The sequence below is a fragment of the Vibrio sp. LB10LO1 genome (assembly GCF_010092875.1).
In the GTDB taxonomy this organism is placed as follows: domain Bacteria; phylum Pseudomonadota; class Gammaproteobacteria; order Enterobacterales; family Vibrionaceae; genus Vibrio; species Vibrio campbellii.
Map to the genome: position 1 here is coordinate 1 of NZ_JAADJW010000003.1, position 230,686 is coordinate 230,686.

At 44.9% G+C, this 230,686-nt stretch carries 195 protein-coding genes, 1 pseudogene and 1 riboswitch (1 of these 197 cut by a window edge); of the genes and pseudogenes, 119 read left to right on the forward strand and 77 right to left on the reverse strand.

The features are described from left to right. From GXP65_RS25110 to GXP65_RS02920, 12 genes are all read left to right on the forward strand, one after another. Window positions 1-417, forward strand: a 417-nt coding sequence (locus tag GXP65_RS25110) for a DUF5675 family protein (RefSeq protein ID WP_205455431.1), incomplete at its 5' end; no start/stop codon positions are given. Then, the gene (locus GXP65_RS02845) at window positions 414-911 is read left to right on the forward strand and encodes a hypothetical protein (RefSeq protein WP_162091940.1); all 498 of its coding nucleotides are present in this window, start codon (window positions 414-416) and stop codon (window positions 909-911) included. The genes GXP65_RS25110 and GXP65_RS02845, both read left to right, overlap by 4 nt. A gap of 285 nt (window positions 912-1,196) precedes the next feature. After that, window positions 1,197-1,634 carry a DUF5675 family protein gene (locus tag GXP65_RS02855; RefSeq protein WP_162091941.1) on the forward strand — a complete coding sequence of 146 codons (438 nt, stop codon included), beginning with the start codon at window positions 1,197-1,199 and terminating at the stop codon, window positions 1,632-1,634. Window positions 1,635-1,637: 3 nt separating this feature from the next. After that, window positions 1,638-2,132: a hypothetical protein gene (locus GXP65_RS02860; RefSeq protein WP_052437393.1), complete on the forward strand. Its 495-nt coding sequence runs from the start codon at window positions 1,638-1,640 to the stop codon at window positions 2,130-2,132. Window positions 2,133-2,322: 190 nt separating this feature from the next. Continuing rightward, window positions 2,323-3,696: a hypothetical protein gene (locus tag GXP65_RS25180; RefSeq protein WP_162091942.1), complete on the forward strand. Its 1,374-nt coding sequence runs from the start codon at window positions 2,323-2,325 to the stop codon at window positions 3,694-3,696. Window positions 3,697-3,930: 234 nt separating this feature from the next. Then, complete coding sequence (locus GXP65_RS02875; protein WP_162091943.1) at window positions 3,931-4,383, forward strand: hypothetical protein; 453 nt, start codon at window positions 3,931-3,933, stop codon at window positions 4,381-4,383. After that, complete coding sequence (locus tag GXP65_RS02880; RefSeq protein WP_162091944.1) at window positions 4,380-4,868, forward strand: hypothetical protein; 489 nt, start codon at window positions 4,380-4,382, stop codon at window positions 4,866-4,868. The genes GXP65_RS02875 and GXP65_RS02880 overlap by 4 nt, the downstream gene beginning before the upstream one ends. Window positions 4,869-5,014: 146 nt before the next feature. Beyond that, window positions 5,015-5,425, forward strand: coding sequence for a hypothetical protein (locus tag GXP65_RS02890; RefSeq protein ID WP_043883645.1), 411 nt, complete (start codon window positions 5,015-5,017; stop codon window positions 5,423-5,425). A gap of 520 nt (window positions 5,426-5,945) precedes the next feature. Continuing rightward, window positions 5,946-6,365 carry a hypothetical protein gene (locus GXP65_RS02900; protein ID WP_240334945.1) on the forward strand — a complete coding sequence of 140 codons (420 nt, stop codon included), beginning with the start codon at window positions 5,946-5,948 and terminating at the stop codon, window positions 6,363-6,365. Between the two features lie 5 nt (window positions 6,366-6,370). After that, window positions 6,371-6,838, forward strand: a complete 468-nt coding sequence (locus tag GXP65_RS02905; RefSeq protein WP_162091946.1) for a hypothetical protein — start codon at window positions 6,371-6,373, stop codon at window positions 6,836-6,838. Window positions 6,839-7,431: 593 nt separating this feature from the next. After that, window positions 7,432-7,890 carry a hypothetical protein gene (locus GXP65_RS02915; protein ID WP_240334947.1) on the forward strand — a complete coding sequence of 153 codons (459 nt, stop codon included), beginning with the start codon at window positions 7,432-7,434 and terminating at the stop codon, window positions 7,888-7,890. A gap of 244 nt (window positions 7,891-8,134) precedes the next feature. Beyond that, entirely contained in the window at window positions 8,135-8,545 is a 411-nt protein-coding gene (locus GXP65_RS02920) for a hypothetical protein (RefSeq protein WP_162091947.1), read from the forward strand. Window positions 8,546-8,758: 213 nt separating this feature from the next. Here GXP65_RS02920 and GXP65_RS02925 read toward each other — a convergent pair whose 3' ends face one another. Together GXP65_RS02925 and GXP65_RS02930 are read right to left on the reverse strand one after the other, a co-directional pair. After that, entirely contained in the window at window positions 8,759-9,466 is a 708-nt protein-coding gene (locus tag GXP65_RS02925; protein ID WP_162091948.1) for an SDR family NAD(P)-dependent oxidoreductase, read from the reverse strand. Window positions 9,467-9,551: 85 nt separating this feature from the next. Continuing rightward, on the reverse strand, window positions 9,552-9,782 hold the full coding sequence (locus tag GXP65_RS02930; RefSeq protein ID WP_005433781.1) for a PAS factor family protein: 231 nt from the start codon (window positions 9,780-9,782) through the stop codon (window positions 9,552-9,554). Between the two features lie 550 nt (window positions 9,783-10,332). On the opposite strand from GXP65_RS02930, the gene GXP65_RS02935 reads away from it, so the two are divergent. The 4 genes from GXP65_RS02935 to GXP65_RS02950 all read left to right on the forward strand — a co-directional run bounded on the left by GXP65_RS02935 (window position 10,333) and on the right by GXP65_RS02950 (window position 12,944). Continuing rightward, a complete protein-coding gene (locus tag GXP65_RS02935; RefSeq protein WP_045384062.1) occupies window positions 10,333-10,914 on the forward strand; it encodes a DUF1287 domain-containing protein in 582 nt (193 codons plus the stop codon). 14 nt (window positions 10,915-10,928) lie between these two features. Further along, on the forward strand, window positions 10,929-11,591 hold the full coding sequence (locus tag GXP65_RS02940) for a peptidase E (protein ID WP_162091949.1): 663 nt from the start codon (window positions 10,929-10,931) through the stop codon (window positions 11,589-11,591). Window positions 11,592-11,757: 166 nt separating this feature from the next. After that, window positions 11,758-12,090 carry a tetratricopeptide repeat protein gene (locus GXP65_RS25195; protein WP_228286563.1) on the forward strand — a complete coding sequence of 111 codons (333 nt, stop codon included), beginning with the start codon at window positions 11,758-11,760 and terminating at the stop codon, window positions 12,088-12,090. A gap of 485 nt (window positions 12,091-12,575) precedes the next feature. Beyond that, window positions 12,576-12,944 (forward strand): hypothetical protein, encoded by a 369-nt coding sequence (locus tag GXP65_RS02950; protein WP_162091950.1) that lies wholly within the window; start codon window positions 12,576-12,578, stop codon window positions 12,942-12,944. 149 nt (window positions 12,945-13,093) lie between these two features. Here GXP65_RS02950 and GXP65_RS02955 read toward each other — a convergent pair whose 3' ends face one another. Beyond that, window positions 13,094-13,555, reverse strand: a complete 462-nt coding sequence (locus GXP65_RS02955; protein ID WP_162091951.1) for a DUF417 family protein — start codon at window positions 13,553-13,555, stop codon at window positions 13,094-13,096. A 130-nt stretch (window positions 13,556-13,685) separates the two neighbouring features. Between GXP65_RS02955 and GXP65_RS02960 the strand changes: the two genes are divergently transcribed. From GXP65_RS02960 to GXP65_RS02980, 5 genes are all read left to right on the forward strand, one after another. After that, the gene (locus GXP65_RS02960; RefSeq protein WP_077200641.1) at window positions 13,686-14,162 is read left to right on the forward strand and encodes a GNAT family N-acetyltransferase; all 477 of its coding nucleotides are present in this window, start codon (window positions 13,686-13,688) and stop codon (window positions 14,160-14,162) included. After that, window positions 14,159-14,638, forward strand: a complete 480-nt coding sequence (locus tag GXP65_RS02965; RefSeq protein ID WP_162091952.1) for a GNAT family N-acetyltransferase — start codon at window positions 14,159-14,161, stop codon at window positions 14,636-14,638. Before GXP65_RS02960 ends, GXP65_RS02965 begins: the two co-directional genes overlap by 4 nt. A gap of 209 nt (window positions 14,639-14,847) precedes the next feature. After that, a complete protein-coding gene (locus GXP65_RS02970; protein WP_005433728.1) occupies window positions 14,848-16,266 on the forward strand; it encodes an SLC13 family permease in 1,419 nt (472 codons plus the stop codon). Window positions 16,267-16,269: 3 nt separating this feature from the next. After that, window positions 16,270-17,607, forward strand: coding sequence for an ATP-binding protein (locus GXP65_RS02975; RefSeq protein WP_162091953.1), 1,338 nt, complete (start codon window positions 16,270-16,272; stop codon window positions 17,605-17,607). Beyond that, window positions 17,594-18,067 (forward strand): response regulator, encoded by a 474-nt coding sequence (locus GXP65_RS02980; RefSeq protein WP_038889456.1) that lies wholly within the window; start codon window positions 17,594-17,596, stop codon window positions 18,065-18,067. Before GXP65_RS02975 ends, GXP65_RS02980 begins: the two co-directional genes overlap by 14 nt. Window positions 18,068-18,156: 89 nt before the next feature. Here GXP65_RS02980 and GXP65_RS02985 read toward each other — a convergent pair whose 3' ends face one another. Beyond that, window positions 18,157-19,863, reverse strand: coding sequence for an EAL domain-containing protein (locus GXP65_RS02985; protein ID WP_162091954.1), 1,707 nt, complete (start codon window positions 19,861-19,863; stop codon window positions 18,157-18,159). Window positions 19,864-20,323: 460 nt separating this feature from the next. Here GXP65_RS02985 and GXP65_RS02990 point away from each other — a divergent pair, with 460 nt between their 5' ends. From GXP65_RS02990 to GXP65_RS03005, 4 genes are all read left to right on the forward strand, one after another. After that, entirely contained in the window at window positions 20,324-21,535 is a 1,212-nt protein-coding gene (locus GXP65_RS02990; protein ID WP_162091955.1) for an HD-GYP domain-containing protein, read from the forward strand. A gap of 339 nt (window positions 21,536-21,874) precedes the next feature. Next, on the forward strand, window positions 21,875-22,501 hold the full coding sequence (locus tag GXP65_RS02995; protein WP_162091956.1) for a LysE family translocator: 627 nt from the start codon (window positions 21,875-21,877) through the stop codon (window positions 22,499-22,501). A gap of 188 nt (window positions 22,502-22,689) precedes the next feature. Next, window positions 22,690-24,234 (forward strand): YjjI family glycine radical enzyme, encoded by a 1,545-nt coding sequence (locus GXP65_RS03000; protein ID WP_162091957.1) that lies wholly within the window; start codon window positions 22,690-22,692, stop codon window positions 24,232-24,234. Between the two features lie 21 nt (window positions 24,235-24,255). After that, on the forward strand, window positions 24,256-25,137 hold the full coding sequence (locus GXP65_RS03005; RefSeq protein WP_162091958.1) for a YjjW family glycine radical enzyme activase: 882 nt from the start codon (window positions 24,256-24,258) through the stop codon (window positions 25,135-25,137). A 16-nt stretch (window positions 25,138-25,153) separates the two neighbouring features. On the opposite strand, the gene GXP65_RS03010 is transcribed toward GXP65_RS03005, so the two are convergent. Continuing rightward, window positions 25,154-26,110 carry a LysR family transcriptional regulator gene (locus GXP65_RS03010; protein ID WP_005434030.1) on the reverse strand — a complete coding sequence of 319 codons (957 nt, stop codon included), beginning with the start codon at window positions 26,108-26,110 and terminating at the stop codon, window positions 25,154-25,156. A 330-nt stretch (window positions 26,111-26,440) separates the two neighbouring features. Between GXP65_RS03010 and GXP65_RS03015 the strand changes: the two genes are divergently transcribed. Together GXP65_RS03015 and GXP65_RS03020 are read left to right on the forward strand one after the other, a co-directional pair. Next, complete coding sequence (locus GXP65_RS03015; RefSeq protein ID WP_162091959.1) at window positions 26,441-27,208, forward strand: TerC family protein; 768 nt, start codon at window positions 26,441-26,443, stop codon at window positions 27,206-27,208. A 168-nt stretch (window positions 27,209-27,376) separates the two neighbouring features. Beyond that, window positions 27,377-27,979 carry a 2OG-Fe(II) oxygenase gene (locus tag GXP65_RS03020; RefSeq protein ID WP_005433965.1) on the forward strand — a complete coding sequence of 201 codons (603 nt, stop codon included), beginning with the start codon at window positions 27,377-27,379 and terminating at the stop codon, window positions 27,977-27,979. A gap of 80 nt (window positions 27,980-28,059) precedes the next feature. On the opposite strand, the gene GXP65_RS03025 is transcribed toward GXP65_RS03020, so the two are convergent. Continuing rightward, entirely contained in the window at window positions 28,060-29,331 is a 1,272-nt protein-coding gene (locus GXP65_RS03025) for an HD domain-containing phosphohydrolase (RefSeq protein WP_162091960.1), read from the reverse strand. 293 nt (window positions 29,332-29,624) lie between these two features. Here GXP65_RS03025 and GXP65_RS03030 point away from each other — a divergent pair, with 293 nt between their 5' ends. From GXP65_RS03030 to GXP65_RS03050, 5 genes are all read left to right on the forward strand, one after another. After that, window positions 29,625-30,257 (forward strand): SDR family NAD(P)-dependent oxidoreductase, encoded by a 633-nt coding sequence (locus GXP65_RS03030; protein WP_105065382.1) that lies wholly within the window; start codon window positions 29,625-29,627, stop codon window positions 30,255-30,257. A gap of 180 nt (window positions 30,258-30,437) precedes the next feature. Continuing rightward, the gene (locus GXP65_RS03035) at window positions 30,438-31,631 is read left to right on the forward strand and encodes an iron-containing alcohol dehydrogenase (protein ID WP_105065381.1); all 1,194 of its coding nucleotides are present in this window, start codon (window positions 30,438-30,440) and stop codon (window positions 31,629-31,631) included. Between the two features lie 173 nt (window positions 31,632-31,804). Next, window positions 31,805-33,010: an aromatic amino acid transport family protein gene (locus tag GXP65_RS03040; protein ID WP_162091961.1), complete on the forward strand. Its 1,206-nt coding sequence runs from the start codon at window positions 31,805-31,807 to the stop codon at window positions 33,008-33,010. Window positions 33,011-33,270: 260 nt separating this feature from the next. Next, window positions 33,271-34,395, forward strand: coding sequence for an HD domain-containing phosphohydrolase (locus GXP65_RS03045; RefSeq protein ID WP_162091962.1), 1,125 nt, complete (start codon window positions 33,271-33,273; stop codon window positions 34,393-34,395). 99 nt (window positions 34,396-34,494) lie between these two features. Continuing rightward, window positions 34,495-34,710, forward strand: a complete 216-nt coding sequence (locus GXP65_RS03050; RefSeq protein WP_005442113.1) for a hypothetical protein — start codon at window positions 34,495-34,497, stop codon at window positions 34,708-34,710. A gap of 183 nt (window positions 34,711-34,893) precedes the next feature. Here GXP65_RS03050 and GXP65_RS03055 read toward each other — a convergent pair whose 3' ends face one another. From GXP65_RS03055 to GXP65_RS03075, 5 genes are all read right to left on the reverse strand, one after another. Beyond that, on the reverse strand, window positions 34,894-35,442 hold the full coding sequence (locus tag GXP65_RS03055) for a hypothetical protein (RefSeq protein ID WP_005433911.1): 549 nt from the start codon (window positions 35,440-35,442) through the stop codon (window positions 34,894-34,896). 265 nt (window positions 35,443-35,707) lie between these two features. Then, on the reverse strand, window positions 35,708-37,486 hold the full coding sequence (locus tag GXP65_RS03060; RefSeq protein WP_134977630.1) for an ABC transporter transmembrane domain-containing protein: 1,779 nt from the start codon (window positions 37,484-37,486) through the stop codon (window positions 35,708-35,710). A 2-nt stretch (window positions 37,487-37,488) separates the two neighbouring features. Continuing rightward, window positions 37,489-39,228, reverse strand: coding sequence for an ABC transporter transmembrane domain-containing protein (locus GXP65_RS03065; RefSeq protein ID WP_162091963.1), 1,740 nt, complete (start codon window positions 39,226-39,228; stop codon window positions 37,489-37,491). A gap of 271 nt (window positions 39,229-39,499) precedes the next feature. Then, window positions 39,500-39,991 (reverse strand): type II secretion system protein, encoded by a 492-nt coding sequence (locus GXP65_RS03070; RefSeq protein ID WP_005433764.1) that lies wholly within the window; start codon window positions 39,989-39,991, stop codon window positions 39,500-39,502. 332 nt (window positions 39,992-40,323) lie between these two features. After that, on the reverse strand, window positions 40,324-41,199 hold the full coding sequence (locus GXP65_RS03075) for a LysR family transcriptional regulator (RefSeq protein WP_162091964.1): 876 nt from the start codon (window positions 41,197-41,199) through the stop codon (window positions 40,324-40,326). Window positions 41,200-41,302: 103 nt separating this feature from the next. On the opposite strand from GXP65_RS03075, the gene GXP65_RS03080 reads away from it, so the two are divergent. Together GXP65_RS03080 and GXP65_RS03085 are read left to right on the forward strand one after the other, a co-directional pair. Further along, on the forward strand, window positions 41,303-41,590 hold the full coding sequence (locus GXP65_RS03080; RefSeq protein WP_162091965.1) for an antibiotic biosynthesis monooxygenase: 288 nt from the start codon (window positions 41,303-41,305) through the stop codon (window positions 41,588-41,590). Window positions 41,591-41,601: 11 nt separating this feature from the next. Beyond that, window positions 41,602-42,579: a Gfo/Idh/MocA family oxidoreductase gene (locus tag GXP65_RS03085; protein WP_162091966.1), complete on the forward strand. Its 978-nt coding sequence runs from the start codon at window positions 41,602-41,604 to the stop codon at window positions 42,577-42,579. Between the two features lie 91 nt (window positions 42,580-42,670). Here the strand turns inward: GXP65_RS03085 and GXP65_RS03090 are convergent, their stop codons facing one another. Continuing rightward, window positions 42,671-43,357: a DNA-3-methyladenine glycosylase I gene (locus tag GXP65_RS03090; RefSeq protein ID WP_038889440.1), complete on the reverse strand. Its 687-nt coding sequence runs from the start codon at window positions 43,355-43,357 to the stop codon at window positions 42,671-42,673. A gap of 86 nt (window positions 43,358-43,443) precedes the next feature. Between GXP65_RS03090 and GXP65_RS03095 the strand changes: the two genes are divergently transcribed. Further along, on the forward strand, window positions 43,444-43,638 hold the full coding sequence (locus GXP65_RS03095) for a hypothetical protein (protein ID WP_005377692.1): 195 nt from the start codon (window positions 43,444-43,446) through the stop codon (window positions 43,636-43,638). Between the two features lie 85 nt (window positions 43,639-43,723). Here GXP65_RS03095 and GXP65_RS03100 read toward each other — a convergent pair whose 3' ends face one another. Genes GXP65_RS03100 through GXP65_RS03110 form a run of 3 tightly spaced genes read right to left on the reverse strand, consistent with a single transcriptional unit; the run spans window position 43,724 to window position 49,201 of the window. Then, window positions 43,724-46,549 (reverse strand): Hsp70 family protein, encoded by a 2,826-nt coding sequence (locus GXP65_RS03100; protein ID WP_162091967.1) that lies wholly within the window; start codon window positions 46,547-46,549, stop codon window positions 43,724-43,726. A gap of 55 nt (window positions 46,550-46,604) precedes the next feature. Then, the gene (locus tag GXP65_RS03105) at window positions 46,605-48,569 is read right to left on the reverse strand and encodes an Hsp70 family protein (protein ID WP_162091968.1); all 1,965 of its coding nucleotides are present in this window, start codon (window positions 48,567-48,569) and stop codon (window positions 46,605-46,607) included. Further along, window positions 48,569-49,201 carry a DUF2760 domain-containing protein gene (locus GXP65_RS03110; protein WP_005434042.1) on the reverse strand — a complete coding sequence of 211 codons (633 nt, stop codon included), beginning with the start codon at window positions 49,199-49,201 and terminating at the stop codon, window positions 48,569-48,571. Before GXP65_RS03110 ends, GXP65_RS03105 begins: the two co-directional genes overlap by 1 nt. A gap of 285 nt (window positions 49,202-49,486) precedes the next feature. Here GXP65_RS03110 and GXP65_RS03115 point away from each other — a divergent pair, with 285 nt between their 5' ends. Both GXP65_RS03115 and GXP65_RS03120 read left to right on the forward strand, forming a co-directional pair. Next, entirely contained in the window at window positions 49,487-51,028 is a 1,542-nt protein-coding gene (locus tag GXP65_RS03115; protein WP_162091969.1) for a sensor domain-containing diguanylate cyclase, read from the forward strand. 82 nt (window positions 51,029-51,110) lie between these two features. Then, complete coding sequence (locus GXP65_RS03120; protein ID WP_162091970.1) at window positions 51,111-51,641, forward strand: 3'-5' exonuclease; 531 nt, start codon at window positions 51,111-51,113, stop codon at window positions 51,639-51,641. Between the two features lie 202 nt (window positions 51,642-51,843). Here GXP65_RS03120 and GXP65_RS03125 read toward each other — a convergent pair whose 3' ends face one another. From GXP65_RS03125 to GXP65_RS03135, 3 genes are all read right to left on the reverse strand, one after another. Next, a complete protein-coding gene (locus GXP65_RS03125; protein ID WP_005433825.1) occupies window positions 51,844-52,284 on the reverse strand; it encodes a TerB family tellurite resistance protein in 441 nt (146 codons plus the stop codon). A gap of 143 nt (window positions 52,285-52,427) precedes the next feature. Beyond that, window positions 52,428-54,368 carry an alkaline phosphatase D family protein gene (locus GXP65_RS03130; RefSeq protein ID WP_162091971.1) on the reverse strand — a complete coding sequence of 647 codons (1,941 nt, stop codon included), beginning with the start codon at window positions 54,366-54,368 and terminating at the stop codon, window positions 52,428-52,430. A gap of 22 nt (window positions 54,369-54,390) precedes the next feature. Next, window positions 54,391-54,741, reverse strand: a complete 351-nt coding sequence (locus GXP65_RS03135) for a hypothetical protein (protein ID WP_162091972.1) — start codon at window positions 54,739-54,741, stop codon at window positions 54,391-54,393. A 334-nt stretch (window positions 54,742-55,075) separates the two neighbouring features. Here GXP65_RS03135 and GXP65_RS03140 point away from each other — a divergent pair, with 334 nt between their 5' ends. Then, window positions 55,076-56,887 carry a ricin-type beta-trefoil lectin domain protein gene (locus GXP65_RS03140; RefSeq protein WP_162092055.1) on the forward strand — a complete coding sequence of 604 codons (1,812 nt, stop codon included), beginning with the start codon at window positions 55,076-55,078 and terminating at the stop codon, window positions 56,885-56,887. Window positions 56,888-56,937: 50 nt separating this feature from the next. On the opposite strand, the gene GXP65_RS03145 is transcribed toward GXP65_RS03140, so the two are convergent. Next, window positions 56,938-58,980: a M4 family metallopeptidase gene (locus tag GXP65_RS03145; protein WP_162091973.1), complete on the reverse strand. Its 2,043-nt coding sequence runs from the start codon at window positions 58,978-58,980 to the stop codon at window positions 56,938-56,940. Between the two features lie 273 nt (window positions 58,981-59,253). On the opposite strand from GXP65_RS03145, the gene GXP65_RS03150 reads away from it, so the two are divergent. The 16 genes from GXP65_RS03150 to GXP65_RS03225 all read left to right on the forward strand — a co-directional run bounded on the left by GXP65_RS03150 (window position 59,254) and on the right by GXP65_RS03225 (window position 80,298). Continuing rightward, complete coding sequence (locus GXP65_RS03150) at window positions 59,254-60,567, forward strand: MipA/OmpV family protein (protein ID WP_038889430.1); 1,314 nt, start codon at window positions 59,254-59,256, stop codon at window positions 60,565-60,567. A gap of 355 nt (window positions 60,568-60,922) precedes the next feature. Further along, on the forward strand, window positions 60,923-62,257 hold the full coding sequence (locus tag GXP65_RS03155) for a membrane protein (protein WP_038889429.1): 1,335 nt from the start codon (window positions 60,923-60,925) through the stop codon (window positions 62,255-62,257). 14 nt (window positions 62,258-62,271) lie between these two features. Beyond that, window positions 62,272-63,225, forward strand: coding sequence for a hypothetical protein (locus tag GXP65_RS03160; RefSeq protein ID WP_079402488.1), 954 nt, complete (start codon window positions 62,272-62,274; stop codon window positions 63,223-63,225). 141 nt (window positions 63,226-63,366) lie between these two features. Beyond that, window positions 63,367-64,491 carry a sn-glycerol-3-phosphate ABC transporter ATP-binding protein UgpC gene (ugpC, locus tag GXP65_RS03165; protein ID WP_005433806.1) on the forward strand — a complete coding sequence of 375 codons (1,125 nt, stop codon included), beginning with the start codon at window positions 63,367-63,369 and terminating at the stop codon, window positions 64,489-64,491. Window positions 64,492-64,508: 17 nt separating this feature from the next. After that, a complete protein-coding gene (locus GXP65_RS03170) occupies window positions 64,509-67,880 on the forward strand; it encodes a cellobiose phosphorylase (RefSeq protein WP_162091974.1) in 3,372 nt (1,123 codons plus the stop codon). A gap of 97 nt (window positions 67,881-67,977) precedes the next feature. Next, a complete protein-coding gene (locus GXP65_RS03175) occupies window positions 67,978-68,967 on the forward strand; it encodes a LacI family DNA-binding transcriptional regulator (protein ID WP_005433808.1) in 990 nt (329 codons plus the stop codon). Window positions 68,968-68,974: 7 nt separating this feature from the next. Beyond that, window positions 68,975-70,222: an extracellular solute-binding protein gene (locus tag GXP65_RS03180; RefSeq protein ID WP_162091975.1), complete on the forward strand. Its 1,248-nt coding sequence runs from the start codon at window positions 68,975-68,977 to the stop codon at window positions 70,220-70,222. 22 nt (window positions 70,223-70,244) lie between these two features. Then, on the forward strand, window positions 70,245-71,120 hold the full coding sequence (locus GXP65_RS03185; RefSeq protein WP_050918119.1) for a sugar ABC transporter permease: 876 nt from the start codon (window positions 70,245-70,247) through the stop codon (window positions 71,118-71,120). Between the two features lie 2 nt (window positions 71,121-71,122). Further along, window positions 71,123-71,944, forward strand: coding sequence for a carbohydrate ABC transporter permease (locus GXP65_RS03190; RefSeq protein WP_162091976.1), 822 nt, complete (start codon window positions 71,123-71,125; stop codon window positions 71,942-71,944). Further along, on the forward strand, window positions 71,944-72,429 hold the full coding sequence (locus tag GXP65_RS03195; RefSeq protein ID WP_162091977.1) for a hypothetical protein: 486 nt from the start codon (window positions 71,944-71,946) through the stop codon (window positions 72,427-72,429). Before GXP65_RS03190 ends, GXP65_RS03195 begins: the two co-directional genes overlap by 1 nt. A 10-nt stretch (window positions 72,430-72,439) precedes the next feature. Further along, the gene (locus GXP65_RS03200) at window positions 72,440-74,596 is read left to right on the forward strand and encodes a glycoside hydrolase family 3 N-terminal domain-containing protein (protein WP_162091978.1); all 2,157 of its coding nucleotides are present in this window, start codon (window positions 72,440-72,442) and stop codon (window positions 74,594-74,596) included. A 548-nt stretch (window positions 74,597-75,144) separates the two neighbouring features. Beyond that, window positions 75,145-77,592 (forward strand): DmsA/YnfE/YnfF family dimethyl sulfoxide reductase, encoded by a 2,448-nt coding sequence (locus GXP65_RS03205; RefSeq protein ID WP_162091979.1) that lies wholly within the window; start codon window positions 75,145-75,147, stop codon window positions 77,590-77,592. Then, complete coding sequence (locus tag GXP65_RS03210) at window positions 77,592-78,221, forward strand: DMSO/selenate family reductase complex B subunit (protein ID WP_005433785.1); 630 nt, start codon at window positions 77,592-77,594, stop codon at window positions 78,219-78,221. Before GXP65_RS03205 ends, GXP65_RS03210 begins: the two co-directional genes overlap by 1 nt. Further along, window positions 78,221-79,072, forward strand: coding sequence for a DmsC/YnfH family molybdoenzyme membrane anchor subunit (locus tag GXP65_RS03215; protein WP_162091980.1), 852 nt, complete (start codon window positions 78,221-78,223; stop codon window positions 79,070-79,072). The genes GXP65_RS03210 and GXP65_RS03215 overlap by 1 nt, the downstream gene beginning before the upstream one ends. 130 nt (window positions 79,073-79,202) lie before the next feature. Further along, complete coding sequence (locus GXP65_RS03220; protein WP_162091981.1) at window positions 79,203-79,814, forward strand: molecular chaperone TorD family protein; 612 nt, start codon at window positions 79,203-79,205, stop codon at window positions 79,812-79,814. Then, window positions 79,801-80,298: a 4Fe-4S binding protein gene (locus GXP65_RS03225; protein WP_162091982.1), complete on the forward strand. Its 498-nt coding sequence runs from the start codon at window positions 79,801-79,803 to the stop codon at window positions 80,296-80,298. Before GXP65_RS03220 ends, GXP65_RS03225 begins: the two co-directional genes overlap by 14 nt. Before the next feature lie 55 nt (window positions 80,299-80,353). On the opposite strand, the gene GXP65_RS03230 is transcribed toward GXP65_RS03225, so the two are convergent. Continuing rightward, window positions 80,354-80,938: an FMN-dependent NADH-azoreductase gene (locus tag GXP65_RS03230; protein WP_005433839.1), complete on the reverse strand. Its 585-nt coding sequence runs from the start codon at window positions 80,936-80,938 to the stop codon at window positions 80,354-80,356. 196 nt (window positions 80,939-81,134) lie between these two features. On the opposite strand from GXP65_RS03230, the gene hrpA reads away from it, so the two are divergent. The 3 genes from hrpA to GXP65_RS03245 all read left to right on the forward strand — a co-directional run bounded on the left by hrpA (window position 81,135) and on the right by GXP65_RS03245 (window position 86,577). After that, the gene (gene hrpA / locus GXP65_RS03235) at window positions 81,135-85,151 is read left to right on the forward strand and encodes an ATP-dependent RNA helicase HrpA (RefSeq protein ID WP_205455434.1); all 4,017 of its coding nucleotides are present in this window, start codon (window positions 81,135-81,137) and stop codon (window positions 85,149-85,151) included. Between the two features lie 215 nt (window positions 85,152-85,366). Beyond that, window positions 85,367-85,846 (forward strand): outer membrane beta-barrel protein, encoded by a 480-nt coding sequence (locus tag GXP65_RS03240; RefSeq protein WP_010648533.1) that lies wholly within the window; start codon window positions 85,367-85,369, stop codon window positions 85,844-85,846. Window positions 85,847-86,061: 215 nt separating this feature from the next. Further along, entirely contained in the window at window positions 86,062-86,577 is a 516-nt protein-coding gene (locus GXP65_RS03245) for an outer membrane beta-barrel protein (RefSeq protein WP_079402479.1), read from the forward strand. Between the two features lie 75 nt (window positions 86,578-86,652). Here GXP65_RS03245 and GXP65_RS03250 read toward each other — a convergent pair whose 3' ends face one another. The 4 genes from GXP65_RS03250 to metA form a co-directional block, all read right to left on the reverse strand. Then, window positions 86,653-87,057, reverse strand: coding sequence for a hypothetical protein (locus GXP65_RS03250; RefSeq protein ID WP_050914697.1), 405 nt, complete (start codon window positions 87,055-87,057; stop codon window positions 86,653-86,655). Continuing rightward, entirely contained in the window at window positions 87,041-88,639 is a 1,599-nt protein-coding gene (locus GXP65_RS03255; protein ID WP_162091984.1) for a S41 family peptidase, read from the reverse strand. The genes GXP65_RS03250 and GXP65_RS03255 overlap by 17 nt, the downstream gene beginning before the upstream one ends. Window positions 88,640-88,977: 338 nt before the next feature. Then, complete coding sequence (gene pilW / locus GXP65_RS03260) at window positions 88,978-89,706, reverse strand: type IV pilus biogenesis/stability protein PilW (protein WP_205455437.1); 729 nt, start codon at window positions 89,704-89,706, stop codon at window positions 88,978-88,980. Between the two features lie 148 nt (window positions 89,707-89,854). Beyond that, on the reverse strand, window positions 89,855-90,796 hold the full coding sequence (gene metA, locus GXP65_RS03265) for a homoserine O-succinyltransferase (protein ID WP_005433939.1): 942 nt from the start codon (window positions 90,794-90,796) through the stop codon (window positions 89,855-89,857). Window positions 90,797-91,961: 1,165 nt separating this feature from the next. Between metA and GXP65_RS03270 the strand changes: the two genes are divergently transcribed. From GXP65_RS03270 to GXP65_RS03285, 4 genes are all read left to right on the forward strand, one after another. Next, window positions 91,962-92,363, forward strand: a complete 402-nt coding sequence (locus tag GXP65_RS03270; protein ID WP_162091986.1) for a hypothetical protein — start codon at window positions 91,962-91,964, stop codon at window positions 92,361-92,363. Beyond that, window positions 92,363-92,860: a GNAT family N-acetyltransferase gene (locus tag GXP65_RS03275; RefSeq protein WP_162091987.1), complete on the forward strand. Its 498-nt coding sequence runs from the start codon at window positions 92,363-92,365 to the stop codon at window positions 92,858-92,860. The genes GXP65_RS03270 and GXP65_RS03275 overlap by 1 nt, the downstream gene beginning before the upstream one ends. Before the next feature lie 168 nt (window positions 92,861-93,028). Next, on the forward strand, window positions 93,029-93,709 hold the full coding sequence (locus tag GXP65_RS03280; protein ID WP_228173888.1) for a hypothetical protein: 681 nt from the start codon (window positions 93,029-93,031) through the stop codon (window positions 93,707-93,709). Window positions 93,710-93,841: 132 nt separating this feature from the next. After that, window positions 93,842-94,195 carry a multidrug efflux SMR transporter gene (locus tag GXP65_RS03285; protein ID WP_005433741.1) on the forward strand — a complete coding sequence of 118 codons (354 nt, stop codon included), beginning with the start codon at window positions 93,842-93,844 and terminating at the stop codon, window positions 94,193-94,195. 70 nt (window positions 94,196-94,265) lie between these two features. Here GXP65_RS03285 and GXP65_RS03290 read toward each other — a convergent pair whose 3' ends face one another. Continuing rightward, complete coding sequence (locus GXP65_RS03290) at window positions 94,266-95,693, reverse strand: APC family permease (protein WP_162091988.1); 1,428 nt, start codon at window positions 95,691-95,693, stop codon at window positions 94,266-94,268. Window positions 95,694-96,022: 329 nt separating this feature from the next. Between GXP65_RS03290 and GXP65_RS03295 the strand changes: the two genes are divergently transcribed. Further along, complete coding sequence (locus GXP65_RS03295) at window positions 96,023-96,160, forward strand: hypothetical protein (protein WP_162091939.1); 138 nt, start codon at window positions 96,023-96,025, stop codon at window positions 96,158-96,160. 57 nt (window positions 96,161-96,217) lie between these two features. Here the strand turns inward: GXP65_RS03295 and GXP65_RS03300 are convergent, their stop codons facing one another. Continuing rightward, window positions 96,218-96,847, reverse strand: a complete 630-nt coding sequence (locus GXP65_RS03300) for a LysE family translocator (RefSeq protein ID WP_045401778.1) — start codon at window positions 96,845-96,847, stop codon at window positions 96,218-96,220. 430 nt (window positions 96,848-97,277) lie between these two features. Between GXP65_RS03300 and GXP65_RS03305 the strand changes: the two genes are divergently transcribed. From GXP65_RS03305 to GXP65_RS03320, 4 genes are all read left to right on the forward strand, one after another. Next, the gene (locus GXP65_RS03305) at window positions 97,278-98,225 is read left to right on the forward strand and encodes an LpxL/LpxP family Kdo(2)-lipid IV(A) lauroyl/palmitoleoyl acyltransferase (RefSeq protein WP_162091989.1); all 948 of its coding nucleotides are present in this window, start codon (window positions 97,278-97,280) and stop codon (window positions 98,223-98,225) included. Window positions 98,226-98,326: 101 nt separating this feature from the next. Next, window positions 98,327-98,725 (forward strand): fosfomycin resistance glutathione transferase, encoded by a 399-nt coding sequence (gene fos / locus GXP65_RS03310; RefSeq protein ID WP_162091990.1) that lies wholly within the window; start codon window positions 98,327-98,329, stop codon window positions 98,723-98,725. Between the two features lie 10 nt (window positions 98,726-98,735). Further along, entirely contained in the window at window positions 98,736-99,257 is a 522-nt protein-coding gene (gene thpR, locus GXP65_RS03315; RefSeq protein WP_162091991.1) for an RNA 2',3'-cyclic phosphodiesterase, read from the forward strand. A 57-nt stretch (window positions 99,258-99,314) separates the two neighbouring features. Next, window positions 99,315-99,887 carry a hypothetical protein gene (locus GXP65_RS03320; RefSeq protein ID WP_162091992.1) on the forward strand — a complete coding sequence of 191 codons (573 nt, stop codon included), beginning with the start codon at window positions 99,315-99,317 and terminating at the stop codon, window positions 99,885-99,887. A gap of 49 nt (window positions 99,888-99,936) precedes the next feature. On the opposite strand, the gene GXP65_RS03325 is transcribed toward GXP65_RS03320, so the two are convergent. Continuing rightward, a complete protein-coding gene (locus GXP65_RS03325; RefSeq protein ID WP_077200672.1) occupies window positions 99,937-101,409 on the reverse strand; it encodes a carboxypeptidase M32 in 1,473 nt (490 codons plus the stop codon). A 415-nt stretch (window positions 101,410-101,824) separates the two neighbouring features. Here GXP65_RS03325 and GXP65_RS03330 point away from each other — a divergent pair, with 415 nt between their 5' ends. Together GXP65_RS03330 and GXP65_RS03335 are read left to right on the forward strand one after the other, a co-directional pair. Next, complete coding sequence (locus tag GXP65_RS03330) at window positions 101,825-102,460, forward strand: LysE family translocator (RefSeq protein ID WP_162092056.1); 636 nt, start codon at window positions 101,825-101,827, stop codon at window positions 102,458-102,460. Then, window positions 102,460-103,026, forward strand: a complete 567-nt coding sequence (locus tag GXP65_RS03335; RefSeq protein ID WP_162091993.1) for a threonine transporter RhtB — start codon at window positions 102,460-102,462, stop codon at window positions 103,024-103,026. Before GXP65_RS03330 ends, GXP65_RS03335 begins: the two co-directional genes overlap by 1 nt. A gap of 82 nt (window positions 103,027-103,108) precedes the next feature. Here the strand turns inward: GXP65_RS03335 and GXP65_RS03340 are convergent, their stop codons facing one another. From GXP65_RS03340 to GXP65_RS03365, 6 genes are all read right to left on the reverse strand, one after another. After that, window positions 103,109-104,578: an aerolysin family beta-barrel pore-forming toxin gene (locus GXP65_RS03340; protein ID WP_162091994.1), complete on the reverse strand. Its 1,470-nt coding sequence runs from the start codon at window positions 104,576-104,578 to the stop codon at window positions 103,109-103,111. A 284-nt stretch (window positions 104,579-104,862) separates the two neighbouring features. Continuing rightward, entirely contained in the window at window positions 104,863-105,531 is a 669-nt protein-coding gene (locus GXP65_RS03345) for a ParA family protein (protein ID WP_162091995.1), read from the reverse strand. A gap of 182 nt (window positions 105,532-105,713) precedes the next feature. Beyond that, window positions 105,714-107,186, reverse strand: a complete 1,473-nt coding sequence (locus GXP65_RS03350) for an aerolysin family beta-barrel pore-forming toxin (RefSeq protein ID WP_162091996.1) — start codon at window positions 107,184-107,186, stop codon at window positions 105,714-105,716. A 503-nt stretch (window positions 107,187-107,689) separates the two neighbouring features. Continuing rightward, complete coding sequence (locus GXP65_RS03355) at window positions 107,690-108,151, reverse strand: hypothetical protein (RefSeq protein WP_005433926.1); 462 nt, start codon at window positions 108,149-108,151, stop codon at window positions 107,690-107,692. Then, on the reverse strand, window positions 108,148-108,900 hold the full coding sequence (locus tag GXP65_RS03360) for a winged helix-turn-helix domain-containing protein (RefSeq protein ID WP_162091997.1): 753 nt from the start codon (window positions 108,898-108,900) through the stop codon (window positions 108,148-108,150). Before GXP65_RS03360 ends, GXP65_RS03355 begins: the two co-directional genes overlap by 4 nt. A gap of 442 nt (window positions 108,901-109,342) precedes the next feature. Then, window positions 109,343-110,719: a sodium:alanine symporter family protein gene (locus GXP65_RS03365; RefSeq protein WP_005433933.1), complete on the reverse strand. Its 1,377-nt coding sequence runs from the start codon at window positions 110,717-110,719 to the stop codon at window positions 109,343-109,345. Window positions 110,720-110,835: 116 nt separating this feature from the next. After that, window positions 110,836-110,937, reverse strand: a riboswitch (glycine riboswitch). Window positions 110,938-111,466: 529 nt separating this feature from the next. Here GXP65_RS03365 and GXP65_RS24970 point away from each other — a divergent pair. Together GXP65_RS24970 and GXP65_RS03370 are read left to right on the forward strand one after the other, a co-directional pair. After that, window positions 111,467-111,625 (forward strand): hypothetical protein, encoded by a 159-nt coding sequence (locus tag GXP65_RS24970; protein ID WP_005434065.1) that lies wholly within the window; start codon window positions 111,467-111,469, stop codon window positions 111,623-111,625. Window positions 111,626-111,656: 31 nt separating this feature from the next. Further along, window positions 111,657-112,391 carry a chromosome partitioning protein ParA gene (locus tag GXP65_RS03370; protein ID WP_045381158.1) on the forward strand — a complete coding sequence of 245 codons (735 nt, stop codon included), beginning with the start codon at window positions 111,657-111,659 and terminating at the stop codon, window positions 112,389-112,391. Window positions 112,392-112,502: 111 nt separating this feature from the next. Here the strand turns inward: GXP65_RS03370 and GXP65_RS03375 are convergent, their stop codons facing one another. The 3 genes and pseudogenes from GXP65_RS03375 to GXP65_RS03385 all read right to left on the reverse strand — a co-directional run bounded on the left by GXP65_RS03375 (window position 112,503) and on the right by GXP65_RS03385 (window position 115,426). Continuing rightward, the gene (locus GXP65_RS03375) at window positions 112,503-112,886 is read right to left on the reverse strand and encodes a hypothetical protein (RefSeq protein ID WP_005433654.1); all 384 of its coding nucleotides are present in this window, start codon (window positions 112,884-112,886) and stop codon (window positions 112,503-112,505) included. Window positions 112,887-113,012: 126 nt separating this feature from the next. Then, window positions 113,013-113,376, reverse strand: a pseudogene (locus tag GXP65_RS03380) (VOC family protein). 112 nt (window positions 113,377-113,488) lie between these two features. After that, entirely contained in the window at window positions 113,489-115,426 is a 1,938-nt protein-coding gene (locus GXP65_RS03385) for an LTA synthase family protein (protein WP_162091998.1), read from the reverse strand. Window positions 115,427-116,265: 839 nt separating this feature from the next. Between GXP65_RS03385 and GXP65_RS25200 the strand changes: the two genes are divergently transcribed. The 3 genes from GXP65_RS25200 (at window position 116,266) to cysS (ending at window position 120,537) form a co-directional block, all read left to right on the forward strand. Next, the gene (locus GXP65_RS25200; protein WP_240334950.1) at window positions 116,266-116,931 is read left to right on the forward strand and encodes a hypothetical protein; all 666 of its coding nucleotides are present in this window, start codon (window positions 116,266-116,268) and stop codon (window positions 116,929-116,931) included. Beyond that, window positions 116,928-118,829: a DUF3857 domain-containing protein gene (locus GXP65_RS03395; protein WP_162092000.1), complete on the forward strand. Its 1,902-nt coding sequence runs from the start codon at window positions 116,928-116,930 to the stop codon at window positions 118,827-118,829. Before GXP65_RS25200 ends, GXP65_RS03395 begins: the two co-directional genes overlap by 4 nt. A 334-nt stretch (window positions 118,830-119,163) precedes the next feature. Then, window positions 119,164-120,537 (forward strand): cysteine--tRNA ligase, encoded by a 1,374-nt coding sequence (gene cysS / locus GXP65_RS03400; RefSeq protein WP_162092001.1) that lies wholly within the window; start codon window positions 119,164-119,166, stop codon window positions 120,535-120,537. Between the two features lie 70 nt (window positions 120,538-120,607). On the opposite strand, the gene GXP65_RS03405 is transcribed toward cysS, so the two are convergent. Then, window positions 120,608-122,017: an MATE family efflux transporter gene (locus GXP65_RS03405; RefSeq protein WP_162092002.1), complete on the reverse strand. Its 1,410-nt coding sequence runs from the start codon at window positions 122,015-122,017 to the stop codon at window positions 120,608-120,610. 372 nt (window positions 122,018-122,389) lie between these two features. Here GXP65_RS03405 and GXP65_RS03410 point away from each other — a divergent pair, with 372 nt between their 5' ends. The 7 genes from GXP65_RS03410 (at window position 122,390) to GXP65_RS03440 (ending at window position 130,999) form a co-directional block, all read left to right on the forward strand. Then, on the forward strand, window positions 122,390-124,270 hold the full coding sequence (locus GXP65_RS03410) for a DUF294 nucleotidyltransferase-like domain-containing protein (protein ID WP_162092003.1): 1,881 nt from the start codon (window positions 122,390-122,392) through the stop codon (window positions 124,268-124,270). After that, window positions 124,267-125,016, forward strand: a complete 750-nt coding sequence (locus tag GXP65_RS03415) for a 3'-5' exonuclease (RefSeq protein WP_162092004.1) — start codon at window positions 124,267-124,269, stop codon at window positions 125,014-125,016. The genes GXP65_RS03410 and GXP65_RS03415 overlap by 4 nt, the downstream gene beginning before the upstream one ends. Window positions 125,017-125,252: 236 nt before the next feature. Beyond that, entirely contained in the window at window positions 125,253-126,917 is a 1,665-nt protein-coding gene (locus tag GXP65_RS03420) for a BCCT family transporter (RefSeq protein ID WP_005433884.1), read from the forward strand. Window positions 126,918-127,260: 343 nt separating this feature from the next. Beyond that, entirely contained in the window at window positions 127,261-127,794 is a 534-nt protein-coding gene (gene ectA / locus GXP65_RS03425) for a diaminobutyrate acetyltransferase (RefSeq protein WP_050918198.1), read from the forward strand. Between the two features lie 33 nt (window positions 127,795-127,827). Beyond that, entirely contained in the window at window positions 127,828-129,093 is a 1,266-nt protein-coding gene (gene ectB, locus GXP65_RS03430) for a diaminobutyrate--2-oxoglutarate transaminase (protein WP_162092005.1), read from the forward strand. Between the two features lie 13 nt (window positions 129,094-129,106). Beyond that, window positions 129,107-129,493, forward strand: a complete 387-nt coding sequence (locus GXP65_RS03435) for an ectoine synthase (RefSeq protein ID WP_005393369.1) — start codon at window positions 129,107-129,109, stop codon at window positions 129,491-129,493. 81 nt (window positions 129,494-129,574) lie between these two features. Further along, window positions 129,575-130,999, forward strand: coding sequence for an aspartate kinase (locus GXP65_RS03440; protein ID WP_162092006.1), 1,425 nt, complete (start codon window positions 129,575-129,577; stop codon window positions 130,997-130,999). Between the two features lie 655 nt (window positions 131,000-131,654). Here the strand turns inward: GXP65_RS03440 and GXP65_RS03445 are convergent. Further along, a complete protein-coding gene (locus GXP65_RS03445) occupies window positions 131,655-132,641 on the reverse strand; it encodes a cytochrome-c peroxidase (protein WP_162092007.1) in 987 nt (328 codons plus the stop codon). A 633-nt stretch (window positions 132,642-133,274) separates the two neighbouring features. On the opposite strand from GXP65_RS03445, the gene GXP65_RS03450 reads away from it, so the two are divergent. From GXP65_RS03450 to GXP65_RS03460, 3 genes are all read left to right on the forward strand, one after another. Continuing rightward, on the forward strand, window positions 133,275-134,867 hold the full coding sequence (locus tag GXP65_RS03450) for a S8 family peptidase (protein ID WP_162092008.1): 1,593 nt from the start codon (window positions 133,275-133,277) through the stop codon (window positions 134,865-134,867). 180 nt (window positions 134,868-135,047) lie between these two features. Beyond that, a complete protein-coding gene (locus GXP65_RS03455; RefSeq protein ID WP_162092009.1) occupies window positions 135,048-136,496 on the forward strand; it encodes a serine protease in 1,449 nt (482 codons plus the stop codon). Between the two features lie 507 nt (window positions 136,497-137,003). Next, on the forward strand, window positions 137,004-137,393 hold the full coding sequence (locus GXP65_RS03460) for a hypothetical protein (RefSeq protein ID WP_086369307.1): 390 nt from the start codon (window positions 137,004-137,006) through the stop codon (window positions 137,391-137,393). Window positions 137,394-137,664: 271 nt separating this feature from the next. On the opposite strand, the gene GXP65_RS03465 is transcribed toward GXP65_RS03460, so the two are convergent. Beyond that, the gene (locus GXP65_RS03465; protein ID WP_162092010.1) at window positions 137,665-139,200 is read right to left on the reverse strand and encodes a hypothetical protein; all 1,536 of its coding nucleotides are present in this window, start codon (window positions 139,198-139,200) and stop codon (window positions 137,665-137,667) included. 500 nt (window positions 139,201-139,700) lie between these two features. On the opposite strand from GXP65_RS03465, the gene GXP65_RS03470 reads away from it, so the two are divergent. Continuing rightward, the gene (locus GXP65_RS03470; RefSeq protein ID WP_162092011.1) at window positions 139,701-140,039 is read left to right on the forward strand and encodes a hypothetical protein; all 339 of its coding nucleotides are present in this window, start codon (window positions 139,701-139,703) and stop codon (window positions 140,037-140,039) included. Between the two features lie 551 nt (window positions 140,040-140,590). Continuing rightward, complete coding sequence (locus GXP65_RS03475; RefSeq protein WP_162092012.1) at window positions 140,591-140,902, forward strand: Fis family transcriptional regulator; 312 nt, start codon at window positions 140,591-140,593, stop codon at window positions 140,900-140,902. Window positions 140,903-141,027: 125 nt separating this feature from the next. Here GXP65_RS03475 and GXP65_RS03480 read toward each other — a convergent pair whose 3' ends face one another. Beyond that, window positions 141,028-141,366 carry a hypothetical protein gene (locus GXP65_RS03480; RefSeq protein ID WP_005433823.1) on the reverse strand — a complete coding sequence of 113 codons (339 nt, stop codon included), beginning with the start codon at window positions 141,364-141,366 and terminating at the stop codon, window positions 141,028-141,030. Window positions 141,367-141,833: 467 nt separating this feature from the next. Between GXP65_RS03480 and msrP the strand changes: the two genes are divergently transcribed. The 5 genes from msrP to GXP65_RS03505 all read left to right on the forward strand — a co-directional run bounded on the left by msrP (window position 141,834) and on the right by GXP65_RS03505 (window position 148,794). After that, complete coding sequence (gene msrP / locus GXP65_RS03485) at window positions 141,834-142,838, forward strand: protein-methionine-sulfoxide reductase catalytic subunit MsrP (RefSeq protein ID WP_162092013.1); 1,005 nt, start codon at window positions 141,834-141,836, stop codon at window positions 142,836-142,838. Then, window positions 142,835-143,452, forward strand: a complete 618-nt coding sequence (gene msrQ, locus GXP65_RS03490) for a protein-methionine-sulfoxide reductase heme-binding subunit MsrQ (RefSeq protein ID WP_162092014.1) — start codon at window positions 142,835-142,837, stop codon at window positions 143,450-143,452. The genes msrP and msrQ overlap by 4 nt, the downstream gene beginning before the upstream one ends. A gap of 414 nt (window positions 143,453-143,866) precedes the next feature. Then, window positions 143,867-145,375 carry a DUF3360 domain-containing protein gene (locus tag GXP65_RS03495; RefSeq protein WP_050905909.1) on the forward strand — a complete coding sequence of 503 codons (1,509 nt, stop codon included), beginning with the start codon at window positions 143,867-143,869 and terminating at the stop codon, window positions 145,373-145,375. A 410-nt stretch (window positions 145,376-145,785) separates the two neighbouring features. Then, on the forward strand, window positions 145,786-146,802 hold the full coding sequence (locus GXP65_RS03500; RefSeq protein WP_162092015.1) for an Mbeg1-like protein: 1,017 nt from the start codon (window positions 145,786-145,788) through the stop codon (window positions 146,800-146,802). Between the two features lie 279 nt (window positions 146,803-147,081). Beyond that, a complete protein-coding gene (locus tag GXP65_RS03505) occupies window positions 147,082-148,794 on the forward strand; it encodes a hypothetical protein (RefSeq protein ID WP_162092016.1) in 1,713 nt (570 codons plus the stop codon). 207 nt (window positions 148,795-149,001) lie between these two features. Here the strand turns inward: GXP65_RS03505 and GXP65_RS03510 are convergent, their stop codons facing one another. From GXP65_RS03510 to GXP65_RS24975, 6 genes are all read right to left on the reverse strand, one after another. Next, window positions 149,002-150,153 carry an ABC transporter permease gene (locus GXP65_RS03510; protein WP_045452172.1) on the reverse strand — a complete coding sequence of 384 codons (1,152 nt, stop codon included), beginning with the start codon at window positions 150,151-150,153 and terminating at the stop codon, window positions 149,002-149,004. Next, on the reverse strand, window positions 150,150-151,337 hold the full coding sequence (locus tag GXP65_RS03515) for an ABC transporter permease (protein ID WP_162092017.1): 1,188 nt from the start codon (window positions 151,335-151,337) through the stop codon (window positions 150,150-150,152). The genes GXP65_RS03510 and GXP65_RS03515 overlap by 4 nt, the downstream gene beginning before the upstream one ends. A gap of 18 nt (window positions 151,338-151,355) precedes the next feature. Further along, complete coding sequence (locus GXP65_RS03520) at window positions 151,356-152,336, reverse strand: biotin/lipoyl-binding protein (RefSeq protein WP_005433845.1); 981 nt, start codon at window positions 152,334-152,336, stop codon at window positions 151,356-151,358. 3 nt (window positions 152,337-152,339) lie between these two features. Further along, window positions 152,340-153,731 carry a TolC family protein gene (locus tag GXP65_RS03525; RefSeq protein WP_162092018.1) on the reverse strand — a complete coding sequence of 464 codons (1,392 nt, stop codon included), beginning with the start codon at window positions 153,729-153,731 and terminating at the stop codon, window positions 152,340-152,342. Window positions 153,732-153,884: 153 nt separating this feature from the next. Continuing rightward, entirely contained in the window at window positions 153,885-154,112 is a 228-nt protein-coding gene (locus GXP65_RS03530) for a hypothetical protein (protein WP_012128083.1), read from the reverse strand. 466 nt (window positions 154,113-154,578) lie between these two features. After that, window positions 154,579-154,740, reverse strand: a complete 162-nt coding sequence (locus tag GXP65_RS24975; RefSeq protein WP_162860248.1) for a hypothetical protein — start codon at window positions 154,738-154,740, stop codon at window positions 154,579-154,581. A 229-nt stretch (window positions 154,741-154,969) separates the two neighbouring features. Between GXP65_RS24975 and GXP65_RS03535 the strand changes: the two genes are divergently transcribed. The 7 genes from GXP65_RS03535 (at window position 154,970) to GXP65_RS25120 (ending at window position 162,590) form a co-directional block, all read left to right on the forward strand. Then, window positions 154,970-156,589, forward strand: coding sequence for a sensor histidine kinase (locus tag GXP65_RS03535; protein ID WP_162092019.1), 1,620 nt, complete (start codon window positions 154,970-154,972; stop codon window positions 156,587-156,589). Then, window positions 156,586-157,272, forward strand: a complete 687-nt coding sequence (locus GXP65_RS03540) for a response regulator (protein ID WP_162092020.1) — start codon at window positions 156,586-156,588, stop codon at window positions 157,270-157,272. The genes GXP65_RS03535 and GXP65_RS03540 overlap by 4 nt, the downstream gene beginning before the upstream one ends. Before the next feature lie 644 nt (window positions 157,273-157,916). Continuing rightward, on the forward strand, window positions 157,917-159,419 hold the full coding sequence (zwf, locus tag GXP65_RS03545; RefSeq protein WP_162092057.1) for a glucose-6-phosphate dehydrogenase: 1,503 nt from the start codon (window positions 157,917-157,919) through the stop codon (window positions 159,417-159,419). Further along, the gene (gene pgl / locus GXP65_RS03550; protein WP_162092021.1) at window positions 159,416-160,132 is read left to right on the forward strand and encodes a 6-phosphogluconolactonase; all 717 of its coding nucleotides are present in this window, start codon (window positions 159,416-159,418) and stop codon (window positions 160,130-160,132) included. Before zwf ends, pgl begins: the two co-directional genes overlap by 4 nt. Window positions 160,133-160,172: 40 nt before the next feature. Then, on the forward strand, window positions 160,173-161,621 hold the full coding sequence (gene gnd / locus GXP65_RS03555; RefSeq protein WP_005531010.1) for a decarboxylating NADP(+)-dependent phosphogluconate dehydrogenase: 1,449 nt from the start codon (window positions 160,173-160,175) through the stop codon (window positions 161,619-161,621). 199 nt (window positions 161,622-161,820) lie between these two features. Then, entirely contained in the window at window positions 161,821-162,060 is a 240-nt protein-coding gene (locus tag GXP65_RS03560; RefSeq protein WP_162092022.1) for a hypothetical protein, read from the forward strand. Continuing rightward, window positions 162,057-162,590 carry a hypothetical protein gene (locus GXP65_RS25120; RefSeq protein WP_122019680.1) on the forward strand — a complete coding sequence of 178 codons (534 nt, stop codon included), beginning with the start codon at window positions 162,057-162,059 and terminating at the stop codon, window positions 162,588-162,590. Before GXP65_RS03560 ends, GXP65_RS25120 begins: the two co-directional genes overlap by 4 nt. A 22-nt stretch (window positions 162,591-162,612) precedes the next feature. Here the strand turns inward: GXP65_RS25120 and GXP65_RS03570 are convergent, their stop codons facing one another. Further along, window positions 162,613-162,819: a hypothetical protein gene (locus tag GXP65_RS03570; protein WP_010448329.1), complete on the reverse strand. Its 207-nt coding sequence runs from the start codon at window positions 162,817-162,819 to the stop codon at window positions 162,613-162,615. Between the two features lie 272 nt (window positions 162,820-163,091). Between GXP65_RS03570 and GXP65_RS03575 the strand changes: the two genes are divergently transcribed. Next, complete coding sequence (locus GXP65_RS03575) at window positions 163,092-164,612, forward strand: DUF1254 domain-containing protein (RefSeq protein WP_162092023.1); 1,521 nt, start codon at window positions 163,092-163,094, stop codon at window positions 164,610-164,612. A gap of 407 nt (window positions 164,613-165,019) precedes the next feature. Further along, window positions 165,020-165,157: a hypothetical protein gene (locus GXP65_RS24985; protein WP_005426540.1), complete on the forward strand. Its 138-nt coding sequence runs from the start codon at window positions 165,020-165,022 to the stop codon at window positions 165,155-165,157. 79 nt (window positions 165,158-165,236) lie between these two features. On the opposite strand, the gene GXP65_RS03580 is transcribed toward GXP65_RS24985, so the two are convergent. After that, complete coding sequence (locus GXP65_RS03580; RefSeq protein WP_162092024.1) at window positions 165,237-167,000, reverse strand: sigma-54-dependent Fis family transcriptional regulator; 1,764 nt, start codon at window positions 166,998-167,000, stop codon at window positions 165,237-165,239. A 248-nt stretch (window positions 167,001-167,248) separates the two neighbouring features. Between GXP65_RS03580 and GXP65_RS03585 the strand changes: the two genes are divergently transcribed. Then, a complete protein-coding gene (locus GXP65_RS03585) occupies window positions 167,249-168,769 on the forward strand; it encodes an aldehyde dehydrogenase family protein (protein WP_038881709.1) in 1,521 nt (506 codons plus the stop codon). 225 nt (window positions 168,770-168,994) lie between these two features. Beyond that, window positions 168,995-169,966 (forward strand): TAXI family TRAP transporter solute-binding subunit, encoded by a 972-nt coding sequence (locus GXP65_RS03590; RefSeq protein WP_005426532.1) that lies wholly within the window; start codon window positions 168,995-168,997, stop codon window positions 169,964-169,966. A gap of 92 nt (window positions 169,967-170,058) precedes the next feature. Here the strand turns inward: GXP65_RS03590 and GXP65_RS03595 are convergent, their stop codons facing one another. From GXP65_RS03595 to GXP65_RS03610, 4 genes are all read right to left on the reverse strand, one after another. After that, the gene (locus GXP65_RS03595) at window positions 170,059-170,829 is read right to left on the reverse strand and encodes a sulfite exporter TauE/SafE family protein (protein ID WP_162092025.1); all 771 of its coding nucleotides are present in this window, start codon (window positions 170,827-170,829) and stop codon (window positions 170,059-170,061) included. Window positions 170,830-170,983: 154 nt separating this feature from the next. Beyond that, entirely contained in the window at window positions 170,984-172,510 is a 1,527-nt protein-coding gene (locus GXP65_RS03600) for a tripartite tricarboxylate transporter permease (protein ID WP_045367453.1), read from the reverse strand. 20 nt (window positions 172,511-172,530) lie between these two features. After that, window positions 172,531-173,025, reverse strand: coding sequence for a tripartite tricarboxylate transporter TctB family protein (locus GXP65_RS03605; protein WP_005451900.1), 495 nt, complete (start codon window positions 173,023-173,025; stop codon window positions 172,531-172,533). Window positions 173,026-173,255: 230 nt separating this feature from the next. Further along, window positions 173,256-174,230, reverse strand: a complete 975-nt coding sequence (locus tag GXP65_RS03610) for a tripartite tricarboxylate transporter substrate binding protein (protein ID WP_009696966.1) — start codon at window positions 174,228-174,230, stop codon at window positions 173,256-173,258. 284 nt (window positions 174,231-174,514) lie between these two features. Here GXP65_RS03610 and GXP65_RS03615 point away from each other — a divergent pair, with 284 nt between their 5' ends. Beyond that, window positions 174,515-174,913, forward strand: coding sequence for a GFA family protein (locus GXP65_RS03615; protein ID WP_005451902.1), 399 nt, complete (start codon window positions 174,515-174,517; stop codon window positions 174,911-174,913). Window positions 174,914-175,093: 180 nt separating this feature from the next. On the opposite strand, the gene GXP65_RS03620 is transcribed toward GXP65_RS03615, so the two are convergent. Next, window positions 175,094-175,582, reverse strand: a complete 489-nt coding sequence (locus tag GXP65_RS03620; RefSeq protein ID WP_162092026.1) for a type II secretion system protein — start codon at window positions 175,580-175,582, stop codon at window positions 175,094-175,096. A gap of 517 nt (window positions 175,583-176,099) precedes the next feature. Here GXP65_RS03620 and GXP65_RS03625 point away from each other — a divergent pair. Together GXP65_RS03625 and GXP65_RS03630 are read left to right on the forward strand one after the other, a co-directional pair. After that, window positions 176,100-179,225, forward strand: a complete 3,126-nt coding sequence (locus GXP65_RS03625; protein WP_162092027.1) for an HD domain-containing phosphohydrolase — start codon at window positions 176,100-176,102, stop codon at window positions 179,223-179,225. Between the two features lie 199 nt (window positions 179,226-179,424). Beyond that, window positions 179,425-182,568: an HD domain-containing phosphohydrolase gene (locus tag GXP65_RS03630; RefSeq protein WP_162092028.1), complete on the forward strand. Its 3,144-nt coding sequence runs from the start codon at window positions 179,425-179,427 to the stop codon at window positions 182,566-182,568. 26 nt (window positions 182,569-182,594) lie between these two features. Here the strand turns inward: GXP65_RS03630 and GXP65_RS03635 are convergent, their stop codons facing one another. From GXP65_RS03635 to tssI, 19 genes are all read right to left on the reverse strand, one after another. Further along, window positions 182,595-183,311, reverse strand: a complete 717-nt coding sequence (locus GXP65_RS03635) for a protein kinase (protein ID WP_162092058.1) — start codon at window positions 183,309-183,311, stop codon at window positions 182,595-182,597. Between the two features lie 2 nt (window positions 183,312-183,313). After that, window positions 183,314-186,703: a type VI secretion system membrane subunit TssM gene (tssM, locus tag GXP65_RS03640; protein WP_162092029.1), complete on the reverse strand. Its 3,390-nt coding sequence runs from the start codon at window positions 186,701-186,703 to the stop codon at window positions 183,314-183,316. After that, window positions 186,700-187,953: a type IVB secretion system protein IcmH/DotU gene (icmH, locus tag GXP65_RS03645; protein WP_162092030.1), complete on the reverse strand. Its 1,254-nt coding sequence runs from the start codon at window positions 187,951-187,953 to the stop codon at window positions 186,700-186,702. The genes tssM and icmH overlap by 4 nt, the downstream gene beginning before the upstream one ends. A 6-nt stretch (window positions 187,954-187,959) precedes the next feature. Continuing rightward, the gene (gene tssK, locus GXP65_RS03650; protein ID WP_162092031.1) at window positions 187,960-189,291 is read right to left on the reverse strand and encodes a type VI secretion system baseplate subunit TssK; all 1,332 of its coding nucleotides are present in this window, start codon (window positions 189,289-189,291) and stop codon (window positions 187,960-187,962) included. A gap of 26 nt (window positions 189,292-189,317) precedes the next feature. Next, window positions 189,318-189,800 carry a type VI secretion system lipoprotein TssJ gene (gene tssJ, locus GXP65_RS03655; RefSeq protein WP_162092032.1) on the reverse strand — a complete coding sequence of 161 codons (483 nt, stop codon included), beginning with the start codon at window positions 189,798-189,800 and terminating at the stop codon, window positions 189,318-189,320. Further along, a complete protein-coding gene (locus tag GXP65_RS03660; RefSeq protein WP_162092033.1) occupies window positions 189,800-190,738 on the reverse strand; it encodes a type VI secretion system-associated FHA domain protein in 939 nt (312 codons plus the stop codon). The genes tssJ and GXP65_RS03660 overlap by 1 nt, the downstream gene beginning before the upstream one ends. 3 nt (window positions 190,739-190,741) lie before the next feature. Further along, window positions 190,742-191,545 carry an ABC transporter substrate-binding protein gene (locus tag GXP65_RS03665; RefSeq protein ID WP_041060152.1) on the reverse strand — a complete coding sequence of 268 codons (804 nt, stop codon included), beginning with the start codon at window positions 191,543-191,545 and terminating at the stop codon, window positions 190,742-190,744. 12 nt (window positions 191,546-191,557) lie between these two features. Next, window positions 191,558-194,164, reverse strand: coding sequence for a type VI secretion system ATPase TssH (gene tssH / locus GXP65_RS03670; protein WP_162092034.1), 2,607 nt, complete (start codon window positions 194,162-194,164; stop codon window positions 191,558-191,560). Window positions 194,165-194,221: 57 nt separating this feature from the next. Further along, complete coding sequence (locus GXP65_RS03675; RefSeq protein WP_181146151.1) at window positions 194,222-195,160, reverse strand: type VI secretion system baseplate subunit TssG; 939 nt, start codon at window positions 195,158-195,160, stop codon at window positions 194,222-194,224. Between the two features lie 12 nt (window positions 195,161-195,172). Beyond that, window positions 195,173-196,924: a type VI secretion system baseplate subunit TssF gene (gene tssF, locus GXP65_RS03680; RefSeq protein ID WP_162092035.1), complete on the reverse strand. Its 1,752-nt coding sequence runs from the start codon at window positions 196,922-196,924 to the stop codon at window positions 195,173-195,175. Next, a complete protein-coding gene (gene tssE / locus GXP65_RS03685) occupies window positions 196,917-197,339 on the reverse strand; it encodes a type VI secretion system baseplate subunit TssE (RefSeq protein WP_005451929.1) in 423 nt (140 codons plus the stop codon). Before tssE ends, tssF begins: the two co-directional genes overlap by 8 nt. After that, the gene (locus GXP65_RS03690) at window positions 197,339-198,733 is read right to left on the reverse strand and encodes a type VI secretion system contractile sheath large subunit (RefSeq protein ID WP_162092036.1); all 1,395 of its coding nucleotides are present in this window, start codon (window positions 198,731-198,733) and stop codon (window positions 197,339-197,341) included. The genes tssE and GXP65_RS03690 overlap by 1 nt, the downstream gene beginning before the upstream one ends. A 68-nt stretch (window positions 198,734-198,801) precedes the next feature. Beyond that, window positions 198,802-200,280, reverse strand: a complete 1,479-nt coding sequence (gene tssC, locus GXP65_RS03695) for a type VI secretion system contractile sheath large subunit (RefSeq protein WP_005426542.1) — start codon at window positions 200,278-200,280, stop codon at window positions 198,802-198,804. Further along, on the reverse strand, window positions 200,280-200,783 hold the full coding sequence (gene tssB, locus GXP65_RS03700) for a type VI secretion system contractile sheath small subunit (protein ID WP_162092037.1): 504 nt from the start codon (window positions 200,781-200,783) through the stop codon (window positions 200,280-200,282). Before tssB ends, tssC begins: the two co-directional genes overlap by 1 nt. 20 nt (window positions 200,784-200,803) lie before the next feature. Continuing rightward, window positions 200,804-201,325 (reverse strand): type VI secretion system tube protein Hcp, encoded by a 522-nt coding sequence (locus tag GXP65_RS03705; protein WP_005443647.1) that lies wholly within the window; start codon window positions 201,323-201,325, stop codon window positions 200,804-200,806. A 33-nt stretch (window positions 201,326-201,358) separates the two neighbouring features. Beyond that, window positions 201,359-202,828, reverse strand: coding sequence for a type VI secretion system ImpA family N-terminal domain-containing protein (locus GXP65_RS03710; RefSeq protein ID WP_162092038.1), 1,470 nt, complete (start codon window positions 202,826-202,828; stop codon window positions 201,359-201,361). Window positions 202,829-203,028: 200 nt separating this feature from the next. Continuing rightward, window positions 203,029-203,331 carry a PAAR domain-containing protein gene (locus GXP65_RS03715; protein ID WP_162092059.1) on the reverse strand — a complete coding sequence of 101 codons (303 nt, stop codon included), beginning with the start codon at window positions 203,329-203,331 and terminating at the stop codon, window positions 203,029-203,031. Then, on the reverse strand, window positions 203,331-203,936 hold the full coding sequence (locus tag GXP65_RS03720; protein WP_162092039.1) for a hypothetical protein: 606 nt from the start codon (window positions 203,934-203,936) through the stop codon (window positions 203,331-203,333). Before GXP65_RS03720 ends, GXP65_RS03715 begins: the two co-directional genes overlap by 1 nt. Then, the gene (tssI, locus tag GXP65_RS03725) at window positions 203,936-205,918 is read right to left on the reverse strand and encodes a type VI secretion system tip protein TssI/VgrG (protein WP_162092040.1); all 1,983 of its coding nucleotides are present in this window, start codon (window positions 205,916-205,918) and stop codon (window positions 203,936-203,938) included. Before tssI ends, GXP65_RS03720 begins: the two co-directional genes overlap by 1 nt. Window positions 205,919-206,052: 134 nt before the next feature. Between tssI and GXP65_RS03730 the strand changes: the two genes are divergently transcribed. The 12 genes from GXP65_RS03730 to GXP65_RS03785 all read left to right on the forward strand — a co-directional run bounded on the left by GXP65_RS03730 (window position 206,053) and on the right by GXP65_RS03785 (window position 223,135). Continuing rightward, the gene (locus GXP65_RS03730) at window positions 206,053-206,943 is read left to right on the forward strand and encodes a hypothetical protein (protein WP_162092041.1); all 891 of its coding nucleotides are present in this window, start codon (window positions 206,053-206,055) and stop codon (window positions 206,941-206,943) included. Window positions 206,944-207,220: 277 nt separating this feature from the next. After that, entirely contained in the window at window positions 207,221-207,940 is a 720-nt protein-coding gene (locus GXP65_RS03735) for a GntR family transcriptional regulator (protein WP_038884161.1), read from the forward strand. A gap of 12 nt (window positions 207,941-207,952) precedes the next feature. Next, complete coding sequence (gene prpB / locus GXP65_RS03740; RefSeq protein WP_038884159.1) at window positions 207,953-208,849, forward strand: methylisocitrate lyase; 897 nt, start codon at window positions 207,953-207,955, stop codon at window positions 208,847-208,849. Between the two features lie 130 nt (window positions 208,850-208,979). Continuing rightward, window positions 208,980-210,122 carry a 2-methylcitrate synthase gene (gene prpC / locus GXP65_RS03745; protein WP_162092042.1) on the forward strand — a complete coding sequence of 381 codons (1,143 nt, stop codon included), beginning with the start codon at window positions 208,980-208,982 and terminating at the stop codon, window positions 210,120-210,122. A gap of 133 nt (window positions 210,123-210,255) precedes the next feature. After that, window positions 210,256-212,865, forward strand: coding sequence for a Fe/S-dependent 2-methylisocitrate dehydratase AcnD (gene acnD / locus GXP65_RS03750; protein ID WP_162092043.1), 2,610 nt, complete (start codon window positions 210,256-210,258; stop codon window positions 212,863-212,865). 23 nt (window positions 212,866-212,888) lie between these two features. Beyond that, window positions 212,889-214,076: a 2-methylaconitate cis-trans isomerase PrpF gene (gene prpF / locus GXP65_RS03755; protein ID WP_162092044.1), complete on the forward strand. Its 1,188-nt coding sequence runs from the start codon at window positions 212,889-212,891 to the stop codon at window positions 214,074-214,076. Window positions 214,077-214,137: 61 nt separating this feature from the next. Then, a complete protein-coding gene (locus GXP65_RS03760; protein ID WP_162092045.1) occupies window positions 214,138-216,018 on the forward strand; it encodes a propionyl-CoA synthetase in 1,881 nt (626 codons plus the stop codon). Between the two features lie 159 nt (window positions 216,019-216,177). Continuing rightward, window positions 216,178-216,660, forward strand: a complete 483-nt coding sequence (locus GXP65_RS03765) for a GNAT family N-acetyltransferase (protein WP_162092046.1) — start codon at window positions 216,178-216,180, stop codon at window positions 216,658-216,660. 200 nt (window positions 216,661-216,860) lie between these two features. Further along, entirely contained in the window at window positions 216,861-218,414 is a 1,554-nt protein-coding gene (locus tag GXP65_RS03770) for a trypsin-like serine protease (protein WP_162092047.1), read from the forward strand. A 307-nt stretch (window positions 218,415-218,721) separates the two neighbouring features. After that, entirely contained in the window at window positions 218,722-220,164 is a 1,443-nt protein-coding gene (locus GXP65_RS03775; RefSeq protein WP_162092048.1) for a bifunctional NUDIX hydrolase/phosphatase PAP2 family protein, read from the forward strand. 336 nt (window positions 220,165-220,500) lie between these two features. Next, window positions 220,501-222,612 carry an LruC domain-containing protein gene (locus GXP65_RS03780; RefSeq protein ID WP_162092049.1) on the forward strand — a complete coding sequence of 704 codons (2,112 nt, stop codon included), beginning with the start codon at window positions 220,501-220,503 and terminating at the stop codon, window positions 222,610-222,612. Window positions 222,613-222,625: 13 nt separating this feature from the next. Then, on the forward strand, window positions 222,626-223,135 hold the full coding sequence (locus GXP65_RS03785; RefSeq protein WP_162092050.1) for a hypothetical protein: 510 nt from the start codon (window positions 222,626-222,628) through the stop codon (window positions 223,133-223,135). A 48-nt stretch (window positions 223,136-223,183) separates the two neighbouring features. Here GXP65_RS03785 and GXP65_RS03790 read toward each other — a convergent pair whose 3' ends face one another. Further along, entirely contained in the window at window positions 223,184-223,990 is an 807-nt protein-coding gene (locus GXP65_RS03790; protein ID WP_162092051.1) for a Cof-type HAD-IIB family hydrolase, read from the reverse strand. 164 nt (window positions 223,991-224,154) lie between these two features. Here GXP65_RS03790 and queE point away from each other — a divergent pair, with 164 nt between their 5' ends. Next, window positions 224,155-224,805 carry a 7-carboxy-7-deazaguanine synthase QueE gene (gene queE, locus GXP65_RS03795; protein ID WP_038892964.1) on the forward strand — a complete coding sequence of 217 codons (651 nt, stop codon included), beginning with the start codon at window positions 224,155-224,157 and terminating at the stop codon, window positions 224,803-224,805. Between the two features lie 14 nt (window positions 224,806-224,819). Then, entirely contained in the window at window positions 224,820-225,518 is a 699-nt protein-coding gene (gene queC / locus GXP65_RS03800) for a 7-cyano-7-deazaguanine synthase QueC (protein ID WP_005426624.1), read from the forward strand. Here queC and GXP65_RS03805 read toward each other — a convergent pair. The 4 genes from GXP65_RS03805 to GXP65_RS03820 form a co-directional block, all read right to left on the reverse strand. Next, window positions 225,475-227,442: a diguanylate cyclase gene (locus tag GXP65_RS03805; protein ID WP_162092052.1), complete on the reverse strand. Its 1,968-nt coding sequence runs from the start codon at window positions 227,440-227,442 to the stop codon at window positions 225,475-225,477. The genes queC and GXP65_RS03805 overlap by 44 nt on opposite strands. A 189-nt stretch (window positions 227,443-227,631) precedes the next feature. Continuing rightward, window positions 227,632-227,985, reverse strand: a complete 354-nt coding sequence (locus GXP65_RS03810; RefSeq protein WP_005426565.1) for a DUF2750 domain-containing protein — start codon at window positions 227,983-227,985, stop codon at window positions 227,632-227,634. 112 nt (window positions 227,986-228,097) lie between these two features. Further along, complete coding sequence (locus tag GXP65_RS03815; RefSeq protein WP_045401571.1) at window positions 228,098-228,712, reverse strand: OmpA family protein; 615 nt, start codon at window positions 228,710-228,712, stop codon at window positions 228,098-228,100. A gap of 3 nt (window positions 228,713-228,715) precedes the next feature. Then, window positions 228,716-230,026 (reverse strand): TolC family outer membrane protein, encoded by a 1,311-nt coding sequence (locus GXP65_RS03820; protein WP_005530954.1) that lies wholly within the window; start codon window positions 230,024-230,026, stop codon window positions 228,716-228,718. A 401-nt stretch (window positions 230,027-230,427) separates the two neighbouring features. Between GXP65_RS03820 and GXP65_RS03825 the strand changes: the two genes are divergently transcribed. After that, on the forward strand, window positions 230,428-230,686 hold part of the coding region annotated (locus GXP65_RS03825; protein ID WP_162092053.1) for a tandem-95 repeat protein (this coding region is incomplete at its 3' end). The annotated region continues 3,914 nt past the right edge of the window; 259 of 4,173 annotated nt are visible.

Genomic DNA, 230,686 nt, shown 5'->3' on the forward strand with positions numbered 1-230,686 from the left:
TTATGGTGGAGACTTTACCACCTAACTTGGTGTCCGGGATCATTAAACCACTACACTATTGAGGGAGTAAGTAAAAGTTGGTTTGTATTGGAGCCCGCAGGACCAGACTCAATAACTGAGGGATCCGATAAAAGGATCAAAGCAGGGACTTACAAATTATGGCCCTATAGCTCACCGAAGTATCCTAATGTATATGAATTACAAAATGTTCCGGGGAGAACGTTTATTCTAATCCATGCTGGAAATTATCACAAAGACACTCTTGGGTGTTTGATGCCTGGTAAAACATGGGGGAGTGTGGCTAAATCTCATTACTATGTGGGTAATAGCAAATCGGCTCTGAAAGAAATTTTTGCTGAAATCGCGAGCTACAAAAAAATTACCATAAATATATCTAATCAGTTGGAGCAGCAATGATGATAAGGAATATGGCAATTTTGATTGTGTCTGTTTTTTGCTCAGGGCTACTGTATGCTAAAACGCCAGAAGTAAGCCTCTTACATAACTGGATGATAGAAAACTACAAATCTATTGAATTAAATCTTGAAAAAAAAGAAGGTTCGAAAATAGTTCCTACGCTTTTTTCTTTGGTAGAAATTTGGAAACGTAGAGACGGAGCTATTTCCGGAGAAGTTTCTCCCTTATTGTTGATTGCGCTAAAAGTCGAGCCTCAGAATACTCTACTTTTACTATCTGAAAGCCCAGAGTCTTTTGACAAATGGTTAAATGAGCTAGAAGGGATGGTGTTCACAGACCATACAGGCAATGAGGCGAATCGGTTAGAAAAGTTAAGAATTGATGTATTAGCAACAATGAAATCTTACTCTAGAAAACAGCCGGATAAGTTAAAATCAATGGCTGACGCACTTATTGAAAGGTTGGAGGTTATAAACGTGAGCGTGATAGATTAAGCCAGTACTAGCAGCCAGCTAACAAAGCATTTAAGAGTGATTCGCAACGCGTGGCATTTTTACTATGCGTTGCGTTTAGTGTTTAAGGTGGTGTGCGGTGGTTTCGGTATTGCGTTGCTCACACCTTAATGCGGCGTTAGCTTTATCAATCCAATCGTTAAATGTAAGAGTTAGAATTGTCAAGTACAATGTTGCTTTGATACTTGCCGAAAAAGGGACTCTTGGAGGCATGTAATTGAGTTATTTCAGCTAGTATTTCCTCAATTTAATGTGAGGATAGAATAAATGACTGGCAAAAAAATCAAAGCAATATTAAATCTCAGACGCATAAAACAGTATGGAGAGACAACGTTAGGAAAACTAACTATTGAAGGTATCGACAAGAGTTGGTTTGTTCTCGAACCAGGAGGTCCTGACTCTATAGTTGAGGGTTCGGACAAAAGAATTTCGGCTGGTACATACAAAGTGGAACCATTTAGTGGTACCAAATATAAAAATGTGTACGAATTAAAAAATGTTCCAGGACGGACTTATGTTTTGATTCACGCAGGCAATTATCACAAAAATACGGAAGGCTGTCTAATGCCTGGTAAAAGTTGGGGAGTGTTAAAAGATTCTCATTATTATGTAAGCAATAGTAAATTGGCGTTAAAAGAAATTTTTTTAGAGATTGGTAAGTATAAAGAAATTGAGATTAGAGTAACAAATCAACTGGAGAAATGATTCATGTTAAAAAATATTGTGATTTTAATTTTTCTAATGTTTTCAAGTTCTGTTATCGCATCTACCCCACGTACAGAGCTCAACCTTCTCTGGATGAAAAATAATTATTTTGTAATTCAAGAACACTTGGAAAGTGATGAATCGAAAATAGTTGTCCCTACAATAAATACTCTGGGTGAAATATGGGTTCACAGGGATGGTGCTGTTTCTGGAGAGGTGTCCCTTTTGTTGTTAGTTGCCTTGACTCATCATACCTATATTACGCTAGCAGTGCTTTCATCAGAGCCCGATTCGTTTTCAAAATGGTTAAATGAATTACAAGGAATAGTTTTTACGGATTTCAATGGAGGAGAAGTTGAACAATTATCTCATGCTAAAGAAGATCTTGTTCGTGCTTTGAGTTTATATATGAACTCAAATCCGCAAGTAGCGCTAGCTCCTTATGGCGAGAGCTTACTTGAACGACTTGAGGGAATTTCAATCCGAAGCGTAGATTAATATGTCTGCTAAAAATTGAGTTGTAGTGTTTCGAACAGAAAGCTAACAAAGCATTTAAGAGTGATTCCCAACGCTTGGCATTTTTGGCACCATCGTTGGGGCATGTCAGCCCAGCTGAGTACGAAAGTATGTAGTTATGTACTGTCTACTTTTTGTGGGGTACACCAGTGTAATTGATTTGGTAGTAATAATGGCTAGATGTATATCTCGGTACTTTATTGAGTTAGAGCAAGAAATAAATCTTTCGTTTTCATTAGACAACTGTATTGTTGAAACTGTCCAATCGATCGATGAAGAGGAAACCAATGAATTTGGTTACTTGATGATAACGATCGAATTTGAGTGTGAAGACTATGAATCACTGTCTGATGCTCCTATTTTTGTGAGGGCAAAGTATCTAAGTATATTAGGGGTTGTTTCCTATTTGATAGATGAGCCTTTCGATGTTTTTGGATCTTCGTCAGAGTGTAAGCGTATCGAGGGTAATTGGGATTTATCAGTAAGCAATATGTTCATTCTTGATAATGTTGATAAAACCGACAAACTGGAAGAAGTATTAGGGTGGATTCAACATGCAAGACCACATGAGAAAGCGCTAATATTTTCTTTACTAGACCGTTGGCGTAAAGCTAGGTATATGGAAAAAGATACGGAAGTAAGCTTCTTGTACAATTATGAAGCGACATTATCATATTTTCATGTTTTAGAACTCTTGGGTGATTTATGTGCTAAAGAGTTGGCTAAAAAGTCTAAAGTTATGTTGGAACAATTCTGCTTACATTATAATCAAGATATATTGTCTCTTTCGCAAGTTGCATCAGAAAGTGAAGCTGTTGCAAAAGCCAAATTACTGTCCAGCGTATTGGAAAAAGATATATCAGCATATGCAAAGATCTGCTTTTACTTGAAAAAATATGAATTATATGAGGAGCGTACCGCATACTGGATAAAAAACTTAATTGAGGCTAGAAATAGTGTGGCTCACGGTAGAAAAGTTTTTTATGAAAAAGCAATATTTCCAGTTGAGCCTTTTTTCCCGCTATCAACTACAGAATTGTATCCTTTAGTTTTTCTAAGAATACTTACAGCAAAAGTTATCGCTGCATATATTGGAGTTTCTTGCTACGCGGAGGAGTGGGAAGATGTCTTACAACATCTTAATCGTGGCGATCAAGCAACGAAAGCCTATTTGAACGAAGCAAATTTTCAACCACCTGCATCGCTATTGCAAGAATATCGCTCGATTGTTCTTGGTGGCATTAACGACCTTATTCTATCAAAAAGAATAAAATCAACTACATGTGTAGACTTCTATCGGTATTATCTTCAATTAAGTGATGGGCGTGAAGAATTTTTGCAGGAGAATACCCATGGGCTGATAATTATGCTTGAAGAGACAAATGATGCTGTATTTTCAGAATTGCTAGTAGAGGCAATCATTGAACTCAATTCTACTGAGAGCATATCTTCAATTAAATTTAGAGACTTGATTTATTATTTGGACTTTCATGGGTTTAAAACAGAGAAATTAAAAAACCTAATCGCTTCAGGGCGTGTGAGATAATTACACATAACAATCTGTTCAAGAGTGATTCGGCACGCGTGGCATTTTTACTATGCGTTGGTTTTAGTGGTTAAGGTGTTATGCGGGAGCTTCGGTATTGCGTTGCTCACCCCTTAGCAGGGCGTTATGCAACACGAACATTTCGAACTTCGTCCCTATTCACACATATGCTACAAGTTTTCACTTTCTACTGCTGTAAGATGTGCTTCATTATTCATATGGAGGAAGTTAAACATGGAAAAGTGTCCAGCAATTGTCGGCGTTGTTTTCGATGATAAAAGCTTAGCCGCGATAGACAGAATAAATGAGCTACATGAATTGGAGAAAAGTGCGCAATTCTTTATCTCACTTGGAAACTTAATTAATATCTTTGGTGGAAATGTAGTCAAAGGAGCAGGGAGTAGTGGTGTAACCAAAGCTATCTCTGCAATTCCAGCAAGCGATACTATGCATAAAGCACGAGATGTTAGTATTGCAGTCGGTAGAGGTGTTTCTTCTGATGCAGGACAAACTGCGTGGAATATAACCCAAGCAAACTGGGAGTATTACTTCAAATCCTACAGCTCTCTTACCGTTATTAAGCTTAGACAAATTGAAAACATTGCTACGGAACAAGCCTTAGAGCATGTAACAGACAGAAAGCAGTACAGGTTTTGGAAAGCTATATCTGATGGGTGTAAATTATGAGAATAGCTCTTACATTTTTTTTGATGGTATTTTCAATTATTTCCAATGCAGATCAAAGTGTTGAAGATAAGCTATTCACTGACTTAAATAATTCAATAGATGCTTTGGGTTCTCGGATAGCCGTTTGTAGTAAGATCTCAACGAAAAATAAACCCGATGAAGAGACCTTAAAATTTGCAAAGCAAAGACTTAAGGAACTTACTCCGGTATTAGCTCATATTAATTATTTAGCGATTGAACGCTGTAGTTTTAGCGAGAAAAAAGAACTGGCGTACAGTATGCTTATTGCAAAAAACAATGCTAAGCGTCAGAGTACTTTGGAATTAGTTAAAGCGACGGAGAAGATGACATTTCCGTTTAATACAGAGTCCCAAGCTAAATTTGATGCTTTAAGTGGGGAAATCAAAACGTTTTTAACAAACAGCAGTTTTTTCAGTAAGCCATTTGACGTATTAGCATTCTACGAATCGGTTGCTGACATGTAAGTGTTGCATAACAAAGCATTTAAGAGTGATTCAGCACGCGTGGCATTTTTGGTATGCGTTGGTTTTTGGTGTAGAAGTGCTATGCAGCGGCTTTCGCATTGCGTTGCTTCAACCCTTAGCAGGGCGTTAGGCATCAAAGGTTACAAATGTACAGCTCGATATTGATACTATTGTATGGCCTTTTGGTTTCGCTTGGTGCAGTTTCTGGTACGTGCACACAGGGAGATGATGGGCGTTTTTATGCTTCGATAATGTCTGGCTCAGTGCTGTTCATTGTCATTATGCTCAGGCTTCTTCGTGAAAATAGAGGTTCAAAATTTATATGGATTACGCCTTTAACTGCTTTGCTAGTTGCTATGTCAGTAACTTATTTCTGGGCTCCTTTTGTAATTGAAACAACCTTTGAAGGTCATCATTTGTGTGGCAAAGAATTTGATTCTCATTTAGTAGAGTCTGATGTCTGGTCTAGAAGCATACCAACGCTTCATATTGTTTTCTCGTTGGCTATTTTCATGCTTTCATTTTGGAAGTTAATTAGGAGCAAAACGGGTAAGTAGTTTGTGGTGACAAGATGCCTAACAAACTGCTCAAGAGTGATTCGCAACGCGTGGCATTTTTACTATGCGTTGCTTTTGGTGATTAAGGTGGTATGCGGCGGCTTTGGTATTGCGCGCCTCACACCTTAATTGGGCGTTAGGTTTTCTGCTAATATCTAGAGCACGTAAGAAGTCTCATATTTGTTTCTTTACAGTGAGCGTGTGGGGTGCATATTGTTGGGGTTGCTATGACAGGGACTTCAATATGCAAAATATTCAGGACAAAAGAGAGTTTGAGGCTGCGATTCAAGCTTTAGAAGCACAAGCAGTGAATGTTGGCCTCCATATGGCGGTAGATGCGGAAGCTAGGTAGCTTTACTCGGGACAAATAAAGCGTTTTTCTGAATAGTTAAAGTTAGAAGTAAAACAAGGAAAAATTAGTTGGAAGGAAGCTGCAAAAAAGGCGAATGAAACTCGAAACGTAATTATGGAGATTATAAGGGGGAAGAGTACCCCTGTCGGAAACGCATATGCTCAGCAGTTGAAAAGTAAAGGTAGAAAGCTAAATGAACTGGTCGCGAAGAAAACAAACGAGATTTATCTTACCAAGCACTTCAACGATCTTTCTGTCGAACAAAATAACAGAGTGTATTCGGAAATCGTAAAGTCATCTGGCAAGTCTAATCCAGATGTTAATAGGCTAATGAAAAATATTTCAAGTGCAGGACGCGGTTTGATTGTTTTATCTATCGGTCTTTCTGTGTACACCATTGCCACTTCTGAAAACAAACTTGAGACAGCTGGCCGCGAGGCTTTAGCTGCAGGTGCTGGAATTGGCGGCGGTATTGCAGGAGGGGCAATAGCAGGTTTAGCTTGTGGTCCGGGAGCTCCAGTATGTGTAAGTGTGGGGGCTTTTATAGGTGGAACATTAACTGCATTTGGAGTGAGTATTGCGTGGTAGTTGATATGGAACTGTTATCAAAAGATAAATTGGAAATACGTGACGTTGAGAAAGGCAGTGAGTACATATCTAACAAGATCTTACTGGCTATTGAAGGCAGGCCCGCAAATTCTTTTGTCAAAGGTGCACAAGTAGAATATGGCGTAAAGTATGATAACTGTTACGTTATCTTTGTCACTGATGACATCCTTAATGAAGAAACGCTGAGAGTATATTTGTTTGATCTTAATGCAAAGCTGATCGATTACTTGTATATAGGTAGTGCTTATTCAACAGGGTGTTTACAAGAACTGACCCTTCAGAAAGACGGCTCAATATCATTTTCGTTTATAGGGGATACACTCTGGAATATAAAAGTATTATCCAAGGCAGAAATGATCATTCCTTTCGTATCTAAACCAAAGGGGGTCACCCGAAAAAACGTGTTTAGTAGCTTTTTACATGTTCAAGGCTCGCCAAAAGCAGAAACCTGACAAAGTATTTAAGAGTGATTCTCAACGCTTGGCATTGTCACTATGTGTTGGTTTATGTGATTAAGGGGCTTACAGGGAGATCGGTATAGCGTTGCTCACACCTTAATTTGGAGTTATGCGAACAAAACTGAGATTGACGTCGAGTTTATAAAGATTTGATGCTCGACAGTCCCTTATATGGACTAAATACTTTTTCAAACCAAAAGTTTGGAGCGTGATCATTGTGAGGTTTGTTTTAGTTGCACTAACACTGAACCATTTCATTTACTTATATTTTGAGTATTTTATCGACGGTGTAATGAGTAATCCTAGCGAAGTAGGTCAAGCTTCTGGGTATGGGATGGTTTTCTCATTGTTAATCTTTCCTTTCCAGCTTTTTCTAGAGCTAGTATTTATTGTCGCTTTGCTTTACCAAACTTTGATAGTTCGTCAATGGAACGCGAGCATATGGTACTGGTCTACTTTTTCATTAACGTTGCTTCTGATTCTAGATATTGGGTACTGACTTTGCATTTTCACATAACAAATTGCTCAAGAGGGATTCACCACGCGTGGCATTTTTACTATGCGTTGGTTTTAGTGAGTGAGGTGGTATGCGTAAGCATGGAGGTGTAACGAGCATGAGTCGACAGGGCAACTGTTGGGATATGTCAACTAAAGACTATTCTGTTATCTATAAATCATCACTCCCTAGCGATAAAAGATTAGTAAGTAGTTATTCTATTAATGTTATTAGGTTGGCGTTAGCACAAGCTGGAATAAAGTGTGCGATAATAACTAGTACATTAAGATTTCCTGAAGAGCAAGCGTCAATAATGTATAGAAACGCTAGAATTTATTTGAAAAAACAAAAACAGCTGTATGGTAAAAATGGCGACGCTGTTCTTGATGTGTATAATAGTGATTCAAAAAAAGACAAACATGAAGTTATAAGATTAATGAAAGAAAAAATAGAACTATTAGCTAGAGATGGTAAAAGGTTTCAAAGCATTGTACAACTGTTGAAGGCTATAAGAAATACAATGTTATTGATATCGGTGTTAATTCTATAAGAGCTTCTAATAGAGAGTTTTTTCTGTGCAAAAGTTTACGGCTGTTTTGAAAGCATTAACAGAAGACGGATATATCAATAATTTCATTGATGAAACAGGGAAGTCAAATAAATGTTGGCATATAGAAGTTGTCCTAATGCAAAAAAATCACGAGGTTTGATTGATGAGAATATCCAGCTTCATATTGATCTTTTGCTTGGCTTTAAGTCCATTTTATTCATGTGCTTGTGATGAAATCTCTTTCATGCCATTGATCAAAGGCTCTTCTGCATTTTATGTCTATGAGGGGATTGATACAGATAGTGATGAGAAAGTAATAAGGCACTATTACACTTTTAGTGATGGAGACCAGTTAATATTTGAAAATAAATACTGTCTAATGAATAACAATGTGGTCAATTATCAATCAGGAAAATTAAATTTAGATAAGCTAAAATCACGAGTTGGTCTAATACTAGATGGTGTTAAAGATAAACATCAATTAACAGTTAGCCCAGACTTTTTTTCAATATGGTTCTATGATAGTGAAAAACTTGAACTTGTGGTTGATTCAAAATTCTCAACTATAGAGGTATCTGGAACACGGGAATATAGTAAAAATTCGGTGTTACATGAAATGATTAGTCTATATATTGGTGTTGGAGGTGAGCACTAGGGGCATCGTCGGTGCACACTTAGTATCAAGTTTGAAGATGCGATATTTTCTACCGATGCGCATGAATATACTCTGTTGGTGTCTTGTGTGAACACATGGAGATAACTAAACCCCAGAGTAGGTACTCAGCATGTATTTACGTAAGCCTTGCTGAGTACAAAAGAATGCGGTTGGTTTTCGTTAGTAGTTCTTACCTTCTTTGTCAGCAACCAATTACTCTAAGTCAATCACACTGCAGCGGATGGAGAGCGTGTTTACTGCAGCGCCTGGAGATAGGCTTCTAACAAAACCGAGTGCTTTCGCAAGATCTTGGGTTTCAATTTTCAACTTATTATCAATACGTCCATCGTTGGTCATATCGGTATCTACGACACTAGGGCATAAGCAGCATACCTTAACTCCAAAAGGAAGCAGCTCCTGATAAAGTGATTGGCTGTAACTTACCATCGCAGCTTTTGTCGCAGAATATGCAGCAATCTTAGGGACTGGAACTAAACCAGCCGTAGAGCCAAGGTTATATATTTCTCCATACCCTTGCTGTTTCATCTTTTCAGCAATTAAATTGCAAGCCGTGATTGTCGACAGCAGGTTGACGTTTACTAACTCAGAGAGCGTAGCTAGCGAGAGGTCCGTATTGCCGGCGGCCAAGACACCTGCGCTGTTCACCAAAACGTCGATGTTTTCATGCATTTCGATAATGGACTTGATAGCTGATTCAACATCAGAAGGGTTATTGAAGTCGACAGACACTGTCTCAACTAGACACGAGGGATACTTTGCCTTCAGCTCAGTGTGAGCCTGTTCAAGATTTTTTGTATTTAAGGCAAGTAACACCAAAGTGTATCCTTCCTTGGCGAAGTAATGAGAAATGGTTTTTCCAATCCCGCGGCTAGCGCCGGTGATGATGGCAACTTTAGACATAGTGTGTCCCTAAGTGATGTGATTAGAGGATGTAAAAATTAAAACGGCTCATAGGGGAGTTGAGCCGTTGGTAGTGCGAAACTAATTAACGTTCAGGCGTCGTCAATAATCTAATCGCACTGTCTACCGCATTGTCGATACCTTGACGGCTTTCTAATTTACCAGAGCTGGCTGGGCCAAGTGCGCATGCGTAGAGAGCAAGCTGCTTATCAAATGGTAAATCCAACTGTTCATAAAGGTTTTGGCGGATTTTTGCGTGGTGTTCAGGTTCTTGGTTAGCAAGGTTGACAAGCGTGTCATAAATAAGCGTTTTCATATAATTCCTTTTTTATTGCACGGGGTGCATATGTATTTTATTCGATTGCAGTTAGAAGTTAACAAGCACCAATCACAGAAAAACGGTCTGATATAAATTCGCAATGCGAAGTAACTCAATTCGAGATAAACATAAAATACCATTAGAATCATTAAGATAGAAGGTGTTGATATTTTCAGTTTGCTATCTGGTAGGAATGTCGAACTGTCCGTTTATCCGTTGTCTACGTATTTCGGGTAACCATATTTTGTGGCCTTAAGTGATGCTATTTTAGAGCAGAGTATGGTGCCGCAAGTGTTGCATCCATTCATGGTTATTTCAGGCTTTGCCACTTCATCACATGCATTCAGTTTGAGGCGTGTCTGAAATTAGACAAAAAGAGATTTGGCGCATTTGACTCTGAAGGTGAGTTTACACAGTTTAAAAAGCAATGGTTTTTGACCTTGTATGGTGACGTCCAATACATCATTCAGCAATACAGCCTCTGAGGGTTGAAGAATGGTACGTCAACGTACTTAAGTTGACTTTGATTAAACGGATTTAATTTGTTATGAAAAAACTCAGTCTTGTGTGGAGCATGTTTGTGTCCTTGCCAGCTATTGCGGAGCCGACGTTATCATTGGTTGATGCAGCGAAGCAACGGACTCAGTACGACATTCGTTATGATGGAAGCTACTACCAAATTAGCTATCCCAATGGCGATGTCGCTGCTGATATCGGAGTCTGTACTGATGTGGTTATACGCAGTTACAGGAAATTAGGCGTCGATCTGCAAGTTCTTGTTCATGAAGATATGAGAGACAACTTCTCTGCATATCCATCCAAACGAATTTGGGGCTTGGTCCGTACCGATAGAAACATTGATCATCGCAGAGTCCCCAATTTACAGGTCTTCTTTCAACGTCATGGAACCGAAATACCCATCTCAAGTGAAGTTCATAATTTCAAGCCTGGTGACATTGTCACGTGGATGCTACCCGGGAACCTCCCTCATATTGGTATCGTTACCGATGATTTATCGACAGACAAACGACGACCTTTGATTGTTCACAACATAGGAGGAGGTGTCGTATTGGAGGATATGTTGTTTGATTACCCTATAACCGGTCATTATCGGTTTGAGCCAAAATAGAAGGAACTCATCTTTTGCAAAAACATTGCGTCGTTCTTGGCGGAGGTGGTTGGATGATGGGAGAGATCCCAAGCCAACTCGACCAATACATCTTGTCTTTAATGGGCAAGAAGAACCCCAAAATCTGTTATCTCTCAACTGCTACTGGGGATGCGGAAGATGTCATCACCCGTTTCCACAGTGCTAAGTTGAGTGAACACCTCACACACTTTCCTCTGTTCAAGTTAGAGAAAGGCTGGCGAACCAAGTTGTTCGAGCAAGATGTGATTTACGTTGGCGGTGGCAATACCCGTTCTATGTTGGCTCTATGGAGAGAATGGGGCATCGATGAGATTCTCAAAGAGTGTTACAACCGCGGCATCATACTTTGCGGGATGAGTGCAGGTGCTATTTGTTGGTTCGATTATGGGATTACCGACAGCGATCCTGAGGCTTACTCCATCATCAAAGGGCTCGGTCTTTTGAAAGGTTTAGCATCTGCTCATTTTGTAGAGAACGACGAGAAGCACGACCTGTTTGAGCGTTTTGCCCATAGTCAGCTTGATGTGACCTGCTACGGTCTCAGTGATTATGCCGCACTGCATTTTGTCGATGGTAATCCAAGCAAAGCCATATATAGCGATGAGAATGCTCAAGTCACAATCCGAAATGGCAAAGATGAGATTTCAAAGAGATAAACCCAACTTAGATGCGCTCACTCGACTGTTCAGAAGCGGGAGCAGATGTCTTCTCTTTTGGCTTCGAAGGCAGCCAAAGGCATTACAATGGCAACAGATTTTGTTATCTGACAGCTTAAGAGTGCTAGGCAGCTACCAAACTTCAATAAACATCGGAGAGCGTGTCGTGAAACGCGCTTTGAGTAACAAGCATCAGTTTTGGGCTTTGCACGTTGTGGCGACATCAAAACAGTACATGGGCGACTATGATGAAGCGATAAGCTTGTTCATACAAAGTCAGGCGTCTGCTACTGAGCTGTATTTGAGCTTTAGTTATCAGCATTTGGGCAAGTTGTATGTAGAGCAGGGGCGATTGAAAGAGGCAGAAGCGCTGTTTAATGAAGCACTTAACATCAGACGAAAATACGATAAGCCGCTTCTGGAGTCATCGACGTTAAAAGCGCTTCAAGGATTGGAAGAGTTAAGGAAGAACAGTACAAGGAACGTATATGAACCATAAGATTTGGCTTTTCATTGCCATTGTATTGCTAAGTGGACCTTCCATGTTACCTATTAGCCTAGAAGCATTCTTCCTCGTTGAGCTCGTTGGCTTTCTAGGAATATGGTCAATCTGTTCCCGCTACGTGTATGCTATCTGTGCTCATCCTTATACACGACGCTTTTGGGCATGTTTTACAAGCCCGGAGCAGCATTGGCTTACTCATTTTCCAATGATGGAACTGAAACGTCATCCGTCTCTCCTCATTCATATGTTGCCATATCGAAGCGTTGTAGCGTGGTCCATTCCTATACTGGTTAGTGTTCAGCTTATGGCAGGTTTTCGCTTTTAGTTCTGATTTGCGACCAGTTAGAAAGAGGTGATGTAATTGAACTAAATATCAGTCTGTTTCTAATTGCTAGTCTCTCCAAACTCTTTATATGTCCTTTTGACTAACTTATCGCTAGTGGTTTGATGAGGGCATAGGTGACTCAAGGAGGAGAGTAATGGAAGCACATTGGAAAGTAATAGAAGCCTTAGCGAATGGCACGAATCCGATAACAGGAGAGGAGCTGCCAAGTGAATCTCTCTACAATGAGCCTATTGTTATTCGAGCAATGTTTGCTGTTTTGCAAGATTTGAAGAAATCATCAAAAGTGAACAAAACCAAAAGAACCATTGAGCAAAGACAGCGAGAAAATGAATCGAATGGTTTACCAACGAACGCAGGATTGCCTTGGACACCTGAGCAACGCGAGCATTTATCTGAGCAGTTTTCCTCTGGTACAACAATAGCATCGCTCGCAGAAGAGCATGGTAGAACCCGTAATGCCATAACCGCGGAGCTAAAAAAGCAAGGGCTGATAGAAGCTTAACGTTTCAATAAACAGTTTCGCAAATAAAGAAAGCCCCGCAAATAGTGCGGGGCTTTGCAGTGAAAACCATGCGTTAAGAAGGGTCTTCACTTTTGACGTTTTCGAGTTTCTCTTTTCTATCTATGTCTCTCTCGATACTTTTCTTAAAACTACGCAATCGCCGGCGTCAAACTTGGTTTGTTTCGCTCAACCACGCTGATTGAAATCGCTAAAAACAGAATATCTTTCACAAGGAAAAAGTTCGCAATCAAAACTCCATCGGAAACTTTCCATGTATTTGGTGTCGTAACTAGGAAGCTCAATGTCGCAAGGAAGATAACACTTGCAGCGATACCAGAGTAGTAGGCAACCGTTGGTTTTTTCAATCCAACTAATAGGCCAATTGCGACGATGATTTCTGTCAGGCCAATGATATTAGACACGGCTTGAACTGAAATAACGTTATAGAGCCAAGACATAGCAGGGTGATTTACCACCAAAGGTTCAATGAGTTTGGCTTCGGTTGGTGTGAATTTATAAGTACCCAGCCAGATAAGAACAAGGGCAACGCCAAATACGCCAAGGTAGTAACCAAATTGTGTCGGTTTTTGGGAAACAGATGATGTATGCATAATAACTTCTCCTATAAAAGCATGTTTTTAAATGACCGACGGTTGAATAATAAAATTCTTATATTTATGGTTATATAAAATAACGAATGCCTATATAGCAAAAAGGCAAATAACAAATAGGTTGGCTCAAATGGAATTTGTTCCTGTAGATTTATCTCGTCATTTGGATTTATGCATCGCGTTTCGAAAAGATGCGTACCAAGTCAGTTTTGGTCATCAAAATGGGTTTGATACCCAAGAAATCACCTCTTGGTTTACGTCGATTGCGGAAGATCCCCAAGCAGGGTTCTTTCATGTCATCAAAGACAATCAAATCGTTGGGCAGTTGGAGTGTCGATATCCAGTTTTAGACGAGGAAGGACGTAAATTCGGTTACATCAATTTGTTCTATTTATTGCCCGAATTCCGTAATCAAGGGCTCGGTAGGCAACTGCAAGATTTTCTACTTAAACTTTTTGTCAATCACGGCTGCGGGTATGCGAGACTGAGGTATATTCCCGGAAATGACGCAGGTGAACGTTTCTATTACAAAAATGGTTGGCGTCCGGTGGGAGCTCCTGGTGACCGTGGGCAATTAATGCAGATCGATTTATTGGAGTACATATGATCACAATTCGTGACTTTCAAGAAGAAGATGCCCAGACACTCTGGGCTCTTTTCTTTAACACAGTGCGAAACGTTAATCGCAGAGATTACACCGAGCAACAAGTGAAGGCTTGGGCGCAGGAGGGGTTTGACTCTCAGCTTTGGTTAAAGAAGATGATATCTATCCAGCCGTTTGTCGCTGAGCTAGATGGTGTCATCGTTGGCTACAGTGATGTGCAGCCAAGCGGGTTAGTCGACCACTTTTTCTGCCATCATGAATACCAAGGCCAAGGTGTAGGGCGTGCATTGATGACTCATGTACTCAAACAAGCAGCAGCAAAAGGGCTGGATAGGATCTATTCAGAAGTGAGTATTACCGCTCGTCCTTTTTATGAGCACATGGGTTTTACTGTGGTGAATGAGCAGCAAATAGAAGTCCGTGGTGCTACGTTAACCAACTATGTAATGGAGAGGCACTTAGACAAAAAGGATGTGTGATCAATAAATAATCCTCGCTCAATTAGTGAGCTTGAACACAGATACCGCATGTTTTCTGCGGTGAATAAGAGTTCATTGATCTAACACCAGAATTCCTCCTCAAAAGCGCGCGCATAATTTCTCTTCGGAGTGGCGAAAGGAAGCCAGTTAAAACAGCTCCTTACGTCAGTCATCTCACGGCAAACCATCTCAGGAAGAGAAGTAGTACTATGCGCCCTTATCTCAAATACATCATCCCAACGGTGATCCCTTTGCTCATTCTGCTGATGCCACTATCAGCGTTTCCATTCGAAGGCATGACCATCATTCAGCAGCGCGTTATCGCGATATTTTTGCTCGCTGCACTTTGTTGGGTATTTGAACCGATCCCAATTTACGCCACCTCTGTGGTGATCATCGTGCTTGAGCTGTTGCTCGTTTCCAACAAGGGCATCATTTTCTTTCGGCTTGATGAGGGAGAGCCTCATTTTGGTGAGTTGCTGCAATACAGTGACATCATGGCGACGTTCGCCAGCCCAATCATCATGCTGTTCTTAGGTGGATTTTTCCTCGCGATGGCGGCAACCAAGTATCGATTGGACGTCAACTTAGCGCGCGTACTGCTTAAGCCGTTCGGACAAAACCCGAAATACGTCATGCTGGGTTTAATGCTGATTACAGCAATCTTCTCTATGTTCATGTCGAACACAGCAACGACGGCGATGATGTTGTCCATCTTGACGCCAGTTATCGCGGTGTTTGGCCCGAAAGATCCTGGACGCATTGCGTTTGCGTTGTGTATCCCTGTCGCGGCAAACATCGGCGGTATTGGTACTCCAATTGGTACGCCACCGAACGCGATTGCGCTTAAATACCTAGTGGGCGACAACCTCATTACCTTCGGTGAATGGATGGTATTTGGCGTGCCGTTTGTCATTGTGATGATGGCGCTAGCGTGGTTCCTGATCGATTTTCTCTACAAAGCTGAGACGACCAAAATTGACCTCAACATTAAGAGTAAATTCTTGAAAACACCGAAAGCCATCATTGTGTACATCACGTTCGCGGGCACGATTCTGCTTTGGTTGATGGGCTCAGCGCACGGCATGAACTCTTACACAGTAGCGTTGATTCCGGTCGCGGTATTTTCACTGACGGGCATCATCAACAAAGAAGACCTGAAGAAGATCTCTTGGGATGTGCTTTGGTTAGTATCGGGCGGTATCGCGCTAGGTCTAGCACTTGATAAAACAGGTTTGGCAAGGCTGGTGGTTCACAGCATTCCATTCGATGAATTCTCGCCTTATGTGGTGCTGTTCGGTGCGGCATTCTTATGTTTGCTGATGGCGAACTTTATGTCTCATACCGCGACAGCAAACTTGCTGATGCCAATTATGGCGGCGCTCGGCACTTCAATGGCATCGTTAACACCGCTCGGTGGTGAAGTGACGTTGATTCTAGTGGTGACCTTTGCGGCATCGCTTGGTATGTCTCTGCCAATCAGTACACCACCAAACGCGTTGGCTCACGCTACTGGCCATGTGCAAAGCAATCAAATGGCGCGCGTCGGTGTCGTGTTAGGTGTGGTGGGTGTGTTGCTGAGTTTCTTGATGGTGTGGATCCTTCACACCGTAGGGCACATTGGTTAAGCCATGTACGAGAGCAAATTGGATACGCTGGTAGAGCGTTACTTCAATCATATCGAGCGTCGCATCACGGTGTCGGTAGGCTCGGTATTGATTGAGCAAGACGGCTACAACGAGCGGCTCTATTACGTATTGTCTGGCGAGCTTGCTGGTTACTTCTCGGAGGATGGCAAAAAGCAGACTCAAGTGTTTGCGGCATCTAAGGGGGCGTTTATTGGCGTGCACAGTTTCTTCTCTGGAACGTGGACCGCTTCTTCAACGGTGATTGCACAAACAGACGTTGAGCTAGCGTGGATTGAGCGCAATACGCCAGCGGTAGAAGCAGGTAAGTACGGGCCTTTAACCGCGCAGTTTATGCCCGTAATGGTTAACGAGCTTTCTCGTCGCCAGCGCCGAGCGATGCAAGAAGCGTTGGGCAAAGAGAAGGCATTGCAAAAACTGCACACCGCAGAGCAAATGACGACACTTGGCCAACTTGCTGCAGGTATTGCGCATGAGCTCAACAATGCCATTGGTGTGGTAAGCAGTAAGTCAGAGCGCTTGGAATCGGTGATCATGGGATTGCTTGAAGAGGTCCATCCTGAAGCGAGCCAGTTTTTTGATTTTGGATTGATGCAAGGGCAAAAAATCTCTTCAAGTGAAGCAAGAACACGAGGGCGACACTTCGAGAAATATTACGGTTTGCCTAAAGATTTAGCCCGTGAGTTAGCCCGCGCTGTCCCGACCGATTACCTTAATGAGCACTGGTTAAAGCGGCCAGAAGAAGCGATTCGTTACTGGCAGATGGGGAGGGATTTGCACGATTTGCGCATTGCCTCACAACACACCGTTGGCATCGTGAAATCAGTGAAACAGCTAGGTCGTACAGACATCGACAAAGAAGAAGGGCTCAGAGTCAACGATTCGATAAACCAAGCACTTGCATTACTACAAAGCGATTTAAGACGTGTCAGTGTGCGCTTTAGTCCGGCTGATTTACCTTTGTTTGTTGGTTCGCAAACCGAGCTGGTGCAGATTTGGGCCAATATTTTAAAGAACGCTTGCGATGCGATGAGAGAAACGGATTCGCCAGCGATAGAGATACAAACGCGCGTGAGCAAGAATAAGATCTTGGTAACCATTGCGAACAACGGTCCCGAGATTGATGAAGCCACACGCAGAAAGATTTTCCGACCAAACTTCACTACCAAGAAAGGTGGGTTGTCGTTTGGCTTAGGGCTAGGGCTGTCGATCGTGAAGCGCATTGTGGCGGGCTATAACGGTTCGATTGCAGTGAAAAGCGACAGCGAAAAAACCATATTTAGAATTAAACTACCGGTAGAGGACGAACATGGACAAGCTTAATTTAATTTGCGTTGATGACCAGCGAGAGGTGTTAAGCGCGGTTCTGCAAGACTTACAGTCGTTAAGCCAGTGGCTCAACATTGAAGATTGCGAGTCTGCCGATGAAGTACTTGAATTAATGGATGAGTTAGACGCAGAAGGCGAGATGATTGCGTTGATCATTTCGGACCACGTGATGCCGGGTAAAACTGGTGTTGAGCTACTAACGGAGATTTCCAAAGACAGTCGATTTATTCGTACGCGCAAAGTCCTGCTTACTGGGCAGGCGACGCATACGGACACCATCAATGCGATCAACTCTGCGGGTATCGACCGTTATTTCGAGAAGCCTTGGCAGGCAGAGCAGTTGGTAGAGTGTGTGAGAAATTTAGTCACCAAGTACATCTTCGATATGGGTTTAGACTACACCCAGTACCACGAGCACTTAGATCAGAATGTTGTGTTTGACCGCCTGAGATAACCGCTGAAAACGATAAAAACTGAGCTAGAACACTCGCTAGCTCAGTTAGATTTTGTCGTAGTTTACGAAGCTATTGGCTTAAAAAGAAATTATTGGCTTAGCGTGTATCGGCTTGCGCTTGCCACTGACAGGGGCTTTGAGAACCAATAACCTTGCAGATAATCCACGCCCATTTCAGCAAAGAAATCACACATCTTCGCGTCTTCAATACCTTCAATCACCACTTCGATATTTTGTTCACGACACATGGTGATCAAGAACTTCAAATACTCACGAGAAGAACGGTTGGTCAGGGTTTTCCACGCCATCGATTTATCGATCTTAATTTGTGTCATCGGCAAATCGAAGAAGCAGTTTAATGAGCTGTAGCCTGCACCAAAATCATCCATAGACAGTGAAAAACCAAGTTCTCTTAGTGTGTTCAAAGGTGCAATGGCAGCTTGGTTGTTATCCAGAATAAAGGTCTCGGTAAGCTCAAGTACAATGGCTTGAGGCTCGATGCCTACTTGGTCCGCCATTGCTTTTATTTTGCTTGGGAACTCACTGTTTAACAGCTGCAATACAGACACGTTCACATTCACGCGAACTTGATTTTGATAGCGTTCTCGATAGCTCTTAATGAACTGACATGCCTTCTCAAACACTTGGTAGCCAAGCTCGACAATCAAGCCTTTGTTTTCTGCTACAGGGATAAACTCATCCGGGTAGATTTCGCCAAACTCTTTGTTGCGCCAGCGTACTAAAGACTCGAAACTCACGACTTGCAGATCGGATGCACTGACGATTGGCTGGAACTTGACACTTAGTGTTCTCTCTTCGAGCGCGTTTTTCAAACCTTGCTCGATAAAGAAATAACGATCCACAGCATACTGGGTTTTCTGACTGTACACCGCAATGCGGTCTTTATTTTTCTCGTTCGCGTATTGGCAAGTGCGCGCGGCTTTACGAACGATTTCTTCGGCGGAATGCTCAGGGTCAACACAAGGGTATAGGCCAATGCTGATATTGCTCCCTAAGTATTGACCTTTTTCAACCACCGCATCGTGATAATTCCGCTTGATGGTTTTTGCGTAAACTTGCAGATCTTCAAGCGGCACTTCATCAAGCACTAAAATCGCAAAGTCATCGTCGTGGACTCGATAGACGGTACAGTTTGGAGAAGGTAGGTGGCTTAAGGTTTGAAGCAGCTTCTCGACCAAGCCGTCGACAAGCTCACTGCCGTATTGGTTAAGGTAAGATTTGATTTCTTCAATCTGAATATAAAAAATCGACGCATGCGTGCTCTTGGATTCGATTAATTCATTAATATTCAAAAGCAAGTGCGCACGGTTTGCCATGCCAGATGCATTATCATGAAATGCCACTTGGTGAATATAGCTTTCCATTAACTTTCGTTCAGAAATATCTCGATGGCTGCCGACCATGTAGTGACCGTGCTCGGTTTCTTTGGTCATTGCCACACCTTCAATCCAAACATATTGACCGTTTGGTTTGCGAAGACGATAGGTGGTTGTCACACGTTCGTTGTTGGTATTGATGTGGGCATCAACACGTTTCGATAAGCGCTCTCTGTCTAACGGATGCACCAACTCTAGCCATTGGTCGAGGTTGACGCGTCCTGCGTTGATGCCGAACTGCTCATAAAAGCATTGGTTGTAAAAAACCATACTACCGAACTCGTTCATGTAGAAGAGCCCTTCATTAAACACATCGAAGATATGAATGAAGCGTTGTTCAACGATCTGCAGAAACTCACGATCGTGCTCTGAAATGATTTGATCAACCTTGTTGGTCAAGATACTGCCTCCGCAATCCTATTTGCTGTGGAGATGAGTAAATAAATCGGGCTACACGCAAATGACATATTTTTGAAGTTTGTCCTTCTACACTGCAAATGAAACAAGTTGAACCAGATGGAAAGTCTGTTTTGTTAACGAGCCTAAAAGTTTCTGTGCAAGAGAATAATTATTAGAGTATTGCGACTAATAATCGGCATTTATAAAACTTAGTCAACAGTAAATACTATTTGTATTAAGAAGTTATTGATTCATCACCCAAAATGCCTAAATAGTCTTCATCTGTGTTGATTGTTTGAACTATCTCCATAAATTAAATATGGTCTATTGCACTTTTGATGTCTCTTTTATTGACCTAAGACTCATTAATTTTAAATGATAGTGAATTCTTATAACAGTGAATGGTCAGATCTCTTATAATGCGTTTGCTAAATAATAAATGTTAACAAAGTTTCATGATATGCAGTACAAACCAGAAGACTCAATTAAGATAGCAATCGCGGATGTCGGTGTCGGAATGTTCGTCACTGCCATTGAGCAGAACAAACGCGTCAATCTTGCGAATGCTGGCCGGGTTTCAAGCGAGCAGGGCATCAAAAAGTTACATGCGAGCGGTGTGAAGTACGTTTGGGTCGATCAGAAACTTTCAGCACAACAGTGCGTCTTCAAGCCAGTCGAAGAAGAACACGATGTTACCTTGTCTGCCTCAGAAATCACGACGTCACCCAAAATCCAACGCGCTTTTCGTTCTCGTGAAGCACAGCATAAGCGTGCGAAAAAGTTGATCGCAGAAGCAAAAGGGTTAGCTCAGAAGCTCCTGAACCAAACGTTTGAAGGTAAACTCATCGAGGTCAACGAGATTGAATCATGGGCCGATGACATGATCGAGAGCGTTTTCATCGACTCTGATGCGCTTCAATGTGTCTCTGCATTACGCCAAAAAGATAGCTACTTGCTTGAGCATTCTGTAAACGTGGCATGCTTGTTGGTTTCTTTCGGTAAGCATTTAGGCTTAGATAAAGACACGCTCAAGCAGTTGGCGATCGGCGGCATCATTCATGATGTAGGTAAAATCAAAGTCGATGACGAGATCTTACATAAGCCTGCGCGTTTAACGCCTGAAGAGTTTGAACACATGAAACTTCACCAAGTATTTGCTGGTGAAATCATCTTGGGTGTAAAGGGCTTAAGTGATGTCAGTCGAGACGTATGTTTGATGCATCACGAAAAACTGGATGGTACGGGTTATCCACGTGGCTTATCTGGTGAACAAATCCCCATGCACGGTCGCATGAGTTGTATTGTCGATATTTACGATGCATTGACCGCAGATCGTGTTTATAAAAAGGGTATGAGTTCAGCAGAAGCGTTTAAAATCCTATTGAGTTTGACCCCGTTCCACCTTGATCCTGATTTGGTGTACAAGTTCATCAACTGCATCGGTGTTTACCCTGTTGGCTCGATTGTCCAATTGAGCGATGGACGAATCGGCATTGTGTGGACATCCAACGATTCTCAGCCGCTGAAGCCAATCGTAAAGTGTTTCTACTCACGTAAATACAAGCGTTACATCGATGTCGCGATGGTGGATTTAAAAAGCAGTTCGTATTCGGTTGAGAAGGCGATAGCGCCGTCATCGTTAGAAGTGGATCCAAAACCTTTCTACGACTAACACAGGATAACCTCACACTTAGTCGTGTTTGTGAGCAACTTTGTCGAATAAGTAATCACTTTACACGATTGCATATTCCCAGTATGTTGATTGCATAAATAGACAGTTCAAAGTGACCTAGTTGAGAGATAAACGAAGGCGTGTTTTCTACTTTGGCTTTTTGCCGAGACTCTTTACTCTGATCGCTTTGTTGAAGGGCTTGTTTGGCTGTTAATCTGTTCAGTTATGAACCGAATGATGTGGTACTTTTCTATAAAACGTTTCATGGATTGAAACGCAGATTGAAGTCGTTATTCCACGTAATTCACCCATTCATCCGTACATTGGAAAGGAGCGCCAATGCAACTCGATACTTGGATCTACTATACCCTCGCGATACTTGTTCTGACCGCCTCTCCGGGCCCTAGCTCGTTACTTTGCTTGAGCAAAGGCGTCAGCAGCGGCTTTCGCCAAGCGTTTGTGACTGCGCTTGGCAGTTTAACCGCGATTACCATCATTCTTACTCTGTCTTTCACCGGCCTTGGTGTTGTGATTGCTTCTTCAGAGTTCGTATTTAACATCATCAAATGGTGTGGTGCGGCGTACCTTATTTGGCTTGGCATCCAGGCGTTACGCTCAAAACAAACCGACTTTTCGCAAGCTAAACCGGAACAAGCGTCTTCTGATTATTTTAGTGCGTTTAGCAGTGGGTTTATAGTTGGAGCAAGTAACCCTAAAGCGATTGTTTTCTTCACCGCGCTGTTTCCCCAGTTTATTGACCCTTCTGCATCGCTATTCACTCAATACATGATTTTTGCTAGCACCTTTGTTATGTTTGAACTGAGTTGGTTAACTTTTTACGGCTTACTGGGAGTGAAGACATCGAATTGGCTATTTGCCAAGGGAAGAGCTAAGTTGTTTAACCGTCTGACTGGCGGCGTATTCATCAGTGCGGGTTTAGCTTTATCGACCGCGCACAGAAGTTAAAAACGTGGATCGACCTAAACTATTAAATAGTAAGCTAAATTAGAAAAATCTTATTTCCAAAGTGGAAATTGACGTTTTTGTTTTTTTCATTAGTGGCAAAGAGTCCTGAGGCGTAGAATTCAACCTACCCTTTAGAGGTATAAGCTCGAAAGGGTGTATCCGTTGTATTTTCTTCAGGAACATCTTAGATGACTCAAAGCCTTTCTGATCTTCAGCAGCGCTTCCTTGCTATCGCGACAGATAGCAATTTGTCACCAAAGCAGAAATCGAACTTTCTTGCTTTGGAAGCGGAAGCCACTATTCCATATATGACTATCTCTGATGAGGTAAGCCAAGCAATGCAGCAAGGCGTCATATGTGACATGTTTGAAGGTCACGCGCCGTTTAAGCCGCGCTATGTTTTGCCAGATTACGCAAAATTTCTTTCTCAAGGTTCTGAATACTTGGAGTTAGAACCAGCAGAAGATTTTGATGATGCGATCAACATGTTGACCATCATTTACCATCATGTGCCTTCGGTAACCAACATTCCGGTTTACCTTGGTCAGTTGGATGATGTGCTCATGCCTTATGTCGGTGATCTTACTGACGAGCAGATTTACAAAAAACTGAAACACTTCTGGATTATGCTGGATCGCACATTACCAGACGCGTTCATGCACGTGAACATTGGTCCGACGGACAACATTATTTGTCGTACGATTTTGAAAGTAGACGCTGAGCTAAAACAGATCGCGCCAAACCTAACGTTCATGTACGACGAAGCCGTCACACCAGACGATCTGTTAAAACAAGCAACGCAAAACATTTGTGAGTGCAGCAAGCCACACATTGCGAATTACCCAATGCACGCGAACGCGTACGAAGGTGCTCGCTTTGGTATCGTGAGTTGCTACAACTCTCTGCCGTTGGCTGGTGGTTCAAACACACTTGTGCGTATGAATCTTAAAGAAGCGGCGAATCGTGCAGACAACTGTGATGACTTCTTCATCAACGTGCTGCCGGAATACCACGGTTTGATGGTTGAGCTGATGGATGCCCGAGCTTCACACTTGCATGAGAAATCTGAGTTCTTTAAAGGCTTCCTGACTCAAGAAGGTTTGATTGAAGAATCTCGTTTTGCGCCAATGTATGGCATCTACGGTATGGCAGAAGCGGTAAACGTGTTGCTAGAAAAAGAGGGCAATGCGAGCCGTTACGGCCAAGATGCTGTTGCAAACGAGTTAGGTCATAACATCTCCGCTAAATTGGCTGAATTGGTAGAAAACACGCCAGTGAAGTTTGGCCTAGAAGGCAAAGCATTACTGCATGCCCAAGGTGGAATTAGCCTTGACTTGGATGTGACACCAGGCGTTCGAATTCCTTATGGCAACGAACCTGATCCTGTGTCTTATGTACAGGCAACGGCAGGGCATCACCAGTACTATCGTTCTGGCATCAGCGACATTCTGACCATCGACGAAACGGTGAAATCAAACCCTGAAGCGATGTTCAACCTTTGTAAAGGTGCGCTAAACGCAGGCTACCGTGAGTTCACGGCAAACGTTGCTTCAAATGACTTGGTTCGCGTAACAGGTTATATGGTGAAGCTGTCTGATATCGCTAAATACGATGCGGAAGGCTCACGTACCAATACCACATTCCTAGGCGCAGAAGCGGCGAAGAACACCGGTATTTTAGGGCGTTCACCACGCGTGGTGAGCCACGAAATGTCACCAACTTACGTTAAGTAACGAGTGACAAACAAGAATAAGATGACTAGACGATCGGTAAACCTCTTGGCTAAGGTCACTCGAATCCTTCCGTTCTCTTGTGTTGATGGACCGGGAAGCCGTCTAGTCATCTTTCTACAGGGTTGTAACTATCAGTGCATCAACTGTCACAATCCGCACACCATCAATCACTGTAATCATTGTGGTGATTGTGTGAGCGAGTGTCCGGTTGGCGCGCTGAAGTTCGACGAAAGCAACAACGTTGTTTGGCTTAAAGAGGAGTGCACCCACTGCGATCGTTGTACAGAGATATGTCAGCACCAATCTAATCCAAAAATTACTGACTACTCTGTGGAGGCAATGCTCGATTTGATACGCAAACAGCGCTTTTTTATTAGCGGTGTTACTGTATCCGGTGGGGAATCTACCTTACAGCTTCCTTTCATTACTGCGCTATTTAAAGGGATCAAACACGATCCTGAATTGCAGCATCTCACTTGTTTCATCGATAGCAATGGGTCTTTATCAACCTCGGGTTGGGAAAGAGTGTTGCCGTATATGGATGGGGCGATGATCGACCTAAAATCTTGGCAAACTGATACGCACCATTGGTTAGTCGGACGTGACAATCATCGTGTGTTTCAAACCATTCAATACCTAGCGCAAGTAGACAAGCTTTATGAAGTACGATTACTGCATATTCCCGGAAAAAGTGATTTAGATACTGAGGTCATGATGCTGGGGCATTATCTGCAAGCGCTGCCAGAATCAGTCAACATTCGCCTGAACGCGTTTCAACATCACGGCGCGGTTGGTGAGGCGCAAGAATGGGAGAAATGCTCTAAGGATGAAATGGAACGCTTTCACGCTCGATTAAGTCAGTTTGTCAGCAGACCAATGACCATGCCATCGGTCTACGTGTAGCGCCGCAGAGATAACTTTAGAGTTTGTTTACTCTTGGTTTGCTGCATCCTCCCAAGGTTTCACACGCCTTAAGCACTTGCTGTTGTAGCCATCTTAAAGCGGGATCGTTAAGACTCGCTTTATTCCACACCAAACTGTACGCCACTTGCCCGTACTCGAATGGCAAAGGTCTTTCTACCAAGCCATTCGCCTGCAGTGCCATTTGCGCCCAAAGTTTTGAACAAGTGAACAGATAATCGGAGTGATGACACATTACTGCGGCTGAACCAAAGTCCGCCACATGCATCGCGACACTGCGCTTGGCGTAGCGCTGAGTTAAGTTCTGTTCAAAGTAGGGTTGAGATAAGTCTTTATCGTGAATGCCGATGTGTCTTGCGCACAAATAGTTTTCTACCGAGAGTTCTTCTTTTGCCAATGGGTTGTTACCGCCCATCAGGCAGATCATTTCATCCTCTAGAATCGTCTGCCATACCAAGTCTTTGTTGTGGGTTGGTGGCTGGCTGATGTCGTGCGGCAGAATCAAAAAGTCGACTTGCCCGCGGATCAGAGAATCGAAGCTCATTTGTTCTTTCGCATAGACGTTCAATTGCGCTCTACTGCCCATCTGTTGAGACAGGTTTTGCAGCATAGGGGCGAAGATCTCAAAGGTGCTTTCACGCATTGCTAATGAGAACCGGCCTTCGTAATACGCGGGATTAAATGAGCCTTGGTAAAGCAAACCATTCATGCTGGAAAGAATGCCGTGCACTGAAGGACCGATGTTCAATGCAAACGGAGTTGGGACTAAACGAGTGCCATCGCGGTAAAAAAGGTCATCTTTTAGAATGTCACGCAATTGGCTGAGCGTTTTACTCACGCTGGAAGGGGTCACGCAAAGTTGTTCCGCTGCCTGAGTAACGCTGTGTGTCGTGAGCAGCATGTGCAATACAGTAAGGTGTTTAAGGCTAATGCGTGAGAGTGTTATGTAATCCATTCGCAAGACTAATTCGTGTGATTTTGTCCAGTATATCAGTATGAAACAATTTTTTACTATTGTAGAAACACGGAAAATCAGGCGTTTCTTTTCGTGTTCTATATAAACATTTGGCTCAACTCGGCACCTGATGGGGTGAACGAAGGCAATAACCTTTAGAGTACGAAAGGTGGCTGACATAAGCCTGACAAAATAAGGGATTGCGAAGGAATAGGAGAGGTGATTTACTCAGCTTTCCTAAGTAACAGAGGTTTAAATAAACTTAATGGACGACCCCTTTAGTCGACTGAACAATTCATCGTATGGCTTCCAATCACCGGAGGCGTACTCATGTTAGAACTTTTCATGCAACCAGAAGCGTGGGCTATCTTCGCTACCTTGTTTGCTCTTGAAGTTGTCTTAGGCGTTGATAACGTCGTATTCATCTCCGTTCTGTGTGAACGATTACCGCAACACAAGCGTAAACTTGCCCGAAATCTAGGTATTGGCCTAGCGGTGATGGCGCGTATTGTTTTGGTGTTCTCGATCTCTTGGATCATGCAGCTTACCCAGCCATTAATCAGCTTTAGCGACTACGCGTTTACTGGTCGTGATTTGATTATGATTACGGGTGGTGCATTCCTACTAGCTAAAAGCTTGAAAGAGTTGTGGAGTTGGTTAACGCACACTGAACACGGTCACTCGACTCATGTTCGTACTGGTTTGGCTGTGGTTCTGCTTCAGATCGTTGCGGTTGATGCTGTGTTCTCGATGGACTCGGTGATTACTGCGGTTGGTCTAACGAGCGAAGTGCCAATCATGGTAGCGGCGATCATTTCGTCAGCGATTGTGATGGTGTTGACGGCGGAGAAAATCAACAACCTAGTGACGCGTTACCCGGGCTTTAAGACACTTGCACTGCTGTTCCTTGTATTGCTAGGTGGTCTGTTGATGGCAGAAGGTTTTGCAATTCACATCAACAAAGGTTACGTGTACTTCGCGATGGCGTTTGGTCTAGTGTTGGAAATGTGTCATATCCAGCTTAAGAAAAAACAACGCCCAGTGATTCAACGAATTCGTCCTATTCGACCTCGTTCTATTGCGCTTCAAACTCGATAATTGAAACGCAGCAATTGAACCTATTAGAGCCGCTCACGAGAGCGGCTTTTTTACGCCTGCATTCCGCGATTTATGTGGATTTGTCGTGTCGATAGAAAATGGAATTTGTTGTTGTAGCACGAATTTCTTATATAGACCGCCCAAACTTATTCGAGTGAACAAAATAGAATGAACAAACTGATCGACGCGTTATCGACGCACGGATACTACATCTGGGATGATTTTATTTCTCAAGAGGAAGTGGCTGAGCTGCGTGACTGTATTCCTGATGATTGGAAGAAAGCACGTATTGGTCGTAACGACGACGTGACTCGTATTGAAACCATTCGTAGTGACAAGATCCAATGGTTGAAGCGCGACATGGGCGCGCCAGTGGCGTCTTTCTTAGACAAGATGGAAGAGATCCGTTTAGAAGCAAACCGCCACTTTTTCCTTGGTTTGTTTGAGTACGAAGCGCACTTCGCGAAATACGAGAAAGGTGATTTCTACCAAAAACACCTCGATTGCTTCAAAGGCAATGAAAACCGCCGTCTAACAACGGTGTTTTACATGAACGAATCGTGGAGCGAAGAGGACGCTGGTGAGTTGGTGGTATACGACTTGAATGACAATGAGATCGCGAAGATTCCACCGCGTTCAGGTCGTCTATTCGTGTTCTTGTCTGAGCAATTCCCACACGAAGTATTGCCGACAAACGCGGAGCGATTCAGTATCGCAGGTTGGTTCCGTATTAACGGAGTAAAAGACAACCAACTTGATATTGCACACTAACCCACGCGTTTATCAGGACTGTTTTAATAACAAGGGGACACCAATGCGGTGTCTCTTCGTTTATCTTCTGACTCGCAATCTTAGCCGTAAAGTCCAGTCGAAAGCTCATAGCACGCTTGCATGTCTGAACATAACACTTGATAGACAGCTGAGCACAGCTTTCCTGATTCGACTTGTTCATCCATGATGATGGCAATTTCTTGTTGCGTCATGCGTCCACGGTAGGGGCGGTCTTGAGAAAGCGCTTGAAAGACATCGGCAACGGCAATGATACGTGAAGGGACGTCCAAGTCTTCTCCGGTTTTATGATAAGGGTAACCTGTACCGTCTAAGCGCTCATGATGATTGGAAGCCCACTCGGCAATTTTGGCGTTAGGAAAGACTTTGTGTAGGGCGAGTTCAGTATCAATCGTATGACGTTTGATGCGTGTGTACTCTCGCTCGTTTAATGGACCTTCTTTGTGAAGGATCTCATCAGGCGTTTTGAGTTTGCCAATATCGTGAACGAGCCCTGCAATAAAGATCATCTCCTGTTCGTGCTCATTCAGTCCCACTTTCTTTGCTAAGTAGCGTGATAGCTCCGCCACTTTCTGTGAGTGTTGGTAAGTGAATGGGCTTTTGGCATCCACAATGCGTGCTAAGAACAAGCCCAAGCTGTTCATGTCCTCAATGGTTAACTGTTTCTGTAACCAGTCGATGTTCTCAAATTGAAGCCCTATCGTTTCGATGTGCTCAGATTCCATTGCAAACCAAAATGCATCCGTCATGACCAGCTTAACCATGGCGTCACACATATGCGGGTTAAACAACGTGTCTGCGTTAGCTATGACGCACTCGGCAATCAATTCTTCATGCAAAGTGACAAGATCACTGTGGCAGTTGGAAACGTAGCGAGCGCGCATAAAATCGAGACGATCAGAGAGATAAAGCAGAGCCGCGACGTCTTTTTCAAATGCCGGAAGATCGATGTGTTCGAGCTCTTTCCAGTGAGTATGATGATAAAGAATTGGGGTGGCGAATTGAGAGAGTAGTCGACATTGCTTGAGGGTATGGTAGCCGCGAATGCAGTGGGCTTTTGCATCTTGGGGGACGAGCTGTTCAAGTAGCATGGTATGTTCACGTGTTTCGGAAACTCCGCAGTCGTGAACCATACCGGCAAAGTAACAGAACTCTGCTTTATTCTCGGCCCAACCCAGTTCCAGCGCGCATTGGTAGGCAATATAAGCGACGCGATGGCTATGATGTGTATCGTCAACGCCTACGTAATCTAACGCACGCGCCACCCAGATAAGGGCTTGTTTTAGGTCGACTTCAAATCCCGAAGAAGAATCGGAGTAGGAAGGTTGCTTCATTGTAATTACCGACGTTTTTACTCGCCTGTGCTGATTTTATTTTGATGTTTTTAGGGGAATGCGACAGCGAATTAATACCTAAAAAGGGTGCACATGGCTTCGTTGTAGTTATGTTGGGAATCATACCGCTTGTCGCACGTAAAATTCATCTCAAGCTCGCCACTCTTAGTCATTTCTTTGAACTACTTATTGATTTCGAAAGATTTCTTTTGGTTTGATTGACTTCCTTTGAAAACCACATAAATAGTGATGTAAAGTATTCTCATTATCATGTTGTGTCGTAAAGGTAAGTTATGAAAAGAGTCGTAGTGTGGGGTGCAAGTAGCGGCCTTGGTTTGGCAGTTGCTAAGTATTTTGCAGAAAAAGGTGCAGAAGTTGTCGGTGTCGCGAGAAATCCAGACAAAAGCCCAGAACTGAAGGTGATTTGTCAGTCAACGTTTGCATGTGATGCCACGGTTTCTGAAGAGGTTGACCGCGTCGTTGAGCAGCTCGATCAAGAAGATATCATCATCAGCACGATGGGCAGCTACCGTGCAGACATTCCGGTAGATTACCTTGGCCATCGTCACCTTATTGATGCTGCCTGTAAAGCATCGCTCAAGCGTTTTGTACTAGTGACGTCACTTGGTTGCGGTGATAGCTGGAAATACCTTTCTGACCGTTCTAAAGCGGGGTTTGGCGGTGTAGTGCGGGAGAAATCCTTGGCGGAAGCATGGCTACAAACCAGCGACTTGAATTACACCATCATTCGTCCCGGTGGCTTGAAAGATGGCGAAGTAACAGGCAATGGTGTGTTGGTTGAACCTAAAGAAGTGCATGGTTTGGTATACCGTCAAGAAGTGGCTCGGTTGATTTTTGAGATGCTTGAAAAAGGCGAGGGAAGTGGGGAGATCTTCCATTGTGTCGACCCTGAATTGACGTACTAAGTCCGTAATTGAATCATTCCTAAAACAGGGACAGTGTTTCGGCATTGTCCCTGTTTGTGTTTAGGTTTTTCGTGTTTCTACGATCAAGTACTTTGATTGAAAGGTGATTCTGTGACCTTACCAGTTCGAGTTGGTTAAAAAAGCATCTAGAATGAATGCTCAAAAACAAAAGGACTGTGTATGTTGAAACATCTGCTTTATCGCGGTTACACCAATGGATTGAAGGTAGCCGCCTACGTTCTCCCTTTTCCTAAACCGACCTTGTTCTCGGGTCCTGATTGCCTTCATGAATTGACAGAAGCGATTGCTGATCTTGGATTCAAAAAGCTACTCCTCGTCACCGATGAAGGGTTAGTAAAAATAGGAATAGCAGGACAAGTTATTGAAAGCGCAAAAGCCAGAGGTTTAGACGTTGCATTGTTTTCTGAGGTAAAACCAGACCCCACATACGATCAAGTTGAGAATGGTTTAGCGATGTATCTCGATTCGGGGTGTGACGCCATTTTAGCGCTTGGCGGAGGATCGGCCATGGATTGTGCCAAAGTCATTGCAGCCAGAGTCACCAACAAGAAATCCATTAAGAAACTCGCTGGTCTCTTTCGAGTGTGGAGAACGCCTGCTCCTTTATTCGTGATTCCGACGACATCGGGTACTGGGTCGGAAGTGACGATTGCTGCGGTGGTCTCTGAACCAGATACCCACCACAAAACGCCATTAATGGATCCGAAGTTAGTGCCTTTGATGGCGGCATTGGATTCGAATTTGCTGGTTGGTTTGCCTGCGAAGATAACGGCTGATACAGGTATTGATGCGTTAACACATGCGGTAGAAGCTTACATTTCTCGCAACGCGACGATGGAAACCAAAGCGTATTCTGTTGCTGCTATCAAACTGATATTCAAATTCTTACCTCGTGCTGTCGAACAGGGCAGTGACACTCAAGCTCGACACAAAATGGCAATGGCGTCTTACTATGCGGGTTTAGCCTTTACCAAAGCGAGTCTTGGTTACGTACACGCATTCGCGCACAACTTGGGGGCTAAGTATGGCTTGCCTCATGGCATGGCAAATGGTCTTGCTTTATTGCCTGTCCTTCGATTTTCTTTCTCTGAGATTGAGTCACAACTGACCGAGCTAAGCGAAGCCCTGATAGGAACGCAAAGTGGGTATGTGCCTAACGCCCAAGACTTCTTAGATAGACTGGAGGGGTTGTATACCGAGATTGGCATCGAGCAAACTTCGTCACTGTTGCAAGCGTCTGACACCAACGAATTAGTGACTTTGATTCTCAAAGAAGCGCATTGGAGCTACCCAGTGCCTAAGTTTATGAATGAAGAAGAGTGCGCCCAATTACTAGCGGAAATCAGAGCTTAGATATGGCTGTATAAAATAATTTACACCTGTGGGTTTTTATCCTTACACTTTGCTTGATCTTATTAGAAAGATCCTACAGAATCGTCATCATTCCAAATATGGTGTTAGGTTTGGTGTGCCGTTGCCCGATCTGATGCTGATAAATCTTATTAAGCTGTAAAGATAAATATACAATGAGTCGATCTAAAGTGTTTGGTAGCACCCTGATTATCGCAGGGACTACAATAGGTGCTGGTATGCTGGCACTTCCTCTTGCCTCTGCTGGCATTGGCTTCTCAACGTCTCTGATCATTATGTTAGGGCTGTGGGCATTAATGGCGTTTACGGCGCTATTGATGCTTGAGCTCCACCAATATGCGGACAGCAGCGCAACCCTTCATACTCTGGCGAAGCAAATTCTTGGTCAGAAGGGCAAGTGGGTTGCGAGCTTTGCGATGCTGTTCTTGTTCTACTCATTGTGTGCTGCTTACATCGCTGGTGGCGGCGCTCAGTTCGGTGACCGTCTAATAGAATGGTTTGGTCTGGATATTTCAGGCTCCACTTCTACCATCATATTCACGCTTATCGTAACAATGGTTGTGACGGTTGGCACCGGAACGGTAGACAAGGTTAACCGCGTGCTGTTTGGCCTTAAGATGGTGACAATGATCGCTGTGTTGTCTTTCCTTGCGCCAAACGTGACGGAATCTTACTTACTGAGCATGCCAATTGAACAAGGTCTTATCGTTGCCGCGATTCCGGTCATCTTTACCTCTTTTGGTTTCCACGGCAGCATCCCTGCGATTGTTAACTACCTAGATGGTGACACTTCGTCTCTACGTAAAGCGATTATCGTTGGTTCGACGATTCCACTCGTGATCTACATTTTCTGGCAAATCGTAACTCTAGGTGTTGTAAGCCAAGATACCTTGATTGAAAAAGGTGGTTTGAGCGCGCTGATTGGTCAATTGTCTCAAACTGTTCACCAGTCAAATCTTGGTAGTGTGGTAGGCGTATTTGCTGACCTTGCGCTTCTGACGTCTTTCCTAGGTGTGAGTTTGGGTCTGTTTGAGTTCTTGGGTGACACAATCAAAGGTGACAGTGAAAAGCCAAATCGTCTAATCGCTGCAGTGGTGACTTTTACACCGCCACTAGGTTTTGCATTGTTCTACCCACAAGGATTCATCATGGCACTAGGTTACGCAGCGATTGCGTTGGCTATTCTTGCAATCTTCCTACCGCTAGTGATGGTCGTGAAGGTGCGTCGCTCTGATGAGTTTACTGGCGAATACCGCGTGGCGGGTGGACAGGGAGCTCTATTAGTAACGGGCATTGCCGGCACGGGCATCGTGATGGCGCAGCTACTTATTACTTTGGGTGTACTTCCTGCGTTGGGTTAATCACCAAGCGAATTGATATTGAAAAACTTATCTTGTATTAAAAAGCCAGTGTACGAAAGTGCGCTGGTTTTTTTTGATCTGGGTTAAATTACCGTAGAATATTCGGTGAAAAGATTGGCGAAAAACTGTTTTTATTTCGTACACTTAAGTTGTGGTATGTCGATAATTTAGGTGGAGAAAAGCCGCTCTAATCACATCAAATACGCTGACTTTAATGAGCCTTTTCTTCTGATTTCTCTACATTGGTGTGGAGGTGAAGTATGGCGCACCGAAGTTTTTACCCGTTTGCAAAACCGCTCAATGAGCAAATGCAGACTTTAAAGAACAGGATGCAGGCACATTTACCGTGTGTTGATAGGGTGTCTTTTGCGAAGTATCACCCTAAACAAGGCATGCTTAAATCTTTTGCCGAAAGTGAATTCGACACTTGGTGTTTGGCTCATCACGAAGCGCCACTTCGTAAACTTCATAACTTGAGCATTGCTGCTGACAATGCCATTCCTCGTCTTGTTAACGATCTCTACGACATCAAACACTGTTCGCGCATTCAAACCTTATTGAAAGAGGGGTATCACTCGTCTGTTGCGATCCCTTGTTACGACCGTCAAAGCTTCATTGGCCTCGTCTTTCTCAATTCTATTCAGCCTAATGCGTTCAGTGTAGAAGCGTTGAATGGGTTAAAGCCTTACTTTGAAATGGTGCAATTCGCAGTGGAGTCTGAAGACAATGTCGTTAACGCTATCGAGCTGTTAGCGGAAAGAATGCAGTGCTTGATGCCAGGTTATTCACCAGAGGTTTACTCGCACAGCAAACGAATGGGCATGTACGCTCAATTGATTGCCACCCAACTTGCTGATACATACCAATTCAGTGATGAGGTTGTGGAGCAAATTGGCATGTTCACTCGTTATCATGCTCTAAGCGACATTGAGCTTCCGGCATATATCGTGTGCAATCGTCGTTGTGTGAATGCAGAACAAGAAGCGTTGTTAACGGAGCACATTGAGCAATGTGTGGAATCAGCAGATAACATTGTGGCAAGAATCGGCAATCCGGTTCATCCGAGTGTCACTTTGTTCCAGCAAATTACGTCTTATCAATATGAAAACCTTGATGGGTCCGGCCATCCGTATGGGCTGGATCGTTCAGGTATTCCAATCGCCGCTCAAATCGCGGCCGTCGCTAATGTGTTTGATGTCATGACCACCCATCATCCATATCGTCAAGCGTGGTCAATTCCGTATGCCTTGTTAGAACTAGAGAAACGTGTTTATCAAGGCTTGTTATCCCGGGAGTGCGTGAATGCCTTGCGTGATCATCAAGGCTATCTAAAACAGATCATTCACAAGTACCCAGAGCACTATGCTGGTATGGGCTTAATGTGAGAGTAGAGGAGCAAGCCGTGAAGGGACTCAAAAGATTGACTAGGAGGTCAGAATAAATAATACTGTATATGTATACAGCAAATCGTTTGGAGGTGAAGTATGTTGTGGGAAACCCTAGAAAGAGTAAACCGCTTACGCCAACAAGCACTTGCGAATGCTGAATTCGTAGAGTCTGCAAAGGAACATGAAGAAGCTTTGCAAGACCAAGAGTATCATTACCAACCAAGAAAGCGTTCAGCCAAGGACAAACAAGGTAAGAAGTCACTGGCCGATATCTATAAAGAAGTAGAGTTTGGCGCTGACGCACGTCATTAACTGGTTCAACAACGCTGCGGCTCTCATCTTACTTTTCTCACCGCCGCAGCTTTATTACCAGCGGGTGCTGTGCAATTGCCACACTCGCTCCGCTAATAACAATCATGATTCACCCTTTAGTGACAATGTCACTATTAATATGTCGAAAGCATAAAAAAATCCCCCGAACAGTCGGGGGATTTTTTAGAAATCTGCTTTACGTACAAAATGGGGGTTCTTGTACTTTTTCTCGGGGCCAAAAGTCGAAACCACCAATTTATTCCACAGTGTTTTGTCAAACTCGCCTTTAGGGATAGAAGGGTAAAGTGTCTCTTCCTCTTCTCTCGCAAAGTTCATGTACTGCTTTTTCTTGATTTGGTTGTACTTTTTAGCGACCTGATTGTGCTTTCTCACCCATTCAAGCTTGTAATCATGCAGGACTTTTTCACCTTTCTCTGCCTCCATTCGCGACAAGAAAAGGCGTTTATATGAGACCTTTCTGTCTATCATGGTGCGCATGACGGTTTGAATGTATTTACCGTGATGAGTAATGGTGATGTCATTCTCATCGATAGGAGAAATACACCAGCTCTTGGGTAAAAAGCTTGGCTTCTTGAATTGCTTATTACGTTCCATTAGCACCTGATGAAGAACTAAATCAGATGTGCCGCGGAAAGTTTTTTGCCATTTAGCGATTCGTATTTGTAGCGAACCTGGCAAGCGATAGATGTTAGTAAACTTATCTTGGTCCATGGACTTCCGTCATGAAATTAATATGCAATATGGAAATAGGCAGACGCGAGCAACCAAGCTAAGCGCAGAACGCTTTACTTGAGGTTAGTCGAGTCGGTTAATAATGCGATTTTACAACGACCTCACAGGTAATAGCGAGTGGTTATGTCAATAATAGGTAAGAAATAAAGAAATTGTTTAGATTATTAACGGAACTTTAGCATAAAGAAAGCCCGCAGCATGGCTAACGGGCTTAAAGTCAGTGTTGGCTTGTCGTGTAGGCTGTTTAAACAGCTTCCTCGAATTGCTTGTCGTCTTCCTCTTCGATTTGCTGAATATGACGATTCGCTTGTTGAAGTTGGTACATTTGCGCGTAACGACCATTTTGTTTTAACAGCGCTCTGTGCGTGCCGCTCTCTACTAAATCTCCATGGTGAAGAACGATGATTTGGTCGGCATCTAAAATCGTCGATAGGCGGTGAGCGATTACTACAAGCGTCATATCTTGACGAAGCACTTCAAGGCTTTTTTGAATTAACGCTTCTGTACCTGAGTCAATGTTTGCCGTCGCCTCATCCAAAATCAGAATCTTAGGCTTAGCGACAAGTACACGAGCGAGTGCAAGCAATTGTTTTTGACCTGCCGATAGGTTTGTTTCACCTTGGCCAAGCTGAGTATCCAATCCATTCGGATAACGACGAATCTGTTCAGCTAATCCCACTTTTTCAAGTGCATCCCAAATCTGCACATCTTCTATCGTTCTTCCCAAAGAGACGTTTTCACGCACACTGGCAGGGAGAATATGTGGGTCTTGCTGCACCATGGCAACGTCTTTGCGCAGTACGTCTTTGCCTAAAGACTTCAACGGACGCCCATCAATCAGCAGTTCACGGATTTCGGTTGGGTAGAACCCCATGAGCAAAGAAGCGAGAGTGCTCTTACCGCTACCGGTGTGGCCAACAAGCGCAATAAAGTCTTGATGCGATGCTTTCAGCGAAATGTCTTTCAAGACGTCTTGTTTGCCATCGTAGCTGAAAGTTAGGTTGTTAAGCTCAATCGCGCCAGTTTGCAGTGGCTTATGGTCATCGCCGTAAGTTTGCTCTTTCGCATCGATCAACTCGAATACACGCTCACTCGATACCAATGCTTGCTGAAGCAATGCCAACTGCTGTGTCATCTCGATCAAAGGCTCGGTTACGCGCGCTAGGTAACTGATGAAAGCGTACAGGACACCCACACCAATCAGTTCGACACCATTAAAGCCAAAAATAGCCACAAGAGAGAGTAGGGCAAGGCCTGCAAGTAAATCCATCAGGGGGCGTAAGAGGTAGCCATTCAAGCGAATCACTTTTTTAGAGGCAACCAGATGGTCGTCGGTTAGGCCGTTAAACTGTTTGTTGAAACGTTCTTCTTGCAGCATTAACTGCACCACACTCATTCCTTGAATGGATTCACTCAAATTGGCGTTAATGTCGGTCAGCAGATCACGCATGTTTCGATAGCTTTCTGTGCTGAGCTTTTTGAACAAGTACATAAAGCCGATCACGATTGGTAGCAGTACCAACACGACGATGGTCAACTTCCAACTCATGTAAAACATCACGCCCAACATCACCAAGATCATCACTGCGTTTTTCACCACGGTGGCGATAAGTAACTCATAAAACTGTTGCAGCGATTCTGTATCGTTGGTGATTCGAGACACCAACTTACCCGCAGGAGTGTAGTCAAATGCCGATAAAGGCTGCTTTATCACACCAGAGAAAACCTGCTTGCGAATCGTTTTGATCGTGTTAGTTGCCACAATACTGAATTGCAATGATTGGAAGTATTGAAACACCGCCGAGATAAGTTGTAAGGCAATGTAGCCTGCTGCGAGTGATATTAAAATGTCGCGCGAGTAATCCCCTTTAGCGATGTGTTCATCAATAAAGTATTGAACAAGCCATGGCCCACCAGCGCTGGCTAACGCCGCGATAAACAGTAGTGCCAAGCCTTTTAGCATGGGTTTTGGCTGCGATAATGGGTAAGACATTAACCGTTTAAACGTTGTCGATTGCTTCATGATTAGTCCTCCATTGCCTGTTCTAGTTTTTGGTACTGGTACATTTCCGCATACCACCCCTGACGTTCAAGAAGTGTCCCATGCTGGCCGCGCTCGGCAATGTGTCCGTGATTGAGTACTACAATCTCTTCTGCTGCTTCCAGAGCAGTGAGGCGGTGGGCGATAACAATCAATGACTGCTCACGATAGTAAGTTTCTAAGTTCTTTAGAATCCGGTGCTCTGTACGACCATCCACAGCAGACAGGGCATCATCCAATACCAATACTTGGGCATTGAGCAGCATGGCGCGTGCAATAGCGATACGTTGTTTCTGACCACCAGAGAGGGTGATGCCTTTTTCACCCACTTCTGTTTGATAGCCTTCAGGAAACTTCTCAATATCGTCGTGAATACAAGCCAGTTTGGCTGCTCGATAAACGTCTTCTTTTGATGCGCTAGGGTTGCCCAGAGCAATGTTTTCAAAGATAGATTTAGAGAACAAGAACGGGCTTTGGTTAACGACAGCGAAACGGTCTCGCCACTCTGGCAAAACTGCGTCCTTAATTTTGACATCACCAAATTGAATCGTACCGTTATCCATATCGTGTTGGCGAAGCAGTAAGGTTAGTAACGTGGATTTACCACTACCGACAGGTCCCGCAATGCCGAGCATTTTTCCTGGCTCAAGGGTGATGTGAAGATCAGTTAGTGCTGGTGGCAGCTCTTTAGACCAGTGGAATTCGTCAATCTTGATCTGCAAAGGTAAAGGTTGAGTGCCTAATGGCGTTTCACCACTGACGATCTCTGGCTTCTCGTCGAAGATTTCTTGCAGACGGTTCCACGCAGCAGAGCCTCTTTCCAAGATATTAAATAGGAATGCGAATGCCAGCATCGGCCAGATCATAAGGCCCAAATACATAGTAAAGGCGGTCAAATCCCCGAGTGTGATATCACCTTGGTCAACTAAGTAGGCACCAGAAGCAACACTCAAAAAGAAAGACATGCCGATGGTCAGCTGAATCGCTGGGTCGAAGCGTGCATCGACACGAGCAACGGCGATGTTCTTCTCGCCCGTATCATCGACAACCTCTTCAAAACGTTGTTGCTCTTGGTTTTCTAACCCGAAAGCACGCAACATACGCACGCCATTTAGTGACTCTTGAGTCATGTCTGACATCGTAGAGAAGGCTTCTTGTGCGATTTTGAATCGTTTATGCAGAATACGTACGATGAAGAAGATAATGATGGCAAGAAACGGCATCGGCAATAGTGCCATTGCGGTTAGCTTCCAACTGATTTGCGTCACCATGATGATCAGTACTGCGATACCAGTGATCAGAGAGTCGGCTGCGGTCAAAACGCCTTCACCAGCAGTCATGACAATGTTGCGCACATCGTTCGTACCACGAGCCATTAGGTCGCCGGTTTTGTATCGTTCAAAGAATCGAGGAGGCTGAGTAGAGACATGACGATAGAGGCGATTACGCAAAATAGTGCCTAATTCCCAACTCGCGCCAAATAACCATATACGCCATAGAATTCGACAGCCATATATCGCAAAAAATAGCACGATAAGGCCTAATAACCACATCACTAAGGTACTGGTTTCGAGGGTATTATCGACCACGCCATCAACAATAATGCCGACCGCTTTGGGAGGGACAAGCTGAAGGGCGGAAATGACGGCAAATAGTAGGATTGACCCCACATACTGCTTCCACTTTAGTTGGAAATACCAACGTAGCTGCCAGAATATTCTCATTTCGCCTCCTGCTTAAATTATTGAATTTATTATGGAACCATTATTGAGCGAATGGATGAGTTTACAAGCATAATTTTTGAGCGAAATGAAAAACAACACAATGTATCGATTTTATAGAGGCTCTATGAATCGCAACCTTATGTATTGCTGAAAGGCGAGGATGTAACAAGATATTGTGAAATTATTGTTAAATGCCATTTTTACGGAGTTCTGTCTCTAAGGCAGGTAAAAGCTCCAAAAGTATCACTCTTGAAGCTGGTTTTTATCGGTTTTAGCAGTCTCTGGTTTGAATTCCGTATTTTATTTGACCACCTGCGGTTTTCGGATAATACACCTCTACGTAGCAAAGATGAAAAATGTCGACAGGCTTATTTGCGAAGCCGATAAGAAAGTAGGGTTCTTCTTCGTCTTCGACGCCATACCAGCGATTGATGGTTAACTGAGGATCAAATCCCGCCAAATCGTGAGCCGGAATCACATTCTTAATATAGCCGTAATAGCCAATCAAATCGTTAACGCCGTCGTTGTCCAAGTCAATGTTCATCAGCTCTCCAGAATCGACGTTTTCTTGCGACTGGATCACGGCTTTTGCGTAGACCTGATTGTTGGCGGTCATCAGCGCCTCACGGGCACCATACAAGACAGCGATGCGAGCATCCTTCTGGATACCAAGAAATTTTGGGAGCGCAACGACACTTACCACGCCAAGAATGACGATACAAACCACCAATTCTATCAGTGTAAAACCTTTGGTATTACGCACAACCAACCTCCGAATATGTGTTTTTATAGTCTGCTATTCTGGAACAAAATTATGGTTGTAAAGGTATTGAAAAAGAATGAAGTTATGCGATGAATGGTTCGGTTTTAATATATAAAACAAGTTGCTTAAAATTGCAGGGGAAACTCATTCATTCTCACACAAAAAGTAAGTCTTCTCTCAATAAGAAGAGATGAAATACGTGTTGGAATAAGGCGTGGAACATGATGCCCTCAATCATGAATTCCCTCTGGTGAGTGTGGCATTTGTATCACTAACGCACCGGAGAAGTTTATCAGGGTAAATAAAATCGGCTTTTGGCGACGAGAGGTGGGTTAGTTCATCTCAGAAAGAACAAATTCGACAAAAGTACGATTTTTAAGGGAAAGCTGTTTTGAACGGTAAAGCAGGTGGATCGGTTTTGGCTTGGGAGCATGTTGCTGGAGAATTTCCACCAATGCGCCAGATTGGATTTCCTGCTCAACTAAGATCTTTGGTTGCAGAAGAATACCTGAGCCTTTTAAAGCGGCAAACTTAAGTACATCGCCATTATTAGACGTTAATCGGGTGTTGCTGTTTCCAAAGGTATTAGATGGCATGTTCACCACTTGTTGGCTTTCTCCTTGGTGATACTGAAATCCCAAACAATGATGATGCTCCAGATCTTCAAGTGATTGGATAGGCTCATGCTGCTCAAGATAATAGGGGGAAGCGCAGTAAGTCATGTGGTATTCACCCAGTTTTCTCGCGACTAACGACGAATCGACTAACTCTCCGATTCGAATAATCACGTCTGCTTCGCTTCGATATGGGTCAATCAAATTGTTATCCAATATAAGCTCTACATTCAAATCGGGAAATTCTGCTAAGAAGTCAGCCACGATGGGTGCAATGACCTTTTTGCCATAAGTGACAGGGCAGTTAACTTTCACCGTTCCGGTTGGACGGTTGATCAGTGTCTGGATTAGGTTCTCTGCGTTGGTGATGTCTTCAATAATGCGGTGGCACTCTTGATAGTAGAGCCTGCCAGCTTCGGTCAGGGACTGTTTGCGCGTGGTGCGATGAATTAGCTGTGTACCTAAGCTTTGCTCAAGAAAGCTCACGTGCTTGCCAACCATGGTTGGTGAAATATCAAAGTGGTGTGCGGCGTTACGAAAGCTGCCATGTTCGACCACGTAAGCAAAAACTTTCATGCTTGTTAATTTGTCCATTGCACACCCAGAGTTGATAAAGAAATAACTCAAGCAGAGTTTATCAATCATATGAGGTTAATTACAGTGGCGGAATGATTAAGAATGGAGAAAGAGAGCCATCATGAGCGAGACGATTTTTGTTACCGCCGAACTGAAAATGAATGCTGATAAACCAAGACAACAAGTGATTGAAGCCATTGAACAATTTTGCCTTGATATGCAGAGCGAAGCGGGATGTTTGCAAGCGAATGCGACCTACGATTCGAAAGACCCACTGCGTGTGATTCTTTGGGAGCGATATGAAAACCGAGCTGCGATTGAAGCGCATTTTGCTATGCCGCATACACAAGCGTTTATTGCGGCTGAAATGGCAGAGTTAGTTCAGGCATTCGAAACCCAAGCTCAATAGGAGACGTGAACATGAAATGGGGCATTTTAGGCACAAGCTTTATCTCAGGTGTCATGGCTGAGGCAATCCAAGGCGATGACAAGAGTGAGTTGTACGCGGTGGCTGGGCGTTCGGAGCAGAATTTAAAGACATTCGCTGAGCAATATGGCATCGAAAACACGTTTAACGATTACGATGCGTTGATTGCCGATGAGCAAGTCGACATTATTTATATCGCATTGCCAAATCACCTTCATCATGACTTTATTGTCAAAGCGGCGGAGCAGGGCAAAGCGATCCTGTGTGAAAAGTCACTTTCGGTAGATATGGAAAAAACCGAGCTGGCACTTCAAGCAGTAGAAGCGCACAAGGTGTTCTTTGCTGAAGGCTTAATGTATTTACATCACCCGTTGATCAGCGAGTTGGTTTCGGTGCTTAAATCGGGAGAGATTGGTGAACTTCGCTCGATTCATACTTCTTACATTGCATCGATTGCGCAGTTTGTGAATCCAGACAGTAAAGGTGCTTTGTATAACTTAGGCTGTTACCCAATGTCATTGGTGCACTTGGTGGTGAAAACCATGTTGGGTGAACAAGCCTTTGGAAACCGCTCTATGACGGCGATTGGCCGAAGAGGCCATGACGGTAATATCTGTGAATCGAGCTTGATGATGCAATTTGGTGAGCAACAAACGGTGAGCGTACACACTGCCGAAGATCATGGATTGAAACACCAGTTCACCATCCTGGGTAGCAAAGGTTGTATTACGCTAGATTCAAACCCATGGCTACCAACGCAAGATAACCAGTTTAGTGTGGAAATTTACGAGACGTCGAAGCGTGAAGTGTCTGTTTCGGCAGCAGGGGACGCTTTTTACTATCAAGTGCGCAATATCCGCCAGGCGGTTGAAGCGGGGCGTACATCGTTAGAGAACCCTTGTGCAACATGGGAAGACTCTCACCGTATCATGCAGCTACTGACGGAGTGGGAATCACTGGCTTCAAAGTAAGCTTGTGTTTAGGTGAAATAGACCAATGAAAATAAAAACGGCGCACTAAATACAATATTTAGTGCGCCGTTTCTATTTATGTTCAGCTGGCTTAAATGCGGTTATCGCCAGTGCTGAATGCAATGACTTGACTGATTTCAGTCAGACTTCTTCCGCTTTCTTGCTGCCATTGAACAAAGGCTTTGTTGGTTGCGTCGAGCGATTTTTTAGTATCTTTGCCACCTTCAATGATCTTGCAATTACGCAGATAAGCTTCAACGTCGCTAGATAGGATAAAAGTGTCGACGCCCATTTGACGAAGTGTGTAAGGTCCAGTATTTCCGCCTAAGCGATTACCGCGTTTCTTCAAATACGCCCATAGGTCGGTAATTTTCTCTTGCGGCCAATCGGCAACCATTTTGCCAAACGAGCCGTATTCTATTTTTGCTTCGTGGATCATACGAGCATTGGCAGGGATCGACATGACTTTAGTGAGGTGGCGAATAATGCGTTTGTCGGTTGCTTTGGTTTCCCATTGCTCGTCTGACAGCATCAACAGCGGTTCAATCTTAAATCCGAAGAACACTTCTTCGAAGTTCGGCCACTTGTTGCGAACCACGCTCCACGAAATCCCACTTTGGAATACCTTCATCGAAAAAGCGGCCAGCCAACGGTCGTCGGGAATCGCTGCCAATTCTTCTCTGCTTAGTGGATGAGACAAAAGCGCTTCAAGTTGATCTTCACCACCTTTACGCTCAGCAGCGCGCTGATAAATCGCGTCAAATTTTTCGATACTCATAAAAGAAGTTAGTCCTAGTTTATGTCGATATTTGCGAAACATACTACGCTTAAGTGGCTGAATCGTAAATTGATGGAGTGTCACAAATGAAGAAGGTCACATTAACGTTTGTCGGGGAAGGTTCGGATCGTATTGCAGAAAAATTCTATGCGTGGATGACGGACGGTGGGTTAGAAGACAGCATGATTGAGAATTTATCTGACCGTGAAATCTCAGTTGTCGGCATCAGTGATATGGATAATGAAACGCGTGATGTGGTGATCAATACGGAAATGAACTAACGAGTCGTCTTTCGTCAGCTTTTAGAATCAGATAAAACAAAGCCCCTCACGAGAAGGGCTTTGTTGCGTTTATAAGCATGGAAGCTTAGTTATTTACCAGCGTCAGACCGCTTGGTAGTGCATCACCAAAGATACGCTTCGATTCGCTCTCAGAAAGCTCTTTGACTTCTTCAACCAGTGAAACCCAAGATTCAGGCACCTTGCTTTGCTTCAGCTTGGTGAGAACTTGTTCACGGTAGTCGTCTGAGATATCAAATAGGCGGTCGCCCGTCTTACGACAAATCATTACGGCTGCGAAAGCGATCATTGGCTCTTTCTGCCAGTTCTGTTCCAACAGCTTAGGTAACCATTGTTCCGCTTGTTCACGAGGAATGACGTTATGCTGGCTGCCATACAAAGGCGTACGCGATGCCAAGCGACCCATAGCCCACCAGTGCGCTTGTTCGAACTGGTTATGGTTGATGGCTTTGCTCAAGAACCACGTAGCCAATAGAACTTTGTCTTCGACTTCTAGGTGTTCAAGCGATGCCGCTAATCGAACCATGGATTCATAACCCATGTCTTGTGCCGCTTTGGCTGATTGTGGGTTTTTCATCGCACCAGGATGTAGGTATTTCGCGATGTCCGCCAAGATGCTCTCTTGCTGCTCTTGGCTTAAACCACCAGCGATACGACGCCAGAACACCCACCAGTCAGTCCAACCTTGATGGTTCTTGAACTGAATGTTTTGTTGGTAGAGACCCCAAACTTGCTCAATGCGCCATGAGTCGGTTGGATCGCCAAAGCCCGGTCGCAGTGCAAAGCCCGCCAAACGAAGCCAGTTTTTCTCGTGTTGTTCAGAACGACGGCGACGTTTACGACCTTGCGCAAAGGTATCAAAAAGTTGACGTAGGGTCGTGAAATCCCATTCGTCGCGCTTCCCAAGTTTCTTCTCAAGATCTTTGGCTAAGGTTTTGATCTCTTTGCTTTCTGCGCTTTTCTTGTTACCGCTGTAAAGGCGAGCGATCAGCTCCTTACATTCGTTCAGTTTAGGGTGAAGCTTAACTTGCTCGCTGTCGTCGGTTTGCTTGTTACGAACTTCGAACTCCAGCTCCCAACGTTTGCTGTCATCTTCTGCGCTGACACATTCCATCTTAAGCGTGCCGACTTCCGTCAACTGACACGCCAGTTGTACTTCTACGCGCTCTTTTTGGTTGGCTTGCAGTTCGGCGCCTTCACCTTCAAGGGTGGTGATATAAGGCGGCAGAGGGGCAAACAAGTCAGGATCAACGTCCACCATCACGCCGTTTTGAATGGCGGTGTTATTGGTTAAGGTGTCGTGGGTAGAAGTCAGCAGGTTAAAGCGAACGGGCTCACCTAGGGTAAGTGAGAAGCGACGACCACTTAAGCGGATCTCGTGACCTTCTTCTGTACCTTTTGCAAGCAAACAGAGCGCTTTGCCCATCTTGTTCTTCTCTTGAAGGTGCAAGAAGTAAGAACGGGCTGCACCACCACCAATTTTAAGCTGTGCCCCACGACGTGCTTTACCAAACGCAACAGCACCTAGTGCAACAGACCAATCTGGATGTGGGTTGTCTAATACCGTAACCGGAGCGCCGCGCCAATCGGACAGTAGGGTAGTGACACGCTCAGTCACAAGTTCACTATTGAACACACCACCGTTAAGTAGCAAACCTACCGGAATGGCATTTTGTTTGTCGTCTTCAATGCTGAGAGCGGCACGAGCAACTTGTTGGTGCTGAGTTAAGAACTCGGCAACGTGTTTGCTCACTGCTGGGTCAGCAACGTATGGAAGGCCAAACTCGACAACGGCGCTGCGGCGTTTGTCTGGTACTTCACTGAAATCAGAAAGCGGGAAGAAGCCATCCAAAGCGATTTGGTGTACTTCTTGTTTGCTCAGCCCAATACTCTTTGTTCCGCCAAGAAGTTTCGAGCCGCTGCCTAGCATGGTGATTTTTACTTCTTCAGGTGCACTCGATGAAAGTAGGTTTTCTTTCGCCTTGCGAGTTTGCTGAATCAGCTTAGTTAGGCTTGCTGCAGTGAGCTTCTTGCTTTGTTCCCCTTTATTTTGAGAAAGGCGGCTTTCCGCAAGGTGCGCTAATGCTAAGTCGAGGTTGTCACCACCAAGCATCAAGTGTTCGCCAACGCCAATACGATCAAGGGCTAGCTCATTTTGTGAAGAGAAACTTGCTTCAATCAAGCTTAAGTCGGTGGTACCACCACCCACATCGCATACCAGAATCAGTGGCAGCTCTTTGAGCTCATCTGCAGCGGTTTGCTGGTGGCGCGCGTACCAGTCGTAACATACCGCTTGTGGTTCTTCGAGCAGGACGATTTTCTTTAAACCAGCCAGCTCAGCCGCTTCAAGCGTGAGCTTACGAGCGGTTTCATCGAACGACGCTGGAACAGTCACAACCACATCTTGGTCTTCTAGCTTATTGCTAGGGTGACGGTAGTTCCAAGATTGGCGAATGTGGTTGAGGTAGCTTGCGCTGGCAATGACAGGTGAGACTTTATCTACGTCTTGCGCGCCAGCCCAAGGAAGAATATCTGAGCTACGATCCACTGCTTGGTGTGATAGCCAGCTCTTAGCACTGGATACCTGACGTCCTTCCACCTTAGCGCCTAATTCACGAGCCCATTCACCCACGATCACATTACTAATGTCGCCAGATACAGGTTCGTTTTCCCAAGGGAGTGTCAGGTCAGAAGGGGAGATTTGACCAACCGCAGGATGGTAGCGGAAAGAGGGTAGCAGTGGCTTACGAACCACTTCACCCGGACCAATCAATTGGTCGATGTCAAATAGGGATACTTCGGATTGTTCAAGGTTGTCGGTGATTTCACAGTACGCCACCACAGTGTTTGTGGTGCCAAGGTCAATACCAACAAGAAAACGAGGAGATGCCATACAAACCTTCGTGTATTTAAAAACGGCACCCGATTGGATGCCGTTTGATTTCTATTTATTCTTCTTCGCTTGAGTTGCTTTTCGCGTCTTCGCGCACATCGAACTCAACATGCCATTTTTGACCGTTATCAGCGGCGATGGCTTCTAAGTAAAGCGTACCAAGCTCTGTCACGCGAGAGGCTAGGGTTACTGGAACCACTTCACCTTCACGACGACCTTCGGATACAGGCAGCGTTACTTGGATTTCTGGAAGCTCTTCAAGCTCTTCTGGTGCCCAGTAGTCTAGGTGGGTACCTGCTAGGTCATCACGACGAACGGTTGAGCCGAAGAATTGGAAGTTAACCGGTTGACCAATGATCAAACCAAACTCTTGGCTTGGTACGTCAACGCTTGAACCTTCTTCCATACCAAATGGTGCAACACACAGTGCTTCCATTGGCGGCGCCATGCCCGGAATCGCTGGCATCGCACTTTCGATACCTACGTAGTAAGCCGAAGCAATACCACCACGGATACGAACGCCTTGACCACGACGTACAGAGCCGTAATAAGCCGCACCGCTAGCAACCGCAAGGTCTAGATCCACACCTGTTAGGCGTTTTGCCATTTCAGCATCTGCTTCAATTAGCCATTCGTTGATCGTGTCTTCTAGACGAGTTGCTAGAAGTTTCGATTTCAGAACACCACCGTTGAATAGGATTGCGGTTGGCTTGATGAAGTCAGCCGATTGCGCTGCATCCGCACCTGGCATACCAGGCATGTTAGCGAATGGGTTAAAATCTTGAGCTGCTGCTTCTGCGCCATTTCCTGAAGCAGAAAGAGCATTGGCTTGCTTAGACAAGAACGCAGCAATGTGACGAGTAATGCCCGCATCTTGTGCGTAAGGTAGACCCATTTGCGTTAGTGCACCACGGTTACGTTGAACAGGGTGGTCCGTAATCGCAACTTGAGGGAAGAAGCCGTCAACTAGTGTTTGTTGTACTTCTTCTTGAGTCAGTTCTGTTTTCAGCGTTGCGCCAAGCAGTTTAGAACCACGGCTTGGTACCACGATTGGCACTGACTGAAGTTCGCTGTCGTTCAATAGCGCTTCTTTCGCGTCACGACATGCGTGCGTCATTGCCTGAACTTGCCATGGCTGTAGCTCTTTGCCTTCTTGCGCTAGCTTCATCTTCAAGCGGTACGCAAGTGCAAGGTCCATGTTGTCACCGCCAAGTAGGATGTGTTCACCTACCGCGATGCGGTTCAGAGTTAGGTTGCCGTCGTCTTCAGTTACTTCAACCAAAGAAAGGTCGGTTGTACCACCACCGATATCGACCACAAGGACGATGTCGCCAACTTCAACTTCGTCGCGCCATTTGTCGTTGCTGTTATCGATCCAGTTGTAAAGTGCAGCTTGTGGCTCTTCTAGAAGCGTTAGGTGCACAAAACCAACGTTGCGAGCTGCTTCTGCTGTTAGATCGCGAGCAGCAGGATCGAAAGAAGCAGGAACCGTAATAGTCACGTCTTGATCGGCAAGGTTGTGATTTGGGTTCGCGTGATTCCAAGCGTCTTTTAGGTGTTCTAGGTAAAGCTCTGTCGCACGAAGAGGGGATACTTTTTCCACTTCTTCTGGGCTACCAGCAGGTAGGAAGGCATCACGACGGTTTACACCAGCGTGGCAAAGCCAAGATTTCGCACTTGCAACAAGGCGAATCGGTGTTTTTGAACCTAGGTTACGTGCAATTGCACCAACCAGAGCTTTTGGCTCGCTCGACCATGGAAGAACGCGTGATTGCGGGTTCATTTCGTGCTCGTGCGGTTGGTATAAGAAAGAGCCCAATTGGCTGCGAGTCTCTACCGTGCCTGGCGCAGTAAGCTGCGGGATAGGCATCACTTCAACGCGAGCATCTTCGTCGTGTGTATCAACAAAAGACATCACACAGTGTGTTGTACCTAAGTCGATACCAACACTGAATTTAGGCGTCTGCTGAGTTTCAACAGACGCTTCTTGAGAATGGTTTTCTTGGTTCATGTGTTCCATTACAGCTCAACCTCAGCTGGAGCGATCACAGATGCGTCGTAGTTCTCCGCTAGTTTTGGCAACGTCATTGATGTTGCTTTCCAGCCTTTATGAACTAGTGTGCCGTTGAATGGCGCGCTGCCTGTTACGTTGCCAGTTAGGCGGATTTCTTGTGGGTTGAAGCCTTCTTCAACCGTAATGCGAGTTTCTTCGTCTTCGTTGCGAACGTGCGCTAGCGTCACGTAGTCGTTCAGCACTTTCTGACCGCCAGTGTGGATTACGCGAGCTGCTGCGCCTACTTCTTCATCAGAGAATGACGTTAGGTCTTCTTTCAAGAAGTCAATCAGACGAGCTTCTTGCTGCATGATAGAAAGCAGCTGCATTGCAGAATCTGTAGATGCAGTAGCAAGCTTAGATTCAACTTCTACAACACGTTCTACGACTTTCTCAACTTCCACTACTTTTTCTACTTCCACGATCTTCTCAACTGGTTTCTCAACCTCGACGATTTTCTCGACTGGTTTTTCTACCACTTTCTCGATCACTTTAGATTTACGAGATACCGCGATAAGAAGAAGTAAAACGCTCGAAGCCGCAAGGCCTGCGTGAAGCATATCGAACGTTTGAGGAATTAGGTTCAAATCAATGTTCATGACATTTTTCTCTTTCTATTGATTTATTGGCGCTCAGTATTGGCTCATATGTTTACTAAAAGGATCGTCTTTGCGACCTGCACCAAGTTTAGACATTAAAATGATGGTGGATGGTAGCATATTCAAGGCTTAAGACTGTAATAATTCGTGAATATACCGCATGATTAGCATGAAAAATCAACGATTAGACGGAGCTGCAAACGTTGTTGCTTGATGTTTATCCACATGTAGCGCAGTATTTCCATCATTATCGAAGCATTACACGCAAAAAACGTGGAACACGAAATGACATATAGCACGGCTCAACAGAGCATTTTCAAACGATATTCTGCTTCTATTGTAGCTTTTATTACGGTCATTATTGTTGCCGCAGGCATGGTGGGTGTTGCCTACAAAATCCAACAGCGTTACACCATGACCATCTTTGATACCTTGGCTGACCGCCAAGCGGAATCTCTCAAACTTGCGGTGGAAAACGATCTCGAATTCATTGGTGCTGGTGCCAACTTCTTTCACTCCGTCGACAAGTCTTACTGGATGCAATTTCCTTACTACGCGAAACAAGTGGTGGAAGGTTCACAGAGCTTAATTGGTTTGCAGTGGATGGAGCGTGTAGCGCCAAATGAGCTTGATACTTACTTAGAAAAGACCCGAAAAACCTTTCCTACTTTTGAGATTTTTACTGTACCAAAAGACGGCCCAAGAACTCAGGGTTATATCCTTGAAAACAGCGCGCCAGCCTTTATTGCAACAGACATCTACCCAAGAACCGAAACCAATTTATCATTACTGGGCTTTTACTCATCACGTTTGCGATTTGAATTGATTATTGATGACATTATTAAGAATAATCGCCCAAACATTTCTGACAAAGTTCGCCTGCTACAAGATGGATACGATCAATCTTTAGAAAAGTCAGGCTTGCTGGTTTATCACCCAGTTTTTAGCTACGACAAACACGAGCTGCTTGGTGTGGTCATTGGTGTGGTACGAAGCACCGTGTACTTTGACCAATTGATTACTAAAACTGCCACAGAGCTAGATATGTCGGTCAAAGTTGAGGACATGGGCTTTGATGCTTACGACGATCCTGTGCTGTTCAAAAGCGCCGATTGGGATGGGTTGAATGGCAAAGTTATCAGTCGGACCATTCCGCTGCCAAATCGTGAATGGCAAGTTGAGTTCAAATTGTCAGAATCGGTTTCTGCTTGGGAGCGTTCAGTGCTTTACGGTACAGGTATCGCAGGCTTAGTCATCGCTCTGTTGATCAGTTATATCGTCAACCTTCAATCTCGTGAGAAAGAACGCTTGGCGGTCATGCTTGATAGTAAAACCGTGGAGCTGAAGCGTATGGCGGAACTAGACCCATTGACCCAATTGCTCAACCGACGCGTATTTAACGATAACTTGCTGCACTACATTAATGGTGACGTTAAGTTCTCTTTGGTTGGCTTCGATATCGACCGCTTCAAACTGATTAATGATAAATATGGCCATTTGGCTGGTGATGAAGCGTTATTGCATGTGACGAAACTGGTGAATGCGAATCTACTTGATGGTGACCGTTTTTACCGAGCAGGTGGTGATGAGTTCTGTATCTTATCGCAGGTGACGGATAAAGAAGAGCTTGCCACATACCTAGACAAGTTGCGTGGCATCGTGGCGAGTTCACCATTTGACTACGAAAGCACGCCGATCATTTGCTCCTTGAGTATCGGTGCCGCGGTGCACAAAGGGGAAGATCCTGAGAGTTTGTTCCACAAAATGGACGTGCAGCTCTACCAAAGTAAGAAAAATGGTCGAAACTCTGTATCGATCGGCGATTAATTCAGCGAGCAAATTCGAGTTTTGAGTTTGGTTACGGTAGAATCTCACGCTTTCAAATTTACGTTAGGAATCAAGACAAACTATGAACCATAACCGTATCGTCTGCTTCGATTTAGAAATGTGCTGCTGGAATGAAAACGGCGTGGGTAGCACGGGCGAGATCATTGAAGTTGGTTTGGCTGAAATAGATTTGTCGAAAGGTGAAATCGTAAAACGCGCGCAATACTACGTGAAACCAGAGCATGATGAAGTCTCTCTGTTCTGTGCTGAGTTAACCGGTATCACGCCTCGTAAGATTGAAAAACAAGGTCGACCACTAGAAGAAGTGCTCAAGTCGATGCTAAAGAACTTCGGCGGTCGTAACAAGATTTACGCGTCTTGGGGACGTGATGATCTTATTCTGCTAGAAGAGTGTCAACAAAAGGGCATTGATGCCCCGTTTACCGAGTTCATTAACCTAGCGACGTTGTACCGCATTCAAAACCGTCTTAAAGACAAACGTATTGGCCATAAAGCGGCACAAGAAGTGAAAGGTATTGAGTGGGAAGGCCGCCAGCATTCGGGTTACGTGGATGCGTACAACTTAGCGAAACTTGCACTGACCATGCTGTAAACCTAGGCTTTCATTAATCCTTCATTGGAATTCAGTCTTCTCGTCATAAGCCAGCACTAAATTAGTTATTAATAGATAACAACAATGTTGGCTTGGCTCTGGAAGGAAAGGCGATTTGTTTAGGCTGAATCCAAGATAGAGACACAAAAAACGCGCTCATGTAGCGCGTTTTTTATTAGTTGTTACTTATCCTGAGGCTGCTTTACTGAGATTGCAGCTTCGCTCGAATAAAGTCACTGTGGTCAACATAGAGCAGTTCGGCCGTTTTACGAATGACGGCATCTTCTAACGGATCAACTTCTCCATCAGCGTACGCTACTTCCCACATACTCTTGATGAGCTCATAGCGGGTTTCTTGAGAAAGCTCACGCAGCTGAGATGTAAAGTCATAAAGGGAAGTCGACTCACTCGATTTACTTTGAGCCTGAGCGAGGAGGGTGTTGGTCTCTTCTTCCGTCAATGAGAGCAATTTCATTATCAAAGAACGTTTGGTTGCTTGCTCTCTTTCATCGATTTGATGGTCTGCACCCGCCACTTCACAAAGCAAGCATGCTATCGCCATATTGGGTGACAGTGTGTTGGATTGGCTAAGGTCTGAGCCTTCAATAAGTTGTTTAAATAATGAAGTAAGCGAATTAAACATGTTGAACACCAAGCTGTTATCTATTTATTTAAGATGGTAATGGTTCGAGCAAATCTCAAGGTCTTGAAGCAATTCGATCAAGAACTCATACGATTGAGAAGGTGATTTTGCTCAATACTCTGTTTGACCGCAAAAGCGCTGATTTATTCCTCAACTTGTGTTGGGGGGAAATATATTGAGTTACCTTCGCCTGTTAATATACTGATATTACTTGGCTTTCCATCTTCATCTAGTCTCAGCTCCCCAATCGCACTTTGGTTCACCAATCGATAGAAATTGTGATGGCTTGGGGCGCGTTTAAAAATCTTCAAACGCTTGCGCTTTGTGAACAAGTTCAAAGGTGAGCGAGGGCTATACAACATGCGATCCATAGCATCACATGCGCTCAGCAGTTGTGCAGGAAATTGGTTCTTAATCCCACTGCAAGTGATCTGATAGATGTTTGGACTATTGCGGCGAAAGCGCAACTTGATGTCATAAGCGAAAGAGTAGTGCACGTCGCCAGAGAGAATCACGAAGTTAGTTGGTGTCTTGGTGTGAGTGAAAATACTGATTAAGGTATTCGCACTGCCCGGATGCGCCATCCAGTTTTCTGCGTCAATCAGCAATGGCTGACCAAAGCCCGTCATGATGCGTTGCAGCGTTTCAATAAACTTCACACCAAACATGGGCGCGGCAGAGACAATGATCACTTTGTCTTGATGCATCAACTCTTGTTGGAATTCAATCAAGGCTTCCCAATCCATTAAGCCTGACGGTTTGTTCATACGAGATTCTGAACGCCAGCGACGAGTACGCGTATCCAGCACTACCACTTTTGGTGATGTGTGAATCGTGTAGTGCCAATCTTCAAAGCGATAGAGGTACTTAATGAACTCGTCTTGGGATTCTGAAGTGAGCTCTTCAAAGTAGCGGAGCGCATGCTCCATAAATGGGGCGTTGAATTTTTCTGGCGCGTTTCCCCAACCTTGGCACAGCCAGTAAGCGATCAGGCTATTACCGATGATGCGATGCGAGAAGAGGTTCTCATTGGCTGCTTTTTCCCAGCCAACCGTGAGATTCCAATCGTCGGTCACGTCATGATCATCAAAGATCATGTAAGTAGGAACGTGAGCGAGCAAACGTTGGACTTTATCCAAACCTTCAACAAAAGCATCGATGTGAACTTTCTCGTCACGCCAATGCTGCTGCCATTTGGGCTCTAGCGCTTTCCCACCCGTAGTGAATTTTCTATCCAATAAACGTTCGCGATTGACTAACGTCCAAGGCACTGGAGACCAAACGAGTAGGTACATCGCAAACAGTTCAGCAAAACTAATGAGATGGTTTTCACATTCGCGCGAGCTGAAGATGGGCGTACCACGATGAGGTAAGAACTTGCTCAGTAAGCTGCCATCGTCAACGTAGTGGGGCAGAATGTTATCTCGGCCATAAAAGCAATCTGGGCTTTGATACAGCTCTTGCGTGTTTTTAATCGGCGCTTGTTCGAACTCTTCGTCAGGTAAGCCCAATAACTCGACCAACTGTTCGATGGCGTCCAGCATTGGCCCCGCCACATGATCGGCATAGATTTGATCGCCGCTCATGATCAGCATATCTGGGCGGTCTTCTATCTGCTGGCTAGCAACTTTAGCGTCTGCTTGGACGAGTGTGTCCTTACTAAAATGATGTGGGTTACGACAAGAACCGTGCAATACATAATCAGCTTTCTCGCTGATCAAGAATTCCACACCTTGTGCTGACTGCTTATCTTCGCCATAGGTAAGATGGGGCATCAACTCGGTTAACAAACCGGATTGAGTATGGAGCTGATAACGCAGTGCACGGTGGGTAGGAAATTCGTCTTGCAGCGTCAGCATGCAAACCCAAGCACGTTTACCGACTTGTAATAGATGCTCTTTTGAAACAGGCTGAGAATAGTATTGCTCACCCGTGCCAGCATCGCTGATTTCAACCAATCCTTCGAGAGGTTGCGTTGTCACCAACCAAATGTTCACTTCCGTTGCGGTGACTTTTCTCAAAATCGGACCGGCAATAATTAGGGGAAGAGAGGGATGTTCGTTGGTATTGAGCGATGTTGGCAAAGCGGTTTCCTATTATTTTAAATCAGTGTTCTGAATCTTCTTCGAGTATTTCGATAACTTGTGAGCTGCTAAGTTCATGTCCCATCAGAAACAAACCTAACATGGCATCGGCTTTTGACGCACTATCGCTATCTTCATCAAGGATTTGTTGTAGGCGAGTACGAATCAAGTCAATTTCATGGTCAACAAAACCACGGCCTTCTTCTTCGCCTTGGCCATATTCTGGTGCGTTATCGAAGTGCATGAACAGCATGTCACCATCGAGTGTGGTGCTTTCCAAGCGCTCAGGTAGCCATTCTTCTCCCATGACGATATCGGGGTTACTACCTTCAGGCAAGTTGTTGATTATGGTGATGAGTTCAGATGCTTTCACGGTTCACTGCGGCTTTGATCATTGGTTTTCTATTGTATCGGCGAAATGGGAAAAAACTAAGCCATTTAATCATTGTGGAGTCTTAATTGCTTGCATTGTCATCACATCTTTAGCCCCGGCAAATGCGCAATTATCGATAAGTTTCGCTTTAAATAAATTTGGTGATAAATCCAACAAATCTTCATAGGTGGAATCACGAATCGAATGATTGGTCCGATGTGCTGATTGATTTCATAGCGGGAACTAAGCACTCTACGTCACCATTCGATAATGAGAATGATTATCGATAATAAATTTAACTGACGTATAATAGAGTTCCGAAATGAAACGAATAATGACCTTACTTTGTCTTTCCCCCGCATTTGGGGTGATGGCTGCTGACAATAACATTGAAGTTTTCATGAGTGCTTTTCATGAAAACCCAACTGAAGTGATGAACGAGTTACCCCAAAAGGAGGGCGACACGTATCCCATCATTAATATTGAAGAATCGGAATCCATTCGAGCATCCGTGCGCGATGCCATTATAAAGAGAGCGACATCAGAATCTCCTCACTCATTTTCTGCGAACCTTAATAATGACAATCCAGCACGTTTGGTGGATTTAGGAAATGGCCTGATTCGCAATCTCGATGAGTTACACCGTCAGACACCAAACTTCAAACGACTTGATGTACAACCTTGGTCTGACACCTACTGGCCTCTGTATTCTGGTGCTGCTGCTTGGCGTTATGGCGACAGGGAGCTCAGTGCGAGTAATTGGCAAGAGTATTTTGACTTTTCGCACATTCAAAAACCGGTAGTCTCGGTTCAAGGACAGGATCGAGAGGATTTATCTCCGGCAGAAAAATACGATTTGCTGGTGGGGGATACTCAATTTACGCTATCAAAACGTTCGTGGGATTCTGGCAAAGGGTACTACGAATCGAATGGCAGTGTAGAACGCTGGATGGGACTGTGCCATGGCTGGGCTGCGGCTGCGTATATGCTTCCTAGGCCGACGCAATCTGTCACTGTGCCAGATGCTAACGGTGAACCTTTAAAATTTTACCCTTCAGATATTAAAGCACTTGGGACATTATTGTGGGCAGAAGCGCCGTTTGAAACTCGTTTTATTGGGGGGAGATGCAACATAAAGAACCCAGCAAAAGATGAAAATGGGCGAGTGATTGAACCGGACTGTAATGACACCAACCCAGCCAGTTGGCACTTAGCGGTGTTAAACCAGTTGGGGTTATCTGGCCGTAGCTTGATCATGGATGCTACTTACGATTATCAAGTTTGGAACCAGCCTGTTTTAGGCTACAACTTGCAATATTTTAATCCGCAAACGTACCACTCGGCCTCCGACCCTGCAGATGTCATGATCAGCTTAGAATCTTATGACAAAGATCGTTTCTCTACATATCGCTCACGTCGCGCAGCTTCCATTGTTGGTGTTCAAATGCAAGTTGAATACATGGTTGAAACTAACCCTACGCATCGTTCGACTGACATGCCTCGTTATGATGGCGTATCACGAGTGACGTATTACTACGACCTTGAAATCGATGCAAATGGACAAGTGATTGGAGGGGAGTGGTATCAAAATCGTCACCCAGACTTCCTCTGGACACCAACACCAATGGCGGTGGCAAAATCATACTACGATGGCTACGGCGAGTGGGATATGTCATTGCCGATTCCCCAGAACTGGCAGTACCAAGCGCCGCGTGCTTCTCGTTACACGCAGCCAATGACAGCAGTTGTCGAAGCTCTGTTTGCCGCTTCGTCAAGTAAGCAAGATGACCAAGGTGGATGGAAAAAAATAAAAACTAACACGGAGAGTGGCTCGCAGTGTCTTGATGTGGAGTACAGCGCATCAGGAGAGGGCTCAAGAGTGTTTGGTTGGCGTTGTCATAGTGGAGATAACCAAGAGTGGAAGTTAACGTCTGCAGGAAAGCTTGTGAGTCGAAGCATTCCTGAGTTGTGCCTTGATCAACAAGGCATTGAGATTACTCTTGAGCAGTGTGGCGATTTTCCTACCCAACAATGGCGATGGGAAGGTGGGCAGATAAAGAACCGTCTTGATAATGCGTTGAAGTGGAATGACCGCACTTGGCTTGTTGAAGCCGATGTACAAGGCAGTGAGTGGTATTTGGAATAGTTGCAACAAACACAGAGCCCGCTATCGTAGCGGGCTCTCTTTATCATTGCTTAATAGTCGTTACAGCTGCCTTCAAATGTCCAGAACCAGTAGTTCTGATAAGGGTCTGCTCCCCAGTTATCTTGTGTTGCAACAAAGCGGTTGCCCCAATACTTCACTGAAGAACCAGCAGGGTAGTAAGTGTAAGGTGACCACTCTTGCAGAGATGCGCACTGGTCTTGTGGTTCTGGTTCTGGGTTTGGCTGTGGCGTTCCGTATGCCTCACTGACGGCAAGGTAGGCATCAGAAGCGCTCCGCGTATTTGTTACAGTGACATAAATGTCTGAACCTTGAATCCCACCAAAACCACACGCTTCTTCATTACCCATATTGGTCGATGAGCAGTCGTAATCTGAAGGTGTTGCTGGGCGATCAATTGCCACATAAAGTTCCACATTACCATAGCCATTGTAAGTTTGTACCCAAACATCATCGCTAGAGGTTCTGCGCAGAACGAACTGTTGTTCACCTGCCGTGTTGCTTTGGATCGCGACAGGCATGTTGAGCGAAAGCTCTGTCATGCCAGTGTCTGGTCCAGGGTTTGGATTTGGGTTCGGGTTTGGATTAGGTTGACCGCTTTCACAGTTCATCACCTGAACACCCACTTGAGAGAACGCAGACGTGACAGCGGAGCTTTCATATCCCAGCTTTTGCGCTGCCTTACATACGCCTTCTGCACCTTGCTGGAAGGTTGAGTTTGGCGTCCAGTACAACTGGTTTGCCGTTGCGTAAGCCATGAATGCTTTTTTGATGCTCCAGCCTGAGCTTGTCGCTAGGTGGTAAAAGGCTTTGTTGAAAATACCAGAGCTGTGGTGAACATCGATGCCACGGTAGTACTGGTTCACGTGACCAATCGAAGCTCCGTCGTGACTTGGGTTGATGAAGTAACGCATTGCCGGCGAGTATTTCATCACGTGTTCACCCATCTTCCAGTTGAAGCTACCATGCACGTATTGGCTAAGTGCAGCAGCAGCGACGTCAGAAAATGATTCGTTCATTCCGCCAGACATGCCGCGATATTCCAACCCTGAGTTTTGCTCGGTAAAACCGTGGCTGACTTCATGTGCGATAACATCCCAAGTCGCAAGAGGGTACATAGAGCTGTTGCCATCACCAAAGGTCATCTGACGGCCATCCCAAAACGCATTGCCATAGTTTGAGCCGTAGTGAACGCGCATAGTGAGTTTTTGTTGAATAGGACGTGCGCCAAGCCACTCACGGTACATGTCAAACACACGTTGGCCGAAGTAGTGTGCGTCGTTCATTGGCGCGTATGCCCCGTTGATTTCTCGGTAGTTATTCACGTTGCAGTTGAAGCGATGAACTTGACCACCCCACTGTTGGTTGTTCATGTTGATCGTTTCGACATTATCACTGTTCATCTGACAGTATTGGTCAACTTGAAATCCACCAAATTTAGTATTTGGGCCAAAGTAATAACGGCCACTTTTTTGGTTGCCGCCTGGGCCTTCTGCTTCAAGAAAAGCAAGACCTTCCCATTGGTCCATGACCTCTCCTGATTTTGCATCGACCAGCGTGATAGGACGAGAGGGACGCAGATTCACAATCTTAACCGCATCGACTTTGTAGATAAGGTGCGCAGTATTTTGTTCGTCAAGCCAAACCATTAGTTCCGCACGAGCATCATTCTCTGGAGACTCGTTAGATGCAAAACCTTGCTCAGTACCCGTTGCGATCTCAATCGCTTGGTTGGCACTGATCATTGGTAGCGTTGAGTCCAAGTCGTTATCGATCCCAACCACGACATTGCCGTCAATCGATTGAGCAAAGCCTTTTGCGGAAAGATCTGCGACGACAGAGTGGCCGTAGACAGGTACGCCGTAGTGCAACTGCTGTTTACGAACGAGCGTTTGTTGGCCAATTTCTACGCGGTTGATGTTTTGATAGCTCAGCTCGGTACTTGCTGGCATGTAGGATGATTCACCAGCAATATTGAGTGCTTCAGAGAGGTCAGTTTGAGAGTGTTCCACAATTTGTGCTGCCTGCGAGGCGAACGCGAAAGGGACAAGCGATAATAAAGTGACGTTTCGCATAATTAACCTTTTATTATGATTGTGTATTTTCTTATGTGTATGTATTCATTGCAAAAATGCGATTGCAGATTAAAGATAAAACCCAGAAATGCGTAAGTGCAATTGGTTGAATATTTGAGGTTAATTCAAAACAAATTTATAAATCGCCTAAAATATGTGCGGTTATAGTAACGCTACGTAGTCCTGTAGGAATTTTTAACCGATAGACGGGTAAAGTCAGATATACTCTTTGTGATTGAATACTGTCTCTAATTACAGCGACATAGGAGAGTTATGAAACACCTACTAGGAACATCACTAGTATGCTCGGGCTTATTGCTAAGCGGAGCCGCATTTGCTGAGTCGAAGCATGCAGAACAAGAGTGGGGTATTGCAGCGATGTACCGCACTGCTGCGATTCCTTTTTATACAGCTGACGATGACTCGACAGTAAGCACGTTTGTACCAATGATGTTCTTTGAGAATGAACACCTTTACATTGATGGTCTTGAAGGTGGCGTGTTCTTGTTTGATGAGGACGACTCCGACTGGCGTGCGAGTGCGATCATGCGCTTGCGCTTTGTTGATATTCCTAAATCAGTTCAAAACGCTTTTGAGGGCGACCGCGTCGATTTCGGTGGCCAAATTCGTTACAACTTTGACGAGAACTGGCGCGCAGAATTCGAAGTTATGACGGATGACGAATTTCAATTTCATTCTAACTACCGTATCGCGGCGAACTACGAGTTTGGCGACTGGGAGTTGGAACCTTCCTTTACCATTCGTTATAAAGACGCCGACTTCAACAGCACTTATTACTCGTTTGATGAAGTAACGGGCGAGAAAATTGGGGCAGGGATTGATGCTAACTTAGGCATTAAGGCGCGTTACCATGTTATCTCGAACCTGTATTTACTTGGCGAAACCAGCGTCACGCGCTTAGACAGTGAAGCTTACAATAGCCAAATTGTTGAAGACCGCTACCAAGGTGAGGTCTTTGTTGGCTTCGGTTTCTTCAATGACAAAGGGAAGGCTCGCAAATCAGAGTTGAGCAACCGTCCGTATCTGCGTGTCGCTCACGGTTGGGCAACGCCTTCCAATATCGGCGATATTTTCAAATTTAATGCCGAGAAGGATGAATACAACAACCAGCTAACGTCATTATTCTACGGACACCCTTTGACGGATGAAATCTTCGGCTTCCCAATTGATATCTACTTAACGCCAGGTCTGGTCCACCATTGGTCATCGGAGGTTCAATCGTCCAGTACTGAGTATGTGATGGCGATTAAGGCTTACTACACCTTTAATTGGCCGACCAAATGGCGTTTCGGTGTTGCAGAGGGTATGTCTTACATCGATAACATCACCTACATCGAAGGAACTGAGATGGAAGAGAAAGGTTACACCGCAAGTAATTTGCTGAACTATCTCGACTTCTCATTTGATGTGAATGTAGGCGATCTGTTTAACCAGAAAGATTGGGAAAACATGTGGGTTGGTTATTCGTTGCATCACCGTAGTGCAATTTTCGAGAGTGCTTCTCAGTTTGGTCGTATCAAAGGCGGCAGTAACTACAATACCATCTACTTCCAGTATGATTTTTAATCGCAGCTAGATGAATTAGCCAAGCCTTTATATTGTTAGAAAGGCTTGGCTTTTTGCCCACATTTCCTTTTCTTTTATCTCTGCGTTTTTCCATTTTTTCTAGTTGAGATGACTGGCAGAATCGGCGTTTTGGCTTGTTGTTTCTCAAACTTCTGCACCTGTTTCATATCCTCTTCCCATTAACGTTCTTGATAGATTTCTCACATGTTTTCGCTTAAATGCTTAAAGGTTTAAGCATGTCGAATGTGTTCAGCAGCGCCCTAATCACAAAAGACTAAAAGCCACATTGCGACCAATGTTTCTCCAATGGGAATATCCGTGGTGAAACGTTTATATACAAAGGTCGATACGAGCAATGATAAAAAAAAGCCTTTTAGCTACCTCTACCCTAATGGTTAGCATGTCCGCGTTCGCTGATGTCACAATCACTGAACTTACCGTCAATCCACAACTCTATCCGGTAGGATTTGAGCAGCACTTACAGAACAACTTAGACTTTTTTGTCGACGGTGTGGGTGTTGACCAAAAAGCCAAAGTTCCCTACGACACGATTTTCGTCGATAAAGAGGGGAATATTAAGCACGACTACTATGTTAATACGACTGAGATTGGTTTGTACCTCAATGTCCTCGTTGAAGCGCATAAAAATGGCAATGCTGATGCATTAATTCGTATTCATGAAACTCTGGATGCACTCGCTAAAGCACCAACATGGAAAGGCTTATTCTACTGGCCTTATGACATTGAAGGTGACCAACTAAAACCAAACGAAGATGGAATCGTACCGGCAGTTGATAACGCTAACTTGGCGTTTGCTTTAGCCGGCGTCGCGGGGGCGTACATTGATTCCAAACAGAAACAAGAGCAGTTAGTTGTTGGTAAGGTTGAGGCGATATTTAACAGCCAAATTGAGGGTTGGTCTGAACTTTACGATGAAGACAAAGGCCTGCTTTACTCAGGCTGGTCTACCAAAACTGACGCACCACTTACTTACCATATTGATCGTAAAGCCAATGAAAGCCGACTGGCTCCTGTTTGGGCGCACCTAATCACTCAGAACTCTGAAAAATCGGTACCGAAGACGGCTTTCAGTAACATGGAGTTGTACACCCATGATTACTACCTAAATGGTAAAAAGCTGACTCCGATGCTGACATGGGACGGTGCTTACTTCCAAGGCATGCTTTCTATGATTTGGTTGGAAGAGCGAGCTCTAATGCCTGATTTCTCTATCATCGAAGACATGACTGAGGTTCAAAAGTATCACGCTATTCATAACCAAATTCCGTTCGTTTCCTCTGCGGCGACTGTTGATGATGGCTACGCCGCATTTGGTGTTCCGCAACTATCTGAGTCCAAAGTGCGCTTTAACAATGACATCGAAGGGGGCGAGACTGGCACACCCCACGCATTAGCACTCTCTTACATGGTTAAGCCATTTGAGGCCGTGAATCTGCTGAATAGACTTATCGATTTCTACCCGCAGCTTGAAACTCCTTACGGTTGGTACGACGCGGTCAACGCTAAGGGTGAGACTTCCACGAAAATTCTATCACTTGATCAGGGAATGTTTGTTGGCGCTTTCTTATCGCCAGCCATTAATAAGGATGTGCGCACCTATTTAGAAAGCAAAGACTACTACTCAACGATTGTTGATATGTACGAAACCTTCGAACCAAACAACAACTAGATAGGTATTGAATCGTGAACTTAAGAAAAGCAGTGAAACTATCAAGTCTACTTCCTTTAATGAGCCTTGCGCTTCCATGCGCTGCGTTAGCCGAAGAAGCTCAAGAGGAAATAGAAGTTGGTCTATGGAGTGACCATGAATATCGAGAGCTAATTCTGGAAACGGAATCTGCACAGAGCAGTGACGCATCTCCAAGAACTCGTGCACTTACCGGCATCGAATACGAACGCGTAAACAATGAAAATCAGCCAGATGAAGAGCTGCTTCATTACATCTATGCGGACGGCTTTACGCGTGTTACGGATAACTTCAGTATGGGTTATGTACTGAAAGAGATACATCACAGTCGTGGTGGTGAGAGTACGGGTCTCAGTAACTATTCTGAGTTGATCCCAAGCTTCTACTGGCGTCAAAACGATAACGTAGCATACAACTTAATGCTGTCGTATGAAAAAACCATCGGCGAATGGCACTACGATAAATACATGGTGAAACCTGGGATTGATCTGAGCTTTGGGCGACATTTCTTACACCTAAGCGCTGAGCTTGGTTACAAAGATGAACGTCAAGGTGCCGGAAGTCGCGGCGCGTTTATCGAGAGTGAGCCTTTGTACCTGTACCGCTTAGACAACGGTATCAATATTGGTGCGAAAGTGATTTACGTAGAGGAACACAACGACTTCAACTACACCGAATTTGCCGTTAAACCTTTAGTCCAGTTCAACTTTGATAACGGCAATTACCTAGAGTTGCGTTATGAACGAGGCACGTTGGATATGGGCTCGGATCCAAATAACCGTGACCACTTTGACTACGATATTTATGCGCTATACACCGATTTACCTATCAATGATCACTTCTCTTTCTTAGCGGATATTCAAGTTAAGGATCGTCACGCAAACCCTGCACCTTGGACGGGTGACCAGCTGGTTTGGTTCTCTAAAGTTGGCATTGTATGGAAATTCTAAGAGGCACAATTTAATCAATGATGGGGTACCCATCGCTGGTGGATATCCCATTCTCAACCCATATGCACTATTTTTTGATCATGCTTTAAGGGAAAGAGTGCATCAAATAGTGAACGCATTTAGAAATAGGAATGCAGAATCATGGCGAAAGTAACGCTAGAAAACGTAAATAAGGTCTATGACAACGGCTTCCACGCTATTCATGATGTCAGCTTAGATATTAAAGATGGCGAATTCATGGTGCTTGTTGGGCCATCAGGTTGCGCTAAATCCACCATGTTGCGAATGGTTGCGGGTTTAGAAAGCATCACTGATGGTCAGCTCATTATCGGGGACCGCAAGTGTAATGACTTGCCTCCGAAAGATCGTGGTATTGCAATGGTGTTTCAAAACTATGCACTGTATCCGCACATGACGACCTATGAAAACTTGGCTTTTGGCTTAGAGACCGCAAAGAAACCAAAAGCAGAGATAGAGCAACGAGTGGCTAAAGCAGCTGAGCTTTTGGAAATCACAGAGTTGTTGGATCGCAAACCTAAGCAGATGTCAGGCGGTCAACGTCAGCGAGTCGCGCTAGGCCGCGCGATGGTGAGAAACCCAGATGTTTTCCTTTTTGATGAACCTCTCTCAAACCTAGACGCGAAACTGCGTGTATCAATGCGTCGTCGCATTACTCGCTTGCACAGCCAGCTACAAGAATCGGGCAAACCCGCCACTATGATTTATGTGACCCACGATCAGGTCGAAGCGATGACGATGGGCGATCGGGTCTGCATTCTTAATCAAGGTCGTATCATGCAAGTTGATACTCCAATGAACGTATACCACCAGCCAAAAAACAAGTTTGTTGCTGAGTTTATTGGATCGCCAGCGATGAACATGCTGGAAGGCACGCTCGTTGAACAAAATGGCGTGGTGTGTGCGCAACTCAATGAACACACCATTGCACTATCAAAAGCTCACCAAGAAAAGGCGGTTGAGTGGGTGGGGCACCGTATCCACCTAGGCATTCGTCCAGAGCATCTTTCCGTTGCTGAACAAGCTAATCAACATACGCTACCAGCAAAAGTAGAAGCGAAAGAAGAGCTCGGTTCTGAAGTCTACTTACATGTAAACATTTTCGATAAAGCAATGGTTTGTAAGCTGCTCGATACAGAGAAAACCCCTGAAGTAGGAAGCCATTGCCACATCCAACTGCAAGTCGAAAAGTGTCACGTATTCGACGATGCCTCTCAAGAAAATATCCACTACACAGATTCAAAATAAGTTTGGAGTAAAGCTTTATGCACCACATTCAACCAGGACCACAAATGAACGTTGGCGACGAAAGCCTAAATATCACGTTCAACTCAGATGGCGTGCTAGGCACAATTCGCAGTGGTCGTCTTATGGTGTCTTTGTTCGATACGCCAGAATCAGAAATGGCAATCTCGAATGTATTTCTTCGTGTTAAAAGTAACGGTGAATTCAAAGTTACGCCGTTGCTTTTTTTTAATAACAATATTGAAACGTTTAAGCATGCGGATGGCTCACTGCAGTGGGTGACAACAACAGATGAACTAGAAGCAACCGTCACTTTAAAAGCGGGAACAAGCGCCTACTTCTATGAAGTTAACGTAACGAACCTCTCTTCTGAGACTCTGAGCTTTGACCTGATTTATGGTCAAGATGTTGGCTTGGCAGAGGAAGGCGCAGTCAAAACGAATGAGTTGTACTGTTCTCAATATTTAGACCACCAAATCTTTGAAGGTGAGCAGGGTTACGTGGTGTGCAGCCGCCAAAACTTGCCTCAATCGACGGGCAATCCTCGCATTCAAATTGGCTCGTTATCTCCAGTAACGGGCTACAGCACGGATGGCTTCCAGTTCTTTGGTAAAGAATACAAGTTGACGGGCGAAGCTGTTGCATTGCGTTCAGACACTTTAGCGAACGAAAAGTACCAGTATGAAATGGGCTATGTTGCGCTTCAAAGCGAGGCTTTTGCTCTGAATCAGAATGAAGTGGAATCTGTCGTTTTCTATGGCGTTGTCACGCCACACTGTCCGGAATCCAATACAGGACATCCGCTAACTATTGAAACGGTTACAGATTTACACGCAGCATTACCAACTAGTGACGAGGCACAGCGTCAACCATTGAGCCACCGTCATACGCCAAAGTTTGCGTACTTGATAGGTGAAAAGCTTTCTGAAACTGAAATCGAACAGTTCTTCAGTGCTGAACGTTCATTTGTGGATACCAAAGATGGTGAGCTATTGTCGTTTTTCTATGGTGACAATCATTACGTGACGTTGCCTGAAAAGGAAAAACACCTAGAACGCATGACAGGCCACGTTATTGCTTCTGGTAATAACCAAGATTATCAGCAGTTGATCATGAGCTCGACTCACTACATTGGTGGTGTGTTCAACTCGCAACTGACTCTAGGAAATACGTCGTTTAACAAGTTGTTGGGTGTGTGCCGTAACCCACTTAACCAATTTACGCATGCCGGCCAACGTATCTGGGTTAAAGTCGATAATGCATTCCAAGCTCTAGGCATGCCTTCAGCGTACGAAACAGGCCAAAACTACTCGCGTTGGATTTATAAGCTATTTGGCGGTTACCTTGAAATCTTGTCGTTTTCGAGCGCTCAAAGCCCAGTCATCCAACTTGAAATCAAAAAGCATGGCATAGAAGCACCGCTTGAAATCAAAGTCTCGCACCAGCTTGTTTTTGGAAACAACGAAGGTGAGGGGAAGGTGACTATTGAACGTCAAGGCGATCTCTTCACGATTACGGGCAATGACGAGCTTATTGATCAGTTCATGCCAGAACTAAGTTACGGAATCTCAGTATTTGGTACTGATGTGGAAGCAGAGGTCATTACCCGTGCAGAAAGCGAGTCTGCCGAGTTCTTAGTCCTTAAAGCAACATTAGACAACGCAGTATCTATTGCGATTGGTGGCCAAACTGGTGAGTTAGACACAACAGCGCAGTTCATCGACTTTGACGTCGAGAAGCAGCAGTACCAACAAGGTATTCAAACTCTGACAAAAGGCTTTAAAGTCGACTTTAGCCAAGATTCACTTAACAGTCAGCGCATCAATACTTGTTTAGATTGGTTTACTCACAACGCACTTGTGCACTACTCGACACCGCACGGTCTAGAGCAGTACTCAGGCGCGGCATGGGGCACTCGTGACGTATCGCAGGGGCCATTTGAGCTCTTTATGTCGATGCAAGAATACGGCAAAGCGAAAGCGGTATTGCAAGAGATTTATCGCCACCAATACCTTGAGACAGGCACTTGGCCTCAGTGGTTTATGTTCGATCACTACGCCAAAATCCAGCAGGAAGATGCGCATGGCGATATCGTGGTTTGGCCGCTAAAAGCACTGGCTGATTACATCAACACGACTGGCGATGTCAGCATCCTGAATGTTGAGCTTCCATATACACTCGCAGAGGCAGGGTTCGAAAGAACGGGGCAGACGTACTCACTTATGCATCACGTTCAGCGCCAGGTTCAACACATGCTTGATAACCTTGTCCCTGGTACGTCGTTGTCTTGTTATGGCGATGGCGATTGGGACGACACGCTGCAGCCGGCGAATCAATCTCTACGAGAAAACATGGTAAGTGGTTGGACGATTCCTCTGACCCTGCAAACGTTGAAGGCAATGGCAAAAGCACTACAGGGCTCTGAGCATCTAGATTTCTCAGCCACCCTAACTGATCTTGCTGAGAAAATGGAGCACGACTATCACCATTATTTAATCAAAGATGACGTGATCGCGGGCTTTATCCATTTTGACCGTGATGAGCAAGGTGGCGTTAAGCAGATCGAGCATCTATTGCATCCTTCTGACGATAAAACGGGCATCAACTATCGCTTACTGCCAGCGAGTCGCTCAATCATCTCAGAAGTGTTTACGCCTGAAATGGCTCAGTCGCACATGGCGATCATTAAGAAAAACCTTGTGCACCCTGATGGTGTTCGCTTGATGGACAAGATGGCTGAATACAAAGCGGGTAAACAAAGCTACTTCAAACGCGCTGAGCTTGCCGCAAACCTAGGCCGTGAAGTTGGCCTGCAATATTGTCACGCTCATATTCGATTTATCGAAGCGTTATGTAAGCTAGGCGATGCCGAAGCGGTATTCGATAACCTATACAAAATCATCCCTGTTGGCATCCAAGATCACGTGCCGAACGCAGAACTACGTCAATCAAACGCGTATTTCTCAAGCTCGGACGCGAAGTTTAACGACCGACCGACGGCTTATGACAACTTTGGCAAAGTTAAAGCGGGTGAAGTGGCTGTGAAGGGCGGTTGGCGCATTTATTCAAGCGGTCCGGGTATCTATGTCAACCAGTTAATCACCAACGTATTTGGTGTGCGTTTCTCTGAGAACGATTTAACGCTGGATCCGGTTATCTCCCCTCGCGTTGGGCAAGCCAATGTTCAGTTCGAGCTTGATGGCAAACCAGTCAAGTTAGTGATTGATTTACAAGAAGCGATGCATACACCGAAAGCGATCACCCTGAACGGTGAGGTGGTTCCGTTTGAATTGTCGGAAAACCGCTACCGCACTGGTGGTGCACGTATTTCGCGCAAATGGCTAGAGACACGATTGGAGAGTGAAAATAACACTCTGTATATCACGCTCTAAACCTTATAGGGCTCTGTAATGGAGCCCTTATAAACCGACGTGAAGTAAACCAAGTGTTGGAAGTGAGAGTGGTAAGCCTCAAAAGGAAAAGACGTCAATGAAAGTGACCATTAAAGATGTAGCGAAAAAAGCCAATGTTTCTATTGCGACGGTATCGTACGCAATGAATGGCTGCAATCGTGTCAGTGAAAAAACACGACAGCATGTCCTTAATATTGCGAATGAAATGAACTACGTGGCTAATACGAATGCTAAGCAACTTAAGCAGCGAAGAAGCTACGCAGTAGGACTGTTTTTGAACTACTGGTTTGGTCCTATTTACAGCGAGTTAGTCAAAGGTATCGAAAAGGTATGCCATCAAAAAGGCTACGATTTGGTTGCCTGTAGTATGTACGGTAATGAAAACTCAACCGCGCACAAATACATCCGTGATCGTGTGGTGGATGGTGCCATTATTCTGACCAACTCATTCGATAGTGACTTCCTAGCTTCTGTTGCTGGCCCTGACTTTCCAATGGTCGTCTTAGACCGAGAGCTCACCGCTCCTCATATCTACAACATCTTGATTGATAACTTTGGTGGTGCGTTTAGTGCGACTAAAGAGTTGGTGCTGAAAGGATGCCAGGACATTTACTTTTTTACTGGTCCTGATGACTCCTATGACAGTCAGAAACGACTGGATGGTTATATCTCCGCATTGGGTTATTTCAACATTCCTGTTCGCAATCATCATTTGATTCGTAGCGATTTCACAGAAAAGACTGCCTACAAGCAAATGAGTGAGTTGTTCGAACAAGGAAGAAGACCGGATGCAGTATTTGCCGCCAACGATGAGATGGCGATTGGCATTATTCGCGCGGCGAAACGATATGGCATAGACATCCCTTCAGAAATGAAGCTCGTCGGTTTTGACGATATACGAATGGCAGAGTTAATGATCCCGAGTTTGTCCACGATAACCCACGAAAAAGAGGGGATGGGAGAACTGGCTGCATCAACCTTGATCAGCGCGCTTGATGAAAAGCCGGAAAGCCTAAAGGCATTAACGATTTTGCCAACGTCATTAATTTTACGTGAAACTCTGTAGGATAGTTATGAAAAAGTGGTTGATTGGATGTGTGCTTGCGCTGAGTTCGCAAGTGACGCTCGCAGAAAATACCCGAATTGAAGTCATGACCCCGGTTGGGAACTACATGGACTTTGTCCGCTCCGAGCTTGTTCCTGAGTTCAAAAAACGATACCCAGAGGTTGATGTCGTGGTATCTAACGATGACAACCTTGAAACCCGTATGGCCGCGGGGGACGTTCCAAACCTTTATGCAGGGGTATTTGGTTACCAGCCTGCCAAATACGCCAAAATGGGCAAGCTTGCCTACCTTGAGCAGTTCGATGGCTTTGAAGAGCTTGCGGAACGGATCGATCCAGTATTCATGGAGAAAAACTATGGTCGTAGCTATTACATTCCATGGAATGCGACAACAACGCTCATGTTGTACAACAAGGAGTTGTTTGTCGAAGCGGGGTTAGACCCAGAGAATCCACCAAAAACGTGGGACGAGTTTTTACATGCAGCTGAGAAGATCAGCCAACTCCCTACGCGTGCTGACGGAAGCCCTGTTTATGGCACGGTTTTCTGGAATGAAGCGCTGTCATGGGGAAGTTGGTACTGGAGCATGCTAGCTCAAATGTATTACAACTTTAATGACGGTCAGTACGGCTTGCTTAACCGTTTCGGCACTAATCCTGTCTTCGACAAAGAAGAAGCTCAGCTGGCACTCTTTTTTGAAACCATGGCGAAAGCCCAGCAGTTTGCACCACTTACGATGGAGAAGAACTTTTTCTCTCGCACCATTGGCATGTGGCCACAGTTCGGTTTTGGCTGGAAAGCGAACCTGACCGAAGCAGCAGGCAAGCCTATGGTGGTGGGTGAGGATGTTGGCTTAGCACCGATCCCAACCCTAAAAGAAGGCGGGACGTCTTACTCCACTCTAGATGGTCGTGCGTTGATGATCTTCAAAAATAGCGTCGAGAAAGAGCAACTATCTTGGGCGTTTTTACAACTGATGATGGAAGAGGAATTCAACCACAAAGCGAACATGGCGTTAGGGCAATTACCGACTCTTTCTGCCCTGAAAGAGAGACCGTATTACAACACGCCTGAAGCGAAACCGTTTGTTGAACAACTGCCAAATGCGAAGCTAAACGAGCCGTTTGCACTGGCTTCAGATATGGCGAGCATCATTCTAGAGCAATACTCAAAGGCGGTCGTTAAGCAAGATTTGTCGCCTGAAGAAGCCGTAGAAGCTGCGACCAAGCAAGCCGAACAGTTAATCCATGAATAACGTGATAGGTCTAAGTGGAACTATGAAAAAAAATAACCTCATAACAGGCTACCTATTCCTTGCTCCTTGGATAGTGTATTTCGCCGTCTTTTTGATTTATCCGTTCTTTCTATCTTTTGAAAGCAGTTTTTTGAGCGTCAATATCTTAATGCCAGAAAACACCAAGTTCATCGGATTAACGAACTGGATTACCGTTGTGACCGATTTCCTGTTCTGGAAGTCACTGTTTAACGTGGTGTTTAACCAAGTCATCTTTGTCTCATTGAGTTTTGTGATTGGTCTGGGGCTCGCTCTGCTGCTCAATGAAATTAAATTTCTATCGAGCTTATTCAGAACCATCATGTTTATTCCAGTTGTGACGTCCATTACCGTTGCAATGATCATCTTCGACTTTGTTTCTGGGCCATCAGGGCCGATTCAAAACTCCATGGTGAGCAGCAGTTTGCTGTCTGAGCCCGTGTTCTGGAAGTTTGAAGAGTGGTTACCAATGCCAATCATCGCTGTATTTAGCGCATGGAAGTGGTTTGGTGTTCAAATGATCATCTTCCTCGGTGGTATTGCGAGTATCGACAAGTCTTTGTTTGAAGCGGCAGATATTGATGGTGCGTCGTGGTGGCGAAAAACTAAGAAAATCACGCTACCGATGATCATGCCACAAATCATTTTTGTTATGACCATGAACATTATCAACGGTTTACAGATGTTTATAGAAGTGTTCATGAACTTTGATTTGAATGGCGGGCCGTATCAATCGGCACTGACTCCGGTTCTATACCTTTACCAAACTGGCTTCGAGCAAATGAAGATGGGTGAAGCCTCAACCATTGGCCTGATGCTCGCTTGCGTTATTTACCTGCTGACCATGATGCAGTTAAAGATCACCAGTAAGGAAGATTAATCATGAACGCTGATAGAAAAAGAAACTTACTTATTTATGGCACACTTTTCGTTGCCGCTATTATCGTGTTGTATCCGTTCTTTTACATGGTGATCAACTCTTTTAAAACTGGGCCAGAAATCATGCACAGCCCAAATAGCTTGCCGAAAGAGTGGTCTTTCACCGGTTACATCAAGGTGTTTGATTCGGTCAACTTAGGAAGAGTGTTCTTCAATACGATTTTTATCTCGGTAACGGTGACTTTCTTAAACACGCTGTTTTCTTCCATGGTGGCCTATTCGATTGTGAAGACAAACCTACCGGGGCGCGAGTTCTGGCTTAAGGTGATTCTTGGCTCGATGATGATTCCAGCAATTTTGTTCACCATTCCAACCTACATGATGATGTACGAGTGGAACTGGATTAATACGTATCGCGTGTTAATCATTCCGGGGGCAATCAGTGCTTACAACATCTTCCTGATGGTGCAATTTATGAAGCAGATCGATAACGCTTATTTGGAAGCCGCTCGAATCGATGGAGCAAGCGAACTTCGTATTTTCTTCAAGATCATTCTTCCTATGATGCGACCAGCGCTCGCGACCGTCGGCATATTAACTTTCATGGGCGCTTGGAACGATTTCATGGGGCCACTGCTGTACGTTCGAGATGACTCGTTAATGACGCTCCAATTAGCACTGTACAACTTCAAAACAGAAGTTCCGGGAACCAATCTAGAGCAACTATGGGCCATGACGACCATGATTGCGGTGCCTGTTGTCATTGTCTTCTTCTGTCTTCAGAAGAACTTTATTAAGGCATTTACTGGGGTAGGAGTGAAGTAATGAAAGTGTCAACAAGAATGAAATTCCTTGCACTAGTGTCTGTCATCCTCATCGCATACGGTTCTGCGTGGATGAAGGCGTATTCTCTCTCAGAGAAGTACTTCGTTTATGCAGAGGAACAGTATTCGAAAGGAAATTTGATCACCGCTTTAAAAGGGATGAACAAGTTAGAGTTGAGAATTGAAGACGAATACTTTGGCGGCTACCAACAGGTACTCGATACCTGGCGTAGCTCGACTTTGGGTCCAAGACCCGATGCTTATTATCAATCGTTGGAGAAGCCCAAGCAGATCATTGAGCAATTAAGCAAGCAACAACTGATGGAATTCATCGAGATATACGTTCAGCTCGATTCACGTTATGTACCTACCGCGGCAGATCAGTTGAGGTTCTTAGCGAAGCAATCTGGTGATATTGCCTTGTACGAAGAGATGACGGAGTTTCTGAGCGAAGCTTTCCCACGTTACAAACAAAGAGAGATATAGGTAGTAGCGGATGACATTATACAAAGACACCTCAGCAACATGTGAAGACAGAGCACAAGACTTGTTGTCACACATGACACTAGAGGAAAAGATCGGCCAACTCTGCCAGTCTCCAATGCTTGAGTATGAACAAAACAAATCGGACTACCTTAACAAGGTGGCAAAAGGCGCTTATGGTTCGCGTATTCTTGCCGATACCGCATGGGCCGGCAATGCGCCGGGTGAATCGGTCGATCCGCATCAGCTCAATGAAATCCAAAAAGTCGCCGTTGAAGAGAGCCGTCTCGGTATTCCTATTATCTTTGCCCGTGATGTGATCTACGGGCAAAAGACGGTGTTACCAATACCGCTTGCTCAGTCGTGCTCGTGGAACCCCAATTTAGTTGAAGAGGCTTATGGATGTATTGCCGCGGAAGCCGCCTCTTTAGGCATCAATTGGACGTTTGCTCCTATGCTGGATATTGTCCGTGACCCTCGTTGGGGCAGGGTTATTGAAAGCTCTGGTGAAGACCCGTACCTAACCAGTCAGTTTGCTCGAGCGGTGATTAATGGTTTTCAAGGAGACGATCCTGCCCATCCAGACAAGCTTGTTGCATGTGCAAAGCACTTTGTCGGCTACGGCGCATCAGAGGGTGGGCGAGACTACGATACGACTGAGTTAAGCCTAAATACACTAAACAACGTTCATCTACCGCCATTTTCTGCGGCTGTGAAAGCAGGTGTAGCAACAGTGATGTCAGGGTTTAATGACCTCGGTGGCACTCCGGTGACCGGCTCTCAACTATTGATCAGAAACTGGCTTAAAGAAGAGCAGCGTTTTGATGGCATGGTGGTGAGCGATTGGGGTTCAATTTCTGACTTAGCCTACTTCCGTGTGGCGAAAGATCCGTGCGATGCAGCATTGCAAGCTTTGGGAGCCGGTGTAGACATGGCGATGACGAATGAAGCGTATGAAGACACGCTTGAAGGCGTCATTCAACGTCAGCCAGGGGCTGCTGAGTGGGTCGATGAAGCGGTGTATCGAGTCTTACTGACTAAGTTTCGAGCAGGGCTATTTGAACAGCCTTATGTTGATCCGGAAAAACATACAACGGTGCTTGGGAAGCAAAGCCACAAACAGAAAGCGCAGCAACTTGCCGAAGAGAGCATGGTGTTGCTCAAAAATGAGTCCAGCTTACTGCCTCTCCCAACTCAAGGGCTAAAGGTAGCGGTCATTGGTCCTCATGCACATTCGCAGCGACAGCATTTGGGATCTTGGTGTTTGGATGGCAAAGCAAATGATGTTGTTTCGATAGTAAAAGGCATTGAAGCTGCGGCACCGGAAAACGTTATTTTGACTGATTCCGAGGCATTCAGCGATGATATGGTGGAGTGCGCGCATCGTGCTGATGTGGTGGTTTTGTGTGTTGGTGAGAGTCATCGTAGAACTGGTGAGGCGAGGAATGTTGCGGAGCTTGTTTTACCTCCTGGTCAAGAAGAATTGATTGAAGCGATTGGGCAAACTGGGAAGCCACTTGTTGTCGTGCAGTGTACCGGTCGACCGGTGCCATCGCCGAAGACCGAACAATATGCTAATGCACTTGTTTATGCGTGGCAGAGTGGCACTGAGGTAGGGGCTGCATTGGGTAATTTACTGTTTGGGCATAGAAACCCAAGTGGTAAGTTGACCATGACAGTGCCAAGAAGCACCGGGCAGATCCCGATGTATTATGCTCGCAAGACCATTGGTAAAATGAGAGCGTATCAAGAGTACATGCCGTACAAAAATGAGAAGGATACACCGCTCTACCCATTTGGATTTGGATTAAGTTACTCGCAGTTTAGATACAACGATCTCACCTGCATAACACCTGAAATCAGGGAAGGGCAGGACCTGGTTGTCGATGTTGAGGTGGAAAACATTTCAACTGTCGATGGTCAGGAGATAGTCCAGTGTTACATATCGCGTAAAGTGTCATCGACAACTCGACCTGAAAGAGAGCTAAAGGCATTTGTTAAATGTTCGCTTGCCGCGCACGAGAAAAAAACGCTTAGGATTACCGTCTCTGCAGATGAACTGAAGTTTTATGGTCAGCAGGGCAGTTTCATGTACGAAACGGGAGAATTAGGTGTGTATGTCGGTGGGGATAGCTTAGCGACTAGCCAAGTTACGGTTCAGCTTAAGTAACCAAGACTGCTGAGTTAGACCGTTCAGAATAACATCGTTGTTTAAATCAAAATGGCAATGCTACCAAGCTTGCCATTTTTGTATTTAATTGGTAATTATTCTTATTTCTATTCTTCTGTATTCGTATTTATTATCCATTCAATTTAAAAAACATTCTAATATTTAATTGAATTGACTCCTCTCTGACCTATTAATATTTCATTCATATAAAACGTTGAATTGAAATATAAGATTGCATTTTGTATTTTTTAATAATTGACAGTGGTCAAGATTAGCACCCCTTAAATCTACAAGGATATTAATAGTGGCGGGTGGCCATGCCTTAGTTGCTCAGGGCTTGTGCTGTCTAGCTTAATTGATGGTTTTGTAGAAATGCTGCTTTGATTTGCCTTGTGTATTAATTAAAGCGAAATTAGATATTTTCAATGAATGCCTATTTTGAAAATACAATCTCTATGTCTTTTATTTCTAACGAGTGTTCTTTCCCCACTTAAAGTCATTAATTAAGCGCCACTACCAAATTCAAAAACGTAATTTAGGAAAAAACCATGAGTCAAAATGGTAAGTTTAATATTACTCGGCGTGATGCTTTAAAGGGTGGTTCTGCACTTGGCGCTTTAGCGTTAGCAGGAAACGCACTTTCTCTCCCGTTTGCAACTAAAGCAGTTGCCAGAGAAACGCCAGCGAAACCAAATGAAAAAATTGTCTGGTCGGCATGTACCGTTAACTGTGGTTCGCGTTGTCCGCTTCGTATGCACGTGGTCGACGGTGAAATCAAATGGGTAGAAACCGATAACACGGGTGATGATGTGTATAACCACAATCATCAAGTTCGTGCTTGTTTGCGTGGTCGCTCTATGCGTCGCCGTGTTTACTCGCCAGACCGTTTGAAATACCCACTTCTTCGCGTTGGTAAACGTGGTGAAGGTAAGTTCAAACGTATCACTTGGGACGAAGCCTTTGACCTCATTGGTGACAATCTAAAACGTATCATTAAAGACTACGGTAATGACGCGGTTTACCTAAACTACGGTACGGGTACCTTGGGTGGTACGGTAACTAAGAGTTGGGATCCAAGCGCGACATTGGTTGCACGTATGATGAACCTCTGTGGTGGCTACCTGAACCACTATGGTGACTACTCAGCAGCGAACATTGAATGTATGTCTGAGTATTTCTACGGCACTTGGGTAGACAACAACTCGATTGACGACGTACAAAACGCAGATCTTTGTCTGATGTTTGGTAACAACCCTGCAGAAACTCGTATGTCGGGCGGTGGTCAGGTTCATAACTACGTGGACGCAAAAAACATCAGCCACACACGTACGATCTGTATCGACCCTCGTTACACCGATACTGCCGCGGGTCGTGAAGACCAATGGGTACCAATCAAGCATGGTACTGACGCTGCACTGATCGCTGCTATCGCACATGTATTGATTAGCGAAGATAAAGTCGACCAAGACTTCCTTGACCGTTACTGTGTGGGTTACGATCGCAAAACACTGCCTGCGTCAGCGCCAGAAAACGGCAGCTACAAAGATTACATCATGGGCACAGGTCCAGATGGTATCGAGAAAACACCAGAGTGGGCACAGCCAATCACAGGTATTCCGGCTGATGTGATTTTGAAACTTGCGCGTGAAATCGGTGATGCAAAACGCATTTACATCACCCAAGGTTGGGGTCTACAACGTTCAGCAAACGGTGAGCAAGCGTGTAAAGCGATCATGATGCTGTCTCTGCTTCGTGGTCAGGTTGGTCTACAAGGTGGTGGTACTGGTGCTCGTGAGGGTAACCACTCATACCCATTCCAACGCTTCCCGAAAGTGCCAAACCCGATCAGCGCTTCTATCCCTATGTTCCTTTGGACAGACGCGATTTTCCGTGGCACTGAGATGACCGATCTTACTGACGGCATTAAAGGCGTTCAACAGCTACAAAACAACATCAAGTTCATCTGGAACTACGCAGGTAACTGTCTGATTAACCAACACTCAGACATCAACCGCACACACGAAATTCTTCAAGATGAAAAAGCGTGTGAAATGATTGTGGTGATCGACAACCACATGACCTCTTCTGCGAAGTATGCCGATATCGTACTGCCAGACTGTACAACCTCAGAGCAATCGGATTTCTGTATGGATGGTGCGGCAGCTTCAATGCCTTACTTCATCTTTGCAAGCCAAGCGATTCAACCTCGTTTCGAATGTAAGCCAATCTACGACATCATGTCTGGTGTGGCGAAGCGCATGGGCGTGTTTGATGAATTTACTGAAGGTCGCACTCAAGAAGAGTGGCTACAGTGGATGTACGCTCAGACCGTTAAACAAAACAACGATCCAAACCTGCCGTCTTACGATGAGATGAGAAAGCAGGGCATCTACAAGAAGCAATTCGACCGTCCATATGTGGCGTTTGAAGACTTCCGTCGTGACCCAGAAGCGAATCCACTGCCTTCACCATCAGGTAAGATTGAGATCTACTCAGAGACCCTCGCGAAGATCAACGAAGAATGGGAACTGGACGAAGATGAGTCCATCAAGCCATTGCCTGAATACGTTTCGACGTTCAACGGCTGGGATTCGCCAGATCGTAAAGAGTTCCCGCTTCAGTTGACGGGTTTCCACTACAAAGCTCGTGCGCACTCTACGTACGGTAACGTCGACATCCTAAAAGCAGCGGCACCACAGGAACTTTGGATCAACCCGATTGATGCAGCGTCACGCAACATCGATAACGGTGACTTGGTTAGCGTGCGCAGCAAGTTCGGTGAAATGAACGTTCGCGTAAAAGTAACCCCACGCATCATGCCACACATCGTTGGCTTAGGTGAGGGCGCATGGTACTCACCAAATGGTAAAGGTGTTGACCAAGCGGGTTCAATCAACGTGCTGACGACACAACGTCCAAGCCCGTTGGCAAAATCAAACCCGAGCCATACCAACCTCGTTGAAGTGACGCTAATTAAGAAAATGGGGGCTAAATAATGAGCACAGCGAAGCAGTATGGCTTTTACATTGATTCAAGCAAATGTACTGGCTGCAAAACATGTCAGCTCTCTTGTAAAGACAACAAAGATCTGGGTATCGACCGTAACTTCCGTCGTGTTTACGAATACGTAGGCGGCAACTGGACAGAAGAAAACGGCGCGTTCCGTCAAAACGTGTTTGCGTACTACCTATCGATCTCTTGTAACCACTGTACTAACCCTGCGTGTACCAAGGTTTGTCCATCAGGTGCAATGCACAAGCGTGAAGAAGATGGCTTTGTTGTTGTCGATGAAAGCGTGTGTATCGGCTGTAAATCTTGTCACATGGCATGCCCATACGGCGCACCTCAATACAGCGAAGAAAAAGGTCACATGACTAAGTGTGATGGCTGTTACGAACGTGTTGCAGAAGGTCTAATGCCAGTGTGTGTTGATAGCTGTCCATTGCGTGCGATTGAGTTTGGTCCAATTGATGAGCTACGCGCGAAATACGGTTCAAACGCGGATGTGGCACCATTGCCAGATTCTCGCATTACTAGCCCGAACTTGATCGTGAAGCTAAATCCAAATGGTCGTCCAACCAATGACCGCACTGGTTTCCTACAGAATCCAAGAGAGGTGAAATAATGTTATACGAAGCACCATTAGTTGCCTTTACGGTTCTTGCTCAAACAGCGGTTGGCGCGCACCTAACGGTTAATGCGTTCGAGAAATTCGGTAAGCCACCACGCGTGACAGAACCTCGTATGAACATCGCTCGTTTCGCAATTTTGGTTGTAATGGGCTTGGGTTTCTTGTTCTCAACCACTCACTTGGGTAGCCCTCTTCGTGCCTTCAACGCATTAAACCGTGTGGGTAGTGCGGCGCTATCTAACGAGATCTTAACGGGTGCAAGCTTTCTGTCTCTAGCGGGTTTGTACTGGTTGCTAACGATTCTAAAAGTCGGTAGCGAAGGCGTTCGCAAAATCGTGAACTGGTTGTCTATCGCGGTTGGCGTGATTTTCATTTTCGCGATGGCAAATGTTTACCAAATCGAAACGGTACCAGCATGGTACTCACCAATGACAACGGTTGCGTTTTGGTTCACGGTCGTGACTTCAGGTCTGATGTTTGGTTACACGCTTATCAACGTATTAGACGTGACGGCTGAGAAAACCAATCGTCGCCTAATGTGGGCTGGTGTGAGCTTGATTGCGCTGAACCTAGCGTTCTCAGTAATGCAGACGATTTACTTCGCAGGTATCTCAACGGCGATTCACAGTGGCTTGGATCAAATCACCATGCTGTCTGGCTATGTTGCCGGTCATGTGCTGTTGCTTGTGGTTGCTGCTGCTCTTTGGGTATTCGCTGAGTTGTTTACCGCAGAAGGTCGTCAGAAGAACTTGCTAGTTATCGTGGCATTCGTTGCATTGTTCGTTGCAGAGATTCTGGGTCGCAACGTGTTCTACGGCATGCACTTTACATCTGGTTTGTACTAATAATCGTTATTTGTGCTGATAACCATTATTTGTACTGATAACAATTAGCAGAGTGGGGCGAGTGTTCGTCCCACTTCTTTTCCGTTTTACTTAATCGAAGAATAAAAACACCAGTCATCAAAGGTACTTCATGCAAATTTCTCAACTTGAACCACAAGATACCAGCATCGTTCTTAAGCTGTTTGGTGCACTGTTTTACTACCAACCAAAAGATTACCCAGCGGCGAATCTCGATACGTTGCTGAGCAATACTGACACACCAATCGAAGCGCTTAATGACATGCTTTGCAGCTTTCAAAACGAGAGCGAAGAGGCACTGCAAATGGAGCACGATCGTATGTTCGCTGGTATTGGTGAGATGCCAGCGCCACCTTGGGGTTCGGCTTATCTGGATAAAGAAGCCGTGTTGTTTGGTGAATCAACCATTGAATATCGTTACTTCTTGCAGCGTTGTGGTTTTGCTTTGGAATCTGACCAACGTGAACCAGAAGACCAGATCGGCTTGATGCTGATGGTGTTAGGCATGTTGATTGAAACTGACCAACAAAAACTGGCGGCTGAAATGCTGCGCGAGCACCTGATGACGTGGTTTGGTTTTTTCAACAAACGCTTCAAAAAAGCCGTGACACTGACGCCTTACTCAAAACTGTCGAACCTTACGGAAGAATTACTTCAATCCTTGAGTGAGCAATACCAAGTCGTTGTGCCAGCAAAGAGAGATTACTCGGATGCGCCAGTCTGAATCGGTTGATCTAAGCAAGCGACGCCTGTTTTCATTTCGTCGCGCGCCAGTAGGGCAAGCTCAAGAGCCTCGTGTTAAAGCGAGACCGCCGTATGCGGTGGAAGAGTCGATGTTCACAAGGCTATGTGATGGATGCGGAAAGTGCGCTTCGGCATGTCCGATCCAAATCATAGAAATGGTTGATGGCGTTGCTGCGTTAGACATCAGCTACTCGGCATGTGATCTATGCGGTGCGTGTAAGTCGGCGTGTCCTACATTGGCGCTTTCAAACCAAATAGAGTCTACAGGCCTGATAGCAACTATCTCGAACAGCTGCGAAAACTTATACGGTTATTGCGGCAGTTGCGAGGACAGTTGCCCTTATGATGCCTTGCAATGGCAAGATGATGTCAAACCTAAAATTGACGCTGCCAAATGCAAAGGTTGCGGACAATGCGCGCAAAGCTGCTACAACAGCATGATCAACTTTGACTTAAAACGATAAAAAAGGGATTGGCGCGGACCAATCCCTTTTTGTTTGTATTCAATTCTATTTAATCTTATGCCAAGGTTGCCAATTGGCTTTGCGCGTCTGAGATGCCTTTCGCTGCTGCGTCTTCGCCCATGTTTAGCGCTTCTGCGTAAACAAATTCCACATCCGTGATACCAACAAAACCTAATACTGTGCGTAGGTATGGTGTCATGCTGTCAGTTGGTGAGTCTTTATGAAGACCACCACGAGTGGTAACTACGATTGCTTTCTTACCTTCAATCAGACCTTGAACGCCATTTTCTGTGTATTTGAATGTCACGCCGGCACGAGCAATCAAATCAATCCAGTTTTTCAGCTGTGTTGGAATCGTAAAGTTGTACATTGGTGCTGCGATAACCAAAGTATCTGCTGCTTTGATTTCTTCAATTAAGGTATCAGATAGGTCAACCACCGCTTGTTGCTCTTGTGAAAGATCTTCTGTTGCACGAAGTGCTGTCGCAACGGAAAAGTCTAGAACTGGCAGTGGATTTGCAGCTAGGTCACGAACCGTTAGCTTATCTTGGTCTACATTTTTGATGAAGTCTTCAACCAGTTTGTTTGATTGAGAGTAATCGCCAAGGATGCTTGATTTAAGAGCTAGTACACGAGACATATGGATTTCCTTTAATAAGTGCTTTCGGCTATGTGATGCATTATAGGCAATGGTCAGCGACTCAAAACCCGATGGATTTGCTTAAGTTGTTCGAAAAAATTGAATGATTGTTTGAAGCTGCTTTCCGTTATCTTGTTCTAGCCCTTATGTGCTACAATCCGCGCAGTTTTATGTAATGAAAAGAATAGGAAACGCTTTGACTTCGTCACAGCCCCCAAAAAAGAATCCCGCTGAAGAGCAAGCGACACCGTCAAATGGTGCGCAAACTGCCAAAGCGAAGCAGGCTAATGCATCTCAAGCACAAGCTTCTCAGAATGCTACGCCTCAGGCTCAAGTAAATAACGCGGCGTCACTGCGCAAGGCACTTAACCAGTGCATGATGCGTGACCGCTTCCGCTTGAGTAAACGAATCTCTGGTGCGAGCAAAATCAAAAAAGACGCAGCACGTAACGCTGTGTTTGATGAAATCGCATTAGACATCGCCAAATCCATGATGGTTGTGGAGCAACGCAGTAGCTACAAACCAACGATTGAATACCCTGAAATCCTTCCAGTCAGCCAAAAACGCGACGACATTGCGAAAGCGATCGAAGAAAACCAAGTGGTTATCGTTGCGGGTGAGACCGGTTCAGGTAAAACCACTCAGCTACCAAAAATCTGTGCTGAGCTTGGTCGCGGTAAATTCGGTCTGATTGGTCATACTCAGCCTCGTCGTCTTGCGGCGCGTTCGGTTGCGAACCGTATTGCTGAAGAGATGGAAACCAAGCTTGGTGAGTTTGTTGGCTACAAGGTTCGATTCAACGATCAGATCTCTGAAAACACCCAAATCAAATTGATGACGGATGGTATCTTGCTGGCTGAAATTCAGCATGACCGCTTCTTGAATCAATATGACACCATTATTATCGATGAAGCGCACGAGCGCAGCCTTAACATCGATTTCATCTTGGGTTACTTGAAAGAGTTGCTGCCACGTCGTCCTGATCTGAAAGTGATCATCACGTCGGCAACCATCGACCCTGAGCGTTTTTCAAAACACTTCAACAACGCACCAATCATTGAAGTGTCAGGTCGTACTTACCCAGTAGAAACGCGTTACCGCCCACTAAGTGGTGATGACGATAATGATCGTGACCAACTTGAAGGTATCTTCGAAGCGGTAGATGAACTGTGCGATGAAGGTTTAGGTGACATTCTGATCTTCATGAACGGTGAGCGTGAAATCCGTGATACCGCTGATGCACTGTCTAAACGTAACCTGAAGAGCACGGAAATTGTGCCGCTTTACGCGCGTTTGTCGGCGGGTGAGCAGAACAAGATTTTCCAACCTCATGCTGGTCGCCGCATTGTACTGGCAACCAACGTAGCGGAAACCTCGTTGACGGTTCCGGGAATCAAATACGTTATCGACCCGGGTACGGCGCGTATCAGCCGATACAGTTACCGTACTAAGGTTCAGCGTCTTCCAATCGAGCCAGTTTCTCAGGCGAGTGCGAACCAACGTAAAGGTCGTTGTGGTCGTGTGGAAGAGGGTATCTGTATCCGTCTGTACTCAGAGGAAGATTTTGAGTCACGTCCGGAGTTTACCGATCCTGAGATCCTGCGTACCAACCTAGCGTCGGTTATCTTGCAGATGACGGCACTTGGTTTGGGCGATATTCAAGCCTTCCCGTTTGTGGAAGCACCTGACAAACGTAACATTCAAGACGGTGTTCGCTTGTTGGAAGAGCTGGGTGCAATTAACGCAGAAGCGAAGGACCCGAACAAACGCCTAACCAGCATTGGTCGTCAACTTGCACGTCTTCCAATCGACCCACGTTTAGCGCGTATGGTATTGGAATCACCAAAGCAAGGCGCATTGAAAGAAGTGATGATCATCGCGGCTGCATTGTCGATTCAAGACCCGCGCGAGCGTCCAAGTGACAAGCAGCAATCTTCAGATGACAAGCACAAACGCTTCTTCCATGAAGACTCAGATTTTCTGACGTTTGTGAACCTGTGGGACTACATCCAGAAGCAGCAAAAAGCGCTGACGGGTAACCAGTTCCGCAAGCAATGTAAACAAGATTACTTGAACTACTTACGCGTGCGTGAGTGGCAAGATGTGTACTTCCAAATTCACCAGTCGATGCGTGAAATGGAATTCAAACTTAACGATGAGCCTGCGTCTTACCACGGTGTACACAGCTCAATCCTTGTTGGTTTGTTGTCGCACATCGGTATGAAAGACCAAGAGAAGAATGAATACCAAGGCGCGCGTAACGCTCGTTTCCATATCTTCCCTGCATCGGGTCTATTCAAGAAACAACCTAAGTGGATCATGTCTGCTGAACTGGTGGAAACCTCAAAACTTTGGGGCCGTATCATCGCGAAGATTCAACCAGAGTGGATTGAACCGTTAGCGAAGCACCTAATTAAACGCAGCTACAGCGAGCCGCATTGGTCGAAGAAACGTGCAGCAGTTTTGGCGCACGAGAAAGTGATGCTTTACGGTGTGCCAATTGTACCGAAGCGTTTGGTGAACTACGGCAGTATCGATCCTACTGTAAGTCGTGAGCTATTCATTCGTAGCGCGCTAGTGGAAGGCGAGTGGGAAACCAAACACGCGTTCTTTAAGCAAAACCGTAAGCTTCTTCAAGAAGTGGAAGAACTTGAACACAAGTCACGTCGTCGTGACATCTTGGTGGATGACGATGAGCTGTTTGATTTCTACGACCAACGCGTTGGCACTGAAGTGGTCTCTGGCAAACACTTCGATACGTGGTGGAAGAAAGCATCAAAAGACAACAAAGAGCTGCTGAACTTTGAAAAAGAGATGCTGTTCAAAGGCGATGCAAGCCACGTTACTGATTTGGATTACCCGAACTTCTGGTACCAAAACAACCTGAAACTCAAGTTGAGCTACCAGTTTGAACCGGGCGATGATAGTGACGGCGTAACGGTGCATTTGCCGTTGCCGATCTTGAACCAAGTTGAGCCTGCGGGTTTTGACTGGCAGATCCCAGGTTTACGCCATGAGCTTGTGGTGAGTTTGATTAAATCGCTGCCGAAGACCGTGCGTAAGAACTTTGTTCCTGCACCAAACTACGCCGATGCTTTCTTAGCTCGTGCAACGCCGATGGAAGCACCACTACTGGACTCATTAGAGAAAGAGTTGCGTCGAATGACGGGTGTGGAAGTTCTGCGCGAAGATTGGAATATGGATCAAATTCCAGAGCACTTAAAGGTGACTTTCCGCGCGGTTGACCATAGAAATCGCAAGTTGAAGGAAAATAAAGACCTTCATGAATTGAAAGAGAGCTTGAAAGATAAAGTTCAAGAAACCCTTTCAAAAGTAGCGGATGACGACATTGAGCAACAAGGTCTGCACACGTGGAGCTTTGGTGAGCTGCCGAAGGTATACCAACAAAAACGTGGCGGTTACGACGTTAAAGCGTACCCAGCGATTGTTGATTCTAAAGACAGTGTTGAAATCAAACTGTACGAGACCGAATACGAGCAGGTCACGGCAATGCAAGCGGGTCAGCGCCGTCTTATCTTGCTAAACGTGCCGTCGCCAATCAAATACCTGCACTCTAACTTACCAAACAAGTCGAAGTTGGGTCTGTACTTTAACCCTTACGGAAAAGTATTGGATCTGATTGATGACTGTATCGCGTGTGGTGTCGATAAGCTTATTGAAGAGCAGGGCGGTTTGGTTTGGGAGCCAGAGAAGTTTGATGCACTGAAAGAACACGTTCGTGCTGAGCTTGGTGACACGGTGGTGGACATTGCACAGCAAGTGGAAACCATCCTGACGACCGCGTTCAACATCAATAAGAAGTTGAAAGGCAAGATCGATTTCACCATGGCGTTTGCGTTATCGGACATCAAAGCACAAGTCGAAGGATTGATCTTCAAGGGCTTCGCGACAGAGTGTGGCTGGAAACGCCTGCCAGATATTCTGCGTTACATGCGTGCCATTGAGCGTCGTATGGAGAAGCTGCCGATCGATCCAAACAAAGACCGTTTACACATGCTGAAAGTGGAATCAGTGACGAGCGACTACAAAGAGCTGCTCAACAAAATTCCGAAAGGCATGGTGATTCCAGAGAACGTGAAAGAGATTCGTTGGATGATCGAAGAGCTTCGCGTGAGCTTTTTTGCTCAACAATTGGGCACTCCGTACCCAGTTTCTGATAAACGTGTCAAAAATGCGATTGATGCTTGCTAATCGTTCAGTAAAATAGCGGCAGTTTTTTTCTTGTGGGGATTGCTGAGTAATCAATGGTTTGTCCAGTGGCAAGCTCGATTGGTACAGTAATTGCAGCTATTTACCCACAAGTGATTTTAAGTCATAAGGGAGGCAATGGTTCGCCTCCCTTATGTTTGCAGTACCAACCTCTGCTGGTGCAGATGTGGGTAATAATAAAAGAGTAAAGGTTGATGATGAAGAAAACTCTATTGGCAGTGGCACTTCTAAGTGCTTCTTCTGCAGCAATGGCAGATTCATGGATTTATGGTGGTGCTTCTGTAGGTCAGTCTGACTACAAAGGTGAGACTGACACGTCTTACTCTGTACACGTAGGTACAGGTATTCTGCCAATTATCGGTATCGAAGCGGGTGTTACTCAACACGGTGAATTCAAGATCGCTGGTCAAGAAACTAAACTGACTTCTTACTACGCTGCGCTTAAACCAAGCATCGACTTCGGTCCTCTGCATGTTTACGCGAAAGGCGGTATCCACCAGTGGGATAAGAAAGTTTCTGGCGGCAAAGACGACGATGATGTGGATCTAATGTACGGTGTAGGTGCGGAATACTTCATTTTCGGCCCTATGTCTGTTGGCGCAAGCTACATGAACTACACAGCGGGTAAAGACGACATCGGTACGTTCTCTGTAAACGCGACGCTGCACTTCCTATAATCATCGAGCCTCTCGAAGATTTATTTGATAAACACCGGCAACGCGCCGGTGTTTTTTTGTCTGTAAATCACACAAATAGACATTGAACAGAACTTATTCATTTCTTGCTCTTAAAACCAGCCACTTTTTGAATATAGTATTTACCTAGATACATAAGGAACGCGATGCAATTCGCGTGATGTTCCGTTCAGGAATCGAACAGGAAAGGTATAACTATGAAAACAAAACTCTCGTTATTGGCTTTAGCGCTTTGCTCAACGTCTGCGATGGCTGATTCTTGGCTTTATGCTGGTGGTCAAATCGGTCAATCTGACATCGACAGTGAAAGTGATACGACTTACGGTATCCATGTAGGTACGGGGATCTTACCGCTGATCGGTATTGAGGTTGGCTACTTTAACCATGGCCAAGTAGATTTAAATCTTGGTGGCAAAAAAGGTGATGTGGATTTCTCTTCATTCTATCTAGCGGCGAAACCAAGTATCGATTTTGGTCCTCTGCACGTTTACGCGAAGGGGGGTATTAATGCGTTTAATGTCGAATACAATGGTAATTTGAGCAGCTTGGACAAAGACGATGGCGTGTCTTACATGTACGGCGTTGGTGCGGAATATTTCCTGTTAGATAACATTTCTCTCGGTGCAAGTTATCAGGCATTTGGTGTGGATATTGATGGTGATAGTGATACCGTTAGTAGCATCACTGGTAACGTGACGTTCCACTTCTTATAAATAGAAGTGGGTCAGTGAACAGATAATAAAAGAAACGCGCCGTTATTTTGGAAAAAGTAACGGCGCGCTTTTTGATTAATCCTGAATTGGATTAGGTCGACACTGTATGTTGGTTAGAGGAATAAACTTGTCGTCTTTCTCGTAATAAACGCCACATTCCTCATCTCTGAGCTGCAAGGTGTATTGATCGGGCAACTCTGTCTCTGCACCGTTCAATGGCATGTTGTAACTCTCCATCAATTGTCCAGAAACGATCAACAAGTGAGAGCTCGTTTCAAACGTATTGGAAGCAATTTTTGGTGGTACTTGGTTGCCTTGAATCGTCGTAATCGCTCGTTGAATTTCCGTAACGGTGTCGCCTGATGTCTTAATGCTGAGTGCATTGACGGCGTCGCTGTTACTTGACGATGCACACCCCGTCAGCATCAGGCTCATCGTTGCTCCGGTGATCAATGCTTTTGTTCTAGTTAATTTTGACATGAATAGCCTCTTGTCGCAGTGGATCAAGCTGTTGATTTAGTGGAGTGCCACCCAGCATAGGCATAAGGCGAGGTGCTTTTGCTACGGTTGGTGCAGGTGGACAAGTTCCTGTGGTCATGTAGTTTAATGCTGCAGACAACATGCCTTCAGAGCTATTACCTAATGGTTTGGTTAAATCATCCGCAACAACGCAGCCTTCCACTTTGTCATCTATACCAATATTAGACGATACTAGACTTTTTGCTGTAGGTGTAAAGCCATCGGCAAAATCACCAAAGCCCTTAGCGTTCGAGGACTTGAATTGAATCGTGTAATACATGTTGCCGCAGTTTTGTTGTGGGGAGAAACCGTAAGGCTTACCCGTTGTCGTCGTGCCAATTTGAACGACTTCGACATCAATACCGCGAAGGCCGTTGATAAGAAGTTCACTGGAAGACGCGGTGTTATCTGTAGTTAAAACGTAAACGCGTTTCGCACTTAATGTCGGTAGGGCATTGTCAGTCAAGATACCTTTACCCCAATCAATTTCGGTATCGACAAAGTTATAAACGTTATTTCCTACCTCGCCGGAGTTCATGATCTTGTCGTTGTAAATCAGTTCAGCAAACGTGGAGGTGGAATGCGTACCAGCCAGCATGTAGCCAACTTGTGCAGACTGCCAAACTAAGCCACCACCGTTGTAACGCAGATCCATGATAATTTCGTCAACGTTTGCCGCTGATAGTTGGTTAAAGGCGTTAATAAGTGGTTGTTGTGCGGTGACTTCAAACGCGTTGTACTGCATGTAACCGACTTTTGTCGCATCGTTATCGATGATTTTTACATTACGAACTGGGCTTGTCGCTACGTCTGCAGAGGTAAGCGTAACTATTTTAGGCGCACCGTCTACCGTTTCGAATGTGAACGTGAAATCTTTGCCTAGTTCAGGGGAGAAAAGAGTCTTGTTGATGAAGTCAATCTCTGCGCGAGAGGATGTGTTTACAACATCAATATCATTAATTTTTACTAGCTTATCACCACGAGCAACACCGTTAGAAGATGCTGGAGAATCGTCTTCGGTGTAAGAAATGATGACTTCACGTGGCTCAGTACTTTGCACAAACTTCCAGTTAAAACCAAAGCCAGCCACGAGGCCCGCCTGTTGCGACTTCATATAATCGTCGTATGAACGAGTGAAGTGGAATCGGTCTTTATTTTGACCCGAAGCCGTTTTGTAAGGTGTCACAAGAGAATCGAAGTATGCGAGAACAGACGGATAATTACTTGGATTGTTATCGGGAATTTCGTCATACCAAAGGTAGGTGTCATTGCTGAATGCACGCAGGAACATTTTCTCGTGCAACGTTGAACCAGCTTCATCTGGGTACCTTTTTCCTGTGTAAGGATCAATTCCCGTTCTTGCGATACTACATTTGTTAGCAAAACTGCTAGCAGGAACAGAAAAATCTCTAAATTTCCATGTGACAATATCTGTTGGTGTAGTACTCGTTGGGGTATCGCTGGAGCTACCTCCACCTCCACAGCCTTGCAACAATACGATAGGCAGGGTTGCAACCAACGCTAAGTTTCTATACTTCAACATAAATTTCCTTTTATCTGTGATGTTTATAGATTTAGTTGTTTTTGATGAAATCCTTATAATCCACTCGAATGTATAAATTTTAATGATGCTTGTGCAAACAATGAGCATTGTTGTGTGATGGCTATCATACATATTAGAGTAAAAACTCAGTTGTTAGTTTGGTGAAAATTCACACATCATTAATAAATAGTAGGTTAGGTAGTACGTAGTGGCTCAAAAACAGCAGTGGCACAATTATTACGTTAGATGACTTGTCAGAAAGTAAGGAAGAGCACTCACTTTTTATTTTGTAGGTAAAGAGCCGATTTGACCTTTTCGGCTCATACATCGTGATGGCATTAAGAAATTTGGTCGAGCTGATATTGATACTTTTTCTCGAGAGCCTCATTACCCGCCGCGCGTTCGAGCTCAACCATGAGGCGTAAAGAGGGCTTTTTCACGCCATACATTTGATTAAAACGCATGAGTCGAATACGAGCATCAGTGTAATTTCCACTGTCGATTTCGAGCTTAGCAAGCTGAAGGATCGATTTAGGTCTATGAGGGTCGTGGTCTATAGCGCGAGTGAAGTAGTATTTCGCTTTATCTTTATTGTTTGATTTCAGGGCGCAGAATCCGGCATTTTCGTAGCTGGCAGGGATCAGGTAATAGTATGGTTGCTCAATCGCTCGATTAAACATCTTGTCAGCTTGTTTGTATTCGCCTTGCTTGCACAGGAAGGTACCGTAGTTGTTGAGCACGTTACCATTCTTTGAATTCTGTCTTAGAGAACGTTTATACATGTCTTCTGCTTTAGCATCTTCTCCAACGGTTTCGTAATAATGGGCCATTGAGAGCTGAGCTCGGTAATAGCTTGGCGCGTGGGTGAGGGCTTGCTGGAGATTGTCGTGTGCTCTGATCATGCTACCGCTTTCCAAGTAACCTAAGCCTAGAGCGATTCGAGACTCTGCCATTGAGACAGGATCTGCTTTGACGACAGGGCTGTTGCCTTCTTCATTAACGGTTACACACCCCATTAATCCTAATTGACTTGCTAATACCAACGTACTGAGTTTTCCAAACTTCATATCCATGCCCCACATCCCTGATTCACAAGCATGATATGAATTCCGATGCAAAAGCCTAACGAGGATAAAACACTATGCGATCAGGTTGGCAAACTGACGTAAAAAAGCCGCCAGTTGGCGGCTTAGTTCACACTCTAAAATCAGGGAGTTAGTCGTCTTTTGTGAACGCATCCTCGCTGAAATGATCCAGGTCATACGGTGTTTGTTGGTAAACACAGTAGTTAAGCCAGTTAGAAAACAGCAGGTGTCCGTGACTTCGCCAACTTGCGCATGGTGGGTTATCCGGATTGTTATTTGGGTAATAGTTGATTGGAATTGCTGGCTCCATACCTTCACCTAGGTCACGAATATACTCGTTGTGTAATGTGTGTGAGTCGTATTCCGGGTGACCAGTAACAAACACATTCCTTTTGTCTTTTGTTGTTGCCAGGTAGGTACCAGCAACATCAGAAGTCGCGAGGATATCAAGGTCAGTGTGTTCTTCTAAAAACTCAGGCGAAAAATCAGCGTAACGTGAGTGTGGTGCTAGGAAGGTATCATCAAAGCCACGCAAAAGAGGGTGGTATTGATGATGGATCTTGTGATGGTAGACCCCCGATAGCTTCTCTTTACGTGTTTTCTTTGGCAAGTTATACAGCAGCTTCAACCCAGCTTGTGCCGCCCAGCACACGTACAGTGTTGAAGTGACGTGATGTTTTGCCCACTCCATAATGGTTTTTAAGTGGTCCCAATAAATCACATCTTCAAACTGAACCAAACCTAATGGCGCACCTGTAATAATGAGTCCATCGAAGTTTTTACCTTTCACCATCTCAAACTGACGATAAAACGTATCTAGGTGCTCTGTTGGCGTATTCTTACTTGGTCGGTTATCGATTCGTAGCAGCTCCACATTCACTTGAAGAGGGCTGTTAGAAAGTAGGCGCAGAAACTGAGTTTCTGTCTCAATCTTCTTTGGCATCAAATTGAGAATAAGCACTCGCAATGGACGGATTTCCTGACTTGCCGCTCGACTTTCGCTCATCACAAAGATGTTCTCTGTCCTTAATACATCGCTAGCGGGTAACTGATCTGGAATTCTAATTGGCACGGCTTTCTCTCCCTAAGCTTTACTTTTTAGACGTCTATACATCTAAAGCTACCCCAATTGCCTACGGATGTCGATACGAAATGTGACTTTGAACTCGATTTCTTTCCAAATGGCTAGCACATCTAAAGCTTTAATATTTTGACCATATAGCCAGTCAATAAAATATAACACTCATAGATATTTTATTGTCTTCATCTCTTTTATTAGGAAATCATGAAAATAGCGCTGATTTTTAATAATTATAAATATATTTTTTATCTTCGTAATTGTACTTATATTCCAAGAGTTAATCTGATATTTTTCATTGTAAAGATTTGTTACAGTTTTATTTCACTTTTATGGGGCGCCGTGTTTTTTAAAACATATTTAATTGAGTTAATTAACTGAGTTCTATTGAAATAATAAGTTTTATAAATTAGAGTTCATGCACCATTAAACGAGGGTGGTGATTTCGCTGTGCTTTCAAGTGGAAGTCCTAGGTAATCGTTTCTTCGTTCGTGGTTAAGGTATTGTTTTAATTTTGGTTTGTATGGATTTGTATGATGTTGTCTTTAGAGTATTACAGCATGTTGTTTTATTGGGCCTGTAATCTTTAAATCATATCAGTGAATTCTATTAACCTTATTAAAATTAAGATTTATGAGAGTTTCATAAGTCATGTATATTGCCGAATCGATTGAATAATTAATATTAGAATAAAGTTATATTAAGTACCGTATGCATCATTCATTAACTCGTCAGTTGTTAGTGGTAAGGTTTATTAAAGATGGTGGCAAGGATATTAAAAATAATATAACCAACTATCCTTGTTGATGCAGTTAAAAATCATCTTGTTGACGTGGACCTAAAAAAGCCCAGCATTATGCTGGGCTTTTTTTATGTGTGTAATTACCCGAGCGAGCAGTTACCGAAGTGAAAGGTCCAGTTAACAACACGGCAGCGTGAGCCGGTACTTTTCGGTTGCATGGAAAACCCAATCAGCAGGATGTGATTACGGCAAGGTTTCTGAGTACATTTTTGTGTAACGGATACGGTAGCGTTTGAAGACGATTATGAGATCGAGTTAGTATCAATTTTGAGCCCAAATACTAATAAAGAGACTCATCGGCTCGCCAGCACGTCTGTTAGTACGTTGTTTGGATCATCACCGTCAGTGGAGGACATTATGTTTGGCATGTTTAAAAGAAAAGAGACCATTCAGAGCATCGCACATCAGGTGCCTATCGTGTTACTTAGAGAGTTTGGTGATAAGGACGTTTACCTACCGAATGAAGTAGACAAAGCGTTGACTGAACTTGGTCACGATAAACTGAAAGACATGGCGCGTTATCAATACGCTTACGGCATGTTTACGAGCTTGGCGAGTTATGAGCAGTTAGGCTTAACCGAAGAGTTAGGCAATTACGGCTATTTCCAGAGAGAGGTAGGTAAAATGCTGCTTAACACTCCAGAGCCTATCGATATGCACATCTACTTCGAGCTTGCGCAGCAGCATCGTTTTAGTCAGCCCAGTTCTGATGTAGCAGGTGAGACTAGTGTTGTTGATAGCGCGGATGGGGGCTACTAGTGACAGAGCAAACCTTCCAAATTCACTTTCTTGCAGATTTTCCAGAGGAATCTCACGTTATTGCACGCTGGTACTTTGACGAGTGGGCTTATACCGTCCCTGGTGTTACGCCCGCTCAAGTTCATGAAAAAGTCTTGCTTAAGGCCAACAGCCGACACGAATTTCCACTCGCATTTGTTGTTCATGATGAAAACAACAAGCTTGTCGCGACCGCAGAACTTAAGATCAGAGAGAACATTGACTTCCCAGAATACGAACATTGGTTAGGTGGTGTATATGTAGAGGATTCAGCTCGGGGTAAAGGCTATGCTGCGGCGCTAGTGGTCCGTGCTCAAAACCATGTTTCTCAGCTTGGTATTCCCAAACTGTTCCTACAATGCGAACAACATAATGAAGCTTTATATTGGAAATATGGCTTTCGTCCTTTACATCACGCTCTACATAACGGCATTCAAACTACCATTATGGTTTGGCAGTCATCACAGTTAGATTTTTAAATCATCGTTTCTCTCTTTTAGCGCAATTTAAATACCCTATGAGCACCTGGGTGCATATCTTGACGTTGATCAAAAATGTGCCACTTTTTGTCTCGCTTTTATTCAACTTGTTCAATACTCATTTGAAGTTCAGTGTCGAGTTTTGGAATCAAGATCATGGAGAGCGATATGAGAAAGTGTCTCAGCGCGATCACGCTTTTAGGGTTAGTCGCGTGCAGCCTGTCAGATGATATTTACATGGAAGGTAGAACACTTTACTTCAATGGAGAGATAAGTACAGAAAAGGTTAGAGAAGCCATAGAGCTTGCTAATGTTCAGCCGGACGGTGTTGTTGCACTGATGATAGACAGTGATTCTGGCGAATACCGACCAGCCATGGAGCTTGGTCGATGGCTTTACAATAATCAAGTTCATCTCATTGTTAATGGCACGTGTGCGTCTGCTTGTGCTAATTATGTGCTTACTGCTGCGCCAAGTACTTTGGTGATGAAAGGTTCAGAAGTGTTGTGGTTCGGCGGTGCGATGAAAGATGAATGGGACACTGATGGCTTCGACCAAGAAGAACTCGAACAATGGCAGCAGTCACTGACCTTATGGCGACAACATGAAGATGCGTTTTTTGCCTTGGTCGCTGTGAATCCAAAGATCACCATGTTTGGGCACCTAAATAAGCGCGAGAAGTTGCAAAAGGCTGGATGCGATACGAGCAAAGCAGCTTGGATGTACCACATTGATGACATGCAAAAGTTGGGGCTAAATAATATCGTTTATGCGGATCCAGAATCCTTGTTAGCAGCTCGAACGGATACGTCTGCCTGTGTGATTAACTTGGAAGAGACTGACCTTTAATCACGATTATTACGCTGGCGTAAATGTGAGTTGCATCACTTTTTATAGCGCACTAGCGGATTTTGATTATAATGCGGCGCTCAGAGATTCGATATGTCATCGAGTTCAGGTTAATTGAGCGTTGATTGCCTTATGTTCAAAATGCTTGTTTCTATGCCTCCACTGGTTGCTTTATCTATAGCTATCGTGTGTGAGGTGATTGCGACTTCTTCTATTCCTAAGACAGAACAGTTTACCAAAATGATGCCAAGTACAGTGGTTATCATTGGTTATGGTATCGCTTTCTTCCTACTGTCTGTAACAGTAAAAAGTATGCCTGTTGGTATTGTTTATGCGATTTGGAGTGGGGCGGGGATTGTACTTGTAGCAGCTGTCGGTTACTTCCTGTACGGACAAAAGCTCGACCTTGCTGCGCTTGTTGGTATTGGCTTCATCCTCACTGGTGTGATGATTGTGAACTTGCTGTCTAAGACGGTTGGTCACTAACCTAGAAACTTCAAACACAAAAAAGCCGCGATTCGTTCGCGGCTTTTTGCTATCTGATGAGAGGGATGAACTAATTCACCATCACCTCAATCAACTGACCTTGTCGGCGACGTTTGCGGTTTCGGTATATCACGGCTCCAATCGCCGGCAAACTAAAGGCAATGAAACCAAGAATCAATGCATAAGCACCTGTCTGAGCGCTTATACCTGCCGGCACATCGAATGAAACGAAGATGGTCACCAGACAGCTCATCAAACCTAAAGCAGCCACCAACATCATGCCAAACTTGCCGCCAGGCACACGAAATGGACGTTCAATATCCGCATGTTTACGACGTGACACCAAGAAGCTGACGAAGATACAGATGTACATCACCATGTAGAGCTGAGTCATGAGTATGTTCAATAGCCACATGCCTTGGTTTACGTTTGGTACCAAGATAAATACCAAAGAGAGCACGCTGACGATGGCACCTTGCAGGAGTAGCAATGGAACCGGCGCTTGGTTCTTGTTCTCTTTCGATAGAGTCAAAGGCATGAAGTGGTCTTTTGCTGCAACATGTAAGCTCTTGGTCGGAGCAATAATCCAGTTGTTTAGGCTCGCTAAGCTACCAAATACAATTGCTAGAGCGATAACTGGCAGCATGAATGACATGTTCAAATCATCAAAGAAGGCCTTGAACGCCAGTATCACGCCTTCACTCAAGCTTGAATGGTCGCTGGATACCACGGAAGAGATGGAAAGCGAACACGCGGTCAGAGATACCAGAATCAACACGGTGGAAGCGATCAGTGCTTTTGGGTAAGTCTTTTGCGGATTATCGACTTCACTCGCGTAAGAGGTGGTGATCTCAAGCCCAGTTAGGGAAAGCACAACCGCAGTAAAGCCCGCACCAATACCGTCTTGTGAGAAGTCAGGTAACCAGTCAGATGCATGACGAAGTGAAATATGTGATTCGCTTGGGTTGGTATAAGCCCAGTAACCACCTAAACCGATGATCAGCAGGATAGGGAAGATAAGCCCCAAAGTGCCAAAGACGTTGGTAATGAGGGAGGACAAACGCAAACCAAATATGTTGACTAAGGTCAGTGCCCAGAAAATCACGTTAATCATTATCAACATGAAGATATTGTTCTGTGCCAGTTCAGGAAAGAAAGGATACGCGCCCGTCGCAACAATAAAGGAGATGAGCGGCGGGTAGTAGACGATGTTCTCTGCGTACTGATACCACACAGTCGCAAAACCAAAGTTTGGCCCAAGGGTCTCTTTACCCCATAAGTACACACCGCCCTGTTGCGGGTAAGTGGTGCTCAACTCTGCACAAACTAATGCGGTTGGAACGAAGAAGCAAAGACCTGCCAATAAGAAGAAAGAGATGGCGTGACTACCAAATAAGGCGGCACCCGGAATGTTCCTTATGCTGTCGACGGAAGTAACCGTAATCATGATGACAGAAAAGACACTGAGTTTGACGGCGGATTTGGCGATATTGCTCATTCGATACCTTTAATGATCGAGCCACGAGCCTCGGATGGAGAGCCCGCGTGCTACAAGTAAGACGGGCGTATTGTAGGGCTGTGAGAATCTGTGGGTATATAGCCAAAAACGGTATGTATTTACCCAAAAATGAAGCGAAATGCCAATGGTTTATTCGTAATCAATTTAAACGTTTGCTCTGGTTAAAAAACGCAAAATCGATTTAAAAAATGCATATTAAAAACGTGTTTATAGCGAATTGTTTATTACCGGAAATCTAGATATTGATTGGAAGCTAGCCAAAGTTTGACTCTGACCTTGGGGGAAGGTCTAGATTAAGAGCAGTTAGCGTGATTCAGAAAGTGGAGAAAACCATGGGATGTTGTAATCAAGCGCCAAAGGGCGGCACTGGCAAGCTCTCGTATTTGTTGGGGTTAGTCGCTGTGTTGTTTGTTGGGATCTTGGTGTTAACCGCTGTTTTTGGCTAAGTCAGAGACAATAAAAAACACGCTCGTGGGCGTGTTTTTCGTATCTTTAGTCTGGCTTTAAAAACGGGTATTAGCTAAACCGATGCCGAAGAAAATAAACAACCCCCCACTTACGTAGTTCAGCCACTTGCTTGTTTTCGAAGAAGTGAGCATGGCCTTAACCTTAGTGGCAAAGAAAATCACAAACAAAAACCAACTAGCAACGATGCTTGCCTGAAGAGCACCCAACATGATGCTTTGCTCGAGAATATGTTCAGGTTGCACAAACTGAGGGAAGATAGAGAGGTAGAACAACACGATTTTTGGATTAAGCAGGTTAGTCAATAGTCCCTTCACAAAGGCTTGCTTGAGAGTCTGTTCCTCGATTTTACGGTCGAGTTTTAACTTTTGGTCTGCCAGTTTAAGCCCACTTCTTAGGTTATTGATGCCCAACCAAATTAAGTATGCAACACCCATCCACTTTAATATGTTGAACGCCAGCGCTGATTGTGAAAGCAACAAGCTCAACCCTTTTGCGGAGACAAAAGCGTGGATCAGAAAGCCAAGTGCCACACCGAAAATATTGGCAATAGCAAAGCGACGACTCTGCGTAAGTGCGGTAAATAAAATGAGCAATGCGTTAGGGCCGGGAATAATGGCCAAAAAGAAGACGATTCCGCCAAAAGCCAGCAAGGTGTCGAAGTTCATGGAGGTTCCAATTACAGCAAAGGATTGGCATCAATGATTAGTTAGCGAGACTGTACACTTCTGAATGGAGAAAAACAAACGTTTACATCGAGTAGTGTTAAAAGAAAAAGGAGGGCCATATCATCGAGGATGCAAACCTGCACCCAAAAGAAGCCAAGCGCACTTTTCTCCCTATGATTTGATTCTTCCTATTCTCTTCTTTTAGCAAAATAGTTAGCAATTTGTTTCAATTCGACGAATATCACGCCCTTTTTGTTCAACTTGATAGTGTCCACCGCAATCTCAGAAAGTTCTTATTGTGTAACGTATTAAAGCGCCATAGAATCCGCGCGCTTTAGTTTTTGTAATAAGTACAGTCAATGTTAATTGCTATTCGCATTTAGCGTTGTTTTTAAGGATTAATAAGACGATTTCGTCTGATGACACATTCATGAATAAGCACACAGCACCAAAATTCAAGGTAGAATTTTTGGCACCTCGCTACTGGGGCACATTGATCATTATTAGCATCATGTACCTTCTTAGCCTCCTCCCATTTCGTGTACAACTCGCGCTAGGACGCGGAATTGGTCGTATTGCGATGCGATTAATGAAAAAACGAAAAGTCACGATCAAACGTAATTTAGAGCTGTGTTTTCCAGACATGAGCCAACAAGAGCGTGAGGCGATTTTAAAAGACAATATCGATAACGCGGGCATCGCCTTGTTTGAGACCGCCATGGCGTGGTTTTGGTCAGACAGACGTGTGAGTAAGCACGTAACGATTGAAGGAATGGAACACATTGAAGCGCTAGAAAAACAAGGTAAGGGCGTTTTAATGTTAGCGGTTCACTCAATGAACCTAGAGCTAGGCGCTCGTGCGTTTGGTATCAAAAAATCGGGCTCTGGGGTTTACCGACCAAACAACAACCCATGTTTTGATTACTTTCAATACAAAGGACGTTCTCGTTCGAATCGAACTTTAATCGATCGTAAAAACGTTAAAGGGATGCTTGAAGCGCTCAAAACGGGGCATCGTGTATGGTACGCACCAGACCATGATTACGGTACTCGTCGTTCTACGTTTGCGCCTTTGTTTGCAGTAAAGCGCGCTTGTACCACGACGGGAACCAGTTTGCTGGTGGATGCGACGGATTGTGCGATTGTGCCGTTTACCATGGTTCGCGAGAGCAATGGCCAATACAAGTTAACCATCAGTGCTACAGTGGAGGGGTTCCCGAAAAATGACCCAGACCAAGCGGCCGTGTTCGTGAATAAGATTGTCGAGCAGTCCATTATGGCGAGTCCGAGTCAATACATGTGGCTACATCGCCGCTTTAAAACACGACCGGATGGCGAATGCTGTTTGTATAAACCTCGACTTGCTCCGGCAATGTAAATACCAAGCCCAGACATTGTTCTGGGCTTTCTTTTATCTGTCGATTCAATTCTGCATAGTTGTTTGCCACAATAGCCATGATGAATTACCAGGGGCGAGTCATGCTGACAGGGTTGAACCACATTACGATAGCGGTGAGTGATTTAGAACGGTCGCTAGCGTTCTATATTAAAGCGCTCGGTTTTAAAGGGCATGTAAAGTGGAAGCGCGGTGCGTATCTCTCATTGGGTGACCTTTGGCTTTGTTTATCGGTCGACAAGCCCGACGAAAAACATGATTACACCCACATCGCTTTTACTGTTTCACAGCAAGATTTTACCGACTTTACCAACACACTTATCGAGTTGGGTATTCGCCAATGGAAAGAGAATAAAAGTGAAGGGGATTTGTTATACATCCTTGATCCTGATGGCCACAAGTTAGAAATCCACACTGGCGATTTATACTCGCGATTAGAGAGCATAAAGCATCAACCTTATGAAGGGTTAGAGTGGCTTTAGGAGTGTGCAGATGAGATTATTTTTCGCGCTTACCTTTGATAAAAAAAGCAAGTCAAAGCTCAAGCAAATTCAAGAAAAGTTAAAACAGCATGGGATAGTAGGGCGATATACTTGCAAAGAAAACTTCCATATTACTTTGGCTTTTATTGGTGAATCGACACAGGAGGAGTTTGAGCAACTAACGAAGATTCTTCACAATCTGAAGTCTTCTTGCAAACAGATTACTGTTGACCATCTAGGTTCGTTTTACCAAAGTGGCAGACAACTAGCGTGGTTGGGTATTGAAGATAATCATGCTGTTACCAATCTGCAAACTGAACTGATAGAAGCATTGGAACAGGATGGCTTCGCGACGGAGTCACGACACTACGTTCCGCACATTACATTAGCTCGTCATATCGATAAGCAAGCACCACTGGATGATGTAAAGATCTTACCACTGCCGTTACCGATTGACGCTATCGCACTAATGGAAAGTAAAACGGTAGAGGGTAAATTGATTTATCGAGCAATTGCAGAAGTTGCTTGTTAGTCGTTAGGATAAAATTTACGTTATTGATCGTGTTAGCCAGAGCTAGGGAGGTAGAGAATGGAAACTCTAAATTATCAGATGGATGGTGAATCAGTGCAGGCGCTGCGATCCATCATAGGACTAGAATGTAAAGTGATGATGAGCAGTGAAGGCGCTGGCTTTGAATCGAATACAGTGACGAGCCTGTCTCCTCTATTTTTCCAGATACCTGCCGGTTTTATTGAGTTAAGCAACGATTGGTATACCAGCCCTCAAGGGCATGACTTTCATTTGCCCATTGCAAGATTTATTCATGAATTGAATCCAAAAGACGTTAAGGCAGGGCAACTTGAGGGCGTAAAGCTTTTCGAAGCATCTAAGGCAATAGAATTTATAGAAGTCTTTAGTTTACGCAGTCGTAAAGCAGTAAAAGAAAACTTTACTGATAAAGTCTTTGTCCCTTCTTCAGAGGTTGTCATTTATGACTTTGGCTTCAACATTGTATTTGTTGATGGTGCTTGTATCTCGCTCAAAACGGAAGACGATTCTATCTTAGGTGCATGGCTTATGTCTGATGAACCGATAGAGCCATATCATGTTGAAGATATTTACGAGGAAACGTTAGAAACTCGAATCAGGATAACAAGCTAATAAAATGAGCAGCACTGGGCTGCTCATTCTACTTTTGCTTTCGCTACTATTATAGGTAACGGTTTTCTAAGTGCGTTTTAAAGTGTTTTGCGTTTAGCACTTCACCTGTTGCTTGTGTTACCAAATCATCGGTCGAGAACAAGCTGCCTTTACTCCAGATGTTGTCTGATAGCCAAGTGAAGATTGGTGATAGGTCACCGGAGCGAATTGCGCCGTCTACGTCAACCGTTTGCTTCATCGCTGCCATAAACTGCGCTGCATACATCGCACCTAACGTGTATGACGGGAAGTAACCGAAGGCACCATCTGTCCAGTGGATATCCTGCATACAACCATTTTTGAAGTTACCTTCAGTTGATAGACCCAAGTACGCTTTCATCTTTTCGTTCCACAACTCTGGAACGTCAGTGTGCTTGATCACGCCGTTCATTAGGTCGCGTTCAATCTCGTAACGTAGGATAACGTGAGCAGGGTAAGTCAGTTCGTCAGCGTCTACACGGATGAAGCCTTTCTCTACGTGAGTATAAATCTTCGACAAATTGTCTTGTGCAAACTCTGGGCCTTCAAAGTGGTTAGATGCCAGACGTGCTAAGTGCTCTACAAACGCTTGGCTACGACCAACTTGCATTTCGAAGAACAGAGATTGAGATTCATGAATGCCCATTGAACGAGCTTGACCAGCCATTGTACCAGCCAGCGATTTTGGCAAACCCTGCTCGTAACGAGCGTGCCCCGTTTCATGTACGATGCCCATCAAAGATTGCACGAACTCTTTTTCATCGTAGCGAGTGGTAATACGGACATCCGTTGGTACGCCACCACAGAATGGATGGACACTTTCATCGAGGCGACCGTGTTCAAAGTCGAATTGAAGCAGCTTCATGACTTCCAGGCCCAACGCTTTTTGCTTCTCAGCAGGATAATGGCCGTTTGGCAGCAGAATGTTATTGCCTTTTTGCTTTTCAATGGCGTCATCAATCATGGATGGGAGCCACGTTTTTACATCTGCGAATAGCGCATCTAGAGATGCCGATGTTGTGCCCGGTTCATACAGTTCTAGCATTGCATCATATGGCGATGTACCAGCCGCTTCTGCACGAATTTGCGCTTCTTCCTGAGAAAGTTTTACCACTTCAGCCCAGTTTTTTTCGAAGCCCGCCCAATCGTCGTTACCACGTTGGGTGCGCCATGCGTGTTCACATTTAGAACCTGCTAGCGATTGCGCTTGCACCAAAGATTCAGGCAGTAGGTTTGCTTGTTGCCAATCGCGTTTCATTTCACGCAATACGGCTTGATCTTGTGTTGATAATGACTCTTCTTCTGCTTGTGCAAACAGGTCACCTAAATGAGGTTGAGTCATAAGAGAGTGCATATGCACCTCTAGTTCAGCCATCGCGTTAGAGCGGGCTTCTGCACCGCCTGCTGGCATGACGGCTGCTTGATCCCACCCTACGATTGCAGATAGGTGACCAAAGTTAGAGACTTTTTTTGAATGTTCGACGAGTTTTTGAAATGCGCTCATGTGACTACTCTTTTTATGTTCTTTCCTTAAACGCCCCAAACGGGGTCCTTGAACTTGACGTTCGTACCTCTCGACATCGATGCAGAGAAAAAGGCAGCATCAAGACAATGTCGATAGAGATGTATGTCTAATTTACTATTTATTAACAAATAATGCAGGTCTATTGTGCACAAATTCAGGCACTTGTATAGATAAGCGAGAGGAGCTTAGCGGTGTGATGAGTTGGCAAAGATACTCAATGTGCTTGAGTTCATCGCTTTAACATGACAGACCTTTTGTCCAAACTCTCCACGGTTTGAGCGAGCTCTCATCTCGACACAGTGTGACTTTCAACGACTTAGATCACAAAAGTTGCTTGCGCATTAAATGTTTTGACGGTATTGATGTGGAATACTTAATCACTTATTACAAAAATATGGATATTTTGAATTTTGAGGCATTTTTGATTGCCATTACGATTTTGACGCTCACGCCGGGATTGGACACCGCATTGGTAATTCGTAATACAAGCCGTTCAGGCCTTAAGGAGGGCTGTACAACTAGTCTGGGAATTTGCTTTGGTCTATTTGTTCATGCACTGTTTTCAGCGATCGGTATTTCTGCCGTTCTGGCTCAATCTGCTGAGTTGTTTCAGATGGTCAAAATGGTAGGCGCAGCTTACTTGATTTGGCTGGGGCTAAGCAGCTTGCGCGCATTGATGAAGTCAAGCAGTGGTATTGCTGTCTCTGAGCAAGCGCATCAAGCATACAGTGGTAAACGTGCATTCCGTGAAGGCTTCCTTTCTAACGTTTTAAATCCGAAAACGGCGGTATTTTATCTCGCATTTTTGCCCCAGTTTGTAAATCCTGAAGGCTCTCCACTGCTGCAATCTATGCTGATGGCATCGATTCATTTCATCATTGCGATGGTGTGGCAATGTGGCTTAGCTGGCGCATTGAACTCAGCAAAAACACTGCTGAAAAACGCAAGTTTCATGAAGTGGATGGAGGGGGCTACGGGGGCTGTACTCGTGGCGCTTGGTATTAAACTACTTGTAGAAAAACCAGCCTAATGCGTGTTCTTATCCGAATTGTCATTGCCTTAGTTATCTTTATTGCTCTGATGCTTGGCGTTGTTGCTTGGAAGACGGTACCTCAGCTGAACTTCGCTGAGAAGGGAATGAGATGGGATTGGCATTGGTCTTATTTTGAGCCGTTTTCAAATGGCATTCAAGCCACGCGAACGCAGGACACAAAACAGCTGTTGCTACGACGCGTTTATTTGCAAGAGTCAACGGCGGTGTTTGTCGGTACCACGCTAGACAATAAGTTCGAGATTGATGTCGTTAACCAGGAGCTGTGTGAACCAGAAAGCAGTAAATGGGTTTCGGTCTCTGTCAACGGTCAGCCTATGTCTCATGTCCCTATGGTGTGTGAAGGTTCGGGAGAGAGCTACATTTATCGCTTCGTAGGTAACAAGCTAAGAAGTTTAGAATTTGGCATTGATGACCATTTTATTAGAGAGGACTTCAGCCAGTGGCCGATTTCGGAAATCAAGGCCGATCAGTTTAAGCAACAACACTCTGCATTCTTTAATAAGCAAGGTGAGGGCGAGGAGCATCAATGGCTAAGAGATTAAACCGTAGATGCTGAGCTTCTATCTGACGCTGAATACAAAGAAAAGAGACAAGCTACTTGGCCTGTCTCTTTTTTCATGTGCTTTAATCTAGAGGTTGAATGAGTAGGCGAGCGGAATGGAAACCAAGTTGCTCTAAAGATCTAGCGTCGAAGTCTGTTAAAACAGTAACACTGCCTACTTGAATTTGCTGCGGGGTTGAACCTTCAGCCCAATGCAGAGGAGCATCGACGGTTAATTCTTGGCCGACGTCTATCATCCCGGCATATTGTGATTCAGCCTCGAAAGTTCCGGAGACGTGAGAATGGTATGGGCGTAAGCTCTCTCCTGCCGCATATTGCATCAAGGCTAAGCCATGGGTATGAATTGCCCAACTCCAATCCCACCATTTGGTCTCCCCAGGAATGTATCTATGATCCCACTGATAACGGATGTTTTCGCTGAGTTCGCTTGCTCTTCCCATGGTGAACGTATGAGAACTGGTCGGTCTATTTTCTGGATGAGTGTGCCAAGCATTGCCACTATGACGTAAAAAACCATCGAACCTTACGCGATAACTGATATCTGTGCGAATACGAAATGGGTACGAAATGTGAGAGCGATACAACTCGATTTGAATTGGCAAAATTGAGTGAGCGGGAATCGTAAGGTTCGCTTCTCGATTTGCTGAACTGGTACTTGTGCCACTGTTGAAGTCCGAGAATGACTGATTGGCATCGACCGATACATTAGGGTGAGTATTCCCAATTTTTGGCCATTGGAATGCATCATCAATGTAAACACTTTGGGCAAATACGGAATGGTCAGTTTTATACCAACTTGTTGATTGGTCGACATCAAACTGAACGTTAATGTGTTTGGGCTTGTCCTGCGTATTGATTGCGTACGCGGTGATCGTTGTCAGTTTTTCCTTGGTTGACTCAGAGACATCACTATGTGAAAAATGTTTTGGGTTGAGATGGTAAGCGAAATCTTGAATGGTAATTTTGGTTTTTTCATCGCATCGGTCACCATTGCATGAGCCGTCACTATTGCCTTGTATTTCCCAGCGACCATTCACGCGGTTGACGACCATGTCATCACCCACAAACTTTCCTTGGTTCCCGCTAAGCCATGCGTAACCAAGGGTATGGGCGAGATAACTGATAGGACGAACAAAGTTCTCATCACTTGCCACAAGGTTATGTTCAATTTCAGTGGTACTACCCTCGGTGATGGGCATTGAGACGTTACGAGGGAGTCCCGCATTTGGATGGATAGGGTGGCACCATGTTTTATCACTCGCTTGTTCAGACTTAATCTCCCCATGATAGCCTTCGCCCATGATAGCCCAGCCATTTTGTAGCCCGACGATGTCCCATGTTTGCATCCGAGACAAAATGGAATCTCTGTGCTCGAGCGCTTCGTAATGCGTGATCAAGCGATAACCTGCGCGACATTGGTGATTTTCCAACTTGTCGATAACAAGTTGATCAGAATAGATTTTACCGTGTGCAATCGTCGATAAGAAAGAAAGTGCAAGCGTCATACTGAGCTGCGTACTGACGTTAGGCATATATACAATGTCCTTTATTTTAATGATTGAGTTGGTGCTTTATGGTTTTCTGACCTAAAAGCGGGCGTACTCTTTCATATAAAACAAGTCGAAAAACACTGAAAAAAATTGAAAAATAATTCCTCTTAGTGTCAGAGGGTTAGCCTGATGAGAGTGTCACTTTAGCTGGAATGATTGATGTTTCTGAGGAACAAGCAGAGGAGGGGGAACCAAAAGCATAGCATTAAATTCTCAAGGCAGAGTTTTCAATACTATGCTGACACTGATTCGTCGGGGGCTAAAGACTAATCTAACCACTTAATGACGTTATCCCACAGCTTTGGGTCGACATCGCTTGCGTCTACAAGTTGCTTGTCCATAAAAGGTTGTTGGTACACCTCAGATTCGCTCATTATTCCCAAAGTCTTAAACTGGCGGAAAAAACGTAAAAGGCGCATGACTCGGTCGAGGCGCTCATCTTGATGAACACAACGATTAATCACAAATCCAATCTTAATTTGACGTGACTTAAAGATATGTTTTTCGATCAGCGTATTGATAAACGGCAAAGAGGCATGAAGATCGATGGGTGAAGGCTGCATGGGAATCACAATGTAATCAACGTATCGTAGATAGCGCACTAAGTCGCTCTCCGAAAAATTTGCGGGAGAGTCGATCACCACATAATCCGTGGAGGTGCTTACCTTCAACGTGACTGCGATGTTTGAGAGGCTGCGAAGGGAAGGGTTGTAGCTTTGATTAGGTAATGTATCAATACCTTCAGCCCAGCGATTGGTAGATTGTTGCTTATCGAAATCTACCAGCTCTACAGTATAGCCAATATTGATGAGTTTGCTTGCTAAACTGGCGGAGAATGTCGACTTGCCCACGCCACCTTTTAGGTTCAATACGATGATCTTTTTTGCTTTTGAATAAGCAATACTAGTCTGACGTGGTTTGGCAAATGAAAGCAAACTTTTTCCCCAACAGTGATAAATCGAAGCATTATGTCCAAATTGTTAACTTAATTGGTTAGCATTCCATAAAATGATTTATTAATGATGCTTATCTCAGTAATGGCTTAAGCGCACAAAAAAGCCCGTGAAGGGGGAGTCACGGGCAAGGATTGGGGGATTTATTATTATCGTTATTTAACTTAGTCTACTGCTTGTATGCTCATCTGAGCACCTTCAAAACCAAGAGCGCTTAGCTTGCTAGCATCGAAGTTTGTGGTGACTTCGACATCGCCAACGCGTTGTGTTGTACCTCCAGACAGGGTATCCGTAGAGCTAGCACGTAAACCAAGTGGGCTTGACTGACCAATTTCTATCGTACCTGCGTATTGTGATTCCGCGTAGAAATCACCAGATACATAAGAGTGGAATGGACGTAAGCTTGCGCCCGTCGCATATTGCATGCTGCCTAATCCTGCTTCACGGATTGCCCAACTCCAATCCCACCATTTTACTTCGCCCGGAATGTAGCGGTGATCCCACTGATAACGGATATCCGCAGATTGCTCGCTGCCTCTACCCATGGTGAACGTGTGGCTTCTGTCTGGGCGATTGTCAGGGTGGGTATGCCAAGCATTACCACTCCAGCGCAAGAAACCATTAAAGTTTACGTCGTAACTAATGTCTGCGTTGAATCGGTAAGGGTAGGAAATGGTTGAACGATACAGCTCAATGCGCACTGGCAGTTCAGAGTTTGCAGGCACCATAGGTCGAGCTTGTAAGGTCACGTCTTTGCTGGTGGATGCACCGTTGGAGTTAGAAAAGCTCTGGTTAGCATCGAAGGTGATGCTTAACTTGGTTTTACCAACCAAAGGCCACTTAAATTCGTTCTCGGTTTTGACCTGTTGAGCAAAGCCATAGCTATTGGTTTTTGACCAGTTTGTTGATTCTGTGAGTTTTAAGTCGACAACAATTTGTTGCGGGGTATTACTGTAGTTTCTCGCTGTCGCCCAAACGGTATCGACCAGTTCGCGCTCAGACTCAATCACTTCGCCATGCCAAAAATTCTTATCGTTTAGGGTATAGGCGAAGTTATTCACAGTGATTTTTGTTTTTTCGCCACAACGGTAGCCACTACAAGAGCCGCTGTTGTTGCCTTGAATTACCCAACCGTTACCGACGCGATCGATCTTCATGTCTTCACCCACGTATTGGCTATTGTTACCACCAACCCATGCGTAGCCAAGATAGTGGGCTAGGTAACTGAGTGGACGAACGAAGTATGAACGGTCTGTCACCAATTCGTATTGGACATCGATCTCGCCACCTTCAGGAACAGCAATGGCAGAATAATTTGGGATTTCAGACTGCGTTTCATCAGGGTAACAAAAGGTCTTACCGTTCGGTAAGTCACGCTTAATCAAACCATTGTAACCCGGTCCCATGATCACCCAATCACCTTTTAGGCCGGTAATTTGCCACTGTCCCATGCGGGCGAGCAGTGCACTTTTTTGTTCTTCCGCTTCATATCGATCAAGTGGACGATAGCCTGAACGGCAGACATCTTCGCCGAGTTGATCAAGAACGATTTGGTCGGGGTAAATTTTCGCCTGTGCGCCAGTTGCGAATGTAGATAGGATAGCTGCTGACAAAAGGCTGATGGTGATGTTTCGCATGAACGTTCCCTCATGATTGCATTTTTATATTGTTTTATAAGCCGCTCTTGTTGCGGTCATAACCACCTTTTCATGTTGATAGGTTTGATAATACTGAAAATAATTGAAATATTATTACCCGTTTATTCAGTTGCTTATATTGTTTTCATTGTCATTAGTTGGTTATTGAAATCGATTGCTTTTAATTAATAAGGAAATAGATTCCTAACCAAGTTGGTTTAGAACGCTATTAATTTATGCCTTTAAGCTGAATGGTGTTACTAAAATAACGATAAGGAGAACATTTATACGTTTTTAACGGAGTAAAGTTTGATGTTTATATCAGTGGTTTCTAATCTGTATCGATGTAATAAAACATAGACACACCATGAGTGAGGGTAATGAATATTAGTAAGTGCTATTTTTTATAATGATAAATTAGATAAAAAGCAGAGAATAATGATAATCAAACATACCTCATCCATGAGGAATTTGCGGTCGTAACGAAAAGTTCAGATAGCCATTTATCTTTTAGCAAGAAGTTTTGTTCGGCCTGTTTGTTTATCTCTAATGAGTGAGAAAACCTCGTTCTGGTGAATTATCTCGAAGTCGAAATAGATGGGGTCATCATTTAAAACGAGATAGGGCGAGAGGAACGAGTCGTTAATGGCTGGACGTATCTCTTGTACGGATAACAAATTCATTTTGCCCGATATCGATAGGTTTACGTCAGAGTACGGTCGGGACGTGCCTTTGAAGCTCAGGATGATCGGGTTAGACATGGACTCATCTTGCAATGAGGCAATGTGTGTAATCGTACGGTGGTTGACTCGAGTTAATCCATCAATACGTAGGATGTGATCATCAGGCAGAATATCAACAATACTGTGGTGATAACGATTATCCTCGGCGTTATGACGACAAGGTAGATTCCAGGCCCCAAGGAACAATAGGCAAGACAGGGCAACAGCGATATAGGGTTTCATCGTCTCTCCTCCGCAACAAACTGAGCAATGGTCTTCGAGGCTTGCTCAAACTGGTCTGGTGTGTAAAACACATTGATTGACTTTCGCGTTTTTTTATTAAGCCAGGAGAGCCCAGAAAATCCGCTATTTTCTTCAATATAAACAACACATTGGCATTGGTTCTCTGCGAGTAACTCTTGAACTCGGAGTGATAATGAGGTGCTAGGAGACATATAGACTTCAAGCGAGCCCACGGTATGTTCATTGAGCAACTTACTGAACTGAGGGTGGCTATAAGAGCTGTGATATTTACTTGCTACCATTAGAACGGCGGCAAACAAGAAACTCAGTGACACAACATAACAAACTAGGTTTCGATAGCCCGGCTTTTGCTTAGCGGCATACGCGGGCTGAGAGGTTTCTTCTGGTTTAGCTGGAACTATTTCCTCTCTTGGGGCGTTGATGGTGACGAGACACTCATTCAACAAGACGTCCTCCACCAAGCGATATCCGACCTTTGGAACCGTGAGAATAGGGGAGTCTTTGATACCGATTTTGATAAAGCTTTGTCTGAGTACGCTGATACTTTTGGCTAGCGAAGTTTCACCGATGTACTCATTTCCCCAAGCGAATTGAACAATGTCTTGTTTTTTCACAACCTCTGGGGAGCGTTCCAGTAAAAGGGTAAGAATCTGCGATTCTCGGTACCCAATCTTTATTGTTTTTTCACCATTAGAAAGCGTGTTTTTAATAGGGTTATATAAGTTCATACGACAGTTTTTGTTTTTATAATAAGCAAGGGGAAACGAAAAAGAACATTACACTTTACTTTGTGTGAATAGGCGTCACAAAAGTCACATTTAAATATGAATTAGTTAATACCTAATTTTCATTTTATAAAATAAAGCACAATAGTCGCTAAACATCAATCTCGTGTAGTACCAAACTTAAACGAATTGAAAAACTTTCAGATGAATCTCACCTATTTCGGTAATGGCATAATGGTTTAGTATCTACTAATTTATCGAACGGCTTATGGTGAAATAATTGTTTTCATATATCGTCATAAGACTTGTTAATTTGTAATATCTTCAGGGTTATTAAGCGAATGGAAAATTAAATGGGGAAAGGGAATTGGAGGTTAGAAAAAGATGGAATTCAAGCCAAGAAAAAGCCCGCTGAATTCAGCGGGCTTAAAGTTTCTAGCTTGGCTTATGCTTTCACTGCATCAAAATCATCCGATTGAGATGACGGTTTGAAGAACAGTTTTGTTTCTTCCAACACCACATGGCGCAGAGCAATCAAACCAATCAGGTTAGGAATTGCCATCAGGCCGTTTACGATATCAGCCAGTAGCCAAATCATATCGAGGTGAAGGAACGCGCCAGATGCCACCAAACCAACGAAAATCAGCTTGTATGGAAGCACCGCTTTGGTACCGAATAGGAACACAACGCAACGCTCGCCATAGTAGTTCCAACCAAGAATGGTGGTAAACGCGAAGAACATAAGACCGATAGACACCAGCATTGGGCCAAATGTTTCTGCGTTTAGGCCTACTGCAAATGCATGCGTTGTCATCGCTGCACCAGAGAAGTCACTTTGCCAAGCGCCTGTCAGGATCAAAGCTAGACCAGTCATAGTACAAATTATGATGGTATCGAAGAAGGTACCCGTCATAGAAATCAGACCTTGCTTAACACAAGAATCCGTTTTCGCTGCTGCGGCTGCCATTGGCGCACTACCCAAACCAGATTCGTTTGAGAACACACCACGTGCGATACCAGATTGGATTGCCAGCATAATGCTTGCACCCAAGAAACCACCCGTTGCTGCGGTTGAGGTGAATGCAGACACCAAAACCAACTCAACTGCGCTCAGCAATTGGTCCGCGTTCATGATGATCACACTTAAACACGCCAGCACGTAAAATAGCGCCATTGCTGGAACCACTTTACCCGCTACGCTCGCAATCGACTTGATACCACCTAAGGTTACAAATGCCACTAGTAGCGTCAGGACAAAAGCAGACAGTTCACGGTTTACACCAAGAGAAATCTCGCTTGCATCAAGAATCGCATTCACTTGAGGGAAGGTACCGATACCAAAACAGGCAACGCCCAATGCAAATACCGCGAACATGATAGCCAGCGCTTTCGAGCCAACACCATATTGCAGGTAGTACATAGGACCACCAATCATTTGGCCTTTGTCGTCAACACGACGGTATTTCACCGCAAGAAGACACTCAGCGTATTTGGTTGCCATTCCAAATAGGGCAGCTAGCCACATCCAGAATAGAGCTCCAGGACCACCAAGTTTGATTGCGGTAGCAACACCAACGATGTTACCTGTACCAATGGTTGCAGACAGCGCAGTACATAGCGCTGCAAAACTAGAAACGTCACCCTGTTTATCAGATGACTTATCTTTACTGAATACCATCGCTAACGCAGTTGGCAGGTGTTTAAATTGGATCAAGCCTAGGCTAAAAGTGAAGTAAACACCGGTACCCACGAGCAAAAGCAGCAGTGGTGGACCCCAGACAAAGTTATCAATGGTTTGAAGTAAAGATTGTAGGTCGTTCATGATTTCCCCTTAATAAAACAACTAATAAGGAGAAGAGGGAAAGGACGAGATCAATGATCTCTAATAGCCACGCTATTCAAAATAAGGCGGGAACGCCAAATAGTTAGGTTGTTACTTTCCACTCCTCTGTCCTTTTGCCTGAGAGTTTCACCCTACACACATGTGCAGGACTTGCTCCTTCGGCGACCGATTTAACGGTTCTCTCCAGAGGTTCCTCCAACTACAGTCCCCGCTACCAAGGTAGCACCTGAAATAGTTAATTCTTCGGCGAGTTACCCTAACTAAATGTTAAAATTTAGTTAATAACCACTCTCCTGCAGTCTTCATCGGAACATTTACTCAATTAAATGAGTAAAGGTTAGTTAATGATGCTGGTCACCATTAACGTGTGAACTCTATCATGTTTTGTTACCATTTCAACACCAAATGAAGATTTATTTTCAGCATATTATGGCGCCTTTGTTGTCTTAGTTTCATAGGTTTGCTGATTAACTAACCAAATGCTTTCTCGGGCTGGCTATTGTTGGTTTGTATAGGAGAGAGGAGATTAACCCTACTTGTTGATGAGAATCGCATGGCTTGGCGATAAGTTGTTCAGTTTAGAACAGATAATTGATCAAAACGGGAGCAATCGCTTCAAAATCTACGCTAAGTTGACCGTAAGCAACGTAGAAATAGGTTACAATGATTCCTTGCACAGCTGTCTATGGAATCGGATAAGTTCTTATAATTGGACAAGGAGGCGGTATGACCAGATTGTTAGCCATAGCGGTATTGATTGGAGTAGCGTTTGTGCTATTTCGTTATCGTACCAATGAAAAAGTCCAAAAGGCGACCGTGATTACTTTGATCGGCGCATTCTTAATTTATACCGCGTCAATCATGATTGCGGAACTCACTCGCTAGCCAACCAGTAGAGTCCTTGGAGTAAGATACGGTGACTTCTCAAAATAATATTGAAGACCAAGACGAAGTAGTTGTCATTGAGGAACGCGATAAGCGTACTCACATTTATATTGCGATTGCGGCCGTGTTGGGTTTGGCATTCGGTGGATTGGCTGGCTCAGCAATGACAGCAAGCAAGTGGGAATCCACTTATCAAGTGCTGGAAGAAAAGTACCAAGCACTGGCACAAGATAAAACTAACTTGGTCTCTCAAGTGAAAACACGCGAAGCGGGCATAGATAAAGAGATCGACGTAAAGGTTGCGAAGCTGCTGACAGAGAAAGAAGAAGCGCACAAAGCGGAACTGAAAGCACTTCAAGAGCAGCTGACTGAAGTGGAGAAAGTGAACTTGTCGCTTGAGTCTCAAGTGAAAGAACAGAAAGCAACGCTGAACACGACCAAAAGCGAGAACGACAAGCTAAACCGCCAAGCAGATATGCAAGCAACCATGTTTGAGCGCTCACGTGAAGTGTTCCGTAAAGAACTGCAAATCTCACAGGAACTTGAGTCACTCGAGAAAGAGCGTCAAGCGTTAATGCCGAAGATCGAGAAGCTCAAGAAAGAGTGCGACGTTTTCTTGGAAGGCAAATCTTGGGATGTGAAATCTGACGCGTGTGATAAACACGATGAGGCCAATTCCCGACTTAGCCAAGTTGACCAGCTCATTGAAGTCAACAAAATGGACTTGAAACAGATTAAAGACATCACTGAAGACATGGGCCTGTAGCGCCAACATATAGCACAACGATTTTCGGAGGCTATATTTCCACAGATTTGGAAACAACAAAGGAGCTCAATGAGCTCCTTTTTTATGTGTCATATTTCTCTGAAAGCTGGATCAGATACGAGAGGCATCGTAGCCCGAAGCCAACAGCAATTCGCGCTCGTGTTTAATCAGCTGAGCGCGATCTTCAATCAGCTCGTTCAATGCTTGAGAAGGCTTACCTGCAAGTGCTTTGAACGAGTCAAACGACTCCGCGCTGTCGATCTCATCAATCATGCTACTGATGACGTTACGCGCTTCACAAGGGTTATCATTGGTAGTGAAATATTCCACTTGTTTTGCCGCCGATTTCATTTCCGTCAGCAGTTCGAGCGGGCTACTTTCTTTTGCCACAGCCATGTAATTATCAAGTACACGCTTCGCATACAACAATTCTTTTAGTGGGATATCTCGGCCACTTACAATCAGCGATTCATTAAGGATCATACTTGAGCTCATTGGCATTCCTTTTTTATCAATAATTCAAACTTCTTGGGCGTTTGACTGAGTCTAATTTATTGCCGACTGAATGGGAATGCCTAAAAAGCACATTATTAAACGATTTTTCTGATTTTTTACGCTTTTTTAGTGAGTAAATACGCGAATTCGGTGCCCGTCAGGATCAAGTGCAACGAAGTTCCAGCCAAAAACAGAATCTTCTGGCTGTTGTGCAAAGTGCATGCCCTGAGCTCGCCACTCTTCAAACAATGTATCCAGCCTAGATTTGTCTGCCACTGGTATTGAGGAGTTCTGTACCGCCTCCAGTGACATCACTACTAGGTACTAATGCATTACTTTGTTTAAGTGTGATAGTGACATTATTTGCGAAATCTAATGCGACAAAACTGGGAGAAAGCACTTTTGGCTCACACTGAAAAGTTTGCGAATAAAAGTCCTTACTCGTGTTGATATCTGTGACGTAAAGGACGAAAGAATTGATAGTAAACATAGCGGTTTCCATAACTTTTGGGGGATTGAAACCGAGCTTACCTAAGAGAAATGACAAGTTATGTCAGGAGTGACCATGAAAAAGGAGCGCATGGTGCGCTCCTTATCTTTATCTAATTCGTTGCCTCGGAAGAATACCAGTTGTTTTGATAAGCCTTAGACGCAAACAATGCGTTGGCTTTCGCTCGCTCGATAACTTCCGGAGCTACTTCGGTAGGTTCCATAGTTTGATTATCGAAGTTGTATTGCATCGTCGATACCTTTTCTCCCGGAGAGAATACAACAAGATTATCTCGGGTTAGGTAACCAAAGTTCTTATCGTACTGCATCATTGCTCGCTCATCTTCACGTGCCAGAAGCTTAGTCAAGTCACGACCAATCATTGGTGATGTCGCATCCACACCAATCAACGAAAGGAGGGTCGGCGGCATATCTAAGTTATTAGCAATGCGGTCATCTTTACGCGGCTCAACACCGTTACCAATGATCAATGCTGGAATGTGGAAGTGTTTCACCGGTACTAGGTTTGCGCCAGAAACACGAGCATCGTGATCAGCAATGACAATGAAAATCGTGTCATCCCAGTAAGATGATTTCTTCGCTTTGTCAAAGAATGTACCAATCGCGTAGTCTGAATACTTAACTGCGTTGTTGCGTGTCATAAATTCAGAATCATAAGGTTCGATCTTGCCTTCTGGATATTCGTAAGGGCTGTGGTTGCTCGAACTGAATACAAGACTAAAGAAAGGCTTATCTGTTTTAGACAAACGTTCAAATTCTTGGTCTGCTTTGGTGTAAAGATCTTCATCACTTACCCCCCAAGAGCCAACAAATTCTGGGTTCTCATAGTCTTTCTCTTCAATAATTTGGTCGAAACCATTGCCGAAGAAGAACGACTTCATATTGTCAAAGTTTGCTTCGCCACCGTAAATGAATTCGGTGTGGTAGCCATTTGCTTTAAGAAGATCGGCAATCGTAAAGAAGTTCGTCTGACTCTTGCTCAGTTTCACCACGGCGCGAGAAGGCGATGGTGGAAAACCGGTTGTCACTGCCTCAATACCACGAACAGAGCGTGTGCCCGTCGCGTACATTTGGGTGAACTGCCAACCTTCAGCCATTAACTTATCGAAGTTTGGTGTTAGTGGAAGACCACCGAGTGAACCAACAAACTGAGCACCTAAACTTTCCTGAAGCAAAATTACCAAGTTCTTTGGTTTACCTTGATAGGTGGCTTTGTTGGTGTTCATCGTTGGTAGCAATGAAGGGTCGAAGTCAGACTTAGTTGAAGAGGAGCGAACAAGCTCAAGCATCTTCTGGTTGTCCATCTTGCCGTAAAACTGCTCAGCGCTTTTCTCGGATTTCATATTATTCACAGCAAACAGCAATGAATAAGAGGAGTTAAGTGCCAAGTCATTAAGCAGAGGATCATTACAAAATGCCACCATCGCAGGGTTAAGAGGACGGTGACCTAACGAAGAGCGTGCGCCGCCGACACCGATCAATACAACCAATATTGCAATCAACGGACGCCATTTCCAGTTTACTTGCTGAGCATTGTCGGTGAGTTTTTTACTCCACTTCCAACCAAGGAAAAGGGTGATAGCAGTGCCTAGTGTACCAATGAATAGTTCTAACTTGTAACCGGTCCAAAGCATACTGAATACTTCTTTCGGGTAAATGAGGTACTCAACAAACAAGCGGTTAGGGCGTAGGTCATACTCTTGAATAAATGGGGCAGTAGCAAGCTCCATGTAAACCAAGATCCACAAACCAGCGACCATCCAGCAGCGGAGAACTAGTTTCCAACATGCACCTATTTTACCTTGTACGGGCAATAGAGCAGAGAGTAGGCCTGGAAGAATGAACAACCAACAGATAGTCGCGAAGTCTACGCGTAGGCCCTGACCAAGAATATAGATGAGGTCGTTAAAAGATTCGATTCGGTCAGCGAGCCAAATGGCCAGTAAAATTCGCGAAACAGAGAGAAAAGCGAGCGAAAATAGCGCAAATACAGCAATAGGCTGCAAAGGCCCAAATGCGGGCTTCTTCATAAACAATCCCTAATTTATTGATGTGTAAGACGTTATGCAGCGTTTTTTATCAAATAAAACGTGAAACAAACGTGAAATATAAGGTTTATTTATAAATTTAATCGTAATGATTGGTACGGGTGTGTAAGGGAAAGTAAGGGCAGACAGTCGCAGAGTTACGATCTATTACCTCTCTCGCAAAAGGCCATCTTTATAATGAATTGTTCATTCAAGCTAGTTATAAAATTCTATAGATATCTGGTGCTTAATTTATATTTAAATGCATCTCTGTTAATATTGTTGGTTTATAAAATACGATTCTAATTAACACCGACACTGAGAAGTGATCGGTGAGTTTATGTCTTACATGTAATTTGAACGTTGACCCGTTATGAAGTAACGAGTGAGACGTCTTGGCTTAAAAATAAATATGGATTTAGCAAATGCAAGAAACAAGCAGTACTCCTTGCGAAGAACAGGTTGACACACTGACAAATCTTCAACAAACATCGGACAAAGTGACAATGTCCCACCCACGAAAACCGATACTCGATTGGTTTTTGGCTTTCAGCACATTTGGCTTGTACTTCAACTTTTGGCTTTACCGTCGTATAAGAGAAATCAATCAAATCTCGAAAGAAAACTTCAAACCTTGGCTTTGGGTTTTTGTGCCACTCTTCTTCATAGCTCAGGCTTTTGCTTTTCGCAATTTGGACCGCGCGCTGGATGATCTCGAGGGCAGTGCAAAAAAGGGCAGATCAAAATCGATTTATTGGTTGGGCGTATCGGGTTTTATGCTTGCTAACGTTTATTTTTCAATGAGCTCTAAATGGACGACGCCTCTTTGGCTGGAACTCTTAATGTTGTTGGTTTCCGCGTCATCGTTTGCTGCTATTGCTTCTCGAGTCAACGAGTTGAAGCGTCAACTCGTTGGAGTTGAATTTACAGGTAAGGAGCGTGGATACAATGCTTTCGAGTGGTGTGTTGTTCTCATCATGACGCCGCTAATTTTGGCAATGTTTGCTTTCTTAATTGGCTCCACGATGTCCGTTGAAAAGCTCGAAAGTTACTCGGACCGTTCGATTTACACCCAGCCAGAGCATAATTTTCAACTGACTTTTCATGGTCCGGGGTGGCAACGCGTCGAGAATGGCACTTACAGTGATGGTACGGCTCTCGCTGAGTTTGAAAGTGAAGACTACGATGCATACTTTGTTTTGTTCGATAACAAAGAAATCGAAAATCTTAATGAGCATATGGCATTGCGTCGTGACTGGATTAAAGAGGAGATTGGGAAGTCTGAATGTGAAGAATCGCGCAGCTTTGTTGGTAATGAGTTTGCGTTGAAAGTCGAGCTGGTTTGTAACAAAAAGCTATTTAACGACCCTGCGTCGGGATATGTCACGTTGATCAATACCGGAGATAAAACCTACGAGCTATTGGGTGTTCTTTCTCAACCTAGATTAACTTATCGTTCGAGAAAGCCAGAGTTTGAAGCGATGGCTAGGGAGTTTTCACTACAATGAAGATAAACCGTTTATGTGCGCTTATTGTTGCGACATTGTCTGTGTCCAATAGTGTCCTTGGTTACGATAAGTCAGAAATAGAGTGGCGCCTGTCTCAAGGTGGGTTAAAAGAGTCGCTTTCTCTCATTTCTCAAGATAAGTCTTATTCAGAGATGGTGCAGCTACTTTTAAGCTCGAACTTTGATGTCAAAAAAGATTCTGTCAAAGAAAGCTATACTATCGTCAATTACTTCCCGCGATTTGTGGATATAGAGTCCTATGGCACCATGGGCTTATATTTCGATCCTAACTATCAGAAAGTCATCATAAAAGCAGCGGCATCGGTTTCACCGGACGGTAAGGTGAAGCAAATTAATCCTTCTCACGTACAAGTCCTTAATACTGGTGGCTACAATACTTTTTCAAGTCATAAAGAAGTCTCGCTGGCTATTCCTGGATTAGAAGAAGGCAGTATTGCCGTGCTGAAGTACGATATAGTCAGCCAACGAGATCTAATGGAGCCCGATTGGGCTGAAGAGTTATTCACTCAGCAAAATTACCCAATAGAACGTTATGAACTAAACGTGGAGTGGAGCTCTGACTCACCGATTCATTGGCAGGAAAATAGCCGAGAGGTTGAGTGTTCGCAAAATACTGGCCAATTGCATTGTTCGGGCCAAGACATTCCGTCTTATATTGGTGATTATCAAGTGTTATGGCGTGATGGTGTCGACAGTATTGCTATCGGTTCTTTAGGGACATGGCAAAGTGTGGCGGATAAAGCCAACTTAACGATGAGAAAGGCGTTTGACGACACCACCGGTTTGGATGCGTTGTATTTACAACTTACCAAAGATGCAACAAGTACCAGTGAAAAAATTGAACGTATTTTGAGCTTTGTTTCTCGTGATATTCGCTATGTATCGCGATCGGAATATGGCCATGCGATGACACCACATGATATTGCCGAAACGATAGAGAATCGATTTGGTGACTGTAAAGACAAGTCCGTACTTCTCATTGGTTTATTTGAGAAAATAGGCTTGAGCCCTGAACTTGTGTTGGTTTCCACAAAGCGTACTGACCCGAGCCGAGTTTTGGTTCCATCCATGAATGCTTTCAATCATGTTGTCGTGTGCTTTGACCACGGAGGAGAGCATTACTGCGTAGATCCTACGGATACACAAACCAACTGGAAATACACGTCTTCGTGGATTCAAAATAAAGTCGCTTTACCACTGTCTAAAAGTGCGTCACTAGGTACGATTCAAAAAAGTCCATACCGCTGGAAGATGACAGCGGAAACCGAGATTTTATTTGATGAACTTGGTGGTCAAAAAGAAGTTCAAGAGCGCACATATACAGGCGAGTTCGCTGCTGTTCTGCGCTCTAATCTTTATGAGTTGAGTGAAAAGGAACGTTTAGAAAAACTGACTGATCAATATGCCGACGTCGTCTCGTCCATTGGTAAACCAGAGTTTGAGCTCGAAAATCTTGATTCAATGACGAGTAAAGCGGTGATTCGTTCAAAGTCGGTCATTGACCCGTTTCTAGTCGTTGGTGAGGGCTTGAACTATGAGGAGGTTGATGCTTGGATTGAAAATGAATTGGACGAGCTAAAAATGTCCAATGAGATATATCCCGCTCTATTCCAAGGCGTCGATATTGTGTCTAAATTTCACTACGATACCAACGGACTTTGGAAGATCACTCATGTTCCAGCTACGTTAGAACTCCGTCACCCCCTAGGTGTTTTAAAAAGGCAAGTTAAGTTGATATCCCCGACGGAGCTTTCCGTGACAACTGAGTTGCAAGTGAAGTCTCGGTGGGTTAAAGCCGATGAGAGGAAGCGATTCAATAAGATGCTAGATGTATTTGCAGAGCAATCGCTGATCAAATTTTACGGCAAGCCGCTTTAGTACGCGTAACGTATTGCTAAAAAGGAGCTCACTTGAGCTCTTTTTTAATTTATATGTACCGTCCTACATAGGTTTAATTGCCGGGTGCGTGAGCTTCGTTCCGTATTCTGATAACGGAAGCCGTCATCACAGGGTTGATTTCTAAAGATTTCTTATTTAGGGTGTTGGGTATGAACTATTTAGCTATTTCTATCTCGACTAACTGTTGTTGTCGCACCTCCCAAGATGTGCGGCGGCTTTCGCGTAGCTATTAGTTAGCAAAAGATCATACAGACATACCAAAGGCCGCCGATGTTTTCATTCGCGGCCTTTTTGCATTTAAAGGAATAACAATATGAGTCAGCCAAAATTACAACTATTTAATACACTGGGGCGCACCCTTGAGCCGTTCAACATCATCGAATCAGGTAAAGTCGGTTTGTACGCATGTGGTCCGACAGTGTATGACTACGCGCATGCAGGGAACTTAAGAACCTACCTTTTTGTGGATGTGCTGAGGCGTACGCTAGAACTCAACGGTTACGACGTAAACCACGTTATGAACATCACAGATGTTGGTCACTTGGTGTCTGATGCGGATACAGGTGAAGATAAAATGGAGAAAGGCGCGAGAAAACAGAACAAGTCTGCATGGGAGATCGCAAAGTATTTTGAAAATGCGTTTTTAGACGACCTTGATAGGCTAAATATCGTCAAGCCTTCCATCATTTGTCGCGCTACCGAGCATATTCAAGAGCAGATAGAGTTCGTCCAAGCGCTTGAGCGACAGGGCTTCACCTATCAAACCTCCGATGGTGTTTATTTTGATTCGGCGAAGCTTCCTGATTACGGAAAACTTGCCAAGCTGGATCGCGAGGGTTTAGAAGCGGGCATTCGCGTCGAAATGGCGGAGAAAAAGAGCCCGACTGATTTCGCACTCTGGAAGTTTAGCGGAGATACACCAAGACAAATGGAATGGGAAAGCCCTTGGGGAGTCGGCTTTCCGGGATGGCACATTGAATGTTCTGCGATGGCAGAGAAGTACCTAGGTGAAGTGTTCGATATTCATGTCGGTGGGGAAGACCATATCCCAGTTCACCACACCAACGAAATTGCCCAATGCCAAGCAAAGAATGGACACGTACAAGCGAATTACTGGCTGCATGGCTTCTTCCTTCAACTTAATAAAGAGAAGATCTCCAAGTCCGGTACGTCACTTCGTCTTGAAGCCTTGATCGAGAAAGGCTATGACCCGCTGGCTTACCGTTACTTGGTGCTGACCAGTCATTATCGCAGTCATTTGAGCTTTACGTGGGAGAGCTTGGATGCAGCACAAACAGCTCTAAAGCGCCTGAAAGCGAAAGTGTCGGCACTACCCGAAGGTGGCAAAGTCGACCAAACGTATGTTGAGCGTTTTATGTCACTCATCAACAACGATTTAGCCATGCCACAAGCGATGGCATTAATGTGGGAGTTGCTTGGAAGTGCATTAAGCGATGCAGATAAAAAGGCAACGGCGCGCTATTTTGACCATGTGTTTGGCTTGGTGATTGATAAGGTAGAGGAAGAAGAAATCCCTCGCGAGATATTGGAATTGGTAGAGTTGCGTTTGCAAATGAAAAAGCAGAAGGAATACCAACAAGCTGACGAAATCCGCCAGAAAGTTACCGAACTCGGCTACAGAATCAACGATGCTGGTGATAGCTCAACGGTAAGCAAACAAGGCTAACAAGCTAGAAAACAAAAAGGCTCACTGCGACAGTGAGCCTTTCTAATTGAAACGATCAACGCTCTAGTCGTTATTGAATTGCTAACTCAGGTTGCGAAGCGGTATTCGTTTCTGCGGTTTGGTTGTGCTTCTTAATTACCAGCGACAAGCGAATCAGCATTGCAATTGCAGCGGTGGTTAAGCCCGTCACGATACCAATCCAGAAGCCTTCTTCGCCCATGGCAGGAACGATTTCATCGGTGATACCCAGTAACATACCCAGTGGAAGCGCCAAGCCCCAGTAAGCAAGAATCGCCAGAATCATCGGGATCTTAGTATCTTTGTAGCCACGCAGAGCGCCGTTCGCAGAGGTCTGTAGCGCGTCGCTGAATTGGTACATCGCAGTAAACATCAGCAGAGTAGCCGCTGTTGCTGAAACCACTTGATCTGTGGTGTACAAACGAATGATCCATTCTGGGAACAGCAGGAAGAAACCGACTGAAATCAGCGACAATAGCGCTGCGGTAATAATGCCAACCAAGCTGCGATGTGAAGCTGTTTCAAGCTTTTGTTCACCCAAGGCATGACCAACACGAATCGTGATACCAAAGGAAAGGCTCATTGGGATCATGTACGTCATGCTAGAAATATTCAGTGCTATTTGCGCCGCTGCAACGTTCTCCGCACCAATACGACCAATCAATAGCGCAATCACCGCAAAGATGCTGCCACAAACCGCAATGTTCAAACCAATCGGCATACCGAGTTTGAACAGCTGTTTGATCTCTTGCCATATCGGCTTTAGCTCAGCGAAGTGCAGAATGTTTTTGTAGTGATGATGGCGTTTGATGTAGCTAAACAGTAGGGCAGACATCAGCCAGTAAACTAAGCTCGTAGCCCAGCCACAACCAACTGCACCCAATGCCGGCATGCCGAATTTACCGTAAATCAGAATGTAGTTAACAGGAATGTTTACCAACAAACCAATCACCGAAATCAGCATGGGTGCGCGAGTGTTGTTCATCCCTTCGCAGAAGCCATTCAAGGTGTAGAAAAGCGCAATGCCCGGTACACCAAATGCCAACGCAACAACATAATCACTGGCGATAGGAATGATCTCAGGCGCAACGCCTAGGCCAACGAGAATGGTTTCACCAAGCAGCAAGTAAACAATCAAAATTGCGCTAACGAACGCCGACAACCAAAGCATTTGAATAAATGCGATACGCACTTTATCCAAACTTTGTGCGCCGCGGTGGTAAGCCACGACAGGTGTTAATGCCATGATGATGCCGCGAAGCAATAGCGAAACGGGTAGCCATAAACTGGTGCCAAGTGCGATCGCAGCGAGGTCGGCAGCACTCACTTGGCCTGCCATTGTGGTATCGATAAAGCCCATTGACTGAGTGGCAAGTTGCATCAGAATGATAGGGATCGATAGATGTAACAAAGCGCCCGATTCTTTAAAAAAGCGAGAAAAAGAGGAAGGTGTGTTTTGCATGGATATAGTTAAACACCAATATCAATGCACCAGTGGAAGCAGGATAGCGTTGTGCATTGTAGGGTGTGCCGCGTAGGCAGGCGCAATATACGGATTTTTGTTCTTGCGTTCAATATGTAATTTAGATCACAAGAAAACGATTGCTTTGGCTTCTAAATATGTCATTTGTCTTGTGAATGTATCGCGTTTTTTACTGCTCATTTTTAGATGAAAACAAGCGATTTTCGACACGCTCGTTTCAATAATAATCAGTCATTATTCCGCTTTTCGATGGTTACAAATCTTTTTATCTGACCTCTCGATTTATTTATTGTGTGATTATTTTCTTGGTGATATTTATCGCCTTAGTTTAGGCAATGCATGGAATAAACAATGGAAGCCGAGCAATTAGAAGTACTCAATTTCATTAGCCAATACCCACCTTTTGATGACTTACCGGAAGAGCACCTGAGAAACATCGCAATGAATGCCGAAGTCGCGTATTACCGCGCAGGGACAGACATTCTCAAGAAAGGCGATGACATTCGTGATTTATACATGATCCGCAGTGGTGTGGTGGAAATCTTCCGCCGCAAAGGCGAGTTGTACAACCGTATCGATGCTGGTGGCTTGTTTGGACAAATGGGGTTGTTGATGAATAACCGTGTCCGCATGCCAGCTAAAGCGATTGAAGACACCTTGGTTTACTGCATTCCAGAGAAGATTTTCACTGAGCTATGTGACGAGTTTGAGAACTTTGCTGATTTCATGGAATTGGAAGACAGCGCCAGGCTGCGTACCGCGGTATCAAACCACTCAGATGGGAATGACTTTACTACTGCGAAAGCGCGCAAGATCTTAAGCCGTGAGTCAGTGACACTAGAAGCCACTGCAACGGTGCGTGAGGCGGCAATCTTGATGGCGGAAGAGGGCGTTACTGCGCTTTTGATTGTCCGCGCACAAGAAGACATTACTGAAGACGACGATGATCAATTGCTTGGTATCTTGACCGAGAAAGATCTGTGCGTGCGCGTTTTAGCTGAAGGGCGAGACAGCGACATTCCTGTGAGTGAAGTAATGAGTTACGACGTTGTGTCGCTCGATTACAGTGCTTACGTGTTTGAAGCCATGCTGACAATGCTGCGTTACAACGTCCATCATCTGCCTATTCTTAAAGACAAAAAGCCAATTGGTGTGATTAGCATGACGGATATCGTCCGTTATGAGTCGCAAAACAGCTTGTTGCTTGTGAGCTCTATCTTCCAACAAAACTCAGTCGAAGATCTCAAAGCGGTTTCTAAACAAGTGAAAGACTGCTTTGTGAGAATGGTGAGTGAAGATGCAAATGCCCACATGGTTGGGCGGGCAATGTCGGTGATTGGCAGCAGCTTTAAACAGAGACTGGCAGAGTTAGCAGAACAAGAATTAGGTCCTGCGCCAATCCCTTATTGCTTATTGGCGATGGGTTCTATGGCGCGTGATGAACAGCTTATCGTCACAGACCAAGACAACGCGCTGATTCTGGATAACAGCTACGACCCAGCACTGCATGGTGAGTACTTTGCTCAGTTTGCGAAGTTCATTTGTGATGGATTGGCAGAGTGCGGTTACACCTACTGTACTGGCGATATCATGGCGACTAACCCAGAGTGGCGTAAAACGCGCTCCGAATGGGAAGAGTGTTTTGCAAACTGGATTGATGATCCAACACCAGAGCGACTTTTGAACAGCAGTATTTTCTTCGACCTACTTGGCGTACATGGACGCGTGAAATGGGCAGAGCAATTGAGCGGCTTCATTGTACGTCGTGCCAAGAAGAACAATCGATTCTTGGCTTGTATGGCTTACAACGCGATTCGTCGAACGCCGCCGCTTGGTTTCTTCAAAGACTTTGTAATGGAGAAAGACGGCCGTCATCGCAATTCCATCAACTTGAAACGCCGAGGCACTGCGCCAATGGCGGATCTCATTCGTGTGCATGCTTTGGCGATTGGTTCCCGTTCGCAAAACTCGTTTGAACGTCTGGATGACATCAACAACGCGGGCATCTTACCGAAAGGCCGTGGCATGGACTTAAAAGATGCGATGGAGTTGATCTACATGGTGCGAATCCGACACCAAGCACTGGATATCGAAAACGGCGAAGAGCCGGACAACAACATCGAGCCAGAAGAAATGTCGGAGTTTGAACGCCGTAACCTAAAAGCCGCATTCCAAATCCTAAGCAACGCGCAGAACTACATTAAGTTCCGTTATCAGAGAAGTGGCAAATGATGTGGTTTTCGAAACAAAAGCAAGACAGTCGCGATTTGCTTGATACCAGCCAGACACCCGATTGGCCGATCTACTTCAAGCAGCTTGCCGAACAAGCGAACGATACTCGATTAAAACGCTATTACTCTACGCCTATTGTGAATGGTGATACGCCATTAAAAGAGGTACCGTTTGTCTCCGTCGATTTCGAGACCACGGGTTTAAACGCCGAGGAAGACGCCATTCTCACCATAGGTTTGGTGCCATTTACGCTAGGGCGAGTGCAGTGCAGCGGATCTCGCCATTGGGTGGTAAATCCAAATCGAGAACTGAATGAAGAATCGGTGGTGATCCACGGCATTACCGATTCCGAAGTGAAGAATGCACCGCAACTTGAGCAAATTCTAGATGCCATTCTTGATGAGTTAGCCGGAAAGATTGTAGTGGTGCACTACAAAAACATCGAGCGTCAATTCTTCAATAACGCATTGTTAAACAGCCTGGGAGAGGGGATTCAATTTCCAGTCGTTGATACGTTGGACATCGAATACGCAATTCAGCGTCGAGAGTGTGAAGGTTGGTTGAACAAGCTCAAAGGTAAAAAGCCTGGCTCGGTACGTCTCGGTCATGCGCGTGAGCGTTACCATTTGCCTGCTTATCAGCCACACCATGCGCTGACCGATGCTCTTGCTACCGCTGAGTTGTTACAGGCGCAGTTGCAATACCACTTTGAAGGTGACATGCCGTTGTCTGTGATTTGGCAGTAAGTTATTAGTCTCGCTAATACATTGGCGATAAATTTTATTGGTCGTCCTGATAACAAAATGCAATGCGATATCAGGACGGTTGAAGGTAAAATTATAAAGTAGAGCAACCCTTCTAAAAGCGACACAACGATCGCACATAAGCTTTGCAGCAAGTTACACAAGAAAGTCATCACTCGGCTTCCTACATCAAGCTTAATTTGAACTTAAATATAGCCACGTTTTTAAGGAGATAAATCGTGAGCACCGACAACAATGGCGGTATACAACGCCCCGACGGTAAGGTGAACCCGATCGATACTGATTACCAGATTGGTCAGGACAACGTCGCGTTAAAAGTAGGTCCTTTTGGACTTGATATTCACAACCGTGTGTTTGCTATTTCAGGTATGTCGATCATCCTGTTCGTAGTGTTAACACTGACATTCAGACAACAAGTAGAACCGTTCTTTGCGGGGTTGCGTGGTTGGCTAGTGTCGAATCTTGATTGGTTCTTCCTATCTGCAGGCAACGTGTTTGTCGTGGTGTGTTTGATCCTGATCGTAACGCCACTTGGTCGCGTTCGTATCGGCGGTACAGAAGCAACACCGGACTACACTTACGCAGGCTGGTTAGCGATGCTATTCGCTGCTGGTATGGGTATCGGTCTGGTATTCTTCGGCGTATCTGAACCTATGTCTCACTTCAGTGCTGCTCTTGGCGGTGTGAACGTTGAGAATGGTGTTCGTACTGACTGGGCTCCACTAGGCGCAGCAGAGGGTGATACATCAGCGGCGTCTGCACTGGGTATGGCAGCAACGATTTACCACTGGGCACTTCACCCATGGTCAATTTATGCACTATTGGCACTTGGCTTGGCGATCTTCTCGTTCAACAAAGGCCTACCTCTAACGATGCGTTCTATTTTCTATCCTCTTTTTGGCGAGCGAGTTTGGGGTTGGGTTGGTCACATTATTGATATCTTAGCGGTAGTCGCGACGGTATTTGGTCTTGCGACTTCTCTTGGTTACGGCGCATCGCAAGCAGCTACAGGTCTAAACTTCCTGTTCGGTATCCCTATGACAGAGACAACGCAAGTTGTGCTTATCGTGATCATCACAGCACTTGCTTTGATCTCAGTAGTCGCTGGTTTGGATAGTGGTGTAAAACGCCTGTCTGAAATCAACATGGGCTTAGCGGCACTATTGCTTTTGTTCGTGATCATCGTGGGTCCGACAGTCGCTATCATGACTGGTTTCTTCGAGAACATCATGTCCTACCTTGCGAATGTTCCAGCGCTTTCAATGCCATTCGGCCGTGAAGACGTGAACTACTCACAAGGTTGGACGGCGTTCTACTGGGCGTGGTGGATTTCATGGTCACCATTCGTCGGTATGTTTATCGCGCGTGTATCTCGTGGTCGTTCAGTTCGTGAGTTCATCGTGTGTGTTATCCTGATCCCATCAACCGTGTGTGTATTATGGATGACGGCATTTGGTGGTACGGCGATCAGCCAATACGTGAACGATGGTTACCAAGCGGTATTTGATGCAGAGCTTCCACTTAAACTGTTCGCGATGCTAGATGTGATGCCACTGTCTCAGATCACGTCTATCGTGGGTATTATTCTGGTTGTGGTGTTCTTTATCACATCAGCGGACTCTGGCTCGCTTGTGATCGATACGATTGCCGCGGGTGGTAAAGTAGATGCACCAACACCTCAACGTGTATTCTGGTGTACATTTGAAGGCTTAGTTGCAATTGCGCTAATGCTTGGTGGTGGTCTCGCGGCTGCACAAGCGATGGCGGTAACAACTGGTCTGCCATTCACTATCGTACTGTTGGTTGCAACGGTATCTCTAGTGAAAGGTTTGATGGATGAGCCTCGCCCAACATCAAAGTCAATGAAGAAAGCGAAAGCGTAATTTAAGCTTTCTTCGTAACAACGAAAAAACGGCATGCTTCGGCGTGCCGTTTTCTTATCTGAATTCTTCATCTTTAGTCATCAATCGGCTGCCATTCTCTTCCTGCTCGAAACAATTCCTCAGTGCGAAACTGACGATGTTTTGCTCATTTGGCTTCGATTAATTTTTTACCCTATAAATACATTAGAGCTCAAACTATTTTTAAAGTCATGCTCATTTGGCCTTAATGCGACATAGATCAAAGAAGTAGGTATTTAGAGCGGCTTTGTTTGATTTTTATGCACTATCAGTGTGCATAATAAAAAGGAAATTTAATTAGTGTACGAAGGGTATGTATCTACACATGATTACCTCAGCCCCTTGGGTGATGTATCCAGAGATTGGAGAAGACCCAAGCAAAAAATGGATTTTTCGTGAACCTGTCGTGTCTGATGGCGACGATATTTATGGTTTGATCGCAGATTGTCCTCCGCTCGATATGAACTCTTCATATTGTAATTTCCTTCAATCTAGCCATTTCAGCAAAACCTGTGTTTTAGTTGAGCACAAAGGCGAGATTGCCGGTTTCATCTCTGGTTACCAGAAGCCTGGTGAGACTAACGTGTTATTCATTTGGCAAGTCGCCGTAGCGCCAAGATATAGAGGTAACGGGCTGGCTTTCAAAATGCTCAGTAACTTACTCGACCGAGAAGGACTCGAGAGTATCAACGCTATTGAAACCACGATCACCAAGTCAAACGACGCGTCTTGGGCGCTATTCAAAAAGCTCGATGCGCAAAATGGCAATGCTGGCGAAGTGAGTACCTTCTTGGACGAAGACAAACACTTTAAAGGCAAGCACGATACGGAATATTTGTATCGTATCCCTCTCAAATAAACCCACCAATAGGAATCAAATAACGGTCTTATCATGGATATTTTTAAAAAGCAGGAATCCAACGTACGTTCATACTCAAACAGTTTTCCGGTCGTTTTTCGTAGCGCGAAAGGTTGCTGGTTAGAAACAGAGCAAGGTGAACGTTACCTCGACTTTCTTGCTGGAGCGGGATCTCTCAATTACGGCCATAACAATCCAGTACTTAAGCAAGCACTGCTTGAGTACATTGAAATGGATGGCATTACACACGGCTTGGACATGCATTCAGAAGCCAAAGCCGCTTTTCTTGAAGCACTGAATCAATACATTCTTGAACCAAGAGGGCTGGATTACAAAGTTCAGTTCACGGGCCCAACCGGTACCAATGCCGTAGAAGCTGCAATCAAGTTGGCAAAAAAAGTGAAGGGACGCAGCAGTATCGTTGCCTTCACCAACGGTTTTCATGGCTGTACTGCAGGTGCACTTGCGGCAACGGGTAATCAACACCATCGCCAAGGCGCGGGCTCAAGCTTAAATAATGTAACGCGAATTCCATTTGAAGGTTATGCAGGCATTGATGGTTTGAAATTGTTTGAAACCATGCTGACTGACAACTCGGCAGGCATGGACAAGCCAGCGGCGGTTTTACTTGAAACCGTACAGGGTGAGGGCGGTTTGAATGTTGCCTCTAACGAGTGGCTGCAACGACTCAGTAAGCTGTGCAAAGCTCACGATATTTTATTGATTGTTGATGACATCCAAGCTGGGTGTGGTCGAACAGGGACATTCTTTAGCTTTGAACCGTCGGGCATTAAGCCAGATATGGTAACACTGTCGAAATCCATCGGCGGTTATGGTCTACCAATGGCGATTGTTTTGCTAAAACCAGAGTTGGACAAATGGAAACCAGGCGAGCATAACGGCACATTCCGCGGCAATAATCACGCGTTTGTCACAGCAGCTAAAGCACTCGAAACATACTGGTCAAACGACCGCTTTGAGCTGCACATTAAGCGCTGTTCAAACATGGTTGAAGAAGTCATTCAACGATCGGTAAAACGATTCCCAGAGTTGTTTATACAACGTAAAGGTCGCGGGATGATGATTGGCATTGAATGTAAGAACGGTGAAATCTCTGGTGATATTGCAAAAGCGTGTTTTGAGAACGGAATGGTGATTGAAACCGCAGGACCAAATGATGAGGTGGTGAAGTTCTTTTGCCCATTGACCATTTCTGAAGCCGAACTTACCCAAGGGCTGAATATCTTCGAGGGTTCAGTCGAAGCCATCGCAAGCAAACTTTTCAAACAAGCATCATAGCAAGGAAAGAATTATGATCGTTAGAACACTCGATGAGTGTCGCAATAGCGAAAGACGAGTTGTGTCTGATAACTGGGAAAGTGTCCGTATGTTATTGAAAGACGACAACATGGGCTTTTCATTCCATATCACGACGATATACGAAGGAACCGAAACACACATTCATTATCAGAACCATTTGGAATCTGTATTTTGCATGAGTGGAGAAGGGGAAATTGAAGTCGTTGGCGGTGAAACTTACCCAATCAAACCGGGTACGTTGTACATCCTAGATAAGCATGACGAACATTACTTACGCGCCTATAAAAACAAAGAAATGGTCATGGCGTGTGTGTTCAATCCACCAATCACGGGTGCGGAAGTTCACGACGAAAATGGCGTTTATCCGCTGGTGGACTAGCCCACTGATGTTTTAGAGGGGTGATGTTTCACCCCTTTTTCTTATCCATTCTTTTAAATTACCAATCATTAAGGCCCCCTCATGACATTTACCGTAGAAAAAATCGGCGGTACATCTATGACAGCATTCGATGCTGTACTCGACAACATTCTCCTTCGCCCACAAAACCCATATAACCGTATTTTTGTTGTTTCTGCTTATGGCGGAATGACAGACGCTCTATTGGAATGCAAAAAGACCAGTAAACCAGGTGTCTATCAGCTTATCGCTAAACGAGATGAAGCTTGGCAAGACGCACTAGCCTATGTTGAAAGCCGTATGCTGCTGACAAACGAACATATTTTTGCCGATCCGATGAATCGCATGCGCGCGGATAAGTTCATTCGTTCCCGAATTGCGGAAGCAAAAACATGTGTCACCAACATCCTAGAAACTTGTCAATATGGACAGTTTTCTCTGCGTCACTATTTGCCGCAGATCCGCGAGTTTCTCTCTTCAATTGGTGAAGCACATAGCGCTTATAACACCGCGTTAAAGCTCAAAAATATGGGAATTAACGCAAAATTTGTCGACCTTTCTGGTTGGGATAACCAACAGCCCAAAACGTTGGATGAGTCCATCTCTGATGCCTTTGAAGATATTGACGTCACCCAAGAGTTACCGATTGTTACTGGCTATGCGTATTGCAAAGAAGGGTTAATGCATACCTACGATCGTGGCTACAGTGAGATGACTTTCAGCCGAATTGCCGCAACAACCAAAGCGGATTTAGCGATTATTCATAAGGAATATCATTTAAGCTCTGCCGACCCAAGAGTCGTGGGAGTCGACAGCGTTAATCCCATCGGATTTACCAATTACGATGTTGCCGACCAATTGGCTAATCTTGGCATGGAAGCGATTCACCCCAATGCAGCCGCGGGTTTACGAGAAAGTGGTATTGAATTGCAGATCAAAAATACCTTTGAACCTGAGCATAAAGGCACTCTAATCTCGGCCGATTACCGTCCTGAGAGTGATCGCATTGAAATTATCGCAGGAAAACAGAAGGTATTTGCGCTTCACTTGTTTGATCAAACCATGGTTGGGAAAGTGGACAATGTCAGTTACGAACTGATGGAAATCATCGCCGATGCGCGCGTCAATCTTATCGGTAAAGAGATGAATGCGAATTCAATAACGTATTATCTAGGTGGCAGTGTCGATAGCCTAAACAAAGTGCGATACAAAGTAGAAAAGCGCTATCCGCAAGCCTCGATCACTGGGCGTATGGTGGCTCTTATCTCTGCAATTGGTTCCCAAATCGATACCAATAAAACGTTAGCCAAAGGCGTTTTTGCACTGATGAATCGCGATGTGACACCCATTGCTCTCCATTCATCAATGAGAAACGTTAACGTACAGTTTGTTGTGAGTGATGACGAGTATAAGGAAGCGATTTGCGCGCTACATGAAGAGTTCTTTGAACAAGACAACAATGAAAAGAAGTCGGTGAATGTTGCTTAATCGGCTTGCCTAATGATAATGCAGTTTCAAATGTAGTTAATCGCTACTTGAAGCTGCTTAACTGAAAACATATTTTAAACTTCGCATGATAGTGGAGAATACAAGAGTAAATAATGACTTTGAGCGTCGTTTATCAATCAGTTCTTCTATCACCACAGTGTCGTCTTTCGTTAACCTTGCTCGCCAAATTAAGCACCAAATGACCCTAACACGATAACACTGGTTGTTAACGGTAATTGGAGCGTTTCTAAATGCGATAATAAAAAGCCGTTTTGAATAGAGGATCTCTTCTCCAATTCGTAAGGTAAACCTCGTCGACAGGCGGTGGTATTCTGCTGTGACGAGTATGCCATCGACATAATGCGATTGTGTTTGAACGGTTTTGAATCCCATCTTGATCTATCCTTAGACCTCTCACTTAACACTACTAATCAATATCTTACTGTAAGCTCGTCCAAAAAATTTGATTACATTGAATTTCTTCATAAAAGCAGAGGCTATGCATGTGGGGTGATATGCAATTGGTAGTAATAACAGTAAGAAGGTGAAACTAAAAAAGCCATATATTCAACAGATGAAACTGTATTAAAGCGGCTTGATAAGAAGTAAAGGAGCCAACCAACCATGGCTCCTTTGTTATTCATGAACGACCGAGTTAGATATTTGGACGTGCCGTCTCGTTGGTTGATGGTGGTAGATGAGGCAATGTTACCTCTGGTTGGTCACCAGTTAATGAACGTAAGAACTCAGTGATTTTTCCAGATTCCTCTTTCGTTAGCTTCTGGCCAAGTTGAAGGTCAGCCATCATTGCTACGGCTTCTTCTAAATCCCAAACCGAGCCATCGTGGAAGTACGGGTAGGTGAGTTCGACATTACGCAGTGTTGGTACTTTAAACACAAACTTATCGAAGTCATTACCCGTGATCGCCTTGCGTCCCACATCTGGATTGTCTGTTGCAAACGGCTTCACTAAGCCCATTTTTTGGTACATTTGCCCACCAGCTAATGGGCCACTGTGACACGCAGTACAACCTTTTGCTTTAAATAGGTTATAACCCTCGACTTGCGCTGTGGTTAGCGCGTTGTCGTCGCCTTTCAACCAAAGATCGAATGGTGCATTTGGCGTGCGCAGAGTCTGCTCAAATGTTGCAATCGCGTCAGTCACGTTATCAATGGTGATCGTCTCACTGCCATAGGCTTGTTGAAACCACTCGCGGTATTGAGGGATTGACTTAAGTGTGTCGATCGCAAGCTGGTGGCTAAAGGCCATTTCGAGTGGGTTCTCGATTGGACCTGCTGCCTGTTCTTGCAAATCTTTGGCCCGTCCATTCCAGAACTGAACAAAGTTCAAATCCGAGTTAAACACCGTTGGTGAGTTGATAGGACCAATCGCCCATTTATGACCTATGGAGCTTGGTAGGTTATCGACGCCGCCTTTTGCGATGTTATGGCAAGAGTTACAAGAGATAGTGTTAGAGGCGGATAATCGAGGTTCAAACCACAACGTTTTACCCAGTTCTACCTTTTTCGCGTCAAGCCCAGCAACCGGTTCAATCACCTTGATGGGCTCTGCGGATTGGCGCTCTGCATAAGCACCGAAAGACAGCGCTGACAAGACGCTCACTGCTATAAGAGTTTTCATAATAACTTCCTTTTTAAGTGATTTTTCACTCTCACTAGGGCGGCGTACTTCGTGTTGGTACGCTCTGGAAGCCACGGTATAGCAATCGTTTTTTTCGATAAAACGCAAAAAATCGATGGTTTTTATGGCAAAAAACGATGTTAAAAGCGAACAAACTTTGCACGATTTGATTTTGCTTGCTTCCCACGGTTCTGATCACTTTTTGTTTACAACTGTGCAAAGAATATAAACGAATGGTTCGTTGATTTAGGTCAATTATGCAATTAAATGAATTTGAGAGATGGAGTCTCTAGATTGGAGAAAAAGTGGAGATTTTATCTCGCGAATAGGACGTTGGTAGAGGACATATAACAGCCAACAAGTCCGATGTTTAGAATTATTCTATTTTAGGGAGTTTGCTCTAACTCTGAGTTAATCATTACATTTCAATTTCAAGAAAGGTTTGGAATTGGTCATGTTTCTGAGTATACGAATTATTATCAATTACGCATCCGGTTGCACATTGTTCTAGGTTGAATTGTGTAACGTCACTGCAGCACGTATTGAGCGTATTACGCTGATTGTCTGTGTTTTCGTGTTGACAGTTTGGTACTAGGTAAAAATCAACAACACTATGATTTCAAGGAACATTTTATGTCAAAGAAACTACTTACTTGTTGTATAACCTCGGCAATCTGTTTTCATTCTGCTTCCGTTTACTCTCAATCAACGGATCTGCCAGGTGCTTCTGATTTACAACAAGCCTCAGCAGCGTTGATGCTCGCTCCGGACGATGTCGCCATCGCTGATCGTTATATCGTGGTCTTTAAACAGCCGCAAATGATGCCGAGCGACTCTCCAGATTTTCAACAGTCCACGCAACAATCGGTGGACAGTATGTCCAGTTTATATTCGATACAGGCGGAGTCCATATTTGACCGATCCATCAGTGGCTTTGTGGCAACATTGAATGCAAACCAACTCGATGAGTTACGCTCTGACCCCCGAGTAGACTACATCGAACAAGATAAAATGCTAACGCTTGAACCGATAGTCTCGGTAGAAGCAAACCAAAGCAATGCGATTTGGGGTCTTGATCGAATTGATCAGCGCAGCCTACCTCTTGATAGTAACTACAACGCCAACTTTGATGGTACAGGGGTAACGGCTTATGTCATCGATACCGGTGTGAACAATTCACACGTCGAGTTTGGTGGGCGTTCTGTTTCTGGTTACGACTTTGTCGATAATGATTCAGACTCAAGTGACTGTAACGGACACGGTACGCACGTTGCCGGCACCATTGGCGGCAGCCAGTATGGTGTGGCAAAGAACGTGAATATTGTTGGTGTAAGAGTACTTAGCTGTTCTGGTTCTGGTTCGACATCCGGTGTCATTGCCGGGGTGGACTGGGTGGCTGCTAACGCTTCCGGACCTTCTGTTGCCAACATGAGTTTGGGAGGCGGACAATCCACAGCGTTGGATAGCGCAGTACAAAGTGCGATTCAATCAGGGGTGAGCTTCCTGCTCGCAGCTGGCAACTCTAATGCGGATGCTTGTAACTATTCACCAGCTCGCGTTCCTTCTGGCGTGACCGTTGGCTCCACAACGAGCTCAGATTCACGTTCGAGTTTTTCAAACTGGGGTAGCTGTGTCGATGTGTTTGCACCGGGCTCGCAAATCAAATCCGCTTGGTATGATGGTGGCTACAAAACCATCAGTGGCACCTCAATGGCAACGCCACATGTCGCCGGTGTTGCAGCGCTATATCTTCAAGAAAACAGTGCATTATCACCAAGCCAGCTAGAGGCGCTGATTGCTGAACGAGCATCCAATGGCAAAGTCACAGACACTCGCGGAAGCGTAAACAAGCTGCTCTATAGCTTGGCGGATTCAGACTGTGGTCAAGATTGTGGTGGTCCAAATCCAACGCCAGATCCAGAAGGCAAGCTAACCTCTGGTGTGCCAGTGAATGGCTTGAGCGGCGCAACAGGTGCGATGGACTATTTCTATGCTGACCTAGAGGCTGGCCAACGTCTAACTGTTCAAACCATTGGTGGTAGTGGTGATGCTGACCTCTACGTTCGCTTTGGTTCGAAACCAACACGCAGCAGCTGGGATTGCCGACCATATAAATACGGCAACAACGAAACATGTACTGTGACGGCGCCTCAAAGTGGACGTTACCACATCATGATTCGTGCATACTCTAGCTACAGCGGTATGACGATTCAGGCGAACTACTAACGCTCATCACTAAGCCCACTTTCGGGTGGGCTTTATCTCTCAATCCCAAATAATTCTGAGTTGCTGGTTCCCGACGAACTTCCATCGTTTCCCTAGACGAATGCTTGTACTTTCAGTGAATTCCTTCAACTGAAGTCACTTGAGCGGCTCAGATTCGCACTTCTTAAAGAGACAAATATCATGAAAATACCAAGGATACAGGTTGGTTTGTTCTTAGCGACGTTGCTCTTTTCTTCGCTGGCTACTTCGCAGGAAAAGTTGATTCAAGTGGCGGACAAAATTGAACATGCCTATACATTTACCAATACAGAAGAGAGCCACGACACCGTCAAGTATCAGCTCCATCATTCAGGTGCGAGCTTTATCAAAGTCCATTTCTCCCAATTCAATCTTGGCGTTGGTGATTCCGTTACATTGAGCTCTGATAACTCAGTAGAGAAGGTGACTTATCACGAAGGTAGTAATGAGCCCTTTTTCGCACGTTCCATTTCTGGTGACGCTGTCACTATTGAATGGCGTCGTGCTTCTGAGTCTGGCAGTCTCGCCATTGATTACTACACGGCAGGCTACAGTGAAGACAAGTTGCAACAAGTAGGTACGCTTTCTACCTGCGGTGTTAATGAGCGACGCGATGCTGCTTGTTGGGAAGAAAGCCATCCGACAGAGTTTGGTTGGAGTCATGCCGTCGCGCGATTGCTCATCGATGGCCGAAGTCTTTGTACAGCTTGGCGAGTGGGGCCAGAAAACCATCTGATGACAAATAACCACTGCGTTTCGACGTCAGGCAAGTTGCGCAACACAGAAGTGTGGTTCAACTACCAACGTATGACGTGTAATGGCAGTTTAGATGACGTGGTAAAAGTCATGGGTAATGAGCTGATTAAGACTGACTACACGCTTGATTACTCTCTGTTTAATGTGACCAACTTCGACACCATTGCCCAGTTTGGTTATCTAGGACTAACGGATACACCTCCTGTCTACGGTTCAGGTATTTATATCCCACAACATGGTGCAGGTAATCCAAAAGAGATTGCGATAGAGAGTGACAAGAATGGTTCAGGGCTTTGTCAGATAGATGTCGCGAGTGCAAACGGCCGTGGCACCGGGACGGATACTGGTTATTTTTGTGACACGATTGGTGGGTCTTCTGGCTCCCCGGTTCTTCTATCGGATAGCCATCAGGTTGTCGCACTTCACCACTATGGAGGTTGTGAAAACCAAGGGGTTAAGATGGAACGAATTTGGCCAGAAATTGCGCCAGTTTTTGGAGGGCAATTGCCTCAAGGTAAAATGGGTAAGCAGCCTCCAACATCGGAATACCCAACAATCTCCGTTGGTGACGTGATCGGTGATTTACAGCAGCTTAAAAATGGTCAATTGATCTTTGTTTTACCCGCTTCTGAAAGAACACAAGACGTCGTTGTGTCGATGTCTGGTGGGGCGGGGGATGCGGATTTGTATACGCTTTCCGGGAGCCGACCGGATAAATCAACGTACGATTGTCGACCTTATCGTTCCAACAGCAACGAGAGTTGTGAAGCGCGAATGGAATCGCAAGACCTCTACATTCTTATCAGCGCGTATTCGGCGTTTTCCGGCGTCACATTGAGCGTGGATGTGAAGTGATTATTAATTGTAGCAATCACGTAGGGGGCTCCCTGAGTCCCCTAGACCTCAAACCTCAGCAGCTTTGTTCCAAGCATCACTCAAAAATAACGACACAACGCACTACATATTTTAGAGCTATAAGTCTAGATTTCGGATAGAAATCGCTACCTTTAAATTTATCTGTGTCGATTTTCCCCTCAGTTACTCATCAAATTACATCTGTCATTAAAACCACAAGAAATCATGAGTTTCATTATATTTACTTTTTAAATTTTTTTAATTAACGAGTGACTATTAGGTCAGTAGTTATGTTCATGATAAAAACTTCGTAAGATTGGCATCTACAGAAAAGTTAAATTTTCCGTGTTTTTATTTATACCATTGGAGGTGATTGAAGATATATCGATTTCAGTTTTACCAGTGTTTTAATTAATAGAAGTATAATGTAAATAAGATTCCGCCAGAGGAAGTCGGCGAAATTTATTAATGAATTAATTTTAATTTACACACGTGAAGAAGTTTATTATGAATAGAAAAATGTTGTCTCTATTATCAGTGTTTTCATTGCTTATGTCTGCAAATGCCATGTCTGCTGAAGAAGGGAACCTATCTTACGATGAGAACACGGACAGTTGGGGGTACCCATTTGTAACCGTTGCTAATTCCACTCAGTTTCATGTGTCGGGACGAGTTGAGTTTGCTGTTTGTTTACAAAGCACCTATGTTGCAAACGCTGGCCAACAATGGACCGATGATGAAAGAGGCCTTTGTTTAGTTACTAAAGTGACGGCAACGGTTGCTACGGCTGATGGAAACGTAACCGCTAAACCTTACACTTCCACTGGGACATCTTTCAGTAACTTTGCCGTAATTTACCGAGATGGAAATTACGAAGTGACTCGTATCATCAATTAAAAATGAGAAATCAATTTAAGTCCTAGGATATATAATGAAAACAATTATATTTTTATCGCTATGTGCTACTTGTATTTCGTATGCCGGTTCCATGAGTAGGTCTTCTGAAGGGTATTTTAGTAGTAAATGCAAAGCTACGCCTTCGCATGAGATGTGTAAAATTAAGGGTTAGATTTTAAATACAACGGATTGATAGGTTTTATATTATTAAAGTTCGAATGTTTATTTAAGTAAATAAATCAAAGCCCACCGCGCGGTGGGCTTTTTAAGTCTACGGTTGGGAATCTTCCTCTAACTCGTAACTGGGCTTAAGAAAGTAATGATGACGTTGATTGTACTTAAACATCAGAAAGCCGATTAAAAGTAGTGGAGGAATAAGAATTGGTTTGCGAGCGGCCAGCGTCATCAGGGTAAGAAAAATCGTCGCCATCTCACCAGCCATCAAAACGAGGTTTTTAGATAGCGGATATTGCTCTGCGCCTTTGAAACACTTAAATTCCGCTTTTGGTTGGACACCCTTGTAAATCTTTAAACCTAAGTCACCATTACGATACTGTGTGGCATCTACACTAATGGTGTACCAATGCCCCCCAGCGAAATAAACCGTTCTATGGATGTCTTTATCCGATAGTCGATACTCATCGATCTTTTCCCCATTTAAGGACAACACCATACGGCCTGAATATCCAAACTCCATGGTTAACTTCTCATCATCTAAAGTGAACAGCCATTGGTGCCTACTAAAGATAAAGCTTGGTTTTGAAAAATAACGTACCTCAATATCAGATGACGACTTGATCTCTTTTGGTATGCTTTCGGAGTCATGAAGTGAGACAAAAAAGTTCGCCTCTAGCCCATTCTGTGTAAGGTACTTTTCAAACGACAGCCTTATTTTCTCAACATAGTTTTCTGGGTCATGCAGCAGTGTATTTTGTGTCGTTCGCACTACAACTAGTGGTGTCGTTTCTTCAAAAATCAGCCTGATCTCCAATTGGCCGCTGACCGCTCGTTCTTTCTTGGGATCAGGATCATTTTCAAAGATAGGTAACAGATTTTCAGCGCGGACCCAGTCAAATATCAAAGGTCCGGTATCAAACATGTCGATAATGCTGGAAGATGGCACAGGAAAGCCAATAGTGAATGATGTGTCTATACACTCTTTTTCAGTCCTTTCATCATCCAAGTTGTCAAGATACCAAGCTCTCAAGTTGAAACGACTCGTGAAAAATTCACCACTGGATGGGACTTGTATGTCGAAGGCTTCAAGTAAGCCTGTCTGATGATTTTGTGCGTATTTGAGTGCTCTAATAAGGCCACTGTCTTCTTCAAACAAAGGGTCGACAGCGCGATCTAATTGCATGAGCGCATCGAGTAGTGGGGTTATGTTTTCTTTACGTACGTAGTAGCCGGAGCAGTAGTTAGGGCCGCCCGAATAACCGCAGTGAGGAACGGTCGAAAAGAAGGTTTGGAAACGACTTAATAGCGAAAATAAGTGCTCTGATTGTTCACCAGCGAACTCATCTGCCAATCTTGCTAGCGATTGCCCTCTGTCATAATAGTAGGGAGACAGATACGCCAAAATACAGCATGAAGTAAAACCAAAATGACTGTCGAATGGGTCGTTTTCAGTCTGAGCTAAGAGGTTTTTATACAGCGTATGAGTGAGAAACTTTCTTTCTTGCTCAGAAGGCGTGAGTTGATTCACTCTTTGTTCAACCAAATCAGGGTTGTTACAAACGTCTTCAACGAAGTACTTTATGTCCTCTTCTGCAACAGGGATGTAAGCAGTATCTAGCCCCAAAACCATTCTCCATATAGTTTGTTTGGATGAGAATAGGAAATATTATCAAAATACGATTGATTTATAAATCGAGTAATTCAATAAAGCATAAGGCGTTCTTACAAAGTGAATGTTGATGATAGCAGTAAGTTAATACACCTAATCCATTAGGGGATGATGAAATACAATAATTTAAAGAGGGGAGGCATTTTAATGATAAAAAAATCACTTTATTTATGTCGCACCAGCATTCTATTGATAGTTGGAACTTTAGTTTTAATTGTAATTACTAACCACGTTAAACATGATCATTGTCAGATTTGTTGGTAGTACCAGTAATTCAATCCTTTTTTCATTAGCATAAGATAAAAATAGATGTTTTAGTTATTCCTTCTAAAAATACGACGATTGAAACTCGTTGTTTTTTATAATGAGCAAGAAATTACATTTCCACATGTTTATGGGGTGATGAATTTTATAGTTAATGTCTAAGTTTTTAACTTAAATCTCCCAAGAGTAAATTTATAATGAAAAATAAATTATTATTATTAGCGCTACTTTCAACTAATACATGTTTTGCTAATGAAATCTTCTTTTTCGAGCAAGTCACAGCCTACAAGTTAAGTTCCAACCAGTATAGCCTAAGTGGGGTAGAAAAGCATACCAATCAGAGGATTCGTATAGAATGGCAAGAAAGCCCTTATTCGAAGCCAGAGCGAATAAATAGATGTATTAACGCGTTTCAACAAGCGATGAGTCAACCAGAACGATATTATTTAAATGTAGAACTATCTGAATCATTGTTAATAGGCTGCGAGATCGGAATTAAAGAAAGATTTATTTCTAATGAAATGCTATCAGAATAGCATTAGTGATTTTGGTGTTGCATAAAATGATCCACAGCTGCTGCATAGCATCGAAATAATTACTTCTCTAATTCTATTGTTCGATTGAAATCCTAATGTGCTGACGGTTAGATCCGTCAGCACAAAAATAGATCCTACTGCTTACAATAAGCATCTAATTTTTCCCACAGAAAGCCAATCCCGTTGCCACTGGCAGTGATAGTCAAGTATACAGAACCATACCACGAGCCAGCTTTGTAAGTAGAAAGCCTGTAGCGCTTGAGCAAACCACTCATAAAACAACCCTACTATTTGCGTACAATTGAGCTAATCACTGCCCCATATCAGGGGAGCTTTCTTGTGTTCTGATCTTTATCGAGAACGCAATTCTAGAAGAACTTGGCGGACTCAACATAGAAAAGATCATTAAATCAACGAGTTGATTGAGATCTACCTTTACCGTTTCAAAGTGCCACTGCATTGGCTTGACTGCTTAATTACTTTAGGTACCCTGCAGTTACAATCAATGTGAACGAACACTTTTTAAAGGCGTTAAATAGGAAGTTTGCTTTATGCGTAAGTCAGATAAGAAGATTGAAAACCAAATTAGAGAGGTGTTAACCGACGTTTGTGAAGATACATTAAAAAGCTACGAAGGCTTTCTTTGGGTGACTCATACGGTCAATTACTCTTCCTTCCCACAGAGCTTAAAAATCATCTGTGTATTTGAAACAAGCAAAGACAGAGCAAACTTTTTAACCGGAGAGGGCCAACGTCATGTTGCTACAGCAATCCAAAAGGCGTTTCATGAGGCAGGAACTCAGCTAAAGAACGTAGAGAAGCAAATCAGCTACGACATAAAGAGCGACGTTCGAAGAAAGTAAGTCGCGTTTGGTTGGGCATCTAAGGCTGTATATTGCGAGCTCAATATAAAGCCTTTCGTCTACGTTTACCCTCTGAGTCAGAGCTACGAATGCCAGTTCGCCAATTTCAACTCACTGAATCATGTTCAGTCCAATCGGGTAATAAACGTTTGTTCGTCATCCACAAAAGCGACAAAGCCACCGTGATAGATAAACACTCGGCCACGCCCTTCAACTATGCAGGCAAGTTGTGGATTCAAATCTTCTTCGTTATCTTGACTTTGAAAGGTGCCAGTATCCGTGATTACGCCGCGGAGTGGCGGCAAGTATCCATAAGTGCGCTTGGCTTGATCTATCAGGCTCAATTCACTGGTGATAGAGAAACAAGCGGGAATCGAACCAGCGTCTTCAATAAATAGAGGCTTTAGTTCTTCAAAGGCGGTAATCACCAGCCAGTCAATGCCGTTTACATGATGGATAAACATAGGTGTTCTCGATAATTCTGGTTCGGAGATCTTATCATTATCAGAGAAGAACGCAGTAGAAATTTGCTGTTTAAAATCGTTATTCCACTGCCACGTCCAGACATGCGAGATGAACTGAACCTATGGCAAAACGCGGCTCACTGGTTCAATTCTTTAGTCTACTTATTTATAGATACTAAACCTCACACGCAACGCGTCTTACAAATATAGATTCGCAAGTTCATGCCATTTTTGTTTACCGATGACATCAGTAATGTCAGAGATGGAAGCTTCGGAAAGGTGCCCATCTTTGTTGAAAGTCAGAGGCGTTAATTCACTCTTAAATATCCTTGATGTTAAGCATCGAACCCGTCTGAATATCGACTTTTCGTTTTGTATGAAATAGAAATGCCATTGCTACGGTCTCTCTTAATCAACGTATTACCAGTTCGCTATTTACTAAAGTATGAACACATTCGGGGAAGATTATGTGGATTAAGAAGAATCATCGTTGGGCTTTATCTGAAAACGAAGCGACGCCAGAGTCTGTCTATAAAGAGCGTCGCGAAATACTGAAAAAGCTTGGCATTGCGGTTGTCGGTATGCCGCTCGCTGCAAATGCGCAAGCGGGTATTTTGGACATCTTCGCGTCAAAGGAAAAGCCAGTCTCAGACAATCGAATTGACCTTAGCGCTGCAAAGCCACAGCAGTACCAAGCGGATCTTTCTCTTACTCCTGAAAGCAAGGTTCTGAAATACAATAACTTCTATGAGTTTGGTACCGATAAGTCTGATCCTGCGAGAAACTCTTCTGAGTTCGTGTCTGACCCATGGACGGTAGAGATCGACGGTTTGGTGAATAACCCAATCAAGCTCGACTACGACGATATCTTTAGTAAGTTCACACTAGAGGAGCGTATCTACCGCTTACGTTGTGTGGAAGCGTGGTCTATGAACATTCCGTGGATTGGTTTTCCTTTAGCGGACATCATCAAAATGGCGGACCCAAAAAGCAGCGCGAAATACGTGGCTTTTGAAACCCTCTACGATCCAAAACAGTTCCCAGCTCAAGGTTCGTTTAGCAGCATTGAATATCCTTACGTAGAAGGGCTTCGTCTTGATGAAGCAATGAACCCGCTCACGCTGATTTCTGTGGGTTTGTACGGTAAGACGCTTGCTCCACAAAACGGTGCGCCACTTCGCTTAGTTGTACCGTGGAAGTACGGCTTCAAAAGCATCAAGTCTATTGTTCGAATTCGTTTAACTGACCGAGAGCCGCCAACAACGTGGAATCGTTTAGCGCCGAATGAATACGGTTTTTACGCCAATGTGAACCCAAATGTTGACCATCCACGCTGGAGCCAAGCAAGCGAGCGATTCATCGGGGAGGGCAGTGTGCTCAGTGCTCGCAGACAGCCAACATTGATGTTCAACGGCTACGAAGAAGAAGTGGCACATCTCTATAAGAATATGGATCTGAGGAAGTTCTATTGAGAAAGCTGACGCCAAAACACATCATTGCGCTTAAAGTCCTGATCCACCTTGTCTCTCTGGGTTTCTTAGGTCTGCTGGTTATTGCGATTAATACCGACAACTTAGGTGGTGACCCTGTTCAAGGCATCATTCATTACACGGGTATTAGCGCGTTGAATACGCTGTTTATTACCCTGTTGGTTTCCCCGCTTGCGCGTTGGACTAAGCAGGGTTTGTTAGTTCGAGTTAGGAGACTACTCGGGTTATACAGCTTTTTCTGGGCAGTGCTTCATTTGGTTGCGTTTGCTGTGCTCGATTTAGGATTGGATTGGAGTTTACTTGCCTCCGAAATTGTTAAGCGCCCTTATTTGACCGTTGGTGCAGCAGTGTGGGTAATCTTGTTACTTCTGGCGGTAACTTCGACTCAATCCATACAACGTAAAATGGGTCCTAAATGGCAAAAACTGCATAACTGGGTTTACTTGGCAGCGATATTGGCGCCGATTCATTTCTATTGGTCGGTGAAGTCAGAGGTGGCAGAACCAACGATTTATATCTTCATCGCCATTGGTTTGTTGCTGGTACGCTGGAAGACATTGAAGCAGAGAGTGTTTCGAAAGCGGTTATCCAGTTGATGCGCTGTTAGACTAATTGCGACAAATGAATCAACAGACTAAAAGGGGCTACGAGAGCCCCTTTCTTAATTGGATAACAAGCCGCTAACCCAAGCTTTCTGTTGCGGTTGGCTCACCACGCTTCCACACCTTTTGTTCGCTCTCGCCAAAGACCGTGAGACCGTTCCTACCAAATTCCATCACAACGCTCATACTGTTAGCCCTCAACCTACGACTAATGTCTAACTGTCTGACACTATTTGTATTTTTTCGTTTGGTATAAGGTACTAGCAACTGAAATTCAAGGATTCATGAACATCCTTCATCGAGTTCTTGTAGAAGAGAATGTAGGCAATCAACTGCTTAATCTTCGTTTGGTGAGTAAATAACGTTGGTTGGAAAACACACCTTAGAGTGTGAACGAAAGGAATCACTATGAGCAGTACTTTAGAGTCCGTACAGATACGAACAGATAAGCCTCAAGCAAATGAGGCTGAACTCACTTATGAGCAACAACATAAGCCACGATCGGAATTTGATTCCCGAGAGCAATATTTAGAGCACGAGTTGCAAATCATGGCGCCTAAACGCTGGCGTCCCAATTTGCCGTTCAAAGATTACCGATTCGAGGTAGAAGATGCCATTCCAGCGATGGCCGCGACCATTGGCAAAGTCGTTATGGTGGGAGCCATAGCCGCAACCTTTGCTGGGGCGCTAGGGCTCAATGAAGGCTTTATATTAGAAAACGTTCGTTATGAACTGCTCATCGCCTCTGTTTTCATTATTCTTTTCTCAGGCTTTCTATTGCCGACCGCAAACCTCGCGGGTACACACGGCCCACTCATTCCATTAATTCCAATCGTTGTTGCAGCTGGTGGGCACCCTATGGCCTTTGGTTTGCTGATCGGTGCTTTTGGCATACTGTTGGCCATTAGTAAAGGTGGCAGTATGCTGGCAAACCTGACCAGTAAAGGCGTGTGTGGCGGCTTATTACTCTACCTTGGCTTTGTTGGAACCGTCTCTCAAGTGAAAAAACTGTTCGCTTGGGCAGAGGGAATAGGGATGAGTCACATCGCTTTTGTTGTGATCTTTTGCACCATTATTTTATATGCATTACTGGAACACTTTCGTAAGCGTTGGCTAGCGGTTCCTCTTAGTTGCTTGCTAGGCGGTACTTTAGCTTTTGCTATGGGCGCTCCGTTTTCTTTTCAAACCGAGCCCGGCTTACCCAATATGAACCCTATGTATTGGTGGGGGGAAGATACAGGTTGGATGTTAGGTTTACCGACGATTGAACACTTCATGGTAGTATTGCCTTTTGCTATTTTAGCCGTAGCCATGTGGTCGCCTGATTTTTTAGGGCATCAAGTGTTCCAAAAAATCAGCTATCCAGAGCGTACAGAAAAAGTACATATGAACATCGACGATACGATGACTACAGCGTCAATTCGTCAGACGTTCGGTTCTCTGCTCGGTGGTACTAACTTTACGTCTTCGTGGGGAACTTACATCGTTCCGGCGGCTATCGCTAAACGTCCTATTCCTGCTGGTGCTTTGCTAACGGCACTGTTCTGTATCATCGCCGCGGTTTGGGGCTACCCAATGGATTTAGCGATCTGGCAACCAGTACTTTGTGTTGCGCTTATTGTTGGGGTATTTGTGCCTTTGCTAGAAGCAGGAATGGAAATGACGCGTGAAGGGAAAACCACCCAATCGGCGGCGATTGTTGTATTTTCTTCAGCGCTCGTTAACCCTGCGTTTGGTTGGTCTCTCACCATGTTGTTAGATAACTTAGGCTTAGTCGGCTGTAAAGAACGTAGTGGGGAACTGAGTAAAATGAGCCGTTGGGTACTGCCTGGAATTATGTTTGTTGTGCTAACAAGCGTAATGGCGTTGGTTGGCCTACTACCCGGGATACCAGCGATTATCCCAAGTTTTCGTTAGGTAAGCTCATAGTACGATTTATGGTTTGAAGAACCTTTTTCAAACCAGATAGAAACGGTTTAGTTCTGTTGATCTAAACCGTTTTTTGTCGAAAAATAAGTCTCAAACTGCCTTGTGATTCGGGGCGGCATTTACCCAATTCTTCCTAATGTGACACCTGAGGTGTAAATCAGTCGCACGAGTGAAAAATTGATTTGTGCGATCCAGAATAGAACCATCATCCTTATTGGCCTTTGAGCGTGGAAATTTGTCCTTTCATTTTTTATCGGCTTTGACACGTTAGCGAGATTAAGACTTACCTAACACGTTGGTTTGTGATTCAGGTTGCAAGTCAACATGCTAATTTGGCAAACCTCAAATAGGGGAACTAGGTTTATCAAGCTAGGGACAAGTGGAAAGGACATCTAAGAATGAAAAATAAATGGATTAGCAAAGATATATTTAAAACAGCATTGATTACTTTAGTATGTGTAAATTTATTAGTTGGCTGTAGTCTTCTACCCATAAATGGCACCGTTGAAGAGGGCTACGCATGGTGCAATGCACGATATTTGGACGTTACAAACGAGATTTACAGGGAGTCAGGCTCTGTAAACCCAGTGAAAGAACCAGAATTTAGATTGGCTCAAGAGGGGTACATGTACGCCCTAGCCAGTGCATTAGTGCTGCAAAAGGAAGGAAAGAATGAGGATAAGCATTTTAAAGCACCCAAATATATGCAACAAATTAGCTTTCTTAATGAAAGGAATTTTTCTGGGTTCGAAGCTTCAACTTTCCTTATTTATGACCCAAATGATGAAACTCAGCTCGAAGAAGTTGTTGTAGCCTTTAGCGGCACTGATAGTTGGTGGGATTGGTTTACACAGAATTTAAATCCATCCCCTCTTCAAAATAGTGATGCTCAGAACTATGTTAATAAAGTTTTAGATTATATTGAGATGCATCATACAGATACCTCAAAGGAAGGGACACCAAGTTTAATTGTAGCTGGATTCTCCTTGGGAGGAGGGTTGGCGATGCATGTACTGCACAACGACTCTAACAGAAAAATCGCCCAAGCCTGGGCTTTTAATAGTAGCCCAAGGACAGGACATGAAATAAAAGTGGATAACCGGCTATACCTTGCCTCTACTGAAGGGGAAATTCTGAGTACTGCTCGTGGTATTAGAAAAGGCAGTAAGCAGCTTGGAGCTCTTGAAGAAAACTACACTGACGACTTTAACCTTATAAATGCTAGCAGTTTTTACCTACATAGCCGTTGGGTGTTGACTCGTGAAATGCTTATCTACGCTGATATGCTTTACTATGAGCAATCAAAGCGCAAAAACTCCTCATCTCCTGCTCTAGAGATACTCAAATCATCTGCTATTACAAAGGGGTGTACCGATAAATATCGGCTGAAATTGGAAGCGGAAGGGCGACTTTAGGTTAAATAATTTATCAGGAAAAGCTGTTCAAGGTGAATGGGAGCCCCTTAGCTCGCTTGCGAACATGCCTGTAGCCTCCAGTAAATTGTGGGTCTTTTCTTCAAGTGACTTCGCCTTGATAGTTTTTCCATTATGATAAAGTCGATTCTGTACTAACTTATTTCTGCTCTACCCCTGTTTAGCGGTTAACAATATACAGTATGCCCCTCTCTGCTATTGACCTAAATTTTCTAATGCATGAATATGTCTTTGGTTGAGTATTAATTCAAAGGTTTCGTAATGCTACAGATATGTTCAGGGAAAATGTTTCAAAGAGAAATAGAGTATAGAAATAATCTACGGGGTGTACTGTATACAAATTTACGGCTTAACCAAGATAAAAGGCTGGATACTGATGCTGGCTCCCTGCTGTCCACGTCAAACTTGGGACAATCAAATACTATTGTTTACGAACTAGAAGAACTAGTTGAAGGCAACGGTCATAGTGTTGGAGTGCTCATATCACATGGGGTTGACCCATATATACTGGACTTTTCTGCCATTATTTCATTTGCTTTGAACTGTACAGCTTCACCTAGCTATACTCTTACTGATAGGTTGCTTGGCGAGCAACGTGGTATTTCTACACATTCAACACCAAAGCAAATCGTCAAGCGGGTGTTTGACAAAGATGTTTTCTGTAATGAAAAAGACGAAGAGCACTTAGTAGCATTTATAAAACAACTAATAGGTTTAAAAAGGAATACCTACCTCGGAGTAATGAGTTCTATTCGAACCTATGTTACGGGAATGCATCGTATAGCTGACGACTTCGAATTGGCCTATACGTTATTGGTTGCCTCTATAGAATCCCTTGCACAAAACTTCGACGGTCATAAAGCGTCGTGGTTGGATTATGATCAGAGAAAAAGAAGGCTTGTCGACTCAGCTTTATCTGATGCAGATGAAAAAACCTCAGAAAAAGTGAGGGCAGCGCTTCTAGATATTGAGCATACATCTCTGAGCCGTCGATTCAGAGATTTTTCTCTAGAAAATATTAGTCCTTCTTACTATCGAGAAGAAACGACAGACGTTATAAATCCTATATCGAGAAATGACTTAGCTAATGCCTTATCAAATGCTTACCAAGCTCGGTCGCAATATGTTCATAATTTGCGAAAACTTCCAGACCAATTAATCACAACTGATTCGTATACGGAGACATGCAGAATTAATAAAAAAACTTGGCTTACTATCCAAGGGTTGTCAAGACTTGCAAGGCACGTAATAACAGAGTTTATTATGCAGCAACCCACAGTTGAAAGTGAAATATATGATTATTCTCTTGAGAGGTCTGGAGTTGTGCAAATGCCAATGGCACCTCAATATTGGGTTGGAAGAGCTAACCTATATCAAGGTGCAGGTAGCATGAAATTAGAAGGATTTTTGTCTCAAATATCTTACCGAATGGCCATAGACTCTAAAGGTGTGGTGACAGATTTAACTGAATTGTTAACGGTAGTTGAAGGGAAAATAAATGAGCTTAAAAAAGGAGACAAATTGTCGTTCATAGCTCTTTATATTATTTTTAATGGCTTTGTTTCAGAATCCCAGCGAATGGAAAACTCTGATAGCTTCATTTCCGCCCATGAGAAGCTTTTATCCGCCCCAAGTGCTGAAGCGTTAATTGTGAACCTTCTTTTTAATGTTACTCCAGCTTGGGATGTGACTACTCACTATGAGTGTTTAATTATGTATTTTAGAGAGAGGGATAACAAACTAAAATTCCGCTGTCCCAAGTTATTTGAAGCGGGAATCATACTTCAATTAGCAGAACGCTATCGCTCATCAGGGAATTACTCTTCCGCAATTGATTTGGTTGAAATGGCAGTAGAGAACTACCCAGAACACACCTCTCTTCGGCAGTTTGAGATTGATTTTAAGCTAAATAACCATCCAATAGAATGGACTAAAATTCTACTACCTAAAAAAGAAGAACAGGTTAATCAATAGTTCTTTCTTCAGTGGGAGGTTTGACCTCCTATGTTTGGTGTTGCGATGCACTTTTGCTAATCCTACATTGGTGAGCTAAAGTAAAGATCTTAGCTCGCTTCTGTCCAGAAAGGAGCCTGTGACTCCGCTACTCAACTCAGTCATTAGAACATCTACACAAACAAAAAGGGGCTACGTGAGCCCCTTTCTTAATTGGATGAAAAGCCGTTAACCTAAGCTTTCTGTTACTACTGGTTTGGTATTGCGTTTGGCAATCCAGTAAGCAACGCCGCCCCAAAGTACCGTCAGTACCCAAAGTGCGGTCCAGTGTTTAGCCACTTGTTGCCACGTTGCGCCCATTTGGTTTAGTGCTAAAAAGCCTTTGATTGCCCAAGTGCTTGGGCTCAAGTCTGCAAACCAAAGCAGCGGGGCTGGGATCGACTCAACTGGCCAAATAAAGCCTGCCAAGAAGATTAATGGCATTGAGCTAACCAGCACGACCAATGTCACCAGCTCTCGCCTTGGTAGCAAGTATCCGAGCCATAAACCTAAACCACAACAGCCAAGCAAGAATGGCAACAGCAAGGTCAGTAGCTCACCTGCGTTAGCAATGTGGTTGACGTTCAAGCGTTCGAAGCTAAAGCCAAAGTAGTAAGCGCTAAGCAGGTAGTAAATAGCAACGAAGACCAAGGTTCTGGCGAACAGCAAAGCGCCCGTTGGTACTTGCGACCAATAACCGCGACCATGGCGTTGAGTACCGGTCTGCAAACCAATTGCCATGATCAACGTTTGTTGAAGAATCAACACAAACACCGCTGGCACCACGTATTCGATGTAGCCCATCGTCGGGTTGAAGGTAGGCTTCATATTGAGCTTGATTGCAGAGTAGTCGTGGCTTGCCATGCTCAGTGGCACGCCATCGATCACCATCTTGCTCACTTTTACTTCTGCACCAAGCGTACCGCCTGCTGTTGCCAAGCCTTCTACCACAGTGCCGTAGACCAAGAAGTAAGAAGCGTCGGCGGCATAAGCCAGAGTAGGGCTGCTGCCAAGCAACAAGTCTTTGTAGAAGTGTTCTGGAATAACCAAGAAGCCCGTTATCTCGCGGTTTAAGAACGCTTGTTTTGCATCGGCAATGGTGTGTAGGCGAGTCACCACTTTGACTTGTGGTGTCGCGTCTACCATACGTTCAAGCTTCAAGCTGGTTTGGCTACCATCGAGATTCACAATCGCAATAGGCTGTTCTCTCGGCGTTTGTTGCGCGTACGGGAGCGGGTACAAGAACGAATAAAACACCACGCCACCAAAGACGGTCAGTACCACCACAGGGTTGGTCATCACTGAGCGAAATTCTGTTTTAATCAGTTGCCACAGTGTCATACAGCCTCCTGTTTGCTACTTGTTGAAGACGCGACATTCTTCAACGCTGTGTTGCGATGTTTTGCCATCAACGCAGCTGTCATTAAGAGCGGGATAATGTACCCAATCATTGGCCAGAGTGAGCCAATAGATTGCGCGGCACTTGCACCGTAGTTCGCTTGATCTACCTGAACTTCGATGTAATGCGTAATTGGCAGCAATCCTCTCCATGCATGGGCGAGAGCATTCATGTCTGAAACCGGGAAGGTAATCCCCATAAACGCGAAGCTCGGCGCTGTAAACGCGCCAGCAAAGCTCATCGCGCGTGCAGGGTCCATCGATAGGAAGAAGAACAAGGCCCCCATGATGATGCACGCTATGGTCGTTACGAACTGCGCTAACAGCATCACTAAGTAGCTGCCTTCCATCGGCCAATCCAGCAGTACATAAAACCAGATTAAGAACAGTCCGCCTTGTGCCATAAAGACAGGAATGTACTGGCTTAGAATTTTGCTTAGTCGAGTGAAAGGGCGCTCGCCTAAGAAAGCAAAACTATTGTTGCCGTTACCATAAAGGCGAAAATGCGCCGCGAGGATCAAAATGGTGCTGACTACGACACAGATCTGCCAGATCGCCGGAACAATCGCTGTCACCAAAAACTGAGCGTAGTTGGTGTTACGGTTAAACAAGGCCGTAATCTGAGTCGAAATCGGCACTGCTTGACCAATGGCGGCTAACGTTGTGGTATTGCCTTTTGCTAGATTACCCATGGCTTCGAGCTGAGCATCAAAATAGCCTTGAGATTGCGCAACCGCAGAGTTGATCAACTTCGCGACCAAAATGTATTGGCTGTTGAAGAAGACCGATAACTGCGGTTGGCGATGCAAAAGAATGTCTTGGTCAAACTGAGGCGGGATCACGGCGTAAGCGTAGATGTCACCTTCAATCATCGCGTTCTTCGCTTCTGTTGCACTGGTGTAGTGGTAATCAACAGAAAGAGTGGAAGAGGCATCAAGAGATTGAATCATCTTGCGTGACAATTGTGAGTGCTGCAAATCAACCACACCTATTGGGAGATCTCTGGCAATGCCTGCCGAGAAAACGCTCCACATAGTGACGGCTAATAAGATTGGCACCCACGTCAGGCAAGAGAATAGCCATTTATCACGTCGCAGGATTTGTCGTTGTGAGATTTGAATCGTCATAGTGCTAAACCAACGCGATTACAGCTCAACCACAACGCTCATGCCCATTCGAAGCTCAGGCTCAGGTTGGGTAGGGCGAGCTTCGACTTCGAAGGTACGAAGATCAAAACCTTTCGATGCGTCTGTTGCACGCCAAGTTGCAAAATCACCCATTACGGCAACGTGAGTCACTTTAAACTCAAGATCTTTGTCCAGTGCAGGTAGGTAAGCTTTGAATGTGGTGCCTTTGGTGAAGTGCTTGAGCAAATCTTCGCGTACGTTCAGTGTTGCCCAAGAATCTTGAGTATCAATAACCGTCACAACCGGGAAGCCTTGAGGCGCAAGCTCGCCACTTTGCAGTAGAACTTGAGAGACTTCACCATCAAACCAGCTGTAGATTTGTGTGTCTTTTGCGTACGCTTCTACTTCGGCTACTGCGCCTGCTGCCATGCGCGCTTTTTCTGCTGCTGCGACTTTAGTTTCGCTACGCGCACCTTCTTTCGCCATGTTGTACATTTGGAACGCTGCGCTTTCGGTGTATTTCGAAGCTTGCCATTGTGTCATGGCTTCATCGCGTTTTTGCTCTGCGACTACGCCATCTTTATATAGGTTGTTTACACGTTGGTAAGTCTTTTCCATCAAATCCGCTGCCGCTTTCGCTTTCAACCATTGGTCTTTTGCGGCTTGGATTTGTTGCTCACGCGCGCCTTTTTCTGCTTCTAACGCCAAGGCACCAGCGGCCTTTTCTCCCGCTTTTGCCTGTTCCAGTTTTGCTTCGATTTCTGGGCTGTGAAGGGTAAAGATCAATTGGCCTTTTTCTACGTCATCGCCTTTGCGCACCATAACTTCATCAATACGACCTGGGACTTTAGAAGAGATGCTGTATTGCTGCGCTTCAATCAAACCTTGTAAACGAGCTGGTTCCGGTTGATACGCTTGGTAGAACTGATAACCAACCCAAGAAGCGACACCCAAAGCACAAAGTGATAGTAGAGCGGGTTTTAGAGATTTTGCTGCCATGACTTATTTTGCCTCTTTGGGTGTGGATGCTGGAACGTAAGCAGTGTGTTGGTATTGAGCGAAGCTGTTCATTTCGCTGCTCAGTGCTAATAGTTTGGTTAAAGAAATCAGATAGCGGAAACGTGCTGCTGATTGCTGTGTCTCTACACTCGCGACATACAGTTGCGCGTCGACCACATCTAAAGACGAGGATAGGCCTTGAGTGAACGCTTTCTCGCGCAGGCGAAGGTTTTCATCGGCCAGTGCAATACTGGAATCCAGTCCTTGTACTTCATCAATGGCTTGTTGTGCTTCTAGGTAGGTCTTTTGTACCAGAAGTGACAAATCTTGTTTCGCTTGTGATTTTAGCGCATCGACTTGGGTGACCATGCTTTGCGCCGCTTTGACTTTTTCGCTGCGGCCAGTGGACTCGATCAGTGGGATGTTTACGCCCACACCCACTAACCAATCTGGTTTCATTTGGCTGGCAAGGGAGTCGTCTTCATACAGGCTGTAATCACCGTACAGGTAAACTTCTGGGTAATATTTGCCTTTTTCAGCTTTGATTAAGCTCGATGCTTGTTTGTGTTTGGCATCCAACAAATCTAAGCCGGGGTAGGTCAGTAGGGTTTGATCAACAAACGCACTCAACGGCGGTAGATTGTTGTTAATGAATAGGGTTTCTGAAGGTTCGACGAAGTCGTTCTGCGCTAAGATTTTGCCAAGAGCCGCTTGAGCGATACTCAGGTCACTGGCCGCTTTACGTGTCTCGACCTTAGCTTTGTCTAGCGAAGCTTCTGCTTGAAGGCGTTCAACACGGGCGATTTGGCCTTGCTCTTCCATCTTAATTGCAAAGTCACGGTGTTTGGTTAAGCCTTTTTCTACCGCTTGGCGAGTTGCCAATACTTCTTTGGCGAGCACGACAGAAAAGTAGTATTTAGAGAGATCTTCAAAGCGCGCTTGCTGCTCCATCGCGAGCTGGCTTTTGGCTTCATCCGTTTTACCTTCCGCTGCGGCTTGCGCTGCGTTGATTCGTCCACCAGTAAAAATTGGCCAGATAGCGCGAATAGAAGAAGAGAAGATGTCGCGCTCAGTAATGGTAGAAGTGACATTAAAAAGTGGAGGCAACGTAATGTGTGCGCCAGTACTGTCTAGCAATTGCTGGCCAGAAACCGTCACATCGGTGTCTAAACGTGTGTAGTTCGCACCAATACTGACTTGTGGCAAATTGAGGTTATCGGTCGCGCTTTGTTGGTATTCATAGCTTTCAACGTTGGCACGTTGTGCTTTAAGAGAATAGTTGTTTTCTAACAACAAATTCCATGCATCATCAAATGTGATAGGAGCCGAGTGACAAGCAAGAGAAATTGAGCTGCTGAGAAGGCCCAAAATCCAGAGTTTTCCGGTTTTTTTCATAGTGGCTGCTTTTGATTTTAGAGTATTAGCTCTAATATAAAGTATTCATTGGAAAGTGTTAAGTGCTTGAAGAAAAGAAATGTTGGAAAAATGTTGCGCCCAATTAAGAGTGGCTTAGCTGGGCGCAGCGTTTATGACGTTGTTTCTAGTGATTCACTTCATGGAAGGGCAGTGAAATTCTGCTCTCCACTCAAGCTGGCGAGAACCTCGCATCGTATTCAGTAGGTCTTTACCGCTCATTTGTGGGAATGATAACAGCACCTTAAGGTCTGCGGAGCTCGTATCACTCTTTTCATAAGCTCTGACGTGCGTAAACGTTGAATACATATTCTCTGACAGCATGGCCTTATTCAGGCAAATTCCAAATGTATCGCGTTCCATGTTTTGGTGTTCCTTCTAACTATAAAAGCACCTATGTTTATAGTTATCTCAGTGCAGATGGTGTCTAAGTGTTTGTCCTATGGTCAGTATTTGTATTTTTATCAATGTGTCTTCAAATTTTCTGACGCAAGTGTTGAGCGTTAAATAGACTTCCAATTAGCTGCTTTCTTTGTTCAAAGCTCTCGGTGGCTTCTTGACTAAAAATTATACGACGGAAAGTCTAAAAACGCCTCAAAAACCGCTAAATTTGGTGTGATCGCGTTCAAGGTTTAGATGGCAATTTATGTATGATGTTGAATAAATAACAACATTATTTAGCGGGTGATAGGGTGCGTTTTTTATATTTCACTGCAGCTATAAATAAGCCGAAGAGTCGAAGACTTGATGTGGTGAGGAGCATGAACATGAGGCAAGAGAGAGGCTTGCCTCAACTGAAAACAAATCTGTTTAAAGAGGTGACTCTGGGTTAGTCATCAGCTCCGCATTTCGTGCACTCTTCATAAGTGCGTTCTCCTTCGCTGATGATGACGTAATCTTTTACACACTTGTCGCACAATGCAAGCTTCGGGTAGGCGAGCTTTTGTTTTTTGGCGTTCTTATCGCCTTCTGTCACGTAGATCTTTCTCATCGGTCATCTTTTGGAATTTAAGAGTAGGCGAGATTTTACCGCGATTTTCGTTGGATGTTGAGTCAATGCCGCCACTTATTCAAAGCGTTTACGAATTAACCGTATGTTGACCAGTTCAATTCGTCCGTTCACAGAATTGTCATTTATTAAAAGCGTCGTTGTTAAGTCGGTGTTAATTTAGGGGCATCACCAGAGTGATATGGATCAGCAGTAGAGAAAAGGGATGCCAATGAGTTGGAAAACGATCAGCTTTCGTAAGCGTATGCTCATCATTATGACGCTGTCGGGTTTGATCGAGCTGCTCATTCTTGTTGCTGCAGGTTTTACTTACCTCAAATTCGACCAAGAGCAGGAAATGGGCGAGAAAGCCTTGGGCATCGCACGTTTCTTGTCTACTTCGCATATTGTGTTAGAGATGATTGAGTCGAAAAACGCTGAGCCATACCAAGCGCGTTTTCGTGAAATGACCGAGGCGATTGGTGCGGCATTCATTGTAATTGGCGATAAAGATGGCGTGCGATTGATTCATCCTATCGACGAGCGTATTGGCAAGCCAATGAAAGGCGGTGACAACCAAAGAGCGCTGGTGGAAGGGGAATCGTATATCTCAACGGCGCAAGGCTCTTTGGGCTATTCCGTGCGTGGTAAAGCGGCGATCGTCGATCAGGATGGCAGCATCGTCGGTGTTGTGTCGGTCGGCTACTTACTGGAGCGTTTGCAAGACCGCATTGAACCGTTTCTCGCATTCTTGATCCTAATGGCACTCACGGTGGTGGCGGCTAATGCCATTGTCTCCAACTACGCTTCTCGTAAATTCCAACGTGCTATTTTGGGATTCGAACCAGAAGAGATTGGCCGCTTATATGGTGAGCTCGACGTGACCATGAGCACGATTAAAGAGGGCGTGCTGAGTATTGATGCTCAAGGCGTGCTGCGCTCTATCAACCGCAGTGCTTGTCAGATTCTAGGCATCGATAGAGACGCCGCGCTTAATAAGCCATTAACGGATACCCTTCGTGACAGTGATTTGTATACGGTGTTGGAAACCGGGCAAGAAGATCACGATATCGAAATATTCCTTAATCATAAGCGCCTTATTGCGAACCGTTCGCCGATCTTTGTGGATGGCAAAATTGTCGGTGCGGTATCGAGTTTTCGTCTGCGCGATGAAATCAATGAGCTGACCGAGCAACTTTCACAAACCAAAGAGTATGCCGATTTACTTCGCTCTCAGACTCATGAACACAGAAATAAGCTCAATACTATTAGTGGCTTGGTTCAAATGGGTGAGCTAGAGGCGGTGCAGCAGTTGATTGGGCAAGAAACCGCGCATTACCAAGCGATGATTGAGTTCTTGCGGGACACCATTAAAGACCCGCTTATTGCTGGCATGCTTTTAGGCAAAACAGAGCGTGCACGGGAGCTAGGTTTACAGTTGATGGTAGAAGAAGGCAGCCGCTTAGAACCGCTACCGGAATGGCTAAACGCTGAAGATTTGGTAACCATTCTTGGCAACCTTGTCGATAACGCATTTGACGCAACTTTGTCTGCTATTCGTGTCGAATCTGCGTTTGCGTTAGAGCGTCGCAGTATTGATGTATCGATCAGTGATTACGGAAACGAAGTGATTTTAGAGGTGGTCGACCAAGGTTGTGGGCTACCGGAAAACATTGAGCCACAAGAGCTCATGAAAAAGGGCATCTCAACCAAGTCTCGCCAAGGCCGAGGCGTCGGATTACATCTTGTGAGCCAACTGGCGACGCGTTATCACGGTTATGTTGAGATGCTACCAAATACAGAACATGGAACGAGAATTACCGTGTATTTGCCTAAGGAAGAACAAGTATGAATACGGCAACGCGAGTCATGATCATTGAGGATGACATTGCCATTGCAGAGCTTCACCATAAGTACCTAAGCCAGCTTTCTGGTTTAGAAGTGGTGGGCATTGCTACAACGCGTATGGAAGCGGAAATGCAGCTTGAAGTGCTTAAGCCAGATTTGCTGTTAATGGACGTGTATTTACCTGATGGAACGGGATTAGAAATCCTCAATACATTACGTACGAATAATCAAACCTGTGATGTGATTTTGATTACTGCCGCTCGAGATGTAGATACGCTCCAGCAAGCGATGCGGGGCGGTGTGGTCGATTATTTGCTTAAACCGGTGATGTTCCCTCGGTTAGAAGCAGCATTGCAGAAATACATTTCTCAGCGCCAACAATTAGATGTGGTAGAAAGCTTGGATCAGAATCTGGTGGATAAGATGCTGCAATCGAGTGTTTCAGCAGAGAACACTCCGCAGCGATTACCCAAGGGCATTGATGGTGTGACACTGGATAAGATCCGCGCTTTGTTTGGTGGGGAAGTGATGTTTACCGCTGATGAAGCGGGGGAAAAGATTGGTGCTAGCCGCACGACGGCAAGACGCTATTTGGAATACCTGATTAGTTCAGGTGAACTGGAAGCCGACTTAAACTATGGAACAGTAGGGCGACCAGAGCGCTGCTATAAAAAAGTGACGCGGTAATATGTGTTGTTTATAAAAGCAGCGAATATTTATTGTGTAAATAAGTGATGAGGCGGTGGCGATTATTCAGCGCCGTTTTATTTTCTAGCACATACTGCTCATTCTTTATCTTCAAACCGATAGAAAGCTCGGTTCAGCCTTCTCAAGTTTCACTCTCAGTAATAAAGCGATTGAACGGTAAACTCCACGTAACGCACACTACTTATGTAATGGATTGCAAGTTTGAACAATTATTCTCCAATTTAGAGTTTTTGCTTAAATTTTATAACTTTCAGTTTGGTGATGATTACTTGTTAATATTCAGTGTCTTACTGTCATTTGTGTAAATTATTTAAACGTTTGCACCAGCAAGTGTTGATGTAAATCAAATAGTCGTAGACAATACGCCCCCGTGTCGGAAATCTCCTCCAGAGAGTGCAAGGTTGTACTCTAGAGACATAAGCGTCCTAAATACGCTGTAATTGGTGAAATCCTGACTATGGTTAAGGTGCTCAGTTGTTGCAGAGATTTAGGTCTATAGGCTTTACCTATCAACGTAATAGGTAAGACCAATTTTCTATTTTGGGGTGCCATTGATAGGGTTGGCTCAATCCTTTAGCCGTATCCGGGCACACAATAAGTACCTCGTTTTTAAGGGAAAGATGATGGTAATACCAGAAAACAGCAGCATCGTTATTTTTGGTGCTTCAGGTGATCTTACATATCGTAAGTTGATTCCTGCTCTATACCACCTCTATGCGAACAAACAGCTTCCAGAGAATTTTGCCATTCTTGGCGTTAGTCGTACTGAATACAGCGACGATTCTTACCGAGAAAAGCTGAAGAAATCGCTTCAGGAAATGGAGAAAACCGAGCCAGAAACGCTTAATGCATTTATCAACCACCTGCATTACCAAGCAATCAATACTTCTGACACACAAGATTACAGCAAGTTGGCGACTCGTTTAGACCAACTAGCAGACGAATACCAATTCGAACAACGTAATACGCTTTTCTATCTTGCGACGCCACCAAGCCTATACAGCGTGATCCCTGCAAGCCTTGCAGCACACGGTCTGAACAATGAGGGAGATGGCTGGAAACGTCTGATCATCGAGAAACCATTCGGTTATGACCTTGAATCAGCACGCACGTTGGACAAAGAAATCCACGAGCACTTCCAAGAGCATCAGATCTACCGTATCGACCATTACCTAGGTAAAGAAACGGTTCAGAACCTGCTTGTCCTACGTTTCTCTAACGCTATGTTTGAGCCATTGTGGAACCGTAACTTCATTGATTACGTGGAAATCACAGGCGCAGAATTCTTAGGCGTGGAAGAGCGTGGTGGTTACTACGACGGCTCTGGTGCAGTACGCGATATGTTCCAAAACCATTTGCTACAAGTGCTAGCAATGGTTGGTATGGAGCCACCTGCACAGATCAATGCTGACGCGATGCGTGATGAAGTCGTTAAAGTACTTCAGTGTCTGAAACCACTGGATGAGAACGCACTGCGTAACGACCTTGTATTGGGTCAGTACACAGCATCGGATGTTCGTGGTCAGCACCTTCCGGGTTACCGTGAAGAGAACGGCGTAGCAGACGATTCTCGTACCGAGACTTACATCGGCCTGAAAGCTTACATCAACAACTGGCGTTGGAATGGCGTGCCTTTCTACGTACGTACAGGTAAGCGTCTACCGACCCGCGTGACAGAAGTGGTTATCCACTTTAAACAGACACCACACCCAGTGTTTGGTCAAAACGCACCAGAGAACAAGCTGATTATTCGTATTCAGCCAGACGAAGGCATCCAAATGAGCTTTGGTCTGAAAGAGCCGGGCGCAGGCTTTAAAGCAAAGGAAGTGAAAATGAACTTCCACTACGCTGACCTGCAAGAAACCCAAATGCTAACTGCTTATGAGCGTCTACTTCTTGATGCCCTAAACGGTGATGCAACGCTATTTGCTCGTAGCGATGCGGTTGAAGCGTGTTGGAAATACGTGCAACCGATTCTAGATTTCAAGCAAGACCCACAAGCGCTATTCGGATACGCGTGTGGTACATGGGGACCAAAAGAAGCGGACGACTTGCTACAGCGAGCTAACCGCGCATGGCGTTTCCCTTGTAAAAACCTAACAGATACGGACTACTGCGAACTATGATCAACCACAAGATCTACCAAACAGCAGAGCAGGTAGTAGAAAGCCTTGCTAACGACATGAAAGCGTTTAGCGAAATGGGCCGACCTGTTCACATCTCTCTTTCTGGCGGCAGCACACCAAAAATGCTGTTTAAGCTACTAGCATCAGAAGCTTACGCGACGTCAATTCAGTGGCAAAACCTACACTTCTGGTGGGGTGATGAACGCTGTGTTGCGCCTGATGATGCAGAAAGTAACTATGGCGAAGCGAATGCTCTACTATTTAGTCAAGTGAGCATTCCTGCTGAGAACATCCACCGCATCCGTGGTGAAGAAGAGCCAGAAGCAGAAGCACAGCGCTTTGCGAAAGAGATGGCAGAAGTGATTCCAACTGAAAATGGCACTCCTGTGTTTGATTGGATCTTGCTTGGTGTTGGCGCAGATGGTCATACCGCATCACTGTTCCCAGGTCAGACAAACTACGATGATGAGAACCTATCAGTATTGGCTTCTCATCCTGAGTCTGGTCAAATTCGTGTATCGAAAACGGCACGCGTACTAGAAGCAGCGAAGCGCATCAGTTACTTGGTACTTGGCGCTGGTAAAGCAGACATTATCGAAGAGATTAACAGCTCACCAGCACGCGTACTTCCATATCCGGCAGCGAAGATCCAAGCGAAAGCGGGTCTGACGGAATGGTATTTAGATTTAGACGCAGCGGCAAAAATCGTTTAATACGGCCGCTGGTCGAATAAAAGACAATTGGAGAGAAACAATGAAAGGTGATATCGGTGTAATCGGCCTTGCTGTAATGGGTCAAAACCTTATCCTTAACATGAACGACCACGGCTTTAAAGTTGTGGCTCACAACCGTACTGCTGCAAAAGTAGACGAGTTCCTGGAAGGTCCAGCGAAAGGCACAAACATCATCGGTGCATACTCTCTAGAAGAACTAGTAGAGAAGCTAGAAACGCCACGTAAAGTGATGCTTATGGTTCGTGCAGGTGACGTTGTTGACACGTTCATCGACAACCTAATCCCGCTTCTAGACGAAGGCGACATCATCATTGACGGTGGTAACACTAACTACCCAGACACAAACCGTCGCGTAGCACACTGCCGTGAGAAAGGCATTCACTTCATCGGTACTGGTGTATCTGGTGGTGAAGAAGGTGCACGTTTTGGTCCTTCAATCATGCCTGGCGGCGCTGCTGAAGCTTGGGAAGCGGTTAAGCCAATCTTCCAAGGTATCTCTGCAAAAACTGACGCTGGCGAGCCATGTTGTGACTGGGTTGGTAACGACGGTGCTGGTCACTTCGTTAAGATGGTGCACAACGGCATCGAATACGGTGACATGCAGCTTATCACTGAAGCTTACCAGTTCATGAAAGACGGTCTTGGTATGTCTGCTGACGAGATGCAAGCAGTATTCGCTGATTGGAACAAGACTGAGCTAGACAGCTACCTTGTTGAAATCACGGCTGACATCCTTGGCTACAAAGATGAAGACGGCGAGCCTCTAGTTGAGAAGATCCTAGACACAGCAGGCCAAAAAGGTACTGGTAAATGGACTGGTATTAACGCACTAGACCTAGGTATTCCACTAACGCTTATCTCTGAGTCTGTATTCTCTCGTTGTCTATCTGCACTGAAAGACCAACGTGTTGAAGCTGAGTCTCTATTCGGCAAGACAATCACACCTGTTGAAGGCGACAAGCAAGAGTGGGTTGATGCACTGCGTCAAGCGCTACTAGCATCTAAGATCATCTCTTACGCTCAAGGCTTCATGCTAATGCGCGAAGCATCGAACGAAAACGGCTGGGACCTAAACTACGGTAACGTAGCACTAATGTGGCGTGGTGGTTGTATCATCCGTTCTGCATTCCTAGGTAACATCCGTGATGCGTACGAAGCGAACCCAGATATCGCATTCCTAGGTTCTGACGAGTACTTCAAAAACATCCTACAAGGCAGCCTAGCAGCATGGCGTAAAGTAGCAGCGAAATCTCTAGAGTCTGGTATTCCAATGCCATGTACGATTTCTGCGCTATCTTTCCTAGACGGTTACACAACAGCTCGTCTACCAGCGAACCTGCTTCAAGCTCAACGTGACTACTTCGGTGCTCACACTTACGAGCGTACTGACCGTCCACGTGGTGAATTCTTCCACACAAACTGGACTGGTACAGGCGGCGACACAGCGTCTACAACTTACGACGTTTAATCCGCAGTCAGTAAACTGATCAAAGCAAAAGGATGCCCAAGTGGCATCCTTTTTTATTACCTGCAATTCATGAGAGAGATACTACTAAAACTAACAGTTTCACAATGATTTGAAGTCAAACGCAGTTCTCACAAATGTAGAAGAACCTTTCAGCACTCTCCTTAAAATACTTCTCAACATCAGGTTTGGGAATAAGAGTATGGCAAGAGATAGATTTCATTGCTTGAGTGGGAGAAACAGGGTACAGAGAGGTAGTTGTCTGAAACAAATAAAAGAAAATGAGATAGATATTTATGTTCCTGAAAGCAAAACGTTTGTTGATTTATGGGGTTTCGAAAAGAGTGCCAAACTAGCAGTTGATGGGATCAATGAAGATATTGTAAGTCGGCAATCGATAAGCCAGTTGCAACGCTCTACCACCAAGGCGATTTTCTTATGATTGAACAGAAGCATCCAGTGCATTTGGCTTTGGCTTTGGGAATGTTTATTTTATTGGGCGTGTTCTCATTTTATCGTTTATATGAGTATGTAACGTTGGAATCTCTTCAGCATCAAATAGGCAGTAACTTTTCAGTCATATATTTAAGTACATCCCATATGGTTAGCGTCAGTGGTTTGATCTTAATGCCTACTTTAACGTTATTTATGGTCTCTCGTATTATTTTTAAATCTTCGGCTATATCTGTTAAATGGATAGGCTGCGCAACTGCGATTGCTTTACTCGTTGCCATTCCTGGAAGACTTATTGAGTTCGGGCGATTACAACACATCGCAGAGATTAACGGCTACTCGGCATGCCCACCCTTTACGCTTGCATCAAGCGGAATGTTTGTTGAGGCTATGGTGAAAGAACAAAGATATTGCAGTGAACCAGAAATTAATCGCCTTGGAATGTATGGCTACTATCACGAGTTAGAGAGAATCGATAAGTACATCAAGGAAAATATGAGCACCAATTCGGATGGGTGATAGAAAGAAACTCCAAGAGCGCTTAAGCGCTCTTTTCTTTTGTATTGCCTTTGTGGTGGGGACCGAATTTGTCATTCAAGTAGAGTAGTCCACTGACGAAAAGTGCCACAACGGAAACCGTAAAGAGGGCATACATACTTAATACCCAAGCGAATGTGGCTGTCAGAAAGGCAATGAAGGAAAACATTCTGCTGAATGACATCACATGACCTAATTTTTTACTTTTCATAACGCCTCCCAGAGCTTAGTGGGTAGAGTCAGAGTGTTTTCACTCCGCATTTATATTGTCTCTCTTTCGCTCGAAATATACCCAAAAAGTAGGCTAAAGATTTCTCAAAAAAGATTAAATATTGACCTGGTAGACAGTTTTTAATAGAGATTTGTTGTGAGTTTCATTGCATAAAAACGTGTGTCGGCAATTTTGATTGTGGCGAGCATCAGAATTGATTCCTAACTTTAAGTAGAGTGAATGTATCGCAACTGATAACGCAGGAAATTCTTATGCTAAAGACTCAACTTAAACGTATCGCTGTGCTGACTGGCTTACTGGTTTCATCTTCTGTTCTGGCAAATACCAGTAACTACAACACAGATATTCCAACAAGCATCATGACGCCGAATACGGTAGAAACAAGCATCGGTACTTTGAATTTCAAGGATGGTGTGCCAAGTCAACAAACCATGGATACGCTCTATAACAATCTCGATACTATGCGAGCAACAGAAGTATTCATGAATGCCATCCCTATGGCGTCGTTAGAAGCGTTACGAATTGGACATGAAAAGATGGGATTGACGAAATCCAATCAGGTGATGCTATTTGATAACTTGATGGATTCAAATCCTTTATTTCTAACCGGTAACACGGATACCGTGTATGCCTCTGCTTTCCTTGACTTAGAACGTGACGGACCAACGGTTGTGGAAATTCCACCGGGCATGGGGCCTACTACGGTCAATGATGCCTTCTTCCGTTTCGTGACTGATATGGGCGTAGTGGGGCCAGATAAAGGTCAGGGCGGCAAATATCTTATCTTGCCACCAAACTACGATGGCCCAGTGCCTGAGGGCTACCATGTATCTCAATCGACAAGTTACGTGAACTGGTTTATCGCGCGAGGCTTCTTGAAAGATGGTAAAACCGATGCAGCGGTCAACTCGTACCATACAGGTTTGAAGATTTATCCTTTGTCTAAGAAAGATGATCAACCGAAAATGGCCTTCACCTCAGGTAGTGGTAAAGCCTTCAATACTATTCACGCTAATGACGAGCACTTCTATGACGAGATCAAAGTGGTGATCGACAAAGAGCCTATTGATTTCATCGACCCAGAAATGCGCGGTTTGATTGCGACAATTGGTATTCAAAAAGGTAAGCCGTTCGAACCTGATGCGCGTATGCAGAAGATCCTGAAAGATGGTGCTGCAATTGGTAACGCGACGGCTCGTGCACTGATGTTTAACCCACGTACAGAAAACGCGTACATTTGGGACGATCGTAACTGGAAAACTGCTTTTATCGGCAAAGATTATCAGTGGCTGATTGATGAAGGTAAAGGCGGACGTAATCTGGATGCGCGTACTTATTTCTTCTACATGGCAACGGTAAACACGCCAGCGATGGCGCTTAAGATGATTGGCAAAGGCTCTCAGTACGCCATTGTTGATAAAACGGCAGAGGGTGAGTTCTTTGATGGTGGTAAGAATTACAAGCTGACGATTCCTGCGAATGTGCCAGCGAAGAACTTCTGGTCTGTGGTGGCTTACGATACGCAAACACGTTCAGAGCTACAAACGAGTCAACCGTTCCCAAGTAAGAACGATAAACGTGACCAGATGGTTGAAAACCCAGACGGCTCAGTAGACTTGTACTTCGGTCCAACCGCTCCGAAGGGTAAAGAAGCAAACTGGATTCAAACGGTTCCAAACAAAGGTTGGTTCAGTATCTTACGTATGTACGGTCCTTTAGAACCATGGTACGACGGTTCTTGGAAGCCAAGTGATATCACTGAAGTGAAATAAGACCATCGCGAGATACGACAAACTGAAGATGAAAGCCGACCTGTTAATGGGTCGGCTTTTTTGTATTCGTTAGCGCCTCAAAACATTGAGCTTTAAGTATCAACGTGTCTCATCCTCTGTTCCAACAAAATCGTCAACAAATTTCTCTTTTGTGACATAGGGTTAGCTCAAAGTAAGAGTTTTACCAATACCGATATCAAATCTAAGATTGCGTAAAAAGGTGATAAAGAGTGCTAGGTAAGCCTTTGAACTCCTCCTATAATTAGGTTGCATATGGAGGATGTTTGATGGTCGAACATCCTCTATTTTTTGAAACCTACAACAAGGAACCGGCATAAGTCGTTTTTGCTGGTGTTGTTTACATTTACCAAGAAGGTGACTTAACACTATAAATTGAGGTTCTTACGATGACTCTTAACAAGTACTTTGTTTTCATTCCGGCAGATTTGGATCAGGAAACGCACAAGGAACAGAAAGTGAATTCAGAAACGGAAACTCAACGTCAGGCATTAGTAAAACAGGCGCAGCAAGAAGGCGGACTGTAAGGCTAGGTTTCAAAATGAGAAGAGCACCCAAAGAGGTGCTCTTTTTTTCTCTCCCACATTTCATCATTTCATCATTTCATCATTTCAGCATGCCAAGGCTCTTGAGCTTGCGATAAATGGTATTGCGGCTCAGACCCAACATACGTGAGGTTTTACTGATGTTGCCTTGGTTTGCTTGGTAGGTTTTCACCAGCTTATCTTCCACAGTCGTACGCATGTCTCTGGTTTTTGAAGTATCCACTTGTTCGATAGCGTTTGTTTGGCTTAGCTTTTTGGCAAGGTGGTTCGGTACGTGGCTAAGCTCGAGTTGCGTTTCTCCTTGCGCCATCAGGGCTGATACTTTTATTAAGCTGTCGAGCTCACGCAGATTCCCCGGCCAACCATAGCCCAGCATTAATGACAGCAGGTGAGGGCAAATGCTTTGTTCAGACTCGGCGTGACGACGATGAATGTTCTCAATCAGTGCTTGTTTGTCGCTACGCTCTTGGAAACGAGGCAGCTCGACGATGAGTCCGTTCAAACGGTAATAAAGATCCTGACGAAACTCTCCTTGAGCAACCAATCGCTCTAAGTCTTTGTGTGTTGCGGCGATGATTTGTGTATCCACTTGGATGGTTTGGTTTGAGCCGACAGGCAACACGGTTTTGTCTTGGAGCACATGCAGCAGTCGGCTTTGCGCTTCTAGAGGCAAATCTGCAATTTCATCTAAGAATAAGATGCCTTTGTATGCTTGACGGATCTTGCCTTGATAGCCTTTGTTGTTTGCTCCGGTGAAGGCACCTGCGACATAACCAAACAGTTCGGATTCGACCAAGTCTTTTGGTAGCGCGCCGCAGTTCACGGAAACCAAGGGACCGTTTTTTCTCTGACTGTTTTTGTGCAGAGCTTTAACGAACTCATTTTTACCTACGCCTGTTTCGCCAAGGATCAATAAACTAATGTCTTTGTCGATTACGCGATTGGCTTGCTGCCAGCAGTGCTCGACGGTGGTATCGCCGTAATGCAGGTCATTCGAGGCAGAAATGGCACGAGATGAAGCTTTTCGCTCCGATAGTGGCTGAGTTTTAAAGACTAAAGATTGATTATTAGAAGAACTGTCAAGTATTGAGGCGAGTTGCTGTCCAACAACGTTAGTTTGATCCAGCAGTTGTGAGGCAACTTGGTTATGAGCCAGAATCTGACCCTCTTCATTGGCGATGATGATGCCTTGCCAACCGCTATTCAGTAGACCTTGCTCGCAGGCTAAATCAACTCGAGTGTGGCCTTGAGGGATTTGGTTGAGCAGTTGGTTCTCCACTTGCTGAACCATGTTTTGCACTAAGACTTGCGTGGAAAAGTCATGCTTCTTTTGTTCACTGGTGATGTCCAGAACCCCAATCAAGTGACCCAAATGATCAAAGATAGGGCTTGCCGAACAACTGATAAAACGATGATGTTTTATAAAGTGCTGGTCACCAATCACAGAGACGGGTTTTGCTTCTACTAAAGCTGTACCAATGGCATTCGTACCTTTGAGCTTTTCTTGCCAGCAAGCACCAGAACTGAGTGCAATCTCAGTCAACTTTTCGCGGAATTTGGGTTGTCCCCAGCTTCCAATGATCACACCTTCCGCATCAGTCAATATTAGGCGACTGTCGCTGTGCGCAAACAACTGGTTAAACAGGGGCAGAGCGAATTGTTTGACCGCATCGATTAAGAAATTGAGCTGGTGGCGTCTGTCTTCAAGAAACGCGGAAGTTACGCGAATATCGTCTGGCCGACGTCGCTGTTTTAAACCGGCTTGCTCACTTCGGTCCCATGAAGTGGAAAGCCAATTGCTGTTGGTAATGTGCTGAAGTTCCATGACTGTACCATTTTGTCACAGTGAGGGTGTGCCATTTTGGAACACTTGAACACTGGTGTTCACACCATATATCCGCTCAAACGTCACTCACTTGGTTTGTTATCGCTTGGTAATCATAGTTTTACATTTAATTAACAACAAGACGCGCGTTGTTGGCATGTGACTTGAGTAATGAAGTGAACAACACAACAGAGCTGAACACTCGGTTGTTTAAAACAAAAAACTGAACGAGAACAAAAGGAAGAGTTATGATTTATGCACAGCCAGGTAGTGAAAATGCCATCGTTAATTTTAAATCGCATTACGACAACTACATCGGTGGCGAATGGGTAAAACCAACGGGTGGTGAATACTTTGACAATACATCGCCAATCAATGGCCAAGCGTATTGTAAGGTGGCTCGTTCTGGAGAAGCAGACATCAATCTTGCACTGGATGCTGCACATGGCGTAAGAGCGCAATGGGCGAAAACCAGTGTGACTGAACGCTCGAACATTCTACTGAAGATTGCAGATCGCATTGAACAACATCTTGAAGAGCTGGCTGTGGCAGAAACATGGGAAAACGGCAAACCCGTTCGTGAAACGTTAGCCGCAGACTTGCCTTTGGTCGTCGACCATTTCCGCTACTTTGCAGGTTGTATCCGTGCTCAAGAAGGCAGTGCGGCCGAGTTAGATGAGCATACCGCAAGTTATCACTTCCCTGAGCCGATTGGGGTAGTTGGGCAGATCATTCCTTGGAACTTCCCAATGTTGATGGCCGCTTGGAAGTTGGCTCCAGCATTGGCTGCGGGCTGTTGTGTCGTGCTTAAACCTGCCGAGCAAACGCCGACTTCAATTCTGGTTCTCATGGAAAAGATCGGTGACCTTCTGCCTGCTGGCGTAGTTAACGTAGTCAATGGCTTTGGCTCGGAAGCAGGGCAAGCACTGGCGACGAGTAACCGAATCGCTAAGTTGGCATTTACGGGGTCAACAGAAGTCGGTAACCATATTCTGAAATGTGCCGCAGAGAACCTTATTCCATCAACGGTTGAGCTTGGTGGCAAATCTCCAAATATCTACTTCCCAGATGTGTTTGATCATGAAGACGAATACCTAGATAAGTGTATTGAAGGCACTTTGCTTGCGTTCTTCAACCAAGGCGAGGTGTGTACCTGTCCATCACGTGTGTTAGTGCATGAGTCTGTGTACGACAAGTTTATCGCTAAAGTCGCAGAGCGCGCGCAGACAATCAAGCAGGGTAATCCACTTGATACCGATACTCAGGTTGGTGCGCAAGCTTCGCAAGAGCAGTTCGATAAGATCCTGAGCTACCTAGAAATCGGTCGCCAAGAAGGCGCGAAAGTCGTATTTGGTGGCGATGTCGCGAAACAAGAAAACGACTTGGAGCAGGGCTACTACATTCAACCGACTTTGTTACAAGGTCACAACAAGATGCGCGTATTCCAAGAAGAGATCTTTGGCCCGGTCATCGCAGTGACCACCTTCAAAGATGAAGCAGAAGCACTAGCGATTGCCAATGACACGGAATATGGCTTGGGTGCAGGTGTGTGGACGCGAGACCAAAACCTTGCTTATCGCATGGGGCGAAACATCGAAGCAGGGCGTATTTGGATTAACTGCTATCACGCATATCCTGCACACGCTGCGTTCGGTGGTTACAAGAAATCAGGTATTGGCCGTGAGACGCATAAGATGATGCTTGATCACTACCAGAATACGAAAAACCTACTCATTAGCTACGATGTGAATCCGCTAGGCTTCTTCTAAATAAATCGCCATTTAAGGCAACAAGAAAAGCAGTGATGAACAAAGCCTCGAACTCTTCGAGGCTTTACTTTTTGTGGTGGGGCAAAGGAGCATTCATATTTTCTTACTGATCAATGCCTTCTAGCCTCGGGTTCTTCTTCTCAGGATGTGATCTCGGACGTTATCAACTTGTTAACGGTTGCTATACTTATTTGGCCATAAACAAAGGAAAAATAAGGACGTTCAATGTTAAAGCTCAAGCAAATTGCTGTCGCGGCTTCTCTGGCTGCACTAAGTACAAGTTTTTCAGTTTCTGCTAAAGATACGTTCGTGACCATTGGTACGGGCGGTGTAACTGGTGTGTACTACCCAACGGGTGGTGCAATTTGTCGCTTGGTAAATAAGTCACGTGCTGACCATAACATTCGTTGTTCGGTAGAAAGTACTGGTGGTTCTATCTACAACATCAATACTATTCGCGCAGGTGAGCTAGACCTTGGTATCGCTCAGTCAGATTGGCAGTACCATGCTTACAACGGTACGAGTAAGTTCGAAGATAAAGGACCATTCAAAGAGCTTCGTGCTGTGTTCTCCGTTCACCCGGAACCGTTCACTGTTGTGGCTCGTAAAGATGCAAACATTAAATCGTTTGATGATTTGAAAGGTAAACGCGTTAACATCGGTAACCCTGGCTCTGGCCAACGCGGTACGATGGAAGTGCTAATGAAAGAGTACGGCTGGACGAATGACGACTTCAAATTGGTATCTGAGCTGAAAGCATCCGAGCAGTCTAAAGCGCTGTGTGATAACAAGATCGACGCGATGATCTACACAGTAGGTCACCCAAGCGGTGCGATTAAAGAAGCAACTACCTCGTGTGACAGCAACATCGTAACGGTAGCTGGCCCACAAGTAGAGAAGTTGGTTTCTGATAACAGCTTCTACCGCATTGCAAACGTACCGGGTGGCATGTACCGCGGTTCAGAAAACGATGTACAAACCTTTGGTGTGGGTGCAACGTTTGTTTCTTCAACGGCAGTGCCTGATGAAGTGGTTTACAACGTCGTGAAAGCGGTATTCGAAAACTTTGATGATTTCCGCCGTCTACACCCAGCATTTGCCAACTTGAAGAAAGAAGAAATGGTGAAAGATGGTCTATCTGCGCCGCTTCATCCAGGTGCTGAGAAGTACTACAAAGAAGTGGGCTTGATTAAGTAATCTCACTCAGAACCAATAAAAACGCCATCGTAATTTTCGATGGCGTTTTTGTTTGTTATTAGCGCTTAGCTTGGCTATATCGTGGCGTAAAGTTAAGCATATACATCTACGAAGAAGTAAATGGTAATCGCGATAGAAGAGAGGGCGACAAAGCCTTTTACATGACTGGGATTCAATTGGCGAGATACGCGCGCGGCCAAGTAGCCACCCACTAATGTGCCAACCATAACAACGCTGCCTTTGGTCCAATCGATTGAACCGTTGGCCACAAAAATCACGATGGCAATCAGGGAAACACAGGTTGAAACCAGCAGCTTAAGCCCGTTCATTAAGTTGATGTCTTGGTGTCCTGCAACCACTAAATAACTCAACACGATCACGCCCAATCCGGCATTGAAGAAGCCACCATAAGCAGAGACGCCAATCAAAAGAAGACTCAGTGCAATCACACCTAGAATACCGGCGTGTTTGGTCTCTTTGGTCAGAGATTTAATCAACGCTGTCATGCGTGAGCCAGTTAAAAAGAGCACGGTTGCGAATAACAGTAGCCATGGAATCGCTTCAAGAAAAACAGATTCTGGCGTATTCAGCAGAAGATAAGCACCGACAGCGCCACCAATCAAACTGAAAGAGATAGTGAAAGCCAGTTCTTGCTTGTTCTTCATGATTTCTTCGCGAAAGCCGATTGCACCACTGATGTAGCCTGCGCAAGAAGCATAAGTATTCGTCGCGTTCGCCATGATGGGAGGCACGCCAACCGCCATCAATGCAGGGAAGGTAATGAAGCTACCACCACCGGCGACGGAGTTCATGATCCCACCAACGACGCCTACGGCAAACAAGAGAGCAAATTCCAGCAGCATAAAAAGTCCTTTTTTGTTCTTATAATTTTTGTTTCTGAACGGTTAACACTACGCAACTCACCCAAAGAAATAAAGTAGCGATTAGTCCAAGAAAAAAGCCACCGCAGAGGGTGGCTTGGTTTCAAAGGTCTATCTTGAGGGAGAGATAGAATGCTTATTGCTCTGCTTTCACTGGTTGCGCTTTAAGCTTTTGAAAGAGTTTTACAAACAGTGGGCTGCCAAGTACCAATACTGCAAGCACTGTGAATGTCAGTGTGATTGGGCGTTCCCATAAGAAGCTCAGTTCACCGTCGGAGATCATCAATGCACGACGCAGGTTCTCTTCCATTAATCCACCAAGGATAAAGCCAAGCAACAGCGGTGCGAGAGGGAAGTTTGCCAGCCTTAGTGCGATAGCAGCCATTGCCACAAGTAGCATCACAAACACGTCCATGGTGTTGAAAGAAACCAGATACACACCTGTGATGGAGAAGAACAGAATCATCGGCAGCAACACGGTTCTTGGTACGGCCAACAGCTTTGAGATGTATGGGATCAGCGGTAGGTTGAGAATCACCAACACAATGTTGCCGAAGTACATGGAGATAATTACCGACCAGAACACATCTGGATGCTCAACAAACAGACGAGGACCCGGTTGAATACCGTAAGCGATTAACGCACCCAGCATAATTGCGGTTGTACCAGAACCCGGAATGCCAAGAGTCAAAAGAGGAACGAAAGAACCACTTGATGCCGCGTTGTTCGCTGACTCTGGAGCCACCAAACCTCGAATGCTGCCTTTACCAAACTGCTCTTTTTTATCTTTTGGAGCTAGGTTACGTTCCATGCCGTAACTTAAGAAGGCGGCGATGGTTGCACCTGCGCCCGGAAGCACACCAGTAAAGAAACCAAGAATTGAAGAGCGAATAGAAACTGGCGCTACTTCTTTGATTTCTTCCTTGGTGACTTTCATCGAACCAATGTTACTCAGCTTATCTTGTTCCTCATCACGCGTATCTTCAGACGGCTTCAAAATGCCCATCAAAGTTTCACCAAGCGCAAAGGTCGCCATCGCCAACAATAGAAAGCTGAAACCATCCATCAAATCTGTCAGACCAAAGGTGAAGCGTTCGACACCGACGCCTTTATCAATACCGACAGTAGACAACATTAAGCCCAGAATGGTCATCATCCATGCTTTGATGACTTGTCCTTTACCTGCGAACGCAGCCACGGCGGATAAGCCGAGAAGCATTAGCGCAAAGTAGTCAGAAGATTGGAAGCTTAGCGAGACGTTAGCCAGTGCGGGCGCCGCTACAAGCAGCATGATGGCTGAAAGCGTGCCGCCAGTGAAAGAAGAGTAAGCCGCCAGCGCAAGAGCTTTACCTGCTTGTCCTTTCTGTGCCATTGGGTAGCCATCAAACGCGGTGACTACGGTTGAAGAACAACCCGGCGCGTTGATAAGAATAGAAGAAGTTGAACCACCAAATACCGCACCATAGTAAACACCTGCCATCAGAATCAGACCTGAAGACGGATCCAAGCCATAGGTGATAGGGATCATCAGAGCGATGGCAGAAATAGGACCAAGCCCCGGTAGCATGCCGATAAACGTACCGACAAAACAGCCAACAATCACCATCATGATGTTCATTGGCATCACGGCGGTGGATAAACCTTGTAGAATTCCATCTAACATAATTCAGTCCTTTCTTTTGACTACCAGATGGTGAAAATCAGACCAGGCTCAAGGTAGATATCTAGACCCTGAGTGAGCAGCAAGTAAAACGCGATAACGAACGGAAATGAGGCTCCAAACAACACCGATTTACGTCGTTCGCCAAGAAGGTAAAAGCCCGCAAGCAGGAAGAATCCTGTCGCTAATACAAAGCCGATGTAAGTCAAACCCAGACCATAAAGCGCCATCAAAACTAAAAAGGCGATAAGCAATTTCCAGTTGAATGACATCACAGCGCCGCTTTGTTTATCGGGCTGACCAGTGACCAATAGCATTAGCGCTAAACCAATCCCGACGTAGGTCAGAATGGTCGGTAAAGTGCGAGCCGTGAAGGGTTCGTATTCATCCCCGGGAAAGAGAGGGATTTGCGTAGTTTGGTAGCCATAGCATAGGCAAAACAACAAAAAGATCATCGCGCCAACACGATCGCGGCACAGCAAGTTCTCTTTGGTAAAAATATTGGTTGAATGAGACATATCCAACTCCTAGAACAACAGGAAAAGACCGTATATGGGCGTTAATGAAGAAGGACCAAGTCATTAACAATTAAGCGCATCGCTGCTAGTCGAGTTACTTAGTGTTTACCAATCAATAAACAAAGGAGTTTTTACTTGTCGAATATCGACAATGCCCATATACGGTGAAATTAGAGTGCAAATACAGCGGGGCTAGGGATAGCTAACCCCACAAACTCGGATGGGAGTTATTACTTTTTAAGGAAACCTAATTCGCGCATTAGATCGCCCATTTGCTGCTCTTGCTCTTCTAGGAACGCGAAGAACTCTTTATCCGCTTTGTAGTTGTCAATCCAACCATTGCGGTCACGAACAACTTGCCATTCGTCCGTTTTGTACATTTTGGTCAGAGCTGCGTTCCATTCATCGAGTTTGGCTTGGCTCGTGCCAGGAGCGGCAAAGAAACCACGCCAGTTCGCGAACACAGTCTCATTGCCGTATTCTTTCAGGGTAGGGATGTTTGGTGCAGCGTCTAGACGTTTTGGTGCCGTAATCGCCAGTACTTTTACCTGACCAGATTTCGACATCTCTAATACTTCGCCAAGACCGGTTGAAAGCAATTGTGTTTCGCCAGACAGAAGCGCTGCCATTGCTTTGCCGCCAGCGTCATACGCGATGTAGCGAACTTTACGCGCGTCAAAACCTTCGCCTTTAAATGCAGCTGCGACGACAAGGTGATCCATCGAGCCACGAGCAGAACCGCCGGCGATTTTTACTTTACGTGGGTTAGATTCGAAATCTTTGACCACATCTTCCCATGTGTTGTACTTCGAATCCGCGGAAGTCACGATAGCGCCGTAATCAGCAATCGTCGCAGCTACTGGCGTGAGATCTCGAAAAGATTGCGGGAAGATACCCGTCAGTGAACGAACAACGATTGGGGTTGAGTTCACCATCAACGTATCAGGTTGGCGCTCAGCGGTTTCGATGAGGTGTGCAATGGCTTTACCACCACCGCCACCAGAGAGGTTTTGGAAAGAGACATTTTCAACGATGTCGGATTTAACCAGTACATCACCTGTACCACGAGCCGTCATATCCCAGCCACCACCAGCACCACCAGGGATTAGAAAGTGGATTTTTTCAACATCAGCAGCAAAAGCGTGGAAAGAAAATGAGGCTGCAATGATGGATGCGGCGAGCGTTGGTTTGAGTACCTTTAACATGTTTCACGTTCCTTATGTTGGTGACTCTCTTGTTTTGAAGAGTCTTATTATTTGTTTTCCTAGCAAGGTAGGGTGACTCGCTAGTGATGAGTTAAAGGTTAATAAGGTGTTAACGTGATGTCTCTAATGCGTAGATAAAGAGAATATTGAGCATAAACGACGTTTTGTTCATAAAGTTCACGCAAATATACTCATCAAAGAATGTGGTGAAAGACTAGGTTGGTCACATCAATGGAGTGTCTAAAACCGCCATAATGATGGAGGTTGAATAGGTAGGAATAGACATGAAAGGAACATGTTTATGTGGCGCTATTGAAGTGACCGCACCTCAACACAATGAAGTGAGCTTTTGTCATTGCGATATGTGTCGAAAGTGGTCAAGTGGGCCTCTGCATGCGGTGCATTGTGGTCCCGGTGTGACATTTAACGGTGCTGAGCCTAAACGCTATCAATCATCCCAATGGGCAGTACGAGGTTTTTGTGGTGAATGCGGCACGAATATCTATTACCACTTGTTGGCAACAGATGAATATATTCTTTCTGCGGGATTATTTAATGAGCCAGATTTCAAATTAAGCTTAGAGATCTTCACTGATGAGAAGCCCGCATACTATGATCTGCAACCACACAGCAAGAAAATGACAGCTCAAGAAGTTTTTGACCAATACGCGCCAGAAGAGTAGATAAAATGAAGTTTCTCTGGTTAAAGGTTTTACTGACAGTAGCGGTATTTGCAGGTTTATTTTTGATTGTCTATCAGCAAGTACAGAGTGGCGTAAGTTGAACATAAAAAGCCGAGTACAAGCTCGGCTTTTTCATTCTGCTCTCTCTAAAGTCACTTCTTAGAAGCCAGAAACCAGAAACTAGCAATTGTCATAGAATTTGTTCACCTTCAGCTCATCCATTGAAACAATCCCTTCTTCATCGTAAGCCGTGAAAGGGCGACTAATACTGATGAAGCACTCAAAATCCCTTATCTGTAGAAGAGACTTTTCCTTACCTAGATAAACGATGAGCGAAGGTGTCTGAGTTGAACCTGTATTGGCAAGATTAAACCCGTCGATCTCCATCGCATTAGCGACATTGAAGTCATCTAAAGCTAATGATCCCATTCGAACGTAAATGTCGTGATCTGACAATTTAGCCAAAGGCGCATTAGCAACTCCCTGAATCTTAGCCTTGGTCATCACGACCTCATTGGTGGCATGAAATGCACCCACGAAAGCTTCCAATGTATTGATACGAGCCTCACGTTGCATGTGCATGATTTTAGGTGCAGCAAATAATCCAATGATTGCCAACACAACAATAGCGACGACTAATTCTGTCAGGGAGAATCCTTTTTGTTTCATAGAGATTTCTTAAAAATGGGGAGGTACACAAAAGAAGCGTTATGTTAATGGCTGAAGGGGGAAGGATAAATTTGAGATGGCCGATTCTATTAACAGGTAAAACCTATGAATGGCAGCTTTAGAGGCGTTAATTAACTTTTTTCGTTCGGAGTTACCGAGATATTACACTCGTTATTTAGCCTATCTCATGTAAGTCTGAGCTTCAAAATAAAAAGCTGCAACAATGTAATTTGACTTGCTTGGTGAATGTGTTTTTGTTGTTAGTTCTGTTTTTATATGCATCAGAAAATAAATGGTTTTTTGATATTAATCCTAAGGGTTTGACAAGCAACTAGTGCTATTTTGTGAATGAAAGTCTTATTTATTTGATCGTTTTAAACGTAAATTTTACAAAATTGATAGCAAATATTACGTTTGATAAGTCTAAGCTTATATACGAGGTTGTTTGGTATTTTGATAGTTAATGGTTATGTAAAAGCAGAAGTTTTAGTACTTTGTAATTATATTGGGACGACGAATGAGTAAAAGTACTGAGCTAAATAGTAAATACTCAATCAAGTTTATCGTCAGTGGTATGTTTATGCTGGTTGCGGTGCTAACGGCAGTATTTGCGATGACCATGCAGTATTACTTTGGACAGAAGATGTCGCAGGAACATGTGATCTCAAAATTGAGTTCTGCAGCGGCAGATGTAAGTGAATACATTCACCAAGTCGATAGCAATGCGATCAGCAGTACAAGAATGCTCAAGAGCTTTCTTTCTATGTCTGACCACAACTTTTCTGAAAAAGAAATTCTCACCTTGTTTGCTCAAGTTTTGGATGAAAACCCGTTCATTCAAAGCTTGTATGTGGGTAGCGAGAATGAAGATTTCTTTCAAATCATAAACCTCAAAACCTCGGTAACGATTCGCGATAAGATGAGCGCCGATGCGGTAGATCGCTGGGCCATCGCTAAAGCCACTGGCATCGGTCCGGATAGACAAATGATCGTGTCATACGTGGACAGCAACTTTAATGTGAACCGAACCGTTGCGAGCAAAACGTCATTTTATCCTACCCGCAGACCATGGTTTATCGGGGCGACAGAAACGAACGTCTATAAGACCGAGCCTTATCTGTTTAAAAATATGAAGGTTACGGGTCAGAGCTATGCGATCCGCAGTGGTAAAGATGTTATCGGTATCGATATTGAACTGTCGACACTGAACTCAAAAATCGCTTCAACTGCGCTGGGTATGAGTTTAGAAAGTGGGGCGGAGTCTTTTATCTTCAACCACAAGGGCGAAGTGATCGCGTCGAACATCGATCTAGAACGCGATATCAAAGTGCCACCGTCTGAACCATTGACGCTGACTGAGCCTCAACGTGCGCTTGTGATGAACTCTCCCGCATTATTGGTCTCGAACCAAAACGACTGGGGACCTTATGATTTTTCTCAAGCCGGTGAACCGCAAGGTTATGCCGTCGATTTGTTGAGAATTCTCTCTCAGCAAACCGGCTTAGAGTTCGATTTTATCAATGGTTTTGAATCGATCACGCTTTCGAAAAAGTACTTGAGAGGCACCATTGATGTTCTTCATTCCGTGTCTGGAGAAGTGCCTGAGTACGGCGAGCAAAGCGCAACCATGTACACCGCAGGCTTGGCGATAGCAGGGAAGAGCCAACGTTTCATTCCTATTTCTCTTGAGAATTTCACTGATGAAGTGGGCGTTGTTTGCGGGTTTGGCATGAAGGAGTGGTTACAAGAAAACTACCCTAAGCTGAACATTGTTGAATTTGAAAGTCTAAGTGATGCAAAAGAAGCGCTAGAGAAAGGCGAGATACCTTATTTGGTTGATACCTATTTGACGTTGGATGAACTCAATGGCTTGGAGAAAACATCGACCGTCACAGTAAGAAAACTGGATGCGAAGCCAGTGCCTTACCACCTTTACATTAACCAGCAGCACGCGGGTTTGTTAGAGGTGCTTAACCTTGCCATCGAGTCGATTACACCGGAGCAAAGAGAAGCATTAACGCAAAAATGGCTGGAATCAAACCATTGGCGCGGAACGTTTGTGCCATACCCAGAAGTATTTCAACTGTCGAAAGATACGTCTAACTACAACACCATGGTGAGACGAAGCATTGAAGGGCAAAACTACTTTGTTTATGTCACGCCAATCTCAAGTTCCAGCGGCGGTGATGACTACTTTTCGGTGGTGATTCCAAAAGAAATTGTCACCGATGCAGTAACAAAGCGCTTGTTTAACTCGCTGTTGTTTACTGCGCTGGTCATGTTAGGTCTTTTCCCTCTTGCTTGGCGACTTGGTACACCAATGACGCGCTCAATTTACGCGTTGAAAGCAAGAACGCGAAAGATCCGTGCTCGTCGCTTCGATAAAGTGTGGCCGATGACGACGCGAGTAAAAGAGATTGATGAACTCTCAGATGCAATGATGGAAATGGTGGCCGAGATTCAGTCACACGAGAAGCAACAGGAAGAGTTTGTTGAAGCCTTTATTCGCCTTATCGCACAAGCGATCGATGACAAGTCACCATACACCGCAGGGCATTGTAACCGAGTGCCAGAAATCGGCATGATGCTGGCGGAAGCGGCTGAAAAATGTCAAAGCGGTAAATTCAAAAACTTCGCCTTCCAAAATGACGCTGAGCGAAGAGAGTTCCGTATCGCGGCTTGGTTGCACGACTGTGGAAAAATCACCACACCTGAGCACATCGTTGATAAAGGCACCAAGCTAGAGGCGAACTACAACCGAATCAATGAAATTCGCACTCGATTTGAAGTGTTACGCAGAGACTTAGAAATAGAATACCTCAATACCTTGTTGCGTGGCGAGGTAGACAAAGACGTCGCAAAAGCCGAGTTTGAAGAAAAAGTGCGTCAGCTCAACGATGACTTTGAGTTTATCGCCAATGCAAACATTGGTGGTGAGTTCATGAGTGAAGACAAGATCGCACGCGTTAAGCGAATCGCAGAGCAAACGTGGTTGCGTAACTTTGATGACCGCTTGGGCTTATCACCGATGGAAGAGGGAAATAAACCTGTTCAAAATGTGCCTCTACCAGTGCTAGAGAAGTTATTGGATGACAAACCAGAACACATTATCGAGCGTGTTCGACCTGTAGAATTTACCCCCGAACATGGTATTCAGATGCAGGTTCCTGAGCACCAGTACAACATGGGGGAAGTGTATAACCTAACCATTTCTCGTGGCACGCTAACGCCTGAAGATCGATTCAAAATTAATGAGCATATGATCAGTGGGATTAAGATGCTTGAGGCACTGCCGTTCCCACCAGAGCTAAGTAATGTGCCGCGCTATGCGTCTACTCACCACGAGACGCTGAAAGGGACGGGGTATCCTCGTAAACTGAGTGCGGATGATTTGTCGGTTCCAGAGCGTATTTTGGTGATCGCAGATATTTTCGAAGCCTTAACCGCTGGTGACCGCCCTTATAAGAAAGCGAAGCCCGTCAGCGTGGCAATCGACATCATGCACAAAATGGCGTTGGATGAGCATTTGGATATGGATTTGTTTTTGCTGTTCTTAGAGAGTGGGGTTTATCTTGAGTACGCTAAGAAATTCATGCCCGAAGAACAAATTGATCAGGTTGATATAGGAAAATACCTGACTTAGCACGCGATACCTCAAACACAGTATGACTCAAAGCGGTACTTCGGTATCGCTTTTTATATTCGAGAAAATGTGATTTAAGCCGAAGCATTATGCAAGTCTATGAAAAACATGTACTAGACTTGAAAAGTATATGCTTCAGGTTGCTTTGATAAAGCGAGTTGCTGAGTTTGTTGTTTAGGTCATCGGAGGGCTTTATCGCGTGAACACTAAATCTGGTACCCCTCGTAAATTTTCGATTAAATTCACCGTCGGAAGTTTGTTTGTTATTGCTACGGCGGTGACGGCGCTGCTTGGACTCGGAATGCAGTATTACTTCGGTAAACAGATGTCGGAAGAACATATCCTGACTCGTTTAACCATGACAGCCAAAGACGTCAGTAATCATATCCATCAGATAGATACCAGTGCGACCAGCAGCGCGGGTATCTTGCGCAGTGTAGCGGACTTCAGTGATACGCAATTCAGTGTGGATGAAATCCAACGAGTGTTCGTTCAAGCGCTCATCGATAATCCCGTTTTTTACAGTATCTATTTTGCCAATAACAACGAGTATTTCTTTCAAGTCATCAATTTGGAATCATCCCCAGAAGTTAGAGGGAAGATAGGTGCAACCGCCAATGAGCGCTGGGTCATCATCACCATCAAAGGTGACGGTGAGGCTCGAATGCGACAAACCATGTATTACTCGGAATCGTTTGAGGTTGTCCGCCAAACAGAACAGAAAAGTAACTTTTATCCATCTCGCCGACCTTGGTTTGCTGGAGCCTCCAGAGACAGCGTTTACAAAACCGATCCTTATCTGTTTCAACATCTGAAAATCACCGGGCAGTCTTATTCTGTGCGCAGTAAAGGCGCCGTTATTGGCGTAGATACGGTGCTTTCTTCTCTGAGTGAAAAGATCAGCGCAACCGAACTTGGGATGAAAAAGGATGATGGCGTTGAAGCGTTTATATTCAACAATCGTGGTGAAGTGGTTGCGTCCAGCATCAACGTTTTTCACGAAGTAGATATTCCTGATTCATCGCTTTTGGCATTAAGTGAGCAGCAAAAAGCCTTGTTAGATGACCGCGAGTTTGTGGTTTCGAATCAAAACGATTGGGGACCTTACGACTACACCCAGAGCGGCGAACCAGGTGGTTATGCTATTGACGTACTCAATCTGGTTTCGCAGAAAACGGGCATGAGGTTAGAGTTCGTTAATGGTTTCAGCTCAAGAGAGTTGGAAAAGAAATATCGCAATGGAGAGATTGATATCCTCCAACCTGTGCTTGGCGCACCGCCAGAGTTAGGTATCAAAAGTGATCCTCTGTTCATAGCGCAGCTTGCGATTGCGACGAAAACTACCAATCTAATGCCTAAGTCGTTGACGGAATTGGGTGGTGACAGTATTGGCGTGGTAGCGGGTTTTGGCATGAAAGAATGGCTACTTGAACGCTATCCGTCACTGAATATTATCGAACAGCCGAATCTCGATTTAGCAAAACGAGCGCTGCACATGGGGGACATTCAGTACCTTGTAGACACTTACTTAACCATGGTTGAGATGAAGCGGTTGGTGAAGCTGACCGATATTCATGTCGGGTTGCTCGACGCACCACCGTTGGAGTTTTCTCTGTTTATGAAGGAGAAAGATAAAGATGTGCTTGAGCTTATCAACCAAGCTATTGGAGCGATTTCACCCGAGCAAACAGTAGCGTTACAACAGAAATGGCTCAAGGCACATCAATGGAGGGGGAGTTTTGTCCCTTATCCGGAGGTCTACGAGGCTGCGATTCAGAAAGACAAACACGATTTAATGAACAAAGTGACCATCGATGGTGAGAGTCGATTCCTCTATATCACCAAGTTGCATTCTACTCGTGGAACGAGCGATTACTTTGCTGTGATCGTTTCTGGCCAAGTAGTGACTAATGCAGTGACAAGTCGATTATCTAAAGCGATTGCCATTACTGCTTTTGCGATGATGATTCTCTTCCCATTAGCGTGGAGGGTTGGTTCGCCAATCGTACGCCCAATTGTTGCGCTGCGAAAAGAAACCATCAAAATCAAAAATCGAGAATTTGACCAGTTAGTACCAGTAGAAACGCGTATCAAAGAAGTCTCAGATTTGTCCGACTCTGTCAGTGAAATGACGGAAGAGATTCAGCATCACGAGCAACAGCAAGAAGAGTTTGTTGAAGCCTTTATTCGCCTTATCGCACAAGCGATCGATGACAAGTCTCCTTATACTGCGGGGCACTGTAATCGTGTTCCAGAAATTGGCTTGATGTTGGCAGAGGCAGTAGAGAAGTGCGACACCGGGAAGTTCAAAGACTTTAAATTCAACAATGACGATGAACGACGTGAATTCCGTATCGCGGCTTGGTTACATGACTGTGGCAAGATCACCACGCCAGAACACATCGTTGATAAAGGCACTAAGTTAGAAGCCAACTACAACCGCATCAATGAAATTCGCACTCGTTTCGAAGTGTTAAGGCGAGATGCTGAGGTGGAAATGTGGAAGTCGATATCTACTGGTGAACTGTCAAAAGAAGAGGCGCAAGCCAAGTTCGACCAACGAGTTGCGCAATTGGACGAAGACTTCCGATTTGTTGCCAACGCCAATGTGGGTGGCGAGTTCATGAGTGACGAGAAGATTGAGCGCATTAAACAAATCGCTCAACAAACTTGGTTGCGTCACTACGATGATCATCTCGGTCTTTCTCCATTTGAAGAAATGATTAAGCCAAAATCTGACGTGACGCTGCCCGTGGTCGAAAATCTTTTGGCGGATAAGCCCGACCATATTATCGAGCGCGTTCGCCCAATGGAATGTGCACCGGAGCATGGCATTAAGGTTCAAGTTCCAGAGCATCAATATAACTTGGGTGAAGTGTACAACCTGACGATTTCCCGCGGGACGTTAACACCAGAAGACCGTTTCAAAATTAACGAGCATATGATCAGCGGCATCAAAATGCTCGGGGCACTGCCATTCCCTCCGGAGTTAAGTAACGTGCCGCGTTACGCTTCAACCCACCATGAGACGTTGAAAGGCACAGGTTATCCGCGTCGGTTGAGTGCAGAAGATTTATCCACCCCAGAACGCATCTTGGTGATTGCGGATATTTTTGAAGCGTTAACCGCAGGGGATCGACCTTACAAGAAAGCCAAGCCAGTAAGCGTTGCGGTCGACATCATGTACAAGATGGCACTAGACGAACACTTGGATATGGACTTGTTCTTGTTGTTCTTAGAAAGTGGGGTTTACCGTGACTATGCCAACAAGTTTATGCCGGCCGAACAGGTAGATGAGGTGGATATTGAGAAGTATCTGAAGTCGAAATCACCAGACGCGTAAGCCAGAGAGCTCAGAGCGTTGAATCCCTACAGCTTCAAAGAGTGGCCCATTCGTTGCCACTCTTTTTGAATCAGAATTTGGTAGCGCGTTGGTAAATCAATGTTGCTTGGGGTAGGTAGCAGTTCTGCCGCTTCTTGTAACGAGAGACCGGCAAAGGGATGTTGATCGTGACAGCTGAGTAAGGTCATTGCCAAGGCATAGAAATCATCGTTCTTACTTGCCTGACCGATACGCAGAGAGGGGCGGGTCGCACTATAGGCTCGGCTAACGGTTGTATGTGAATGCTCTCGGTATTTAGCATCAACTCGAATCACACTGCCAAAGTCGATAAGCCGAACTTGGTTGTTTGGCGTCACGATGACGTTATGTGGCTTGATATCGCCATGCAGATAACCCGTTTTGTGCAGGTTTAGCAAAGCGAATTCAAGCTTGGTTATCAAGTCTTGAGGTAATAAATCAGGTTCTATCTCATTAAGTGTTTTGCCTTCCAGATATTGATTCATTAACCAGTCGGCGTGGTTTTGCGAGCCGTAACCATGAAAGTTCGCCCAGTAATCCGATGCGTATTTGGATAGAAAATCCGCTTCCGCCATCAAAGCCCGCTTCTCCGCTAAGCTGCGCGCTACCTTGATGACCACAGTGCCATAAAGTTTGTGCTCGCACTGAAACACGTTTTCGCTCAAAGGCGCTACATAAGTAACGCCACAAGCTCTAAACAGGGTTTGATTGGCGAACGTATTCATCACTAAATGCTCGCAGGTAACACAAAGCCCGCAAAGAAATTCGGCACGAACGGATTGTTCTGACCTTGCGTTTTAATCGTTAAGCGAACCTTATCGCCATTGTAATCAAACTCAAGTTGGGTACTTTGCGAAGAGGTTGAAGTGACGCGCGGCTCAATCAAGCGGAACCATGCCCAGCTGCCTTTAAACTGCTCATTGGCAATCGGCGTTGCTTGTTTTTGTAGACGCACCGTTAGTGCATCTTGCGCGACAGAATCGCCTTTCCAGCTTTGTTGTGTCCACAGCATCGGACCGTGCTGATAGGTGAAAATCGGTTTTTCAGCACGAATGGAAAACTCAGTCAGTGCCGAGCTCATTTCTGTTGGTTTCATCTGGAATTGAATCACGACGTTTTTCGGGTCTGCTAAAAACAGGGCAGAGCGAATGTCTTTGGCTTTATCAAACATCAACCAAATTGCAGGATCTAACGCAAAGCCAGTATTTGGCAGTAAGCCAGACATAAACGGTGCTCGTTGCTCTGTCGAGAAGCCTTTCAACATGGTTTGATAGAAGGTGTCCAATGTGCCATCGGTTTTAAAGAAGGCAGCGACATCCGCTGTACTTGCGTCGCTGTTGGCACTTTTCTTAAACGGGTAGAAAGCCGCGATGGTGTTTTCATAAGGCTGATAGACTTCGCTGTTCCACATACTATTAAGGTATTGGTGAGCCAAGCTCATTACCAACTCATTAGTTTGCACTGTCACATAGTCAATCACTTCACCGGATAGCTGTGGCTGGGAATCGGTCAATGACGCCAACTGTGCGACTGGATTTTGCGCTTTTAAACCGGCTGATAGCGTTTCATAAGCCACTTTGTCTGGCGTGTTGGATTTGTAGAACTGATCAAGCCATTTGGCAGTGTTAGCGAAACCTTCTAGAACGGAATCTATTGGCTTCTTACCCTGATCGTCTGGCGTCACTTGTTTGTGGAAATCATTAAACGTCAGTGTGATTTGGCGAGCGGATTCCTTTTTCTCGTTGTCTTGCGCGGCGTCAGCAATCTCCTCATCGGTTTTCTTCTTCGCATCTTTTGGCTCTGGTAGAAGAACCGAAGTGTAGTTACTGATGGTGGTAAACAGCATAGACATTGGGTTGTTTGAGGCATTGTTGAGCACGTTCAAGCTGGCATTCAACTGCTCAGAACCAGAAATGGTTTTCACCTCGATGCTGTTAATAAAATCGCGCCAGTAATTGATGTAATCGTTCTGGTACATGCGTTTCAAATCGTGGCTGATTCGGTGCATCTCTAGTGCACTCGGCGCTTGCCCTGCGATGCCCTCATAAGCGGATAACGCTTCGATAAGAAGAGGGGATTCCACCGAAAGATCCAGCTCGTTAAAGCCAGTTGGTGTGTACAAATAAGGGACGAAATAACCCACGTAGCCAGGTTTGAATTGGTATATTTGGTTGAAGTTGGAACCAAGTTCTTTACGTACGTCGATGCGCTTCTCGTACGCATGATCGTTCAAAATGTGTTGGTAGAGTAGCGTCTCGATATTGGATTGATTGATGACTTGCTTCGCCAACCCTTCAAGCTCTTGATTGGCAGTTGTCGCCACTAGGTGCTGGTTAAACACATCGTCGAGCAGCACTTTAAGCTGAGCAACGTTGGTTTTGTCCGCTTCGCCTTGGTGCTCTAAGTTTGCTAGGAAGTAGCTTTTGAGCTCTTCAATGTTGGTGCGATTTTTATCAAACAACAGTCGATAGTCGTTCAACAATTCGAGCGTTCTGGCTTGGTCTTCCAAGTTCACATACACATAAAGGTCATTCTCAATGGTGTGCGCCATAGAAGGGAGCAAAACTTGTTGTAGCTCTTTGGTATAAGCCGCTTCAACTTCTGGTTTGATGGTCGCATTCGGTAGGAATGGCAATGTATACCAAGGTTCAGGCTCCTGATATAGCGCGTAAATGCGATGCATGGTGTACAGGTTCGGAATGTTGCCCACCAAATCTTCTTTGCTGTATGGCTGTGCTGCGATCGCTTCTTTGTAACGCTCCAACATGCCATCGGCTTTTGCTTCACGATTGGTTTGATAATCGAAGTCGAGCTTGAGTATCGTCAGTGTACCAATCAGTAGACCGAGCCAAATTAGAGTGTAGGCGGTTTGGCTGAACCACAACCAATTCTCTTTATGGCGGTTAACCCCGACTAAAGTGTTTTCATTTAGCACAACATGAGACATCAAATGCTGGGCAAATAAGGTTTGTTGAACGGGCATTTGTTGGTGTTGCTGATATTGCTCATTGCCGAGGGATTGATTGACCACGTTCGCCAGTAAATCATGCTGTGCGAAATCACTGCCACTGTGGGTAAAGTAGAAGCCGCGGAAGTTGAGCCCATCTGTGTATTGGTCACCTCGATGCAAACGCTGTAAGAAGTGCCACAAATTCTGTTTAAGCAGACCAAATTGGTATGGCGCACCACAAATGGCATTGCGGAAATCTTGGTTAAGCTGCGCTCCCAACGCATTGCTCATGTTCGAGATTAACTGACCGATGAGGTGGTCGTATTCGTTATTGAACCAATCGGCATCAATGCCACCATGTTTTTGCACTGGGCTGGTGGCGCCGAATACTTCATTGCGTCTCGCTTCATCAAACGCAGAAAAGAACTGACAGAAATCGCTCACTTGCCCCATGTTGGTTAGGACATTGTAGACAGGTAGGTTCAAACCAAATGAACGATTGAATGCTTTGATTTGCGATTTCAATTGGTCAGCTTTTTGTGAAAGGGTTTCACTATTGCCAACTAACTGTTCAATTTCTGTGGTGAGCAACAAGCCGTTAATCGCTTGTCTCGGACGCCATTTATTTAGGCACTGGCACAGTGTTTTTAAGTAAAGCGGTTGTTGATCTTCGCCCATGCTGATGGAAATCAGAACTGAGTGTTCACTGAGCCAAAATAGAATCGGAAACTCAATGTCGTTACCAAAGTCATCCACCTTATAAGCTTCGTAACCCATCTGCGTGATGATGCTTTTGTCTTTGCTCGGGTTGTTACTGAGTAACAGGTAAATCGGCTGATCGTAACGGCTGGTTAAGCGCTTTTTACGTTTTTGTACGCCGAGCATTTTCTTGAAGTGGAAGGCGAGTAACTTGGAGCGTTTGATAATTAGTGCACGTTCTTGGTCTTGCTCAAGACTCTTTTTCACCTTGCGGTTGATTAACCAAAAGCAAAGCCCAGCAGACAGAAGTGCCACAATGGTTGTCGTGATGACGCCTGTCCATAAGAAATCAGGATACGCAACAAACCAAGTCAGTAAGCCGCCTAAGATTGCCAGAAGCAGAAGGGTAACAAGGCTCCAAATGATTGCCTTTTTTCTTGTCGATGTACTTGGGTTGTCTTGCGTCATCGTGACTCAACCTCGCTTTGTTTGTTTTTGTTATGCACCACTAAGCCGTTGACGTTGGCATTCTCTCGATACCAGTTATTGATGGTTTTAGCTTGTTCTGAGTTGTCACATCGAACAATGACGCGAACGTATGAATTGATGTTATCCGCGACGGGTTGATAGTTGGATGTCGGCAGTTGGGCGATAAATTTCTCGGCGTTTTTAAGATTGGAGAAGGTCGCAAGTTGCACTAGCCAATCAGTGTCTGCTGTAGGACTCGTTGCTGTAGCGTTCTTCGTCTCTGGCGCCGAAGTTATCGCTCGTGGCGTCACGGCTTTTGGTTGGCTCGGGACTGGACGAGGTGGTTGAGTGGTGTTTACCGCAATTTTATTGCCTTTTAAATCGTCGTCAGTGCTGACATAAACGATATCTTCCGCACGACCAGATTCAATATAGCGTTGGCTGTACTCACCAAGCTGGACAAAATCTCGTGCCCGCTGTGGTTTGGTTTTGTTGTACCAGAAATAGGTGAGCGCAACGCTCAAGCCAATGATAGTTAGGAAAAATAGTGTGGTGACAAGGTAACGTTTTTTGCGCGTTGGTTTACGTGTTTTAGGCACGGAAACCTTAGTATGACAATAGATTCCACCGGCTTGTCGGTACTGACTTAAAATCTGTTCTAGACGGTAGGTAAAGCTCTTTAGCTGTTCGCTGCCCGTTTCGCGGTACTGACCTTTAAACCCGATATTGAGAAACAGATAAACCACTTCTAATAAGTCGATCAGCTTGTGCGGTTGGCGCGCTGCTTTCTCTGCCACAGTAAAGAAAAGCTCACCACCGTTGCGCATACCAAACAGTTCACTGAGTAAGGTTTTGTTCTCCCATCCGCGTTTTTCACCCCAATCGGTGTAGACAATCAACTCATCCAAAACCACGGCATACAGGAAACAGAGCTTGTCGATCACGGCGACTGGGTAGGTCAGCTCTGCGCCTTTGGTTTTGATCTCATTAATATAAGCCACCAGTTGATGTCTGAGCGTGGTGATGTCTTCGGGCTCCGGCAAGGTGTTGATCTTGAGCGTGACAGCCAATAACTCAGAACTGATGTTGATCAGCTGATTCTCGGCTTTATCGAAATGATGTAAGAACCCAATATTGGCTTGCGCAGCGTTGACCGAATGCCATTTTACGTCAGGCATGTCGGTATCTTTACTCACGAAGTCATTTTCGCTGCTGTCCCAAACTAAGGTATCTTCATCCAAATAGTTCATAACTTACTACCTCAGTGCGTACAGCATCACTTCTAGGTCGCCAACACGTGTATCGACGTGCAGCGCCAGTGCATCGCGGTTTTCAATCATTTCTAACCAATTGCGGTCTGATGTATCCACTTCAAAATACGCTGTGCCTTGCATCGGTTTCAGTTCGCTTGGCGCAACAGGAAGCGGCGTCAGTTGTACGCCAGAAAGGGCATTACGCACAATCTCGACAATCTTGTTATTGCTACTGAGTTTGGCTGCCGCAGGGAACAATTCGTTAAGCTCGGTGCTGCTGATGTTAGAACGGACACTGAGAACGAATCGGCGATCAGATAGGTTGTGACCATCTTTTACCAAGGTGCGAAGCAAGCGGCGTCGTTCAAACAACGAAGTGTCAAACGCAAACTCAATCACAGAGTCTTGTTGAACCAGCGTGAGCATATTGCGCAGATTCGAAAAAAGCGGATTAAAGCAATCGTAAAGACGATGGAAATCCAACGGTTGGCAAGGCTCTGGAATTGCGGGTGTGGATGCCATGACTTGCGCTTCAAACTTGCGTAGCTCCAAATAAAGCTGATGGGTTTGAAACTTTGGATTCGACAAAGATAAATCAAACCACGGAAGCCAAGTGTTGAGTGTTTGCAGCCACAGGTAATCTTGCATCATCGACTGTGGGCTCTTTTGCCCTTGTCCGGCTTGAATACGTTTGAGCAAGCTGGAGGCACGGTTAGAGGTGAGGGCATGAATCTCTTTCAAACGCTCAACCAATAACTGTGATGCACCATAATGCAAACACGCAGGAATAAAGGAACGGTCTAGCATCACTTCGCCCGTTTCGCTGCATTCCAATACTTTGGCGAAAGGAATCAGGGTAAAGCCCGAAGTGTCTTCGCCTTCGAGTTTAATCGCTATATTGAGCTGTGCGACGTCCACTTCAACACTGGCATTCTCAGAGGTTGAAGTATCAAACACATTGATGGTGCGTGTGAGATAGCGGCTTTGTTCCGATTCATCATTGGCGTAATCATTATTGCCTTGCAGAGAGACGGGCAGTGCTAAGTAAGCCATTTTCTCAATCGTACCGTGCGGCACATCTCTGGCAACTTCGCGTTTCAGTTCGAAATGCGTGCCATCTGGGAACAAACCCGCGCTAGAAGAGACGGAAAGCTTGCCAATTTTAAGTAGATCGTGATTGATCACCAAGTCGGTCACACCATAGTAAGGGGCATAACCAGCAAGCGTTTCGACGTTTTGTCTGACGTAGTTTTGTGTGTATCTGTCTTGTTGTTGAAAGTGTTGCGGGGCAATGAACATGCCTTCTTGCCAAACGACTTTTTTATATGCGTCCACGAGATTTCCCTATCTACTGAATCGAGTTAAAAAACATCCCACCAAGGCGAATCTGGTGTCACGGTTTGCAATGCTGCTTTGTTACCGCTGATCTTTAACTGGATATATTGTTCTTCTTCCTGAGGCGTGGTTGTCACTACCGTCGCCGTGCTTGCGTCATATTCGGCAAATTCCACCAATACGCCGATGTACTGAGTGGTCTTGTTGATGTCTAAGGTTTGCTTACTATTGCTGTCTGGCATCACCACGGGAAGCATTTGTTTCGACACCAAGTTTGCGCCTAATAGGCTCACGTCATCGTTGTACAAATCGATAAACGGCAATTGCTTAAACTGTTGGGCATCGGTTAGTTGATACAAGCGCACTACCACGGGATTAGTACTGTTGTTAACACTTGGGTTAATCGTCTTCTCGGCGCTCACCGCCAATTGATATTGCGTCACAACCGGTGTTGGGTCAGATGAACATCCCACCAAAGCGAAAGCGAGTAAACTAAGCCAAATCTTCATCAGCTTTCCTCGCTTTGCTTTTGCATATTTTCCATAAACATCGCTTTGAACTGGCGACGAAAATCACCGTTGTCTTGTCGATGTTGGAAGTGCTTGCGGTAAATTTTCCAATACTTCTTGTCTTTGCTACTGAACAGTCCGCCAGACACAAATTCGCTAAATTGATTCTCTAGTTGGTTCGGAGCGAACTCATTGAGGAACTGGTCGAGTGTTTTATCCAAGGCATCAAACAAAGCATCATGTGCAAGCGGTGGGTTGCGAAGGTATTGTTGATTCTTCTCGGTAATCGTAATCAGCTTTTCGATGGAGGCTTCCAGCTCTGATGATGGAAGGTGGTCGCCCGGAAGATACTCAATCTCCGTGGAACGCTCCATTGCTTGCTGCTGTTTCGACACTTCATCCACTTCAAAGTGGTCCGCCAGTTCGTCATCGTCGATGTCTTCAAACGGGTCGGAGGAGAAGGGATCATCGCTCATTACATTTTGGTGAGAGTAATGAACTTCCGATTTCACGGGTTCGACGATATCTCCTTCATCGAGAAAATCGACATTGTCTTCCAGTTGTAGGTCGAACTTGGTCGCAAAGAGGTCCTCAGGCTGCTCTTCAACAGGCGCTTTGTTCGACGTGAGTGTTGATACCAACATCGAATAGCTTTCGATCTTCAAAATGTCGCCATCGTTGAGTGGGTAATCTTTATCTCTCACCATGGCTTTATCGTTGAGGCGAGCCGGGTTCTTACCGGTACTCTTCACCAAATAACCTGTTTCTGTGAGACGAATTTGTCCATGAATACGCGAAATGCGTTTTGATTGATCGGGCAATGCCACTTCACAAGAAGCTGAACGCCCAAACTGCCCGCCAGACTCGGGCAGATAGATGACTCTTGAAGTCACCACCTCTTCAGAGGGTACAGAAATCAAATGTATGCTGATCGCCACTTGTTATCCCTCGCATTTAGCCAACGCTGTGTTGAAAGCGGTTAAGAAACCAGAATATTTGTCCAAAAAGCGGTTAGAGAAATACACGCCCATGGGCTTGGTTTCGAATACTTGAGAGTAGAAGTAATCGCTTGGAAGAGAGGCTTGGCTTATTTCCGTGTGGAACACTCGCTCATCTTCCAGTGCGACGTCAATTTCTCTTTGTTTTAAAAGCCTTAGTAAAACCTTAGCATCTCGTGGCTGCTTAACGACGTTGTATCCATTACGTTTCAGCCAAAACCATGTGCTTGAGCCAAATTCTGCCGAGAACTTAAGGTTCAACTTTGACAAATCATCAAGCTTAGGCTCTACACCGGGACCAAAATACCAACGCAACTTTTGCTCGGTAATAGGAGCAGACAAGGTTGCGTAGCTGTCGTGTTCTCTGGTTTTCGGCGAGACGAAAAAGCCATGTTGTTGACCACTGTGCACGTGGAGCTGTGCGTCAGACCATTCCGTCATGGTCAGTTGGTAAGGTTGTCCCATTTCGCCCAGCGCGCATTTGACGCGATTGAGTGCAAAACCATCCATGTTTTGATTCTGGTGAGTTTGGTACGGTGCCCATTTGTGGGTCGCAAGCAGTAATCGGTCGGGACCAATCCAAACTTGCGCCCAAGCTTCAAATGAGAAAAGGGCGCCAAGCAAAATAAACAGCGATGAAACCAGCTTGGTTATTTTGCGGAAAAAGCTCACCCCACAGCTGACCGCCGCCTCTTGAACAAGAATCGAGGTGGTGACGAGATGGGGTGAATGTACGCTTCTAAACATCATGATTCGTTACTACTGAATATCCAGTTCAAAGCCCTGTGGCGTCGATGCTGCGGTCACCGTCACTTGGCTAATCGGTTGTTGTGTGCTCAGGCGCGCGATGCATTCTTCTGCCAACTTTGGCATCAAAGAGCGGTTAATGATTTGCTCAACCGCGCGACCACCTGTCGTAGGGTCGGTGTTTTTGCTGACAACCAAATCCACAAAACCTGCATCCCACGTAAAGCTCGCTTGATACTGTTCTGCCAGTTTTTTACGAATGCGGTTTAGCGCGATTTCGGTGATCTTCGCCAACTCATCATCGTTGAGTGGGTAATAAGGCACGATGGTGGTACGCCCTAAGAACGCAGGTTTGAAGTAGCGTTGTAGATCGGGACGAATCGCTTCAAGCAGTTCATCGTTGCTGATGCGTTCGGCGTTTTCATCACACACATCGCAAATCGCTTGGTCAGCGGCGTTAGAAGTCATGATGATTAAGGTGTTTTTGAAATCCACCGTGCGACCTTCGCTGTCTTTGATATGTCCTTTATCGAAGATTTGATAGAAGAGGTCATGAACGCCCGGGTGCGCTTTTTCCATCTCATCCAAAAGCAAGACAGAGTAGGGATTGCGGCGAATCGCCTCGGTTAATACGCCACCTTCACCAAAGCCAACATAGCCAGCAGGCGAGCCAAGTAACATTGAGATTTTGTGTTCTTCTTTAAACTCGGTCATGTTGATAACCGTGAGATCGTTGCTGCCTCCGTAAAGTTGCTCAGCGAGCGCCATAGCGGTTTCCGTTTTACCGACACCACTTGGACCGCACATCAAGAACACACCGATTGGCTTGCGATTATCTGTTAAGCCAGCGCGTGAGATTCGAATCGCCTTTGCCAGCTCTTGCTTCGCCACGTTTTGACCGATAACGCGTTTATCCAGTTCAGATTCTAGTGATAATAGGCGAGCGATTTCATCACTCATCATGTTGCCGACAGGAATGCCTGTCCAACCGGAAATGACTTGAGCAATAGTCGCATCATCCACCATCGCATTAACTAACGGTTCTTCACCTTGAAGCTCGTGCAATTGGTCGAGAAGGGCATTCAACTGGCTTTGCTGAGCTTCGTCTGGTGTTTCGCTTTCTGTGATGCTTTGTTGAAGCGCTTTAATCTCATCAACCAAAGTAATCTCTTGCTCCCAACGCGTTTGGTAGCCCGCTAATTGAGATTGGTTGGTGGTGATTTCTTGCTTCAATTCGGCAATTTCTTCTGCGCCTGTGCCAAACAAATCAAACTCTTTCTCTAAAGCAGACTGCTCGTTTTGTTGATAACGAATGGTTTGCTCCAACGCTTCAATCACTTCTGGTTTTGCTCCTTGGGTTAAAGCAATACGTGCACTCGCGGTATCGAGTAGGCTGATCGCTTTATCTGGCAATTGGCGAGAAGGTAAGTAGCGGATAGATAGGTTGACCGCGGCATCGATCGCGGATTCAGTGATAAACGCGCCGTGGTGCTTTTGCAATGAAGCAGCAATGCCACGCAGCATTTGTTTGGCATCTTCTGCGTTTGGTTCTTCTACCGTGACGACTTGGAAACGGCGGGTCAAAGCAGGATCTTTCTCGAAGTACTTTTTGTATTCTGCCCATGTTGTTGCGGCAATGGTTTTGAACTCACCACGCGCAAGAGCCGGTTTCAATAAGTTGGCAGCATCATTTTGTCCTGCTGCACCCCCAGCGCCGATAAGCGTATGTGCTTCATCAATAAATACAATGATTGGCACATCGCTGTTTTTCACTTCGTTGATGACGTCTTTAAGGCGATTTTCAAATTCGCCTTTTACGCTTGCTCCTGCTTGTAATAAACCTAAGTCAAGCGAATGGAGTTGAACGCCTTGCAACGCACTTGGCACTTCATCTGCTGCGATTCTCAGCGCTAAGCCTTCAACGACAGCGGTTTTACCCACACCCGGCTCACCAACAAAAATAGGGTTGTTCTGGCGTTTACGACAAAGAATGTCGATGGCTTTTCTCACTTCAGAATTACGCCCAGAAATCGGGTCGATATTGCCTTCAATTGCTTGTTGAGTCAGGTTGATGGTGTACTTGCTTAATGCGTCGTTCGCGCTTGCGGTGTTTGCGGCTGAACTTGCTTCACCTGTGCTTTGTTGCGTTGCTCGCTTCACCGGCGTTTTGTTGATTAAACCTTGTAGGGACTCGGTCGACACGTTTTGTAGAGATTCGAGATTGTTGCTCGATACGCCCATGACGTTCTGTTGTAGCAGCGCTTGAACGAGATGCAGACTGATGATTTCACCATGTCCATAGTTAACGGAGGCAATCATCCAAGCGTCTTTGAGTAGTTCAGTCAGTGCATGGCTAAGCGTTGGTTGGCTGTCTTGCACTTTTGGTAGGCGTTCGATGCGATTTGCTAGCTCACTGGCAAGTTGATCTTGGTTGATCTTCTGACTCTCAATCAGCGTTTTTAAATGTGCGTCTTGCTGATTCAATAGCGTGAGCAACCAATGTTCTGGCTCAATGGCGGCAACGCCTTGGTTCATAGCTGCACCCGCAGAAGCTTCCAATGCGCGCTTTAATTCTGGCGATAACTTGGCGACTAAATTTGTCAGCGTTACTTGTGTCATAACCTTATCCTTGTCTTTTGCGCGATAACCTTCTTTGTCGTCGCGGTGTCTACCTAGCTATTTCAGAAGAATCCGAATCCGCTCTGTAGGTTTACGTTCTGGGGCGAGGCAATCCACTTCACCCAACTTTGCGGCTTGATCTGGTTGAGCAGACAGCCTTGGTTTTTCGAGATACGCACGCTTAACGTTGAGATAAATAGAAATCGGCGTGGCGTCTCGTAAATAATGTTGAATGAGCTGGCGCATGTGGTTCGCCAACTGAGTATCTCGATGAATTTGATGCAGCTCTTTGCGGTTGGCAGGTTGGATACTCACCACCAAATGTTGGTTGTAAGTCATGCACGTTTTCCCGATGAGGAAACCTTGCCCGATTCCGCTGTTGTAGTCGTCTTTTTGTCCCAAACGGGTAAGAGAACTCGCGGGTAACTGACGACGTTCATGGCTCTTAGTCGACACATCGATTTGGTAAGGGAAGTAGTCGTTAAGAATCTGCTCTAACGTTTCTAAGTTACGATGCCCTTGAGCGAACAACAGCGAATACTGGAACAGCGCGCCGTGTTCGTGTTTCAGGTTCGCCAGTTGTTTGAGTAAATCGGTTTTTTCTTTTGCCAGCTCCTTCTGCACCAAAAGGTGAGGAGCGAGTTCTAGCTGCGCGGCAAGTTCAAAATGGCGTTGATTGAATACGTCTAAAAAGTCCTTGAGTGCGTGATCGTCGTTATGCAGTGCAAACAACAATTCCTCATAGATGTAGTTTGGGATAACCCCTTGTGCACCAGATAGTGCTTGCTGCGCAATACGAACCTTGGCGCTGTGGTCACTGAACGAGAAGTATTGAATATCGTCGGCATCACCATGAGGCATGGCTTCCGCTTTGAGCTCTAACTTCAGCTTGTGTCCAGACTGTTTTGCCATTTGCATCAGCAATCGCATTGCTTGAGCAAAGTCGTACTCATGTGGGTTAGCCTTCAAATCGTTAATCAGTGACATCGACATCATCTATCTTCCACGCTACATCGAGCGCTGGCTCCCGTGGATTTTTGGATAACGCCTCGCAATGCCATCTTTGCCATAGAGACGAATTGTGAGCTGAATGTAGCGATCAAAACTACAGAACTGTTGGAAGAAGCGATTCAATACATCGGTGAAAGTCAGATAGTTGCCAGACGTATCGAGAGTGATTTCAATCTCAGTGCCCGGAGAGAAGACGTTCTTGCCTAGAATACGCATCGATGAAACTTGCGAGCGCACTTTAACTGACTGAATCATCTGAATTTCATCGCTTACTAACTGATTGCGGCTGCACAATTGCAGCATTTGCTTAAGCTGCTGAGTAGGATCTTCTGAGTGCAGCAGAGACGAGAAGTTACTGTTAAGAAGCCCGATAAATTGCCAGTGCATATTGGCGTCAGATTCACGTTCTATCGGAGCCGACGGCGGGTAGAGCGAATGAAAATCGCCGGGTAAATCGATCGGCTCTAAACATGTCATCTCACCACTGATGGTGCATGCTTGTTTGCCATTAGTACAAAGAAGGCGAGTGCCATAGAGTTTGTTGAATTCGAGTTCTTGGTTGGCATTTAAGCTGATCGCCAATCGCAGTTCACCTGTGGAATCTTTTCGGCTTTGCCAGTAATCACAATGTGGGTCGCTTTGGTAACTGTCTTTAAACAGTGGTGTCAGCAGTTTTTGACCGCTCGATGTAATCTCAAACACATCCAAAATGTCGACCACTTGAATTTCATTATCGGTATGAGCGTCGGCATTAACCGGAATGGTCAGGCTGCGTTGGTCATAGCTGGTTGGTTCGCCTGTTTGTTCGAATAAGTTCACCGCAGGCACGACATTGAGCTTAAACACTTGGTTATCGAAAAGACGGATAAACTCCATCGGCAAAGAGTGCATGAACAGGTTTAATACCACAGTGGAGCAATCATGTTGCTGACAGGCTTCACCAAAGCCTTTAAGACGGAAGAACTGACGTTTCTCTTTGAAGAAGAAAAATTCGTTCATCAAATGGTAGCCAGAAAATTGATTGCCTTTTTGTGGCAGAAATTGAAACTGTTTATCGCTGATTCGGCTCTTGAGCTGATTGGCAGCTAAGACAGCGTGATTCTCACCATTGATGTCGGAAATCGATATTGCACGCGCTTCACTAAGTAGCAGTTCGACCAAGGAATCCGCATTGTTCTCGAAACCTTGAACGAAGAAGTCGAGATCTTCTAACGCTAATTGACTGAAATGCACATCATCATCGCCAGTAGACAGAGTGAGTTGAATAACGGCGGTAGTTTGTTCACTACCTTGTGGGCGATTGAAGTCAAAGGGTGCGCTGCGTGCCTTGGTGTCAATCAGTGCAAATGGTGTAGTTTTGAGCTCGTCCGTTGTGGTGAACAAACATGTTTTGCCTTGTGATTCGGAAGAAAAGCGTGTGCCTTTGGGAAGCGTCGTGCTGTCTGTGGAAGGTGCGTCTGTGCTCATTTCTAGATACGCTACACTCGGTACCGTTTGAATGTAACTTGGGTAGAGTACACCAAGTAATCCTTCGACAACTTCAGGGATTTGCTCAGATAAACGCTTTTCGACGTTGGCATTCAATAGTGCCACGCCATCCAATAAGCGAGCCAAACTTGGGTCTTCGATTTGTCCCTGATGAATATTGAGACGTTGTGCGTGTTCTGGATGTTCAGAACCAAATTGGCCGAGGGCTCGACGGACAAAAGTCAGCTCTTGTTCGTAATAACGCAGTAGAGGATCACTCATACAAATCCTCCTTCATATCGGTGGTCATGTCGCTTAATGAAATCTTGGAATCAAAAATCAGCTCTTTTTCGCCCTGTGCCGTTTTGGCTTTGGCGACAATATTGAACGCGATGGTGTTTTCTCCCGCTTTACGTTCAACAAGTTCAACCATGACTTGGCTAAGACGAGGCTCGAAATGTCGAATGTAGTTTTCTAGTTTGAGGGCTAATTGCTGGTGGTCGAGACTGGCACTCAATAGGTGCACATCCTCGATGCCAAAACGATAGTTAGAGCGCTGCACTTCGGTTAACCGATCATCAATGCTCATCAGTGACGCTTCCGAATCAAACAGACGAGTGAGGTGATATTTGATGTCCTCGATATCATCTCGACGAGTGGTAGGGGCAGTTTGCACAAAGGTACGCCAAAAACTCATTACGCCACCTCATCCAATTCTGTTGTCAGCACCACTTCGCCGCTGAAATGGTCGTATTGATACTGCGGTACGATGCGCAAAGTACAGACGAAATTGCCCGGATGATGATCAGAGTCGCACACGCTGATCTTTGCAAAACTCAATGGGTATTTTGATAGGGTTTCTTCGTTGGCGTACGCGACGTTACTAGAGAATTTTTCAACCCACTGAGAGAGGAACAACTCACACTCAGCCGCTGTTTTGAAGCTGCCAATCATCTCTCTCACTTGTACTTTGAGATAATGTGCAATGCGGCAAGACATCAACGAGGTTTGGATTTGAGTGAGGACTTTCTCGTTATCAGACTCGCTGTTGTGCCAAATCGAATTGTTACCATTGAAGTAAAACTTGTCGCTCAAAGGACTCTTAGTAAGAGGGATAAAACCGCTGCGACTGTAGAAGGTCGACAGTTGCCCAAACAAGGTCACTTTGGTTTGTGGTTGAATCAGAAAATGGCTATCGCTTTGGTTTTGATTGACCACGGCACCTTGGTTGTTGTCGTTCCAGCGAGATTTCAAGAAGCCAAACCAACTCACACGTTGATGTTCTCGCATAATGGTGGATACAAACGCAAAGCCCGCATTGCCCCAAAGTCCGTTTTGTTTCTCGTTGTAGATGAATCCCACTTTGGCGTTTTGATAACGTGTACGCATGCACATTTCTGGCATCACTAAACCGACAAAACGCGAAGAGGACTTACTGCGTAAAGACTGCCACGATTGGTAATCAGGGCTGGCGAGGATCTTCTCGATTCGGTTGATATCAGACAGCCAGTCTGCGCCGGATTCGACAAAGAAATCGCGATTAGGAGCAAATAGCATTGGGCATAACGTTGCTTCACCTAAGCGGCTCAATAGTTCTACGGTGAACAAATCATCGTAGTCGGATTCGAAATCCATATCTGCCGCGATAGGTTGTGTGAACAGCAAGCAACCGAATGGATGTCCGCCTAAGGTGTTTAACTCTTGGTTGCCGATCTTGTTATATAACTCGGACGTTTTGGTGCTGTAGGCTTGATTGACGTCGGAAGACACTTCCTCCCAACTCATATTGAGAAGCTTGAGTTGAGTGCGTTGGTAATTAACGGGCAGGGTGGCTAAGCCTTGAAGCCCAAGCCAATTGGTTTGCAGTGCCTCAAATTCTGGATGATGCAATAACTCATCCATCTGTTTCGAGAGCTTATTGTCAATCTCTGCAATCAAGCGTGAAACATGTGTAATAAGTGCATCTGAATTGTCTAGCGCGGAGCGAGACACTTGAGACAGTAAAGAGAGCGCCTCTTGTAAAAAGTCGCTGTCTTTATCGTCTAGCTGTATAAATTGGGTCTGCCAACCTGAGTGATAAATCTTACTCATACTATCCTTGTGACCTAAATCGAATTGGCTTGGTCGAAGCATCCTACCTCGACCAAGCTTTATCGTGCTTAACCTGGGATCTTCGCTACCATGCGAACCGACGTAGTCAGTTCTTCAAGTTGTAGCCAAGGTCTTAGGTGAGCAACGGCTGAATACGCGCCCGGTTTACCCGGTTGTTCAACCACTTCAATGCGAGACTCTGCCAATGGCGTTTTCGCTCGTTGATCGTTACCAATTGCACCTGCGTTGGTGTATTGATCGATCCACAGTTGAAGTTCACGTTGAATGTCTGGCGCTTCTAGGTTTGAACCTAGCTTGTCGCGACCCATGACTTTCAAGTAGTGAGCGATGCGACCACTTGCCATGATGTAAGGAAGACGCGCTGAAATGGCTGCGTTTGCTGTTGCATCTGGATCTGTGTACGTCTTCGGTTGCTGCGTTGTTTGACCGCCGATGAACACACCGTAGTTTGAGTTCTTGTAGTGAACCAGTGGCAAGAAGCCTAGGTCACTTAACTCTTTCTCGCGTTCGTCGGTTAGGTTTACTTCTGTCGGACATTGCTGAACCAAGTCGCCAGCTTCGGTCTTGTACGTTAGGTTTGGTAGGTTTTCTACTTTACCACCGTTATCCAGACCGCGAATCGCTGTACACCAACCGTACGCAGTGAACGCTTGCGTCATTTTCAGACCCAACTCGTAAGCCGCATTTGACCAAACCAACTCATCATTGCTTGATGGGTTCGGGTTGCCATCTTGGTCTGTGTTTAACTCTTCGTAGCTAAACAGCTTGGTGCCAAGACCTTTCTCACCGTAAGGAAGGCGAGCCAGTGTGCGAGGTAGTGTTAGCGTTACGTAGCGCGCGTCGTCACTTTCACGGAACGAGTTCCATGCTGCATAAGCTGGAGAATCAAAACCAGCCGCGACAGGTTTGCCTTCTTCGAAGGTAGTGAAGTCATTGAACTCAAACATTTCTGCGTTTGCTGCGGCAATGAACGGAGCGTGACACGCAGCGGCTACTTCACCCATGTAGCGTAGTAGGGCGACGTCTTCATCTTTTGCGCTGAACTCGTAATCACCGATGAAGGTGCCGTATGGTTCACCACCTGCTGTGCCGTATTCGCCTTGGTATACCGCGTTAAACAGTGGGCTACGGTCGATGGCAGGCGCATCTTCAAATTGATCAAGCAGCTCGTCTTTGGTGTAGTCGACCATTTTGATTTTCAGTGAACGTCCTAGGTCGCTCTCTTTAACCAGTTTTTGTAGACCACGCCATGAACCTTCTAGCTTTTGGAAGTCATTTTCTTGCATGACTTTCGATAGCTGTTTAGAAAGCTTTTTGTCGATCTCTACGATGGCGTTTTCAATCGTTTTGGTGACGTTCTTGTCCCAGGTTACCGTGCCGCTTAGCGCTTGCTCTGCCAACACGGAGAACAGTTCTTTTGTTGTGTCCGCTGGCGTTTGTGTGGTCGCTTCGATTGCACGATCCAGAAAGCTCAGCGAAGCTTCAGCCGCTTCTGCTTGTGGTTGGTTTTCAACTTCCGTCGTCATTATTCTGCTCCTTCTTTCTGGATGCCTAGCTCATCGGAAAGGGCGTTGATTGTGTCTGCATTTTGCAGCACTTCCTTGAGTAGCTTCTCTAGATCACGAGAACGGTCCGCTTTTGAAAGCAGCATTTTGAGTTGGTTACGAGTCTCAACAAGCTTCTTGAGTGGTTCAACTTGCTCAACGATGGCTTCAGGCTCGAAGTCTTTCATTGATGAGAACTTCAGACTCGCTTCGATTTGGCTGTCGTCATTAACTAAAACGTTGTCCACTTTGAGTGATAATTCAGGACCAACGCGTTTCATGACAGTGTCGAAGTTGTCTTTGTCGACGTTGTAGAAGGTACGATCTTCCACGTCTTCTTTGTCTTGCTTGTGACCCGAATAATCACCGACGACTCCCACCACAAAAGGGAGTTCTTTGGTTTCTACTGCGCCATTCGTCTCGACATCGTAAGTAATACTTACACGGTTTTTGCTCACTCGCTTGTGTTGGGAGTTCAGTGCCATAATGGTATCTCCTTATTCCATTAAGAAGCTGTCGAAGTAACTTTCGCTGTCGTCGCGTCAAAGCCCACTTCAGGACCTTTCTCGATTTTGCCGCCTTCGCCTTCGATGTAGTACGCTTTCGAAATCTCGGTGTATGTCAGGCTGAACGATTCATTTGGTAGGTGACCATCCGACGCGCCCATGTTGTAGCTCGACATACGTGCTGCGCTCAGTGTCAGGATTAGGTATGGATCTGCACCAGAACCTTCACGGTTTGGCTTAGTCATCACGATCTCGATGGTTTTACCTTCACCACCTGGCGCGTATAGGAACGTTGTTAGGTAAGGCGTTGCACCATCACAGCCACGAGTGATGTTCACTTCACCTAGCGCGACCATGCCTTGGTCTGCGTTGTTCGCGTTACCGACGTCGATGCCAACGCCACGAACGGCACTCCAGTTCACTGTATCAATAGCAAAAAATCCATCTTTGCCACCGATCTTATCCACCGTTGCAGCACCTTTTGGTGTAGTGCCATCAATTCTCATGTAAATAGAAGCCATTTGGTTCTCCTTTGCTTATTAGCATTTTTTGCTTCACCACTCGAAATCGGTAATACCGCTCGACGATTGAGTAGTTTTTACTTCTGGTTGGTTGGTTGTAGTTGGAGTGTCGCTTTGCTCTGACGTTGTTGTTTCAATTGACGTTGCACTTTGAGACTCCTCATTAGAGGCTGTTTGAACCTCAGTTGCAGCTGGTACGGTCGGAACCGACTCTGGCGCTGATTGTGGTTCAGGAATTTTTTTCAGAATGGTTTGTTCTAAGTTGTCCATTCCGGTGAGTTGATTGATATGGTCGAGCACTTGGTTGTTGCCACCAGTCATTTCTTGGAGTAGTTCTGGTAAGCTCAGATAACCCCAACGAATTGCGCGCTCTAGCAAGAACGGAACAGGGCTGTGTGGCTCGGTTTGTTTGAAGTAGTCGGCGAGCTTTCTAAGTTCATGAAAGGCGTGGTCGCGATTGTGTACTTGAGCATCGATGCTAACGGAAGGCGCTTGGATAAGGGGTTGAGTCTGTGTGGTTGAAATGGGGGGCACAGAATCGATTTGCTGAGTAGAAGACGTTTGGCTCGTTTCTTTACTCGCTTGACCCGTTGTTTGAGCAACTGATTCCAATATATTATCAGTCGGCTCAACAGCGTTTACGCTTGGCAGTTCTAACTCAGCGGCTTGTTGTTCATCTTTTAACAGCCTAAATTTTTCGTCCAACGGCCATTTAGAAAGCTTGTCTTCAGTGAGATAACGGATCGCGTTAATCAGCTCCGCGATGTTTTCTTTGATGAATTTGAAACTTATAGGAGTTGCATTAACGGGTTGGCACTGTTGAGCGATGGCTTGTTCTATAGCATCAAGATTTTGATAGGTTTGCGCCAAATCCATTAAGGTGTCTTGCGTGTCAGCGTTGAATAGGTTTTGCGCTTTAGTTTTGATTTCGCCAAGCGAACCGTTGCGCTCAGCACGTAGGTAATCGGCAAAAGTGATGTCATCAATCAAGCCGATTAGCTGCAAAGGCATATACACGGCAGTTGTATCATGAGTTTCGCCAACAAGCTGTAGCAAAGGCTTCATACGGAACTCAGCACGTTCTCTTGCGATGCCGGATTCTTCAGCGCTTTTTAGTTTGTCTTCAGGAAGGAATGGATTGAGCGAGTCCCAAAACTGCGCCACGGTGCTTAGAAGCACTTGCGTTGCGTCGGCAAGGTTGCGATAGGGAGCGTCGGTGAACAACTGACTGGTAATATACCAACCTAGTAGCTCCAAGTCTTTACTCGACTGGGTGAGGGCGTGGTATGTCGCGGTACGCAGTTGCGTCCAGTTCTCATCATTACTCTCAAGCAAGGCTTCATCACTGGATGCATCGGGCGTTTCCACCAATTGGCGAAACGATGATTGCGCGGCATTGTAACTGTTTCTAAGTGCTCGATAGGCACTTCTATCGAGTTTTAGATAGACGCCACTCGGCGATCCATCTGCGATCGGTGCCAAAAGACTATCAATATCAACCATATTCAATCCATGAATTATTTTTTTATTAAGCCAGAGAAAATTCCATTCCTCTGGTTTCATAGTTGGTAAATTTGAGTCTAGGAGAGATTTCTAAATTAGTTGAAGTAAATTAAACATTTAATAAAAACTAAGAGATTGATCCAAAAAATTGGTCGGAGGAATGCATCTATCAATATAATGCCCTGATTTATAAAGGGGTTTTATCCCCCTATAAGTATAGTGGGCATTCCTGCAACGATATTTCCTCCGTGAGACGTCGTGTCTCCCATTCGGGCTGCAGGCTTATTACTTAATAGCACGGTCGTGCTTCCCATCGCGATAGAATCCGGGGTTCCAACGCATACACAAACATCACTCACTGTGGCAGCAGGTAAGCTACCAATCAGTACGGTTGGTGCCCCAGGACCAGTAACTGGTCCGCCAACATGAGGAATTGGTGGGGTTGCCGGTGTCTGCATTGGGCATACATGCATGTCAGTGATACGAGCAGCAGGTAACGTCATCATACTTCTCCTTGCACTGCAGTTTGTGATTGGTTATCTGAAGTGCCTTGACCGCCTGCAGCGATATCCAAAGCCATGGCGATTGCGGCTTGATAGTAAGGTTTAGTTTTGTCCCATTGAGGCAAAGCGGCTGCGTGATTGATCGCTCCCGCAGTGGCTTTCGCATACAGAAATGGATCAGGCATAACGGGTGGAATATCTGGTGCAACGATGCTGCCAGAACCATTCCAAAATACCGCTTGAGCAAGCCAAGATGGCCCACAATTCAGTTCTAATCGATGAGAGAGGTGTTCGGCTTTGCGGCGCAATTCTTCGGAGGGCGAACGCACCCAAGCCATGCAAGTTTCGACACTTTGTTTTTGAAGGGGTGACCATTCCTCATTGCGTTGATTTAAACACAACGTTCCCCACCAAATTGCCTCACGTACGGGCAGAGCGTGCGTCAAAAACTGAACGAGATCGTTGTAGAGCTCTTTGTCTGTAAGCGATTGAATTGCATCGTTGATGCTGGTTTCTTCGTCGAGCAGTGCCTTTGCTTCGTCACTGGCTTTGAATCTCGGTAGTATTTGCCCAGCCGTTTGGTATGGAATCTTTTTATATTTCATTAGTTAACCTTTACAATTGCGCCTTTCACTTCACCCATTACGCCGCCATCAAATGTCGCTTTGAGACCCGATTTAAACTCCGCACTCAAAGAGCCTTCAGCAGAAAGCGTGGTGTCCGCTTTGATGGAAATACTCAAGCCAGAAATACTGTTTGCACTGGTTGCTTCAAGAGCGGTCGTGGTGCCAGAAACTTTGTTGGCTGAAGTGGCTTTGCTGGTGACGTTGGTCCCTTCCAAATTCAGTGCGCTGCTCGCTTTGATGTCGATATTGGTTGCTTCAATGGCAATGGATGATGAGGACAGGGTAATTTTGCTTGAGCCAACTTTGAGCTCGATAGAATCGTCAGCTTCAATCGAAATCGACTTGGCTTTTTCGCTTAATGCTTTGGTTACGCTCAGCGAGTAGTTGTCTTCTGTCGACACTGATACCGCTTTGGTGACTGTTTGGCTTAATTCACCCTTGATGGTTTCGGTTTGGTTGTTTTCAACTTCTTGTGTCAGGTCTTTGGCTGCGTGAAGGTAAAGTAATTCATTGTCTTTTTTGTCATCGAAGTAGAGCTCATTGCTTTCACCGGAAAGCTGGGTTTTGATGCCAGACTTTGTTGTATTGGCTTCTGCGTATGGCGGGGCATTTTTGCTGTTGTAGACGCTGCCCGTGATGATTGGTCTATCTGGGTCGCCATCGATGAAAGAGACCAGAACCTCTTGCCCGGCTCGCGGCACAAATTGAGCACCGTAACCACTTCCCGCAAGCATTTGTGCGACACGAACATAACAACTGGTTTTGTCGCCACTTGCGTCTGTATCCCATTGGAACTGAATACGCACGCGACCTTGTTCGTCCTGATTAATATCACCCGCGGTTGAGCCAGCAACGACTGCGCTCTGTAAACCCTGAACCACTTGTTTTGAGCGAGGTTGCGGGTAGTGAGGAGTATCTTTTGGAATCAGTTTCAGTCTGGTGCTGCTCTGTGCACTTTCAGTGTATTCCACTTCCATACTCATGACCGAAAAGTCACCAAGTTGATCTTTGTCTAGATGGCTTGAGAGCGAGAAGTAAGTACCGAGCTCGAAGAGATCATGTTTTGCGCTGGCAATGACGCTTTGGTAATCCTGCTCAATATACTCAATTCGACGTTTGGCAAGATTGCTCGAGAGATCTGTCATGTCACCGCTGATACCTAAAGTTGGGTAACGCGTGTTGGCGAGTTTGGTGTTGTTGGCAATGGTATTGCTGGAGGTTTTACTGCCGCTGGTGATGACTTTCGTCTGCGAATAATCGTAGCTTGATAGCTCAATACTCGAGCCATGAAAGGCAACGGTCGGGCACCAATCTTCAATCAGAGGGAGTGAGCCAGTCGGTGTTTCTTTCATGTCGAACTTTGCTGTGCTGGCTTTATCAAATGGGGTTTGAGCATCTTGCAAAATCATGGTGTGTGAACCACTCGTATGCTCGAAATAATAATGAACACCTTCCTCAGCGAGCAGACGAGAAACGAAATCAAAATCTGATTCGTTATATTGCAAACAATATTCACGCTTGGTCGAAGGCATGCTGGATATTTTATAATTTCCTTTGAAACCAGCGTTGTCGAAAATATCACTGACGATTTCTTGTGTGGATTGATTTTGATAAACCCGGAAAGAATGTGTGTGTTTTAATAACCAAAACCACGGTTTAAGTGTTATTTCGTATTGGTGGTTTTGTAAATTTGAATCCATTCCTAAATGTTGGATCAATGTCACAATTCCGTTGTAGGTACGATAGAGTGTATTACTGCCAGACTCGTTGAAATAACGGTTTATCGTAAGAAATTGCCCCAACTGATCTTGCATGTCAAAGCCACTGGATACCAGCATCGCTTTGATTTCAAAGGGCTCTGATAAGGCTTGCTTTACTGTTGCATTGCTTATGATATGTTCTTGATTACTTGAGTCTTTTGCAGACATCAAACTAGCCGAACTGCTGTATTTATCAGCCATTGCATATCCTTATGCTTAAACTTTTAAATAATAAATTTTTGAAATATAAATACTATTATTAATCGAATTATTCAAAAAATAGCAGTATTAGATCTTATTCGCTATTCGATTTATTAAAAGAAAAGGAGTTCTTTATGGCGAGTCAAAATGCAAAAAAGATGGCGAAAGAGTTTTTGCAAAATGTAGAAAAGGACAGTAAGTCATATCACAAAAGTTGGGCGAGAAAATTCGGCAATAAATACCAATCTGCAAAGAACTGGGTAAAACGTGACAAGAAAATGGTTGCGATGGATATTGCACAAAAAGGTGTGAAAACCGGTATCGGGATGATCCCATTCCCAGGCTCGAAAGAAGGTGCCGCTTTATTGGAAGTCGCAGGCGGTGCGGCGCTAAAAGCCGCTTCTCGTAAAGCATGGGAAGAGGGCTCAAAGAAAGGCGTAAAATCTCTTCTTAATAAAAAAATTGAATCTGCTCGCAAACAACTCAAAACCAACTCAGTCGGAAAAGTCGATCATGAGTTCCTGGCGCTTTCGGCGCGTAAGCGTGATGAACACATTCATGCAATTCGTAAATTGGTGAAGTACGAAGTTAAGTTACTGCCAAAGCGTTCTGATGAACTCAGTTTGCGTTTATTCAAGCTGAAAGAGGCGATCAATGAGTCCCGTGTGAAGCTCAACAAAACCACCATGTCTTCTACATCCGCTATCGACAACATGCAAGCATGGACGGAGTTCTTTTCTGCCATCAAAGAGGTCGAGCATTACCAAGCGAAATTGCGTGAAAGCCTGATTCAAGTGCAAGAGATCACCAAGGATGTGGAGTGGTTCTTGGCGGCTTCTGAAGCCACGACTGATCAGATGAATGCACAAAACCTACCGCAACTGGAAGAAGCGTTTGACCAGATCCGTCGTAGTTACGGCAACATCAACTCGCTCAAACAACTGCAAGATATGATGTTGGAGAGAAACCTTGTTGAGTCCGGCTTGTTGGATGAAAAAGACTTAACCTACAAAATGGTCAACTAGACAAATCTGACCGTTAGTTACCAAATTGAACCCAAACAGGGAGCTATTGTGCTCCCTATTTTTATTTACTGTCTGAATTTATTAGTTTTTTATTGTCGACAATTTCAGCTTGATCTTATCGAACTGAATGTTTTTTCACTCATAAATCTCTCAATAACACTATACCTTAGTCTAAATTGTCGACAATTTGCTTGATTGTCGACAATCTGATCGTCTATTTTATATTCAAGTTAACAAATTGTTGATACTTTGATTTCTAAATACGAATGCCTTGAATATGAATACAGAATTGAAAACTCGTCATAAAGTGATTGTCTCTGAGAAGGAACACACTAAATCTGAATCGCTGACCGAATCGTTAGTGGAAGCGATCGTGAGTGGTGAAATTGAACCGGGCAGTAAAATCTCAGAGCCTGAATTAGCCAAGAAATATCAAGTGAGTAGAGGTCCTCTACGTGAGGCTATGATGCGTCTTGAAGGGCTTGGGTTGATTGAGCGCATTCCGCATGTTGGTGCTCGCGTTATTACTTTCTCTCCAGAAAAGCTCATCGAATTATATTCAGTCCGCGAGGCATTAGAAGGCATGGCAGCAAGGCTCGCGGCTCGCTATATCACTCAAGAAGAATTACTGAGTTTGGAAATGCTATTGTCGACACATTCCAAACACATCGATGAAGTTGAAGGGGCGTCTTACTTCCACCAGCATGGTGACTTCGACTTCCATTATCGAATCATTCAAGCGAGCCGAAACAGCAAGCTTATCTCTTTGCTTTGCGACGAACTGTATCACTTGTTACGCATGTATCGTTACCAATCACCACGAGCGCAATCTCGTCCCAACGAAGCACTCAATGAACACAAATTCATTCTGCAAGCGATTCGCAACCGTGATGAAGAGTTGGCAGAAATGCTGATGAGAAGACACATCTCAGGCAGCCGAAAACTTATCGAATTACAGATTTTACATTCTGAAAGTAAAGATAGAGAACAAGACTAGAAGGAAATTGTCATGAGCTTATCTCCGGGGGCGAAGTTCAGACTCGCCATAGAGCAAAACAACCCGCTGCAGATCGTCGGCACCATTAACCCATACTGCGCCATGATGGCGAAAAACTTGGGTCACCAAGCTATCTATTTGTCGGGTGGCGGCATCGCCAATGCATCTTACGGTTTGCCAGATCTTGGCATCACAACATTGAACGATGTTTTGGTGGACGTAGACCGCATAACCAACGCGTGTGATTTGCCTTTATTGGTTGATATCGATACGGGCTTTGGTGGTGCTTTTAACATTGCACGCACTATCAAAGCGATGGAAAAAGCGGGTGCGGCGGCAGTGCACATGGAAGACCAAGTGGCGCAGAAGCGTTGTGGCCATCGTCCGAACAAAGCGATTGTTAGCCAACAAGAAATGGTCGACCGAGTGAAAGCGGCGGTGGATGCACGTAATGACGAGAGCTTTGTCATTATGGCTCGTACTGATGCGTTAGCGGTTGAAGGCATGGACAGTGCGATTGAACGTGCGATTGCATGTGTGGAAGCGGGCGCAGATATGATCTTCCCAGAGGCAATGAATCAGCTAGACCAATATCAACAGTTCTCGGCAGCGCTCGAAGACGCGACAGGGAAGCACGTGCCGATTCTTGCCAACATTACTGAGTTTGGACAAACGCCACTATACGGCTGTGAAGAGTTAGCCCAATCCAACGTGGATATGGTTTTGTACCCATTGAGCGCATTCCGTGCGATGAACAAAGCTGCCGAGATGGTTTACAAACACTTGCTAGAAGTTGGCAACCAAGAAGCGTTGCTTGATTCAATGCAGACACGAAAAGAGCTGTATGAGCACCTTAATTACCACGACTACGAGAATAAGTTAGACAAGCTGTTCTCCGAAGGTAAATAAGGTCAACTAAGAAACAAACGGAAGCCCAAGACAACTACTATTTAAGAATCTCTAATCCAATAACGTGAAAATTGTCTGATTCAAAAGAGCCCATTAAGAGAGCCAAATCAGACAGAAAAGGAGTTCAACAATGCCTCATTCTGTAGAAAAGAAAGCTGAGATAGGTGGCGCAGGTCTACGCGGTCAAAGCGCTGGAAGCACAGCTTTATGCACTGTCGGTAAAACGGGGACAGGCCTAACGTATCGTGGTTACGATATTACGGACTTGGCAAATCATGCTCAATTTGAAGAAGTGGCGCATTTGCTGTTACGCGGTCACTTACCTAATCAACAAGAGCTAGACGCCTACAAGACACATCTACTGAGCCTACGTGGCTTACCAGCGGAGCTTAAGCAGGCGTTAGAGCTGATTCCTGCTGATGCTCATCCGATGGATGTCATGCGCACAGGCTGCTCTATGCTGGGTAACTTAGAACAAGAAATGGACTTTGAGCAACAGCTGTATGCTACTGAGCGAATGCTGGCGCTATTCCCTGCGATCATCTGTTACTGGTATCGCTTCAGTCACGATGGCGTGCGAATCAAAACGCACGATAACAGTGAAGACTGCATTGGCGGCTACTTCCTAAAACTGCTTACCGATAAAGCACCAAGCGAAACCCACAAAAAGGTGATGCACTGTTCTTTGATTCTTTATGCAGAGCATGAGTTCAATGCCTCAACATTTGCGGCGCGTGTATGTGCTTCTACGCTTTCTGATCTTCATTCTTGCATCACGGCTGCTATCGGTACGTTGCGTGGTCCACTTCATGGCGGTGCAAACGAAGCAGCGATGGAGATGATTCAAGGTTGGAAAACGCCAGATGAAGCAGAAGCCAATATTCTGCAGATGCTAGAGAACAAAGACAAAATCATGGGCTTTGGTCACGCGATTTATCGCGAAAGTGATCCTCGTAATGCACTGATCAAGCGTTGGTCAGAAGCGTTATCGAAAGAGGTGGGTGACACGCATCTTTACGCGGTTTCTGAGCGCGTGGAATCTGTCATGAAGCGCGAGAAAGGGCTGTTCTGCAATGCCGACTTCTTCCATGCTTCGGCTTACCACTTCATGGATATTCCAACCAAATTGTTTACTCCAATCTTTGTGATGAGTCGACTGACAGGTTGGGCGGCGCACGTCTATGAACAACGCGCGAACAACCGAATTATTCGCCCAAGTGCGGATTATACCGGACCGGATCATCAAGACTGGGTGCCAATCGAACAACGCTAGCGCGTGACGCCTCTTTGTGAGTTTTGTCTTGCATGGTATTCACAAGGGGCGTCTCTTTCACTGCGAATTCATTTCAAAAACAGTATCGCGGTGCGTTCAGGCACAAGATGTACACTAAAGCGGAAGCAAGCCCATGAGCATCACCACAAATATAAATACTCAATATCGAAAGCCGCTCCCGGGAACCCAACTCGATTATTTTGATACCCGAGAAGCTGTTAACGATATTTCTCCTGGAGCCTATGAAAAGCTCCCATACACCTCACGCGTTTTAGCCGAGCAGTTGGTTCGTCGCTGTGACCCAAATACGCTCACTGATAGCTTAAAACAGTTGATAGAACGCAAGCGTGACCTCGATTTTCCTTGGTATCCGGCGCGTGTGGTTTGTCATGACATCCTTGGACAAACCGCATTAGTCGACCTCGCGGGTCTGCGCGATGCGATTGCCGAACAAGGCGGTGACCCAGCGAAAGTAAACCCAGTGGTTGAAACGCAATTGATTGTTGACCATTCATTGGCGGTTGAACACGCAGGCTTTGACCCAGAGGCGTTTGAGAAAAACCGCGCGATAGAAGAGCGCAGAAACGAAGACCGATTCCACTTTATCGAGTGGTGTAAGACGGCGTTTGAGAACGTCAGTGTTATTCCTGCGGGTAACGGCATCATGCACCAAATCAACTTGGAGAAGATGTCTCCGGTTGTGCAAGCCAAGCAAGGCATTGCTTACCCAGATACCTGTGTCGGCACGGACAGTCACACCCCCCACGTTGATTCACTTGGCGTTATTGCGATTGGTGTCGGCGGTTTAGAGGCGGAGACGGTTATGCTTGGTCGCCCGTCGATGATGCGTCTGCCAGACATTGTTGGCGTGAAGCTCACTGGTAAACGTCAACCGGGTATTACCGCCACCGATATCGTGCTGGCGATTACCGAGTTTCTGCGAAATGAACGCGTGGTTTCATCCTATCTTGAATTCTTTGGCGAAGGGGCGCGAGACCTAACCATCGGCGACCGCGCGACCATCTCAAACATGACACCAGAATACGGTGCGACCGCTGGGATGTTCTACATTGATGAGCAGACCATTAACTACCTCAAACTGACAGGTCGTGATGAACAGCAGGTCGACTTGGTCGAGAAGTACGCCAAGCAAACCGGTCTATGGGCGGATGATTTAGACACAGCCGTTTACGAACGCGTACTTGAGTTTGACTTGTCCCAAGTTGGTCGCAATTTGGCAGGTCCATCAAATCCTCATCGTCGTTTACCTACCTCAGAGCTTGCTGAGCGTGGCGTTTCTGGTGAATGGCAAGAGAAAGACGGCGAACTTCCAGACGGCGCGGTGATCATCGCGGCAATTACTTCTTGTACCAACACCAGTAACCCAAGAAACGTTGTGGCAGCAGGTCTGGTTGCTAAGAAAGCGAATGCGCTTGGATTGGTGCGCAAGCCTTGGGTGAAATCTTCATTTGCGCCGGGCTCTAAAGTGGCTCGACTCTACTTGGAAGAGTCTGATTTACTCCCTGAACTAGAAAAGCTTGGTTTTGGTATCGTGGCTTATGCGTGTACAACCTGTAACGGTATGAGTGGTGCACTTGACCCGAAAATCCAACAAGAAATCATCGACCGAGATCTGTATTCAACGGCGGTACTTTCTGGGAATCGCAACTTTGATGGTCGAATTCATCCTTATGCAAAACAAGCATTCTTAGCATCGCCACCTTTGGTCGTTGCTTACGCGTTAGCCGGTACGATTCGTTTTGATATCGAACGTGACTCTTTAGGAACAGACAAAGACGGCAAGCCGGTTTATCTCAACGACTTGTGGCCAACGGATGAAGAAATTGATGCTGTGGTGGGTGAATACGTTAAGCCTGAGCAATTTAATCAAGTCTACATTCAAATGTTCAAACTGAATGATGAGGCTCGCAATCCGAATCCGCTCTACGATTGGCGTCCGATGAGTACGTATATCCGAAGACCTCCCTACTGGCAAAAAGAGGGGGAGGGAGCACCTGCTGGTGAGCGAACTCTGTCTTCAATGCGTCCTCTTGCCGTTTTAGGCGATAACATTACGACCGACCATTTGTCGCCATCGAACGCAATTTTGGCAAGCAGCGCCGCAGGCGAATACCTCGCGAAGATGGGCGTGCCAGAAGAAGATTTCAACTCATACGCGACTCACCGAGGTGATCACTTAACCGCGCAGCGCGCTACTTTCGCTAACCCGAAGTTGTTCAATGAAATGGTCAAGGAAAATGGCGAAGTAGTGCAAGGATCGCTGGCGAGAGTCGAACCTGAAGGCAAAGTGACGCGCATGTGGGAAGCGATTGAGACTTACATGAATCGTAAGCAGCCACTTATCGTGGTCGCAGGCGCGGATTATGGTCAAGGATCGTCGCGAGATTGGGCGGCGAAAGGCGTTCGCTTGGCGGGTGTCGAAGCCATTGTAGCTGAAGGTTTTGAGCGCATTCACCGTACCAATTTAGTTGGCATGGGCGTACTTCCTCTGCAATTTAAAGATGGCGTGAACCGAAAAACACTCGAATTAGATGGCACTGAATTGTATGACGTTATCGGCGATATCACTCCTGGTGCTGATTTGGCGTTGGTGATTACTCGTGCAAATGGCGACAAGGTTGATGTGCCGGTGACTTGTCGACTCGATACCGAAGATGAAGTTCATGTGTACAAAGCGGGCGGTGTGTTACAGCGCTTTGCTCAAGATTTCCTCTCGCAATAGATAGCGCAATAACGGAGCAAGATATGGATAGCAAGATGCAAAGCCAAATCAAAGTCCCGGCGACTTACATGCGCGGCGGTACGAGCAAAGGCGTGTTCTTCAACCTTGAAGACTTGCCACAGCCAGCGCAAGTCGCGGGTGAGGCAAGAGACAAACTGCTACTTCGTGTGATTGGTAGCCCAGACCCGTATGCTAAACAAATTGATGGCATGGGCGGCGCAACTTCCAGCACCAGTAAAACTGTGATTGTGTCGCGCAGTCAGCGAGTCGATCACGACGTTGATTACCTGTTCGGACAAGTATCGATAGATAAGCCGTTTGTCGATTGGAGTGGTAACTGTGGCAACCTTTCTGCCGCAGTCGGGCCTTTCGCCATTCATGCAGGGTTGATCGACGAAGATCGTATTCCCGAAAACGGCATCGTTACTGTTCGCGTATGGCAGGTAAATATTGGCAAAACCATATTGATTCATGTGCCAATCGTAAATGGTTTCGTTCAAGAAACAGGGGAGTTTGAGCTTGATGGAGTGACGTTCCCTGCTGCTGAAATCCAAGTCGATTTTGTCGACCCTGCTGATGGTGAAGGCAGCATGTTTCCAACCGGCAATCTAGTAGACGATTTGGTCCTGCCAGATGTTGGGACGTTCAACGCCACCTTCATTAACGCAGGCATACCGACAATCTTCATAGACGCAGAAGCACTCGGTTACCAAGGCACTGAGCTTCAAGATGACATCAATAAAGATGAATCAACTCTTGCGAGGTTTGAGTCCATTCGTGCTCATGGCGCGTTAAAAATAGGGCTTATTGATTCGCTCGAAGAGGCTCAAACACGTCAACACACGCCTAAGATTGCGTTTGTTTCTCAGCCTAAATCCTATTTATCGTCGAGTGGTAAAGCCGTAGAGGCAGGTGAGGTCGATATTCTCGTCCGAGCTTTATCTATGGGCAAACTTCACCACGCCATGATGGGAACCGCAGCGGTCGCCATTGCTTCGGCGGCATGCGTCCCGGGTACTCTAGTCAATTTGGCGGCTGGTGGTGGAGAGAAAGAATCTGTGACGTTTGGGCATCCATCAGGAACGCTTAAGGTGGGGGCAAAAGCCAAACAAACAGAACAAGGTTGGGTGGTTGAGAAAGCCATCATGAGCCGCAGCGCGAGAATACTGATGGAGGGCTTTGTGCTTGTTCCCTCCAATGTCTTTGAATAACACAATTGCATGGTAGTGATACGTAAGAAAAGCAATGTCAGGACATACTGGAGGAAGCAATATGTCTGCATATCAAAAAGAATACCTTTGGGCACAAAATGAACCGGAGAACTTTTGGCGTGCTCAAGCTGAAAACATCGATTGGTTTGAAGCGCCAAATACCATCTTAAAAGCTGACGAACATGGGATTGAACGTTGGTTTCCTGATGGTGTATTGAACACGTCATGGCTTGCGTTGGATTATCATTGCGAGCAAGGAAGAGGCGATAAAACAGCACTGATTTATGATTCGCCAGTGACGGGGCAAAAACAAACTTACAGTTATCAAGCTCTGCGTGACCAAGTGGCGAAAATCGCGGGTATGCTTTCTAATCAAGGCGTAACCAAAGGCGATCGTGTGGTCATCTACATGCCGATGATCCCAGAAGCAGCAATGGCGATGTTAGCGTGTGCTCGATTGGGCGCGATTCATTCGGTGGTGTTTGGCGGTTTTGCCCCGAGTGAGCTTGCCGTTCGAATTGAAGACGCAGAACCCAAAGTCATCATGACGGCGTCTTGTGGCATCGAAATTAACAAGGTGATCCCGTACAAACCAATGGTTGATAAAGCCATTATGGACAGTCGTTGGAAGCCAGAGAAAGTTTTTGTTCTTCAACGCCCGCAGTGCCAAGCTGAGCTTAACCTTGAACGTGATTTAGATTGGCAGCAAGAATACGCGCAAGCTTTGCCTCATGCGTGTGTCCCTGTGCTTGCGACAGATCCTCTTTATATTCTGTATACCTCTGGCACAACAGGGAAACCAAAAGGCGTGGTGCGTGACAATGGTGGCCATGCCGTAGCGATGAAATATTCGATGACGTCGATTTATAACATTCCCCAAGATGGTGTGTTCTGGGCAGCATCGGATGTAGGGTGGGTTGTTGGTCATTCTTACATTGTGTACGCGCCGCTGATTCATGGCTGTACAACAATTCTATTCGAAGGCAAACCGGTTAGAACACCAGATCCGGGTGCATTCTGGCGTGTTTGTGATGAATACAAAGTGGATGTGCTTTTCTCCGCGCCAACCGCTTTCCGTGCAATTAAGAAAGAAGACCCAGAAGGCGAGTTCATTAAGCAATACGACTTGTCGAACCTTGATTCTATTTTCATGGCAGGTGAACGTCTTGACCCACCAACACTAGAATGGGTAGAAAGCAAAGCAGATAAGCCGGTTATTGACCACTGGTGGCAAACCGAGACTGGATGGGCGATCGCGGGCAATCCGACCGGTATCGAGATGATGCCAGTCAAAGCGGGCTCTGCTACCAAGCCGATACCTGGCTATCAGGTCGAGATTCTGAACGAAATGGGCATGCCAGTAGGCGCAAATCAACAAGGTTTTGTGGCTCTGAAGCGCCCATTACCACCAAGCTGTCTACCGACTGTCTGGCGCAACCATGACCGCTTTGAAACTGGTTATCTAAGTCAATTTCCGGGTTACTACGTATCGGGAGATGGCGGTTACCTAGATGAAGATAGCTACTTGTTTATCATGGGTCGTATTGATGACGTAATTAACGTTGCAGGTCACCGTCTGTCTACCGGCGAAATGGAAGAAATCGTTGGTGGTCACCCAGCGATTGCGGAATGCGCGGTGGTTGGTATCCATGATGAGTTAAAGGGTCAGCTACCACTTGGTTTCGTGGTTCTTAAAGATGGCGTGAAGGTTGATGATCTAACGCTAGAAGGTGAGTTGGTGGGTAAAGTACGCAACGAGATTGGTGCTGTGGCTTGCTTTAAACATGCGCTGGTTGTTGACCGTTTGCCAAAGACCCGCTCAGGTAAAATTCTGCGAAGAACCATTCGTCAAATAGCCGATGGCGAGCAATACGTGGTGCCATCAACTATTGATGACCCATCCAGTCTTGGCGAAATCGAGCGAGTGCTTAAACGCGGCTAGCTAAGTACGATCTTAATTGAGTACGCTCTTAGGTTACCTAGGAGCAAGCTCAAACATCGAAGCCTCTTGCTTTGTCGGCAAGAGGCTTTTGCATTCCTACTTGCCTAAATGCATGTTTAAACACACACTATATGGATTCTTATTTTTGGCTTAGTCCTTATGTCTACTTTTGTAATCAAACCAGCCCTTTTTGACGACCTTGAACAACTTAACGACCTAATGTTTGAGTTGCATGATGAGCACCACATTCAATCTCCGGAATTTTTCAAAACCGCAGAAGAAATCGAACAAGAGAAGAGTATTGCTCGCTATCTCGATAATCCTGAATGTTTGGTTTATGTCGCTAGAGTTGAGGATGAGATTATCGGCTTTGTATCTGGGCATTTCTGCGAGCTTATTTCTACGGTTAGCAAGCCAGTGATGATGGGAAGCGTTGATGAGCTGTACGTTTTACCCGAATATCGTAAACAGGGCATTGCAAAAGCCTTGATTGAAAAGATTGAGGCAACGTTCGTTGATTATGGTGTGAAACAGATGTTCGTTGAGGTATGGGATTTCAATCAAACCGCTGTATCTCTCTATGAAAACCAAGGTTTTGGTCATCATATTCATTGGTTAAGAAAGTCGTTATCCAATCGTTAATTAATACGTCATTATGACGGTAAGTAAGTGATTCGTACTTACTATGGATGAAAGTGATAAGTTTGACAGTAGGTCTTTAATAATAGTTTTGTCGCAGCGTCTTGCGGCTCATGCTCATTCCAATTGGTGATGTTGTTTTTGTTTGCTTGTTTTGTAAGTGGCACATGAATAGTGCCTCATAAAACAAGAGGAAAATAACATTGAATCTATCAAAAACCTTACTTACAACGGCGTTATTGCCAATGTTGGCAAGTGCAGATCAAGTCACGCAAACACAAAACAATGAGATTCAGCCGGATATCGTGGGCGGCATCACGGCAAACCCCAACGACTGGAAATTTTATACACAGATAGTCAGCCGCAATGGTAATCGTTCTTTTTGTGGGGCGAGTTATATAGGGGATGGTTTTGTACTTACTGCTGCTCACTGTGTGGACGGTGACGCACCAAATCAGATCGCGGTAAAAATTGGGGGCGTGATTTATAACGGTACTGATGGCGTACGCTCCAATGTCAGCCAGATCTATGTTCATCCTTCTTATAATGCTTCTACGCTTTCAAATGACATAGCCCTTCTTAAGCTCACTTCGATCCCTCAAGGTGTTGCAAAAGTGGATATCGCAGCAGGCAGTGTTTCGCAATATGCAGGTGTAGGTGATTGGTTAACTGTCGCTGGTTTGGGCCGAACTTCGGAGGGGGGCAGCTCGCCAGCCGCTTTACAAGAAGTGGATGTTCCGCTGGTCTCTGATGCGACTTGTCGACAAGCTGGCGGTAATTACACTACGGTTGGCTCAGTATCATTCTGTGCGGGTGTGCCGCAAGGTGGTATAGACTCTTGCCAGGGAGATAGCGGCGGTCCCATCGTCGTTAATAATAACGGTCTCGTCACCCAGCTAGGTATCGTCAGTTGGGGGATAGGTTGTGCTCGACCGGGTAAGTACGGTGTGTACAGCGACATTGCAGCATTGCGCAGTTTTGTCGATGGCGTTTTAGGTACGACGACACCGCCAACAGATAATGTTTCTGTCGGTTATACCGCCAATCAGGCTTTGAGTTCTTTTAAAGTGGGTGAGCTGAAGCAACACAGTTTCAGCATTCAAAATACCGGTAATGTTGCGTTTACTGTAGAAAATTTGGGACTGCAAAGCTCTGGTGTCACGAAATCTGCGATGATCACCAGAGACCAATGTGCACAATCGACACTCAATGCAGGAAGTTCGTGTCGTGTCGATGTGGAATTTGGCGCGTCTCAAGCAGGTGATGCGAGAGTCGCCTTGGCTTTTGGCATCGATAAAACCAGTACTACATACCAAGCGGTGGCAACAGCTTCCGCTACTAGCGCAACGACACCGCCATCAGGAAGCTGTGACAATGAATGGCAAGCGAGTGGCGTATACAACACGGGTGAAACTGTTTCTTGGGCTGGTCAGTTATGGCAAGCACAATGGTGGACCCAAGGTGATAACCCCTCCGATTCGGGGCCATGGGGAGTATGGCAGCCAATTGGCAGCTCAGATTGTTCTGGAACTAATCCTCCGGTAGAGCCACCAACAGAGCCTACACCTCCAACGCCGCCAACTTCGGGTGATGCTTACCAAGCGGGTACGAATTATTCTGCAGGGGACGTGGTGACGAATAACGGTGCAAGTTACCAATGTAAGCCTTGGCCAAACAGTTTGTGGTGTGGCTCAACACCAAGCGCTTATGAACCAGGCGTGGGCAGTGCTTGGACTGATGCATGGCTGAAGCTGTAATCTTGTAATACATCTATAAAGAGAGTTTATTTATCGTTAGTAGTAAGCTCTCTTTTATTGTTTCAATCCTGAGAACGAGTAAAATCCATGTAAATTATCCTGACGTTAACTTTATATAACTGGCAAAATCGCAGCCAATATTTCGAGTTATGTCTGATTTTTGTCAGAACTATTTTGTGGAGTGTCTCAAAGTCTTTTTTGATATGTGCATCAAATGTACAACTGGTTACTTAATTTATGTCGAAAAATATCAGTAACCCTGTCATCATTGCTTTGTGATTCTTCTCTTTATGTAAGGTTGTATTTTGTGCTGAGACAGTTGTTTTTTCTCATCCTGTATTCCATTTCACTGTTTATTTCTCCTACATCTGCCGCGAACCCTCTTCCTGAAGACATCAAAGGGGCGCTTTGTGTTGTCCGAGCAGATGACAAGCTAGTACTTATTCATGAAATATTGACGAACAAAATCTCACTTCCTGGCGGTACGATTATCGAAGGAGAATCACCGAAACTTGCGGCTCAGCGAGAAACTTGGGAAGAAACGGGTTTAGTCGTAACGGTTGGGGACGAATTGGGTAGAACCGATACGGCAGTATTTTTCGATTGTGTTTCAGATTCTGAAGTGATCGCTTTCTCGATGACCAACTCGTTAGACGGAAATGAACTGCCTATATGGTTTGCGCCGCATTATGGTGTTGAGGTCGCATCCGCTATGCTGGTTGAACCGAGTAACATGGCGGCATCGCTGTATCGTTATCCTACGCAATGGGCAGATGTAGCGGGCTTTTATTCACACGCGACGGATCAGCCAGTTGTATATGTCGATCAACTTATAGATTCAGCGCCGAGCTTCCGCCAAGCGGAGTTGTCTTGGATGGTTGATCTTCAAAGTTGGGTTGGGTCATTTTCTGAATCCAGCCGCGAGATGGCTTGTGAAGTCGCTGATATGATTACGGGCTTAAGCAGTCCAACATTTCTGCTGTTTCTGTTCCCATTCGTAATGATGAAGTTTGATAGTCGTTTCGTGTATCGTTTATTTTTTGCGGTGACGGCAACCTCTTTAATGGCCTTAGTCGCGCAGCAAGGCTTTTCATTACCTCGCCCACACGTTTATATGCCGATGGCAGAGTTAACGCAGAGCTTCGGTTTTAGCTTCCCAAGCTTGCCTATTGCAGTGTGGTTCTGTGTTATGACGTTTTTGTTTCAAAGAACCAATAGTTTTGGTCTAAACCGAATCACTCTGTCTGTCGCTTTAGTTACGCTAACGGTGATGGCGTGTAAGTTCTTCCTTGGAACCGCCTTTATCTTGGATATGTTCATCGGCGCGGTGTTAGGTGTGTTAGTTGCATGGCATGTGCTGCGTCTAGAAAGCAATCCTGATGTGGATGTCGATAAGTTACTGAGCTCAAAGAGTGTTTGGTTCACGATGACAGCAATTACTGCTGTTATCTCAGTAATTTGGCCATTGCCTGTGTTCACGAGTTGGTTGGCTATACTGATTACTGCTTCTGCGTTGGTGATGACGTTTAAAGAGTCTGAAATTCGATTTGAACGCCAGCAAATGCTTTTTGTGATTCTTGCTCTGTTGCTTGTTGAACAACTTTATTTGTATCTAGGCACGACGGTTTCATTCAGTGGGTTCTGGTCATTAGTGTTCAACACGTTCCACTATCCACTGTTAATGTTTATTTTTGTGATTTTATCAAGAAAACTCATCACAGAAAGTGAGATTGATGTAGCCAAACAATAGCCAGCTACTCCCCAAATAAAGAGGCCCCGCAATGTGCGGGGCTTTTTTGTTTTTGATATGAACTCTAGACCGAATCTTAATTTTAAAATGCAATTCAAATAAAGAGTCAAAGTAATATTTGTGTCGTGTTACTTTGTGGTTTTAATTAAAGCCCTGATTTATAAGGCTTTAATTTTTAGGCGATAATTGGCGTCATATTTGCTTTTAGTGAGTACGTAGGAAATCTGTTGCATTTTTAGCTTGCACAAAACTGAGAAGCTTTTGCTGGTTGTTGGATGTCATGCAAAACGGATTTATGCATTTATCACGATCCACATCAACTAAGAGAGACAAATTATGATAGCGAAATACAATATTACGCTCGCTTGTCTACTGGGTGTCGTTAGTCCTAACGTGATGAGTGAAACTGTCGATCTCGACTTTTCTAATCATCAGGAGGCGACTGACGGTAATAATGCGCAACTGGGGCCGAGTTACAGTGGCGCAGACATGCACTTTATTAATGTCGGTACGCATGATGGCAAAACCATTGATGCCAAAGTGTCCAGTAACACATTTGGGGATGCGACCTTTTTATTCCACACTCCAAATTACAAGCAGACAACTTCATCCGAGCCCAACGGTGATATCGGCTTTTTATACACAGTCAATTCCGCTGGTTCAGCAGGTCTCGTTTATAAATTTGAATTCTTCGATGGCACTGGAGCCTTGAGCGGAACATTTTCTGTCCCTTACGTGATTCCTGAGTTTGAGTTTATTGGTTACGATATTGATGGTGAGCCGGTTCAATCTGAACAACTTAGAGTTTTTAAGAGTGAAGGGTTCTACAGCTATCAAACGGGTACATCATCAGCAAGCTTAACCGCAGTTGAAGAGGCTGACGGCTCGGTGCTCTTCACTGGTCCTGGCACCAACTTTGATGAAGCGAATACATCTGGTGCGGTCAAGCTTGTGTATAAAAACTCATCAACAGTCACGCTTCAGTTCGAAACAGAGACATCCGCGAGTTCTCCTTTCCCAAACGCCATTTTTTCAGCCTTTGACGGGAACTGGGATTTATCAGGCTTTACCAACCCTACGGAAACCAACGATGAGTTCGACTTTGGTGACGCTCCCGATAGTTATGGTACGTTACTGGCAAACAACGGTGCGCAGCATGCTGTGACTACATCTTTGTTTATGGGTAGTAGCATTGATGCAGAAAGTGACGGACAGCCAAACGCAGCGTCAACAGGTGATGACTTCGACGCGCTCGGTGACGATGATGATGGCGTTACGCTTCTGACTAACTTTGAAAAAGGTCTTGATTCTCTCATTAACGTTACCGTTGTTGGTACTGGTTATCTTCAGGGTTGGGCCGATTGGGACATGAATGGTAGTTTTGATGCAGACGAGCAAATTATTCTGAATCACGCGGTTACTACGGGTGCCAATGTCGTTCCTGTGCGTGTAAACGATGATGCATTGATTGGTAACGTGCAAACACGATTCAGGGTTTCAAGCTTAGTCAATTTACCTAGCGACGGTTACGCTGGTGATGGTGAGGTTGAGGATTATGTCTTCGATGTGACAGATCCAGGTACAACTATACAAACTTCGGACTACTACACTGCTGCGTTTGAAGATAACTGGCCTGAAATGGGAGACTTTGACCTTAATGACGTAGTGACTTATTACCGTTCTAAGCTGGTAATCAAAGACGGTAATGTACTACGTTTTGATATAGAAGGTACAGTAACTGCTTACGGCGCTTCGTACAAAAATGGTCTAGCTTGGAAATTGGAAGGTTTTTCTGAAAGTGATGTAAATCTTGACACAGCGAGAGTGACTAAGAATGGTGTGACAAGAAGTAACATTTCTCCATTTACAGGTGAAGACAAATCGGTCGCATCTCCTGGAGGGGATCTTGTTGTAGTTGCATCTACTAACTTGAAAGGTGATATTCCGATTAACCCTGAGTGTGGTTTCCATCGAACCAATCCAAGCTGTAGCATGAGTCTTGAATCAACAGAGATGACATTCAGTATTTCTCTACCTTTCAAATCAGGCTCTGAGCCATCAGTTTCTTCTTTCCCTACATTAAGTGGTTTTGACCCATTTATCTTCGCCGGTGGTGGTTACCATGGTGATAGTTTCACCACTCCTCCAGGCAAAGATATAGAGATTCACACCGCGGACTTTGCGCCTACGTCAAGAGGTACCTCGGTCAGTGGGTTCTATGGTACTGCAGATGATGATTCTGATGCTGCAACCAGTAAATACTATCGTACCAGTGGTAATCTTCCGTGGGGGATTATTATCCCTTCAAGTTGGAATCATCCTTCAGAGTACATTGATGTAAGTATTGCGTATCCTGACTTTGCGGAGTGGGCTGAATCTGGTGGTTCATCAAAACCAACTTGGTATAACAACCCAGATGCTAGCAACACTTGGACAACAACGGATTAATGAGGAGGATATTATGAAAATACGTAACTGGATAGTAAGCGTCCTAGCAATTCTCTTCGTCTTTGGATGTGGAGGAGGTGATGACTCAGGCTCTGGTTCGTCTACACCGCCAGCGGGCGTTACTCAAGATGATGATCAAGTTGAAAATGATGATCAACAACCTCAAGAGGATGACGACCAAGCACAAGATGAAAAGCCAACCGGAATTACTGCTAACCTTGTGGTACCTGAAGACTTTGACTTCAAATCTGAAAGAGAAGTTAAAGTCGAGTTATCTGTCGTCAATAGTCAGTACTCTCGTGGTTTTTTATCGGTGTACACTAATATGTCCGATGGGTCGGTTGATTATAATTCTCAGGTAATAAGAACGCCTGTTACAAACGGCGAATCTTACAATGGTGTTGTGATGTTACCTAATCATCACACAGCTATTTGGGTTGAGGTTTGGTACCCAGAGGACTTAGATGCAGTGATAAAGAAAAAAGTCGATGTTGTTGATGGTGTCGCGAGTGCACAGTTATAATCTCGTGAACGAGAGAGGCCGAGCAATTAATGCTCGGCCTTTTAATTTTTAGCTAAGAACAAACTTCTCGATTGATTTAGCGACACCGTGGTCATCATTGCTTTCGGCAATATAGTTTGAGATACGTTTGGTATCTTCCATCGCATTCGCCATAGCAATACCTAGGCCCGCGTATTCAAGCATATGGTGATCGTTTTCTGCATCACCCATGCAAATCACTTCTTCAGCTTCGATACCCAAGTATTCAGCGATCGCCGAAACACCGATACCTTTGTTGCTTGACGGATTTAAAAACTCTAAGAAGAAAGGCGCGCTTTGCACTACCGTAAACTCTTCTTTTAATTCCGCAGGTAACGCCGCGATAACTTCAGTCAGTTTGCTTGGCTCTGCAACCATCATCGCTTTAATGATCCCGTGATCATCTTCTAGAGCGTCGAAGTTCATTTCGGTAATTTCAAGACCGTTGATTTTCGCTTCAATGTCTGTGTAAGGGTTGCTTTCTTCCGTGATTAGGCCGTGCTCTTGACTGAATGCGTGAACATAAGCGCCAAGTTCTCGTGCTTTACGAGCGATCTTCTTCGCCGCTTTGCCATCGATGATTTGCTGGTGGATGATTTCGTTCGTACCAATATTCTTCACCATTGAGCCGTTATAGTACAGAACGAAGTCTTTGTCTGAGTCGATGTTCAACTCGTCTAGCTTGTCTTGCATTCCTTCCAGAGGGCGGCCTGAGGCAAGGACTACAGTAACACCCGCTTCACGGGCTTTAGCAATCGCTTGTTTGTTCTCTTCAGAAATGACTTTCTCGCTATTTAACAGCGTACCGTCCATGTCTAGGGCGATCAGTTTGTACATCTTTACTTACCTTAAAAATTGGGAACCTGCGTATGAAACTACAAAACAACCTATTTTAACAATTTATTTTTGGTTTAAATTGACCTGAGTGCGCCTCTCCATTAAGGTCTTCGCCTCGAAGTATAATGAGTTGAGTGAGTTCTACGTTGTATAAGCTAAATGAGATGTTTGAAACCATCCAAGGGGAAGGGGTTTTCACTGGTGTGCCAGCGGTTTTTGTACGTTTGCAGGAATGTCCGGTTGGGTGCTCTTGGTGCGATACGAAACAGACTTGGTACGCAGAAGAGAAAGACCAGCGCCAAATCGGCGATATCTTGGTGAAAACAGAAGATTCTCCAACCTGGTGTTTCGCCTCGGCGGAAGACATCGTAGCTGAATACAAAAAGCAGGGCTTCAATGCGAAGCATATTGTGATCACCGGTGGCGAACCATGCATTTATGATTTACGTGCGTTGACGGCTGCTTTTGAAGAAATGGACTGCCAATGCCAAATCGAAACCAGTGGTACTTCAGAGGTAGTGACTTCAGAAAGTACATGGGTGACGGTGTCACCGAAGGTCGCAATGAAAGGGAAGCTACCAGTACTCAAAAGTGCATTAGAACGCGCAAATGAAATCAAGCACCCGGTTGGCACCCAAAAAGACATCGATCAACTGGATGTGTTATTGGCGTCTGCAGAGATCGGTGAGAAGACAGTGATCGCACTTCAGCCGATCAGTCAAAAGCCTCGTGCTACCCAACTGTGTATTGATACCTGTGTTGCTCGCAACTGGCGTCTGTCGGTTCAAACTCATAAATACCTAAGTATTGCTTAAGCTCGGAGAGAAAGATGAAAAAAGCAGTGGTTGTTTTCAGTGGTGGACAGGACTCTACAACATGTCTGGTTCAAGCGTTAAAAGAGTTTGACGAAGTACATGCCATTACATTTGACTACGGTCAGCGTCATAAGCTGGAGATTGAAGTGGCAGAGAAAGTCGCAAAAGATCTTGGTGTCGCTGCACATAAAGTGATGGATGTTGGTCTACTGAATGAACTTGCTATCAGCTCTCTGACACGTGATGACATTCCAGTTTCACATGAGCTACAAGAAAACGGTTTACCGAACTCTTTCGTTCCTGGCCGCAACATCTTGTTCCTGACTCTTGCTGGTATCTACGCGTACCAAATTGGCGCAGAAACGGTAATTACGGGTGTTTGTGAAACAGATTTTAGTGGTTACCCGGATTGCCGTGATGACTTTGTAAAAGCGATGAACAGCGCGTTGGTTAAAGGCATGGATCGTCAGTTTGAAATCAAAACGCCATTGATGTGGTTGAACAAAGCAGAAACATGGGCGTTGGCCGATCAATATGACGCGTTGCAACTTGTCCGTGAAAGCACGTTAACTTGTTACAACGGCATCATCGGTGATGGTTGTGGTGATTGCCCGTCTTGCGACCTGCGCAAAGCGGGCTTAGATGATTACTTGAACAACAAAGATGCCGTTATGCAGTCGTTGATTCAAAAACAGAAGTCGGAAGATCAATAGGCTCGTTATAAGCATCAATCACTGCGTTATGCCCGTTTCTTTTTGATTGATACAAAGCTTGGTCTAATATCGAATACAGTTCATCAAAGTTACTCAAAGGCTTTGAGGTGGAAAGATAGGCCAAGCTTGCTGTCACACTCAGTGAATCGCCTTGTTCACTCTTAATCTGTTTTTCTGAAATGGTTTTATGCAAACTTTGAATACGGAATGGCACATCAATCTCATCAACATTCTTGAGTAACAAGATAAACTCTTCTCCTCCTAAACGCCCAATATACTCACCTTTGTTTAGTTTAGCTTGAATGGCTTTGCAGACGTGTTTTAACACCAAGTCGCCAGTAGGGTGACCGTGTTGATCGTTAATCAACTTAAAGTGATCCAAATCTATCAATGCCAATACATATCGCATGTCTTCTGGAGCACTGACTGTTTGAGCTCTTATTTTCTCAATAATGGTGCTGCGGTTTAATGAACCAGTTAGGCGGTCTAAACGAGATTTTATCTTTGTTTTACGCAGCACAAACAGTACGACGAGTAACACAGTAAGTAAGCAGAAAATAATGAAGTTGTACGCACGTTGCTGTTCACTAAGCTTTTCAATTTCGAGTAGTTTTAAGTTTCTCTCGTTATCGATCTTAACGAGTTGCAAGTCATATTCGTACTCACTCTTGGTTAAATCCAACGCTTCAATTGCTTTAACATTGCTGTCATCACGGTTCGCCAACTCTAATTTAGCGTACTCTTGGTAATGAGAAAGGGCAGCGGAATTGTCATCTAGTTTCTGATATGCCTGAGACAAGAGTAACTGAGCTTTCGCTTGTAGCGCGGTCGTTGCGTTTTTATTCGCGAGTGCCAAAGCAAGTTTGCCATGTTGAAGCGCTTTGTCTAAAACGTTGTGCTTTAAGTAAGCAAAGCCTGCTGCAAGATGACTTTCGGTTTGTAATCTTTCGTTGTCATACTCTTCGCCTAATTCTAGCGCCTTCTTAATATGCGGAACTGCGCTTTTTAGGTCTCCGGAATTTACATAAGCAGACCCGAGACCAAGATAGGTAAGGCCTTTACCATATGGATAATCCATCTCAGCAAGTAAAGTGAGTGCATTTTTGTAATAGCTGATTGCTTTTGCGTAGTCTGAAGATCGACTGTACATTGATGCCAAGCTGTGTTCGACCTGTGCCACTTGTAAAGGTGGAGCATCTAACTGACGAGCTAATAGGGCTTGTATTAGATATTGTTCAGACTGTTCGTATTGGCCCAGCTCACTCAGTAAATTTCCTACATCGTTGTAGACTCCTGTAGGATCGCTTTGAGGAGGCATTTCCGTTAATAAACGACGGTATAAACGTAAAGCGACCTCATACTCACCACGAAAATCAAAGTTGTTAGCGATCACGCGTAACGCTAGATCGGCAGGAATGCTCTCTTGATGGTCGTGATTTAGGTGCTTGTTCAATGAAGAGCAAAAGAAGTTCGCCTTGTGGTATTGTCCTTGCTGGTTCAAGGTGTAGCACAGTTGATAGTTCATTAGTGCTTTCGTTTCTTCATCTTTATGTTGCTTAGCGCTTTGCAAAAGTGAGGTAAAGATGTCCACGGAAGTGTCGTAGTCGCCACTTTTTCTTTCTGAAAGCGCAAGGATGTATTTCGACTCTAGCTTAGCAAAGTGATTCTCTAAGATTTGGCTGCTGCCGTAGTAGGGCTGGTCGATGTTTGACATGTACTCATAGATCAATCCACTGACGTAAAGCTTTTCGCTATTGGAGTCTGCCGTATGATATCGATCCTGAAGCATACTAAGCGCGGACTTTGAATTCGTTTTCATCGTTGCTTGATAGACAGCATGCCATTGCGTGATATTTTGAGTGTCACTTGCGTTTGCTTGGCTGCCTAGAAATAGGGATGCAAGCAAAGAAAGCAGCGTACGCATAGTGATGTAACCTTATGTTATTTTTATATTCTTTGTTCAGTATGATATACCAATTGGGAGCGAGTCATTGTGACAAAAACCGAAGGGTATAGATATTGGGATGAAGAAAAATATGCGCTCGGTCGAGCTTTACATAGAAAAGGTAAGTAATGAAGAAAGACCTCAGCGCGGTGCTGAGGTCTTGGAGAATTAGCCTACGTACAGTTTCGCTAGGTCTTGAGGTTCAACCTCTTTGCCTTCCAACTGTGCGTTCCAGTTTGTACCAACAAGAACGCCATCTTCAGCAAGAGTTAGAAGCCAATCTTCAACAAAGATATCTAGAGGAATTTCTAGTACTTCGAAATCTGCCCATTCTTCAACGTTATGCGCTTGTGCGTCTTCTTTCGCTGACCAAAAAGGCATGACTTCGCTGTTTTCGAACTCAGTTGAATCGCAAGATAGCCAACCTTCTTCATTGCGTAAACCCCAAACCAGTTGGTTTTCTTTCGTTTCTGCAACGAAAAGGTCAAGGTTTGCTTGGATATCTGTTGTAAGTTTGCTCATTTCAAAACTCTCATTGTTATGACGCGGCTAGATTAACACTAAAGCGCCGATTCCTAAAGCATAATACGGTTTCCAGAGAGTGAAAAAAGAAAAGGAGCCGAAGCCCCTTAAATTAACTTTTTGGTAGGGCGGTGAATATCGTCCATTCTTTCTTTATCTCGCCCTTATAACCGATTACAGATGCAGTCACTCGTCGGTTGAGCGCATGGCTCACTTCGTCTGTACCTTGTTCGGCGAGGTGTGTATCACCAAATCCGACAATGCGGACTCTATCTGACTCAATACCATATCCAAGTAGCGCGGCACGAACGTTGTTTGCTCTGCGCTTTGATAAGTCTAAGTTGTGCTCTGCACCACCTACTTTGCTTGCATAGCCTTGCAATTCAATGGATGTGCTAGGGTATTCTTTCAGGAATTCAGACAACTCACGAATTTGACGACGGAATACGGGGTCAATTTCGTCCGAATCATTCGCGAAGAGTACGCGCACTTCCATCTTTTCAGACGACTTTATGTACTCACCACAGCCATCATTGTCGATCTCCGATGTTGCTGGTGTACCTGGGCACAGATCACGAGCGTTGATTACACCGTCATTATCATCATCTTGAAGGTCTGCAATTTGCTCGGCTTTCGGAGTTTCTGTGTACTCGTATTCATCTTCAGCGGTTACATGATGAGTAGTTAGCATAACGCCTAATGCTAACAGAATCTTTGTTGCTTTCATGTTCTAGTACTCCACCTTCTGATTCCACTCGGTTGGGACATCAACACGTAACGCGTTGAGTAACTGACCTGTCGCGTTCATGACTCGATACTTGGCGTATTGCTCGGCGTATTTTGCATCTAAATAGTCTTTACGAGCTTCAAACAGTTCGTTTTCGGTGTTTAACAAGTCGAGTAGGGTACGCTTGCCGATACGGTATTGTTTTTCATACGCGATAACGGTTTGAGATGCAGAATCAACGTGATCAGACAAGAACTGCTTCTGTTGTTGAGTAAGGTCCAAAGCACTCCAAGATAGTCTCAAACCTTCTTCAACATTGCGATAAGCACGTTCGCGCAGATCTTTCGCTTTATTTAACTGGTAAGCAAAGCTCTCGGCGTTGGCTGCGTCACTGCCACCATTAAATAGGTTGTAGCGCATACGGAGCATGGCTGTCGTTTCATCACCACGACCTTCAATACCTCCAGCATCATCTCGCCACGTTTGTGCAGCTTCAACAGACAGTGTTGGGAAGTAAGTACCTTTCGATTGCTTATATTGGAACTTCGCAGAATCCACATCTGCCATTGAAATTTGAATGACAGGATGAGTTTGAAATGCCAAGTCGATCGCATCATCTATTGTGTAAGGGATGAAGTTTTGATCTGCACGAGGAAATATCAAGCCTTGGGGTGTTTGACCAACAATGCGAGTAAACATAGTGTGGCTGTCGAACAGGTTATTTTGCGCAGCGGCTAGGTTTCCGTGCGCTTTAGCTAAACGTGCCTCTACTTGTGTTAAGTCTGCTGTTGAGCCAATACCAGAATCAACTCGTTTTTTGATGTCTTGGTAGATTTTTTTATGCACTTTCAGGTTGTTCTCCGAAAGCGTTAGAATTTCGTATGCTTTCACCGCGTCTAAATATACTTTAGAAACTTCAAGTGCAGTGTCTTGAGCATCTGCAAGCAACTGAAATCGCACAGATTCAGCATCTGCAGCCGTTCTATCAATATCGTTTAGTGTCGCAGAGCCATCCCAAATCAACTGAGTGAGCGTAACGGTAGCCTCTTTTCGAGTCAGATCGGTTGACTCTCTACCAGATTCTGCTGGGTTAATACCTTCGTACCCAATTCCGGCATCAAGATCTACCGAAGGGAGGTAAGCGCCGCTCGAGGCTTCATTCACATACTGCTTACTCACGAATTCATTAAACGCACTTTTAATGTCAGGGTTTGTCTTAAGCGCATTTTCTACTGCTTGCTCTAAAGTTTGCCCAAAAACAGGGCTAGTCGCGAGCACACCTAAGCAAAAGGCGTTGGCACGAGTCCACTTCACTGTGATTCTCCTAATTAAGTAATATCAGAGGTGAGAAATTATTCTTATGAATTGATTGACCTCTATAAGCGTCAATAATCTAACGCACAAAGGCATTAACAATCAACTATGTAACTGGTTGCTATTGTGATGCATGTGTAAATAGATATGAATTTTAAAGATAATCGCCATTGAAAATTTGACTTGATATCACACTTATCAATCATTTAAATGGAATTGAGTTCTGTATGGTGGTGATGCGTATTCCAAATGTAATTATCAGTATCGGCATGCATTTTATGTGATGTATAAGTTGTAATTAAGTGTTAATACTCTGTTATTGATCAATGTATTAGGGCAAGATATAACAAATAAGTATCATTGGTCAAAATGTTGACGGTAATTTTAGGTCAGGGGTTTATATGGATCGTACATCCTTAGTGTCATTTGGTGGGCAATTAGTTGTAGTAGGTTTGGATGGAAAGCTGCGTACACTTATTGAAAATGAACAACCATTACAAGGTGAAGTGATTGTCGCGCGTAATGATGCCGAGCCAATTGGTTTAAATGTCCAACTCGTAAAAGAGAACGGTGTACAAGACGTATCGAATGATGTCGCCCAAATTCTTGGCGCGTTAGAGGCTGGACAAGATCCTACCCAACTTGGCGATGAGTTTGCCT

Excerpts from the sequence above, each read along its gene's own strand:
- GXP65_RS03445 (WP_162092007.1), bottom strand. The coding sequence starts at position 132,641 with ATGAAAACTCTTATAGCAGTGAGCGTCTTGTCAGCGCTGTCTTTCGGT.
- GXP65_RS03210 (WP_005433785.1), top strand. The coding sequence starts at position 77,592 with ATGAGCACAGCGAAGCAGTATGGCTTTTACATTGATTCAAGCAAATGT.
- GXP65_RS03710 (WP_162092038.1), bottom strand. The coding sequence starts at position 202,828 with ATGGTTGATATTGATAGTCTTTTGGCACCGATCGCAGATGGATCGCCG.
- GXP65_RS25120 (WP_122019680.1), top strand. The coding sequence starts at position 162,057 with ATGATTGAACAGAAGCATCCAGTGCATTTGGCTTTGGCTTTGGGAATG.
- tssF (WP_162092035.1), bottom strand. The coding sequence starts at position 196,924 with ATGAGTGATCCTCTACTGCGTTATTACGAACAAGAGCTGACTTTTGTC.
- tssE (WP_005451929.1), bottom strand. The coding sequence starts at position 197,339 with ATGAGTTTTTGGCGTACCTTTGTGCAAACTGCCCCTACCACTCGTCGA.
- icmH (WP_162092030.1), bottom strand. The coding sequence starts at position 187,953 with ATGAACTATTTGGATGAAGATACCTTAGTTTGGGACAGCAGCGAAAAT.
- GXP65_RS03320 (WP_162091992.1), top strand. The coding sequence starts at position 99,315 with ATGGAAACTCTAAATTATCAGATGGATGGTGAATCAGTGCAGGCGCTG.
- GXP65_RS03030 (WP_105065382.1), top strand. The coding sequence starts at position 29,625 with ATGAAAAGAGTCGTAGTGTGGGGTGCAAGTAGCGGCCTTGGTTTGGCA.
- GXP65_RS03435 (WP_005393369.1), top strand. The coding sequence starts at position 129,107 with ATGATCGTTAGAACACTCGATGAGTGTCGCAATAGCGAAAGACGAGTT.
- GXP65_RS03790 (WP_162092051.1), bottom strand. The coding sequence starts at position 223,990 with ATGTACAAACTGATCGCCCTAGACATGGACGGTACGCTGTTAAATAGC.
- tssJ (WP_162092032.1), bottom strand. The coding sequence starts at position 189,800 with ATGAAGATTTGGCTTAGTTTACTCGCTTTCGCTTTGGTGGGATGTTCA.
- GXP65_RS03305 (WP_162091989.1), top strand. The coding sequence starts at position 97,278 with ATGAATAAGCACACAGCACCAAAATTCAAGGTAGAATTTTTGGCACCT.
- GXP65_RS03475 (WP_162092012.1), top strand. The coding sequence starts at position 140,591 with ATGCGTAAGTCAGATAAGAAGATTGAAAACCAAATTAGAGAGGTGTTA.
- GXP65_RS03325 (WP_077200672.1), bottom strand. The coding sequence starts at position 101,409 with ATGAGCGCATTTCAAAAACTCGTCGAACATTCAAAAAAAGTCTCTAAC.
- GXP65_RS03170 (WP_162091974.1), top strand. The coding sequence starts at position 64,509 with ATGCACCACATTCAACCAGGACCACAAATGAACGTTGGCGACGAAAGC.
- GXP65_RS03500 (WP_162092015.1), top strand. The coding sequence starts at position 145,786 with ATGAAAAATAAATGGATTAGCAAAGATATATTTAAAACAGCATTGATT.
- GXP65_RS03015 (WP_162091959.1), top strand. The coding sequence starts at position 26,441 with ATGTTAGAACTTTTCATGCAACCAGAAGCGTGGGCTATCTTCGCTACC.
- GXP65_RS03095 (WP_005377692.1), top strand. The coding sequence starts at position 43,444 with ATGAAGAAGGTCACATTAACGTTTGTCGGGGAAGGTTCGGATCGTATT.
- tssH (WP_162092034.1), bottom strand. The coding sequence starts at position 194,164 with ATGACACAAGTAACGCTGACAAATTTAGTCGCCAAGTTATCGCCAGAA.
- GXP65_RS03450 (WP_162092008.1), top strand. The coding sequence starts at position 133,275 with ATGTCAAAGAAACTACTTACTTGTTGTATAACCTCGGCAATCTGTTTT.
- GXP65_RS03285 (WP_005433741.1), top strand. The coding sequence starts at position 93,842 with ATGTTCAAAATGCTTGTTTCTATGCCTCCACTGGTTGCTTTATCTATA.
- GXP65_RS03815 (WP_045401571.1), bottom strand. The coding sequence starts at position 228,712 with ATGAAAGCAACAAAGATTCTGTTAGCATTAGGCGTTATGCTAACTACT.
- GXP65_RS03595 (WP_162092025.1), bottom strand. The coding sequence starts at position 170,829 with ATGCTGCTGGAATTTGCTCTCTTGTTTGCCGTAGGCGTCGTTGGTGGG.
- thpR (WP_162091991.1), top strand. The coding sequence starts at position 98,736 with ATGAGATTATTTTTCGCGCTTACCTTTGATAAAAAAAGCAAGTCAAAG.
- GXP65_RS03120 (WP_162091970.1), top strand. The coding sequence starts at position 51,111 with ATGAACCATAACCGTATCGTCTGCTTCGATTTAGAAATGTGCTGCTGG.
- zwf (WP_162092057.1), top strand. The coding sequence starts at position 157,917 with ATGGTAATACCAGAAAACAGCAGCATCGTTATTTTTGGTGCTTCAGGT.
- GXP65_RS03225 (WP_162091982.1), top strand. The coding sequence starts at position 79,801 with ATGCGCCAGTCTGAATCGGTTGATCTAAGCAAGCGACGCCTGTTTTCA.
- GXP65_RS03495 (WP_050905909.1), top strand. The coding sequence starts at position 143,867 with ATGAGCAGTACTTTAGAGTCCGTACAGATACGAACAGATAAGCCTCAA.
- GXP65_RS03410 (WP_162092003.1), top strand. The coding sequence starts at position 122,390 with ATGGAAGCCGAGCAATTAGAAGTACTCAATTTCATTAGCCAATACCCA.
- GXP65_RS03635 (WP_162092058.1), bottom strand. The coding sequence starts at position 183,311 with ATGAATACGTTCGCCAATCAAACCCTGTTTAGAGCTTGTGGCGTTACT.
- GXP65_RS03765 (WP_162092046.1), top strand. The coding sequence starts at position 216,178 with ATGTCTACTTTTGTAATCAAACCAGCCCTTTTTGACGACCTTGAACAA.
- GXP65_RS03350 (WP_162091996.1), bottom strand. The coding sequence starts at position 107,186 with ATGCGAAACATCACCATCAGCCTTTTGTCAGCAGCTATCCTATCTACA.
- GXP65_RS03270 (WP_162091986.1), top strand. The coding sequence starts at position 91,962 with ATGTTTGGCATGTTTAAAAGAAAAGAGACCATTCAGAGCATCGCACAT.
- GXP65_RS03620 (WP_162092026.1), bottom strand. The coding sequence starts at position 175,582 with ATGAAACAAAAAGGATTCTCCCTGACAGAATTAGTCGTCGCTATTGTT.
- GXP65_RS03605 (WP_005451900.1), bottom strand. The coding sequence starts at position 173,025 with ATGTCTCATTCAACCAATATTTTTACCAAAGAGAACTTGCTGTGCCGC.
- GXP65_RS03665 (WP_041060152.1), bottom strand. The coding sequence starts at position 191,545 with ATGTTTAGAAGCGTACATTCACCCCATCTCGTCACCACCTCGATTCTT.
- GXP65_RS03290 (WP_162091988.1), bottom strand. The coding sequence starts at position 95,693 with ATGAGCAATATCGCCAAATCCGCCGTCAAACTCAGTGTCTTTTCTGTC.
- GXP65_RS03735 (WP_038884161.1), top strand. The coding sequence starts at position 207,221 with ATGAATACAGAATTGAAAACTCGTCATAAAGTGATTGTCTCTGAGAAG.
- GXP65_RS03075 (WP_162091964.1), bottom strand. The coding sequence starts at position 41,199 with ATGGACAAATTAACAAGCATGAAAGTTTTTGCTTACGTGGTCGAACAT.
- GXP65_RS03470 (WP_162092011.1), top strand. The coding sequence starts at position 139,701 with ATGAAAAATAAATTATTATTATTAGCGCTACTTTCAACTAATACATGT.
- GXP65_RS03055 (WP_005433911.1), bottom strand. The coding sequence starts at position 35,442 with ATGGACCAAGATAAGTTTACTAACATCTATCGCTTGCCAGGTTCGCTA.
- GXP65_RS03280 (WP_228173888.1), top strand. The coding sequence starts at position 93,029 with ATGAGAAAGTGTCTCAGCGCGATCACGCTTTTAGGGTTAGTCGCGTGC.
- GXP65_RS03375 (WP_005433654.1), bottom strand. The coding sequence starts at position 112,886 with ATGAGCTCAAGTATGATCCTTAATGAATCGCTGATTGTAAGTGGCCGA.
- msrP (WP_162092013.1), top strand. The coding sequence starts at position 141,834 with ATGTGGATTAAGAAGAATCATCGTTGGGCTTTATCTGAAAACGAAGCG.
- GXP65_RS02905 (WP_162091946.1), top strand. The coding sequence starts at position 6,371 with ATGGAACTGTTATCAAAAGATAAATTGGAAATACGTGACGTTGAGAAA.
- GXP65_RS03570 (WP_010448329.1), bottom strand. The coding sequence starts at position 162,819 with ATGAAAAGTAAAAAATTAGGTCATGTGATGTCATTCAGCAGAATGTTT.
- GXP65_RS03050 (WP_005442113.1), top strand. The coding sequence starts at position 34,495 with ATGTTGTGGGAAACCCTAGAAAGAGTAAACCGCTTACGCCAACAAGCA.
- tssC (WP_005426542.1), bottom strand. The coding sequence starts at position 200,280 with ATGACGACGGAAGTTGAAAACCAACCACAAGCAGAAGCGGCTGAAGCT.
- GXP65_RS03140 (WP_162092055.1), top strand. The coding sequence starts at position 55,076 with ATGACCTTACTTTGTCTTTCCCCCGCATTTGGGGTGATGGCTGCTGAC.
- GXP65_RS03780 (WP_162092049.1), top strand. The coding sequence starts at position 220,501 with ATGATAGCGAAATACAATATTACGCTCGCTTGTCTACTGGGTGTCGTT.
- GXP65_RS03440 (WP_162092006.1), top strand. The coding sequence starts at position 129,575 with ATGACATTTACCGTAGAAAAAATCGGCGGTACATCTATGACAGCATTC.
- GXP65_RS03330 (WP_162092056.1), top strand. The coding sequence starts at position 101,825 with ATGGATATTTTGAATTTTGAGGCATTTTTGATTGCCATTACGATTTTG.
- GXP65_RS03365 (WP_005433933.1), bottom strand. The coding sequence starts at position 110,719 with ATGAACGACCTACAATCTTTACTTCAAACCATTGATAACTTTGTCTGG.
- GXP65_RS02970 (WP_005433728.1), top strand. The coding sequence starts at position 14,848 with ATGCGCCCTTATCTCAAATACATCATCCCAACGGTGATCCCTTTGCTC.
- GXP65_RS03240 (WP_010648533.1), top strand. The coding sequence starts at position 85,367 with ATGAAGAAAACTCTATTGGCAGTGGCACTTCTAAGTGCTTCTTCTGCA.
- GXP65_RS03385 (WP_162091998.1), bottom strand. The coding sequence starts at position 115,426 with ATGAAGAAGCCCGCATTTGGGCCTTTGCAGCCTATTGCTGTATTTGCG.
- GXP65_RS03585 (WP_038881709.1), top strand. The coding sequence starts at position 167,249 with ATGATTTATGCACAGCCAGGTAGTGAAAATGCCATCGTTAATTTTAAA.
- GXP65_RS03100 (WP_162091967.1), bottom strand. The coding sequence starts at position 46,549 with ATGGCATCTCCTCGTTTTCTTGTTGGTATTGACCTTGGCACCACAAAC.
- gnd (WP_005531010.1), top strand. The coding sequence starts at position 160,173 with ATGAAAGGTGATATCGGTGTAATCGGCCTTGCTGTAATGGGTCAAAAC.
- GXP65_RS03675 (WP_181146151.1), bottom strand. The coding sequence starts at position 195,160 with ATGATGTCGATGTCACTGATTAACGATTTGAAGGCTAACCCACATGAG.
- GXP65_RS02860 (WP_052437393.1), top strand. The coding sequence starts at position 1,638 with ATGTTAAAAAATATTGTGATTTTAATTTTTCTAATGTTTTCAAGTTCT.
- GXP65_RS03010 (WP_005434030.1), bottom strand. The coding sequence starts at position 26,110 with ATGGATTACATAACACTCTCACGCATTAGCCTTAAACACCTTACTGTA.
- GXP65_RS03255 (WP_162091984.1), bottom strand. The coding sequence starts at position 88,639 with ATGTTGAAGTATAGAAACTTAGCGTTGGTTGCAACCCTGCCTATCGTA.
- GXP65_RS03205 (WP_162091979.1), top strand. The coding sequence starts at position 75,145 with ATGAGTCAAAATGGTAAGTTTAATATTACTCGGCGTGATGCTTTAAAG.
- GXP65_RS03720 (WP_162092039.1), bottom strand. The coding sequence starts at position 203,936 with ATGAAATATAAAAAGATTCCATACCAAACGGCTGGGCAAATACTACCG.
- GXP65_RS03145 (WP_162091973.1), bottom strand. The coding sequence starts at position 58,980 with ATGCGAAACGTCACTTTATTATCGCTTGTCCCTTTCGCGTTCGCCTCG.
- GXP65_RS03155 (WP_038889429.1), top strand. The coding sequence starts at position 60,923 with ATGATAAAAAAAAGCCTTTTAGCTACCTCTACCCTAATGGTTAGCATG.
- GXP65_RS02990 (WP_162091955.1), top strand. The coding sequence starts at position 20,324 with ATGCAGTACAAACCAGAAGACTCAATTAAGATAGCAATCGCGGATGTC.
- GXP65_RS03590 (WP_005426532.1), top strand. The coding sequence starts at position 168,995 with ATGTTAAAGCTCAAGCAAATTGCTGTCGCGGCTTCTCTGGCTGCACTA.
- GXP65_RS03505 (WP_162092016.1), top strand. The coding sequence starts at position 147,082 with ATGCTACAGATATGTTCAGGGAAAATGTTTCAAAGAGAAATAGAGTAT.
- GXP65_RS03215 (WP_162091980.1), top strand. The coding sequence starts at position 78,221 with ATGTTATACGAAGCACCATTAGTTGCCTTTACGGTTCTTGCTCAAACA.
- queC (WP_005426624.1), top strand. The coding sequence starts at position 224,820 with ATGAAAAAAGCAGTGGTTGTTTTCAGTGGTGGACAGGACTCTACAACA.
- GXP65_RS03525 (WP_162092018.1), bottom strand. The coding sequence starts at position 153,731 with ATGAAAAAAACCGGAAAACTCTGGATTTTGGGCCTTCTCAGCAGCTCA.
- acnD (WP_162092043.1), top strand. The coding sequence starts at position 210,256 with ATGAGCATCACCACAAATATAAATACTCAATATCGAAAGCCGCTCCCG.
- GXP65_RS03105 (WP_162091968.1), bottom strand. The coding sequence starts at position 48,569 with ATGGAACACATGAACCAAGAAAACCATTCTCAAGAAGCGTCTGTTGAA.
- GXP65_RS24975 (WP_162860248.1), bottom strand. The coding sequence starts at position 154,740 with ATGAGAAAGATCTACGTGACAGAAGGCGATAAGAACGCCAAAAAACAA.
- GXP65_RS02930 (WP_005433781.1), bottom strand. The coding sequence starts at position 9,782 with ATGAAAACGCTTATTTATGACACGCTTGTCAACCTTGCTAACCAAGAA.
- GXP65_RS03455 (WP_162092009.1), top strand. The coding sequence starts at position 135,048 with ATGAAAATACCAAGGATACAGGTTGGTTTGTTCTTAGCGACGTTGCTC.
- GXP65_RS03760 (WP_162092045.1), top strand. The coding sequence starts at position 214,138 with ATGTCTGCATATCAAAAAGAATACCTTTGGGCACAAAATGAACCGGAG.
- GXP65_RS03465 (WP_162092010.1), bottom strand. The coding sequence starts at position 139,200 with ATGGTTTTGGGGCTAGATACTGCTTACATCCCTGTTGCAGAAGAGGAC.
- GXP65_RS02925 (WP_162091948.1), bottom strand. The coding sequence starts at position 9,466 with ATGTCTAAAGTTGCCATCATCACCGGCGCTAGCCGCGGGATTGGAAAA.
- GXP65_RS03090 (WP_038889440.1), bottom strand. The coding sequence starts at position 43,357 with ATGAGTATCGAAAAATTTGACGCGATTTATCAGCGCGCTGCTGAGCGT.
- GXP65_RS03810 (WP_005426565.1), bottom strand. The coding sequence starts at position 227,985 with ATGAGCAAACTTACAACAGATATCCAAGCAAACCTTGACCTTTTCGTT.
- GXP65_RS03785 (WP_162092050.1), top strand. The coding sequence starts at position 222,626 with ATGAAAATACGTAACTGGATAGTAAGCGTCCTAGCAATTCTCTTCGTC.
- queE (WP_038892964.1), top strand. The coding sequence starts at position 224,155 with ATGTTTGAAACCATCCAAGGGGAAGGGGTTTTCACTGGTGTGCCAGCG.
- GXP65_RS03615 (WP_005451902.1), top strand. The coding sequence starts at position 174,515 with ATGAAAGGAACATGTTTATGTGGCGCTATTGAAGTGACCGCACCTCAA.
- GXP65_RS25180 (WP_162091942.1), top strand. The coding sequence starts at position 2,323 with ATGGCTAGATGTATATCTCGGTACTTTATTGAGTTAGAGCAAGAAATA.
- GXP65_RS03805 (WP_162092052.1), bottom strand. The coding sequence starts at position 227,442 with ATGCGTACGCTGCTTTCTTTGCTTGCATCCCTATTTCTAGGCAGCCAA.
- fos (WP_162091990.1), top strand. The coding sequence starts at position 98,327 with ATGCTGACAGGGTTGAACCACATTACGATAGCGGTGAGTGATTTAGAA.
- cysS (WP_162092001.1), top strand. The coding sequence starts at position 119,164 with ATGAGTCAGCCAAAATTACAACTATTTAATACACTGGGGCGCACCCTT.
- GXP65_RS03480 (WP_005433823.1), bottom strand. The coding sequence starts at position 141,366 with ATGTTTATCCATCATGTAAACGGCATTGACTGGCTGGTGATTACCGCC.
- GXP65_RS25200 (WP_240334950.1), top strand. The coding sequence starts at position 116,266 with ATGTTGTTGGTTTCCGCGTCATCGTTTGCTGCTATTGCTTCTCGAGTC.
- GXP65_RS03185 (WP_050918119.1), top strand. The coding sequence starts at position 70,245 with ATGAAAAAAAATAACCTCATAACAGGCTACCTATTCCTTGCTCCTTGG.
- GXP65_RS03625 (WP_162092027.1), top strand. The coding sequence starts at position 176,100 with ATGAGTAAAAGTACTGAGCTAAATAGTAAATACTCAATCAAGTTTATC.
- GXP65_RS03405 (WP_162092002.1), bottom strand. The coding sequence starts at position 122,017 with ATGCAAAACACACCTTCCTCTTTTTCTCGCTTTTTTAAAGAATCGGGC.
- GXP65_RS03230 (WP_005433839.1), bottom strand. The coding sequence starts at position 80,938 with ATGTCTCGTGTACTAGCTCTTAAATCAAGCATCCTTGGCGATTACTCT.
- tssB (WP_162092037.1), bottom strand. The coding sequence starts at position 200,783 with ATGGCACTGAACTCCCAACACAAGCGAGTGAGCAAAAACCGTGTAAGT.
- GXP65_RS02980 (WP_038889456.1), top strand. The coding sequence starts at position 17,594 with ATGGACAAGCTTAATTTAATTTGCGTTGATGACCAGCGAGAGGTGTTA.
- GXP65_RS02965 (WP_162091952.1), top strand. The coding sequence starts at position 14,159 with ATGATCACAATTCGTGACTTTCAAGAAGAAGATGCCCAGACACTCTGG.
- GXP65_RS03245 (WP_079402479.1), top strand. The coding sequence starts at position 86,062 with ATGAAAACAAAACTCTCGTTATTGGCTTTAGCGCTTTGCTCAACGTCT.
- GXP65_RS03085 (WP_162091966.1), top strand. The coding sequence starts at position 41,602 with ATGAAATGGGGCATTTTAGGCACAAGCTTTATCTCAGGTGTCATGGCT.
- GXP65_RS03715 (WP_162092059.1), bottom strand. The coding sequence starts at position 203,331 with ATGACGTTACCTGCTGCTCGTATCACTGACATGCATGTATGCCCAATG.
- GXP65_RS03395 (WP_162092000.1), top strand. The coding sequence starts at position 116,928 with ATGAAGATAAACCGTTTATGTGCGCTTATTGTTGCGACATTGTCTGTG.
- GXP65_RS03200 (WP_162091978.1), top strand. The coding sequence starts at position 72,440 with ATGACATTATACAAAGACACCTCAGCAACATGTGAAGACAGAGCACAA.
- GXP65_RS03520 (WP_005433845.1), bottom strand. The coding sequence starts at position 152,336 with ATGGCAGCAAAATCTCTAAAACCCGCTCTACTATCACTTTGTGCTTTG.
- GXP65_RS03220 (WP_162091981.1), top strand. The coding sequence starts at position 79,203 with ATGCAAATTTCTCAACTTGAACCACAAGATACCAGCATCGTTCTTAAG.
- ectA (WP_050918198.1), top strand. The coding sequence starts at position 127,261 with ATGATTACCTCAGCCCCTTGGGTGATGTATCCAGAGATTGGAGAAGAC.
- GXP65_RS03600 (WP_045367453.1), bottom strand. The coding sequence starts at position 172,510 with ATGTTAGATGGAATTCTACAAGGTTTATCCACCGCCGTGATGCCAATG.
- GXP65_RS03540 (WP_162092020.1), top strand. The coding sequence starts at position 156,586 with ATGAATACGGCAACGCGAGTCATGATCATTGAGGATGACATTGCCATT.
- GXP65_RS03515 (WP_162092017.1), bottom strand. The coding sequence starts at position 151,337 with ATGACGATTCAAATCTCACAACGACAAATCCTGCGACGTGATAAATGG.
- GXP65_RS03190 (WP_162091976.1), top strand. The coding sequence starts at position 71,123 with ATGAACGCTGATAGAAAAAGAAACTTACTTATTTATGGCACACTTTTC.
- GXP65_RS02935 (WP_045384062.1), top strand. The coding sequence starts at position 10,333 with ATGAAAAAACTCAGTCTTGTGTGGAGCATGTTTGTGTCCTTGCCAGCT.
- prpB (WP_038884159.1), top strand. The coding sequence starts at position 207,953 with ATGAGCTTATCTCCGGGGGCGAAGTTCAGACTCGCCATAGAGCAAAAC.
- GXP65_RS03175 (WP_005433808.1), top strand. The coding sequence starts at position 67,978 with ATGAAAGTGACCATTAAAGATGTAGCGAAAAAAGCCAATGTTTCTATT.
- GXP65_RS03300 (WP_045401778.1), bottom strand. The coding sequence starts at position 96,847 with ATGAACTTCGACACCTTGCTGGCTTTTGGCGGAATCGTCTTCTTTTTG.
- GXP65_RS02955 (WP_162091951.1), bottom strand. The coding sequence starts at position 13,555 with ATGCATACATCATCTGTTTCCCAAAAACCGACACAATTTGGTTACTAC.
- GXP65_RS02845 (WP_162091940.1), top strand. The coding sequence starts at position 414 with ATGATGATAAGGAATATGGCAATTTTGATTGTGTCTGTTTTTTGCTCA.
- prpC (WP_162092042.1), top strand. The coding sequence starts at position 208,980 with ATGCCTCATTCTGTAGAAAAGAAAGCTGAGATAGGTGGCGCAGGTCTA.
- GXP65_RS03690 (WP_162092036.1), bottom strand. The coding sequence starts at position 198,733 with ATGAGTAAGATTTATCACTCAGGTTGGCAGACCCAATTTATACAGCTA.
- GXP65_RS03000 (WP_162091957.1), top strand. The coding sequence starts at position 22,690 with ATGACTCAAAGCCTTTCTGATCTTCAGCAGCGCTTCCTTGCTATCGCG.
- GXP65_RS03250 (WP_050914697.1), bottom strand. The coding sequence starts at position 87,057 with ATGTCAAAATTAACTAGAACAAAAGCATTGATCACCGGAGCAACGATG.
- GXP65_RS03575 (WP_162092023.1), top strand. The coding sequence starts at position 163,092 with ATGCTAAAGACTCAACTTAAACGTATCGCTGTGCTGACTGGCTTACTG.
- GXP65_RS03115 (WP_162091969.1), top strand. The coding sequence starts at position 49,487 with ATGACATATAGCACGGCTCAACAGAGCATTTTCAAACGATATTCTGCT.
- GXP65_RS03535 (WP_162092019.1), top strand. The coding sequence starts at position 154,970 with ATGAGTTGGAAAACGATCAGCTTTCGTAAGCGTATGCTCATCATTATG.
- GXP65_RS03530 (WP_012128083.1), bottom strand. The coding sequence starts at position 154,112 with ATGGAACGCGATACATTTGGAATTTGCCTGAATAAGGCCATGCTGTCA.
- GXP65_RS03355 (WP_005433926.1), bottom strand. The coding sequence starts at position 108,151 with ATGAAACCCTATATCGCTGTTGCCCTGTCTTGCCTATTGTTCCTTGGG.
- GXP65_RS03195 (WP_162091977.1), top strand. The coding sequence starts at position 71,944 with ATGAAAGTGTCAACAAGAATGAAATTCCTTGCACTAGTGTCTGTCATC.
- GXP65_RS02975 (WP_162091953.1), top strand. The coding sequence starts at position 16,270 with ATGTACGAGAGCAAATTGGATACGCTGGTAGAGCGTTACTTCAATCAT.
- GXP65_RS03415 (WP_162092004.1), top strand. The coding sequence starts at position 124,267 with ATGATGTGGTTTTCGAAACAAAAGCAAGACAGTCGCGATTTGCTTGAT.
- GXP65_RS03125 (WP_005433825.1), bottom strand. The coding sequence starts at position 52,284 with ATGTTTAATTCGCTTACTTCATTATTTAAACAACTTATTGAAGGCTCA.
- GXP65_RS03360 (WP_162091997.1), bottom strand. The coding sequence starts at position 108,900 with ATGAACTTATATAACCCTATTAAAAACACGCTTTCTAATGGTGAAAAA.
- pgl (WP_162092021.1), top strand. The coding sequence starts at position 159,416 with ATGATCAACCACAAGATCTACCAAACAGCAGAGCAGGTAGTAGAAAGC.
- GXP65_RS02880 (WP_162091944.1), top strand. The coding sequence starts at position 4,380 with ATGAGAATAGCTCTTACATTTTTTTTGATGGTATTTTCAATTATTTCC.
- GXP65_RS03080 (WP_162091965.1), top strand. The coding sequence starts at position 41,303 with ATGAGCGAGACGATTTTTGTTACCGCCGAACTGAAAATGAATGCTGAT.
- GXP65_RS03110 (WP_005434042.1), bottom strand. The coding sequence starts at position 49,201 with ATGAACATTGATTTGAACCTAATTCCTCAAACGTTCGATATGCTTCAC.
- GXP65_RS03730 (WP_162092041.1), top strand. The coding sequence starts at position 206,053 with ATGGCGAGTCAAAATGCAAAAAAGATGGCGAAAGAGTTTTTGCAAAAT.
- prpF (WP_162092044.1), top strand. The coding sequence starts at position 212,889 with ATGGATAGCAAGATGCAAAGCCAAATCAAAGTCCCGGCGACTTACATG.
- GXP65_RS02950 (WP_162091950.1), top strand. The coding sequence starts at position 12,576 with ATGGAAGCACATTGGAAAGTAATAGAAGCCTTAGCGAATGGCACGAAT.
- GXP65_RS02875 (WP_162091943.1), top strand. The coding sequence starts at position 3,931 with ATGGAAAAGTGTCCAGCAATTGTCGGCGTTGTTTTCGATGATAAAAGC.
- GXP65_RS02915 (WP_240334947.1), top strand. The coding sequence starts at position 7,432 with ATGCGTAAGCATGGAGGTGTAACGAGCATGAGTCGACAGGGCAACTGT.
- GXP65_RS03580 (WP_162092024.1), bottom strand. The coding sequence starts at position 167,000 with ATGGAACTTCAGCACATTACCAACAGCAATTGGCTTTCCACTTCATGG.
- GXP65_RS03035 (WP_105065381.1), top strand. The coding sequence starts at position 30,438 with ATGTTGAAACATCTGCTTTATCGCGGTTACACCAATGGATTGAAGGTA.
- GXP65_RS03065 (WP_162091963.1), bottom strand. The coding sequence starts at position 39,228 with ATGAGAATATTCTGGCAGCTACGTTGGTATTTCCAACTAAAGTGGAAG.
- GXP65_RS02960 (WP_077200641.1), top strand. The coding sequence starts at position 13,686 with ATGGAATTTGTTCCTGTAGATTTATCTCGTCATTTGGATTTATGCATC.
- ugpC (WP_005433806.1), top strand. The coding sequence starts at position 63,367 with ATGGCGAAAGTAACGCTAGAAAACGTAAATAAGGTCTATGACAACGGC.
- tssI (WP_162092040.1), bottom strand. The coding sequence starts at position 205,918 with ATGGCTGATAAATACAGCAGTTCGGCTAGTTTGATGTCTGCAAAAGAC.
- GXP65_RS03040 (WP_162091961.1), top strand. The coding sequence starts at position 31,805 with ATGAGTCGATCTAAAGTGTTTGGTAGCACCCTGATTATCGCAGGGACT.
- GXP65_RS03460 (WP_086369307.1), top strand. The coding sequence starts at position 137,004 with ATGAATAGAAAAATGTTGTCTCTATTATCAGTGTTTTCATTGCTTATG.
- GXP65_RS03180 (WP_162091975.1), top strand. The coding sequence starts at position 68,975 with ATGAAAAAGTGGTTGATTGGATGTGTGCTTGCGCTGAGTTCGCAAGTG.
- GXP65_RS03005 (WP_162091958.1), top strand. The coding sequence starts at position 24,256 with ATGACTAGACGATCGGTAAACCTCTTGGCTAAGGTCACTCGAATCCTT.
- GXP65_RS03705 (WP_005443647.1), bottom strand. The coding sequence starts at position 201,325 with ATGGCTTCTATTTACATGAGAATTGATGGCACTACACCAAAAGGTGCT.
- GXP65_RS02920 (WP_162091947.1), top strand. The coding sequence starts at position 8,135 with ATGCCATTGATCAAAGGCTCTTCTGCATTTTATGTCTATGAGGGGATT.
- GXP65_RS03335 (WP_162091993.1), top strand. The coding sequence starts at position 102,460 with ATGCGTGTTCTTATCCGAATTGTCATTGCCTTAGTTATCTTTATTGCT.
- GXP65_RS02995 (WP_162091956.1), top strand. The coding sequence starts at position 21,875 with ATGCAACTCGATACTTGGATCTACTATACCCTCGCGATACTTGTTCTG.
- ectB (WP_162092005.1), top strand. The coding sequence starts at position 127,828 with ATGGATATTTTTAAAAAGCAGGAATCCAACGTACGTTCATACTCAAAC.
- GXP65_RS03025 (WP_162091960.1), bottom strand. The coding sequence starts at position 29,331 with ATGAAGCAACCTTCCTACTCCGATTCTTCTTCGGGATTTGAAGTCGAC.
- pilW (WP_205455437.1), bottom strand. The coding sequence starts at position 89,706 with ATGAAGTTTGGAAAACTCAGTACGTTGGTATTAGCAAGTCAATTAGGA.
- GXP65_RS02855 (WP_162091941.1), top strand. The coding sequence starts at position 1,197 with ATGACTGGCAAAAAAATCAAAGCAATATTAAATCTCAGACGCATAAAA.
- GXP65_RS02890 (WP_043883645.1), top strand. The coding sequence starts at position 5,015 with ATGTACAGCTCGATATTGATACTATTGTATGGCCTTTTGGTTTCGCTT.
- GXP65_RS03060 (WP_134977630.1), bottom strand. The coding sequence starts at position 37,486 with ATGAAGCAATCGACAACGTTTAAACGGTTAATGTCTTACCCATTATCG.
- GXP65_RS03560 (WP_162092022.1), top strand. The coding sequence starts at position 161,821 with ATGGCAAGAGATAGATTTCATTGCTTGAGTGGGAGAAACAGGGTACAG.
- GXP65_RS03340 (WP_162091994.1), bottom strand. The coding sequence starts at position 104,578 with ATGCCTAACGTCAGTACGCAGCTCAGTATGACGCTTGCACTTTCTTTC.
- GXP65_RS24970 (WP_005434065.1), top strand. The coding sequence starts at position 111,467 with ATGACCAGATTGTTAGCCATAGCGGTATTGATTGGAGTAGCGTTTGTG.
- GXP65_RS03020 (WP_005433965.1), top strand. The coding sequence starts at position 27,377 with ATGAACAAACTGATCGACGCGTTATCGACGCACGGATACTACATCTGG.
- GXP65_RS03150 (WP_038889430.1), top strand. The coding sequence starts at position 59,254 with ATGAAACACCTACTAGGAACATCACTAGTATGCTCGGGCTTATTGCTA.
- GXP65_RS24985 (WP_005426540.1), top strand. The coding sequence starts at position 165,020 with ATGACTCTTAACAAGTACTTTGTTTTCATTCCGGCAGATTTGGATCAG.
- tssM (WP_162092029.1), bottom strand. The coding sequence starts at position 186,703 with ATGACGCAAGACAACCCAAGTACATCGACAAGAAAAAAGGCAATCATT.
- GXP65_RS03510 (WP_045452172.1), bottom strand. The coding sequence starts at position 150,153 with ATGACACTGTGGCAACTGATTAAAACAGAATTTCGCTCAGTGATGACC.
- GXP65_RS03610 (WP_009696966.1), bottom strand. The coding sequence starts at position 174,230 with ATGTTAAAGGTACTCAAACCAACGCTCGCCGCATCCATCATTGCAGCC.
- GXP65_RS03045 (WP_162091962.1), top strand. The coding sequence starts at position 33,271 with ATGGCGCACCGAAGTTTTTACCCGTTTGCAAAACCGCTCAATGAGCAA.